The sequence below is a fragment of the Methylocaldum gracile genome, from assembly GCF_053646815.1.
Map to the genome: position 1 here is coordinate 267728 of NZ_CM132196.1, position 230686 is coordinate 498413.

Annotated in this window: 195 protein-coding genes, 1 tRNA gene and 1 riboswitch (1 of these 197 only partly in view); of the genes, 115 read left to right on the plus strand and 81 right to left on the minus strand. The window is 57.7% G+C overall.

Annotation, left to right across the window (positions count from 1 at the left end; genetic code table 11):
- The first annotated feature begins 404 nt into the window (after window positions 1–404).
- On the plus strand, window positions 405–3200 hold the full coding sequence (prsT, locus tag ACWJJK_RS01200) for an XrtA/PEP-CTERM system TPR-repeat protein PrsT (protein WP_086134688.1): 2796 nt from the start codon (window positions 405–407) through the stop codon (window positions 3198–3200).
- A gap of 203 nt (window positions 3201–3403) precedes the next feature.
- Here the strand turns inward: prsT and ACWJJK_RS01205 are convergent, their stop codons facing one another.
- Both ACWJJK_RS01205 and ACWJJK_RS01210 read right to left on the minus strand, forming a co-directional pair.
- The gene (locus tag ACWJJK_RS01205; protein ID WP_168175439.1) at window positions 3404–4075 is read right to left on the minus strand and encodes a DapH/DapD/GlmU-related protein; all 672 of its coding nucleotides are present in this window, start codon (window positions 4073–4075) and stop codon (window positions 3404–3406) included.
- Between the two features lie 70 nt (window positions 4076–4145).
- Window positions 4146–5411, minus strand: coding sequence for a glycosyltransferase (locus ACWJJK_RS01210; RefSeq protein WP_077730758.1), 1266 nt, complete (start codon window positions 5409–5411; stop codon window positions 4146–4148).
- A 681-nt stretch (window positions 5412–6092) separates the two neighbouring features.
- On the opposite strand from ACWJJK_RS01210, the gene ACWJJK_RS01215 reads away from it, so the two are divergent.
- Window positions 6093–7256, plus strand: a complete 1164-nt coding sequence (locus ACWJJK_RS01215; protein WP_205780788.1) for an ABC transporter permease — start codon at window positions 6093–6095, stop codon at window positions 7254–7256.
- A gap of 32 nt (window positions 7257–7288) precedes the next feature.
- Window positions 7289–8500: an ABC transporter permease gene (locus tag ACWJJK_RS01220; RefSeq protein ID WP_454128560.1), complete on the plus strand. Its 1212-nt coding sequence runs from the start codon at window positions 7289–7291 to the stop codon at window positions 8498–8500.
- Between the two features lie 111 nt (window positions 8501–8611).
- On the opposite strand, the gene ACWJJK_RS01225 is transcribed toward ACWJJK_RS01220, so the two are convergent.
- Entirely contained in the window at window positions 8612–9382 is a 771-nt protein-coding gene (locus ACWJJK_RS01225) for an outer membrane lipoprotein-sorting protein (protein ID WP_077730761.1), read from the minus strand.
- A 326-nt stretch (window positions 9383–9708) separates the two neighbouring features.
- On the opposite strand from ACWJJK_RS01225, the gene ACWJJK_RS01230 reads away from it, so the two are divergent.
- Window positions 9709–10386 (plus strand): ABC transporter ATP-binding protein, encoded by a 678-nt coding sequence (locus tag ACWJJK_RS01230; protein WP_077730762.1) that lies wholly within the window; start codon window positions 9709–9711, stop codon window positions 10384–10386.
- A 32-nt stretch (window positions 10387–10418) separates the two neighbouring features.
- The gene (locus ACWJJK_RS01235) at window positions 10419–11861 is read left to right on the plus strand and encodes a DUF1302 family protein (protein WP_086134691.1); all 1443 of its coding nucleotides are present in this window, start codon (window positions 10419–10421) and stop codon (window positions 11859–11861) included.
- Window positions 11862–11894: 33 nt separating this feature from the next.
- Here the strand turns inward: ACWJJK_RS01235 and ACWJJK_RS01240 are convergent, their stop codons facing one another.
- Window positions 11895–13877, minus strand: a complete 1983-nt coding sequence (locus tag ACWJJK_RS01240; protein WP_434131339.1) for a ThiF family adenylyltransferase — start codon at window positions 13875–13877, stop codon at window positions 11895–11897.
- Window positions 13878–13985: 108 nt separating this feature from the next.
- On the opposite strand from ACWJJK_RS01240, the gene ACWJJK_RS01245 reads away from it, so the two are divergent.
- The 6 genes from ACWJJK_RS01245 (at window position 13986) to ACWJJK_RS01270 (ending at window position 20677) form a co-directional block, all read left to right on the plus strand.
- The gene (locus ACWJJK_RS01245; RefSeq protein ID WP_434131336.1) at window positions 13986–14738 is read left to right on the plus strand and encodes a PEP-CTERM/exosortase system-associated acyltransferase; all 753 of its coding nucleotides are present in this window, start codon (window positions 13986–13988) and stop codon (window positions 14736–14738) included.
- A gap of 375 nt (window positions 14739–15113) precedes the next feature.
- On the plus strand, window positions 15114–15773 hold the full coding sequence (locus tag ACWJJK_RS01250) for a GNAT family N-acyltransferase (RefSeq protein WP_077730766.1): 660 nt from the start codon (window positions 15114–15116) through the stop codon (window positions 15771–15773).
- Between the two features lie 466 nt (window positions 15774–16239).
- Complete coding sequence (locus ACWJJK_RS01255) at window positions 16240–17370, plus strand: efflux RND transporter periplasmic adaptor subunit (RefSeq protein WP_454128561.1); 1131 nt, start codon at window positions 16240–16242, stop codon at window positions 17368–17370.
- Between the two features lie 22 nt (window positions 17371–17392).
- Complete coding sequence (locus ACWJJK_RS01260; protein WP_077730768.1) at window positions 17393–18085, plus strand: ABC transporter ATP-binding protein; 693 nt, start codon at window positions 17393–17395, stop codon at window positions 18083–18085.
- 11 nt (window positions 18086–18096) lie between these two features.
- Window positions 18097–19257 carry an ABC transporter permease gene (locus tag ACWJJK_RS01265; RefSeq protein WP_454128562.1) on the plus strand — a complete coding sequence of 387 codons (1161 nt, stop codon included), beginning with the start codon at window positions 18097–18099 and terminating at the stop codon, window positions 19255–19257.
- Between the two features lie 253 nt (window positions 19258–19510).
- On the plus strand, window positions 19511–20677 hold the full coding sequence (locus tag ACWJJK_RS01270; protein WP_454128563.1) for an ABC transporter permease: 1167 nt from the start codon (window positions 19511–19513) through the stop codon (window positions 20675–20677).
- An 83-nt stretch (window positions 20678–20760) separates the two neighbouring features.
- On the opposite strand, the gene ACWJJK_RS01275 is transcribed toward ACWJJK_RS01270, so the two are convergent.
- On the minus strand, window positions 20761–21246 hold the full coding sequence (locus ACWJJK_RS01275) for a DUF5063 domain-containing protein (RefSeq protein ID WP_434131333.1): 486 nt from the start codon (window positions 21244–21246) through the stop codon (window positions 20761–20763).
- Between the two features lie 409 nt (window positions 21247–21655).
- Between ACWJJK_RS01275 and ACWJJK_RS01280 the strand changes: the two genes are divergently transcribed.
- The gene (locus ACWJJK_RS01280) at window positions 21656–23248 is read left to right on the plus strand and encodes a hypothetical protein (protein ID WP_156880139.1); all 1593 of its coding nucleotides are present in this window, start codon (window positions 21656–21658) and stop codon (window positions 23246–23248) included.
- Between the two features lie 17 nt (window positions 23249–23265).
- Here the strand turns inward: ACWJJK_RS01280 and ACWJJK_RS01285 are convergent, their stop codons facing one another.
- Complete coding sequence (locus ACWJJK_RS01285) at window positions 23266–23748, minus strand: MEKHLA domain-containing protein (protein WP_240502539.1); 483 nt, start codon at window positions 23746–23748, stop codon at window positions 23266–23268.
- A 504-nt stretch (window positions 23749–24252) separates the two neighbouring features.
- Here ACWJJK_RS01285 and ACWJJK_RS01290 point away from each other — a divergent pair.
- Entirely contained in the window at window positions 24253–24987 is a 735-nt protein-coding gene (locus ACWJJK_RS01290; RefSeq protein WP_240507063.1) for a spermine/spermidine synthase domain-containing protein, read from the plus strand.
- Window positions 24988–25016: 29 nt separating this feature from the next.
- Here the strand turns inward: ACWJJK_RS01290 and fusA are convergent, their stop codons facing one another.
- The 9 genes from fusA to ACWJJK_RS01335 all read right to left on the minus strand — a co-directional run bounded on the left by fusA (window position 25017) and on the right by ACWJJK_RS01335 (window position 37784).
- Complete coding sequence (fusA, locus tag ACWJJK_RS01295) at window positions 25017–27071, minus strand: elongation factor G (protein ID WP_156880138.1); 2055 nt, start codon at window positions 27069–27071, stop codon at window positions 25017–25019.
- Between the two features lie 352 nt (window positions 27072–27423).
- On the minus strand, window positions 27424–27720 hold the full coding sequence (locus ACWJJK_RS01300; RefSeq protein WP_086134699.1) for a hypothetical protein: 297 nt from the start codon (window positions 27718–27720) through the stop codon (window positions 27424–27426).
- Window positions 27721–27959: 239 nt separating this feature from the next.
- The gene (gene atzF / locus ACWJJK_RS01305) at window positions 27960–29762 is read right to left on the minus strand and encodes an allophanate hydrolase (protein WP_156880137.1); all 1803 of its coding nucleotides are present in this window, start codon (window positions 29760–29762) and stop codon (window positions 27960–27962) included.
- On the minus strand, window positions 29759–33403 hold the full coding sequence (gene uca / locus ACWJJK_RS01310; protein WP_454128564.1) for an urea carboxylase: 3645 nt from the start codon (window positions 33401–33403) through the stop codon (window positions 29759–29761). Before uca ends, atzF begins: the two co-directional genes overlap by 4 nt.
- Window positions 33404–33568: 165 nt before the next feature.
- Complete coding sequence (locus tag ACWJJK_RS01315; protein WP_077730777.1) at window positions 33569–34219, minus strand: urea amidolyase associated protein UAAP2; 651 nt, start codon at window positions 34217–34219, stop codon at window positions 33569–33571.
- A 10-nt stretch (window positions 34220–34229) separates the two neighbouring features.
- Entirely contained in the window at window positions 34230–34961 is a 732-nt protein-coding gene (locus ACWJJK_RS01320) for an urea amidolyase associated protein UAAP1 (RefSeq protein WP_077730778.1), read from the minus strand.
- An 84-nt stretch (window positions 34962–35045) separates the two neighbouring features.
- Window positions 35046–35894, minus strand: coding sequence for an ABC transporter ATP-binding protein (locus ACWJJK_RS01325; protein ID WP_077730797.1), 849 nt, complete (start codon window positions 35892–35894; stop codon window positions 35046–35048).
- A gap of 5 nt (window positions 35895–35899) precedes the next feature.
- Window positions 35900–36724 (minus strand): ABC transporter permease, encoded by an 825-nt coding sequence (locus tag ACWJJK_RS01330; protein WP_077730779.1) that lies wholly within the window; start codon window positions 36722–36724, stop codon window positions 35900–35902.
- A gap of 64 nt (window positions 36725–36788) precedes the next feature.
- Window positions 36789–37784, minus strand: coding sequence for an ABC transporter substrate-binding protein (locus ACWJJK_RS01335; protein WP_156880135.1), 996 nt, complete (start codon window positions 37782–37784; stop codon window positions 36789–36791).
- A 63-nt stretch (window positions 37785–37847) separates the two neighbouring features.
- Window positions 37848–37954, minus strand: a riboswitch (guanidine-I (ykkC/yxkD leader).
- A gap of 352 nt (window positions 37955–38306) precedes the next feature.
- Between ACWJJK_RS01335 and ACWJJK_RS01340 the strand changes: the two genes are divergently transcribed.
- Entirely contained in the window at window positions 38307–39608 is a 1302-nt protein-coding gene (locus ACWJJK_RS01340; protein WP_077730781.1) for a porin, read from the plus strand.
- A gap of 152 nt (window positions 39609–39760) precedes the next feature.
- On the opposite strand, the gene ACWJJK_RS01345 is transcribed toward ACWJJK_RS01340, so the two are convergent.
- The 6 genes from ACWJJK_RS01345 to ACWJJK_RS01370 form a co-directional block, all read right to left on the minus strand.
- Window positions 39761–39991 carry a hypothetical protein gene (locus tag ACWJJK_RS01345; protein WP_077730782.1) on the minus strand — a complete coding sequence of 77 codons (231 nt, stop codon included), beginning with the start codon at window positions 39989–39991 and terminating at the stop codon, window positions 39761–39763.
- A 91-nt stretch (window positions 39992–40082) separates the two neighbouring features.
- Window positions 40083–41867, minus strand: coding sequence for an acyl-CoA dehydrogenase C-terminal domain-containing protein (locus tag ACWJJK_RS01350; protein WP_156880134.1), 1785 nt, complete (start codon window positions 41865–41867; stop codon window positions 40083–40085).
- 2 nt (window positions 41868–41869) lie between these two features.
- Window positions 41870–44209 carry a 3-hydroxyacyl-CoA dehydrogenase NAD-binding domain-containing protein gene (locus ACWJJK_RS01355; RefSeq protein ID WP_454128565.1) on the minus strand — a complete coding sequence of 780 codons (2340 nt, stop codon included), beginning with the start codon at window positions 44207–44209 and terminating at the stop codon, window positions 41870–41872.
- Window positions 44210–44262: 53 nt separating this feature from the next.
- Entirely contained in the window at window positions 44263–45399 is a 1137-nt protein-coding gene (locus tag ACWJJK_RS01360; protein ID WP_156880133.1) for a thiolase family protein, read from the minus strand.
- A gap of 177 nt (window positions 45400–45576) precedes the next feature.
- A complete protein-coding gene (locus ACWJJK_RS01365; RefSeq protein ID WP_454128566.1) occupies window positions 45577–47295 on the minus strand; it encodes an AMP-binding protein in 1719 nt (572 codons plus the stop codon).
- Between the two features lie 42 nt (window positions 47296–47337).
- The gene (locus ACWJJK_RS01370) at window positions 47338–49647 is read right to left on the minus strand and encodes an alpha/beta fold hydrolase (protein ID WP_454128567.1); all 2310 of its coding nucleotides are present in this window, start codon (window positions 49645–49647) and stop codon (window positions 47338–47340) included.
- Window positions 49648–49803: 156 nt separating this feature from the next.
- Between ACWJJK_RS01370 and yjgA the strand changes: the two genes are divergently transcribed.
- The 9 genes from yjgA (at window position 49804) to ACWJJK_RS01415 (ending at window position 57886) form a co-directional block, all read left to right on the plus strand.
- On the plus strand, window positions 49804–50322 hold the full coding sequence (gene yjgA, locus ACWJJK_RS01375; protein WP_156880132.1) for a ribosome biogenesis factor YjgA: 519 nt from the start codon (window positions 49804–49806) through the stop codon (window positions 50320–50322).
- A 9-nt stretch (window positions 50323–50331) separates the two neighbouring features.
- The gene (locus tag ACWJJK_RS01380; protein ID WP_454128568.1) at window positions 50332–51600 is read left to right on the plus strand and encodes a TIGR03790 family protein; all 1269 of its coding nucleotides are present in this window, start codon (window positions 50332–50334) and stop codon (window positions 51598–51600) included.
- Window positions 51601–51658: 58 nt separating this feature from the next.
- Window positions 51659–52684: an MraY family glycosyltransferase gene (locus ACWJJK_RS01385; protein ID WP_434110451.1), complete on the plus strand. Its 1026-nt coding sequence runs from the start codon at window positions 51659–51661 to the stop codon at window positions 52682–52684.
- Window positions 52685–52687: 3 nt separating this feature from the next.
- Entirely contained in the window at window positions 52688–54577 is a 1890-nt protein-coding gene (locus tag ACWJJK_RS01390; protein WP_240507065.1) for a polysaccharide biosynthesis protein, read from the plus strand.
- 60 nt (window positions 54578–54637) lie between these two features.
- Window positions 54638–55066, plus strand: a complete 429-nt coding sequence (rplM, locus tag ACWJJK_RS01395) for a 50S ribosomal protein L13 (RefSeq protein ID WP_077730788.1) — start codon at window positions 54638–54640, stop codon at window positions 55064–55066.
- Between the two features lie 20 nt (window positions 55067–55086).
- Complete coding sequence (gene rpsI, locus ACWJJK_RS01400) at window positions 55087–55479, plus strand: 30S ribosomal protein S9 (RefSeq protein ID WP_133717496.1); 393 nt, start codon at window positions 55087–55089, stop codon at window positions 55477–55479.
- A gap of 38 nt (window positions 55480–55517) precedes the next feature.
- Window positions 55518–55591 (plus strand) — tRNA-Gln (locus tag ACWJJK_RS01405).
- 968 nt (window positions 55592–56559) lie between these two features.
- A complete protein-coding gene (locus ACWJJK_RS01410; RefSeq protein ID WP_454128569.1) occupies window positions 56560–57429 on the plus strand; it encodes a restriction endonuclease in 870 nt (289 codons plus the stop codon).
- Window positions 57430–57478: 49 nt separating this feature from the next.
- Complete coding sequence (locus ACWJJK_RS01415) at window positions 57479–57886, plus strand: very short patch repair endonuclease (RefSeq protein ID WP_454128570.1); 408 nt, start codon at window positions 57479–57481, stop codon at window positions 57884–57886.
- A gap of 1 nt (window position 57887) precedes the next feature.
- Here the strand turns inward: ACWJJK_RS01415 and ACWJJK_RS01420 are convergent, their stop codons facing one another.
- The 3 genes from ACWJJK_RS01420 to ACWJJK_RS01430 all read right to left on the minus strand — a co-directional run bounded on the left by ACWJJK_RS01420 (window position 57888) and on the right by ACWJJK_RS01430 (window position 61458).
- On the minus strand, window positions 57888–58859 hold the full coding sequence (locus ACWJJK_RS01420; protein WP_454128571.1) for an O-methyltransferase: 972 nt from the start codon (window positions 58857–58859) through the stop codon (window positions 57888–57890).
- Between the two features lie 5 nt (window positions 58860–58864).
- On the minus strand, window positions 58865–60211 hold the full coding sequence (locus ACWJJK_RS01425) for an ATP-binding protein (protein WP_454128572.1): 1347 nt from the start codon (window positions 60209–60211) through the stop codon (window positions 58865–58867).
- A gap of 134 nt (window positions 60212–60345) precedes the next feature.
- Window positions 60346–61458: a DNA cytosine methyltransferase gene (locus ACWJJK_RS01430; protein WP_454128573.1), complete on the minus strand. Its 1113-nt coding sequence runs from the start codon at window positions 61456–61458 to the stop codon at window positions 60346–60348.
- Window positions 61459–61616: 158 nt separating this feature from the next.
- Between ACWJJK_RS01430 and ACWJJK_RS01435 the strand changes: the two genes are divergently transcribed.
- The 7 genes from ACWJJK_RS01435 (at window position 61617) to ACWJJK_RS01465 (ending at window position 64388) form a co-directional block, all read left to right on the plus strand.
- Window positions 61617–61856 carry a hypothetical protein gene (locus ACWJJK_RS01435; RefSeq protein ID WP_454128574.1) on the plus strand — a complete coding sequence of 80 codons (240 nt, stop codon included), beginning with the start codon at window positions 61617–61619 and terminating at the stop codon, window positions 61854–61856.
- Window positions 61857–61935: 79 nt separating this feature from the next.
- Window positions 61936–62349 (plus strand): BrnT family toxin, encoded by a 414-nt coding sequence (locus tag ACWJJK_RS01440; protein ID WP_454128575.1) that lies wholly within the window; start codon window positions 61936–61938, stop codon window positions 62347–62349.
- The gene (locus ACWJJK_RS01445) at window positions 62342–62590 is read left to right on the plus strand and encodes a BrnA antitoxin family protein (protein ID WP_434110441.1); all 249 of its coding nucleotides are present in this window, start codon (window positions 62342–62344) and stop codon (window positions 62588–62590) included. The genes ACWJJK_RS01440 and ACWJJK_RS01445 overlap by 8 nt, the downstream gene beginning before the upstream one ends.
- A gap of 246 nt (window positions 62591–62836) precedes the next feature.
- Window positions 62837–63061 (plus strand): type II toxin-antitoxin system RelB family antitoxin, encoded by a 225-nt coding sequence (relB, locus tag ACWJJK_RS01450; RefSeq protein ID WP_086134713.1) that lies wholly within the window; start codon window positions 62837–62839, stop codon window positions 63059–63061.
- The gene (locus tag ACWJJK_RS01455; RefSeq protein ID WP_454128576.1) at window positions 63045–63314 is read left to right on the plus strand and encodes a type II toxin-antitoxin system RelE family toxin; all 270 of its coding nucleotides are present in this window, start codon (window positions 63045–63047) and stop codon (window positions 63312–63314) included. Before relB ends, ACWJJK_RS01455 begins: the two co-directional genes overlap by 17 nt.
- Window positions 63315–63409: 95 nt before the next feature.
- On the plus strand, window positions 63410–63541 hold the full coding sequence (locus tag ACWJJK_RS01460) for a hypothetical protein (RefSeq protein ID WP_454128577.1): 132 nt from the start codon (window positions 63410–63412) through the stop codon (window positions 63539–63541).
- Window positions 63542–64223: 682 nt separating this feature from the next.
- Entirely contained in the window at window positions 64224–64388 is a 165-nt protein-coding gene (locus ACWJJK_RS01465) for a hypothetical protein (protein ID WP_347259182.1), read from the plus strand.
- A 256-nt stretch (window positions 64389–64644) separates the two neighbouring features.
- Here the strand turns inward: ACWJJK_RS01465 and ACWJJK_RS01470 are convergent, their stop codons facing one another.
- Complete coding sequence (locus ACWJJK_RS01470; RefSeq protein ID WP_156880128.1) at window positions 64645–65490, minus strand: aldo/keto reductase; 846 nt, start codon at window positions 65488–65490, stop codon at window positions 64645–64647.
- 760 nt (window positions 65491–66250) lie between these two features.
- On the opposite strand from ACWJJK_RS01470, the gene ACWJJK_RS01475 reads away from it, so the two are divergent.
- The 3 genes from ACWJJK_RS01475 (at window position 66251) to ACWJJK_RS01485 (ending at window position 68579) form a co-directional block, all read left to right on the plus strand.
- A complete protein-coding gene (locus tag ACWJJK_RS01475; protein WP_156880127.1) occupies window positions 66251–67207 on the plus strand; it encodes an acetylxylan esterase in 957 nt (318 codons plus the stop codon).
- 53 nt (window positions 67208–67260) lie between these two features.
- Window positions 67261–67989 (plus strand): esterase family protein, encoded by a 729-nt coding sequence (locus ACWJJK_RS01480; RefSeq protein WP_086134716.1) that lies wholly within the window; start codon window positions 67261–67263, stop codon window positions 67987–67989.
- Window positions 67990–68204: 215 nt separating this feature from the next.
- On the plus strand, window positions 68205–68579 hold the full coding sequence (locus ACWJJK_RS01485) for a hypothetical protein (RefSeq protein WP_156880126.1): 375 nt from the start codon (window positions 68205–68207) through the stop codon (window positions 68577–68579).
- A gap of 435 nt (window positions 68580–69014) precedes the next feature.
- Here ACWJJK_RS01485 and ACWJJK_RS01490 read toward each other — a convergent pair whose 3' ends face one another.
- Together ACWJJK_RS01490 and ACWJJK_RS01495 are read right to left on the minus strand one after the other, a co-directional pair.
- Window positions 69015–69830 carry a tetratricopeptide repeat protein gene (locus ACWJJK_RS01490; protein WP_454128578.1) on the minus strand — a complete coding sequence of 272 codons (816 nt, stop codon included), beginning with the start codon at window positions 69828–69830 and terminating at the stop codon, window positions 69015–69017.
- A 68-nt stretch (window positions 69831–69898) separates the two neighbouring features.
- Window positions 69899–72115, minus strand: a complete 2217-nt coding sequence (locus tag ACWJJK_RS01495) for a DNRLRE domain-containing protein (RefSeq protein ID WP_454128579.1) — start codon at window positions 72113–72115, stop codon at window positions 69899–69901.
- Between the two features lie 216 nt (window positions 72116–72331).
- Here ACWJJK_RS01495 and ACWJJK_RS01500 point away from each other — a divergent pair, with 216 nt between their 5' ends.
- Window positions 72332–74083, plus strand: a complete 1752-nt coding sequence (locus ACWJJK_RS01500; RefSeq protein ID WP_245245614.1) for an alkaline phosphatase D family protein — start codon at window positions 72332–72334, stop codon at window positions 74081–74083.
- A 158-nt stretch (window positions 74084–74241) separates the two neighbouring features.
- Here the strand turns inward: ACWJJK_RS01500 and ACWJJK_RS01505 are convergent, their stop codons facing one another.
- The 4 genes from ACWJJK_RS01505 to arsS all read right to left on the minus strand — a co-directional run bounded on the left by ACWJJK_RS01505 (window position 74242) and on the right by arsS (window position 79179).
- A complete protein-coding gene (locus ACWJJK_RS01505) occupies window positions 74242–75441 on the minus strand; it encodes a hypothetical protein (RefSeq protein ID WP_077730210.1) in 1200 nt (399 codons plus the stop codon).
- 856 nt (window positions 75442–76297) lie between these two features.
- The gene (locus ACWJJK_RS01510; protein ID WP_454128580.1) at window positions 76298–76867 is read right to left on the minus strand and encodes a carboxymuconolactone decarboxylase family protein; all 570 of its coding nucleotides are present in this window, start codon (window positions 76865–76867) and stop codon (window positions 76298–76300) included.
- Between the two features lie 206 nt (window positions 76868–77073).
- A complete protein-coding gene (locus ACWJJK_RS01515; protein ID WP_454128581.1) occupies window positions 77074–78195 on the minus strand; it encodes a methyltransferase domain-containing protein in 1122 nt (373 codons plus the stop codon).
- 27 nt (window positions 78196–78222) lie between these two features.
- On the minus strand, window positions 78223–79179 hold the full coding sequence (arsS, locus tag ACWJJK_RS01520; RefSeq protein ID WP_434110422.1) for an arsenosugar biosynthesis radical SAM (seleno)protein ArsS: 957 nt from the start codon (window positions 79177–79179) through the stop codon (window positions 78223–78225).
- A gap of 171 nt (window positions 79180–79350) precedes the next feature.
- Here arsS and ACWJJK_RS01525 point away from each other — a divergent pair, with 171 nt between their 5' ends.
- The 7 genes from ACWJJK_RS01525 to ACWJJK_RS01555 all read left to right on the plus strand — a co-directional run bounded on the left by ACWJJK_RS01525 (window position 79351) and on the right by ACWJJK_RS01555 (window position 87834).
- A complete protein-coding gene (locus tag ACWJJK_RS01525) occupies window positions 79351–81498 on the plus strand; it encodes an FAD-dependent oxidoreductase (RefSeq protein ID WP_454128582.1) in 2148 nt (715 codons plus the stop codon).
- Window positions 81499–81911: 413 nt separating this feature from the next.
- Entirely contained in the window at window positions 81912–82325 is a 414-nt protein-coding gene (locus ACWJJK_RS01530; RefSeq protein ID WP_077730215.1) for a MarR family winged helix-turn-helix transcriptional regulator, read from the plus strand.
- A gap of 44 nt (window positions 82326–82369) precedes the next feature.
- Complete coding sequence (locus ACWJJK_RS01535) at window positions 82370–83713, plus strand: SCP2 sterol-binding domain-containing protein (RefSeq protein ID WP_454128583.1); 1344 nt, start codon at window positions 82370–82372, stop codon at window positions 83711–83713.
- Between the two features lie 727 nt (window positions 83714–84440).
- On the plus strand, window positions 84441–85271 hold the full coding sequence (locus ACWJJK_RS01540; protein ID WP_454128584.1) for a phosphate ABC transporter substrate-binding protein: 831 nt from the start codon (window positions 84441–84443) through the stop codon (window positions 85269–85271).
- Window positions 85228–86106, plus strand: coding sequence for a phosphate ABC transporter permease subunit PstC (gene pstC, locus ACWJJK_RS01545; protein ID WP_454128585.1), 879 nt, complete (start codon window positions 85228–85230; stop codon window positions 86104–86106). Before ACWJJK_RS01540 ends, pstC begins: the two co-directional genes overlap by 44 nt.
- A complete protein-coding gene (gene pstA / locus ACWJJK_RS01550) occupies window positions 86099–86971 on the plus strand; it encodes a phosphate ABC transporter permease PstA (protein ID WP_454128586.1) in 873 nt (290 codons plus the stop codon). Before pstC ends, pstA begins: the two co-directional genes overlap by 8 nt.
- On the plus strand, window positions 86968–87834 hold the full coding sequence (locus ACWJJK_RS01555) for a phosphate ABC transporter ATP-binding protein (RefSeq protein WP_454128587.1): 867 nt from the start codon (window positions 86968–86970) through the stop codon (window positions 87832–87834). Before pstA ends, ACWJJK_RS01555 begins: the two co-directional genes overlap by 4 nt.
- Before the next feature lie 335 nt (window positions 87835–88169).
- On the opposite strand, the gene ACWJJK_RS01560 is transcribed toward ACWJJK_RS01555, so the two are convergent.
- Window positions 88170–88475, minus strand: a complete 306-nt coding sequence (locus ACWJJK_RS01560) for a winged helix-turn-helix transcriptional regulator (RefSeq protein WP_454128588.1) — start codon at window positions 88473–88475, stop codon at window positions 88170–88172.
- A 181-nt stretch (window positions 88476–88656) separates the two neighbouring features.
- Between ACWJJK_RS01560 and ACWJJK_RS01565 the strand changes: the two genes are divergently transcribed.
- A complete protein-coding gene (locus ACWJJK_RS01565) occupies window positions 88657–89571 on the plus strand; it encodes an SRPBCC family protein (RefSeq protein WP_454128589.1) in 915 nt (304 codons plus the stop codon).
- 124 nt (window positions 89572–89695) lie between these two features.
- Complete coding sequence (locus ACWJJK_RS01570; protein WP_168175404.1) at window positions 89696–90187, plus strand: SRPBCC family protein; 492 nt, start codon at window positions 89696–89698, stop codon at window positions 90185–90187.
- 739 nt (window positions 90188–90926) lie between these two features.
- Here the strand turns inward: ACWJJK_RS01570 and ACWJJK_RS01575 are convergent.
- Window positions 90927–91673: a DUF547 domain-containing protein gene (locus ACWJJK_RS01575; protein ID WP_077730223.1), complete on the minus strand. Its 747-nt coding sequence runs from the start codon at window positions 91671–91673 to the stop codon at window positions 90927–90929.
- 227 nt (window positions 91674–91900) lie between these two features.
- On the opposite strand from ACWJJK_RS01575, the gene ACWJJK_RS01580 reads away from it, so the two are divergent.
- Both ACWJJK_RS01580 and ACWJJK_RS01585 read left to right on the plus strand, forming a co-directional pair.
- Window positions 91901–92470, plus strand: a complete 570-nt coding sequence (locus tag ACWJJK_RS01580) for a sigma-70 family RNA polymerase sigma factor (protein ID WP_454128590.1) — start codon at window positions 91901–91903, stop codon at window positions 92468–92470.
- A gap of 1 nt (window position 92471) precedes the next feature.
- Entirely contained in the window at window positions 92472–92681 is a 210-nt protein-coding gene (locus ACWJJK_RS01585) for a zf-HC2 domain-containing protein (RefSeq protein ID WP_133717466.1), read from the plus strand.
- A gap of 46 nt (window positions 92682–92727) precedes the next feature.
- On the opposite strand, the gene ACWJJK_RS01590 is transcribed toward ACWJJK_RS01585, so the two are convergent.
- The 4 genes from ACWJJK_RS01590 to ACWJJK_RS01605 all read right to left on the minus strand — a co-directional run bounded on the left by ACWJJK_RS01590 (window position 92728) and on the right by ACWJJK_RS01605 (window position 94504).
- Entirely contained in the window at window positions 92728–93369 is a 642-nt protein-coding gene (locus tag ACWJJK_RS01590) for a hypothetical protein (protein ID WP_077730237.1), read from the minus strand.
- A 443-nt stretch (window positions 93370–93812) separates the two neighbouring features.
- On the minus strand, window positions 93813–94001 hold the full coding sequence (locus ACWJJK_RS01595) for a hypothetical protein (protein ID WP_077730238.1): 189 nt from the start codon (window positions 93999–94001) through the stop codon (window positions 93813–93815).
- Window positions 94002–94017: 16 nt separating this feature from the next.
- Window positions 94018–94269, minus strand: coding sequence for a hypothetical protein (locus tag ACWJJK_RS01600; RefSeq protein ID WP_077730239.1), 252 nt, complete (start codon window positions 94267–94269; stop codon window positions 94018–94020).
- A gap of 22 nt (window positions 94270–94291) precedes the next feature.
- Window positions 94292–94504 (minus strand): hypothetical protein, encoded by a 213-nt coding sequence (locus ACWJJK_RS01605; RefSeq protein ID WP_077730240.1) that lies wholly within the window; start codon window positions 94502–94504, stop codon window positions 94292–94294.
- Between the two features lie 90 nt (window positions 94505–94594).
- On the opposite strand from ACWJJK_RS01605, the gene ACWJJK_RS01610 reads away from it, so the two are divergent.
- Window positions 94595–94891, plus strand: coding sequence for a helix-turn-helix domain-containing protein (locus ACWJJK_RS01610; protein ID WP_077730241.1), 297 nt, complete (start codon window positions 94595–94597; stop codon window positions 94889–94891).
- Window positions 94892–95311: 420 nt separating this feature from the next.
- On the opposite strand, the gene ACWJJK_RS01615 is transcribed toward ACWJJK_RS01610, so the two are convergent.
- Window positions 95312–95812 (minus strand): hypothetical protein, encoded by a 501-nt coding sequence (locus ACWJJK_RS01615; protein ID WP_077730242.1) that lies wholly within the window; start codon window positions 95810–95812, stop codon window positions 95312–95314.
- Between the two features lie 131 nt (window positions 95813–95943).
- Here ACWJJK_RS01615 and ACWJJK_RS01620 point away from each other — a divergent pair, with 131 nt between their 5' ends.
- Window positions 95944–96192 carry a hypothetical protein gene (locus ACWJJK_RS01620; protein WP_143735161.1) on the plus strand — a complete coding sequence of 83 codons (249 nt, stop codon included), beginning with the start codon at window positions 95944–95946 and terminating at the stop codon, window positions 96190–96192.
- A 1077-nt stretch (window positions 96193–97269) separates the two neighbouring features.
- Complete coding sequence (locus ACWJJK_RS01625; protein WP_077730244.1) at window positions 97270–97542, plus strand: hypothetical protein; 273 nt, start codon at window positions 97270–97272, stop codon at window positions 97540–97542.
- A gap of 478 nt (window positions 97543–98020) precedes the next feature.
- Here ACWJJK_RS01625 and ACWJJK_RS01630 read toward each other — a convergent pair whose 3' ends face one another.
- The 3 genes from ACWJJK_RS01630 to ACWJJK_RS01640 form a co-directional block, all read right to left on the minus strand.
- Complete coding sequence (locus tag ACWJJK_RS01630; protein ID WP_434110394.1) at window positions 98021–100033, minus strand: CHAT domain-containing protein; 2013 nt, start codon at window positions 100031–100033, stop codon at window positions 98021–98023.
- Window position 100034: 1 nt separating this feature from the next.
- On the minus strand, window positions 100035–101531 hold the full coding sequence (locus ACWJJK_RS01635; RefSeq protein WP_454128591.1) for a metallophosphoesterase: 1497 nt from the start codon (window positions 101529–101531) through the stop codon (window positions 100035–100037).
- A 313-nt stretch (window positions 101532–101844) separates the two neighbouring features.
- On the minus strand, window positions 101845–102822 hold the full coding sequence (locus ACWJJK_RS01640; RefSeq protein ID WP_454128592.1) for a LysR family transcriptional regulator: 978 nt from the start codon (window positions 102820–102822) through the stop codon (window positions 101845–101847).
- Window positions 102823–102865: 43 nt separating this feature from the next.
- Between ACWJJK_RS01640 and ACWJJK_RS01645 the strand changes: the two genes are divergently transcribed.
- Both ACWJJK_RS01645 and ACWJJK_RS01650 read left to right on the plus strand, forming a co-directional pair.
- Entirely contained in the window at window positions 102866–103504 is a 639-nt protein-coding gene (locus ACWJJK_RS01645) for an FMN-dependent NADH-azoreductase (RefSeq protein ID WP_077730247.1), read from the plus strand.
- Between the two features lie 23 nt (window positions 103505–103527).
- Window positions 103528–104388 carry a pirin family protein gene (locus ACWJJK_RS01650; RefSeq protein ID WP_077730248.1) on the plus strand — a complete coding sequence of 287 codons (861 nt, stop codon included), beginning with the start codon at window positions 103528–103530 and terminating at the stop codon, window positions 104386–104388.
- Here ACWJJK_RS01650 and ACWJJK_RS01655 read toward each other — a convergent pair.
- Window positions 104385–105356, minus strand: a complete 972-nt coding sequence (locus ACWJJK_RS01655) for a DUF5996 family protein (RefSeq protein WP_454128593.1) — start codon at window positions 105354–105356, stop codon at window positions 104385–104387. The two genes, ACWJJK_RS01650 and ACWJJK_RS01655, sit on opposite strands and share 4 nt — an antisense overlap.
- Window positions 105357–105935: 579 nt before the next feature.
- On the opposite strand from ACWJJK_RS01655, the gene ACWJJK_RS01660 reads away from it, so the two are divergent.
- Both ACWJJK_RS01660 and ACWJJK_RS01665 read left to right on the plus strand, forming a co-directional pair.
- Window positions 105936–107759 carry a glycoside hydrolase family 15 protein gene (locus tag ACWJJK_RS01660; RefSeq protein WP_434110390.1) on the plus strand — a complete coding sequence of 608 codons (1824 nt, stop codon included), beginning with the start codon at window positions 105936–105938 and terminating at the stop codon, window positions 107757–107759.
- 346 nt (window positions 107760–108105) lie between these two features.
- Entirely contained in the window at window positions 108106–108525 is a 420-nt protein-coding gene (locus ACWJJK_RS01665; RefSeq protein WP_077730250.1) for a hypothetical protein, read from the plus strand.
- Between the two features lie 233 nt (window positions 108526–108758).
- Here ACWJJK_RS01665 and ACWJJK_RS01670 read toward each other — a convergent pair whose 3' ends face one another.
- The 13 genes from ACWJJK_RS01670 to ACWJJK_RS01730 form a co-directional block, all read right to left on the minus strand.
- Window positions 108759–110357: a hypothetical protein gene (locus ACWJJK_RS01670; protein WP_156880101.1), complete on the minus strand. Its 1599-nt coding sequence runs from the start codon at window positions 110355–110357 to the stop codon at window positions 108759–108761.
- Window positions 110358–111118: 761 nt separating this feature from the next.
- On the minus strand, window positions 111119–112024 hold the full coding sequence (locus ACWJJK_RS01675; protein WP_454128594.1) for a methyltransferase domain-containing protein: 906 nt from the start codon (window positions 112022–112024) through the stop codon (window positions 111119–111121).
- A gap of 230 nt (window positions 112025–112254) precedes the next feature.
- Window positions 112255–113277: a sulfotransferase family protein gene (locus ACWJJK_RS01680; protein ID WP_454128595.1), complete on the minus strand. Its 1023-nt coding sequence runs from the start codon at window positions 113275–113277 to the stop codon at window positions 112255–112257.
- A 258-nt stretch (window positions 113278–113535) separates the two neighbouring features.
- Complete coding sequence (locus tag ACWJJK_RS01685; RefSeq protein WP_454128596.1) at window positions 113536–114918, minus strand: hypothetical protein; 1383 nt, start codon at window positions 114916–114918, stop codon at window positions 113536–113538.
- A gap of 205 nt (window positions 114919–115123) precedes the next feature.
- Window positions 115124–116512 (minus strand): hypothetical protein, encoded by a 1389-nt coding sequence (locus ACWJJK_RS01690; RefSeq protein ID WP_156880098.1) that lies wholly within the window; start codon window positions 116510–116512, stop codon window positions 115124–115126.
- 126 nt (window positions 116513–116638) lie between these two features.
- Entirely contained in the window at window positions 116639–118033 is a 1395-nt protein-coding gene (locus tag ACWJJK_RS01695) for a glycosyltransferase family 4 protein (RefSeq protein WP_156880097.1), read from the minus strand.
- A 366-nt stretch (window positions 118034–118399) separates the two neighbouring features.
- On the minus strand, window positions 118400–119599 hold the full coding sequence (locus tag ACWJJK_RS01700) for a hypothetical protein (protein WP_156880096.1): 1200 nt from the start codon (window positions 119597–119599) through the stop codon (window positions 118400–118402).
- A 41-nt stretch (window positions 119600–119640) separates the two neighbouring features.
- Window positions 119641–120387: an outer membrane lipoprotein-sorting protein gene (locus tag ACWJJK_RS01705; protein WP_077730257.1), complete on the minus strand. Its 747-nt coding sequence runs from the start codon at window positions 120385–120387 to the stop codon at window positions 119641–119643.
- 57 nt (window positions 120388–120444) lie between these two features.
- Window positions 120445–121695, minus strand: a complete 1251-nt coding sequence (locus ACWJJK_RS01710) for an ABC transporter permease (protein ID WP_077730258.1) — start codon at window positions 121693–121695, stop codon at window positions 120445–120447.
- A complete protein-coding gene (locus tag ACWJJK_RS01715) occupies window positions 121692–122432 on the minus strand; it encodes an ABC transporter ATP-binding protein (protein ID WP_077730259.1) in 741 nt (246 codons plus the stop codon). Before ACWJJK_RS01715 ends, ACWJJK_RS01710 begins: the two co-directional genes overlap by 4 nt.
- Before the next feature lie 28 nt (window positions 122433–122460).
- Window positions 122461–124332: a polyketide synthase dehydratase domain-containing protein gene (locus ACWJJK_RS01720; protein WP_077730260.1), complete on the minus strand. Its 1872-nt coding sequence runs from the start codon at window positions 124330–124332 to the stop codon at window positions 122461–122463.
- Between the two features lie 2 nt (window positions 124333–124334).
- Window positions 124335–125555, minus strand: coding sequence for a type III polyketide synthase (locus tag ACWJJK_RS01725; protein ID WP_077730308.1), 1221 nt, complete (start codon window positions 125553–125555; stop codon window positions 124335–124337).
- A 66-nt stretch (window positions 125556–125621) separates the two neighbouring features.
- Window positions 125622–133190: an SDR family NAD(P)-dependent oxidoreductase gene (locus tag ACWJJK_RS01730; RefSeq protein WP_454128597.1), complete on the minus strand. Its 7569-nt coding sequence runs from the start codon at window positions 133188–133190 to the stop codon at window positions 125622–125624.
- Between the two features lie 402 nt (window positions 133191–133592).
- On the opposite strand from ACWJJK_RS01730, the gene ACWJJK_RS01735 reads away from it, so the two are divergent.
- Entirely contained in the window at window positions 133593–133763 is a 171-nt protein-coding gene (locus ACWJJK_RS01735; protein ID WP_166642660.1) for an HNH endonuclease, read from the plus strand.
- 59 nt (window positions 133764–133822) lie between these two features.
- Here the strand turns inward: ACWJJK_RS01735 and ACWJJK_RS01740 are convergent, their stop codons facing one another.
- The 3 genes from ACWJJK_RS01740 to ACWJJK_RS01750 all read right to left on the minus strand — a co-directional run bounded on the left by ACWJJK_RS01740 (window position 133823) and on the right by ACWJJK_RS01750 (window position 136654).
- Window positions 133823–135088: an HD-GYP domain-containing protein gene (locus ACWJJK_RS01740; RefSeq protein ID WP_077730263.1), complete on the minus strand. Its 1266-nt coding sequence runs from the start codon at window positions 135086–135088 to the stop codon at window positions 133823–133825.
- A 242-nt stretch (window positions 135089–135330) separates the two neighbouring features.
- Window positions 135331–135486 carry a hypothetical protein gene (locus ACWJJK_RS01745; protein WP_210023716.1) on the minus strand — a complete coding sequence of 52 codons (156 nt, stop codon included), beginning with the start codon at window positions 135484–135486 and terminating at the stop codon, window positions 135331–135333.
- 154 nt (window positions 135487–135640) lie between these two features.
- A complete protein-coding gene (locus ACWJJK_RS01750) occupies window positions 135641–136654 on the minus strand; it encodes a Gfo/Idh/MocA family protein (protein WP_086133179.1) in 1014 nt (337 codons plus the stop codon).
- Window positions 136655–136922: 268 nt separating this feature from the next.
- Here ACWJJK_RS01750 and ACWJJK_RS01755 point away from each other — a divergent pair, with 268 nt between their 5' ends.
- The 4 genes from ACWJJK_RS01755 to rpiB all read left to right on the plus strand — a co-directional run bounded on the left by ACWJJK_RS01755 (window position 136923) and on the right by rpiB (window position 139977).
- A complete protein-coding gene (locus tag ACWJJK_RS01755; protein ID WP_454128598.1) occupies window positions 136923–137972 on the plus strand; it encodes a transaldolase family protein in 1050 nt (349 codons plus the stop codon).
- 46 nt (window positions 137973–138018) lie between these two features.
- Window positions 138019–138525, plus strand: a complete 507-nt coding sequence (locus ACWJJK_RS01760; RefSeq protein WP_077730266.1) for a peroxiredoxin — start codon at window positions 138019–138021, stop codon at window positions 138523–138525.
- Between the two features lie 100 nt (window positions 138526–138625).
- On the plus strand, window positions 138626–139456 hold the full coding sequence (locus ACWJJK_RS01765; RefSeq protein WP_156880091.1) for an inositol monophosphatase family protein: 831 nt from the start codon (window positions 138626–138628) through the stop codon (window positions 139454–139456).
- A 92-nt stretch (window positions 139457–139548) separates the two neighbouring features.
- Window positions 139549–139977, plus strand: a complete 429-nt coding sequence (gene rpiB, locus ACWJJK_RS01770) for a ribose 5-phosphate isomerase B (protein WP_077730268.1) — start codon at window positions 139549–139551, stop codon at window positions 139975–139977.
- Window positions 139978–140479: 502 nt separating this feature from the next.
- Here rpiB and ACWJJK_RS01775 read toward each other — a convergent pair.
- Entirely contained in the window at window positions 140480–141103 is a 624-nt protein-coding gene (locus tag ACWJJK_RS01775) for a bifunctional 4-hydroxy-2-oxoglutarate aldolase/2-dehydro-3-deoxy-phosphogluconate aldolase (protein ID WP_077730269.1), read from the minus strand.
- Between the two features lie 41 nt (window positions 141104–141144).
- A complete protein-coding gene (edd, locus tag ACWJJK_RS01780) occupies window positions 141145–142965 on the minus strand; it encodes a phosphogluconate dehydratase (RefSeq protein ID WP_156880090.1) in 1821 nt (606 codons plus the stop codon).
- 269 nt (window positions 142966–143234) lie between these two features.
- Between edd and zwf the strand changes: the two genes are divergently transcribed.
- Both zwf and pgl read left to right on the plus strand, forming a co-directional pair.
- Window positions 143235–144710 (plus strand): glucose-6-phosphate dehydrogenase, encoded by a 1476-nt coding sequence (gene zwf, locus ACWJJK_RS01785; protein WP_454128599.1) that lies wholly within the window; start codon window positions 143235–143237, stop codon window positions 144708–144710.
- A 3-nt stretch (window positions 144711–144713) separates the two neighbouring features.
- Window positions 144714–145421: a 6-phosphogluconolactonase gene (pgl, locus tag ACWJJK_RS01790; RefSeq protein WP_086133175.1), complete on the plus strand. Its 708-nt coding sequence runs from the start codon at window positions 144714–144716 to the stop codon at window positions 145419–145421.
- Window positions 145422–145500: 79 nt separating this feature from the next.
- On the opposite strand, the gene ACWJJK_RS01795 is transcribed toward pgl, so the two are convergent.
- Window positions 145501–146244, minus strand: a complete 744-nt coding sequence (locus ACWJJK_RS01795; protein WP_156880089.1) for a CHRD domain-containing protein — start codon at window positions 146242–146244, stop codon at window positions 145501–145503.
- Between the two features lie 390 nt (window positions 146245–146634).
- Between ACWJJK_RS01795 and ACWJJK_RS01800 the strand changes: the two genes are divergently transcribed.
- From ACWJJK_RS01800 to purD, 4 genes are all read left to right on the plus strand, one after another.
- Window positions 146635–147087 carry a glutaredoxin domain-containing protein gene (locus ACWJJK_RS01800; protein WP_166642658.1) on the plus strand — a complete coding sequence of 151 codons (453 nt, stop codon included), beginning with the start codon at window positions 146635–146637 and terminating at the stop codon, window positions 147085–147087.
- A gap of 119 nt (window positions 147088–147206) precedes the next feature.
- The gene (locus tag ACWJJK_RS01805) at window positions 147207–147722 is read left to right on the plus strand and encodes a hypothetical protein (protein ID WP_077730274.1); all 516 of its coding nucleotides are present in this window, start codon (window positions 147207–147209) and stop codon (window positions 147720–147722) included.
- Window positions 147722–148381 (plus strand): MarC family protein, encoded by a 660-nt coding sequence (locus ACWJJK_RS01810; protein WP_077730275.1) that lies wholly within the window; start codon window positions 147722–147724, stop codon window positions 148379–148381. Before ACWJJK_RS01805 ends, ACWJJK_RS01810 begins: the two co-directional genes overlap by 1 nt.
- A gap of 4 nt (window positions 148382–148385) precedes the next feature.
- Window positions 148386–149663, plus strand: a complete 1278-nt coding sequence (gene purD, locus ACWJJK_RS01815; protein WP_156880088.1) for a phosphoribosylamine--glycine ligase — start codon at window positions 148386–148388, stop codon at window positions 149661–149663.
- A gap of 19 nt (window positions 149664–149682) precedes the next feature.
- Here purD and ACWJJK_RS01820 read toward each other — a convergent pair whose 3' ends face one another.
- The gene (locus ACWJJK_RS01820) at window positions 149683–150372 is read right to left on the minus strand and encodes a hypothetical protein (RefSeq protein ID WP_347257960.1); all 690 of its coding nucleotides are present in this window, start codon (window positions 150370–150372) and stop codon (window positions 149683–149685) included.
- A 199-nt stretch (window positions 150373–150571) separates the two neighbouring features.
- On the opposite strand from ACWJJK_RS01820, the gene ACWJJK_RS01825 reads away from it, so the two are divergent.
- The 3 genes from ACWJJK_RS01825 to ACWJJK_RS01835 all read left to right on the plus strand — a co-directional run bounded on the left by ACWJJK_RS01825 (window position 150572) and on the right by ACWJJK_RS01835 (window position 153366).
- Window positions 150572–151576: an AAA family ATPase gene (locus ACWJJK_RS01825; protein WP_156880086.1), complete on the plus strand. Its 1005-nt coding sequence runs from the start codon at window positions 150572–150574 to the stop codon at window positions 151574–151576.
- A 138-nt stretch (window positions 151577–151714) separates the two neighbouring features.
- A complete protein-coding gene (pyrE, locus tag ACWJJK_RS01830; protein WP_077730279.1) occupies window positions 151715–152356 on the plus strand; it encodes an orotate phosphoribosyltransferase in 642 nt (213 codons plus the stop codon).
- Entirely contained in the window at window positions 152353–153366 is a 1014-nt protein-coding gene (locus ACWJJK_RS01835) for a DUF4124 domain-containing protein (RefSeq protein WP_156880085.1), read from the plus strand. Before pyrE ends, ACWJJK_RS01835 begins: the two co-directional genes overlap by 4 nt.
- 177 nt (window positions 153367–153543) lie before the next feature.
- Here the strand turns inward: ACWJJK_RS01835 and argB are convergent, their stop codons facing one another.
- From argB to coaBC, 3 genes are read right to left on the minus strand one after another with little or no spacing between them, the layout of a single operon-like run.
- Window positions 153544–154452: an acetylglutamate kinase gene (argB, locus tag ACWJJK_RS01840; RefSeq protein ID WP_077730281.1), complete on the minus strand. Its 909-nt coding sequence runs from the start codon at window positions 154450–154452 to the stop codon at window positions 153544–153546.
- A gap of 55 nt (window positions 154453–154507) precedes the next feature.
- Complete coding sequence (dut, locus tag ACWJJK_RS01845) at window positions 154508–154963, minus strand: dUTP diphosphatase (RefSeq protein ID WP_077730282.1); 456 nt, start codon at window positions 154961–154963, stop codon at window positions 154508–154510.
- Window positions 154932–156152 carry a bifunctional phosphopantothenoylcysteine decarboxylase/phosphopantothenate--cysteine ligase CoaBC gene (coaBC, locus tag ACWJJK_RS01850; protein WP_156880083.1) on the minus strand — a complete coding sequence of 407 codons (1221 nt, stop codon included), beginning with the start codon at window positions 156150–156152 and terminating at the stop codon, window positions 154932–154934. The genes dut and coaBC overlap by 32 nt, the downstream gene beginning before the upstream one ends.
- 112 nt (window positions 156153–156264) lie before the next feature.
- Here coaBC and radC point away from each other — a divergent pair, with 112 nt between their 5' ends.
- From radC to ACWJJK_RS01895, 9 genes are all read left to right on the plus strand, one after another.
- Window positions 156265–156939, plus strand: coding sequence for a RadC family protein (radC, locus tag ACWJJK_RS01855; protein ID WP_077730284.1), 675 nt, complete (start codon window positions 156265–156267; stop codon window positions 156937–156939).
- 35 nt (window positions 156940–156974) lie between these two features.
- Window positions 156975–157658: a class I SAM-dependent methyltransferase gene (locus tag ACWJJK_RS01860; protein WP_077730310.1), complete on the plus strand. Its 684-nt coding sequence runs from the start codon at window positions 156975–156977 to the stop codon at window positions 157656–157658.
- Between the two features lie 431 nt (window positions 157659–158089).
- Complete coding sequence (locus ACWJJK_RS01865; RefSeq protein ID WP_086133165.1) at window positions 158090–159352, plus strand: 6-phosphofructokinase; 1263 nt, start codon at window positions 158090–158092, stop codon at window positions 159350–159352.
- 58 nt (window positions 159353–159410) lie between these two features.
- Window positions 159411–161543 (plus strand): sodium-translocating pyrophosphatase, encoded by a 2133-nt coding sequence (locus ACWJJK_RS01870; protein ID WP_347257493.1) that lies wholly within the window; start codon window positions 159411–159413, stop codon window positions 161541–161543.
- Between the two features lie 138 nt (window positions 161544–161681).
- Window positions 161682–162782, plus strand: a complete 1101-nt coding sequence (gene gcvT, locus ACWJJK_RS01875) for a glycine cleavage system aminomethyltransferase GcvT (RefSeq protein WP_077730286.1) — start codon at window positions 161682–161684, stop codon at window positions 162780–162782.
- A 112-nt stretch (window positions 162783–162894) separates the two neighbouring features.
- Window positions 162895–164304 carry an HDOD domain-containing protein gene (locus ACWJJK_RS01880; RefSeq protein ID WP_077730287.1) on the plus strand — a complete coding sequence of 470 codons (1410 nt, stop codon included), beginning with the start codon at window positions 162895–162897 and terminating at the stop codon, window positions 164302–164304.
- Between the two features lie 44 nt (window positions 164305–164348).
- Window positions 164349–165713, plus strand: a complete 1365-nt coding sequence (locus tag ACWJJK_RS01885) for an HDOD domain-containing protein (RefSeq protein ID WP_077730288.1) — start codon at window positions 164349–164351, stop codon at window positions 165711–165713.
- A 50-nt stretch (window positions 165714–165763) separates the two neighbouring features.
- Window positions 165764–167809: an oligopeptidase A gene (gene prlC / locus ACWJJK_RS01890; protein ID WP_454128600.1), complete on the plus strand. Its 2046-nt coding sequence runs from the start codon at window positions 165764–165766 to the stop codon at window positions 167807–167809.
- 303 nt (window positions 167810–168112) lie between these two features.
- Window positions 168113–169624, plus strand: a complete 1512-nt coding sequence (locus tag ACWJJK_RS01895) for an ArnT family glycosyltransferase (protein WP_454128601.1) — start codon at window positions 168113–168115, stop codon at window positions 169622–169624.
- A gap of 42 nt (window positions 169625–169666) precedes the next feature.
- On the opposite strand, the gene crp is transcribed toward ACWJJK_RS01895, so the two are convergent.
- Complete coding sequence (crp, locus tag ACWJJK_RS01900; protein WP_077730291.1) at window positions 169667–170314, minus strand: cAMP-activated global transcriptional regulator CRP; 648 nt, start codon at window positions 170312–170314, stop codon at window positions 169667–169669.
- A gap of 118 nt (window positions 170315–170432) precedes the next feature.
- Here crp and ACWJJK_RS01905 point away from each other — a divergent pair, with 118 nt between their 5' ends.
- Both ACWJJK_RS01905 and speD read left to right on the plus strand, forming a co-directional pair.
- Window positions 170433–170852 (plus strand): OsmC family protein, encoded by a 420-nt coding sequence (locus ACWJJK_RS01905; RefSeq protein ID WP_077730292.1) that lies wholly within the window; start codon window positions 170433–170435, stop codon window positions 170850–170852.
- Between the two features lie 115 nt (window positions 170853–170967).
- Entirely contained in the window at window positions 170968–171762 is a 795-nt protein-coding gene (gene speD, locus ACWJJK_RS01910) for an adenosylmethionine decarboxylase (protein ID WP_077730293.1), read from the plus strand.
- 69 nt (window positions 171763–171831) lie between these two features.
- On the opposite strand, the gene ACWJJK_RS01915 is transcribed toward speD, so the two are convergent.
- The 8 genes from ACWJJK_RS01915 to ACWJJK_RS01950 are packed head-to-tail and all read right to left on the minus strand — an operon-like array spanning window position 171832 to window position 178753.
- The gene (locus ACWJJK_RS01915; protein ID WP_434110338.1) at window positions 171832–173067 is read right to left on the minus strand and encodes a heterodisulfide reductase-related iron-sulfur binding cluster; all 1236 of its coding nucleotides are present in this window, start codon (window positions 173065–173067) and stop codon (window positions 171832–171834) included.
- Between the two features lie 26 nt (window positions 173068–173093).
- Window positions 173094–174656: a bifunctional phosphoribosylaminoimidazolecarboxamide formyltransferase/IMP cyclohydrolase gene (purH, locus tag ACWJJK_RS01920; protein ID WP_454128602.1), complete on the minus strand. Its 1563-nt coding sequence runs from the start codon at window positions 174654–174656 to the stop codon at window positions 173094–173096.
- Window positions 174657–174692: 36 nt separating this feature from the next.
- Entirely contained in the window at window positions 174693–174983 is a 291-nt protein-coding gene (locus ACWJJK_RS01925) for a helix-turn-helix domain-containing protein (RefSeq protein WP_077730296.1), read from the minus strand.
- The gene (dusB, locus tag ACWJJK_RS01930; RefSeq protein ID WP_454128603.1) at window positions 174980–175960 is read right to left on the minus strand and encodes a tRNA dihydrouridine synthase DusB; all 981 of its coding nucleotides are present in this window, start codon (window positions 175958–175960) and stop codon (window positions 174980–174982) included. The genes ACWJJK_RS01925 and dusB overlap by 4 nt, the downstream gene beginning before the upstream one ends.
- A 10-nt stretch (window positions 175961–175970) precedes the next feature.
- Window positions 175971–176651, minus strand: coding sequence for a TIGR04282 family arsenosugar biosynthesis glycosyltransferase (locus ACWJJK_RS01935; RefSeq protein WP_156880078.1), 681 nt, complete (start codon window positions 176649–176651; stop codon window positions 175971–175973).
- Window positions 176652–176654: 3 nt separating this feature from the next.
- Window positions 176655–177434 carry a sterol desaturase family protein gene (locus tag ACWJJK_RS01940; protein WP_077730299.1) on the minus strand — a complete coding sequence of 260 codons (780 nt, stop codon included), beginning with the start codon at window positions 177432–177434 and terminating at the stop codon, window positions 176655–176657.
- Entirely contained in the window at window positions 177427–178119 is a 693-nt protein-coding gene (locus ACWJJK_RS01945) for a TIGR04283 family arsenosugar biosynthesis glycosyltransferase (RefSeq protein WP_077730300.1), read from the minus strand. The genes ACWJJK_RS01940 and ACWJJK_RS01945 overlap by 8 nt, the downstream gene beginning before the upstream one ends.
- A 40-nt stretch (window positions 178120–178159) precedes the next feature.
- The gene (locus tag ACWJJK_RS01950; RefSeq protein ID WP_086133190.1) at window positions 178160–178753 is read right to left on the minus strand and encodes a DUF2238 domain-containing protein; all 594 of its coding nucleotides are present in this window, start codon (window positions 178751–178753) and stop codon (window positions 178160–178162) included.
- A gap of 494 nt (window positions 178754–179247) precedes the next feature.
- Between ACWJJK_RS01950 and ACWJJK_RS01955 the strand changes: the two genes are divergently transcribed.
- From ACWJJK_RS01955 to ACWJJK_RS01990, 8 genes are all read left to right on the plus strand, one after another.
- Window positions 179248–180498: a transporter gene (locus tag ACWJJK_RS01955; RefSeq protein WP_454128604.1), complete on the plus strand. Its 1251-nt coding sequence runs from the start codon at window positions 179248–179250 to the stop codon at window positions 180496–180498.
- 329 nt (window positions 180499–180827) lie between these two features.
- On the plus strand, window positions 180828–182183 hold the full coding sequence (locus ACWJJK_RS01960; RefSeq protein WP_077731759.1) for a sigma-54 dependent transcriptional regulator: 1356 nt from the start codon (window positions 180828–180830) through the stop codon (window positions 182181–182183).
- A gap of 553 nt (window positions 182184–182736) precedes the next feature.
- Window positions 182737–183144: a hypothetical protein gene (locus ACWJJK_RS01965; protein ID WP_454128605.1), complete on the plus strand. Its 408-nt coding sequence runs from the start codon at window positions 182737–182739 to the stop codon at window positions 183142–183144.
- A gap of 35 nt (window positions 183145–183179) precedes the next feature.
- Window positions 183180–183464, plus strand: coding sequence for a hypothetical protein (locus ACWJJK_RS01970; RefSeq protein ID WP_133717827.1), 285 nt, complete (start codon window positions 183180–183182; stop codon window positions 183462–183464).
- An 848-nt stretch (window positions 183465–184312) separates the two neighbouring features.
- Window positions 184313–184720: a hypothetical protein gene (locus tag ACWJJK_RS01975; RefSeq protein WP_454128606.1), complete on the plus strand. Its 408-nt coding sequence runs from the start codon at window positions 184313–184315 to the stop codon at window positions 184718–184720.
- Between the two features lie 35 nt (window positions 184721–184755).
- Window positions 184756–185046: a hypothetical protein gene (locus ACWJJK_RS01980; protein WP_077731755.1), complete on the plus strand. Its 291-nt coding sequence runs from the start codon at window positions 184756–184758 to the stop codon at window positions 185044–185046.
- A 169-nt stretch (window positions 185047–185215) separates the two neighbouring features.
- Window positions 185216–185497 (plus strand): hypothetical protein, encoded by a 282-nt coding sequence (locus ACWJJK_RS01985; RefSeq protein ID WP_086133662.1) that lies wholly within the window; start codon window positions 185216–185218, stop codon window positions 185495–185497.
- 374 nt (window positions 185498–185871) lie between these two features.
- On the plus strand, window positions 185872–186579 hold the full coding sequence (locus tag ACWJJK_RS01990) for a C39 family peptidase (RefSeq protein WP_086133661.1): 708 nt from the start codon (window positions 185872–185874) through the stop codon (window positions 186577–186579).
- A gap of 43 nt (window positions 186580–186622) precedes the next feature.
- Here the strand turns inward: ACWJJK_RS01990 and ACWJJK_RS01995 are convergent, their stop codons facing one another.
- Window positions 186623–187117 carry a SixA phosphatase family protein gene (locus ACWJJK_RS01995; protein ID WP_454128607.1) on the minus strand — a complete coding sequence of 165 codons (495 nt, stop codon included), beginning with the start codon at window positions 187115–187117 and terminating at the stop codon, window positions 186623–186625.
- Between the two features lie 483 nt (window positions 187118–187600).
- On the opposite strand from ACWJJK_RS01995, the gene ACWJJK_RS02000 reads away from it, so the two are divergent.
- From ACWJJK_RS02000 to ACWJJK_RS02025, 6 genes are all read left to right on the plus strand, one after another.
- Window positions 187601–189187 carry a glucan biosynthesis protein gene (locus ACWJJK_RS02000; RefSeq protein ID WP_240506858.1) on the plus strand — a complete coding sequence of 529 codons (1587 nt, stop codon included), beginning with the start codon at window positions 187601–187603 and terminating at the stop codon, window positions 189185–189187.
- Window positions 189184–189684 carry a hypothetical protein gene (locus ACWJJK_RS02005; protein ID WP_077731749.1) on the plus strand — a complete coding sequence of 167 codons (501 nt, stop codon included), beginning with the start codon at window positions 189184–189186 and terminating at the stop codon, window positions 189682–189684. The genes ACWJJK_RS02000 and ACWJJK_RS02005 overlap by 4 nt, the downstream gene beginning before the upstream one ends.
- 13 nt (window positions 189685–189697) lie before the next feature.
- Entirely contained in the window at window positions 189698–191758 is a 2061-nt protein-coding gene (mdoH, locus tag ACWJJK_RS02010; protein WP_454128608.1) for a glucans biosynthesis glucosyltransferase MdoH, read from the plus strand.
- Window positions 191759–191771: 13 nt separating this feature from the next.
- Window positions 191772–192407 carry a uracil-DNA glycosylase family protein gene (locus tag ACWJJK_RS02015; RefSeq protein WP_454128609.1) on the plus strand — a complete coding sequence of 212 codons (636 nt, stop codon included), beginning with the start codon at window positions 191772–191774 and terminating at the stop codon, window positions 192405–192407.
- A 277-nt stretch (window positions 192408–192684) separates the two neighbouring features.
- Window positions 192685–194049 carry a nucleotide 5'-monophosphate nucleosidase PpnN gene (gene ppnN, locus ACWJJK_RS02020; RefSeq protein WP_086133656.1) on the plus strand — a complete coding sequence of 455 codons (1365 nt, stop codon included), beginning with the start codon at window positions 192685–192687 and terminating at the stop codon, window positions 194047–194049.
- A 35-nt stretch (window positions 194050–194084) separates the two neighbouring features.
- Complete coding sequence (locus tag ACWJJK_RS02025; protein ID WP_086133655.1) at window positions 194085–194387, plus strand: antibiotic biosynthesis monooxygenase family protein; 303 nt, start codon at window positions 194085–194087, stop codon at window positions 194385–194387.
- Between the two features lie 37 nt (window positions 194388–194424).
- On the opposite strand, the gene ACWJJK_RS02030 is transcribed toward ACWJJK_RS02025, so the two are convergent.
- The 4 genes from ACWJJK_RS02030 to argS form a co-directional block, all read right to left on the minus strand.
- A complete protein-coding gene (locus ACWJJK_RS02030; RefSeq protein ID WP_156881976.1) occupies window positions 194425–194964 on the minus strand; it encodes an IS630 family transposase in 540 nt (179 codons plus the stop codon).
- Window positions 194961–195482, minus strand: a complete 522-nt coding sequence (locus tag ACWJJK_RS02035; RefSeq protein ID WP_156882070.1) for a helix-turn-helix domain-containing protein — start codon at window positions 195480–195482, stop codon at window positions 194961–194963. Before ACWJJK_RS02035 ends, ACWJJK_RS02030 begins: the two co-directional genes overlap by 4 nt.
- Window positions 195483–195704: 222 nt before the next feature.
- Window positions 195705–196202, minus strand: a complete 498-nt coding sequence (locus ACWJJK_RS02040; RefSeq protein ID WP_240502602.1) for an SPOR domain-containing protein — start codon at window positions 196200–196202, stop codon at window positions 195705–195707.
- 169 nt (window positions 196203–196371) lie between these two features.
- A complete protein-coding gene (gene argS / locus ACWJJK_RS02045) occupies window positions 196372–198132 on the minus strand; it encodes an arginine--tRNA ligase (RefSeq protein ID WP_086133654.1) in 1761 nt (586 codons plus the stop codon).
- Window positions 198133–198401: 269 nt separating this feature from the next.
- Between argS and ndhC the strand changes: the two genes are divergently transcribed.
- The 24 genes from ndhC to ACWJJK_RS02165 all read left to right on the plus strand — a co-directional run bounded on the left by ndhC (window position 198402) and on the right by ACWJJK_RS02165 (window position 229423).
- Window positions 198402–198815: an NADH-quinone oxidoreductase subunit A gene (gene ndhC, locus ACWJJK_RS02050; protein WP_077731742.1), complete on the plus strand. Its 414-nt coding sequence runs from the start codon at window positions 198402–198404 to the stop codon at window positions 198813–198815.
- 12 nt (window positions 198816–198827) lie between these two features.
- Window positions 198828–199466 (plus strand): NADH-quinone oxidoreductase subunit B, encoded by a 639-nt coding sequence (locus ACWJJK_RS02055; RefSeq protein WP_077731741.1) that lies wholly within the window; start codon window positions 198828–198830, stop codon window positions 199464–199466.
- A 10-nt stretch (window positions 199467–199476) separates the two neighbouring features.
- Window positions 199477–201267, plus strand: a complete 1791-nt coding sequence (gene nuoC / locus ACWJJK_RS02060; protein ID WP_086133653.1) for an NADH-quinone oxidoreductase subunit C/D — start codon at window positions 199477–199479, stop codon at window positions 201265–201267.
- A gap of 734 nt (window positions 201268–202001) precedes the next feature.
- A complete protein-coding gene (gene nuoE, locus ACWJJK_RS02065; RefSeq protein WP_086133652.1) occupies window positions 202002–202499 on the plus strand; it encodes an NADH-quinone oxidoreductase subunit NuoE in 498 nt (165 codons plus the stop codon).
- On the plus strand, window positions 202484–203758 hold the full coding sequence (gene nuoF / locus ACWJJK_RS02070) for an NADH-quinone oxidoreductase subunit NuoF (protein WP_077731737.1): 1275 nt from the start codon (window positions 202484–202486) through the stop codon (window positions 203756–203758). Before nuoE ends, nuoF begins: the two co-directional genes overlap by 16 nt.
- A gap of 13 nt (window positions 203759–203771) precedes the next feature.
- The gene (gene nuoG / locus ACWJJK_RS02075) at window positions 203772–206450 is read left to right on the plus strand and encodes an NADH-quinone oxidoreductase subunit NuoG (protein ID WP_077731736.1); all 2679 of its coding nucleotides are present in this window, start codon (window positions 203772–203774) and stop codon (window positions 206448–206450) included.
- A complete protein-coding gene (gene nuoH / locus ACWJJK_RS02080; RefSeq protein WP_077731735.1) occupies window positions 206447–207391 on the plus strand; it encodes an NADH-quinone oxidoreductase subunit NuoH in 945 nt (314 codons plus the stop codon). Before nuoG ends, nuoH begins: the two co-directional genes overlap by 4 nt.
- A 61-nt stretch (window positions 207392–207452) precedes the next feature.
- Window positions 207453–207980, plus strand: coding sequence for an NADH-quinone oxidoreductase subunit NuoI (gene nuoI, locus ACWJJK_RS02085; RefSeq protein ID WP_077731734.1), 528 nt, complete (start codon window positions 207453–207455; stop codon window positions 207978–207980).
- A 12-nt stretch (window positions 207981–207992) separates the two neighbouring features.
- Window positions 207993–208490 carry an NADH-quinone oxidoreductase subunit J gene (gene nuoJ / locus ACWJJK_RS02090; protein ID WP_077731733.1) on the plus strand — a complete coding sequence of 166 codons (498 nt, stop codon included), beginning with the start codon at window positions 207993–207995 and terminating at the stop codon, window positions 208488–208490.
- A complete protein-coding gene (nuoK, locus tag ACWJJK_RS02095; RefSeq protein ID WP_077731732.1) occupies window positions 208487–208798 on the plus strand; it encodes an NADH-quinone oxidoreductase subunit NuoK in 312 nt (103 codons plus the stop codon). Before nuoJ ends, nuoK begins: the two co-directional genes overlap by 4 nt.
- A gap of 326 nt (window positions 208799–209124) precedes the next feature.
- Window positions 209125–210957 (plus strand): NADH-quinone oxidoreductase subunit L, encoded by a 1833-nt coding sequence (nuoL, locus tag ACWJJK_RS02100; protein WP_077731731.1) that lies wholly within the window; start codon window positions 209125–209127, stop codon window positions 210955–210957.
- Complete coding sequence (gene nuoM / locus ACWJJK_RS02105; protein ID WP_156880843.1) at window positions 210957–212483, plus strand: NADH-quinone oxidoreductase subunit M; 1527 nt, start codon at window positions 210957–210959, stop codon at window positions 212481–212483. The genes nuoL and nuoM overlap by 1 nt, the downstream gene beginning before the upstream one ends.
- Window positions 212480–213931, plus strand: coding sequence for an NADH-quinone oxidoreductase subunit N (locus ACWJJK_RS02110; RefSeq protein WP_156880784.1), 1452 nt, complete (start codon window positions 212480–212482; stop codon window positions 213929–213931). The genes nuoM and ACWJJK_RS02110 overlap by 4 nt, the downstream gene beginning before the upstream one ends.
- Before the next feature lie 402 nt (window positions 213932–214333).
- Complete coding sequence (locus ACWJJK_RS02115; protein ID WP_454128610.1) at window positions 214334–215761, plus strand: undecaprenyl-phosphate glucose phosphotransferase; 1428 nt, start codon at window positions 214334–214336, stop codon at window positions 215759–215761.
- Window positions 215762–215792: 31 nt separating this feature from the next.
- On the plus strand, window positions 215793–216947 hold the full coding sequence (locus ACWJJK_RS02120; protein ID WP_205780838.1) for a polysaccharide biosynthesis/export family protein: 1155 nt from the start codon (window positions 215793–215795) through the stop codon (window positions 216945–216947).
- 262 nt (window positions 216948–217209) lie between these two features.
- Window positions 217210–219444 (plus strand): polysaccharide biosynthesis tyrosine autokinase, encoded by a 2235-nt coding sequence (locus tag ACWJJK_RS02125; RefSeq protein ID WP_454128611.1) that lies wholly within the window; start codon window positions 217210–217212, stop codon window positions 219442–219444.
- An 811-nt stretch (window positions 219445–220255) separates the two neighbouring features.
- Window positions 220256–221512, plus strand: coding sequence for an O-antigen ligase family protein (locus tag ACWJJK_RS02130; RefSeq protein WP_156880786.1), 1257 nt, complete (start codon window positions 220256–220258; stop codon window positions 221510–221512).
- Window positions 221493–222824, plus strand: coding sequence for a lipopolysaccharide biosynthesis protein (locus ACWJJK_RS02135; RefSeq protein ID WP_077731727.1), 1332 nt, complete (start codon window positions 221493–221495; stop codon window positions 222822–222824). Before ACWJJK_RS02130 ends, ACWJJK_RS02135 begins: the two co-directional genes overlap by 20 nt.
- 274 nt (window positions 222825–223098) lie before the next feature.
- Entirely contained in the window at window positions 223099–224094 is a 996-nt protein-coding gene (locus ACWJJK_RS02140) for a methyltransferase domain-containing protein (RefSeq protein ID WP_156880787.1), read from the plus strand.
- Between the two features lie 22 nt (window positions 224095–224116).
- A complete protein-coding gene (locus ACWJJK_RS02145) occupies window positions 224117–224959 on the plus strand; it encodes a glycosyltransferase family 2 protein (RefSeq protein ID WP_454128612.1) in 843 nt (280 codons plus the stop codon).
- Between the two features lie 17 nt (window positions 224960–224976).
- The gene (locus tag ACWJJK_RS02150; RefSeq protein WP_086133646.1) at window positions 224977–225843 is read left to right on the plus strand and encodes a glycosyltransferase family A protein; all 867 of its coding nucleotides are present in this window, start codon (window positions 224977–224979) and stop codon (window positions 225841–225843) included.
- Window positions 225836–227047 carry a glycosyltransferase family 4 protein gene (locus tag ACWJJK_RS02155; RefSeq protein ID WP_454128613.1) on the plus strand — a complete coding sequence of 404 codons (1212 nt, stop codon included), beginning with the start codon at window positions 225836–225838 and terminating at the stop codon, window positions 227045–227047. The genes ACWJJK_RS02150 and ACWJJK_RS02155 overlap by 8 nt, the downstream gene beginning before the upstream one ends.
- Before the next feature lie 112 nt (window positions 227048–227159).
- Window positions 227160–228086 carry a glycosyltransferase gene (locus tag ACWJJK_RS02160; protein WP_156880788.1) on the plus strand — a complete coding sequence of 309 codons (927 nt, stop codon included), beginning with the start codon at window positions 227160–227162 and terminating at the stop codon, window positions 228084–228086.
- Window positions 228087–228106: 20 nt separating this feature from the next.
- Complete coding sequence (locus ACWJJK_RS02165) at window positions 228107–229423, plus strand: HEAT repeat domain-containing protein (RefSeq protein WP_156880789.1); 1317 nt, start codon at window positions 228107–228109, stop codon at window positions 229421–229423.
- Here the strand turns inward: ACWJJK_RS02165 and fae are convergent.
- A complete protein-coding gene (gene fae, locus ACWJJK_RS02170) occupies window positions 229420–229938 on the minus strand; it encodes a formaldehyde-activating enzyme (RefSeq protein WP_077731765.1) in 519 nt (172 codons plus the stop codon). The genes ACWJJK_RS02165 and fae overlap by 4 nt on opposite strands.
- Window positions 229939–230206: 268 nt before the next feature.
- Window positions 230207–230686 carry the 3' portion of a TolB family protein gene (locus tag ACWJJK_RS02175; RefSeq protein ID WP_454128614.1) on the minus strand. 813 nt of this gene lie beyond the right edge of the window, so 480 of the gene's 1293 nt are visible here — the last part of the coding sequence; its start codon lies beyond the right edge, outside the window — the gene reads right to left on this strand; the stop codon is at window positions 230207–230209.

A 230686-nucleotide genomic window follows, 5' to 3' on the forward strand; every position in this document is an offset into this window, starting at 1 on the left:
GATTCTTTTCTTGTTTACCGCCTACTAAACACCACCATTCGGATTGTGCTTGAACGGGACGAAGCATCTTCCGACTTCGGAAGAGTTCTGTGCTGAGTCAGCGAACGCTCCGTGCGAGATTTGGCGCCAATCTCTTTTCTCAATATTGCTGTTTGAGCCCTAATTGCTCCGATTGCCCAAAAGATGCCTTACAATCATGTGACGAATCGGATTGGGGTTAATCCGGGGCAGGGATGCCCCGGCGCGGCGACAAGCCGCGTGAGCCCAGGCCGGGCGTGTACCGGCCTGGGCGGCGGCCCGAAATACCAGGAGGGTATTTACGGGCCTGATTAATAATTTCAGTCATTTTCCCAATAGGTCTTTAGCCTCTAGGTCATTTGTAAACCGAACATTGGAGATGCTTCATGACTCTTATTTCTCTCGGACGAAGATTGAAAATCCCGGTCTTTTCGATTTTGCTGCTGTTGTCTGCCTGCGGCGATATTTCTCCGGCACAGCGTCTGAAGCAGGCTGACGAGGCGCTCGCAAAAGGCGATGTGCGGTTGGCGGTTATCGAGCTGAAGACCGTCCTTCAATCCGAACCGAACAACATGCAAGCTCGGCTGTTACTAGGGCGTGCCTACGTACAGGCGGGAGATTGGGCAGGCGCCGAAAAGGAATTGCTGCGTGCCCGAGAAATGGGAGCCGGTGAAGTTGACTTGGAGCCTTGGCTGGCGACGAGCTTACTCGAGCAGGGGCGGCTTGGTGATGTCCAAGTGCTTGAAATTCCTGAAAGCGCGTCGAATGAGCTCCGAGGCAATCTGCTCGCGATCAAAGCCGAGGCATGGCTGCGCAGCGGAGAAAACTCCGAATCTGAAAAGCTCGCGCGTGAAGCCTTGGACGCAGTACCTAATTTCGCCCCTGCGCTGCTGACGATGGCTCGTCTGCACGGGAGGCAGGGGCAAATTCCCGAGACACGGGAATGGATTTCCAAAGCGCTCGCCGCCGACCTGAAATACGGGCCGGCCTGGGAGCTTCTCGGTTACATCGAAACCCAGGAGAGTCATTTTGAAGCCGCAGAGGAGGCGTATTCCAAAGCGGCGGAGGACCGCATTCTGCGTGCCCCGGCTCTCGTCGCCCGAGCCGTAGCGCGTATTCATTTAAAAAAATACGATGAGGCCGCGGCGGATCTCGACGAAGTCGGCAAACGGCTTAAGGATTCTGCGGCACTTCATTTCGCCAGGGGGCTGCTGAATTTCGAACAAAAGCGTGTCGCCGAGGCGCAGGAAGCTTTCGATGCGGCTTTGGCCGTGGATTCTTCCCATTTCCCGTCTTTGCTTTACGGCGGCGCGGCTCACGGCCTACTGGGGCATAGAGCCCAGGCAGAAGATTATCTAAGAAAATATTTGAGCCATGATCCGAGCAATGTAAAGGCTCAGTCTCTATTGGTGCACTTGGAAGTACAGAATAGCGATCCTGCCAGCGCGGAAAAGCTGGCCAGAGAGGCGCTGAAACAAGCGCCAAACGATGTCCAGGTGATGAATTTGCTGTCGGACGCTTTGAAGGCGCAAGGCAAGCAAGGTGAAAGTATTGAGTACCTGAAACAGATTGTCTCCGCGCAGCCGGAATCGGCCGAGGCACGTACACGCCTGGCCGGGGGGCTTGTTCAGGAGGACGACCTTCAGGGCGCCATGACCGAGTTGAAAAAGGCGCTGGAGCTTGATCCGGAGTTCGAGGGTGCCGTACGTGGCGTCGTGACCTTGCACCTTCACAAGGGGGAACTCGATCAGGCGCTGGATGTCGCGACCGAATATCTCAGTCGCCATTCTGATTCAACAGGGGCAAATACGCTGGTGGGTTTGGTGCATCTGGTCAGACGAGAGACCGACAAGGCGTCTGCCGCTCTGCGGCGCGCGATCGAATTGGACCCGGCTAATGTGCCGGCTACCAATGCGCTGGCGGCAATCGCCGTTCAAGAGAAAGATTTCGAAAAGGCGAGGCGATATTTCCGGCAAGCGTTGAAACATCATCCGGATGATGTGGGCGTGTTAACGAATCTGGCTAAACTGGAAGCAACCCAAGGAAACATCGAGGCCATGGCCGCGGCTCTGGAGGAGGCGGTCAAACGCGATCCAAAGGCGCTGCTGCCGCGACTGTACCTTGGACGCCACTATCTCAAAGCTAAGAATCCCAAGAAAACACTTGAACTCTTATCGGAAGTTCGGTCGACGTATCCGAAAAGCAAGGAGCTTCTGGGCATGCTGGCCGAGGCCGAACTAGCAACCGGCCGCTGGTCCGATGCCGTGTCGAGCCTGAAGAGCCTTGAGAGTCTCGGGCATAAGAAACCCGAAGTGCATTTCCTTATGGCGCAGGCCTATGACCGTCTCGGCGATCGAAAAATGGCACGCGATGCTTTGGAAAAGACTGAAGCTCAGGATCCTTCCTTTGTCCCTGCGCGCATTGCCTTGGCCCGTATGGCTATTCAGGAAAAACGCATCAAAGATGCCGAGACACGGGTAAAGGAACTGAAAAAACGTTTTGGTGGAGATGTTCCGGAGATCGTTCTGGTGGAAGCAGAACTGGCCGAGTTGGCAGGGCGCTATTCCGAAGCAGCTTCTGCATATCAGCGGTTGTTTGAGCTTGCACCGGCTAACAAAACCAGTATTAATCTTTTGCGGCTGTCGCGCGCGCGCTGGCAGGCGGGGGAAAAGGAGGCGGCCCTTCAAGAAGTGGTACAGTGGGTTGAAGAGCATCCCGATGATACAGTATCCCTAGCTGAGTTAGGACAGCTTTACATGAAGTTGCAACGCTCTCAGGATGCTGTCGCCAAATTCAAAATGTTGGCGGAAAAATACCCCAATAATTCATTATTGTTGAACAATATTGCTTATCTCATGCGTGAGACTGACCCCGCAGAAGCGTTGAAGCATGCAGAAAAAGCGCATTCTTTAGCACCCGAGGATCCGGAGGTGCTGGACACGCTTGCAATGACCCTGTTGAGCAACAAGGACACCAAACGGGCTATGGCCAATATTGATCGGGCCTTGGCTAAGCAGCCGGAAAATGTTTCTTTTCTCTTCCATCGGGCTCAAATATTAAGTGCTGATGGACAGCGTCAAGAGGCAGCGAAAATCCTGGACAAGATTCTGCAAAAGGAAGACAAATTTGCGGAGCGTTCGGATGCCGAGGCTATGCGCAGGCGCTTGGCCTCGAACCCGTAGCCGAGTAGATGTTTATTGATCGGAGGTCTGTCACTTTGTTGTAGCGTCGGCGAGGATAGAGGGCTCAAACAAGTTGAGTATCCATATGAGCCTCGTCACGGTTACGGCTCTTCGGATTACTTCATAGCAGAGATGCAGGAGAGGATTATCGGGCACCGACGAATCTGTACCGGCGTTGTAGTACGGCAATGAGGGAATTGGAGTTATAGTGAAGGATCGATGTTTTTGATCTTTTTGGCAGGAATGCCTCCCCAAAGCTCGTATTTCGGAATTTTTGTATTCAGTGTCACAACTGAACCGGCTGCGATCGTTGAACCTTCGCCTATTTCGGTCCCGGACATTATTACTGCGTTGACCCCTACGGTAGCTCCGTTTTCGATCCTGACCTCGCCCAGGATTAGCTTGCCGCTGGTTATCGTGTGTGCCGTGATCACGGAATCTTGCCCGATAATAACCTCGTCGCCGATCGAGATGAGCTGGGGATCGACTAATCGGCCTCCCAGCGCGATATCCTTGCCGATTTTTGCTCCGAACCAGGCGGCAATCAGCGGCTTAGCGAATACCACCGAAAACGGCAAGCAGGCGCCCCGGCCGAATTCGCACACTACGGTGAACAGCTTCCAGTAAGTGAAGATCGGGTCATCCATTGAATAGCAGCCGGGCTGGAACGGCTTGATTCGCAGCATCAATCGAGCCGTCAAACCGGACAAAAAGCCGTAGGCCAGAAGAAACAGAAAAAAATCGGTGAGGACGTTATAGGGGGCCAATTCCCGGGTCAGAGGCGCGAACAGCTTGGCAACGGAGAAAAGGCTTACGGAGAAGAGCAAGGTAAGGATAAGGCCGGATAAGACGAAATCGATCGGTCGTGTTTTCATGCGAATTACCCCCGTTGGCATGAAGCGCTACGCGGCAAATTTACAAGGTCGCGATAGCAAGGTTGGAAAATTATCTCAGCAGCTCGTCCGTAAAGGCGGCGAATCTAGCAGAGGCATCGTATTCTCGGTATGCCCGTCCGAGTTTCTCTGCTGCTGTTTTGTACGATAGATTTGTCAGTATTTCTCTGACCACTTTGACGATCTCGATGCCGGAGATCGTTCCCGCACGCAATAGGCGTCCTGCTCCATTTTGTTGCACCGCCTGCATGTTAAGGTATTGATCTAGGTTCGCGCATATGCCGAGTATCGGGACGCCTGCGCTCAATGCCTGATTGGTTGTCGGGCTTCCGCCGTTACAGATCACCAAATCGGCAATCGCTGCTGCGTCGTCGCCGGGTAAGTAATCGCTGCACAATACATTAGGTGGTAGATTCTTCAGCTGAAACCGGCCTGCCGTCGCGACAAGCAGCGTTACCGGTAGGCTCGAGAGCTCCGCAACGAGCTCCGGCAATCGGCGAGTTTCGCCGGAGCTTCCGAGCGTCAGGTAAATTATGGGTTGGTGTCTTTCTAGCCGTGACCACCAATCGGGTTTAAAGGTCTCGGGCGACCATAGGATAGGTCCGAGATAGTAGTGGTTGGGCGGTAGTTCGGTCGTTTTGACTAGCCCAGGTATATCCGCGTAAAGAACATAATCCCCGTCTGTGTACGTCACTCGGAGATCCGATCCGAGCGATGTTAGCCCGAACTCCTTTCGAATCCGATTGAGAGGTAAGGTGTGGGAGGCGAATACGAGCGGCCGCATAAAATCGAAAAGGGGTTGAGCGAGCGCTGGACCGAGCAGGCGCACCATAACATGCTCGGGCACAGGGTATGTCTGGACTGCGTAGGGGCTCCAATAAATATTGGTTATGTTGGCGTAAGGGACTTTTGCGAGGCGGGCGCTTACAGTCAGTGAAAGACGAAAATCGCCGACGATAAGATCGGGGTTGACGTGCTCGATGAGCCTTAGATCGTCTTTAACATATTGCCGTAGCGTAGGTGTATCGTAAACCGGTTTACCTTTGGCAAGTGCATCGAGAAAGTCGGGGGGAGAAATTGACCGTATAGACACCTTGGCAAGCTTAGAATCTGAGAAAAGAGCATCAAAGCGGCCGTCGCAGGCGAAGTGAACATCATAGTCCCCAGAATCCAAGCTGCTGGCGAGAACATAGGGACGGGCGACGTGGGCGAGCGTCACAGCCTCGGCAATAAAGAGAATGCGTTTTTTTGGCTTGAGGTGCTGTTGAGCGCTTCTAAAAGAATCGGATTTGTCAAAAATCTTTACAGTCTTTTTCATCGATTCGGTCAGGTCACTGGACTTAGGGCGAACTGACGGTGGCTCGGGTTGGAAGCGCGGTCGGGATAGCGACAGTTCAAACCGGCTATCTCGATTCAACCTTCAGTCGAAAACAGTATTGCAGATTATCCATGGATCGCTGTGTTGTTTATTCGCCCTCAATCACTTCTCATGGATTAACATTAACCGAGAAGCGAAACTAAATTTTTGGCCAATTGGCTATTGATGCGTCGATTGTCCTGTTGTAAGGCGGCGAATTAAGGAAGGACAGCGCAATGTTAACGCCTTTGAGCGCACCCCCAGGTCTGTGGTGTCGTCCAATAGGCTCGTTCTAGAGCCTGCATTTCGGCAATGTTCGCCGTAAGGGATTTTGCGGGCGAGGATGAAATGGAAAGGGTAAGCCAAGCCATCACGCGGCATTCCCTTGCCTTATACACTAAAATAGTCGCGACAGGCAGTTACTATCGACCATCCGCCCATCTTGGTTCGTTAGGGAACCTCTGATTTATTCCAAGATGTAGTGATTATTGTCATCCTAAAAACGCTCCTCATTGTGTGTTTTTGCGATTGGATCAGAGCTTCCTTAGAAATCTTTTTTGCAAAAAGAGCTTCTCGCCCATGAAATCAAGTCTAGAGTTGCCGTTACGTAGCCTTTGGAGGCAACCGAGACGGACCTCGATCATGCTCTCGGGGATTGGTGTAGGCATCATTGCTCTGCTGCTTGCGGGAGGATTTATCGAATGGATTTTCTGGGCAATGCGGGAATCAACGATTCTTTTTCGGCTCGGCCATATCCAAGTCGTCAGGCCTGGCTATTTGGATCGGGGCGCGGCGGATCCGTACAGGTTTCTGTTGCCGCATTCCGTCGATGAGCTTGAAGTGCTGGCGAAACTGCCCGGCATAAAGGTGGTGGCGCCACGGCTTAGTTTCAATGGGCTGCTTAGTCATGGGGATACAACGATTGGTTTTATTGGAGAAGGTATAGATCCCGAGAAAGAGAAAGCATTTAAACCGGATCTTTCCATTCAAGAGGGCGTGGGGCTCGATCCGAATCAACCCTTAAGCGCAGTTATCGGGAACGGTCTCGCCGCTAATTTGGGCATAAAATCGGGCGACAAAGTGGTTTTGCTGGCAAATACCGTTTCCGGAGGGATAAATGCGGTGGAGCTTAATGTCGTTGGGGTCTTCTCGACGGCGAATAAGGCGTTCGACGATTCCGCTTTGCGCATACCTTTGATTACGGCAGAGAAACTTCTTAGAGTGTCGGGGGCTCACCGATGGACCGTCTTGCTTGACGACACATCAGATACTAAAAAAATACTCAAGCGAATTCAGCAGCTTTTCATCGAAAAGACCGGAGAGTTCCAGCTCATTCCTTGGTACGATCTCGCCGATTTCTACAATAAGACCGTGAGGCTTTTTTCCCAGCAAATGAATGTGTTGGGAGGCATTATTGGATTCATGATTTTGCTGGGTATATCGAATGTGCTGATCATGAATGTAATGGACCGTACAAGCGAAATCGGCACATTGATGGCCTTGGGGCTCAAACGATTGGAAATCGTCAGGCTTTTTCTCGCTGAAGCGCTTATGTTGGGAGTTATCGGTAGCGTGTTGGGCGTTTCGATCGGTTGGGGTTTGGCTGCGATCATATCGGCAATTGGTATTCCCATGCCGCCGGCTCCAGGCACGAGCACCGGTTATACAGCTGAAATATTTATCACCGGGCCGTTGATCGCCAAGGCCGTGCTAGTCGCCCTGATATCCACTTTTCTGGCCAGTGTATTTCCGGCGTGGAAGGCCTCCCGGCTTGTCATAGTCGAGGCATTGAGAAAGTCACGTTAACCGGATGGCGCCTCATCTCGCTGATTTAATCCATGCTGACATTCGCGCTTAGAAATCTATTTCGACAGACCGTAAGATCTATTCTGACGCTGACGGTAATTGCCTTAGGCGTCGCGGGTATCTCATTAGTCGGCGGATTTATCGAAGACATTTTTGTTCAGCTGCGCGAGTCGACGATACATTCTCAGCTGGGACATTTGCAGATATACAGAAGTGGGTTCTCGACCATCGGCCGCCGCGATCCTTATAAATTCCTGATGGAGGACGTTGACGGGCTCGTTGACCGATTCCGCACGTGGCCGGAAGTTGCCGAGGTTATGAAACGTGTAAGTTTTTCGGGCCTTGTGAATAACGGACACTCCGATTACCCGATTTTGGGGGAGGGCGTCGAGCCAACCAAAGAGAAACAGGTTGGAAGTATGTTGTCGATTGTGGAGGGGGAGCCGCTGAGCGACTCGGACCCGATGGCCATTTTGGTAGGAAAAGGTCTTGCCCATGCACTCAAGGTCAAACCGGGGGATCCACTGACACTCCTCGTCAATACGCCGGAGGGTGCTCTAAACAGCCTTGAATTTACCGTCGTTGGAGTATTTCAAAGTTTTTCGAAGGATTTCGATGATCGCGCCGTTCGGATTTCCCTAGGTTCTGCCCAGGATCTTTTAGCAACCCCGGGAATCCACGCACTGGTGTTCGCATTGAATGATACGGCGGATACTGATCGTGTTGTCAAAAGGTTAATGGCAGAGTTATCGTCAGAGCAATACGAGGTAAAACCTTGGTTCGTGCTCGCGGATTTCTATCAAAAAACGGTCGATATGTATCAGCGACAGTTCACCGTTTTGGAAATCATTATTTTGATCATGGTATTTTTAAGCGTGGCCAATAGCGTAAACATGGCGCTTCACGAACGCATAGGTGAGTTTGGTACGCTTATGGCTCTCGGTAATAGACCTTTCGATGTTTTTAAGTTAATTGTTCTGGAATATTCCATTCTTGGGCTTATAGGTGCGGCGGTCGGAGTCTTTGTCGGCGTTTTACTGGCTGGGGGAATATCTGCTTTCGGTATCCCAATGCCGCCGCCGCCCAACTCGGATATGGGATACACGGCTATCGTACGCGTTGTTCCGAATGTGCTTGGCGTAGCCTTTGTGGTTGGGTTTTTGGCGACGGCTCTTGCTGTCGTGGTGCCTGCGCGAAGGGTTATTCATACGCCTATAGTAGAGGCTTTACGGAGCAATATTTAGAACCTATCCCGGTAGGTCATAAAACCCTTCGACTCGGCTCAGGGCGAATGGCCTACGGAGACAGGGCTCTTAATGGATTTATAGAGGCTACAGTGTGGGGTTGGATGGCGATCACTCCTGAACTTTCTTTAAATAGTCCTTTGTGAAAACCTTGTCGGGCAAATCTCTGAGCTTCATTTTTCTGTAATCCAAGATCGATCGTTCATCCTTTTTCAGAGCATTTTCCATTACTAGCTGAGTAGGGCGTACTTCTCCCTCCATTGATTCGAATTTTTGAAATCGGCAGGTTTTAAATAGCCGGTTTGACAAGGTGTAGAATTCTGCTTTGTATGGGTTGTAGTTTTTCTTATCAACCCAATACAGCACCCTCGGATAGGTGACGCCTCTATCTACGGCGCTAAGTTCAAGCACATAATATTCTCGGCCGTTGATTTCTTCGATTCTTGAAAGTTTTGGATTATAGTCGCCGGTAAAATTCGCTCTGGCCAAATCGCCATTTGCCACCTGGCCTGTCAACTTTTGTGATAAGGGGAGACGAATCGGTTGCGATACGGAGGGCATGAAAGCCCAAAAGTCGCGCCCCCGCATGAGCATGATTTGCCCGCGGTCGGCGGCCGGTGCGGTCGTTAAAATCACGGTGTTTTCGTTACCCTTCGATAAAACACGATATTCGCGCACATCGGGTTCGCTGTCCGAGGTAGTCGTGGTGATGGAGATATCGACCTGAAATCCTTCTTGAGGGAAGCGAATGCGATCTGCCGCTGCCACAATCTCGGCCGGGTCCGGTACGTCGTCGGCTCGAAGCGAGCCGGACAATATTATGTTTGACAATAGGGTAACGGCTGCGGCAAAAGCGAATCGTCGGGCGATAGAGGTTTGCATGTTGTTTCCTAGATGTTGCTAAGCTCGGCTATGCTTTATGAACGGTGACGGTCTAAGCTGGTCGCTTCGGAAGCGTTAGGATATCGGGGTGTTCCCCCGTCGGATTTACGCTTGTCGCCATCCGTCCCGGAGAAATCTGGGAAATAATCTCACTACTTCTATTGATAAGAATTTTTGAAGGATATCCGCATTTTTTTACCTAATTCGAGTACCTTCTACTAGCGCTAGGGGTGCCTTTTCAAAAAGCTTGTTGTTTGACCTTATCGGACAATGTTCGGATACGATAAATATAGTAGGGTAACTTCACACAGACTATAACAGCTAACATGACTAAGGTTCGCGTGGAACACGTATGGAAGGAGTATAAGTTAGGAAAACAGACGGTCGAAGCTCTTAGGGACGTCTCCATGGGGGTTGGGGAAGGCGAGTTCATGGCGATAGCCGGGCCGTCCGGGAGCGGAAAATCTACCTTGCTAAACTTAATCGGTTGCATCGATACCCCGACGCGGGGAGAAATTTACATCGGCAATGAAGAGGTGAGCAAGAAAACACCTAACCAATTGGCCGATCTTCGAGCTCGAACCCTCGGTTTCATCTTTCAGACCTTCAATTTACTACCGGTTCTCTCCGCGTGGGAGAACGTCGAATATCCTCTCTTGTATAGAAAGGATATCCCGCCCAAGGAGCGGCGCCGGCGTGTAGCCCATTACCTGGTCGTGGTGGGGCTTGCTGATTTCGCTAAGCACAAACCTTCGGAACTTAGCGGTGGCCAGCGCCAGCGGGTCGCGATTGCACGAGCCCTGGCCGGGCATCCTGTCATCGTGCTGGCGGACGAGCCGACCGCTAATCTTGATTCCAAGACCGGTGAAGGCATCTTGCAGTTGATGAAGCAACTCAATCGGGACGAAAAAACGACCTTCATTTTTTCGACCCACGACCATCGAGTTATGGAAATGGCGGACAGGGTCGTGAGAATCAGTGACGGCCGGATAATAGTTCCATAAACGCGTGCTTTCCCGATTTGGAGAATTCTCTTGTGCAGTACCCGCGATCATCTCGTCTCTGTCTGTACGGCATCTTGGCTCTTACTTGGCTTTTCAACTCGACAGACGGCGTTTCTGCTGATCTGGAGAAGGAAGCGCCGGTTTCCGTAGACGAGCTATTTGATCTAAAAGACGAAAAAACAGAAAACAAAGAACCGGCATCGGTTGATGAGTTGTTTGAGGTTGAGCGGAAGACGGGTGATGATGCGCGCCCGCTCCGTTGGCCGGATTTGAACGGCTTTTTTCAGAGTGAACTCGCTTACACCTATGCGTCGCCCGACCATTGGTCGAAGTTTCGTAACCTCCTGGAACTGGGAACTCACGGTAGCTGGGGTGCCAGTCTGAAGTGGAAGGCGAGCGGCCGGCTTATGTATGACGCGATTTACGATTTGACCGATTTTTATCCTGAATCGGTGCGTCACGACCAACGTTTCGAGCCGATGTTTCGTGAAACCTATCTCGATTATTCCGCCGGGGATTGGGATTTCCGCTTCGGACGTCAGCACATCATCTGGGGCGAAATGGTGGGATTGTTTTTCGCCGATGTCGTCTCTGCGAAGGATCTGCGCCAGTTCGTGCTTCCCGATTTTGATTTACTACGAATTCCTCAGTGGGCCATGCGGGCCGAGTATTTCAAAGGAGGATTCCATGGCGAAGCGATATGGATTCCTTATATGACCTACAACGATATCGGCAAAGTCGGTTCGGAATTCTTCCCTTTTAATCCACCTCCGACGCCGGGATTCACGACGGTAATCGAGAACGACCAGCGGCCCAACAATACCTTTGAAAATACCGCTTACGGATTAAGGCTATCTTATCTTCAATCTGGCTGGGATACTTCGCTTTTCTATTACAGCGGTCTGGATCTTTCTCCTGCCTTCGCGCGTAACATCGTGCTGGCTCCTGCGCCGACGATTACCTATCGCTCCGTTCACAAGAGAATTCATCAGGTCGGTAGCACGCTTGCCAAAGACTTTGGTCCTTTTGTATTGAAAGGCGAGGCTGTTTATACGGTGGATCAGCCTTTTTTGACGACTCGGCTCATGGATTCGGATGGACTGGTGTCTCAGGATTTTCTCGATTACATCCTCGGGCTCGATTTCAGCTTTTTGGAAGATACGCGCCTCAACCTGCAGTTTTTTCAACGCTGGTTCAGCCACCACGATCAGCACATGATTCCTGACGAGTTAGAGAGCGGTGTATCCGCATTGGTCAGCACGCGGTATTTTCATCCGAAAGTGGAGCCGGAGGTGCTTTTCATACACAGTCTCAATCGGTCCGATTGGAATGTGCAGGCTAAGGTGACTTGGGAGTTTCTGAGGAACTGGCGAATGGTAGTCGGCGCCGATATTTTCGGCGGCCAACCTACCGGACTGTTCGGGCAGTTCGATGCCAAAGACAGGGTATACGGCGAGTTTCGGTATTCGTTTTAATCTCTTGGCGCTGCGACTTGCCCGATCGATCAATCACGCTACCAATCGCGTGTTGATATTCCCTGTCACCAGAAGCTCGGACAAGGGTTTGCGGATCGAGCGTGCTTTTGGCGGTTTTCCTTCTCCAATCCGGCCCATAAATACCGCTCTTTCGACACACTCATCTCCCAAAAGAGCAGTTAGCTCGTTTGCCAATAGTTTTGCCTTTTTCTCGACAGCGTCCACACGAGTGAACTTGATCGATTCTCGGATGTAGCCGGCAAAGATCAAGGGAGTCATTTCCGGCTGTAGCTGCAAACCAAGTTGCGTGGCCGTCAACCAAAAGCGCTGCAAAGCGCGACCTGCGGAAAGATAGTCCCCGACTGAAGTTGGCGGCTTATCCGCAATGAGAGCGAAATGCCCGGCGCTAAAGATTCCGGGGATCAAGTCCAATTCCAGCCTCGGCAGAACGGTTCCGGCGAAATAGGTGTTAAGGAAATTGACCGTCGACCAGCTCCTCATGGCCCATCTCATGAGTCCGAGAGCTAGCGGGTTTAATCCTACGGCCCGGTCGGGAATTCGATCTTCGCTATACTGAGTGTTCCATTCAATGACGTTCTTATGAACCTCATACGCCTCCGGCATCGTAAGCCGAACTTTTCCGTTTCGAAACATCAGTCGCGCAGTCCGTAGCCGATCTTCAGGTTTATCCAGCCACAAGACCGTGTAATCGTTACCTAGGCTTTCGACTAGCCGCATCTTTTCTTGGGGATAAAGTGGCCGCCGTTTCATCGCCCTGCGTTGAGTGGCGCGAATGGGAATATAAGCAGCAAGAGGACTTGGCTTGAGCGCCGGATCGGGCGAAAAATGAACGTCGATCGTCGGCGCTGTTTCGCTGGACTCTGGACGTAGAGACCAGTTGGCGGCTAACCCGTGGCTGCTGGCGGCGATGACGAGATTTTCAAGAAGAGCGCCGATCGCAATTTGGCTGGCCCGGCCCTTAAGGTCGTAAACACAATGATCGCGGGTATCAAACCCATGGATGACGACGCGGTTATCCGAGACTATCTCGAACCGCCAGGGCTGAGTGTTGTCGCCGCTGGGCGCCCACCGGGCAAGTTCGAGAATGCGCTCGAGAGAGGAACGTTGTGGTTCGGTTTGCGCTGAAGGGCACTCGGACAGCTTCGCCATAAATTTTTTTCTCGCAATCCTTAATCCGATTCGTTGCAAGGGGTTTCGGTTTCCTCCGGGTCTCCAGGTACGTACCAGTTTGTTGCGGTACGCGTCGAAATGAACGCCCCATGGTGCGGAGAATACTTTGCCTCTTCGGAGTAGGATTTTCAAAGCTTCTGTCGCTGCAACTCCGGCACACAGTTCGCATCCCATGGCGGTTGAGGGCCCACGATGCAGGGCTAGATTGACGGCGTCGGGGGCGACCAAATACGGTGTCTGCAACATCGCCGGCGACAGCCCCATCAGGAAGCGAACGGTTTTTTCGTTTTCCGGCTGGTTTTCCAGTCCGAAATACTCTTCGAACGTCATTTGGCCGGGAAGGAAATTGAGCAGCGCTACGCCCATTCCGAGCGGCGCTGCCGTGATCGCGGGGATACCCCGTGTTGCGCAAGCGGCAAAGACTTTGGCTCGCATATCTAGCGCGAAAAAGTCCAGCCCGTCGATGTAAAGGTCAGCGTCGTCCAAGAAAGACGTTAAGTTGGATTCGGTAACACCTTCGGGAAATGATCGCAGATCGAGGGTCGGATTGATTTCACGCGCCTTTGCCGCCATCACTTCGGCTTTCGACAGCCCGATCGCATTGAGATCGGCGCCGGCCTGTCGATTGAAGTTTGCCAATTCGAAAGTGTCCATATCGGCGATACTGAAGCCGCCAACGCCGAGGCGCGTTAACGTCAACAGGTGGCTTCCGCCGACACCGCCGAGTCCCGCTATGGCGACGCGTTTGGACCGTAAAATCTGCTGTTCTTCCCAAGTTATCCAGCCGATATTTCTAGAGAACGCGGACAAATAATCGAAGTTCATAAGAGCCTGTGTGATCCGAAGCGCAATTTCACTTAATGTAAAGCCAGTCCGTTCTATTCAGCTAAGCTTATTCTAGACTGAAATTATTAGGCTAATTAGGAACCGGCCATGACAAAAGAAAACTGGTTTGATAGCTTTAATCGGCATTTCGAGGTTATTCCGGCAAATACAGATGAACTGATCAAACAGGTTAAGGCTTTACGGTTCCAGATATATTGCGTAGAGCATCCCTTTGAAGATAAAACTACTTTTAAGGACGGTCTGGAACAAGACCAATACGATCAAAGGGCCGTTCATTCCCTGGTTCGGCATCTAAAGTCAAAACCTGATGAGGCGGCAGTGGCCACAGTAAGGCTGGTTCTTTCCGATAACCAGAACCCACAAAACGGCTTTCCGATCGAGGACCATTGTTCGATTTCTCCGGAAGACAGATCAAGCATCTCACTTAAATTCGAGCGAAAGCAGATAGCCGAAATCTCCCGCTTTGCCGTATCGAAGCAATTTCGGCGCCGCGTTGGGGAGTCCGAGACCATCCATGGTATTGCTGAGCACAAAGTTCCCGTCATCGAGAAGGACGACCGGAGATTGGTTCCTCACATCACTTTGGGGCTGTTTCAAGCGATAGTGCAGATGAGTGCCGAAAACAATATCAAACTTTGGTATGCGGTTATGGAAACGCAGCTGCTGAGATTGTTAAAACGGTTCGGAATTCGGTTTACTCAAATTGGCGAGCCGGTTAATTATCATGGCTTGCGAGTCCCATGCATTGGTCCGGTGGATGAAGTGATGTCCGGCATCAGGCGCGACTGCCCTGCAGTCTGGGAATTCATTACCCAGAAAGGCAGGCTATGGCCGTATTGAGGAATGCTTTTGTAGCGGTAGCGTACCGATCAACCCTGACGCCGATAAGAGACACCGAGATGCGAGATTTTTCAAGGGAATACAGTGAGTCACCGAATTGTGTCGCGATTCGGCGACACCTCGCTGTGAGGAATTTCTGAGTTTACTCCAAGAACTTTCAGTCGAAGCTATTAATTCCGGGTTATTCCGCCATTGGCGTTTTTCTTGCTTATACGCATCCTGGTGTTTCGCATGCTCATTTTGCTGAGCGTCGTCTCAGCGAAGAGCTGCGTACTCTCAGGGCGCGATGAGTCGCGGTAAGGCACCTGAGATCAAATCTGTTCGTTCGATAGGCCGACTCTGCTTGACTTAAGTTGGATTTAAGGAGAACGCGTGATGTTTGATGCTCGCTACGAGGTCGTATTGGCGGATACCCCGGAAAGTAAAGAGATTCACTTCAATCTGAGGTACAAGGTATTTTGCTTGGAAAAGGGATTTGAAGATGCGAGTAGATTCACTTCCGAAATGGAAAAAGATCAGTACGACGACCGGGCGATTCATTTCTTGGTCAGGGAGCCGCTGACAAACAGATGGATTGGCGCTGCGCGCTTAGTGATAGATAAGGTCTCCGCTTTGCCGATTAATCACATTGCTGATATCGAGGTTCCGTCGAACGAAAAAGATGCCGTAGTCGCAGAGTTTTCGCGGCTTCTGGTACTCGACAACTTTCGCCAAGCCCAAACGAAATTGGCTGCGGAACCCGAAATATTATTAGGGCTTATCCGTGCTGCCCGAGACTATTGCCTCCGACAGGATATAAAAAGCGTACTGTTTTTGTGCCGCCGCTCTATTCACAGAATCTTGGGGAACGCAGGCGTCGACATGCTTCAAATCGGCGCCCCCTGTATTCACCGCGGCGTGAGAGCGCCTTATCTTGTGGACTTGGAAAGAGGATTTGATCGGGTTTTTCGTCCGTATAGCCGGGCTTATCAGATGTTTTCCAGGGCACACAGCTACTATTACTACTCGGATCTCTATAGTCGCCAAGTAGCATAAGCCATTCACGATGACCCGGCGATGGAATTCGCGATCATTGTGGAGCTATTTGGAATCGCTAGATCCGTCTTTTCTTCGAAATTCATCCTTTCCATTATGTCGGCTTAAACGTTTACGGCTGCCGCGCAAGCCGTTGACGCTCCGGGAGCGTCGTACCGTTTGAAACGATGACGCTTTCAGGCGCAAGCGCGCTTTGGTGTTTTTGCGCCGCAATCGACATTCAATATGACGCGGTAAGCATGCGTTTGGAGTATGCTAACGGCATTCGGCAATTGCTAGCTTCATTCCGTTAAATCCTCATTTCGTCGGGCGTAATGGCTTCCGATCGAAATAGTGCTCTTAGCTGTCAATCAGTCATATCGTGACAACGAATAACCTTTCTAAACTACGGATCGATCGGCCGGCGCGAGAGATTTCGGCTCCCCCTCGCATCGGGGCCCTTCGCAAGCGCATTGGACTGCTTGCGATGCTGATTGCGATCGCTGTGGGAGCTCTGGTTTATTCGAAACTTCGTAGCGCCGGCATCGAGACCGAGGTCGCCACTGTTTCAAAAGTTTTTCCTTCTCAAGCGTTTACCTTGCTGAACGCAACCGGCTATGTGGTGCCGCAAACCAAGGCGGATGTGGCGTCCAAGGCAACCGGGCAGTTGGAAAAGCTCGACGTTGAGGAAGGAAGCTACGTCAAAAAGGATCAGATCATCGCACAGCTCGAAAATCGCGATCTGATGGCGAGTCTTAACCAGGCTGCGGCCAATGTCGCGGTCGCAAGAACGGATCTGCTGAAAGCGGAAGCGGAGTTGAAGGAATCCACCCTGGCTCTGAACCGTGCCCGCACGCTCGTGCAGAAAAAATTCGTTTCGCAGGAAATCTATGATGCCGAGGTTGCCCGGCACGAAAAGGCCGTGGCCGCCGTGGAAAGCGCAAAATCGGCGATCGCCGCGGCCGAGGCGGCATATCAGGGGGCGCGAGTGTCCTTGGATTACACCTTCATTCGGGCGCCTTTCGACGGCATTATCCTAAGCAAGAATGCGGATATCGGCGACATTCTGGCGCCCTTCTCCTCGACGATGCTGTCGAAGGGGACCGTGGTCTCCATGGCCGATATGAATACCTTGGAAGTCGAGGTCGATGTGGCTGAGTCGAATCTTAATCAGGTACGTGTCGGTCAGCCATGCGAAATCCAGCTCGATGCGTTTCCGGATGATCGATTCCGTTGCTCGGTCGATCGCATCGTGCCCACAGTGGACCGCACCAAGGCAACCGTGCTGGTCAAGGTGCGCTTTATCGATAAGGACGAGCGCATCCTGCCGGATATGAGCGCCAAAGTGGCGTTTCTGTCGCGAGAGCTTGCCGCCGATCAGCGGAAGCCCATTTCCGGCGTACCTCCCGCGGCGATCGTGACGCGCGGTCCGGATAGCGTCGCCTTCGTGCTGGACGGCAATCGGGTCAAGGAAGTCCCGGTCGATACCGGAGAACGTATCGGCGAGTGGGTGGTGGTGAAGAACGGGCTCAAGGCCGGCGACCGAGTGGTACTCAGTCCGTCCGAAAAAATCAAGGACGGTACGGAGATCCGTGTCCGCGAAGCCGAAAGATCTTAGGGCTGCCGGCCCGGTTCGTTACATGAACCCGATCGTCGAAATCGAGAATCTCACCAAACACTATTGGAAGGGCGATCAGATCGTCCCGGTACTCGCCGATATCAATTTGGTCATCCGGGAGGGGGACTTTCTGGCTCTCATGGGGCCGTCCGGCTCCGGCAAAAGCACGCTGCTCAATCTGATCGCGGGCCTGGACCGGCCGACCGGCGGCGTTCTCAGGGTTGGCGGAATCAATATCGCCGAGTTGCCGGAATCCAGTCTCACCGATTGGCGCTCGGAGCATGTCGGATTCATCTTCCAGTTTTACAATTTGATGCCGGTTTTGACGGCGTTCGAAAATGTCGAGCTTCCGCTATTGCTGACCGGCTTGTCGAAGCGGGAACGACGCGAGCACGTGGAACTGGTCCTGGAACTGGTCGGTCTGACGGATCGCATGGATCATTATCCGTCCCAACTGTCCGGCGGACAGCAGCAACGCGTCGCAATCGCCCGCGCTCTAGTTGTCGATCCCGCCTTGATCGTGGCGGACGAACCCACCGGCGATTTGGACCGCGTATCGGCGGAAGAGGTACTGGAGCTCATGGAGCATCTCAATCTGAACCTGGGCAAGACCATCATCATGGTGACTCACGACCAACGCGCCGCTGCAAAGGCGCATGCCATCCGGCACTTGGATAAAGGGGTCCTGACCGACGATCCATCGGGCACGGACTAAGTCTCCGATCGATGCTGTTTTTCCTGCGTCTCGCACTCCGAAATCTTTTTCGGCACAAACTCAGGACCAGTCTGACCGCGCTTGGCATCGTCATCGCCATCGTCGCTTTCGCTCTCCTCCGAACCGTGGTCGACGCCTGGTATGCGGGCGCGGAGGCGACCTCGGCCAATCGCCTCATTACCCGAAACGCCATCTCCCTGATATTTCCGCTGCCGATCAGCTATGCCAACCGCATCCGGCAGATAGACGGGATTACCGGTCTGAGCTATTCGAATTGGTTCGGGGGCGTGTATATCGACGAGCGGAATTTTTTCCCCCAGTTCGCCATAGAGCCGAAAAGCTATCTCGAGCTTTACCCCGAATTCATTCTATCGGAAACGGAGAAAACGGCTTTCATAAAGGACCGGAAAGGCGCAATTGCGGGCCGAAAGCTGGCGGAAGAGTACGGTTGGAAGATCGGCGATGTGATTCCGTTGCGCGGAACCATCTATTCGGGGAGTTGGAGTTTCGTCTTGCGAGGCATTTATCGCGGGGCGGAAAGAAAGACCGACGAGACCTTATTCCTGTTTCATTGGGACAACCTCAACGAAACCCTGAAGAAAACGGATCCGAGCCGGGCCGAGCGTGTAGGCGTCTTTGTTCTCCGGATCGATAGGGGCGGTCGCGCGGCGGAACTTTCCGATGCGGTCGACCGGCTTTTCGAGAATTCGCTCGCGGAGACTTTGACCGAAACCGAGGAGGCATTCCAGCTCGGCTTCGTCGCCATGACGGAAGCTATCCTGGTCGCCATCAAGATAGTTTCCTTCGTGGTCATCGCCATCATCATGGCGGTGATGGCGAACACCATGGCGATGAGTACCCGAGAGCGCCGGCGCGAGTACGCAACGCTGAAGGCCGTCGGGTTCGGACCACGTTACTTGCTGGCACTGATTTTGGGCGAATCTCTGGCCTTGTCGATCGGTTCCGGCATTCTGGGCATCCTGGCCGCTTTCCCAGCCGCCGGCCTTCTGGCGACCAAGTTCGGCACGCTGTTTCCGGTGTTCGAAATATCCTCGCGAACCATACAATTCGGCTTGTTCGCTTCGTGCCTGATCGGGCTGATGGCGGCGGTGTTCCCCGCCTGGCGCGTCATTACCTTCCCGGTCAGCGAGGGACTGCGCAGCATCGGCTAGCGAGAGCGCGACCATGAACCTAGAAACGGCAGTTGACCGCTTAGAAGGAACAGAAAAGCCATATGAATTCTGACCGTCCTATCTTCTATCGATCTCACCGTTTAGGTGAAGCCGCTACGCACCCGATTGCACGGCTGACGGGCCACCTGGCGGCGTTGCTCCTTCTTGTGGGGGGCGGCCCCACGGCGTCGTCGCGCCTAGCCATCCGGCCCGTCAGCCGCACACTCGGACGCGTCCAACTGCCGTTTCTAGGATGAAGATACCGTTCTCTTATTCGTGGAAGAGCTTGTGGGCGCGCAAGGCTACCTCCGTCTTGACGGCGGCGGGGATGGCTCTGGTCGTCTATGTATTTGCAACCGTGCTGATGCTCACCGAGGGTCTCAAGCAGACCTTGGTGGCGACCGGAAGCGATGACAACGTGGTGTTGATCCGGCAGGGGGCGGAGACGGAAGTTCAAAGCTCGATCGAGCGGGAGCAGGCTGCGATCATCGAGAGCGCGCCGGAAATCGCCTATGCGCCGAACGGAACGAAGCTCGCCTCCAAGGAGGTCATGGTTTTGATGACGCTGCCGAAACGGGGCAGCGACAAACCCTCCAATGTGACCATTCGGGGGCTGTCCGAGAAAGGGCTGACGCTAAGACCGCAGGTGCGTTTGGCCGAGGGACGGATGTTTCGTCCCGGATCGTCCGAAATCGTTGCCGGCAGGAAAATCGCAGAGAATTTCAAAGGTGCCGGCATCGGGGAAACGATACGCTTCGGCCTGCGCGATTGGACCGTCGTCGGCGTGATGGACGCCGGAAACACCGGCTTCAGCTCCGAAATCTGGGGCGATGCCGATCAGTTGATGCAGGCTTTTCGGCGGACGGCTTATTCCGCGGTCGTCGCCAAGCTCGCCGATGTTTCGTTGTTGGAGCGCTTCAGGGTCCGTATCGAGGCCGACCCGCGGATGAAGGTGGAAGCCAAGCGGGAAACGGTTTTTTACGCCGAGCAATCGGAAATGCTGGCGAATTTCCTGAAGATACTCGGCATGACCCTGAGCGTGATTTTTTCGCTGGGCGCAATCATCGGAGCGGTTATCACGATGTACGGCGCGGTGGCGAGCCGGACCCGCGAAATCGGAACGTTGCGAGCGCTGGGTTTTCGGCGTGGCGGTATTTTGAGCGCCTTTCTTTTCGAATCAGCGCTTTTGGGATTGATCGGCGGTCTCGCCGGTGTCGCGCTGGCTTCCACCATGCAACTTCTAACGGTTTCCACCCTCAATTGGCAGACGTTTTCCGAACTGGCATTCACGTTTACCCTGACGCCGACGATCGCGTTTCAGTCACTCGTGTTTTCGCTGTTCATGGGCCTGCTGGGCGGCTTGCTTCCCGCCTTTCAAGCCGCCAGGATGGATTTGATCGATGCCTTGCGATCTGTCTGAGAGGCTTTTTTACAACCTCTGAAGGAGCATGCCGATGACCGTGAATCGATATGCGAATTTCGAAATGGCGGCGCTTTGGCCGCTCATCCGGCTAAACGGATAAGGTTGAGACGTTTCCGCGCCTCTTTCAGATGTTGCTGCCAATAATTGCGATAGCCGTTCGACCAGATCCGCTGTGCCGACTGTTCCCCGATGGTTCCGGCTTCGTACGAGGCCAGTCCTCGTCTGACTTCGAAATAGATATCGGTCAGGTTTTCCGAAAGATTTCCGAAGCTCAGGTCATAGAATTCGGCAGGGTCTGGCCCTGGTGAGAGTTCGTCGTAGTGGTCCAGGTAACGTTTAAGGCGAAGATAGGACTCGAAACGCGCATCCAAATCGTGGGCCAGTTTGTACGCGTGGTAGGGTTCTTGAGAGGCGAGTCGCCTGACGGCGGTATCCAATTTCAGTAATGAGCTTTGCACGCAGCTCAGCCAGTCCGCCAGATGATTGGCTCTCACGTGCTCGATCAAGCGGCAATAGTCATGTGCGGCTTCGGCTACCGCTTCGAGCGGGGTTTTATCGTCAATCACGTTTTTTGATCGGTTAAAGTCCAATTGACTCCAAATCGTACCAGCATCTTCAGCGATCAATCGTGCCGCTCCGAAGTCATTGCGTTAGAGGTTCGAAAGCCGATCGCTCGCTGCAAGCCAAAGCGCATCGTGAACAAGTCTAGTCAATCCGGGGCGATTCGCTTGCGGCGGCGGTGTCCTCGTAGCGCATGGAACGTCCATCGCTATGCCGGAAAGGAGTTCCGGAATAGCTGTTCAAGGCCAGAATTCCCTCGGCTGAGGAATGCCTGCGCGATCCTTTGAAGTGCTCGATTTTGAGATCAAGATCTCAAAGATATCGTAACGGGTGAATATACTCGCTACAGCCGAATTGTAAGAAGCCGACTTAGGGCTAAACTCAGGTAAAGTCACAAGTCCTATCTCTCGATTTATGGATCACGATCCGGCTCTGCCTTTCAAGCTCGATATCGAAGCGGCCTCGGTTTGGCTGGATGGATTGCCCGTGGCCAATATCCGTGAAAGCTGCCGTGTACTTTATCCGGTATTGCGGGCGTTGAACGCTTCCGCCATCGAGCCGCGCCTTCGTTTTGCGATCCTCGAGAAATGCCGAGCGACAGTGACGGGGCTTGATAAGGGGCTCCTGTCATATTTCCTTGACAAGCCTTTTCCATTGGATGGGAAGACACGGAAAATCGCCAGTCTCTGCTCCAGATTTCATAGCGAGCTGGCCGCGGGTTATAGGCAACTCGTGGAAGCGGAGACATCTACCGGCGTTTTTAATCCATCAGAGCAGGCTTTGATCATCGGGCGCGCATTCGAGTACTACGCCAACAGCCTTCTAAGATCTGCTCAGATTTATGAGGCGCAACCCTCGGCTTTTTGGTCGTTCGTCTTCGGGCTTTTCCGGCTGGCGGAAGAGCGGGGACTCTGTCATTCGTCCCCGGACGACAAAGCCTTGGGAACGGTTTCCGTCCCCCTGTTCTTTAAGGTCATACTCTTGTTCGGGATAGCCGCTCCAAGTAGGCTCAGCCAGCAGGACATGCAGCGGCTGTTCGATTTTTTGGTGGCTCATGCGGATCTCGTGAGAATCGAGTCGACGCCCGTCAGTAATGGGGCGCGTGCCGTCTTGTGTTTCGATTTGTCGGTCGGTGTACCTATCATGCCGGTGCCCGCGCCTGCCCCGGTCGACAAGCCGGGTCTTAGGTTTTTGTTCATGGAACGCTTGCTCAATGAATTTCGCAACGAGATTCGGACGGACGGCAAGCCAGAGGAAAATCCGCTGGCCTTGGTTCTCCCCAGACTCGGCGATCGTCTGCCGAATCAGCCGGAACTGACCGCGCGGCGTGCCGCTGCCAGTTTGGGAGTCGAGGCAATCGCCGCAACAGTGGGCCGTATCGAGTCACGCCGAATCAGCGGCGCCTCCCAATCCCTTTGGTCGAACCTGGACCAACTCGAATTGGCGCCCCTGAGTTCGGATATGCGACCGGAGATTCTCGGCTCAAAGTCCACAGGCACTTTTGCCGCCGCGCTGGTTTCGGGTTCGGGAGCCAAGGACGAGACCCTAGGCATTGGTTTCGGGGACATGCGTTCCGTAAAGGTCTACCGTAGCGAGCTTCCTGGTTTTTATATCATCGATTCCGGTGGGCAGGTCTTTCGCATAGGCGATCTGCTCGCATTAAACACCGACGATGAGATTATCCAGGTGGGGGTCGTGCGGGGCGGACAAATATACAACGGCCAGTTTTGCTACAACGTCGAACTGTTTGGAAATCGTCCGTGCTTTGTCCGATTTTTCGCCGACTCGCCCGGAAGCCGTGCGCATAAAGGTTTGTTGTTCAAAATGGGCACGGATGTGCCGGATAGTTTAGTCATTCCGCCTGTCAAGCTACGTTGCGGCGATACCGTCCTCGTGGAGGAGCAGGGAGAGAAAAACACCTTCCGAGTAGCCCGGCTTATCGAAGCCAATTCGAATTTCTGCCAAATAGCGCTTACGACACCCGAAGCGCCAGCACCTTCCGTTTGAATACGCCTCGCTCGCGCTCAGACGAAACTCCAATCGGAGAACCTCGCCGCTTGGCCGCAGTAGACGCCTCTGGCATCGAGCAGATTCCAGATGGTTGTGTGCTCGATCAAAAAGCGACGCCCGTGTTTCGAGATGCGAATCCCCCGATAATCCTCGATATAGCCGCGAGCGGCGACTTCGGCTAGAAGGCGTTCCCGATTTTCCTGGTTCTGGCGCTCGGCGGAAAGGCGCGAGGGAAACGCGGTAAATTCCTCCCACTCCATGCCGAACAAGCTCATCGCGGTTTGATTGGCGTAGTTGAAAACCGGGTCCTTGGCCGTATCATGAGAAAGCACCACGAACGGGGCGGAAAACAGATACCGCGCCGCTTCGTAGTGATTCATTCTCGGATCGACCAGCTCGCGCCCCGTCCAATGTCTATAGCTATCCCGCAAAATGGCTACGTGATCGGCCAAGAAACAGTTCTCTTCGCTGGGTTTGGGAAAAGCGGTCATGGACATGTACGGCTCTCAGGACGTAAATTAAGCCGCGCTTTGTAGGCGTAACCCGATTATAGCCCGTACCGAAGGCATTCCCGAATGACCGATAGCATCACTATTGCGACGGTGCCCGCTGGCACTGCCTGAATCGGCTGTTCGTCAAAAAAGAAGGACACCAGAGTAACAGGGGGAAATGGCTTTTGCGGTTAACGGAGGGATACAGTAGGCAGTTATGGAGAATATGTCAGCTGTCCCCTGGTGTCCGAAAGAAGAGGTTATGCAAAGATGTTAACGCAATGGGCGTGCCACGATTGAAAAATCAGTTAAAACAACGATATGCTCGTTTCGTCTGTGGGGTTGCAATCGGATTCGGGGCATCTGCCTCAATCCTGTGCGGGAAAACGCGCACCATACCTGTTCCGCCCGATCGGACATGCCTCGCGTTTCCACTGGAATTTGGCTCGGTCTGAAGTCATTGCGATGCGGAAGTACGGCGGTACCCTTGTCCATTGCTGCAGAGATGAAATGGGCCTCATCGAGGTTGTCGAAACCTGCGGCGTTCGCTCTCTTCATTTCGGCACCCATCCCAAACAGAGCGCCATGTCGCTCGCCGAACCCGATAAATTGGAGCTTTCTTATGCGAGGGCGATGCTCGCGGGACTTCTGTTCAAACCCGAGCCGCGCAAAATTCTTCTGCTGGGATTGGGGGGCGGTACGCTCGCGAGATTCCTGTTCAATCACTTCCCCGAATGCCGAATCGATGCAGTCGAGTGCCGACCGGCGGTCGCCGAGATCGCTTACGAATATTTCGGTCTTCCGAAGGATGCGCGACTCACCGTTCATGTTTCGGACGGAAACGAATTCGTCTGTGCCGAAGCCGACCGTCGGGAGGCGGAGTACGATCATATTCTGGTGGATGTCTTCGATCATCAAGGCCTTGCGGAGGCCGTAAATCAACAGGATTTCTTTTCGGCAAGCCGCCGGCTTTTGCACCCGGAGGGCATTCTCGCCATAAATCTGTGGGGAACGGAGACCCAGTCGCTGCGGCAGTCCATGGGACTGCTCAATCTTTATTTCGAAAGACGCACGATGCGCCTGCAGGTTCCCGGCCGGGGCAATGTGATCGGATTCGGTTTCGGAGAGCGACTCGAACACGCCGAGATCGCCGATCTGAAGCAGCAGGCGAAGACAATGGAGTTGCTCATGGGCGTCGAGTTTCCGCGTTTCTTGCGTCTGCTGTCCTATTCCGGCTGGCGGTGACGCGGCTTGTCTCGGTAGGTCAAGGGTTCTCAGTCTTCCGGACGAGGCTTGTATTGCCCCATGAGCTGTTGCTGAATCTGCGGCGATACCGGTTCATAGTGGCTGAATTCCAGCGTATAGGAACCCTGGCCGGCCGTAAGCGATTTGAGCCGTGAATGATAGCTGCTCAGTTCGGCCAGAGGCGCGCGGGCGGCGACCGTCGTCATCCCGCTTCGCGATGGCGCCGTGCCGGTAACCTGGCCGCGTCGCGACGAGAGATCTCCGGTGACATCGCCGATCGTCGATTCCGGAATGCTGATTTCCACGTTGACCACCGGTTCCAGCACGATGGGTCGCGCTTTCGCCACGGCATCCTGGAAGGCCTTCTTGCCGGCCGCGACGAACGCCACTTCCTTGCTGTCCACCGGGTGCGCCTTGCCGTCGTAAACCACGACGCGGACATCCTGTATCGGGTAGCCCGCCACGGCGCCGGTTTCCAATGCTTGTCGCACGCCTTTTTCGACCGCCGGGATAAATTGTCCGGGAATCGCGCCGCCTTTGACCTCGTCGACGAACTCGAAACCCGCCCCCCTCGGCAGCGGTTCGATACGCAGGAAAACTTCGCCGAATTGGCCGGCGCCGCCGGTTTGTTTCTTGTGTCGGTGGTGCCCCTCGGCCGGCGAGGTGATCGTTTCGCGGTAAGGAATTTTGGGCGGATGAGTGTCCACTTCCAGCTTGTACTGCTGTTGCATTTTTTCCAGCACCCTTTGCAAGTGGAGTTCGCCCAGACCGTGCATCACTTCCTCATGAGTCGTGGCATCGTATTCCACGTCCAGGGCGGGATCTTCCGCTTCAAGCTTGTGCAGGACCTCGGATAACTTGTGTTCGTCGCCCCGGCGCTTCGGAGTGATCGCCAGACCGAACACTGCATGGGGAAAGTCGAGAGGTTTCAAGTGGATATGGTCGTCCTCGGGCGCATCGTGCAGCACCGCATCGAACTCGATTTCATCCACCTTGGCTACGGCGCAAATGTCGCCCGGTATGCACCGCATCGCGGGAACGTGCTGCTTGCCCTGGAGCATGAACAGATGCCCCGCTTTGAAGGGCTTGCGGGACTCGCCGATGAACAGTTGCGTATCGGGGACGACGGTGCCTTGATGGATGCGGAATACCGAGATCTTGCCGACATACGGATCCATTTCCACCTTGAATACATGAGCCAGCGCATGCTTGGACGCATCGGGTTCCGACCGGAACGGCACGGCGTTCTTGCGCTCGGTGCTGGATGGCCAGCGTTCGAACAGGGGCGGGTTGCCTTCCTTGGGATTCGGCAGCAGTTTTACGAATGCGTCCGCCAATTCCGGAACACCGACGCCGGTGCGGGCGGAAACGAAACAAATGGGAACCAGGTGGCCGTTGCGTAGCGCCTCTTCGAAAGGGGCGTGCAAGGTTTCGGGAGCGATCTCCCCCTGTTCGAGGTATTGCGTCATGAGCTCTTCATCGACTTCCACCACCTGATCGATCAGCGCGCGATGGGCTTCGGTCGGTGACGAAAAATCGGTCCTGCCGTCCCCGTTGAAGAAGCAATCGATGACCCGTGTACCTTTGTCGGCAGGCAAGTTGATCGGGAGGCATTCCTTGCCGAAGGCATCGCGAATCTCATTTACGAGTTCCGGCAGGTTCAGATTGTCGCCGTCGATTTTGTTCACGACGATCATTCGACACAATCCTCTTGCATGGGCCCATTGCATCATCCGGCCGGTGGTGAATTCGATGCCGTTGGCGGCGTTGATGACCACGGCCGCGGTTTCGACCGCATCCAGCGCGCACAAGGCTTGGCCCATGAAATCGGGATATCCCGGAGTATCCAAAAGGTGAATGCGGGTAGCTTTGTGGTCGATGTGGGTGACGGCGAGTTTCTGGGAATGCTGATGGGCTTTTTCGAGCGGATCGTAGTCGCAAACAGTGGTTCCTTTCTCCACACTGCCCGGCGTATTGATCATTCCCGTCTTGTACAGCAGTGCTTCGACCAGCGTCGTCTTTCCCGCGCCCGCGTGTCCGACCAGTGCGATAGTCCTGATGTCTTCGGTCGAGTATGCGTTCATATCCGTCCTCACTCTCGCGATTTGGGGGTTGAGTTCGAGTGTAGGGGAGTACGAGGGGTGAGTTCAAGTTAGCTTATGTTCTCAAAATGGACCTGAGTTTCGCCGATTCGACCTTGAGAACTCGGAGGTGCGCTCCCGTCGGATGGAGCCGTTCACCATTTCTCGTACGGCAGAAATATGCTGATCACGGCGGCGCCGATCCGATCTCCTTGAAATCTATCGGTTGGTGCGGATGCTTGATTACAGCGCGCAAGGAAAAAAATGATGTCTGTGTTACCTGTCCTTTCTTGCCTGCATTGATTGTTCCGTCGTTCCTCATCTCGGTTTAAGCGCAAGAACTGCCGATCGATTGCTAATCGCACCGATAAGCAGCGCCATCGGCTACGCCATTGAGCACTCCGAGCTCCTTGAAGCTTTTCCAGACCACATGTGTGGCGCTGATCCCTTCGGCCTTCTTCAAGGCCCGAACCTTTGCCGCGTGCCGCCAATTCATGTCCTTCCCGTATCCCGAAGAGCCTTTTACATTGGCGATAAATCGGCAATCCTCCACGTCCGGCTGGAAAAGCTCTTTCGGTTCGGCGTTTGAATCGCCCAACGAAATTCCAACGACAACGAATGCCGCGATGACGCGGAAAGCGATAGACATCATGACGACTTCCTCCGGCAAAGAATGGCAGCGGTTGACTCCCGATCTTCAAAGCTTGTGTGTGAAACGCTAATGAAGAACTCTTGACGTATCAAGCTGCAACTTAGATTTAAAGGGCGATGCAGGGTTCGCTTGATGTTTGCCGAATGGGGCGCCGGCAGCGTTATGCCGCAAGCATTGGGCGCAAGTCGTCGTTGTTGAAACTGCGGTAAGAAAACAATTGGATCCCGTTTCGTTCGTGCCTATGTCGGGTCACAACCCCTCAAGTAGCTTTTCCACCCGCCGTGCCCGGTGATGTCGAGCGCGTCTGCCACCGCATAGGCTTCGCAGAGGAAGCCTTGCACGCATTCGCCGTCCTCGAGTTCCAGGGAGCCTATCCCTAAGGGGGCCGGGATTTCCGCGACAAAGCCGCCGAATTCCGCCACCGGCAGCTCCCAGACCTCGACTTCGATGGCGGCACCGGGCGCTTGCCGCAGCAGCCCGGGACGCTTGCCGTCCGGAAGGGCATAGAGGCGATAGCTCGGCGCCGTGCGGGTTACCTTAACCAGCCTTCCTCTACGGCGGGTCAGTTGTCCGTTGAGCGGGAGTCCGGACAAATGGGCGCCGCAGACGGCGATCCGGACATGGCCCGGTTTTTCCCGCTCGGGTTGAGAAGAAGGCGCCGGCAAGGGCTGGCCGGTGGCGCCCATCGTCAGTCCAGCGGCGTAATGCAGCCGTTCGGCCAGATTCAGCAGGGCGTGATCGCTGCCGGCCGGGGCAAACAGCGTGATGCCGAACGGCAGGCCGCCCGGATTGAACCCTCCCGGCACGGCGACGGCGGCGAGGCATATCAGATTCATGAAGTTGGTGTAATAGCCGAGATTGCTGTTGAGCCGAACGGGATCGGCCTCGACCTCGGCAATCCGGTAGATCGTTCCCGTGGTCGGCGTCAGGATGATGTCCGCTTGCGTCCAAACTTCCTCCGCGGCCCGCTTTAGAGCCATGAGGCGATAGAAGGCGGCGAAGGTATCGCTCGCCGAGTGGTGCTTGCCGCGCTCGATGATCGTGCGTGTGACCGGGTAGACGGCATCCGGGTCTCTATCCAGCAGATCGCGTATCGCCAGATAGCGCTCCGCGACCCAGGGACCTTCGTACAACAGGCGGGCCGTTTCGAGAAACGGGGCAAAATCGATTTCGATTCTGCGACCACCGATGGCTTCCAGCCGTTCCGCGGCGGCCGCGAACAGCCGCTCAGCGTCCTTGTCGCCGAAGAATTCGAGCTGATCGGGCCGCGGCACTCCGAAACGGAAGCGCTCGGCGAATTCGGGCCGCGCCGTTCCATCGCATCGGGCATAAGGATCGGACGGGTCGAATGTCGCCACCACCCGGAACACCCGCCGCGCATCGCCGGCAGTCAAGGCGAATATCGACACGCAATCCAGCGAACGGCAGGCGGGCACGACGCCCGAGGTGCTGATGAGGCCCGGCGTGGGTTTGAGCCCGACGAGATTGTTGAACGCCGCCGGCACTCGCCCGGACCCGGCGGTATCGGTACCCAGTGCGAAGCTGACCCATCCCTTGGCCACGGCCACCGCCGAGCCCGAGCTCGATCCTCCCGAGATATAACCCGGATCGAAGGCGTTCGGGCAGGCGCCATAGGGCGAACGGGTGCCGGTCAGGCCGGTCGCGAACTGGTCCAGGTTGGTCTTGCCGATGGGAATCGCGCCCGCCTCGATCAGCTTCCGGACGGCGAAGGCCGATTGCTCCGGACGGTAGGCGTAGGCGGGGCAGGCGGCGGTGGTCGGGGTTCCCGCCAGGTCGATGTTGTCCTTGATGGCGAAGGGAATGCCGTACAGGGGCAATTCGGCCGGCGAGCGCTGCTCCAGCGCATGGGCATATCGCAGGACTTCATCCGCCGGCAGACGGTAGATCCAGACGGGCTGCCCGTGTTCGGCGTCCATCCGGGCGAGCAGGCCTTCGATCAATCGGACCGGCGTGATACGGCGCTGGCGGTAGGCCGCCGACAAGGTTTCGATATCGAGACTCGCCGGAAAATTATCGGTCATTGCTTATCCTCCGTTTGCAGCACGAGCAGGTCTTGCCCGGCGGCCACCGGGCCGCCTTCGGTGCAGAAAACGCCCCAGACGGTGCCGGCGGCCGGGGCGTGAATGTGAATCTCGGTTTTCATGGATTCGACGATCACCAGGAGATCGCCGGCCTCCACCCGGTCGCCCGTCCCCACCGCGATTTTCCAGACGCTGCCGGCCACATGGGACGCGACGGCCCGGGCGTCGGGCGGAAGATCGAGTTCGGTATCCGCCGCCGCTTCGGCCACGGCATGATCGTCGGCAAAACTCCGTTCCGAACCGGCCCAGCGTTCCCGTTCCGCCTCGAATGCCGCCTGCTGTTTCGCCTTGAATGCGGCGATTTCCTCCCGATGGGTCTCCAGAAACCGGTTGTACTCCGTGAGGCTGAAGGTTTCTTCGCGGATGTCCAGCTTCAGGCGTCCCCGGATGAAATCCTCGCGGTAGCGCGTCAGTTCGTCCGCCGTGACCGGGAAGAAGCGGATCTGATCGAAGAAGCGCAGCAGCCAGGGTTTGCCGTCCCGGAAATCGGCGGTTTGACGATAGCGGTTCCACATTTGCACGGTGCGCCCCACGAACTGATAACCGCCCGGACCCTCCATGCCGTACACGCACAGGTAGGCTCCGCCGATGCCGACCGCATTTTCCGGGGTCCAGGTGCGGGCCGGGTTGTACTTGGTTGTCACCAGCCGGTGGCGCGGATCGACGGGCGTCGCCACCGGCGCGCCCAGGTAAACGTCGCCCAGTCCCAGGACCAGATAGCTGGCGTCGAACACGATCCGCTTGACCTCGTCGATGCTGTCGAGGCCGTTGATGCGGCGGATGAATTCGATGTTGCTGGGGCACCAGGGCGCATCCTTGCGCACCGATTGCATGTACTTTTCGACGGCGAGCTGAGTGGACGGATCGTCCCAGGAGAGCGGCAAATGGACGATGCGGGTCGGCGTTTCCATGTCGTCTATGGCCGGCAATTCGCTCTCCGCGGCTATGAGCACATCGAGCAGCCGTTCCTGCGGGATCGCGCGATCATCGAAATGGACCTGGAGCGAGCGGATGCCCGGTGTGAGGTCGACGATGCCGGCGATGCTCCGCTCCTTCAGCCACTCCATCAGGGCGTGAACCCGGAACCGGAGATCCAAGTCGAGAACCGGCGGACCGTATTCGATGAGCAGGTTGCAATCGCCGGACCGGCGATAGACCGCCGTGGGACAGGAGTCCTCGCCGGACCTTTCGTAAAGCACCGGGCTGCAGAGTGCGCGCGGATTGTCCCCGTGAAGTGTCGTCTGTCTTCGCGGTTCCGCCCGCGTAACAGTGCCGCCGTCGCCGATGCGGGACAGGGAAGCGTCGATCTCGTCCGCCAGTGCGCGGGCCTGGTCCGGGGTGACCGGCCGGAAGCGCACCGTATTGCCGGGGCGGAGTTGCCCCAGCTTCCACAGCTCGGCCTGGACGATCGTGACCGGACAAACGAAGCCGCCGAGGCTGGGGCCGTCGGGGCCCAGGATGACCGGCATGTCGCCGGTAAAGTCGACGGCGCCGACGGCGTAAGCGTTGTCGTGAATGTTCGACGGATGCAGCCCCGCTTCGCCGCCGTCCTGCCGGGCCCATTCGGGTTTTGGGCCGATCAGACGGATTCCGGTGCGGCTGGAGTTGTAGTGTACCTCCCAATCCGTGGCGAAGAAGGTTTTGATATCGCGATGGGTAAAGAAATCCGGTGCGCCGTGGGGCCCGTAAAGCACGCCGATTTCCCAGGCGTCGGTATAACTCGGGATCAGGTCCGTCGGCGGCCGAATGCCCGTCTGCGTCGTTGCGGCCGGCTTTTCTAGATGCAGCACATCGCCGGTGCGGAGTGCGCGTCCGGCATGGCCGCCGAAGCATCCAAGCGTGAAGGTCGATTTGGAGCCCAGATAATCGGGCAGGTCGAAGCCTCCGGCGACCGCGAGATAGGCGCGGCAGCCGTGGCCGTCGACCGGGCCGATACGGAGGACTTGCCCCGCTCTGACCGAATGCGCGGTCCACAGGGGCAGCGGTTCGCCATCCAGTTCTGCGCGCATCGCTGCGCCGCACAGCGATATCAGCACGTCGCAGTTGAACCGCAGGGTCGGACCGGTGACGGTCAATTCGAGCGCAGCCGTTCCTTCGGCGTTCCCGACCAGTCGGTTGGCGATTCGGAAGGCGAGGGCGTCCATGGGACCCGACGGCGGCACCCCGACGTCCCAATAACCGAGCCGGCCGGGATAGTCCTGTATCGTGCTTTGGGTACCCGGTTCCATCACTTCGAGCGTGCGCCGGCGATATTCGAAACCGGCGAGATAACCCGTGGTCTGGCTGCCTTCCCGGAATACCCCGTCGTCCGCGATCTGGCGGAGATAATCGAGGTTGGTTTCGATGCCGGCGAGCCGGGTTTCGGCCAGGGCTTGTTTTAAGATTGCGATGGCGCGGTCGCGATCCGCGGCATGCACGATCAGCTTGGCCAGCAGGGGATCGTAGAACGCGGGCACCTCGAGTCCGCGTGTTAACCAGTGATCCGTCCGCACGCCTTCCGGAAACGATACTTCGGTGAGGAGTCCGGAAGACGGCTGAAAGTTCTTGCCGGGGTCCTCGGCATAAATCCGAACCTGTATCGACGAGCCTTCGGGCTGGTGCCGATAGCGCTCGAAAAACGCCCGTTCGCCCGCGGCCAGCCGCACCATCCATTCGACCAGATCGACCCCGGTGACCGCTTCGGTGACGCCGTGCTCCACCTGCAGGCGGGTATTGACCTCGAGGAAATAGAATTGGCCCGTCGCCGCGTCGTACACGAATTCCACCGTGCCCGCCGAGCGGTAATTCACGGCGCGCCCCATGGCCAGGGCATGCGCATAAAGCCGTTCCCGCACCTCGGGACTCAAACCCGGCGCCGGCGTTTCCTCGACCACCTTCTGGTTGCGGCGTTGCAGCGAGCAGTCCCGTTCGCCGAGATGCAGAACGCCCCCTTGTCCATCGCCGAAAATTTGCACTTCGATATGGCGGGCGCGTTCGACGAATTTTTCCAGATAGAGCCCGGTGTCCTTGAAATTGGCGGCGCCGAGGCGCTGAACCGAGTCGTAGGCATCCACGAGTTCGGATTCGCTCCGGCACAATCGCATGCCAATCCCTCCGCCGCCCGCGGTGCTTTTCAGCATCACCGGAAAGCCGATGCGTTGAGTCTCGGCCAGAGCGTGCCGCACATCGGACAGGAGTCCGGTTCCGGGCAGCAGCGGAACGCCGTTCGCCTCGGCGATTTCGCGCGCCGTGTGCTTGAGTCCGAATCTTCGGATTTGCTCAGGCGTCGGGCCGATGAAGGCGAGCCCGCGTTCGGCGCATGCCTCGGCGAAAGCGGCGTTTTCGCTCAAGAAGCCGTAACCGGGATGGATGGCCTCCGCGCCGCTGCTTCGCGCCGCATCGAGGATGCGGTCGATGCGGAGATAACTCTCGGCGGCGGGCGGCGGGCCGATGCAGACGGCTTCATCGGCTTCTTCCACGTGACGGGCGTGGGCGTCGGCCTCCGAATAAACCGCCACGCTGCGGATTCCCAAGCGGCGCAGGGTACGTTGAATACGGCAGGCGATCTCGCCGCGATTGGCGATCAATACCTTGTCGAACATCGGTGTTCTTGCTCTTTCAGGATGGGGCGGGTCGTCCCGCCGTTTTCGCGAGCCACGGGTCGTCCCGCGGCGAATCGGATCACGGTTGATGGCATGCCCCGAGGCTGGCTGCCTCGTGGCTGGCGCGGTGCTTCGGCAACATGGAAAACCTGCCGGCGAGGTCGCTCATCCGTTCCACACCAGCAGCCGGATCGGTGTCGGGTTGTAGGCGTTGCACGGGTTGTTGAGTTGCGGACAGTTGGAAATCAGCACCATCACGTCCATCTCGGCGCGCAGCTCGACATATTTGCCGGGTGCCGAAATGCCGTCCGCGAAGCTCAGGCCGCCTTCGGGAGTTACCGGCACGTTCATGAAGAAATTGATGTTGGCGGTGATGTCGCGCTTGGTCATGACGAGCTGACGGGCGCGATCGCTGTGGGCCAGAGCATGCAGGAAGTTGTCGCGGCAGCTGTGCATGGGGCGCTTGTCGAGAGCATAGCGCACAGTGTTGCTCTCCGCGGCACAGGCGCCGCCCAGCGTGTCGTGGCGGCCGCAGGTGTCGGCGACGATGGTCAGCATGGGCCGCCCCTCGCTGGAATACAAAACCGAACCGACCCCGAGATAAAGATTGCCCTGGCGGCGTATGGTATCCACCGCACTGTAGCGCTCTTCCCGATCATCGGCGCTGTAGAAGAGGGTATCCACCGCCTGGTTGCCCTCCAGGTCGAGGATGCGAAAGATCTGGCCTTTCTTCACCAACCCCGTCCACGGTTCTCCGACCGGGCAGGTTTCGTCGAGAACGGCGTTTTCCGGAGCGAGTGTGCTTTCGATCAACATGGGTGTCCTCCTAGCAGGCGTAGAAACGCTCGGTATTGATGAAACCGCGCCGGTTCTGTTCGCACGAGGTGCGGCAGAGGTCGCTTTCACCGGCGGGCCCCGCATGCCAGGCGGTCAGCTTTACCGCCGCCGGCCGGTATTCCGGGTTCGGGTCCAGCGGGTGCGGTGCGGTCGAAAACACCACCAGCACGTTCATGTCGAAGCGCAGATCGACCACGTCGCCGGCCCGGCTGTGCCCGGAATGGAAGCGAAGTCCGCCGTCCGCATCCGCCGTCACCTTGCTGAAGAAATTGACGTTGGCGGCCAGATCGCGCTTGCCCAGGCCCCATTTGCCGAGTTCGATCAGGAGGCCGTCCCGGCCGCTGCGGTACATGTCGTTGCGGTGGGTCTGAAACGTGGCGGTGCCGTATTTGTCCAGAATCGATGCGTTGTCGCTGGTGCCGCACACGGTGTCGTGCCAGCCGACCGAATCGTGGATGATCGAGCACAGCACTCGGCCCATGTCGGAGTAGCACACGTGGCCGGCGGTGAGGAAGGCGGTGTGCTGGGCCTTTAGCGTATCCGGCATGTTGTAGCGTTCCAGCTTCTCCTCCTGGTTGTAGAACAGCGCCGAGACGTTGGCGCCGCCCTCCAGGTCGGTGAGGCGCAGCGCCGAACCGCGCCGCAGCAGGCCGGACCAGTGATTGCCGCCGGGAACCGTCTCCTCCCAGAGGATTCGGTCAGGGGTGAAGGTGATCGTCATGCTTGACCTCTCATCATCGAAAAATGAACACAAAAGAAGCGCCGCCGTTCTTGGCCGCAGAGCTCGCATCGGAACCGGTCGTGGTCATGCGGCAGCCCCCGGCTGTGCGGTGGCCGTGAGCTTGTCCAGCATTCCGCGATCGGTTTGCATCCCCGAGGTGGCGCGGATGCGGGACAGGATTTCCCGTTTCAGCTCGGTGAATTCGGGAGATAGCTTCATGTCCTGCTCGCGTTCCGGTGGCAGCGGAACCTCGTAGATCGAGTCGATCCGTCCGGGACGGGGCGCCATCAGGACCACCCGGTCGCCGAGATAGATCGCCTCTTCCACGTCATGGGTGACGAACACGATGGTGGGCCTTTCCAGCGCGAACACATGCAGGATGAGATCGTGCATCACCTCGCGCGTCTGCGCGTCGAGCGCGCCGAACGGTTCGTCCATCAACAGGATGTCGGGCCGGTTCATCAGTGCGCGGGCGATGGCCACGCGCTGCTGCATGCCCCCGGAAAGCTGGTTGGGATAGGCGTTTTCGACCGGGGCGAGCCCCATCAGCCCTATCAGGGCGTCGGTACGCCCGGAAGCGATTTCCACGTCGGCCGAAGTGATCTCTTCGCGCTTGATCTTGAGCGAGCGGCAGAAGCGGATGTTTTCGCGCACCGTGAGCCACGGGTACAGGCTGTAATGCTGGAACACCATGGCGCGCTCGGCTCCGGGACCGGACACCGGCCGGCCGTCCACCCGGATTTCGCCCGAGCTGAGGTCCTCCAGGCCGCCGATGCTGCGCAGCAGGGTGGATTTGCCGCAGCCCGAAGCGCCCACCAGGGTGACGAATTGGTTGGCGCGAATATCGAGGTCGACGTTCTCGAGCGCGGCGATGTGCCGTCCCCCGGTGTCGAACAGCTTGTTGGCTCGTCTGATTTCGATCTTGGCCGTCATGTTGATCACTTGAAGTAAAGCCAGGGGAAACGCTTGCGGTGCAGCCAGCGGAACGACTGGTCCATCAGCAGCCCGAACAGCCCGATCAGAAGAATGCCGGCAAAGATCTTGTCGGTTTGCAGGAAGCGCTGCGCCTTGAGAATGGCGAAGCCCAGTCCTGAATTGGCCGCCACCAGCTCGGCCACGACCAGGTAGGTCCAGGCCCAGCCCATGGTGACGCGCAGCGTATCCAGCAGCGCCGGTTTGGCGGACGGCAGTATCACCAGCCGGGTCAGTTCGCCGCGCGTCGCGCCCATGGTCTGCGCCGCCTCGATCTGGGCCATGGGCACGCGGCGGATGTCTTCGGCCATCATCAGCACCATCTGGAAAAAAGTGCCGATGAAGATGATGGCGATCTTGGCGCTCTCCTCGATGCCGACCCACAGCATCACCAGCGGAATGAAGGCCACCGCGGGCATGTAGCGGATGAAATCGGTGAGCGGTTCGAACAGCGCCTGCAGCGGCCGATAAGTGCCGATCAGCAGCGCCAGCGGCAAGGCCAGCACGGCGGAGATGGCGAAGCCGGCGGTCACCCGGTAGACGCTGATCCAGATGTCGCCCAGCAGGTCGTCCTCGGCGAACCAGCCGTAGATCCGGGTAACCACTTCTTCCGGCGCCGGCATGAACACCTTGTCCACCCAGCCGCTATGGGCCAGTCCCCACCAGGCCGCCAGCGGCGCCAAGAGGCCCAGCAGCGCGAGAACCAGATATTCGCGGCGGCCGATCTGTCCCCGTATCACCCACCATCGCTGGCGCGGGTTCGGGATGCCGCTGTCGCATTGAGCTGCCATTCTCTTTCCTCGATTGAAGCCGTTAAGAAAATGTGGAGCCTCCCCGGCGGAGGCGGGCCGCTGCCTATTTCTTGTCCGCAACTTCTTTTATCAGCGAGCCGTCCACGCCCTGGGCAAAATCCACGGTGCCTTCCATCAGTCGGTTGTCGAGCAGGAAGTCGGAAATGGCGGGCGCTACGTTCAGCAGCGACCGGGATTGGTCGGGCGGGCCGAAAGCTTCGAGGTTATCGGCCTCGGCGAAGAACTTGGTGCCGGGCAGAAAAATCTTGTATTCGTCGGTCTTGAGGCCGACGACCTTGGACATGATCTTGACCGCCTGGTCCGGGTGTTCGCGAATGAACTTTTCGGCGTCGTACCAGGCCTCGATCATGCCCAGGAAATCCTTGCGGTGGACGGCGAGGGATTTTTCCTGCACGACCAGGAGGTCGGGAATCAGTCCGGGGATGTCCTTGGAGCTGAACAGCGCCTTGCCCTTGCCCGACAGCTCGATCTTGTTGACCCAGGGGTTCCATACCACGGTGGCGTCGACACGACCGCTCAGGAAGGCCGCCGCAGCGTCGCCGGCGGACAGGTTGACGATCTCGACGTCCGCCTGCGTCATGCCGTTCTTGGCCAGCGCGGTCACCAGCAGGAAATGGGAGACGCTGAACTGCTCCAGCGCGATCTTCTTGCCCTTGAGGTCGGCGAAGCTCTCGATCTTGGGGCTGACCATCAGAGCGTCGTTGCCGGCCGAGTTGTCGTTGACCAGTATGGCCTTGAGCGGAATGCCCTTGGCCAGAGGGGCCATGGTGTCGGACCAGGTCTGGCAATTGCCGTCCAGCTGGCCGGCCGACAACGCGGAAATGGAATCGGTGTAGTTGGCGAACCAAACCAGTTTGACTTTGGCGCCGTGCTTTTTGAAATAGCCGTTTTTTTCGGCCACGTACCAGGCGACCCAGCCCGGCCAGTCGCTGACGCCGATCTTGACCTCGGCGGGAGACGGCAGGGGAAGCAGAAGAAGGCCGATCAAGGCCGGGAAAGCGAGAAAACGGCGCAAGGCATGAGCGAATAGGGACGACATCACGGGGCTCCTTTTCGGAAATTACACGGCGAGAGGGCGAACCGGTTCTTACGAACCGTCACGACCTCCCGGGCTTTTATCCCGCCGTGTAACCCCGCGAGCCACGGGGCCGGAAACTCTCGGACCAGACGCCCCCGAGCGGAGGGGCCGGAACCCTAGTCGCCATTTGTGAACGGTGCCGCCGAATGGCGCACCTCTCGTTACGGATGAGACCGAGCAGGATGCGTGCCAGCCTCGAATTCAGCGGCTTCGGCAAGATTCGGAACTGAATTGCGCGCGATTTGGACCGATTTCGGGGCGAGAGGTCGGTCTTGTGCTCCGAAATGGTGCAGAAAAACCGGATTCGACTATCGCCTAGAGTCTTTTATTGCTGCCGGAAGCAGATGTCCGTTCAGCCGATCCGGGAAGACCAACGCTGCTTATTGTTTTTTAAGAGGCATGGCGCGCTTTGTGCTTTTGTAGTCTTTCGACGACTCACAGGGCTCCGCTGTTTAAGCGCAAGAAACACAGGAGCCTGAACTCATGAAAAACATCAAATCGAAGCGTCATCTGGCACTCATCGCGGGCGGGCTGATGAGTATCGGTGACCCGAGCCGGGCAGAAGAGACATCCGGTTTATTGGGGGGATTAAAGGTCATCAACGAATCAGCCTGGATGAAATCCCTGGGGCTGACCCTGACCGGCTGGATAGACGCGGGTATTACCTACAACGCCAACGATCCGGCGGACAACTACAACGGTCCCGTGATCTTCAACGATCGGGCCGGCGAGTTTCAGCTCAATCAGTTGGTGGTGGATTTGTCCCGAACCGTGAACGTCGAGGGCGGCGATTGGGACGTGGGCGGAAAGCTGACTTTCATGTTCGGTACCGACGCCCGGACCAACACCATCAACGCCTATGGCGACGGTCATTGGGACAACGACTTGATCGGCGACGACACGCGTTTCTACAAAATCGCGCTTCCCAACGCTTATATCGACGTGTTCGCACCGTTCGGCAACGGAATCACGGCACGGCTGGGCCGTTTCTATACCATCATGGGTTATGAAACGGGTCTGTCTCCGGACAACTTCTTTTATTCCCACCCGTATACCTTCCAGTACGGCGAACCCTTTACCCATACCGGGGCCATGTTCACCTACCCGGTCGTCAGCAATCTGTTGGTCACCCTCGGGGCCGTCACCGGAGGACACAATCAGTTCGGCGGATCGCTGGACGGCAATGCGGGCTGGGACGGTTTCGACAAGAATATGGAGAACTGGAATTTTCTGGGCGGCGTTTTCTGGAATACCGACGATAAGGCTACGTCGGTCGGACTCTCGATCATCACCGGGGATGTCAACGCCGATAACGACCTCGACGATTTTCGCCGGGAAACGGGCATCGACAAAAAGGACAATCGCACCTTCTACAGTTTCGTTTTCAAACAGAATTTCACCGATCACGTGCACTATGTCTTCCAGCACGATCACGGTATAGAGCAACAGCATCCTTTGAACAATTTCAAGGACGCTCAGTGGTACGGCATTCAGCAGCAGCTGATCTACGATGTCACCGATACCGTGGGCGTGGGATTGAGGGGCGAGTGGTTCCGCGATGACGACGGCGTGCGGGTTGCACAAATGTGTCCCGGCTGCGCCGTTCTTGCTTCCGGACCCGCCAGCTATTACGGCGTTACCCTTGGCTTGAACTGGAAACCGCTGGACTGGGTCGCTGTTCGCCCTGAGGTCCGATACGACTGGGCTGACGGAATAGACAACTACGACGCGCGCAAGAAAAGCGATCAGCTTTTATTCGCTATCGACGCAGTCATCAAGTTCTGAGGGAGTTCCATTCTCCGCCGCGGATCGAGAGCATTGATCGTAGGGTGGGTTAGCGGAGCGTAACCCACCGATTCAAGGTGGTTCGGCGGGTTACGGCCTCGCGGCCTAACCCACCATCTACAAACAGTGGCGCTGTCGGCAGCATTTTCTACTTAGTGCAGCAAAGTCAGTTCCCACCGGCTGTCGCGATCGTTCTGGCGGATGGTGTAGATGTGGCAATCGTCGCCGAGCACCTTGAAGTAGCGGTACTCCGGCGTGGTCCAGCGGTTGAGGATTTCCACCTTGACTTTGCGGTCGTCGATCAACATCCGCCGCGGTTCTTCGTCGCCGCGATAGCCGGCATAACAGAACACCCTGATTTCGGAAAAAGATTCACGTTTCATGCGCCTTAGAACTGTCCAAAGGGTAACCTTTCTTAGACAGTTCCAGGGCGTTTGTATCGTCAAAGTGACGTGGAGTGGTTCCGGATTCGGTCTAAAACGCCTCGTCCTTGAAATCCATGATGCTCCCGCTGCCGGAAAGAATGGCGGAAAAGAGCCCCGAGGTTCTGGGCAAGATGCGCTCCATGAAGAAGCGGGCTGTATCGAGCTTGGCCTGATAAAAGCCGGTCGTATCGTCCTTGATTTTTTCCTGGGCGATTTCCGCCATGCGCGCCCAGCAATAGGCCATGGTGGTCAAGCCGAACAGATGCAGGTAGTCGTAGGCCGCGGCACCGGCCTCGTTGGGATCGGCGAGACTGCGCTCGGCGATGAAGGCCGTCGCGCGTTGCAGCCGGCCGAACGCTTTGGCCAGCGGTTCGGTGACGAAGGCCAGTTGAGCTTGTCCGGCGCGTTCGTCGAGATAACGCTGGACTGGGTGGAAGAAGCTGCGCAAATACCGTCCGGCGTGCGCGGGTAGCTTGCGTCCGACCAGATCCAGGGCCTGGATGCCGTTGGCGCCCTCGTAGATCTGGGCGATGCGCGCATCGCGCACGAACTGTTCGATGCCGTGTTCGCGGATGTAGCCGTGCCCGCCGTATACCTGCATGGCCAGATTGGCGGTTTCGAACCCGAGATCGGTGAAGAAGGCCTTCACCACGGGCGTCAGCAGGGCGACGAAGTCCTCCGCCTGCTGGCGGATTCCGGGGTCCGGGTGCCGGTTTTCCTTGTCCAATTGAGCGCCGACCCAGGCCGACATCGCCCGCATCCCTTCGGTATAGGCGCGCATGGTCAAGAGCATGCGCCGCACGTCCGGATGGACGATGAGCGGATCGGCCGGCTTTTCGGGATTTTTCGGGCCGGTCACGGCGCGGCCTTGCAAGCGCTCCTTGGCATAGGCCGCGGCATTTTGATAGGCCACTTCGCCGAGCCCCAGCCCCTGCAATCCGACTTCGAGGCGGGCGCTGTTCATCATCACGAACATGGCGCGGAGTCCTTTATGGAGATCTCCGATCAGATAGCCGGTGGCGTCTTCGAGGCTCAGGCTGCACGTGCTCGAGCCCTTGATGCCCATCTTGTGCTCGATGGCCGTGCAGAAGATGCGGTTGCGAGGTCCGAGGCTTCCGTCCGGGTTGACCAGGAACTTCGGCACCAGAAACAGGCTTATGCCCTTGACCCCAGGCGGGGCGTCGGGTGCGCGCGCCAGGACCATCTGGATGATGTTTTCGCTGAGATCCTGCTCGCCGCCCGAAATGAAAATCTTGTTGCCGGTGAGCCGATAAGTGCCGTCGGCTTGCGGAACCGCCTTGGTGCGGAGCAGGCCGAGATCGGTGCCGCATTGCGGCTCGGTCAGGCACATGGTGCCGGTCCAGCGTCCTTCCACCATGTTCGGAAGATAAAGATTCTTGATCTCCTCCGAGGCCGTCTTGAGCAGCAACTGATAGGCGCCGTGGGTCAGCTTGGTGTAGATGGCGAAGGACAGATTGCTGGCCGACATCATTTCCGAGGTCAGCACGTAGACCGTTTCCGGAAGTCCCTGCCCGCCGTATTCGGGGCGGCTGGTCAACCCCGGCCAGCCGCCTTCCCGGTAGCGCTGATACGCGTCCTTGAAGCCGCGCGGAGTGTGCACCTCGCCGTTCTCGAGCCGGCAGCCTTCCTCGTCGCCGCTCCGGTTGAGGGGGAACAGAATGTTTTCGGCCACCTTGGCCATTTCCTCCAGGACCGCATCCACCAGCTCGGGCGGCACGTCCTCCATGCCGGGCATGTCCTCCAAGTGCTGGTCGGCCAGGAACTCGTGGTAGATGAAGCGCATGTCGCGCAAGGGTGCTTTGTAGGTGGCCATGGCTAGTTCCTCAAAGGCTTGCCGGTTTCCAGCATGTGTTCCATGCGGGCGATCGTTTCCTTTCGCTTGACCAGATCCATGAAGGCGCGCCGCTCCAATGCGAGGAGATCGTCCTCGGACAAGGGTTTGCTGATGTCGGTATCGCTTCCAGTGAGTACATCGGCCAAGGCTCCGGCGACAACAGCGTCGTGGGCCGTGGCCTTGCCGAGCCGCCGGTACTGGCCGATGGCCATGTCCAGCGCGGCCTTGCCCGAAGGCCCTGGGAGATAAAAGACCGGCGGCTCGGGCGGCGCGTAGCTTTCGCTCAGCGCCAGCGCCTTTTCCTTGGCGTCGAACAGCAGCCGGTCGCGGTTCATGGTGATGCCGTCGGTGGGGCGCAGGAACAGAAGGTCTTTCGCTTCCTGGGCCGATTTCGACACAGTGGCGACGCTGACGGTTTCGAAGACGCGGGCGACCGGCGCCATCGGGCCTTGGGGAGATTTCTTGTCGGCGAAGGCGCGCAGCAGCATCTCCTTGCAGCCGCCCCAGCCGGGAATCACGCCGACGCCGGCTTCCACCAGCCCCATATACAATTCGGCATGAGCCTGGACGGCATCGCAGTGGAGCAGAATTTCGCATCCGCCGCCGAGGGCCATTCCCGAGGGCGCGCCGACCACGGGGAAGGGCGCGTATTCGAGTGCCTTGAACGCCTCCTGGCCCTGTTTGACCATGCTCTCCACTTCCGGCCACAGCGCGATGTTGACGCCGAAGAGCAGCACCCCGAGATTGGCTCCGGCGGAGAAATTGTCGGCTTCGTTGTAAATCACCAGCGCGCGGTAATCGCTCCGCACGATGTCGACAGCCTTGTGGACCAGCTTGAGCACCAGAGGATCGAAGGTGTTCATCTTGCTCTGGAATTCCAGGCAGACGACGCCGTCGCCCACGTCCCAAAGGCTCGCCGAAGGATTCTTCGTCAGAGGCTTGCTGCGCCGCTTGACGTCGGCCAGCAGCAAGACGCCGGGTGGCCGGTTCACCGCTCGTAGAGTGGGCTTGGTCCCGCCCGTGCCGGTGAATGCAAGCCCGTGCAGCCGCCCGTCGACGACTTGGTAAAGCGGTCCGTCGTGTCGGAGCAGATCTGGCACGGGCTTGCCCATGGCTTCGAGCATCCGGACCAGGTTTTCGTCGCCGATCCGGTCGATCAGTTCGAACGGGCCGTACTGCCAGTTGTAGCCCAGCCGCATGGCACGGTCGACCGATTCCAGATCGTCGGCGACGTGCGGTGCCACCTCGGCGGCGTAAGCCAGGGTCTGGGCCATGACGCTCCGGGCGTATTCGGCGGTCTTGTCGTGGAATTGCAGCAGCCCGGCCAAGCCGCCCGCTTTCATCGCCGCGATGCTGGCGAGTTCCGGTTTGGTGCTGACCCGGTACGTGCCGGTTTGGAGGTCGAGAGCTTCCTTGATCTTTCCGCCTCCAGCCCGGTTCAAGCGATAAAATCCGCCCTTGCCTTTGCGTCCGGTATAGCCTTCCGCGATCATCCGCGTCACCCGTTCCGGCACTTGGCTGATGGCGTGGAACGGATCGTTCGGCGGAAGCGCCCGATCCATGCCGGGAACGATGTGGGGGACGAGATCGAGACCGACCAGGTCGAGCAGGCCGAATATGCCGGTTTTCGGGATGCCGAACGGACGGCTGATGACGGTGTCGGCTTCCTCGACGGTGAGCCCTAGGCGCAAGGCTTCCAGGAGCCCCAGCTGCAGCCAGAAGATGCCGATGCGGTTGGCGATGAAGCCGGGCGTATCGTTGGAATGCACGATGCTCTTGCCGAGCCGCCGGTCGCCGAAGTCGACCAGCGCGGCTAGCGCATCGGGCCGGGTTTCGGGGCCGTAAACGATTTCCAGCAGCCGCATGTAGCGCGGCGGATTGAAGAAGTGAGTGATCAGGAAGTCGCGCCGGAAATTCTCCGGCATGTCCCGCGTGAGCTCGGCGAGTGGGAGGGTGGAGGTGTTGGAGGAAACGACGGAACCGGATTTGCGGACACTGTCCAGGTTGCGGTAGAGCCTGTGCTTGATGTCCGGTTTTTCGATTACCGCCTCGATGATCCAATCGGCCTCGGCGAGTTTTTCGAGATCGTCCTCGATGTTGCCGGGCGTGATCCGCGCGAGATTCTTGCGGTGCATCAACGGGGGCGGATCGGTTTCCTGAAGCTTCTTCAAGGCGTTCTTGGCAACCATGTTCCGATCCGTTGCGCCTTCGGGCACGATGTCCAGCAACAAAACCGGGACGCCGGCGTTGGCGGCCTGGGCCGCGATAGCCGATCCCATGACTCCTGCGCCGATGACAGCCATTTTTTCTATTTTCATCATGTCGGCCTCACTTGACTTGGAGACGGGCCATCCGAGGCCCGCCTTTTCAAAGTTCAAACCGCTTCCAGAATCGTCGCGATGCCTTGTCCGCCGCCTATGCACTGCGTCGCCAGGGCGTAGCGCTTCTTTTCCTTTTTCAGCAGCGACGCCGCTTTTCCGGTGATGCGGGCTCCGCTCGCGCCCAGCGGATGGCCCAGGGCGATGGCGCCACCGTGGAGATTGAGCTTGCTCTCGTCGATGCCGAGTTCACGGATGCACGCCAGCGCCTGGACCGCAAAAGCCTCGTTCAATTCGATGATGTCGATGTCCTCGAGAGCGAGCCCTGCGCGTTGCAGCGCCTTGCGGCTCGCGGCGACCGGACCTATGCCCATGATCTCTGGGGCGCAGCCGGCCACCGCGATGCTCTTGACGCGCGCCAGGGGTTCGAGTCCGTGGCGTTCCGCGTAATCCTCGGAACAGACCAGGACCGCGGCGGCGCCGTCGGTGAGGGGCGACGAGGTTCCGGCCGTGACCACGCCGTTCTCCCGGAAGGCAGGTCTAAGACCGGCCAAGCCCTCCGGAGTGGTCTCGGGACGCGGGCAGCCGTCCTGCGTCACCGTGCCGTCGGGTGTCTCGATGGGGATCAGCTCGTCGTCGAATTGGCCTGCCTCTCCGGCTTCCCGCGTTTTGCGCTGGCTGTCGAAGGCGAAGCGCTCCTGGTCGGCGCGGCTGATGCCGTACCGCTCGACCAGGTTTTCCGCGGTTTCGCCCATGCTCATGTAGGCTTGCGGATATTCCTGGTAAAGCCTGGGGTGAGGCATCGGATTGAAGCCCGTCATCGGCACCCGGCTCATGGATTCGACGCCGGCGCAGATGAACGCCTCGCCGGCATTCAGTTGAATGGCGCCCGCCGCCTGGTGTATGGCCTGCATGGACGAGCCGCAGAACCTGTTAATGGTGGTGCCTGCGACCGACTGCGGGAGACCGGCCAGGAATACCACGAGACGGCCCAAATTGAAGCCTTGCTCGGCTTCCGGAAAGGCGCAGCCGAGGATCAAATCCTCGATGTCTTCGGGTTTGGCGCCGGTTTTGCGCAACAAGGCTTTCACCACTTGCGCGGCCAATTCGTCGGGGCGGATGCCGCTGAGCTGCCCTTTCTTGGCCGGGGTAAACGGCGAGCGGCAGTAGCCGGCGATGACAACGTTTTTCATGGTCTGCCTCCTGACAGGAAACGCCACAAAGGACAGGAGATCGCTCGATCTCCGAAACGGAAACAACAATTAAATACAGAAATGGCGGCGTATCGCCTGTGGCCGCCTAAATCGGCCGTGTCATCCGAAATTCTTCGACGCAGCGGGAATTAAAGGAACGTGCTGCGTGTCGTATTGTTAAGTCAGTTTCCGCAACTCGCGGCGAAGAATCTTGCCTACGGCGCTCTTCGGGAGTTCGTCGCGGAATTCTATATACTTAGGCACCTTGTAGGCCGCCAAGTTCATACGGCAGTAGCGGCGGACGGTGTCCGCATCCAGGCTCTCGTCCTTGCGCACAATGAAAACCTTGACCGTTTCTCCGGTCTTGTCGTCCGGCACGCCTATCGCGGCACACTCCCGAACAGCCGGGTGGGTACTTAAGACGGCCTCGAGTTCATTGGGATAAACGTTGAAGCCCGAGACGAGAATCATGTCCTTCTTGCGGTCCACGATATAGAAGAATCCGTTTTCGTCCATCCGGGCGATGTCCCCGGTACGCAGCCACCCGTCCGGCGTCATGACGTTTTCGGTTTCGTTCGGGCTGTTCCAATAACCCTTCATGACCTGCGGTCCGCGCACGTACAGCTCGCCAGCCGTCCCGACCGGCAGCGGACGTCCGTCGTCGTCCCGAACGCTGCATTCGGTGGATGGCACGGGAAGCCCGATGCTGCCGTTGAATTCCGTCAATCCGGGCGGATTGACGGCAACCACGGGAGAGGTTTCGGTCAAGCCATAACCTTCGGTGATCGGGCAGCCGGTCACTTGCTGCCAGCGGTTCGCCACGACTTCCTCGGTCGGCATGCCGCCGCTGATGACGAACTTGAGCGAGCTGAAATCCAGTTCGTCGAAGCCGGGCGTGTTGAGCAATCCCTTGAAGAGCGTGTTGACGCCGGTTATGACGCTGAAACGCACCTTGCCGAGCATTTTAATGAGACCTTGCAGGTCTCGCGGATTGGTAATGAGATAGTTCAACCCACCCAGTTCGGTGAAGCACAGCAAATCCACGGTCAGGGCAAAGATGTGGTAGAGCGGCAGCGCGGTGATCACGACTTCCTCGCCTTTGACCATCGCTCGTTCCGGGGGAAGTCCGCCGACAATCCACTGGGTGCACTGCTCCACGTTCGCAAGCAGATTGCGGTGCGTCAGCATGGCCCCTTTGGCGATGCCGGTGGTGCCTCCGGTGTATTGGAGAAAGGCGACGTCTTCCAGTTTCAGATCATGCCTTTCGAAAGAAAGCAGGCTGCCTTCCTGCAGGGCCGTATTGAAGGAGACGGCCTCGCTGATGTGGGTGCCGGGGTTTCCCGTTTTGAACAGGCGCACGTACCAGTTGATCAGATAGGAGCGGGGAAACCGCAGCAGGTCGCCGAGTCCGGAAATGATGATCGCCTTGAGCTTTAATCTTGGAAGCGCGGCCGCTACTGCCGGGACGAAATTCTCGAGCATCACCAGGGCTGCTGCCCCCGAGTCTTGGAGTTGATGTTCCAATTCGCGGGCGGAGTAGAGGGGATTCGTGTTGACGACGATCAGCCCGGCGCGCAGCGCGCCCCATAAGGCAACGGGTTGCTGCGAGACATTCGGCAGCATGATGGCGATCCGTTCACCTCGTTCCAGGCCTAGGCGTCGGTTCAGGAAACTGGCGAAATGCCGGCTCAGCTCCTCGAGTTCGGCATAGCAAAGAGTCCGCCCCAAATTGGAAAGTGCCGGCCGTTCCCGATAGCGGGCGGCCATTTCTTCGAAAAAATGCGCCAGCGAAGAGTATTGCGGTTCGCCGATGGTTTCCGGGACGCCCGGCGGATAGCTCTTCAACCAGGGCTTTTCCATGACGTATTGCGACAAGGTGCTTTGAAGGTTTCGCATGGCGCTCTCCGCTGCACAATAAATCACTTGAACGGGTTCGACTCAACCCGCCGGGGCGTCCCTGGTCAAAAAGCGAATCACGATGTCCCTTATACCACCAATATCCTCCGCGAGCATATTGTGGCGATCGGCATGCACGGACCGGAGAATCCTGTTCTTCGAGCTCAGGGCCTTATAGATCATCCGCGCGCTTTCCGGATCGAGAATCGGATCGTGATCGGCCTGTGCCAATAATACCGGACACTGCACGTCCGCGAGACTTTCCTCCAGTTCCTGGATCAAGCGGCGCAGTTCGTAGAGCGTACGCAGAGGCACTTCCCGATAGGCGTATTGCGGATATTCCGGCGTTCTTTCCACGAACGGCCGGCTGTTTCGCCGAGACATCCAGCGAACCAGAATGTTTGGGCTGCGGAGCAGCGGAGCCATGGGACCCGACGCGCTGAACTTGAAGGGCGGCGAAATCGCGGCTATCCCTGCCAAGCGCTCAGGCTGTTCGCTGGCCAGTTGCAGCGCCAACAGACCGCCGATTCCGGTGCCGACGATGTAAATGTGAGACGCATAAGCCTTCATGATCTCGTACCCGCGGCGCAAGGATTCGAGCCAGTCCTCCCAGCGTCGGTCTTTGAGGTCGTAGGGCGAAGTTCCGTGGCCTTTCAAACGGACGCCGAGGGCGTGAAAACCGAGATCGGCCAAGCGTCCGCCGAAGTCGCGCATTTCGGCCGGCGAAGACAAAAGTTCGTGGATCAGAATCACGCCGGCACCATTGCTCGATCGCGCCTTCAGAAAGAAGGGGCGAGGGCTCGCGGCCGCGGTTATCGCAGGAGACGTCAAACTTGGAGCGTGTTTGGCATAGTGTTTCGAATCCCATCGCCATGACCTGACCTCATCGTCGAACTGAAGATTTGCCAGTTCGAGAGCGCTTAGCTTCTTTTCCACCGATAGGGCGCGCTTGACTGCCTCCGTAATGCCGGAAATGGGTTCGATCTCGTTGGCATAAACCGAGATTACGTTTTCGATGCGAATTTCATCGAATTCGTGTTCGTGAAGCAGCTTGGGCAGCAACCGATAACGATCCGGATGAACTTCGATCAGCCCGCTGGCTTTCGCGGTATCGATCAATTCTTGCAGACCGGAATGTTCGCCTTCCAGCAGGTTTCGATATTCCTCGGGGTCTTGCAGGCTGCGGTGAAGATGCACGTGCGGCAATCGCTGGGTGTATTTGATGGCCAAATACAGGCTGCGGAAAAATTCGGCCCGGTCGATCTCGATCCGGTTACGTCTTGCGCGATACAAAATCAGTGTCGAGGCGAGGTGGCTGAGATTCACCGTCACCGCCTGATACATCTCGCGCATATATTTGTTGCGCACGATCTGGGCACGCTGGCGCAGCCGGCCGGCCAGGAGCCGCTCTTTCGTGTTGGCGGGTTTCCGGGTGACGGCGAAGACATCGTCGATTGTCCCGATGCGCGGCGCTACCCATTTTGCCAGCCAGGTTTCCCAGTGGTGCCAGGACTCCGACGCGATAATCGGATGTCCGAACTGGATATCCATATCGGTGTTGCGCAGCAGGATATTCCCCTCGATCAGGATTTCTTCCGCAGCCCGCCGGCTCAGCCCACGGCTCAGCAGTTCGGCGGCGCTGCTCAAAATATGTTCGTTGATGCGTATGGGATAGAAGGTAATGTTCGCCGGAACCACGATGGTGGGTTGGTGCGCGGCGGCCAGCAGGGCTTCGCGGCTCTCCATCCCGAGCGCCTCGGACCATGACGTCAGACTGTCCTGCTGCCCTTGGCGCTCGGCGCGGCGCACGGCCATTTTGAAGATTTCAAGACCCATCGCCAGAACGGCGGCCCCGGTATGGTGTTTGCGCCTATCCATGCTGACTCGGGAGTAAATGCTGTAGCGGCCTCTTTTGTCGAGAACCCGGCGGTCCTTCACCATGCCCCCTTCGGGAAAGATGACGACCTTGCGGCCGAGCAGGATTTGTTCGGCGAGCCAGGGCAGAAGTCTCGGGTAGTTGTTCGGGATGACGCCGACGTCGCGCAGGAATCCCGCCAGGACACTGTCTTCCTCCTCGAAGAATTCCGCCGAGGCCACCGAGCAGCAGTAGACCTTTCTGGCCTCGTACATCAGGTATTGGGGGATGAAGGTCTCGAATCGGGCGAAGTGGTTGAAAAGGAAGATATGGCCGCGATCAATGATGTCCGGGCTGCCGTGCAAGGTGATGCGGACCTTGAGCAGCTTCTTGATCTGCCGGAAAACGCGCACCGACCAGTCATAAGTCGAGGTGTTGATGCCATATTCCGGATCTGCGTTCGGATGGCCTTCCATGTGGCGTTGTTTGAGAAACATACTTTTTCTGTCGGGTAGCGTACTCTCTCTTTTCATTTAGATCCATCTGTGCCGATTGATTGCTCAATCGGCCGTCACCACCGTTTTGGTGGGACGAGTGGTATAGTAGGCCGAAAATTCAGTGCCGTTATCTGGCCTTTTTGTAGTCGCTTTCTCATGACGTGGACGGAAGATCCCGAAATTTCGCCGGATGAGTATCCGGAGCGAATCAGTAAATCCCAGTTGAAGCGCGAAAGCGCAGCCTTGCAGGATCTTGGAGAAGAGTTGATCGGCTTATCCCGCGAACAGCTCGAGCGGCTGGACTTGCCTGTAGAGCTGATGGAAGCGGTGCGGCTCGGACAGTCCATCACCGAGCGCGGCGCCCTCAAGCGGCAGCGCAAGTATATCGGCAAAGTGCTGCGCCATATCGACGCTGAACCCATTCGGGCAGGGCTCGTGGCCCTCAGGAACGAGAGCGCTGAAGCGGTGCACCGGCAGCATGTCATCGAGCGTTGGCGCGATCGCATGATAGCCGAAGGCGATGCCGCGATTAACGAATTCTTGGCAGCCCATCCGGGAGCCGACCGGCAGAAGTTGCGGCAGCTGTCCCGAGACGCGCGCCGGGAGCGCGATGCGGCGGCTGCCCCCAAGTCTGCTCGCTTGCTGTTTCGGTACTTGCGGGAAGTTCTGGAGTGAGGTTGACCCGTGAAGTATCGGATTAGGTCGGTTTTTCTGCCGATCCTTTTCGCAGTCTTTGCCGCCGTATTTCAGGTTGCAAAGGCCGAAGAGAGTATCGATCGGCTGCTGTTTTCGCGGAGGTCGCTAGGGCCGGCGGAGTTGGCGGTCATCGTGAACGAGGCCGACCCGTCGAGCGTCGCCATCGGCAATTACTACCAAAAACGGCGAGGCATACCCGAGGAGAACATGATACGGGTGAGTTTTCCGCCGGGTACCGACAACCTGCCGCGCGCCCAGTTCGAATCCGTCAAGCAGGCGGTGGACAGTCGGACGCCGCCGGGGGTTCAAGCCTATGCGCTCGCATGGATGGCGCCGTTCAGGGTCGATTGCATGTCGATCACCTCCGCTTTCGCGCTAGGTTTCGACCAAGCCTATTGTTCGAGCAAATGCGGCGAAACCAAGCCCAGCGGATACTTTCATTCCGCCAGCCGCGCGCCTTATACCGATCACGGCATTCGGCCCGCGATGATGCTGGCCGGGCGCACGGTCCAGGATGTCCGCAAACTGATCGATCGCGGCATCGCCTCCGACCGGACCTATCCGGCCGGTACCGGTTACTTGCTGAACACCTCCGACAAGCACCGAAGCGTTCGGGCTGTCACGTTCGACAAGACGGTCGATATGCTCGGCGCGGCGATCCGGCTGCATCGGGTTGAAGCGGACTTCATCAGCGGCAAGCAGGATGTGCTGTTCTACTTTACCGGACTGGCGAAGGTGCCGGATCTCGACACCTTGGGTTTCGTGCCCGGGGCGATGGCGGATCACCTGACCTCGTTCGGCGGGAGGCTGACCGAAAATGCCCAGATGAGCAGCGTGCGCTGGCTGGAGGCGGGGGCCACGGCGAGCTACGGCACGGTGACGGAACCCTGCAATATCCTGAGCAAGTTTCCTCATCCGGCCGTGGCTATGTGGCACTATCTGGAAGGCGATACGGTACTCGAAGCCTATTGGAAAAGCGTCGCCCGGCCGGGGGAGGGCGTTTTCATCGGCGAGCCTTTGGCGGCGCCCTTCGCGCCTCAATTGATCCAGCATAAAGGCCTAGTCACCGTCAAGCTGTTTTCCCCGAGGTCGCACATGCTGGCATTACAGGCCGCGACCAGCGCTATCGGACCCTACCGTTCGGCGGTCAAAACCTATGTCCTCATACCCGGCTATAATGAACTGTCCTTCCAATTGCCGGATACCGGCGCATTTTATCGATTGGCCTATCCGGGCGGCGAACAAACCAAGAAATAGTTCAAAAGAATTCGTGCCGGTTTTCTTTCGGCTGCCGAGCAGCGCAGCAAAATAACTGATGAGTCTTTTTTCGTTAGGGTTTTTGGTCATTTCCGTGCTGCTGGTTTCCGGCATCCTGACGGGAGCGGTGCGCGGTTACGCGACCAAACGCTTGCTGGATCTGCCCAATGCCCGCAGTTCCCACCAGGTGCCGACGCCCCGCGGCGGCGGTTTGGCGGTCGTGCTGTCTTTCACGCTCGTCGCGGCCGGTCTCCACTGGCTGGGACAAATCTCATTCGAGCTTTTTATGCTCGTGCTCGGGGCGCTGCCGATAGCCGCCATCGGTTTTTGGGACGATCACGGACACGTACCTGCAAGATGGCGTCTGATCGTGCAGATCGCTTGCGCCGGCTGGGCGCTTTATTGGCTGGGCGGCTTCGAATCGATCCGGTTCGCCGCCGAAATTTACGAATTGGGCTGGCTCGGCCCCGTTCTCGCCGGTTTGCTGGCGGTCTGGCTGTTGAACCTGTTCAACTTCATGGACGGCATAGACGGCATCGCGGGAATCGAGGTTGTTTCGGTGGCGATATCCGCGTATGGGCTTCTGGCCTATCAGTCGCCGCTGTTCCCAGGGGATGCAAATGTTTTATTGTTAGCTTTGGCGGCAGCGGCGGGCGGCTTCTTATGTTGGAACTGGCCTCCCGCGAAAATCTTCATGGGGGATGTTGGGAGCGCGTTCGTCGGGTTCGTTCTGGCCGTTTTCGCGCTGCGTACCTCCGTCGAAGGTACGCTGTCCCTGGCGGTCTGGCTGATTCTGTTCGGCGTGTTTTTCGTGGATGCGAGCGTGACGCTGGTGAGGCGTATGCTCAGCGGGCAGCGCTGGTACGAGGCGCACCGCAGCCATGCGTACCAGCGTGCGGCGCGGCGCTGGGCCAGTCACAAGCGGATCAGCCTGTCGGTCTTGGCCATCAATCTGTGTTGGTTATTGCCTTGGGCCTTCGCGGCGGTGCGCTGGCCGCAGCTGGAGCCGGTCTTTCTGGCGTGCGCCTATGCGCCTTTGATAGGCTTGGCGCTATGGTTGGAGGCAGGAAAACAGGGGGGGTAAGCGATGCAGGACATGCTTTCGAAAATGCGCTCGGGAACGATCATATTCATTCATGATTTGATCATGGTGGCGCTCGCCTGGCTCGGCGCTTATTGGCTGCGGTTCAATTTGTCGTTGCCGCCCGAACTCGAAACGCGGACTTCGCTGCACTGGCTGCCCCTGGTCCTCGTCGTCCAAGCCGTGTTTTTCCGCCGCTTGGGACTGTATCGCGGCATCTGGCGGTTCGCGTCCATTCCCGACCTGGTCCGTATCGCCAAGGCGTCTTGCCTCGGGATTGCCACGATCGCCATCATCCTGTTTTCCGTCAATCGGCTGGAAGGCGTGCCCCGTTCCGTCATTCCGCTCTATGCGGTGCTGCTGCTATTTCTGTTGTCCACGCCGCGGCTGATCTACCGCATCTGGAAAGATCGCGGCGCGCCGATGTCGGCCGGGCGGCGCGCGCTGATCGTCGGTGCGGGCAAGGCCGGCGAAATGCTGGTGAGGGACCTGCTTCGCGCCGCCGGGACCGAGTTCGCCCCGATCGCGTTCGTGGATGACGATCCGAAGAAGAAAGGAAGCGAGATTCACGGCGTGAGAGTGAGGGGACGTTGCGAACAGATTCCGCGGCTCGTCGAGAAATTGGAGATCGAGACGATTCTGATCGCGGTGCCATCCGCCACGGACAAGGAGATGCGGCGTCTCGTCGAAATTTGCGAAGGAACCGGCGTCCCATTTCTGACCTTGCCGTCGATGCAGGAAATGCTGTCGGGCCAAATGTCGGGGCACCTGCGCGAAGTCTCCATCGAGGATTTGCTCGGACGCGCGCCGATCAAGCTCGACCGGCAGGGCATTCAGGCCCATCTCGGCGGAAAGCGGGTTCTGGTTACCGGCGGAGGCGGCTCGATCGGCTCGGAGCTCTGCAAGCAAATCGCACAATTTTCCGTTGCCGAGCTGATCGTTTTCGAGCGCTGCGAATTCAATCTGTACCAGATCGAACGGGCGTTGAGGCGCAGCTTCCCCGGATTGCGCCTGTCCGCGATACTCGGCGATGTCACCGACAAGCTCGCCGTCGAGCAGGTGATTTCGCAATATCGGCCGGAAGTCATCTTCCATGCGGCGGCGTACAAGCACGTCCCGTTGCTGGAATATCAGGTCCGCCAGGCAGTTCAGAATAATGTTCTGGGTACTTATACGGTGGCGGAAGCGGCGATCGCGGGCGGTGTCGACGAATTCGTGCTGATCTCCACCGACAAGGCCGTAGCCCCCGAAAACGTCATGGGAGCGACCAAGCGCGCGGCGGAAGTCTTGGTGCAGAGCATGAACGGCGTCGCCGGGACTCGTTTCATCAACGTCCGTTTCGGGAACGTGCTGGATTCCGCGGGCAGCGTGGTGCCTCTGTTCCGCGAGCAAATCAGGGCCGGCGGACCAGTCACCGTGACTCATCCCGATGTCACCCGCTATTTCATGACGATACCCGAGGCCTGCCAATTGATCATGCAGGCCGCGACCATCGGAAAAGGCGGAGAAGTCTTCGTGCTGGACATGGGCGACCCGGTCAAGATCAGCTACCTGGCCGAACAGATGATCCGCTTGAGCGGCAAACGCCCCGGACAGGATATCCGGATCGAATATGTCGGACTCCGGCCCGGCGAAAAAATCAGCGAGGAATTGTTCAACGACCACGAGGGACCCACGCCGACCGAGCACAGCAAGCTCTTGCTGGCCCATCCCCTGACCGTCGACTATCGGATGGCCAAGAAAGCCGTGATCGAACTGGCCGAGGCTTGCCGGTCTTTCGACGAGGCCGCGATCCTGCACAAGCTCAAGTGGCTGGTTCCCGAATACGTCCAGCGTACCGCCGCCGAGTATGGAGAAGACGATCGGTCCGCCATTCAGCGATCGCTTGTTTTATAATGTGTTGTCGGGTACCATACCCGCTTTTTCGAACAACGCCAGAGTTTGGAGCGTGCAGTAATGAAGACCTTTAGCGCAAAACCGGCCGAAGTAAAACGCGACTGGTACGTCATCGACGCGGAAGGAAAGACGCTGGGGCGCCTTTCGACGGAGATCGCGCGTCGTCTGCGCGGCAAACACAAAGCGGAATACACGCCTCATGTCGACACCGGCGACTACATCATCGTCGTCAACGCGGAAAAAGTGCGTGTTACCGGCAATAAAGAGCAAGACAAGATCTATTACAAGCACACCGGTTACATCGGCAACATGAAGTCCGTGGCCCTGGGCAAGCTGCGCGGAACCCATCCGGAGCGCATCATCCAGACCGCCGTAAAAGGCATGTTGCCCCGCAATCCTTTGGGCCGCGCCATGTTCAGCAAGCTGAAAGTCTATGCAGGGCCCACGCACAATCACCAGGCTCAACAGCCCAAATTGTTGGAAATCTAATTTAAGAAGCTGAATCAACCATGGCACAAGCGCAGTATTACGGAACAGGTCGCCGCAAAAGCGCGGTCGCACGCGTCTACGCAAAATCCGGAACCGGTCGTATTGTCGTTAACGACAAACAGCTGGAAGAGTACTTCGGCAGAAAAACCGACCAGATGGTCGTGCGCCAGCCGCTCGAACTCGTCGCTCTGATGGAAAAGATCGACGTATTCGTCAAGGTTGCAGGCGGCGGTCCCACCGGCCAGGCCGGAGCCATCCGCCATGGCTTGACCCGTGCGCTCATGAGCTTCGACGAAACCCTGCGCCAGCCGCTGCGCAGAGCCGGCTACGTCACCCGCGACGCGCGCGAAGTCGAACGTAAGAAAGTCGGCCTGCACAAAGCAAGACGCCGTCCGCAATACTCCAAGCGTTAATGCAAGGCGCGCCGGTTTCCCCGGCGTGCTTTACTTACTGGGGGATCGTCTAGCGGTAGGACTACGGACTCTGACTCCGTCAACCCTGGTTCGAATCCAGGTCCCCCAGCCAACAATTCAAAGGGCCACACTTCGGTATGGCCCTTTTTTGTTGCCTGACGCCAACAGAGCTTTGAATGGGTGCTCAGAGCGGCTGTCGGATCGGTTTACGGCTCGTGGGAGCGGGCTTTAGAGCATTTTCTGATTCGGTGTAAGGGAGCCCCATATGTAGGTCGGCAATCCCTTGCCGACGTACCGGCTCGGCAAAGGGCTTTGTCGGAAGGGTCGCGACTAAAGCGACCGTTTGCGATTGGAAGGGCAGCTCTGGCGCTCCCAGAGATGCCGTTTGCGATTGGGAAGGGATTGCCGACCTACGTTCTTCCCGCCCGAACACGAATCCGTACACCGGGATGAAAAACGCTCTAGCGGGCGCTCCGCGTCCCAATCCTCTCCCGGAGGATTGGTGCCGATTTGCACGGCAGCGCCGCCCGCAGGGATGGCGCGCCATGAGCCCATCGATCGCGAACGATGCCTGTCCTGAGCCCCGTCGAAGGACGCTTCCCAATGGTCAGCACATCCTATGGACTAGATGAGACCGAAAGACCGCTTCATTGAAGTGCTCCGCCTTTCCGACTTCTCATATCGGGACCTGGAGCTACGAACCGGAATCGATCGGTATAGATGGCAGAATTTGATCAACAAGGAAGGGCAAAAGCTGACGGAAGAACACTTCGAGGCCATAGAAAAAGTGTGGCCGGAATATAATATATAGTTGGATTGCGTACGGCGAAACATGCCCGGAGCGCAGCCAAATCAGCCCTGAGATCGAGGAGACCAGGAAAAAACTAAACGAGGCTGGATAATCGCCGGAAGAGCGCTGACAAGAGGGATGAGGTTGGCCAGTCAGGGCTAAATTTTTTCTCAAAAATCGTGTAAGCCTAGGCTGACAAAAAAAATCAGCCTTTTTTGACACTAGGTCGCATGGCTACTGCGACTTTAAATCATGTTGTCCGTTTTTTTCGTAAGCTTACGTCTTAAACCATGCCAACAATAACTGCTGAGGATCTGCGTGAAATCGTTCGCGACTTGATTGCGCCAACTATCGAAATTCATCGTGCCTCACGAGCTATAAGTCCACACGACGAATATTCGATCCCGAACGAAAAAGAGCCTACTGATGACGAAGTTACAGATTTCGTTCTCTCCAACCCACTAATCGATTCCGAAACAGCTAACTGCCTAACTGATCCAGGTTTTCTTGGTTTTTTTGCCAATAGAGCCGAAGTAACTGACGGTTGGATCTCCGAGTTTCGGGAACAAGTTAATGCGTGGGCTCAAACTCGCGAATGGTATGCTGCGGACTTGGTTTGGTATCACGACGTCGAGTCGTTCAATGGTTTAAAACCAGATGAAGAAATATGGACATCCAAGAACAGTCAGGCACCCTGTGCTACTTACTTGGCGTATTCACCCAGTCACCTTATTCTCGCTGAAAAGCTATTGAGAGAGGGCAGATTACTATCGGAGCTAAGCTGGCGAGACTTCGAGAAACTGATAGCGGAATTGCTCGCCGATCACGGCTGGAAGGTTACGCTAATGCAAGGATCAAAAGATGGCGGAATCGACGTCCTTGCGGAGAAAGAAGATTATCTTTTAGGACATCTAAAAGCAGTTTGGCAGGCGAAAAAATACTCAGAAAAGAAAAAAGTCCAGTTGTCTCACCTTCGTGAGTTATCTGCAGTAGTAGATATTACACGCGCTACTAAGGGAATCATCGTTACAACAAGTACATTGACGAAAGGAGCTATCGAATGGATTCGAAAAGACACGTATCGTCTTTCCTCTAAAGATGGAAACGACATCAAACGCTGGATCAGGAGAACTTTCCGTGGCCATTACAAGCCAAAGTAGACAAGGTACCCAAAAGCATCTTTCTCCGTTACGAGTACCCGACTCCAGCATGACCGATAGAGTCTCCCCGGAAAAAAGAAGCGAAATCATGAGCCGTGTTCATGCAAAGAACACCGCTCCCGAAATTACGGTCCGAAAACTCGTTTTTGCACTTGGCTATCGCTACCGCCTGCACTCAAAAACTCTTCCGGGACACCCAGACTTGGTCTTCCCAAGTAGAAGAAAGGTGATTTTCGTACATGGGTGTTTCTGGCACTTCCACGGATGTAAAAAAGGACAACCACCTAAATCAAATCTCGACTATTGGCTACCTAAGTTTGAAGAAAACCGAAAACGAGATTCAAAAGCTCTAAGCGACTTAACTGCTCTAGGCTGGAGTTATCTAGTCATATGGCAATGTCAGCTCAAAAATACAGAATTCCTGAAAAACGAAATCAGGACTTTTCTCCAATCGTAAGTCAGAGCTCCGCCTCGGTAAACGTCGGAAAATACCTATAAACGCGACGATATTTTTCGATATCGCTTTCAGGAATAGGAGTGATCCTGTACAGCTCCTTATCTAGCGGCAAAGGAGCATCTAAAAAGCGAATTTCACGAAAAGTAAGATTCGGAATATCAATTCTATATCCTTCTGAATTCGGCCGATAATATTCGAGCTGATCAAATCCGCATTTATTAAATATCGCCGACTGAGCCTCGTCTAATAGAATGCCCCCAAAAGTGGCCATCTTAGCTCCATCTTGATATTGAAAATTAAATAACTGTTGATATTTGTAGTAGCTACCTCGCGGGCGTCCCCCGTTGCGACTGTTCAATACCTCATCAATCTGATTATTAATGATCTTTCTAAATGTCTCACCGGCCTTCCAACCTGCCAAATCAGAATTAGCTATTTCTCGCGGAACCTTTTCCTTACCAACGGCCGTTTTGAGCTTTTCAACAGGTCCTTTTTCACAGTCACCATCTCCTTCGTCACCACCTCCCGAGAATACTTGTATATTCAAACTAACGAGAAAAACACTTCCAACTTGAGCTTTAGCAAAAATTAATGATATATCCTCTAAAACATCAGAGGTTAATGTTCCATCATAATCAAGCCATACGATCGACCTAATATCCCAGTTTAAGGTAGGGAGAACGCTAGTTGAGTTCCCGAATAAGACTTTTATATGTTCAAACGGCTTATTAAAGTCAAATCGTCTTTTCAAAAGCTCCTGATCATATTTCTCAATGCTGATCATTTCGCTGATACCAAGAGCTCTGTGAAACAAGGAAAAATCCGTAAAATATATAGATCCGAATCCAATGTATTGATAAGAGTCGATGCGACCAAACTCTGAAAGCCTTCGAAAAGCCTCGCAAAGCATCTTGCGCTCTACAGATTTTGCCGGCCTCAATCGATAATCTATTTTCTTAAAACTAGGGCTCATTAAAACTAACCCCCCTCCATATTCAAATAGTAATCGAATGTTTTTTCGCCGAGCTCCTTATTATTTTTTGCGTTGATCAATCTTTTCGCTTCCTCAACTAACTCTATTGGTTTAGTATAAGAAATTCGGCTCTCTTTTGGCTTCGGCGCTGCCTGGCTTGTTATCGAGGGATATGCAAATACATTTAATGGTTGAATTTCTGAAAATCGAATAGGTTTTGCTCGATCTATATTTTCTTTTAGAAATGTACTGTCCGTATCGAGTTCTGCGTCTAACGCATTAAGAAAATCTATTACTTGACGCATGCCTGATATCATATCTAGCCTTACGGCTTGATATAAAGGCGATTCGCTGTCTATACCATTTTTTGAAGTATTCCAAGGTAGAAGTCCGGCATTATCGCTATCAAAAAAAACAAAGCCAAAAAATCTAGCATATTGCGGGTGAGCCTTTGGTACATCTGCTTCAGCTTCCTTGTATCCCCAACCCGTGAGCGGTGTTTTGTCTGCTTTAATCACGAGGCGTCCGTTGCAGAATATATACCAGCCGGATTCCTTGTAATCGCTTTTCCCTATGCCGGAATAGATCCTAACGGATATCAAATCTTCATCCGTATACTGAATGGTTCTTTCTAAGAGAAATGGCTTAAGTAAATCAGATTGGAGCAGCATCGGCTGAGTATATTTCAGGTTATGTTCATTAACCGATATCTCTAACCCAGCGCTTATGCTTTCCTGATGAGCCGCTTCAATGGCTTCTATAAGCCTATTTTCAAAATTTTTTAACGTAAACTCGCGCGCAATGCTTTCGTAGAGGTTAGAGACCCGAATTATCGTTAAACAATTTTCGGGAGGGTTATTTACACTTTCATCAACTTCTTTAAATTCGAACTCCCACTTTTCCTTACCTTGATCGTCTAGGTTCTTTTCACTCTTCCATTCCTCTACATCCACTTGGAGAAGAAAAAACGAATTAGCCGATTTAGACTCTATTTCAAAGTCTCGCCCCATTTTAAACAGGGCCCTTTTCATACCAACGCCGAATTGCCCAACAGAATGCTTTGTGGGCTGCATATCTTTAGGCCTTCCGAACCTAAACGCATAATTGATAGCAGTTTCTACGTCAATTCCTCCGCAATTGTCTGCTATCACGAAGTTTTGGTTATTTACTTCGATAGATACGTGAAGACCGTGGAAATCGCCGTTAGGTCTCAACCTCCGTGCTCCATCTACAGAATTGTCCACTAGGTCGCAAATAGCATCGGTAAGCTTGATATCCCTGACAAGAATAGAGATAAAGAAATCCTTTGTAGGGGATGCATCGATTGTTCGGTGTTCCTTTTTATTAGGCATGTTGTTGGCTCCAAGTACAGCAACCTGAGTTTTTTTCCGCCATAAGTATAGAACGACTGCTAACGATCTAGATTACAGTCACTTTTTTCGAGACTAGGAAGGTCGCGACAACGAAATGGTCAAAATAAAAATGATCAAGTGATCGCGCGAAAAAAAGTACTTAGAAGAGACTCCGAGACGACTGGACTAACACTGTTCCCTACCTGGCGAAAGCTATGCCACTTGGTCGGATGGAAGACGAACCAGTCGGGAAAACCTTGCAATCTGGCAGCTTCTCTGGGTGTGATTACGCGCGGGCGATTGTGATGGATGGGGCGAAGGGCTTGATAGCTTCCCCGATCGGGACCCGTTCCCGCCCGAATCGTCGGGCAGTACTTTTTCGGGTGCAGTCTCATGGCTCTGGAGACCTTATCCGTCTCTCCCCATGCTAGGCGAGAAAAGCGCTCTTCGACCTCTTTGGTGTGCTTGGTGCCTAAACAGGCCGACACTTCTCCTTTTTCGGCGTAACGCTCGATTGATCGGTCGTCTCCTACGCCCGCCGGAATTTTTCCTCGGACGCGGTCTCCGAAAAAACCGGAAGGAATTTTCCCGACCGGACGCCAACCGCTTTCTTCGTTCGACCAGGAAGGATCTATATCTTCAGGCAATCCTTCTAGCCCGTCTCCAACGCAGGTTGCAGGAATGTCCGGGGACGGATCGAACGAGCGCGAATCGAGATCGCGAACATACTTCGGATCGTAACCGACGAAGAATATTCTTTTTCGTGCGGTCGGAGCGCCGTAAGACTCGGCCTTAACCTCGATCGGTGGAAGGAGAACGTAGTTATCCCGGATAAGAGAGAACGCTCTTTCTCTGATATCGTCGTAGATCGAATGTTCTATTCCCGGTACGTTTTCGGCTAAGAAGAACTTCGGTCGGGTCTCGCTCACGAGCCGAAAGAAATGTCCGAACAATTCGTTTCTCGCGTCTCCGACATCTCTCTTTCCGATGAAGCTGAACCCCTGACAGGGCGGACCGCCGATTAAGCCGTCCAAACCTCCGGGTTTTACGCCGGCCTCTTTCAGCAGAGCTTCTCCGGACAGTTCGGCCACGCTTAAAGGTATGTGAGCCGACGCCGGGAAGTTCTTGGCGTGAGTCTCCAACGCAATCTGATCGGTATCGACAGCGCCGGCCAACTCGAAACCGGCTCTTGCAGCCCCGAGACTAAGTCCACCTACACCAGAAAAAAGATCGATTACTACAGGCATTCCGCAGTTCAAAATATAACAGTCTAGACTGAAGCCGATCATACGAAAACGGCTTCGACTTGTCGATCGATAAATCGAGACGTTCTTCGCAGAAATGAAAGATGCCAGGCTTTCGTCGTTCGACTGATACACGGCGACCACAACCGCTGGAGGCCTTGATGCACGCCACCGAACTTTCCGATGTCATCCACCATTATCAGGCGATTTGCAACGCCGTTCCGCTCTACCCGATCCATTCTGAGGCTGAATACGACCGAGCGGTGTCGATCCTGAACGAGCTTTTAGACGCAGGCGGCGCCGATGAGAACAACCCGCTTGCTCGCCTGGTGGAGATGCTTGGGCTTTTCATCCATGAGTATGAAAAGGTCCACTATCCCTTGGAGGAATCGACACATTAGCGCTTCTGTCCAATAGGACGTCTAAAAAGGTGTCAGGCTTTCGTTGTTTGATAACGTAAATGATAGCGAGGAATCCGGCATGGTTGAGATCCATGAATATTTCATTACCGACGCCGATGGAAAGCGTAAGGCCGTGGTCATCAACATCGAGGAGTATCAAACGATTCTGGAAGAGCTTGAGGAGCTGGAGGCGATCCGAGCACGCAAACAGGGTCAGTTCTCACATTCCAACACTCCCCCGAGTGCCCCGAAAAGCAGCCGCCAACCTTTTCGCAAGCACGGTGCCAGCTTCGCTCACGCGGAAACGGCTTTACGCGATCCGAACGCCTTAACCATCGAAGATCCGGACGCGGAAGGCGAACAGCGCTTGGTAACGCTGGGCATGGATGCATTGGGACGAATCCTGGTCGTTGTACATGCGCCGCGTGGGGATCGGACGCGCCTTATTTCGGCCCGAAAGGCCAGCCCAAAAGAGTGTGAAGCTTATGCGTGACGAATACGATTTCAGCAAAGGCCGACGAGGCCCGGTAATTCCCTCGCCAGGGAAAACCCGAATCACCATTTTCCTGGACGACGACATCATTGAAGCGTTCCGCATGAAGGCAGAAGCGGAAGGGAAAGGTTATCAAACGCTGATTAACGAAGCGCTACGCGCAGCCATTCAGCCGGAGAATGCGCCGATCACCCAAAAAACCCTACGGCGGATTATCCGAGAGGAACTGCATACGGCCTGATTACCCGATGTTTGAGAAGGTGTCAGGCTTTGATGGCGACGAAACCTTGGCTCGACATACCGAATAACGCCGGCGACAAGGTTTCGCGATCCGCGACCAGAACACTCAAAATTCCCGGCCGCCCTTTGAAGGATTGCAAAAAGCAGGAACACGCATTGACCAAGAGGTTATGAACTGCTACGAAGGTCTTTACGAAGCCGTTCGGTAACGGCCAGCTACCTTCCGACCCATTGAATGAGTAACACCATGATTACCATCGAGCTTTCACCCGAACTCGAGAACCAACTCGACACCGTTGCCAAAGAGCACGGAAAAAGCAAGGAAGAATGGACCCGAGAAGTAATTCTCGAATACCTGCAAGACTTGCACGATCTTAAGGAGGCCGAACAAGTCATGACGGACATCAAGGAAGGGCGGGAGAAAACAACATCCCTCGAAGAAGTCATGAAAGAACATGGCCTGGAATGTTGAGATACCGGACAAGGTAAAGAAGCAGCTGAAGGAACTGGATGCGCCGATCAAGAAACGAATACTGAAGTTTCTGGATGAACGGATAAGAACAGCCGCAAATCCTAGAGCACTAGGCGAAGCCTTGCACGGCTCGGAACTTGGAAATTTCTGGAAATACCGCATAGGCGATTACCGCCTTATCTGCCATATCGAAGACCAAACCGTCACGGTGACGGTCATCAAAATCGGACATCGACGAGACATTTACCGATAGCAGCAACTACGGCAGTGGCATGAATAAAGGTGTCAGTGAATAAAGGTGTCAGGCTTTCGTTATTTGATGACGTAAATAATTGCGAGGAATCCGGCATGGTTGAGATCCATGAAAATTTCAGTACCGATGCCGATGGAAGGCGTAAGGCCGTGGTCATCAACATCGAGGAGTATCAAACGATTCCGGAATCGCTTGAGGAGCCGGAGGCGATCCGAGCACACAAATAGCGTCAGTTCTCACATTCCAACACTCCCCCTGGCGCCCCGAAAAGCAGCCGCCAACCTTTTCGCAAGCATGGAGTCAGTCTTGATCACGCGAAAACGGACTTACGCGGTTCATGATCTGAACGGCGAACGTGGGCGGGCCCTTCGGAATTTCGATGCCGACTCGTTCCGCTTCTTTCCTAATCGCGCCGTAGCCGCTCTGTCCACGCTTCACATCATCGAATGGGCACTCATGACGCCCTGCGCGTCCTCGATACTCCAATTCCGAACGCCTATCCCAGTAGGCTCAAGAAACCCTTCGGCAGGCCTGTCCTGAGCCCTTCGACTTAGCTCAGGACAGGCCGGTCGAAGGGCTCAGGGCGAACGGCCTACTGGGATAGGCTCTTAACTGACTAGTGAAACTCCGTCGTCCGGCTTGCGGACTCGGCTGGAGCGAGTGCAATGCTTGCTACCGCGCAGGCCGGCGGACGACGACAAGCTCCACTTCCTACATTCGGCGGGGGTCAAGTGCGTTAAGGCTTGGTTAATGTCGGGAGGAGTAGAAAGGAGGCGCGGAACGAATTGCATGATCGGCCGTAGAGAAACACGGCGTATCTGGATCAGGCAACTCCGCTTGTCTTTGTAATGGGTTAGGGGAGTTTCGATACAGATGAACGCATCAGCAAAAAAATTTTGGCGGATAGCAATGTTGCTAACATTGATGATGGCACTGGACGGGTGCTATAGAGTGGTACACCCCCATCACCACGGCCATGCGTATGGCCACGGCCACAGACACCACTACCATGGCGATGGCGGGTATCACAAGGGCAAACACGGGCACGGACACCGCCATCACCACCATGATTAACGGGCTTTACGTATTCCCTGGCTACGTGATCTATGGATGCTATGGGTTTTTCACACTGCCGACGCATACGCCGACCGCCAAGGCACGTGTCTTGGCGGTTGATCACGGGGTCAGGTCTCGCATTCCGACGTAAAAACGAGCCCGGTAGGGCGGGCGTGAACCATCGCCGCTAAAGCTGTCAGGCTTTGGGGATTCGACTGATGTCCCATGGCTGGCATGTTGGTTTCCTCCCCTCGGCCATCAGCTGTCTTTAAAATCAAAGCAAGGTGGTCACCGCATCGCACTCGCCGGTCGTCAGCTCGAAATCGAAGATCGCAAGATCCTCTCGCATGTGGGCTTCCGAGGCGGTGCCGGTCAGGGGAACGATGTCGATCTGGGTCAGATAGCGGAAGAAGATTTGCGAGGGCGTACGCTGGTACTTTGCGGCCAAGGTCTGCAAGGCGGGGTGTGCGATGACCTGGGGATTGGCGGTGAGCGTCCAGAAGCTCTGATAGACGATTTGGTGTTGCCGGCAGAAGGCGCGAATCTCGCGGTCGTAACGGGTCTCGGCATAGAAGCGGTTCTGGATCAGCGCCGGCTTGATGGCCGCCTGCCGATACAACCGCTCGAGCTGTTCGAGCGCATAGCAGTTGCTGATTCCCAATTGCTTCACGGCGCCAGCCTCGAAGATCGCTTCCATCGCCCGCCATACTTCCATCGTGTCTCGCTCGTTCGCTAGAGGGGAATGCAGTACCAGCCCATCGAGATACGGGCTCTGAAGATTTCTCAGTGAGCTCTCGCACGATTGGGCGACTTGCTCGGCCAAGCTCGCCTTCGGATCGTACGGTATTCGGGTGGGATCCTGCCCATTCACGGGCGTGAATTTGGTCTGGAGATAGAGTTCGGCACGGGTCAGCCCCGCCTTCAAACACGCCGCGACGCCGGCACCGACGCCCGGCTCGTCGTAATGCTTCGGCTGGGCGGCGGTATCGATGCCGCGAAATCCCAAGGTGATGGCCTGCTGCACCAGAGCCGCCGTGCGGTCCTTCTTCCATGCCGTCCCGTACAGAATCTTGGGTATCCGCACCCCGTAGGCGGATCTCACGAAGTCGGTGTCTTTCATCGATGGTCTCCGAGCGAGAGGACGTTAACTTTAATTGTTCGACTAAGTACATTCAGGGAAGTCTTGCGGCATAGGCAACCTGCAGGACAACCCCGCCAATCAAGCCAAACAGTCGAGATTCCGCAAGTATTTGCGGAATGTACTTAGAGCATTTTCATCTCGCTCGTACGGCAAAACAGGCCTGGCAGGAGTCGTTGGCGCCTTCGGCGACGGTAAATTGATTCAAGCATTCGTAGGTCGGCAATCCTTTGCCGACGAACCCGTTGGCCCAACTGCACCGTCGGGAAAGGATTCCCGACCTACTCGCGAGTGCCCGTACAGTAGGTATGAAAATGCTCTAATGCCGCATGACTAATGCATTTGTTTCAGAGCGTCGGCGACAATCGTACAAGAACCGAACTCTATAGGACTAATTACGGAGACGCGTCCGGCGACGGACAGATCGGCCGGTATGCGGGTAAACCGGCAGTGGGTCCAGGGGGAATGCAAACCGCATGTTTTCGGCTTCGCCAAACTCGAAAGTACGCTATCCGGCATTGAAGTTGACGCCCCTTCGAAATTTCGGAACAAACTGAAATGTAGTCACCTCGGTGGCGTGAGCGACTGCTTTCGGGCAATGTTGAAGCCGAAAGGTAAGATATGGCGAACGGGGCGAAGTGTGCAGCATATCGGCAGGCATCGATTCGGGGCGGCGTCCCTGTTCGCACCAGGTCATAAGTACGATTTCGGCCGTCGAGGACACCTCAGGATAAGCCTTACGATGTCTCATTTTTGCCACGCGTATACCTTCGATCCAACTTACGGCTACACCCTGGATAGGCTCCTGCAAGTCGGAGCTCCGGTCATACCGGATGATTTCGCGGCTTTTTGGGAGGCCCGCTACCGGCGAACCTTGACGGTATCCCCCCAACCGCGTCTGAGCCGATGGCCCGAAGGTCGGGAGGGCTTCTCCGTGTACGACCTCGAATACCGTTCCACGGACGATTTCATCATCGGCGGCTGGTTGCTTCTGCCGCAAGACCGGCCGGTGCGGCGCGGCATGGTGGTGGGGCACGGCTATGGCGGCCGGGATGCGCCGGATTTTGACCTTCCCGTCGCGGATACCGCCTATCTGTTTCCCTGTTTTCGTGGCCTTTCCCGAAGCCGCCGGCCGCCGATTTCCGAGGAGCCGTACTGGCACGTCCTGCACGACATCGACAAGCGCGACCGTTACATTCTCGGCGGTTGCGTGGAGGACTTGTGGCTCGCGGTGTCGGCTCTGCTCGAGCTGTACCCCGAGACGGTCGGTCATATCGGCTATATGGGCATCAGCTTCGGCGGCGGCATCGGCGCCTTGGCGTTGCCCTGGGACGCCCGCATCCGGAGGGCGCACCTGAACATGCCCACCTTCGGCCATCATCCCCTGCGTCTCGAACTCCCGACCGTAGGCAGCGGGCGCGCGATCAGGGATTACCAGCAGAAGCACGGTAACGTTCTGGACACATTGCGTTATTACGATGCCGCGAGTGCGGCGGCGTATACCGGGATCCCCGTTCAGGTGGCGGCCGCCCTGTTCGATCCGGTGGTGGCACCGCCCGGACAGTTCGCGGTCCATAACGCCCTAGCAGGGCCGAAGAGCCTTTATGTCCTGGAAGCGGGGCATGTCGATTATCCGGCCAGGGCGCGGCAGGACGCGGAACTGCGGGACATCCTCGCGGATTTTTTCGAAGCGCTGTAGTTGCATGAAGCCCGAATCCTTCGATCGCTGCTTACGACACTTGGTAATTCAGCATGAACCGTGAATATCATCGTTGGTATAGCCCGCGGCTGAATCGCGACATGGAACTGCTGGTGTTCGGCCATGCCGGAGCGAAAGTGTTGGTGTTTCCGACGCGCGACGGGCGATTTTACGAATACGAGGACTTGCGTATCGTGCAAGCACTGGCCCACAAGATCGAGGCGGGACAATTGCAACTCTATTGCGTCGACGGCTTGGCGCACGAGACGTTTTATTGTGGCTGGCGGCACCCGGCGGATCGAATCCGACACTATATCGAGTTTGAGGACTATATCCTCAATGAAGTCTTGCCGTTCATGGCCGCGAAAAACCCGCATCCTTGTGTCATTGCTCATGGCTGTAGCCTGGGCGCCTTCTATGCCGCCAACATCGCGTTTCGTCACCCGCACCTGTTTCGGAAGCTCAGCGCATTTTCCGGGCGCTACGATCTGACCCTGAGTGTCGAGCATTTCGGCAATCTGTACGACGGCTATTACGACGACAACATCTATTACAATACCCCCTGCCATTTCCTGCCCAATCTCGGGCAATGCGACCAACTGAACGCCTTGCGCGCCATGGACATCATCCTCGTCGTCGGTCGGGAGGATCCCTTTCTCGAAAACAACCGTTATCTGAGCCGCATGCTCTGGGAAAAAGGCGTGTGGAACCACCTCAGCGAGTGGGACGGCCGCGCCCATCAAGCCCACTACTGGCGCAAGATGGCGCCGCTATATGTGTGATTTGGATGTCCGTTTTCAGACTAAAGTACCTGTGCGGAAATGTCGCATGAGGCATGTACGACAGGCCGAAAAGTTTTTGCTATCGTCGAAATCGCCTTGTTCCATAAGCCATCGCTTTCGTCGCAGCAACCCATACAGGTATCACTATGGCCAAGAAAACATCCTCCGATTCAAATGACACTGGAGAAAAAATCCTTCGGGAAACCATCGTACAGATGACTTCCGAAACGCACCAAGAAACCGTGATGGAAGCAACCGCCCTGGAAACGCCGGCACAAGCAGCCGTTCAAGGTTTAAGGGAAGGTGCGGGCGATGCGCGCGAAGCCGTTTCCGGAGGCGTGTCGGCCGTAAGTCAGACCTTGTCCGAGGTTGTTTATAAAGGCTTTTATTATCTATCGTACGGGGTCGTTTACAGCGCTCTGGTCGTCGCGAGCCTGATACCCACCGATAATGCCATGGGCGAAGGAATCCAGGCCGGCGCGGACGCTGCCAAGAAATCCTTTGACGAGTACCAGAAGGAGCGGGCGGCTCATCGGGATTCGGCCGCTACCGTTGAAGCTCCCGCGGACGCGGGCTTAGCCACTTCCTGAGCCATTATCCTAGAAACGGCAGTTGACCGCTTAGATGCGGTAGAAACGCCGCGAGGATTCCGACCGTCGTCCCTTCTGCCGATTTCACCGTTTGGGTGAAGCCGCTACGTGCCCGATTGCACGGCGGGCGGGCCACCTGGCGGCGTTGCTCCTTCTTGCGGGAGACTACCCCGCGGCGGCGTCGCGCCTTGCCAGCCGACCCGCCCGCCGCACACTCGAGCACGTCCAACTGCCGTTTCTAGGATTATCCGCCTACTTCGAAAAAACCCCGCCTCGTTTCGCGGGGTTTTTGTTTGTCTTTTCGTTAATCGATCGGACGATAACACTCCGGCAACCGGATGTTCTCCCTTGGCACCTGGCGAACTTGCATGCGCCGGCGGGGGGATCGAATGTCGTCCATCATCGACAGCGGGTGAGAGATCAATGTGAACGCGCCTAGTTCATCTCCGCCAACAGCGAAGTCCGGAGACTTTCGAGAGCCGGAGTTTGTTTGCGCGCCTCGGGTAGTCCGTCGATTTCCTCGAGCGCGGCGGCGAAAGTCCGTTTGGATTCGTCCATGCGCGCCAGCGCCTTGAGAATCATTCCCTTTTTGTAGAGCAAGAAAGGCATACGCTGGTGGGTTGCGAGCATTTGATCGACCCGCCGCAACGCCGACTCGTAGCGTTGTTGCTCCATCTCCAGCGTCAGCGCCCGCTCGCTCAGCACGTGCAGAGGGCCGAGCCGCGCGATTCCGTCGTTCAGCACTTCTATGGCCTTGTCCGTTTTGCCCGCCGAGTGAAAGGCGTCGGCGGCGTAGAGCACGTGATCGGGTTTTATGTCCTTGGAGAGTCTGACGGCTGTCAGGTACGCCTCGGCCGCGGCTAGCGGTTTGCCCGACACCGACAGGATATCGCCGGTGAGCACGTGGCCGCGCGCCTTGGCGGCATCGTTCGTTGCCTGCCGGAGAAATTGCCGCGCGGATTCCAACGCGGCATCCGGCTGTTTCAGCACGAGTTGCGCCCGGGCCAGATGGAAGAGTGCGTCGATCCGTCCAGGAGCGAGTTTGATCGCTTTGGCGAGGTCGTCGTGCGCATGGTCGGCGTGACCCTCGTCGAGAAACAATTGGCCGCGTTTTATGAGCAGATCGGCGTTCTTGGGGTGATGAGCGATTTCGCGGTTGAGATCGTGGATGCGTTCGTACACGTCGCCGTGAGCCAGCGTGAAGCCAGAATATCCCAGCAGTGCGGCAATAAGCAGTGTTCGTCTAGACATGAACTTTTCCTAGGTGCAAGAACGTGCCGGGACCCGGGCATTGAGCACGGGTGCCCGGCGTCGGAAGTTTATTGATAGGTGACAGTGAGTTTCGGTCGTTGCGACTGCGTACCGTACTCGGACGAACGCAGATCGACGCCGTCGCTGGTGCCGCCGTCCACGATCATGAGGCCGTTGTTCGCGGCCGCTCCGTTGACCCAGCCCTGTACCAGCGAGATGCCGGCGCCGTTGAGCTGGATGGTGTGGGTGCCGGTCGCCGAGGGCTGGAAGGAGCCGATCAGTACGCCCTGATTGTTCAGCGGATCGACGCTGTTCCAGGTGGCGCCGCCTTCGGTCCAGGCCGTGTTCACCGCATACAGGTTGTAGGTGCCGTTGCTGAGGTTGGAAACCCGCAGCGTGACGGTGGCATTGGTCACGGTGGCCATTGCCGGGATTGATGAAACATTCCACTTCATCAAACCGATGAGGCGGCCGTTGGTGCCGTCGGCGCCATCGGCGAGTACGGTCGTGGCATTGCCGTAGTTGGTGGTGGCCTTGCCGCTTGCGACATAGGTGTCTTGCGTGCCGGCGTAAGCGTTTAGGCCGTCCTGCAACTGTACCGTTTGCGGCGCGCCGCCGGCCGTGTACATGCCGGCGTCCACGTTGGCGACGCTGCTGCCCGCAACCGCGCTGAACACGGCGGTCTTGCCATCGAGCGGACTCGCATCGCTGTCGATGCTGTCGTTCCCGCCCTGATCCTGCGGCGAGAGGGTGCGCGTCCCTGGAATGAACCGCACGTAGTAGCTGCCGGCCGCAACACTGTCGAACTGGTAGGCTCCGCTCGTGTTGGTGGACTGGGTGGCGACCAGTGAACTGGCGTCGGTGTAGAGCCTCACCTCGATGCCTTGCAGGAAGCTCTCGCCCGTTTCTCGGATGCCGTCCGCGTCGACGTCCTGCCACACCACGCCGCTCACGTTAGCCAACTGTGGCGGCGGTGTTCCGCCCTTGGTCACGGTGAAGTAGTCGCGTATCGTGCCGTTGTTGTTGAGGAACTTGGCGTCTAGCGTCAAGCCGTTCACATCCAGCACCATCGAGCCCAGTTCGTTCAGCGAGATGTACATGGCCGGATGATTGAGCGTGCCGCCGCTTGTTTTACCCGAGCTGCCCGCCACCGCGTAGACCGCGCCTGCGTGCGATGCGCCGACGCCCGATTTGGTGTAGGCTCCGGTGCCGTCGATGCGGCCGCTGCCGGACTGCACGACGTGGCTTGCGTCGCTGAAGGTCGAGGACGAGCCGTAATGGCCGTCGATGAACTTCGAGCGTTCATAGGAATGGCTGTGGCCGGTCAGTACCAGGTCGATGCCATAGCTCTCCAGTATCGGCAATACGTTCTGGCGCATTTCGACCAACTGGGTCTCGGTGTCGGAATTATGCGAACCCTTGGAGTAGGGCGGGTGATGCCAGAAGGCGATATTCCAGTCGGCGGTGGAAGCCTGCAGATCGGCTTCCAGCCAGTTCAACATCGGGCTGCCCACGGCGCGGCTCGAATCGTGGGAATCGAGCACGATGAAGTGGATGTTGCCGTAGTCGAAGGAGTAATACGCCTCCGTACCCGATGCCACACCGCCCGCTTCGCCATTGCGCGGCAGCGAGAAGATGTCGTAATAGGGGCCAGTCTCGGTGCCCGAATCGGCCGAGGCGCCGTCGTGGTTGCCCAGCGTCGACCAGGTCACGGACTGCCGTAGCATGTCCGGATACATGTTGAACATCTTCGATTGATATTCGGCATCGGTACCGCTGCTGTAGGCATTGTCGCCGAGTTGCAGCCACAAATGGGTGGGATTGGTGCCGGTGAAGTTGCGATAGGCGTTGTACACGGCGGCCTGGCCGGAAGTGCCGGTGCCGGCATCGCCGATCACCCAGATGCGCGTCGGCTGCTGTGTGCCCGTGGTCGGCGCGGTGTGGAAATAGGTATTGCTGTCGCCGCCCGAGAGTGTCTGCGTGGTGGAGCCGATCGAGTAATAGTACTTGGTCTGCGGATTGAGTCCACTCACCTGCACGCTGTGCTCGGTGGTCGACGCGGCATCATCGAAGGTGAGCGTCAAGTTCGTAGGGCTGGTGCCGACGCGCACCCGGCTGTTCGAGGCCACGTCCGAGCGCCAGCGCACGATGAGCCCGCTAGATGTGCCCATCTGCAAATAAGGGCCGCGGGTGACCGAAAGCGCGGCGGCATCGCGGGCCAGCGTCGTCGCCATCAAGGCGGCAAGAGTCAATGAAAAAACGCGGAAAAAGTTCGACGGCTTCATAGAAACTCCCTGGTGTTGGTTGTGGAGCCGCCGGAATACTACGCAGCACAAGTGACGAACTAGTGACAGGGATACGACGAAAACGAAGCTCAGCGCATCGAAGACTTCCAGGTGAGCCGAACCTGTAAAGGTCATGAATCGGTCATCGAACCGTCATCAGGCTGACCCGAAGCGATTTATAGAATCCGGGCCTCCAGAAACTCCATGAGGTGTTCCATGCAGGCCTTCGATCGACAAACACGCAATATTCTGTCTCCCATCGGCAAAGCTGCCGCGTCCGCGCTCCTGTTGGCCTTGAGCATGTCCGCTCAAGTCTTGGCGGAGGGCGGCGACATTCAGCTTTCCGCCGGCGGTGAAATCGCAGGCGCTACCATTCAAGTCCCGGGAGCGCCCGACCGCATTCGAATTCCCGTCGGTCAAATCACAGCGGACGGAGGCCGTCTTCCCATATTTCGCCCGAGTGACCCGCTCCGGCTTCTTCACGATCTGCCGCAAATGGAACAGGGCATCCAGTTCGGCGATGTCGGCGAGGGACGCGCCATCGTGTGGAGCCGCTGCGACCGCCCGGCCCGTATGTGGGTGGAATACGCGTTCAACGAACAATTCACCGATTCCAAGGTCATCCGCGGTCCTCATGCGCTCGAAGTCTCCGACTTCACCGCGCGTCAGGACCTGGTCGGGCTGCCGTCCGGAAAGGACGTGTATGTGAAGGTCTGGTTCGAGGATCTGACCAACGCCCGCAACAAGAGCGAGCCGGTCATCGGTCGTTTCCACACCGTGGGCAAGCACGAGAACATACGCTTCGTGTGGGGCGGCGATACCGCGGGACAGGGCTGGGGCATCAACGAGGCGTTCGGCGGCATGAGGATCTATGAAGCCATGCGTCAAGTGAAGCCGCAGTTCTTCATTCAGAGCGGCGACAGCGTCTACTCCGACGGTCCCATCGAAGCGAGCAAACCGGCCGAAAACGGCCAGATCTGGACCAACCTCGTAACGCCCGAAGTCTCCAAGGTCGCCGAAACCCTGGACGAGTTCCGGGGCCGCTACAAGTACAACCTGCTGGACGCCAACCTCCGCCGCTTCAACGCCGAAGTGCCGCAGATCTGGCAATGGGACGACCATGAAGTGGTCAACAACTGGTCCGATGCCAAGGACCTGGCCAACGATCCCCGCTACACGCTCAAGGAGATTCCGGTGCTGATCGCTCACGCCACGCGCGCTTTCCACGAATATGCGCCCCTGCGCCCGCATACGGCGGAAGAGTCCGAGCGTCTCTACCGCAAGATTTCCTACGGCCCGCTGCTGGACGTGTTCGTCATCGATATGCGCAGCTACCGGGGCCCGAACACGGCCAACTTGCAGACGCAGGAGGGACCGGAAACGGCGTTTCTGGGCGAAGCGCAGTTGAAGTGGCTGAAAAAGGAACTGAAGAAATCGCGGGCCACCTGGAAAGTCATTTCCGCCGACATGCCCATCGGCCTCAACATCGGCGACGGCGTCGATGCGAACGGCCAGCCCCGCTGGGAAGCCATCGCCAACGGCGACAACGGCCCCGCCGTCGGCCGCGAGCTGGAAATCGCCCGCCTCTTACGCTTCATCAAGCACGAGCGAATCAAGAACATCGTGTGGCTGACCGCCGACGTCCATTATGCCGCCGCGCATTTCTACGATCCCTCGGAGGCGCAATTCAAGAACTTCTCGCCGTTCTGGGAATTCGTCGCCGGCCCGCTCAACGCCGGTTCCTTCGGTCCCAATACCACCGACGGCACCTTCGGGCCGCAGGTCGTGTTCGCCAAGGCGCCGCCGGCGGGTCAGGTCAACCTCTCGCCCTATGCGGGCTTGCAGTTCTTCGGCGAGGTCAACATCAACCGCAAGACCCACGAGTTGACGGTGGACCTAAAGGATCTTTACGGCGCGTCGGTATTCAGCAAGACACTGAAGGCTGAACACGGACGAGATCCCGACTGAGTAGACAACCGAGCCAGGCCCCGAATTGGTGAAAACGCATGTCGACGCCATCGGCCCGTGGAAGCGTTCCTTCGTTCGACATTCAAGCGAACATTAATCGTAAGGGTGGGTTAGCGCAGCGTAACCCACCGACTCGGGCAAATTGGGGGCCATACGGCTTAAAACTGATAAGCAGCCTCGATTGCAAACAAATCCCAATCACGTTCGAGTTCTCTGACGTTCCGGTTCTCGGCAAGAGATACCCAGCCCGCACCATGGACCCGATGATATTCGGCACGAATCATAAAGTTATCGATTATGTTGAATCGAAGTCCCGCCATCCAATCTTTGGCAAAGAAAAAGGAGCCAGGAATGCCGGTACGCACTTCGTACTTTTTCCCATAGCGATCACTGACGTCTGTATAAAATACATCGTAACGCCCGATCAATTCGATATAGTGGTTGATCTTATAACCCGCCTGAAAGTAATACCCTTCACCGTTGTATTCATTATCTGGGAGAAATCGCCCGAAGTTCTCAAAGCGTATGTTGCGAATTGAATATTCAGAAGCAAGCGATAGCGACTCGCCGTTGTACTGGATGCCTAAACCGTAGGGTTGATATTCAAATTCACCCGAATCGATTATCGGATCCGATTGCTTATCATAATCGCTGATTAACCACGCAGCGCTAAATACGACCCGGATTAGCCCACCCGAATAGTCATACGCCAGCTGAGTTGCCGCCGAAAAATCTCCGACAAACTTTCCTGGACGGTTGCTGCCCCCGAATACATTAAATTCAAGGCTATTATCCGGTATGGATGCTCCAAGATTTGCCTTGAATGAAAAATTGCCGAAAGGGGAACTGAAGTCCGTGTAAAACTGGGCGCCATCGGTCGCCATGCCGACATTTCGAGTACGGTCGAAGTAAAGACTTTGGGGCAGAAATATGGAAGGTCGAGTAAAAGGAGCATCCCGTGATTCGTTATACAAACCCAGCGGTAATTTGACTCGCCCCAGGCGAACTCCGGATCGAAAGCCGGGATGATCGAGCGCCGTGACGTCCATAAGACCGTAATCGAGCCGTAGCTCTTCGGGAATTTGCTCGCCAGCTCGGCGATATAGGCCTTGGACCGCGAAGCGGACATTATTGAAGGGACGCGCCGCCGCATTTAATCCGACCTGCGTCAAGTCGAAGCTTCCGTGCCTACTGTTGCCGTAAAACTGATTTCCGGATGTGGCTACAAAACCTTGTTCGAGAAATCCGTGGACCTGAAAGCTCTCTGACCAGTTGCCAAAAGCTCCACCGGCATGTGAGCTTAACGGGCAAATCATTACTAGCAAAAAAGCTAAAAAATAGGTTCCTTTTTGCATCATTCGGAAACAATGTAGTGGCAACCGAGACTCGTGGCCTAAAGCTCCCGCTTGGGTGCTTGCTTCAACGCCAATGCGATTTAGTTTAGACGCAAAAAAGCCGCGCACAGGGCAGGGCGAGAAGGTGTCGGCTTTTCATTGTTTGATGGGATTTTGAGGGGAATCCGAAAAAGGGGCGGATATCCCAAGCTTTCTTTATGATCAAGTGTTGCCTTAACTGGCTATGTGTCAACCGAGTGTCAACGCAGTTATAACGTTTTACGGCTTTTTGTGATGCTTTGAATTGTAAGTGTTTGTATTTGGTTGTTTTTCGTGTCCTTGCGTCACGTTGCAACGGACTCTGACTCCGTCAACCCTGGTTCGAATCCAGGTCCCCCAGCCACTCCGAGCATTGTCACGTGACCAAATCGTGACATTGCTCGAAAATGCCGGGGGTATTCATATCTGCCAGCGGCATGTTGGAAAGCCCTTGCGCTGTGCAGCCGCCGCGAGCCTCCAGCGCTCTGGCCGTCAAGATCGGCCAATCGGGTAGTTGCCACAGATTCCGTTGACTCTATCCAGCGCTTCGTTTCCCGGTCTCCCATGGGCTGTGGCGGAGATTGAAACTACTGCTCTGATTTTTCGAGCCTTTCCGTCCCAAAGAGCGGGCAGGGCAACTTTCTAGGTGACATCCGGCAACTGATTCTAAACGTGTGTCTGCTCGTCGCGTCCTCCGACTCGCCGGTATTGCCTACGTCTACTAGAGCCGAGACTTCACCTGGCCGACTGAGCAAACGTTCAAGCTACATGAACTGATTCTTCTTTCTCGTCGTCTTGAACGACGCCCCTCTGGCCGAAATCTTGCCGAGGAAGATGTCGTTCACCGATCCGGCGCTGCGATTCCGTGAGCGGTCATACAAAAACCTTGGGCCGGTACTCCGAGGGCCGCGTTGAACTTGGCGGACAGGTTCTGATGCGCGGCGAGCGCCGCCAGTTCCACGATGCCATCGTCGCCGAAGGCTTGCCGTAATCGGTCGATCAAATCCTGATCTATCTCGATTCCGGTGCCCGTGATGGCCTCCACGTAGGCTAGAGCGGCTCTTTCCGCTTCGCTGAATCGAGGCGAATCCCTAAACCCGATCAGATCGTGCAATTGCTCTGGCGATACGCCCCGGTAAATAGCATGGGAGGCGTTGAGATCGATGCAGAAATGGCATGAGTTGAGCTGGGCGATGCGAGTGCGGATCAGTGCGCGCAGCGCACCGCTCAAGGGTGAAGATTTACGTTCCAGGGCCAAATTCATCAACTGAAAGCCGACGAACGCCAGCGGCAGGCGTGCCCACAGGCGCACAGGTTCCGGCAGAACCCGCAAACGCCGGCGCATCAGGGCTAATACCGGGCGCAAGTACCAGGCATAGCGGTAGTTCTCGGGGGTGTCGACAAAGCTCATAGGGCTTCCGGTTTTCAGTGTGTAACGGTGGAGTCAGGGTTTAGACCATTTTCCGGTTTGGTGTAGCGCCCGAAGTAGGTCGGCAAGGGATTGCCGACCTACGATTGCTTCAGGTTTTCGGTATGTGGCGGTGGGCGCGATCTTCAGTCCGCGAGTCGTCGCAGTCTGAAGATCGTCCCTGGGAAAATTATGGTCTCAGCTCAACTTCAGCAGCATTTTTCCCCGCCGCATTCGGCGATTTGTCGCCCGCCCTTGGTTTCCGCTGCCGGACGGCGGGTTCCCGGCGGTGCGCACCAAGCCACCGGTTCGGCGAGAATCTTTGGTTCGATGCCGATGAAGTGCTTCTGATAAGGGCCTTCGGTGAGGGTGCGGAAGGTTCGCTCGCATACGGCAATGCGCTCGCCGCGCGGGAAGATATGGCCCTCCTCGTCGCGCACTTCCGCGTAAGGGCCGCGATAGATCACCGCATGGCCCCGGTCCAGGCATTCCCGGCCGTAGCCTTTGACGGCGACCAGGGTGACGGCGCGGAATTCGATGTTCTCGACCACCTGCCAGGGTTCGGCTTCCCATTTGTCCAGACACACGGCGCCGAAGCCGGCTTGCTCGAAGGCTCGGACGAACTCCCGTTCCTCGAAGGCGCCGGAGATGCAGCCGCTCCACAGCGCGGGATCGTCCTTCAGATGTTGGGGCACGGGCTCGTCGGCGACGATGTCGGAGATGGCAACCCGTCCGCCCGGTTTGAGCACCCGGAAAATTTCCCGCACCAGTTGCGTTTTTTCGTCATCGCCCACCAGGTTCAGCACGCAGTTGGAAATGACCAAATCCACCGAAGCGTCGGCAATCAGCGGCTGGGTTTTGCGCTGCCTGGCCTGCCAGGATTTCAGCGCCGCCAGGGACGCCGCGTCGGTAACCGGTTGTTCGGCCAGATAGCGTTCCATTGCGGCGACGTCCAAGGCCAAATCCTGGATATAACCCTTGTGGAAACGCACCCGGTCGCCGCCCAGTTTCTCGGCCATTTCCGACTGGTATTTGCGGGCCAGGGCCAGCATGTCGTCGTTCATGTCGACGCCGATGATCAGCCCTTGAGGGCCGACCAGTTGTGCCGCCATATAACAAATCTTGCCGCCGCCCGAGCCCAGGTCGAGCACGGTGTCGCCCTCCCGTACATAGCGGGAGGGATCCCCGCAGCCGTAATCCTTGTCGATGATTTCCCGAGGCAGCAATTTCAATAGCTCGCGGTCGTAATCCACCGGGCAACACAAGGCTGCCTGCCTCTCGCGAGCACCTTCGGAATAGCGTTCTCGTACCGACTCTTCTACAAACATCATGGGCTCTCCAGATTCACTGTTCTCTTTCTACGTGTTCAATGCGCCACCGCAGGAGCTGCCGCAGCCGGCGGTGCAGCCATAGCAATGATCGGCCGTGGCGATGGCCTGGCCTTGCAATGCGGTTGCATCGATTTCCGTGATATGACGCTGTCGCCCGCCCAGCGGCAAGCCCAGCATCTGGTTGAAATCGCAGTCGTGGACGTAACCTTGCCAATCGATGCTGATCAGGCTGCGGCACATGATGCCTTCCAGGTTTTCATCGCGATGGGCGCTTTTCAGCAAGCGCATGTAGGGTTCGAACTGGCCTTTCGACACCAGGGTGCTGCCGAAGCGCTGGATGGGCATGTTGGCGAGGGCATAAAGCCGGTTGAAGACGAGGTCGTAGCGGGCCTTCAGCTCTCGATGGTAGGCGGCTTCCAGTTCCTCCTGGGCCGGCGGCAATGTCGGCCCCTGGGGGTTGTAGACCAGGTTCAGGATCAACCCCGTGCCGGGTCGGCCGTAGCCGAGTCCGTTGAGCCTTTTCAAGGCGCGAAGGCTCGCTTCGAATACCCCGTTGCCGCGTTGCCGGTCCACGTTATCTTCGAGGTAACAGGGGAGGGAAGCCGTGATTTCCACCTTTTGCGCGGCCAGAAAATCGGCGAGGCTCTCGTAACCGGGTTCTTCCAGAATGGTGAGGTTGCAGCGGTCGATCACTTGTAGACCTAAGTCCCGCGCGCTCTCCACCAGATGGCGGAAATGCGGGTTCATCTCAGGGGCGCCTCCGGTCAAATCCAAGGTGGCGACTCCGGCCCGCCGCAGCAGATCGAGCACCTGGTCCACGGTTTCCCTGTCCATCATCTCCTTGCGTTTCGGTCCGGCATTGACGTGGCAATGCAGGCAGGTCTGATTGCAGCGGTAACCCAGGTTCACTTGCACCGTGTCCAGCTCTCCGCGGACGATGACGGGAAAATTGCTGGATCGTACCAAGGGCAATATTGCATGCATGCGCGGCTTAGACTCCGTCGGGAAGTGGAAAATTTAAATCATTAGTCGCCTGCCGAGACGAAATCTTACAGCGTCGCGAAGAAAATCATCCCGGTGCGGCTGTAAGTTTTCTATCTCATTGTCCGACCAATTAATAGCATTATTCGACCATTGCCTTTAGGGAAATCCGTCATGAACCCTTACCGTATCGGTCTTGTCATCGTCCTCCTGTCGCTTGCTTGGGCTTTTTTCGCCTTCGACCTGCAACGCATTTTTACCTTGGAAACGTTGAAAGCCCAGCAGGAAGCCATCGCCGCTTATCGAACCTTCCATCCTTTTCTCGCCGCCGCGATTTACGGCCTCCTCTATGTGGCGGTCACGGGGCTGTCCCTGCCCGGCGCGGCGGTGCTGACTCTGGCCGGCGGCGCCGTGTTCGGTCTGCTGTGGGGCACGGTGATTGTATCTTTCGCTTCGACCATCGGGGCAACCTTGGCCTTTCTCGCATCCCGCTTTTTGTTTCGCGATGCGGTCAAAGCCCGGTTCGGCGAGCGTCTGAAAGCCATCGATTCAGGCATCGCCCGTGATGGCGCTTTTTACCTTTTTACCTTGCGGCTGGTGCCGGCGTTTCCGTTCTTCGTCATTAATCTTCTGATGGGCCTGACCGCCATACCCACTCGCACATTTTATTGGGTGAGCCAAGTGGGCATGTTGCCTGGAACCCTGGTTTACGTGAATGCCGGCACGCAGTTGGCCAAGATCGAATCTCTGTCGGACATCCTCTCGCCCGGCCTGCTTTTGTCATTTGCGCTATTGGGGCTGTTCCCGCTACTGGCCCGCAGGCTGGTGGATGCGATCAAGGCCCGCAAGGTATATGAGCCCTGGGAAAAACCCAAACGCTTCGACCGTAATCTGGTGGTGATCGGTGCGGGCTCTGCGGGTCTGGTCACCGCCTATATCGCGGCCGCCGTGAAGGCAAAGGTGACGCTGATCGAGAAACACCGCATGGGCGGAGATTGCCTCAACACCGGCTGTGTCCCTTCGAAAGCCCTGATACGCACGGCGAAACTGCTGAGCCAGATCGGTCGGGCACCCGAGTTCGGCATCCGCCGGGCCTCTGCGGAGTTCGATTTCGCCGATGCGATGGAACGGGTGCAGCGGGTGATACGGACGGTGGCGCCGCACGATTCGGAGGAACGTTACACCGGATTGGGCGTTGAAGTGATCGAGGGCGAGGCGAGGATCGTCTCGCCCTGGTCGGTGGAGATTCGCACGGAAGCGGGCACTCGCGAGCTCAGCACCCGCGCCATCGTCATCGCTGCCGGTTCGAGGCCTTTCGTGCCGCCTATCCCGGGATTGGAGGAGGTGGGCTACCTCACTTCGGACAACGTCTGGGATATCCGCGAATTGCCGAAGCGTCTGGTCGTCCTCGGTGGTGGTCCGATCGGTTGTGAGCTGGCGCAGGCGTTCGTCCGATTCGGCAGTCGGGTTACTCAGGTGGAGATGTTGCCCCGACTGCTGATCCGGGAGGATCCGGAAGTCTCCGAAATCATTGCGCGGCGTTTCCGCGACGAGGGCGTAGACCTTCGGTTGGAGCATCAAGCCAAACGGATCATCGTCGAGAACGGCGAGAAAATCCTGATCGTCGAACACCAGGGGCAAGAGATACGGATAGTCTTCGACCAAATACTGGTGGCTGTCGGCCGCGTCGCCAACACTAAGGGCTACGGGCTGGAAGAACTCGGCATCGAAACGACGAAAGCGCGCACCGTCGAAACCGACGAGTTTCTTCAGACGCTTTATCCAAATATCTACGCCTGCGGAGATGTGGCCGGGCCGTTCCAGTTCACGCATACGGCTTCCCATCAGGCCTGGTACGCGGCGGTCAACGCGCTCTTCGGCGATTTCAGGAAATTCCGGGCCGATTACCGGGTCATTCCTTGGGCAACCTTTACCGATCCGGAAGTGGCGCGGGTAGGCCTTAACGAACAGGAAGCCAAGGAACGGGGCATACCTTATGAAATCAGCCGCTATGGCCTCGACGATCTGGACCGCGCCATTACGGACGGCGAAGCTCAGGGTTTCGTCAAAGTGCTCACCGTACCGGGCAAGGACAGGATACTCGGCGTTACCCTCGTCGGCGAACATGCCGGCGACCTGATCGCCGAGTTCATCCTGGCCATGAAACACGGGCTGGGACTTAACAAATTACTCGCCACCATTCACATCTACCCGACTCTGGCCGAAGCCAATAAATACGCCGCCGGTGTCTGGAAACGCGCGCATGCGCCGGAAGCGCTGCTTCGATGGGTGGAGCGGTATCATGCCTGGCGGCGGGGGTGACGGCCAAATAGGGCGTTTTCATTACGGTGTACGGATTCGTGTCGGGCAGGAAGAGCGTAGGTCGGCAATCCCTTGCCGAGCCGGTACGTCGGCAAAGGGTTGCCGACCTACACATCAGGCTCCGTCACGCCGAATCGGAAAACTCTTAGCTTCTTCGCAAACCCTTACGTGCACGGAACCGTGCATTCCAGAACCGGCTCGCGACGTCCGGAGGATGAATATTTCTATAGCCCCGCATGGCCGTCTCAACGACCGGAAAATCACCGCCAAGCCGCGACGGCAGAGCGCGAGTAATCGTTGACATGTGATATTACGTGTATATACTCCTTAATATCTTTCGTTAAAAGTTAGGTATCCCGAACTTGTCCCAAGCATGTGCCCCCTCGAGTGAAATGCCGGATTACCGGTGCTGTATGGAATGCACCGGCTTCAATCTCCGTAAGGCGACCCGTGCGGTGAGTCAGCTTTACGACGAGATGCTGCGCCCGGCCGGCATACGGGGTACGCAGTATTCGCTTCTGGTCGCCGTCCATATGAGCGGACCCATCACGGTGACCCAGCTTGCCGAGAACGCCGTCATGGACCGAACGACTTTGAGCCGTAATCTGGAGCTTCTTGAGAATCAAGGGCTTATTGATGTCGCCTCCGGCGAAGATCGCCGCACCCGGATGGTGACGATTACCGACGAAGGACGGGGCGTGCTGCTTAAAGCGTATCCTCTGTGGGAACAGGCACAGTCCAGAATCAGGGAGGCTATGGGCGAAGACCGATTGCAAATTCTGATGAGAAGCCTGTCGGACTTGATTGAGGCATCACAGGCGCGATAATTTTTTTCGTCATTTACGTGTATATACACTATAAGGAGATATACATGATGAATCTCGATGAACACCCCACCGTCAGGCATTTTCGTGAAGCCGATCCAGCGGCGGAAGAGGCGATTGGCGGGCGAGTACTGGAAGCATCTTGGTTGCGCCGACTGGCTTCGGAAGCCGGCGCGGACGACGCCGGTTGCATAGGGATTGGCCGGTCCGAGCTCGACGCACAACGAGCGGACATCCTGCGCGTCTTCCCGTGGGCAAAGACTCTCTTGAGCTTCGTTTGCCGCATGAACCGGGAGAACATCCGCAGCCCCGCCCGTTCCGTCGCCAATCTGGAGTTCCACAATACGGGCGACGAGGTCAACGAGGTTGCCCGGCGAATGGTCAGGGTTTTGGAGCAAAAAGGCATCCGTGCGATCAACGGTGCGATGGGATTTCCGATGGAGGCGGATCGCTGGCCAGGCAAGATGTGGGTGGTGTCGCACAAGCCGGTAGCCGAGGCGGCAGGTCTTGGGCGCATGGGTATCCATCGCAATATCATCCATCCCCGGTTCGGCAACTTCGTTCTTCTCGGCACGATCATTCTGGATGCCGAGATCGACGAGGAGTCGCATCCCATTGACTACAACCCTTGCCTCGAATGCAAGCTCTGCGTTGCCGCCTGTCCCGTGGGTGCGATCGGAGCCGACGGGCATTTCGACTTTTCGGCCTGTTACACCCACAACTATCGGGAGTTCATGGGCGGATTCACCGACTGGGTCGAGGCCATCGCCTCGAGCGCAAACGCCAGAAGCTATCGGAAGAAAGTCTCTGACGCCGAGTCCGTTTCCATGTGGCAAAGCCTTTCCTTCGGGGCGAATTACAAGGCTGCCTATTGTATGGCGGTGTGTCCCGCCGGCGATGACGTCATCGGACCGTTTCTCAATGACCGGAAGCGCTTTGTCAAAGACGTTGTGCGCCCCTTGCAGGACAAGCACGAGACCGTCTATGTCATAGCCGGCTCCGATGCGGAAGGGCATGTGGCCCGCCGCTTTCCGCATAAAACCGCCAAACGCGCCAACAACAGCCTAAGGCCAACCTCGGTGCCGGCCTTCCTGAAGGGACTTCCTAATGTATTCCAAAGAGGGAAATCGAAAGGCCTCAACGCCACCTATCATTTTACTTTCACTGGCGGCGAGAAAATCGAGGCCACTATCATCATTCGTGACGAAAAACTCCAGGTACTGGAAGGACATAGCGGCCGTCCGGATTTTCAGCTGAAGGCCGATAGCCGGACTTGGCTTAAATTCCTGGCCAAGGAGAAGTACCTCGCCTGGGCGCTGATTCGTCGAAAAATTCGGTTCAAGGGACCACCGGGGCTGCTGTTGGCATTCGGCCGTTGTTTTCCTGCGTAAACCCAAGCCGATTGCGGCGACAACCGGCTCGCGGCGCTGGCGCACAATGTCTCGCGGAAGGACAATCCGTACGCCCGCCGGAGAATATTGTGTCGCTCCGGAAAGGCGATGGCGCCGAAGTCGCTCGCCGCTTTCAAGTATTTGGTCGAAAACGGACATTCTTATGAAGGCAAACATTCCGAGCTTAAGGAAGCTCTGAACAAGTGGATTCCGTTCATGCCCCTTCGACAGGCTCAGGAGAGCGTTCGACAAACCTGTCCTGAGCCCTTCGACAAGCTCAGGACAGGCCTGTCGAAGGACTTAATCAGAGCTTCCTTATTAACCCGGCCTATAAATATAGGCCGGGTTAATCCGGGGCAGGGATGCCCCGGCGCGGCGACAAGCCGCGTGAGCCCAGGCCGGGCGTGTACCGGCCTGGGCGGCGGCCCGAAATACCAGGAGGGTATTTACGGGCCTGATTAATAAGAGAGCTCTGGTCACGTGCTGGCCGAAACGGCCGCGGATGGAGGCGTTTGCTGATCGAACAGCTTGTAAGGAAGTGGAATTTGTCCCGACTAAATATCACGCGTAAACAGCAGGCTCACGAGAACCGCTGCGGCGGAAACTCCTATCGCAGAAAGAAGTTCGTGCGCTTGCCACGAACCTGATTCCCCTTGCCGCGCTTCATCGGACAAGTCGATGATGCGGTAAGTTTGTGATTACATCCTTTTCACAGGACCCGACACTTATGCCGCGCCTATCCTTGAATCGCTATTTGAGCGCTCTCTCCGTCATGCTGCTCGTCGCGACAACAACCTCGATTCCGCAGGCGGCCGAGCGGAAGCTGGTGTTGACCGGCTCCAGCACCGTCGCGCCCTTGGCGGCGGAGATCGGCAAGCGCTTCGAGCGGGAAAATCCCGGCGTTCGAGTGGATGTGCAGTCGGGCGGTTCGTCGCGGGGCATCGCCGATGCCCGCTCGGGGCTGGCCGATATCGGCCTGGTGTCGCGGGCGCTCAAGCCCGACGAGCAGGACCTCAAAAGCTTCACCATCGCGCTGGACGGCATCACTCTCATCGTGCATAAGGACAATCCGGTGCAGACCCTGACCGACCCGCAGATCGTCGACATCTACACCGGCAAGATTACCCGCTGGCGTGCCGTGGGCGGGGCCGACCGGCCCATTACCGTGGTCAACAAGGCCGAAGGCCGCTCGACTCTGGAGTTGTTCCTGCATCACTTTCAGCTCAAGAGCGGCGACATCAAGGCCCACGTGGTCATCGGCGAAAACCAGCAGGGCATCAAGACCGTCGCCGGCAACACGAGTGCCATCGGCTACGTTTCGATCGGCACCGCCGAATACGAGGCCTCTCAGGGCGTGCCCATCAAGTTGCTGCCCATGGCGGGGGTCGATGCATCGGTGGAGAATGTGCGCAATGGCCGGTTTCCGCTGGCCCGGCCTTTGAATTTGGTGACCAAGGCCGAATCTGAAGGGCTGGTCCGGCAGTTCATCGACTTCAGCCGCTCGGAAAGTGTTCATGATTTGGTCGAAGCACAGTATTTCGTCCCCCTCGCGCACTGACGCGCGCCTCGCCGGGTGGCTCTCGGTCGCGGCCGGACTGGCAGCCGCGGTTCTGGTGCTGATCGTGCTGTTTCTGCTGCACGAATCCTGGCCGGTACTCAAGCGGATCGGTTGGCTGCGCTTTTTCACCGATGCGGCCTGGCATCCTTCCGAGGGGCTGTTCGGCCTCGCCCCCATGCTCTGGGCGACATTGGCGTCCAGCGCCGGGGCGCTGGTGCTGGCGGGGGGGTTGGGCGTGGCTTCGGCACTGTTCTGCCGGTTTTACGCCCCGCCATCCGCCGCCCGCCCTTACCGGCGAACGGTGGCCTTGCTCGCCGGCATTCCCTCCGTCGTATTCGGGTTCTGGGGCTTGACCGTGCTGCTGCCGCTGATCGTCCGCTGGCAACCGCCGGGGGCCAGCCTTTTGGCGGGCATCCTCATTCTGACACTGATGATCTTGCCCACTATGGCCCTTACCGCCGATGCCGCGCTGGCGGCGGTGCCCAAGGCTTACCTGCACGGCGCGGCGGCGTTGGGGATATCGCGTTCGGGAACGGTTCTTCGCGTGGTGCTGCCGGCGGCGCGGAGCGGCATTATCGCGGGTCTGCTGCTGGCGGCCGGACGTGCCCTCGGCGAAACCATGGCCGTACTGATGGTTGCCGGCAATGTGGTGCAAACGCCTAATAGCCTGTTCGATCCGGTGCGTACGCTGACCGCCAATATCGCTCTGGAGATGGCTTATGCCACCGGCGAGCATCGTGCGGGACTTTTCGTATCCGGGTTGGTCCTGACTGGGATGATCATCCTGCTGGCGGTTGCCGCGTTGCGCTTGGGCGGAGCGCGTTCACATGTCTGAAGCGGGCAGGTTCGCAATGGCTCGCAGCCGGACACTGGAGCCGCTGATGACCTTGGCCGTCTGGGGTTCGGCGCTTCTGGTGGCGGGCGCTTTCCTGTGGCTGGTGGGCGATTTGCTATGGCATGGTGCCGAGCGGCTGTCCTGGGCTTTCCTGTCGTCATCGCCGCTGAACGCCGGCAGGACCGGGGGTATCGGCCCTATCCTGGTTTCCACGCTGCTGATCCTGGGCGTGGCCGTCGCCGCCGCAGTGCCGCTGGGACTGGCGACGGCGGTGCTGCTGACGGAATTTCTTCGTCCCCGCAGTCGGTTCGGGCGACTCGTCGGCCTGAGCCTGGATGTGCTCGCCGGGGTGCCTTCCATCGTTTTCGGGCTGTTCGGCAATGCTTTCTTCAGCGTCTTTCTGGGGCTGGGCTTTTCCATCCTGTCCGGCGGCCTGACCCTCGCCTGTATGGTGCTGCCCATCCTCATCCGCACAGCGGAAGGAGCCTTACGCGCCGTGCCCGACGATTGGCGGCTGGGCAGTGCCGCGCTCGGATTGTCGCGCACCGCGGCGCTTCGCCATATCCTGCTGCCGGCGGCGTCATCGGGCCTCGTGGCCGGACTGCTGCTGGGCATCGGCCGAGCGATGGCGGAAACGGCGGCGCTGATCTTCACCAGCGGTTATGTGGATCGCATGCCGTCGTCGCTCCTCGATTCCGGCCGCGCGCTGTCCGTCCACATTTACGACCTGTCGATGAATGTCGCCGGAGGCGACGGCAGTGCCTATGCCTCCGCGCTGGTACTGATCGGCCTGCTCATCCTGATCAACGGCACGGCCTTGTATCTGGCGGAACATTGGCTAAACCGAAGGATCATAGCTCCATGACGCAAACTCTCGACCGACACAGCGGCTGTTCGCCCAGTATCGATGCCGGCACCTACACCGTCGGTCCATTGCAATCCGGTCCGCCCTGTTGTGTACCCGAACCCCTGATCCGGGTGACGAATCTCTCCGTAAGCTACGGCAATCACCCAGCCCTGAAGGATGTAACGCTGGATATCTACAAGGGCTGTATCACAGCGTTGATCGGTCCATCCGGGTGCGGGAAGACGAGTTTTCTGTCTGCGCTCAACCGGCTGACCGACATGATTCCGGGCTGCCGAGTCGAGGGCGGCATCCGTATCGGCGGCCAGGATATACTCGCCCCCCGCCTAGATGTGTCGGCGCTGCGCCGGGAGGTGGGTATGATCTTCCAGAAACCGAATCCCTTTCCGCTGTCCATCCGCCGCAACATCGAGATGCCGCTGCGTGAACACGGCATGAAAAAGCGCGCCGATCTGGACGAAACGCTGGAACGGGTGCTCACCGATGTGGGCCTGTGGGCCGAGGTCAAGGATCGGCTCGACAAGCCGGCCTTGACTCTGTCCGGCGGTCAGCAGCAGCGCCTGTGCATCGCCCGTGCGCTCGCTCTCGCGCCTTCCGTGCTGCTCATGGACGAGCCCTGCAGCGCCCTTGATCCCATCGCTTCCGGCATCGTAGAAGATATGATCGCCCAGTTGAGGGGACACTATACCGTGGTCATCGTTACCCACAACCTGGCTCAGGCAAAACGAATCGCCAATTACGCCGCTTTCTTCTGGTTGCGGGAGCGGGGCGGGACTCTCGTCGAATTCGGCCAGTGCCGACAGATCTTCGAGGCTCCGGCGCATGATCTGACGGCGGCCTATGTGAGCGGGATGCGGGGGTGATGTCGATTCGTCACGGCGGTGAGCCATGCATCCACCGTTCGCGCACCTTGGCGATGAAACCCTCCCGGTTCTCCGTCATTTCGCGTATGACCCCGACCGGGGTCAATGCCGTTGAGTTAAGGCGAAGGACGTCACCCCGGCAGGGAAGGGGCCGACTAAAGGCCCGTTTGCGATTGGAATGCCGGGGTCCAGAAGCCATGGATGGCAGAGGCGTGTCACTTCCCTGTGCTCTGGATTCCGGCACAAATTCGCAAGGAGCGAATTTGGACGTGCTAAGCACGGTCCGAAGGACGAGCCCCAGGGAAGGGGCGAGCAATCCCTGCCGGAATGACGCCTTAACGTAACGGCATTGCGACCGGGGCGAGGTCCGTGCCTTTCTCCGTCAGGCGGTAGAGGTATCGCCTGGCATCGGAGGGATCGCGCTGCTTCGCGATGATCCCGGAGGATTCGAGTCGTTGCAGCCTATCCGACAGGATGTTGGTCGCAATTTTTTCACCCGCGTTCGGAAACTCGTTGTAGGTCTTGCGTCCGAAGAACATCAGATCACGCACGATCAGCAGCGACCAGGTGTCTCCCACAGCTTCGAGCAGGATGTTGATCGGGCAGCCCGAACGCCGCCCGGCAGGCGCTTTTTCTCTCATGAATCGAGCGTACGCAAAACGCTTGCACGTCACAAGCCAAATGCAGATACTTGCAACGTGCAAGCGTTTGTCAATCACAGCGCCGGTCGCCAACTCATGGGAGCAGGAGCACAAAGCCCACTACATCGAAAGTTGGGGCCAAGAATCCATCCCTTGGTCATTCGTCGAAAGGAGATATTAAATGCACGCCGTTTTACCGCTTCGTTTGGCTCTGGCGGCGAACGCCGTCTTTTCACTTTCCTCCGCGCTGCTCATGCTCCTTCGCCCAGCGCTGGTGGGCGAGTGGCTTGGGATACATGCGCTAGTTGTGCTTCAAGCAGTCAGCATCGTCTTGGTCATCTTTGCTGCCGACCTGATCCATCAGGCAACGCGTCAGAGGATCGCAACGTGGCGCGCGCTTTATGCAAGTGCCGCCGATTTCTCGTGGGTAGTAGGCTCCATCGTTTTGTTGCTTGCCTTTCCCAGGCTGTTTTCACCTCTGGGCATTATTCTTGTTCTTGCCGTCGCTGGCGCGGTATTTGTCTTCGGCGCTTGGCAGCTTTGGGCCGTTGGCCGGGCTCACAGGACAGGAAAAAATGGCGATTATCGCCATTGCATTATCGTTGAAACCAATGTACCCGTTGCACAAATGTGGCCGATTGTGGGCAATATTGGCGACATCAAGAAGTACATGCCGTCATTGAAGCGCTCCGTTGTCCTGGAAGGAAAAGCACCTGGTGTCGGGGCTGTCCGATCTTGTGAAGATCATGCGGGCAAACGATGGTCCGAGGAATGTACTGAATTCGATCCCGGCCACAGTTTCGCCGTGCGCTTTCTTTCAGAAGCTCCGGATTTTCCGTTCCCGGCAAAAACAATGTGCGGCGGATGGAAAATCACACCATCGGACGCCGGTTCGCAAGTCATGGTGTGGTGGGAATTGATGCCGAAGAACAGGTTGCTTGCACCGGTCATCCTTCCTCTGTTGGCCTTTCAGGCCGACCGCGATTTCCCAAAGATCATACAGCGCATGGCTGCAAGCGCTTTAGGAAAGAGTAACGAAGTTCACTTGCAATCGATCCCCAAAGTAATGACGCGTCTTCTGCCGAATTTTTGTTAATCTGGGCTATCCATCTGAAATGACGCCCGACCCATCATTTCACCGAACCTGCGCGAAAAGCGGCGCAGGTCCGGTGAATTCAGACATTGGTCGTCAACCATTCCCGGTCGCAAAAGGAGGTTACATGATTAAGCTGTCCACTTCTGTATGCATCAACGCTCCTGCCTCGGTCGTGTGGGAGAGGCTCGCAGCTTTGGAGGACATACAGCTATGGTCAGAGCCTGTACTCCGTGCCACATGTGATGGACCGGTCGCCCGCGGTGTTGGCGCGGAGCGCACCTGCGAACTGGCGGGAAAATTAACGATCAAGGAACGTTGGATCGCATGGGACGAAGGGCGGGCCTTCAAGTACGAAGGGTTTGGAATACCGTTCGTTAAGCGAGCAAGCAATGTTTGGTCGGTACATCCGGACGGCGCGCAACAGGCTCTGCTGGTGTCGGAAGCCGAAATTGAGCTGAAGGGCGGTCTAATTGGAACGCTCCTTGAGCCAGCTATGCTTGCCAGAATGCGAAGAATGGGGGCGCAGTCACTCGCATCCTTCAAGTATTTGGTTGAAAACGGACACCCTTACAAGGGCCATCATGCGGACCTTCCGCCTGCTCCCACCGGGTGTTAGCGGTGCACGAACGCCGCAAGAAACACCCAACCCGGCGTTCGAGAGGGGCGCTACGCTAGAGGGCTTCCTGCGAATGGGAGCCACAGCGAGGCACAGCGGCTTGGTCCAGGAATTCCCGGTGTGTTGCGGGAAGGGAGAACATCGGCCAGTTTTTCTGGACCGAGAACCTGTACTGTTCGAGGCCAACAGTGGAGTAGGTCGGCAATCCTTTGCCGACGAACTCGTTGGCCCAACTGCACCTCGGGAAGGGCGGCTTCGGCGCTCCAATCGCAAACGGTCATCCCAGGAGCGCTGGGATGACCCTTCCAATCGCAAACGGCCTAGCCGGGAGCGCCGGCCAGCCCCTTCCCCGGATGACCGTTTGCGATTGGAGGGGTCGCGGCTAAAGCGACCGTTTGCGATTGGGAGGGATTCCCGACCTACTCGCGAGTGCCCGTACAGTAGGTATGAAAATGCTCTAATGTTTATACCGATATAGTGAAAGATGGTCGGTAGCCGACTGGCTGGACTGATCCGGCACTATTGGGGCGAACTGCTGTTTGCCGGAGACTTGTGATGTCTGCCGTCGTGGCCAAATAAATGCTGAGGCAGGGGGCGTTCGACAGAACAGATGAATCCATTCCATGTCGTTTCAATCAAAGAGAACACTGATGACACTCGAGACTCTGACACGGACCCTCTCCGCAGCGTTCTCGTTTTCGCGCTGCTGGACAATGATCTCAACTCCGCTGTTTGGGCGTCATTCGCCGTTCAGCGTCCAGTCATAGGGCAGATTGGCCTTGATTTCCAAGCCTTGCGGCAAGTCCGGGCGATAAGTCCGGATGAATGCCTCGACGCCGCCCTTCTGTTCGAAATCCTCGCCGAACCAGTCGAAGATTTTTGATACCCTTACCGCCGTTCCCTCTACCCGCAGGCCCTTGGTGGGATTATTCAAATAGCTGGCGCTGGCGGAGTCGAGCTGCATATTCAGCTTTGCCGCGGTATAGGGTTCCGGATGTAAATCGGGGCAGCTTTTCGAGGCGCAGACGATGGCCATGTGGATGCGCGGCTCGCCCAGTCTGCGCAGGATGTCGTTCTCGATCTCGTCGAGGCTCAGGGCATTGCCGCCCACATTGCCGACCGGGCGCTTCCACACCGGATTGAGGAGATTGCCGACATCCTTGATGCTCTCAACCGGCCAGTGATCCAGCACGGTCTTGATGGCCAGAATGTTGTAAGCGTTGATGTAGAAGGCCAGCTTTTCCTCGCGGGACTTGAGATTGTCCACGGGAAAGGCAGCGATTTGTGCGATCGCCAGCGTGAACGCCGGATCGCTTTTCAACCCGGTGTAATTCAGCCATGCCAAACGAGTTCCGGCGACGGTGCGCTCGCTGAGGTGTCGCGCGAGAATCTGGCCGTAGTTGCTCCAGTCCGGTTCGGCCGCATACCCAATTCGGAAGGCCAGCGCCATGCTAAGGCCGAATAGGAAAAGCCAGTGCCTCGTCATAGATCGAGTCCTCTTACAATTGAAAGTTTGTCCCTTAGTCGCTGGCCGGGGCCGAACCTTACGACTGATTTGGCCGAAGAGTTCAAAAGTGCGTGAAATATACGTTTCCTTGCGAGGCGCGCATCGAGAAATTCCAGCCGGCTTGTTGCCCGCAAAGTGCAAAGGTTAAAGTGAAAAGGCACCAGAACAATGGCCCGAAGCGAACAAGAAAACTGAAGGGGCATGCCTTGACCGACGACACGCTGATACACCACCGCCTGATATTGTTCCGCTATGCGCTGCTGCATCTGCGTGATGCCGACTTGGCGGAAGACGTGGTGCAGGAAACCTTGCTGGCGGCCTTGCAGTCCGATGCCGGTTTTGCCGAACGCTCATCGTTGCGTACCTGGCTGATTGGGATCCTGAAGCACAAGATCGCCGACCAACAGCGTCGTGACGCACGAGAAACCCGTTTGTTCGAGCCGGACCGAGTTGGATCGGATGAGGACATTGAGGAGCACTTGTTCAACGCCGAAGGGAGTTGGCACTCACCGCCCAAGGTCTGGTCGCATCCTGAAAATGCTCTGGAACAGGAGGAGTTCTGGCGTATCTACGAGTGGTGCCAGCAGAATCTGCCGGCGCGTCAGGCCGAAGTATTCATGCTCAGGGAACTGGTCGGATTGGAGCCGGAAGAAATCTGTAAGGAAGCTAACCTCAGTTCGACCAATTATTGGGTTACGTTGCATCGTGCCCGCATGAGATTGCGGGCATGTCTGGAAGCGCGGTGGTTCGCCAAACAGCAGACCGGAGATAAATAACATGCGTTCCTGCCGGGAAGTCAGTGAGCTGGTGTCCAAGTCATTGGACGTTCACTTGAGTCTGAGAGAGCGAATGGCAGTGCGGCTGCACCTGATGATGTGCAGGCACTGCAGCAACTTCAAGAAACAGATGTTGTTCCTGCGCCGGGCGGGTGCGAGTTATGTGGAGTATCTGGAAAAAACAGGCCGTAAAGAATCGGTCAAGCGTTAAAGGCCGGCAATGCCGGCCTTAAAACGGGGAGCGATCAATTCATGGTTCATTGAACCGTACAAATCGCATGAATCATCAAAATGTCCCCCGGAACGACAGCGCTGTAGAACACCGTCCAACCGTCCCCTTCCGGCGTGGGCCTGCTGGCAACGGCGCTGACCGTGCCGCCTTCGTAGTAGCCGCCGCCTGTAACGACCGGGTGAGAGGCAGGGCATTTCAGGACCTCATTGAGGTATACGCCGGGCAGGACGTTAAAGGTCTCTTTCACGAACTTGAAACCGTTGCCGCCGTCGCGAGCGCAGATTGTGGTTCCGTCCGACAGAATCTCCTGGATGGCATAGCCTTCTTCGCAAGCGCCGTTGATACGGTCCTGCTTGGTCTGTTCCAGAGTGGCCAACTGGTTTTGTAACAGGTTAAGTTGAGTATTCAGCGTGCTCAGCTCGGTTTCGTGTTCACTGGCTGTTTGGCTCAGCATGACTATCTTGGCACTTGCCTCGTCGATTTGCGCTTGCAGGGAGGCTTTCACCTGGTCCAGCTGGCTCTGCAAATCGTTTACCTGCCCCTGCAAAGCTTGAAACGGTTTGCCATTGGCGCCGGGATAGGCGTTATTGGTCTCGGCATTCACTGCGGTAGCCAGACATGCGGCTGCAACGAGGCTGGAAAGGGAAAAAGCGGTTTTCTTGATCATGGAACTGTGTCCTTTTTGTTTTGTTTATTGAATTCGTTTTATCTGGATCTGCCGGTTTGCATATCCATGACCGATGTATTGAATAAACCGTGCCAAACATGAATAACCATGAAAAATCAGATGCTTATCAGGGTTGCTGAACCGAAGAGCTTCGGATTTCACTGTTGGGGCAGCCCAACGGCTTTACGCTTTAAGTTATTCATGTCGATGATTTATATGGGATCTTGTACTGTTAGCTAAAACCAACAGCGCTCGAACTCTACCGGTTCCTCGTATTTCGTCCGGATATCGGAATAAAAGAAAGTGCATTGACTTTGTCGAAAATCGCTCTTCGTGCCGAAGCAATGAACCGATAAGAAAAGGGATATCAGGCATTCGTTGCCGGGCGTGCGGCGCCCGCATTGCAACGCCAGTGGGCCCTTGCCTGCCCCACGTGACTGAATCTAACCACCCGTCCCGGTGAAGAGGCGAAGCGCCACCAGTCGATCGACGATCAAGCCGCCGATGCCGATGCAGGCAGCGGTGAGCAGGAGGGCGGCGAGAACGATGTGGGTCTCGGTTCGGGCCAGAAACCTTGAGAAACGGGGGAGGCTCATCGGGCGTTCGCCGGCGTGGTTGTCGGATGTTTTCATCTTCTGGGTAGAGGGACTATTCGCCCGGATTGCGCCGGCTTGTCAAGCGCCGGTACTCGGCGTCCAGGGCGTTTTGCGCATGTTTGACGATCGACTCTCCCGCAGTTCCGGCAGTGAAGAGGAGAAAGCCTTGAAGCTGATTCCGGTACATCAAATAGCCGAGCTCGACACTGCCGCCGCGGCGGACATAGTCGACCAGCCGGGTCACAATCGACTGACAGGCAGCGTGGAGATCGCCGAGGGGCATCTTGGTTTGATAGATAGACATCGGTGCTTTCCCTGTGGCTTGGCTAGAAATACGCCTCCTGCTCGAGGCAGCGCAGGGTGAGCTTGACCATGTTGATCAACCGATGCTTGCCGATGACGATGCTGTCCACCTGACCCCGATCGACCCACCCCTCCACCACGCCCGGCGATACCCCCACCAGTTCCGCGAACTTCTCCCGGTGCATCACCTGCACGTGCGGCAGCAACAGAACTTGACGGATGGCCTGTTCGTCCATAATGTCCCCTCATTGCGTTACATTGGGAAATAACATGCTATTTGAACATGTATTTTATACATTACGGTAAATAGTACAAGTATGAGATCTATGCTTGACGAATTTGCCGCGAACGACCGAATTAAGCAGCTACGGAAGACATTAGGCCTGACGAGGGACGAATTCGCCCAAAAGACAGGGATAGGAACGAACCAGCTCAGCAATTTGGAACACAAGAAGCAGAAGGTTTACGCCTGGCATATCGAGGCGATTTCCAACGAATGGCCACAGTACGGTTATTGGCTTTGTACGGGAAAGGTCCTGCCCGATGCCGGGCAAATCAGCCCCGAAATCAAGGAATCGCAGAGATATTTGAAAGTGGCCGAGCCGTCGCCGGAGAAGCGCTGACGGGAGGGAGGACAATAGCCGATCGGCGACATTTTGGGGGATATCAACTTCACCCAAATCCCCGTACAGTTCCGTCGATAATGTAACTCGCCGGAATCCATCGATTTCTGTTAGCTATGGACGACGTAAGAATCAAGGGATGCTTACGGAGCTTCTCATAACTTTTCGGAAACAGTGTCGCGGCGATCCTCCCCGTGTTCCTACCAGTAAGCAATTTTTAAGACGTTTCTCTACCTCTCACTCTTTTGCTGTCCGTTTCGGGTTTGTCCTGGCTGAATTTGAGAAAACGGAAAAGATAAGAGATTGTTCGAGAGTTCGGCCAACATCGGGTGAATAGAAAACAGCCTCTAACTCGAAAGGAAAAGCGAGATTCGTCCGCTGTTTCCGACGTTGTCCTACGAACCAATTGTTGGATACCGGCTAGCCATTGCCGATGCTCGATTTCTCTTCACTGCGCAGGAGGAGAACGCGGCCGGCTCGGCGGATCAGCGTATCTTTGGAGTGCCCGCGATATTGCATGACGGAGCCGGCGACAGTAAGGGCGAAGTGAACGGACGCAATGGCGGATTTCCGATTCGACGAGACCTCGACTTCATCAATGTGATGCTCGTAGCCGAGCGTGGCTATACCGCCTAGGCGCGCTCCGATGTCAGCTATCCCCTGGTACATCTGTTTGTAGGCCGCGCAGGTTTGCTCTTTGTTCTGCGTGACCTCCACTCGTTGACCGTAAACGACTGATATGCCGCGACTCTCAAAGTCGTTATCCAATAAATTGCAGAGCGCTTCTGGATTGCGGCTCAACGTCGCGTGGGTCTGCATTTGGTAGAAGGCCCTGACCTGATCGTCCGAGATCTTGCGCCCGCCGATGAAGTAATACCAGCTGACTCCGGCCAGGATTGCGACCAATAGCAACATGCGCATCTAAATCTCCGAAAAGTTGTTGATGATCCGCCTGCGGCGGTGCCAAATTAGGTTGGAAGAATGAATAAGATTGGCCCAATTTACGCCGATCAATCCAGGAACCTGGCCAAGAGCCGACTAAAGAAACTCACATGGCGCTCACCTTTAGGGCTCAGGCGACCGGCGGACAAATAGTTGCTAACGGCGAAAAAACCGCAGATCAAGGCAAAGGCGATGCCCAACCATTGAAGCCAATGAATCCGCCGAGTGAAGATCGCCTCAACCGCAGGGAAAAACATGCTGCTGCGACGGCTTTCAAGGAGATGATTCATCCACGCCGGCAGCAACCAATAGAACATCACAAACAGTACAAGGCCAAAGAGCACTGCACCTTTCCATGACAAACGGTTTGCAATGTGAGTCGTGTCACTCAACACCCCCTGACCGCGAGCGTTTGCGACGATATCGGCGACGGTAACCCATGTTTAAACGTCGTTTCGAATAATCCCAGCAGATAAGTCTAGTGACTTCGCGGCTCAAAAAAGCCAGGTTTGAGTCGGAAAAGGCTGAAAATCGTGTAAGCCAGAACTTACGAATAGATAGAAAAAGGATTGGAGGCGGCGTTACGGCCTTTCGGAAAGCTTCACTCTGCTCGGTAAAGTCTTCCAGCGGCAAAGGGGTAAAAGCGAACCAAGCTCAAAACTACCGCCCTGTTGTCTTATGATGCGCTCGCGCCTAGAGAATTTTCCGATCCGGTATCAGGGAGCCCGATATGTAGGTCGGCAATCCCTTCCCAATCGCAAACGGCCGTCCTGGGAAGGGCCTGGCCGGCGCTCCCGGCCAGGCCGTTTGCGATTGGAAGGGTCATCCCAGCGCTCCTGGGATGACCGTTTGCGATTGGAAGGGTCATCCCGGCGCTCCTGGGATGACCGTTTGCGATTGGAGCGCCAGGACGCCCCTTCCCACAAAGTCCTTTGTCGAGCCGATAAGTCGGCAAGGGATTGCCGACCTACGTGCTTCCCGCCCGACATGAATCCGTACACCGGGATGAAAAACGCTCTAATCGTACGGCAGCCAGGCCGCGGAACCGGCGGGTTACGGCGCGCGGAAACACCCACAGGAACCTGGCAGGTTCGATGCGATGCGCGCCTAACCCACCCTACTGCGAAATCGTTTTCAAGTAGACGGGGATGTAATTGGCAGCCAGTCCTAAGGCCTATCGTTTCGGCATTCGCCGCTAGCATGACGCTTATTAACCCGGCCTATAAATATAAGGCCGGGTTAATCCGGGGCAGGGATGCCCCGGCGCGGCGACAAGCCGCGTGAGCCCAGGCCGGGCGTGTACCGGCCTGGGCGGCGGCCCGAAATACCAGGAGGGTATTTACGGGCCTGATTAATAACTGACCGGCATTGGGTTTTGACCGGAGTTTTTTCTTTGGGTAGAGTCGGTACGGGCCTAAAGGGATTTTGGAGGCGTTATGCGTTTCGTGTTTTTAGCTGTGTTGGGTCTGATCGGTGGATGTGCGTCGGATCCGGCGGTGCGGCAGCAATTAGCCGGGGCGGTTCAGGCTCGGTGTTTGGCCGAATCCAAGAAGTATATCGAGGCAGGCGTGGAAAAGGACTACTTCACGCGATGCGTCGATAGTCGGTTGTCGGCTCTGGGCGAAGAACCGATCTATGATCCCGGTTTTGAGGAGCGATGGCCGGAGTTCGAGAATCCTACGACCGGCCGAGCTCTCCAGGAGAGATAGGCCGATTCTCGACCGCCGCCACTTGGGGCGGTTGCACTGATAGCGGGTGTCGGGCGTTCGTTGTTTGACTGTTGCTCCGTCATTGGCTCGGGTTAGGCGGGGCGGATGACGTGACCATCCGGGAACGCGCAAAGCACGACGGGTTTGGTGAGCATCGCATCGAACCGGCCACGTTCCTTGAGGGGCTTCCGCGCGCCGTAACCCACCGGGCCAAGCCGCGGAACCGGTGGGTTACGGCGCGTAGAGAGTCCGTGGTCACGGAACCGTTCGTGGCGGTGCGCGCCTAATTCCAAATCGCTTTCAATAAGGCATTAATTTTCGTAGGGTGGGTTAGGCCGCGAGGCCGTAACCCACCGAGCGACCTCGAATCGGTGGGTTACGCTTCGCTAACCCACCCTACGATGAATGTTCACTCGAATGCCGAATGGAATAATCCATCCGACTCCGGACACAAGACTCGGAACCTTGCTCTTGTCCGTCAGCAAGGCTTCGCCTGGGACAGGGATTCGTCGCCTAGCGCCGATAGCGCGGTTCTGGCCAATTCGTTCCACTGGTCCCTCTGCCAATACTCGAGATAGCGCCTGAACTGGCGCTGGGTCGAAAGAATCGGGAAGGCATCGGGACCCAGCAGGCAGAGCATTTCACCGCAGAACTCCCTGATTTCCTGTTCCGCCTGGCTGGCGCTGAATTTTGGCGCGCCATAGGCAACACCCAGCAGGGCGAGTTCGGCGAGTGTGGCCAGCACATAGGCGCGCTCTTCGCCCGCGGTTTTGTAAAGCTGCCAATGGGCGAGCTGCCGGGCGGCGGCCCACCAGAGGCCGTAATCCTTCGCGAGCGACTTCCAAACTTCGGCACTGCCCGCCAGGACCGGCATCGCCAGCATGGAAAGATACTGCGTAATGGCCCACGGGTTGGAAGGCTCGATCTCCAATGCTTCGCGATAGAGATCACGAGAGGATGCATAGGCTTTCTTGCCTTTTTCCAGCTTCGCGCGGGTGACCTCGGCATCGCCGGTTTCGCTTGCCGCGATCAGAAAATAGGCGATTCCGATGCGCTTCTCGCTGGCGGCATTCATGCCGAGACGCTTGGCCTTTTGCGCAGGCGATTTCTCCGTGACGGGCTCGGCGCACCAGGCCTTGAGTTCGGCGCGGATCGACTCGCACAGAACTTCCAGTTCAGCATCCCGATCGGCGGGGTTGCGCGCCTCGGCGGCTCTCCGGCCGTCCGCGTTGGCGCCGACCAGTTCGTCGATCCGGTCGAACTTCACCTCGAGCCGGCTGCGGATGCGTTCGTCGCGGAAGGCGTCCACCTGCCGCTCGAAGTTCCAGGGCACGGTCGCGTAGCAGACGATGCTCGCCCAGTCATGGGTGCCGGGCGAATCGGTACGAAGCCGTTGGCGCAGGTCGTAGAGCACCCAGCGGGGATCGGTGCCGCTCAAAAGGCCGCTGTAGAGCACCTCGGCCGCGATCGAGGAGGCCCGCATCCAGAGGGGGAATTGCGAGGCGATGACCCAGGGAATGCCTGCCGCGTGGAGCTCGTGAGCGATGCTGCCGCCGGGTATCAGCACCGACTCGATGTTGCCGGAATCGCAGGTCGCGAGCGTGACCACGTTGGGGCGATATTTGGTTGTCCCGGAGGAGTCCCGCGCCGTGAGTACGATCGCCAGGCGTTCGCCGTCGACCACGTCGCCTTGCGCGGAATTGGAATCGCTGCACAGCATGACGCCGTAGTGGCGGTCGCCGGAGTTATTGATCGGCGCGCCGTGGGCCAGGATGTGCACGTAAGCGTACTGGGTGGTCGAGCAGGCTTCCCGAATCTGCTCCAGGCTGGCATTGGGCAGCACCGTCAGGATCTGCTTGACCTCCCGGATGCGTTCCTCGGGCGTGTCCTTGATCTTGATCCAGGGATCGATCGCTCGCCGGATCGCGTGCAAATGGTCTTGCGCCGGCACCGGCGGGAGGCCGCCGGGCGATGCGAACGCGAACAGGATGCGCGGAGGGCGGTTCCAGTCGACCGGCAGCGGCCGTCCGCGCCGGACTTCCCGGGTCATCACGATAGGGGTGCGCGACTGCAGGAACAGGGGAGATCCGGAACCGGGGAAACCGTCCGGCGCGATAGCCGTTTCGAAAGGCACCATGCCCAGCTCGAAAGAGGACAGCGAAAGCCTGAGATGCACGAGTTTCCCGCCGTCGGCCCGCGGGTCGGACAGTTCCGAGAGCAGCGCCGGAACCTGTCCGAGCACCCGCCCGATCGCCTCGCCCATTTCCCGCATCTCGCTTTCGCGCTGCGAGGCGGCGACGGGGCTTCCGTCTATGTCGTACCGCAGGCGTTCGAGCCGGTTGAGCAGTTGCCGTTGCTCGAACGGCATGTGTACGGTCACCGGACCGTCGGCGCCGCACAGCGCGAGATACGGCGTCAGCGGCGACAACAATTGATTGTGCGCGGGCCCCGGCCTGAGCAGTTCGAGTTTGACGTTGCGAATTTCGCTCATCTCAGGGCCTCGCGAATTGTTCGATAACCCGCGGCTTGCCCGTGCCGTCGCCCTCGATATGGGTCAGACGGCCGACGACTTTTCCGTCTTCCAGCGAGATCGAGACTGCGCTGGCTTGATCCATCACGAACGATTCGCCGCCGAATTTCGCCTTGTCGATGGCCGCCATCCCGCCGTCGGTCAGCGCCTCATACACCGGCTTGAAAGAGGCCGTGTCCTTGAGCATGGCATCGCTGAACCGCATCAGGCGGATCCAGGTGCCGCTGTTGAAATAGTAGCGGGAGCCGCCCATGTCGATGGCACGTTCGAGATGGGTATGGCCGGTGACGATGAAGTCGGTGGAAGCACCCACCGAAGCCGTCACCTGCTTGTAAGTGTCGTCCTGGTCGGTGATGTCGAAGGTCTTGTCGTCCGCGAGCCAGTCCTTGAGCGCGCGCCGCAGCGCTTCGTCCTTGCCGACCCCGGTGATCCAGCCGGTGAGGCGATCCCAGATCAGGCCGCCGGTACCCAGAGTTTCGTTCGCGGGTGTCGCGCGAGCGCCGGGTTGCTTGAAGCCCTTCTCGGCGGCCAGCAACATGTCGTCGGCGGTTTGTGCGCCGGCCGGGCCTCCGCCCTGGATGCCGGCCGAAACGTTCGGCCCCAGCAGCTGATCGACCGTGATGGCGGGCGCGCCGGTCGCCTGGCGGGGCTGGAATCCTTCCGCCGACAGGCGCTGGTCCACCTGTCCGCTGCCCCGTTGGCGTTCGCCCAGGATCGACAGCAGGCTGTTGATCTTGGCCGCCTGGGAAGGATCGAGCACCACCAGGGTTCCGACGGCGGCGGAGGTCTCAGGTTTGAGCAGATCGATCCACGCGTACCGGCGCTTTACCTCGTTCATGACTTCCTTGACCATGCGGGTACCAGCGTTCGGGTACCATTCGCTCGGTTCGAGCGAACGGCCGGCATTCAGGCGCCGCGCGACTTTCGCCAGATCTTCGTAGCGGTTGTAGTTCCAGGCGTCGACTTCGTTGCCGTGGGTGCAGAAGACGCGGGCATTGCCGACCAGGCAGGTGTGGCCCGCGCCGGTGGTGGAGAATTCGATCCTTGCCCTGGCGAGAAGGTCTTCGCCCGCGAGCCGCGACAGAATCAGGCGCTGGACCGAGGGAAAGGACACTTCGATGTCGTGGTTGCCGATGACGATCACCAGCGTGCGTCCTTTCTTCTTCACGAAATCCGCGAGAGCCTCCCAAATTCCGGAGAACGACTTGTCGTCCATGATCCGCGTCAGCGTGGCCGTCGCCTCGTCGACGGCGACGTAGCCCCGGATGTCCTCGGCCAGGGTGTCGAACACGTCGCCGTTCAGAATCAGCGCGACGCGCCCTTCGGGACGCTGCGCCGCCACCCACCGGATATAGTTGGCGAGACGCTGGGTCTCCCTAAGGATCTGGAAGCCGGGCTTGCCGCCCATGTGGATATCGGAGATGACATGCACCTCGTCGTAAGCCGGGAACTCGCTCATGTTCCTACCCCCCCCTTGATAAGTCCAAAGTGTTCGTATGACGTCCGCTGCAAGCGCGGATGATAATTCCGATTCGACGGTTTTATAAAGGATAGGCTTTAAGCTCGATGAGCGCCGGAGACATCCTTCCGATCGCAAACGGTGTCTTCGGGAGCACCGAAGACACCCTTCCTTGCCGGGGTGACGATTTGTGTAAAGATTCATGCACAGAGGCAGCTTTTACAATGTCCTTCCCCACGGTGAGACAGAGCACAGCTCGCCAACAAGCCAAGCGAATCGGAGTCCGCTGCGGGAGAAATCGGAGAACTGCGGGCTAGACGGAACCGCTGTTCATCCCGGTTCCGCCTTCGGCGGCGCAGGCGCGGATCAGTTCGGCCAGCTTGCGGGTGGCGGGGCCGGCAAGCTTGGGCTGGGCGAAGATGAGATACAGCGGCACCTTTCGGCGCTGTCCATCGCGCAGGGGCAGCGGCTTGAGCCGGCCGGAGGCGAGCGGCTCCTCGATCAGATGGCACGGAATCCAGCCGAAGCCCAGCCCCGCGCATAACAAGGCTATCCGCTTCTCGGGACTGGTCACGCTCCAGCGCCGCGTCGCGCCGAGCCACCCGGAATCGCGCGGCGCCAGCGTGCCCGAATCGCTCACGACGACGTGCAGCTCCCGGTTCAAGTCATCGGCATCCAGGGTTCGTCCGAGCCGGTGTAGCGGGTGGTCGGGATGAGCCACGGCAACGAGTTCCACGTCCAGCACGTGATCTCCCAAAAATCCCGGCGGGACTTGTCCGCCGATCGCGAGATCGGCGCGGCCCATGATCAGCGCCTCGTCGGTGCCGGACAGCACCTCTTCACTGAGCAGCACGCGCGTGTGCGGGCTGAGGGGCGCAAATTCCCTCAGCATGCGCAGCAGAAGGGGAGTGGGGAACAACGCGTCGACCACCAGCCGGATTTCCGCTTCCCACCCCTGCACCAGACTGTGGGCCAGTTTCTCCAGTTTAAGCGCTTCGCCGAGCAGTTCTTCGGCGTGGCGCAGAAGCGTCTCTCCCGATTCGGTGAGCTTTGCCTTGCGGCCGTGAATCTCCAGCAGTTTCAGGCCGAGCCGCTCCTGCAGCCGGCCGACCGTATAGCTGACGGACGACTGGCTGCGATGCAGCGCTTCGGCGGCCTGGGCGAATCCGCCGTATTCCACGATCGCCTGCAATACCCGCCATTGCTCGAGAGTGGTCCGGGGAATCTTCATATGATCGAATTCTTCGATAAGAATGCCCAGAATTTTGCGCTTTTTAATCGAGTCATACAAACCTATCCTGGTGCCGTCTATCGATTCTTACCAGGAGATCGCCATGGCCAACGTGCTGCAAATCAAGACCAGTTTGTCCGACACCGGCAACGCCAACCGCTTCGCCGACGCTTTCATCACTCAGTGGCGCGCGCGGCATCCGGAGGACAGGATCGTCACCCGCAACCTCGGCCGCGAGCCGATTCCGCACTTGGACGAGACCGCAATCACAGGCTTCTTCGCGCCGGCCGAACGGCGCACTCCCGAGCAGCGGGCGGCAGTGGAACTTTCGGACGAACTGATTGCGGAGCTTCAGGCGGCGGATGTCCTCGTGCTCGGCGTTCCCATGTACAACTTCGGCATCCCGTCGACTCTCAAAGCCTGGATCGACCACGTCGCCCGCGCCGGAATCACGTTCGAGTACACGGAAAACGGCCCGGTCGGTTTGGTCCAAGACAAACAGGTGTTCGTGCTCGCCGCCCGCGGCGGAGTCCATCGTGGCACGCCGCAGGACACCCAAACCGCTTACCTGCGCAATGTGCTGGGTTTCCTCGGGATGACGGACGTCAATTTCGTCTATGCCGAAGGACTGGCTTTGGGGGAGACCGCCAAGGGGCAAGCGGAAACCGATGCGCTCGGGCAGATCGCCCGGCTTGTCGGTTCCCGAGCGGTAACGACTGCGGCGAAACCGATCGATGTTTGACAAATTGTTTGAGGAGAACACCCATGACCACCTCTCCGAATTTTGTTACCCGCGAGGTCGAGCGACTGGTCACCGGCAATGCCGTTTCGGACGGTGCGGGCGTAAAACTGCTGCGCGTGCTGACCCCGGACTTGCAGCGGCGGCTCGATCCCTTTCTGATGCTCGACGAGTTCCGCTCCGACAATCCGGACGACTATCTCGCCGGCTTTCCCGATCATCCCCATCGGGGCTTCGAGACCGTGACCTATATGCTCGCGGGACGCATGCGGCATCGCGACAACGCCGGCCACGAGGGCTTGCTGGCTGCCGGCGGCGTGCAATGGATGACGGCGGGTCGAGGCATCATCCATTCCGAGCTTCCCGAGCAGGAGCAGGGGCTGATGCACGGTTTCCAGCTTTGGATCAATCTGCCCGCGCGCGAGAAGATGACCGAGCCCGGCTACCGGGACATTTCGGCGGAAGCGATCCCGAGCACCACCACGGCCGAAGGCGTGACCATCCGGATCATCGCCGGATCGGTTGCGGGCATCGGCGGCGCGGTCAGGCGCGAGGCGACCGAGCCGCTCTATCTCGATCTCGAAATGCCGGCCGGAAGCGCTTACGAGGCGCCGATCCCTGGGGGACATAACGCGTTTCTGTACGTTTACGAAGGCGAAGTCGGGGTCGGCACACGCGGCGAGCCGGTGCGCGCCCGCCAGCTCGCGGTCCTGACCAACCGCGCGGATGCCGATGGCGTGCGGCTGACGGCTTCGCGCGGGGCTCGATCGTTGCTCGTCGCCGGCCGTCCCCTCAACGAGCCGATCGTGCAGTGGGGACCTTTCGTGATGAACACGCGCGACGAGGTCGAACAGGCCATGCACGATTTCCGCTCGGGCAAGTTTTAGGTCGTGGGGAAGGTAGGCTCTTTGCCGGATAGGCTCCGTTCCAACGACGGCCGATCCCAGTGTCCCAGATCGGCGGCCGCGTCATAGGTGCTTTGGAGAAACTCCAGCAGCAGCCGGCCGGGTGAATCCGCCTGCCGCACCTCGGAATAAGGCAGGACGAATTCCTTGAGCTCGGAGCTGTAAAACGCGCTTTCGGGACGTGCCCGTGCGTCCGGAAAACCTTTCGGTTCAGGGTAGGCATAGGCGTAGAAGGCTGGAAACGGGACAGCATCGTTACCCGGCCAGAAGCCGCAACTGCTTACCTCATGGGAATAGGCCTCGCGGACTACCCAATCGGGAAGATTGGGCACGCCGCCGGGGTGTTCGGGCGCGCGCCGGCCGGAGAAGCGTGTGACCGCCAGGTCGAAGCTGCCCCAGAAAAAATGCACCGGACTGCATTTGCCGATATAGCGCGCGCGGAATGCCTTGAATACGCTATCCGCCTGGGCCAGCACCCTCCAGCACCGGTGGGCGTGCTCGGCATCGTAGGCGGCGTGTTCCCGATCCTGGTCGAAGGGAATCGCGCGGGCGACCTCGTTGGGTTTTTTCCGTATGGCGACCTCGATATCCAGCGCCCGAAGCGCGGCAAAAATTTCCCGGTAGAAATCGGCCACCGTGCAGGGTAGAAGCGGGAATTGTCGCGCCGCGCCGTCGCTGGTCCGGATCACGAGTCGATGCTCGATAAAATCGAAATCGATCTGGAACGTTCGGTCACGATAGGGAATCGGCGAGGTCGTCAGCCCGGATGTCGTCAGATAAAGCACGACATGCCAGGAGTGGTTGATCCAGGGCGTCAAGGCCAGCCGGATTTTGCCGACGATCTGTGTCCACATATGCAAGGTCGCATAGGTGTCTTGCCATGCCTGCAAAGGCAGGTCCGGCCAGGCCGAATTGTCGTTGATGGTGCTCGAAGCGTTCTGGCTCGTCATGGTGACCTCCATCGAGCGGGGAATTTCAACGTCTACTTCCGCTTGTTCCCAAGCTCCTGCTCTCATCGTTATACACAAGACCCAGCGGGTGGTCGTCACCGTCATTCCGTCCATGGACGACGGAATCCAGGGCCATGGATGGTAACCGGCCGGTCGCACGCTGGCTTATCCGAAGCACAGCTCCGGCCCGCCGCTTCACCTCCGTGTGGCTGGATTCCGGCTTCCCTGCCGGAATGGCGGGTCCGGGCACGTTTCGGGTCGCTCGTAAGTTGTGTATAACGATGAGAGCTCCTGCTTGGGAATACGGCCTTGGAAGCTCCAGCCTCGCAAAGGGCAGGAAGCCGGAGCTTCCAAGACTTGGGTTCCCAACCTTGAGGTTGGGAACCAACATCTGGTTTGATTTCTCGCGAGGTCCGGCCGTTCCGGAGTTCCGCATGCCGCCATGATTTACCTTTGTCAGAGCTTCCGGTTTCAGACGGAGCGAAGGCACTCCCGCATGCCCTGTCGGTCGAATCGATCAAGGTCTCACTCCGTGCGTTCGGTGCTTGTCCTGCGTCCCATCCGACTGGAGATACAGCCGTGAGCCAGCTTCCCATCGCTGACTACGCCTTTCTGTCCGATTGCCACGGGGCCGGCCTGGTCAGCCGCGCCGGCTCGGTCGACTGGCTTAACTTTGCCCGTTTCGACGCGCCCGCGATCTGCTCGCGGCTTCTGGATACGGACGGCGGCCATTGGGCCATCCGCCCGGTTGGCCAAGCATCGACGCGCCGCCGGTATCTCGACGGCACCCTGGTGCTTGAAACGACCTTCGAGACGCCGACCGGCACCGTGGTTCTGACCGACGCGCTGGCGATGGGACCCAACGAACGCGGCCACCAGCTCGGCGCCGACGCGCCGCATACCCTGATCCGCAGCGTCCGATGCCTGGCCGGGCACGCAGACCTCGAGATCGAGTACGCGCCCCGGCCGGAGTATGGGCTGGTCTTTCCCTTGTTGGTTCCGGTCGTTGGCGGCGTATCCGCGCGGGGCGGCGCCTCGGTGCTCCATCTCAGTTCGCCCGTGCCGTTTCAAATCACCCGTTCGACGGCATGGGCGGGCGTGAGAATCGAAGCCGGCCAACGCCTGGACTTCGCCTTGCAGCATCGTTCGAGTTCCGAAGCCGCGCCTCGAGTCTGGACCGAAGCGGATATCGCCGAACGGTTGGACGACACCATCACCGCCTGGCGCAGCTGGTCCGATCTCCACCAGAACTACGAAGGACCGTGGCGGGAGCTCGTCCGCCACAGCGGGCGCGTGCTTCAGGGGCTGACCTATTTTCCGACCGGCGCCATCGTGGCCGCACCGACGACTTCGCTGCCGGAAGCCGTGGGCGGCAGCCGCAATTGGGACTACCGCTACACTTGGGTGCGCGATGCGAGTTTCACCCTGGAAGCGCTGTGGGTGGCGGCCTGTCCGGACGAAGCCTATAAATTCTTCGACTTCTTGGCAGGCTCGGCCTTGACCCAGATCGAGCGCGGCGTGGATATGCAGATCATGTTCGGCATCGGCGGCGAGCACGATCTGACCGAACGCGAGCTGCCACATCTGTCCGGCTGGCGGGCCAGCCGTCCGGTCCGGGTCGGCAATGGCGCCTGGAATCAGCGGCAGCTCGATGTCTACGGCGAGCTGTTGAACGCAGCGTACCGGCTACAGGGACAGCTCACCACTCTCGATCCCATCACCCGTAATTTTCTCGCCGATGTCGCCGACGCTGCCGGTCGTTATTACCGCGATCCGGATCAGGGCATTTGGGAAATCCGCGGTCCGCCGCGAGACTTCCTGTACTCGAAACTGATGTGCTGGGTCGCCCTCGACCGGGCCATCGGGCTCGCAGATCTGCTCGGCGCCGCGGATCGTGTCGAGCGCTGGCGCGCCGTCCGCGAGGAAATCCGCCAGGCGATTCTTACCCAGGGTTGGAGCGAGCGGGCTCAGTCCTTTACTCAGGCGTTCGGTTCGGACGAGCTCGATGCTTCGGTCCTGATGATGGCGCTGGTCGGCTTCCTGCCGGCGGACGATCCCCGCATGCTGGCGACGATCGATGCGATCGAGCGGGAGTTGACGGACAAACGGGGGCTGGTATTCCGCTATCGCGCCGACGACGGGTTGAAAGGAGAGGAGGGCACTTTCCTGCTCTGCACTTTCTGGCTTGCCCACGCAGTCGCTTTGGCAGGACAGGTCGAGCGCGCCAAGGGCATCCTGGCCCGCGGCGCCGTTTATGCCAACGATGTGGGCCTGCTCGCCGAAGAGGTCGATCCGAGCACGGGCGAGCTGCTCGGCAACTTCCCGCAAGCCTTCAGCCATATCGGCTTGATCAACGCCGCGTGGGCGATTGCCGAGGCCGAGCAAGCCCGATCGGCACCGTAATTCCATTCGACATTCGAGCGAACATTCATCGTAGGATGGGTAGAGCGAAGCGAAACCCATCGATGGCAGGTTAGCCCCTAGGCTCCGCGTAACCCGCCGATTCGAGGTCGCTGCGCGCCTAACCTATCCTACTTCGCCGGCCGAAGAATCGATCGTCGGCACCGGCGATCCTCATCTTTCTTTAATCTTTTCCCCGGCGGCGTTCTCATGTTGCTTCCGTACTCTAGTACCCGACGGGTGCGGCGATTCCTGGACACGTATCTAAAGGCGCACCGGTAAGAGCCGTTTTTTTGGGGGCCGCCTCGGTGCGGAGTCAGAGACTGATCTAATGCGTTAAAGGTGACTCATGCCAGCAAACATGCGGCAAGACGAGAGGATCGAGGTTTTTTCATTCATTGCCTTGTATGAAGGCCTCAGTGGACTGCTGATCGATCTCGATCTCTATGTGTTCAATAAGGCGGGCGAATTGATCGAGTGCCAGCCCATATGGAAGGGAAAGACCGTAGTGGCGCTTTCCGGGAGGGAACTGAGTAACGCGCGAGTCATGATCGGGCCGCCCATACGTGATTCCATACGCGGGCCAATCACGATGGACATGATTCGGAATTACCATGGTTTCGAGGTCGGGTTCGATTTAGTGCCCAAGACCCGCTCGGTTACGCTTTCCGCCGTGCCGGAGGCAATTTGGCGGACATGGCAACAATCGGGCTCATGGAGCAAAAGCAGAAAACATCCCAACGCGTTCGACGGTTTTCTATTTTGGTAGATGTCGGCGTCGTCTTGGTAGCGATTCCGTTGCGCCATTGAGAGCATTTTCCGGCTTGGCGTAGCGCTCCCAACGTGGAATAGGTCGGAAAAGCGGCTTCGTCGGCAACGGATTGCCGACCTACGAATAGGTACGGGACAGTTCCCCATCTAGCCGCTCTACATGTTATTTGGCTTTGTCTGCCTGAGTTAAGGAGTGCCGCACTGCGGCACTCCTTTCCCGATCTCTCGATGTTACGGCTTTACTCCGATGAGTTTCCAACCGCCATCCGGAGAGAGATTTGCTCTGCTGGACGATCCCACATAGAGGACGTCTTTCGTTGGAAGCATGTTCCGCACACCCATAACGGTTTCGGGATGGCCGAAGCCGTTTATGGTCCATGGTACTGCCTTGGAATTCCCATCGGGGAAGACCCAAAGGTCGGCACCGGGATTCTTGCTGAAGTTGACGCTGGATCCCGAGTCGAGCGTTCCAACGGCCAGCTTTCCTTGGAAAACCGCCATGGTCCAGGTATAGACATTGGTCGGAACGTCGAAGCCCGCCGCGCCGTAGAGCGGGGTCATGCCGCCCAGATTGTTATCCACCATGCTCCAAGTGCTGCCGTTGTATTTCGGTAACTGCTTTTCCCCGTAGAGCAGTTGAATCTCGGGACTGCTACCGAAATTGCGGCCGCGGAAGATCGGAATGGCCCGGCTGAGGTTCTTTTGGGTTTCGGTACGATCCTGGGGCTCTCCGTAGGTACTCACGAACGTGCTATAGACCGACCACGGCGGGTTCATATGTCCCCAGTAGAGGTAACCGGCGAACGAGGCCAAGTCGCCCACCCCTTGGGTCGAGGCAACGAGGTCGTCGACTTCGTAGTCATTTACTTCCCAAACCTTGGTCCAAAGAGGGGCATGGATAAGCCGCAAGCCTCCTGCGGGAATCGGCGGACTCATCCAGATCCCGGCCGGCGGGTTGTTGGTTCCGAGGAAGCTGCCGACCGAGCTGGACAGTGTCGACGGACGCCAGGTGGCCACGAAAAGACGCCCTTCGTGCACGGCCAGATTGACCGCATCGTTGTCTACCATACCCACTGTCGTGAAGCTGAAAGGATTGCTTCGAGTTCCCGTCCAGCGCAGTATTTCGCCGCCTCCGGTGAGTGTCTGCACGCCGGTATACATGGCGCCCTGCGCAGAGACGAATTTGCGGATGTTGGCGTATCGCAACAAAGTCGTCGAGCCGAGATATTGTTTGGTATCGGCATCGAAGGCAAACAAATTGACGCTCACCCCGAGCTGGCCCGGACCGGCGAGTATTGCCACGCCATTGGATACGCCGGCCGACCGTAAGCCCAAGGTCTCGTTGATGAGAGGGTCGTTCGGCGTAACATTGGTTTGCTTACCGGTGGCGATGTCATAAACCCATACCTGCGGCGGTCTCCAGTCGCCCAGGAATTGGCGCAATGGTACGGGAACGCCGGGGTATTGGCTCAGCGAGCCCTCGAGGACGTTGATGGGATTGCCGGTGGAATCGTTAGCGAAATCGCATTCCTGCAATCCGTCGCCTGCGGTTTGTCCTATACCCGCGACATTGGCTCCAGTTCCGATCCAGAGGGTCTGTTTCCATTGGGCCAGACCCCAAAGATAGGCCTGATTTCGCTTGGGCGTCGTGCCGGTGGGGCAGGCTCCATTTGCCGACGCGGCGACATAAGGCATGCCGCAACCGTTCCAACACTCATCCGGGACGGCCTTCGCCAAGACAGTAGCGGTCTGCGCGTGGGAAACCGTTACCGCCGAATGGAAAATAAAAAGAGATAAGGGAAAAACAACTCGCCAATTGCACTTGATCATGTCGATACTCCTTTTTCCAAAGTGCATGTTTCCTGTTCGTATCATATTGCCCGTAACCGGGCAGAACTCGCATATTTGGTATATGTAATCGTTGAATTAAGTGGTTGCTTTCATTCTCCTCCTGAGTTGTTTTTGAATTTTTATTACGAGATTTCGGTATGGCACCGAATATTTTATTACGCGAATCTTATGCCATATCTATATTTTTAATTAGATCAATTATTTGCTTGGAGATAGTAAAGTGTCTGTAAAATTTTCTGACACCTTGATATTGCCGATCACGCGGGGAAGTTATGCCAATTCTTTGGAAAAATGATATTCAGCGAACGTAGGCTGAGCCGAAATCGTAATATGTCCGGATCATGTGTATATTTATAATTATAATTATAGGTTAATTACTTGGCTTGGTATGGCGAATCGATTGTAAAATTTTCTGACACTGTTATTTGCTTGAAAGGCTAATTTCAAATCGCTTTCGATAAGGACTTGCTTTCGTAGGGTGGGTTAGGCGCACATCTGCACTGACTGACCGCCGATCACCGCGCTTTGCGTGCGCCGTAACCCACCCTATCGAAAGCCGAATGGAATAAAATGCCAGCTCTCAGCGAGTTTTGATTAACTGAAAAACGCCGGGAGTCTAATATTAATGAATTATTTTTAGCCCATGAAAGCTCTTTGTATATTCGATATCTATGCGGTGGACGGTACAAGTTCAGGCAGTACTATTAAAGTTGCGATAATTCGGGTTTTTATTTCGTTTTCTATACTCTTTCGGTTGCGGGAATTTCTTTTTCTAATGCCAGTTGCCAACGAAATGCCCATTTCCATTTAATATTCCTCTTTGCCTCAGAAAATTCGTCTGTCAGCATCTCCAGGTCCTTTTTCCGGAATCCCCGCAGGATGGAGATTAATCCATCGTGACGGGTAATGGTGGATGAGGCTGTAACAAAGGCGAACAATTCAAAAAGATGATAAGCAACAGGACTTCTGTGCAGGTCGTTGACCACAACTGCCAACCTGCACTGCTCGTAAGAATTCTTCAACAATTCTTCTGCCTTTCGGTTGTCGAAATGGTGAAGAAACAAGCTCATCACGACGATGTCAAACCGCCTTTTTTTAAACTCGTCCGAAAAAACATCTATCTTTTCAAAGCGTATCTCCGGAAAATCTTTCGATTGCGAAGTCGCATACCGAATAATCGAGTCGTTTATATCGACGGCGGTTACTGAAACCGGGATGTTTTTCCTTCGACACCATTTGACGACTGCTCTGGGAAGATCGCCGCTACCGCAACCCAGATCAACAACTTCTATCGGACGGCCGAAATCATGCTGTTCAAGTAACGGTGCGATGGCCGAAATCAACGCTTTTTCTCCGCCCAGCCAGCGGTTGACCCTGGCGATATCCTCTAGGTTTTTGATCAGATCATCACCGCCGAGCGTTGGGTCGTCGAGGAGCTCGCTGAGATTGGAGCGTTGCGAAAAGCTGTTCATGATTATTCCTCCAATTGTTTCAAACCACTGTGTTTTCACCGGAATTGCCACCATCAAACGGATGTCCGGACATAACGGATAGTCTTTCGTCATGCGTCCCGAAACATTCGCAGAAATGCCGATGACAATTCCGAAATGAAACTTCTCCATGGCGGCATCGTTGGCCGTTTCCATCGCCAGCCATTTGTCTACGCTGCCTTTCGGTGCGATCCACCCGTTTTGCGGAACGGCAATAAGTTATTAATCAGGCCCGTAAATACCCTCCTGGTATTTCGGGCCGCCGCCCAGGCCCGGTACACGCCCGGCCTGGGCTCACGCGGCTTGTCGCCGCGCCGGGGCATCCTTGCCCCGGATTAACCCGGCCTATATTTATAGGCCGGGTTAATAATCGGAGCCTCCTCAACCTAAGCCGCATCATTCCTGCGCATAGGGGTGCCCAGTCCGCTCGCATACCCATAGCGTTCTATTACCTGCCCCCAGCGTCGGGTAATTTCCTCCCTCAGTTCCGGGGTGAGGTCGTAGCGATTGGTACGATAATCGTTCGTCTCTTCTAAGTACTGCTTCAATTTGGGAAGCATTCGCTCGAAATCGCCTAGTTCCAGCTGGTCATACAGCTTACGGAGTTGCCCGACCGGATCTTGCACGAGGTCCTCGTATCGCAGTTCATGGAAACGGGGGGCGTGGAGCAGCGGGCGTGCTTCCTCAAGCTTCTGGAACATATGCAAGAAATTTTCGAACACATAGTCTTCCAGATCGTCGTATTTCGGTTCTTGCAGGCACTGAGCCTCGTACAAGGATTTCCACAAATGCATCGTCGAGAGAAACAGGGTGTAAGGGTCGCGCACGATATGAACGAACTGTGCATCCGGAAACAGCTCGAGCAAGACCTTGATTCGATAAGTGTGGGTGGGGGATTTCAACAGGATACGTTTGGGGTTGCGTATCGTCAGCTGCTTGAGAAATTTTACGAAGCCGTCTTTCCAGCGCTGCAGCTCCCGCGACGGGACGTCTTCCAGACTGAAATATTCGGGGCAGGGATTGCGATTGGGAAAGGCGATCTTCTGGTAAGGGGAGGGCAGTCCGAGATTGCACAGCGCAAACTCGTCTTCCTGGGGACGTTCCCAACCCATGGCCATGTTGTCGAACGGCCGCTGCTCCGGTAATAGAGCCTTGAACAGGAAACCGAGCCAGCGCGCATCGAACCGCTCCGTGAGCAGAAAGCGGTTAGGGTTGAAGCACACGTAAGTGGTTGGATAGGTGAAACGGTCGTCCAGGGCGAGAAGCTCGTGGAGCCACGTGGTGCCGGAACGCCAATGTCCGATGATGAACAAGGGCGCTTGCTTGATTTCCGTTCTGCGTACCCGACGGTTCCATATCAGCTCTTGCAGACCGTGGCTCAAGCAGCCCAGCAATATGACGAATGTCATGGCCACAATCCGGGGTATGCGTCGCACCCCAACGTCAAATCTGTTGTGTGCCAACATTCTTAGCCAGCCGAGAAAATTGCCCCCGAGCCAGATTTTGGCATACGACTTCTTTTCGCTCCGTGTCTTGCTATCGGTTGTATTCGTGGACAAATCCATTTGGGCGATTCCTTCTGTAAGGTTTAAATGAGTGACAGCGAGGCGTTTCCTCTGCGACGCGAAGCGTTCACTACGGCACGAAAAGTCGGCATCGGGACTGCCTCATTGCGCACCTGCGGCCGATCCGCAGCGATCCCGCTCAAACTCGGCCTTGGTGCATGTCGTGACGAGCGGAAAGTACTCTCCCATGTGCGCCGTAATGGCGGCGGGGTCGTTGTTGGTGCCGGCATAGTAGAGCAGCGCCTCGGTAAATGCCGGGTTTGGCTGCATGTGGCGCAGGATCAACGCCGGTATGGTATCGGTCGTAGGTAACCAGTTGTCTGCGTTGGCGGGCCGGCTCTCCGGATTGGAGAAGGCGAACGTCACATAGCCATCGCCATCTTGCGCCGCTTGGGCATCGTACAAGCAGCCGTTAGTAGTCCATAAGCTCGAAGTATTGTGCATGCACAGAGACCAATAGCGGAGCTGCTCGTTGCCGGAAATATCGTCCGGAATACCCTGGAGGCCCTGGGTGTCGGGGAAGCTGGGCGCCCTGAAGCGCATCACCGTCACCTCGCCGCGCGAGGGACTCAAAAACACCAATAGATACCCGGTCTGAGCGTTGTAGTAGGTGCCCCGGCCGCTTGGCTGCGGCGTCACGGCCCGATAACGCGCCAGACCGTTGTTGAAATCGGAGGCGGAGGGACTCGGTATGCCCCCTGCTGCGGATGGGCCGTCGATCACGCGGAGGCGAAGCTCGTCTCTCTCGGCGGGTAAGATTTGTGTTTCCCGTGTTTCTTCCGGCGACTCGGCGCTTTCTACTAATCTGATGAGCGCTCGCTTTTCTGCTTCCTGGATCTTCCGCATTGTCTCGCACATCTCGTGAATGTCTTCCAGGCTGGTCTTTGCAGGGTCATCGACGACGAAATAGAAATCCGGCTGAGGAATGCCGCCGAGCGAATCCGTGCCCGGATCGGGCAGGTACACCCGGTAGGCTACGGAGTTGTATTCCGTCTTGCTTCCATCGTAACGATAGCCGCCGTAGAGGATATTCGCCGGCCTCGGCGGCTTAGGCGGCCGTGCCTCGGGCGGCACATCCAGTAGATCGACGGTGTAAGCGCTTTCCGGGACGTACGGCGTATTCGGGAGGAACGGGTTTTCGCCGCGGTCGGGGACGATGTCGGTGTCGGCCAGCAGTGCCGTCGAAAACCCCAGGAAATCGTGGTTCTGCCAGGACATATAGCGCGCTCGAGGGAACCCGGTACGGAACCGGAAGTGCCCACCGGGTGGATATGCCGGGAGCGCCTGCAAGAACCAGTACACGGCGTTACTTTCTATGGCCGGTGCAGTACTGCTCTGAATCAACCAGCCCGCGCATTCCGTGAGGGGAACCTCCTGGCCTCGGACCAGGTCCTCCTGGGCAAAACTTTCGCCGGGAAGCAACCCGAGCAGGCCGCTTCCCATCACTCCTGATATCGTCACAAGCTTGCGGAACGAATCCTTCATTGCACACCTCCTTAAAGGCAATGGGCCAATCCTTGGCCAGTCGAAGACATCCCCCGAGCTTTGTGCTTTGCCATCTACTGTATTTGCTGACAATTCCATTTGGGTGGTTCTTTCCGGTGTAAGCCCCAAGTAAATGACTAAGGAGCGAAGCGGTTCTTCGAAACGCCGCTTCGTCCGTGCCGCGCGTCAACGGCATCGCTCCTCATCACCGCGTACCTTGCGGCGCCAGCCCGCAGCGATCCCGCTCAAACTCGGCCTTGGTGCATGTCGTGACGAGCGGAAAGTACTCTCCCATGTGCGCCGTAATGGCGGCGGGATCGTTGTTGGTGCCGGCATAGTAGAGCAGCGCCTCGGTAAACGCCGGGTTTGGCTGCATGTGGCGCAGGATCAACGCCGGTATGGGGCCGCTAGCGACGGGCAACCAGTTGGTCGCGTTGGCGGGCCGGCTCTCCGGATTGGAGAAGGCGACCGTCACATAGCCATCGCCATCTTGCGCCGTTTGGGCATCGTACAAGCAGCCCGTGGTAGGCAGCCCGGCCGTGGCATCGTGCATGCACAGAGACCAATAGCGGAGCTGCTCGTTGCCGGAAATATCGTCCGCAATACCCTGGAGACCCTGGGTGTCGGGGAAGCTGGGCGCCCTGAAGCGCATCACCGTCACCTCGCCGCGCGAGGCGCTCAAGAACACCTGGAGATAGCCGGTCTGGGCGTTGTAGTAAACACCCTGGCCGTTCGGACGCGGTGTCACCACGCGGTAGCGGGCCAGATCATTGTTGAAATCGGAGGCGGAGGGACTCGGTATGCCCCCTGCTGCGGATGGGCCGTCGATCACGCGCTGGCCAATTTCTTCCTTCGCAATATTTGAAAGCGGCCTATCCTGCCTTGTCGCCAGAGACTCGGTGGTTTGAGCTACTGCGATAAGCGCTTGCTTTTCTGCGTCCTGGATCTTCCGCATTGTCTCGCACATCTCGTGAATGCCTTCCAGGCTGGTCTTTGCAGGGTCATCGACGACGAAATAGAAATCCGGCTGAGGAATGCCGCCGAGCGAATCCGTGCCCGGATCGGGCAGGTACACCCGGTAGGCTACGGAGTTGTATTCCGTCGTGCCCCCATCGTAACGATAGCCGCCGTAGAGGATATTCGCCGGCCTCGGCGGCTTAGGCGGCCGTGCCTCGGGAGGCACGTCCAGTAGATCGACGGTGTAAGCGCTTTCCGGGACGTGCGGTGTATTCGGGAGGAACGGGTTTTCGCCGCGGTCTGGGACGATGTCGGTGTCGGCCAGCAGTGCCGTCGAAAACCCCAGGAAATCGTGGTTCTGCCAGGACATATAGCGCGCTCGAGGGAACCCGGTACGGAACCGGAAGTGTCCGCCCGGTGGATATGCCGGGAGCCCCTGGACGAACCAGTACACGGCGTTACTTTCTATGGCCGGTGCTGTACTGTTCTCCATTATCCAGCCCGAGCATTCCGTCAGGGGAACCTCCTGGCCTCGGACCAGGTCCCCCTGGGCAAAACTTTCGCCGGGAAGCAACCCGAGCAGGCCGCTTCCCATCACTCCTGATATCGTCACAAGCTTGCGGAACGAATCCTTCATTGCACACCTCCGTGTAAAGATATGAGCCAACTCCATGGCCAACTGGAGATATCCCGTGAACTTCGTGCTTCGTTATCGATTTGCCGATGAATTCGATTGGGCGATTCCTGATTGCATTAAGAAACATTAACCCGGAATGTGATGCGCGCCCTCGATCGCACGAGGTTTGCGACTGCGTTCGGGAAGGAAGCCATCGTCGCCGTATTCGCGCGTATCAACGCCAATATGCGCCAAGACGGCGTCCGCCATTTCTTCAGCGCTAAACCTTGCTGCGATCGCCCGAGTGTTCTCGGTCAGTTTCCTGTGCAGCATCTCATCGGTGAGCAGACGCTCGAGCTGTTGGGCCAGGTCCTCGCTGTTCCAGGTTTTGAAGGTCAAACCGCCCGCCTTTTCGCCGTGCCGAATCACCTCGGTGATCCCGCCGTAATCGGGAACCAGCACCGGTGTTCCATAGCTCATGGCCTCGACGGCAACCAAGCCGAAAGGTTCTCGATAGACTGACGGATACACCACACACCGGCTATGTGCGTAAAGCGCGTTGCGAACCTCGGGCGAAACAGTGCCGGCATGGTGGACGACTATGCCGAGATAGTCGGCGAGCTCCGCAATTATTTTCTTATACGCTCGGCCTTTAGCCGTGGCACCGCAAATGACCAGTTGCATGGGAATTCGGCGGACGTCGAGGAGTTTGGCTGCGTAAAGCAAAAGATCGATGCCTTTTTCAACCTCCTGGCGTCCGATGTACGAAACGATCGAAATTCCTTTAAGGAGATTCGGAAACGCGGTTTTGAGAATCGAAAGAGGAGGTTTTTCGGTCGATTCCGGGAGATCGACGCCGTTATAGATAACCCGCAACCGCTCCGGATCGAGAGCCATCTCGTCTACAATGCGATTGCGATAATCCTGGCTGATCACTATGGCAGGCCAGGGCGAACCTTGAGTGACCTCGTTCAGCCGCTCGCGATATTCTGCAAACAAACCGGCCCGCCGCGCGTACTTGGCAAAGTCCTCGTCTCCTTGAAAGGTCAATAGGTAGTCAAAGGGATGAGTAACGTTTTTCTTCGCCGCCAGAGCGAGAGGTCCGATCGAGCCGAAGCTCATCATGAGATGGTCGACTTCGTCCAGGGCAAGATATTTGAGCAGCCGCTTGACGAGGAAACGATCTGGATTCGGCGTTTCATAAAGAGACCCGATGAGGTTCACCAGCAGTCTATCGATAAAGCCGGGGAAGTTCTGGGCAAGTCGAACTCGCAATCTGAGCGGAATTAGGTACAGGAGCGAGCCTATGATTCTGTCCAGAAACTCGGACGGTCGTCGAAACTGATAGCGGGTTGCCCGGCAGAGCATCCTTTGCTGGATTCCGTCGGCCACGAGGTCCGGGTTGCATTCCAGCATCCAATAAACGGCCACTTTGAAACCCCGTCTATGCAGAGCATTGGCAAGGGTGATGTCGCGTACGGTGGAGCCGAGATAGGAGCCATTGCCGATTGTGACGAAGGCAAACGCAGGCTTGGAATTCATTGGAAAGTCTCCTCCCTGGGAAATTGCTGATTCTTCTATTCAGCCGGTACTTCATGTAAACGCACAGATCATTCCAACATCGCCGCTCCAGCGCGAACGCGACTGGTTCGTTCGATCGTCCGCTGTCTCCAGGCATATCCCTGCCTCGGAACAGGCCGATGGAACGCCGTCAGGGCTCCCGACACCGCTGCACCGGGGTTGTCGCCGCGACGCTAGAGAATTTTCCTCTTTCGTGTAGCGCCCCCACGGTGTGATAGGTCGACAATCCTTTGCCGACGCCCTGGATCGGCGAGAGGCTTCTTCGGCAAAGGATTGCCGACCTGCAACCTTCCCAATCCACGCCGCTAGACCGTAATGAAAAACGCGCTAGAACGTGTACGCGGCGCCCACGAAGAACGAATAATTCAGGAGGCTGCCGAACTCGCTGTCGCGAGAGCCCGTGAAACCGTTGGCAATGACGTACAGCAGCGTATGGTCGGTGGCTTCGTATTCGAAGATGCCGATCAGGCGGTCGGACTGGTCGTTCAGATTGTGGATCACCCGGAAATTCACGTTGAAATCGTTCCAGATCTCGGTATCCGAATACTGGAGCATCATGTAGTCTTGGCGAAACATGGGGTCGGTGGAGTCGATTTCGCCCCTAAGGAAACATTGATCGATGCGATCCCGCAGGCAGCCGTTTTCGTTATGGAAATATTCCAGGTTGACGGTCGGTCCGGCCTCGAAGGTGTACGAGGCGCCTCCCAGTAATTCGAAGTCGCCGTAATCGCCGTGGGCGCCTTCTCCGTAGAGGAGCAGCGCGTCGGTCACGTTCCAGCCGCCGAAAAAGCCGACCCGGTAGCCGGTGTTTTCGCGGTACGAAGGGATGACGGAAAAGTACTTGCCGTCCCCGGTCCAATCGATCTTGAAGGCATAACCCGGCTGAAAGTTCTGGCCTTGTGCCGAGCCGTCGGCGAATCCCGCTTGGTTGAGACCGAAACCCTGCTGCCGTCCCAACCGGCCTTCATCCGTATTGGCGATGAACGAAACGGCCCAGGTGGAATTCGGTATCCACACGGCCCGCGCATAGCCGAGTCCGGGAACTTCCACTCTCGGGTTGTTCCGCCCGTTCTCCTTGTTGAACGGGTTGGACGAAGACAGGAGCACCGACGGCCCCCACTGCAGGTTCTCGCGGCCGTAGGAAACGAACAACTCGTCCATCAGCCGGTAACGGGCGAACCACTCGTTCGTGTAGAACTGCGCCAGGCTGTCTTCTTCGCCCTCCGGGAACCCTTCCTCCCAGCGCTGCCACAGGTAGATGAAGCGTTGTTTGATACCCAGTTCCAACCGGCGGAAGTCCAGGTTGAGATCCACGCGCGGGTTGATCGACGCCTGATAGGTGGATATTTCCAGGATATTATTGGGATTCAGGCGCGAATTCATTTCCGGTTCCTGGAAAATTCCGAAAGCCAGGACGTTGATCCGCGAATAGAAGCCGCTCTTGATCTCGTCGAAAATGCTCACCGGCCCCGTGGATACGATCACGGGTTCGGTGGCCGCGGCCGCCGTTCCCGATATTGCGCACATGACAAAAAACCATAGTCCCCACGTTAGTCCACCGTTTTTTTTCATTTCATAAAGAGGTTGAGATTGAATACGTAATCCGGAAGTGGCTCGAACCGAGGCTTGGTGAGGTTGAGATAGGTCACGTCCTCGCTCATCAGTTCGTCGTACATGGTGATCTTGGAAATGAACGGGCGCTCCTTTCCGTCGATAAGCACTTTATTGCCGTATTCCATTTCAGCCAGTTTGAATTTCTTTCCCGATACCGTGAAGTACTCCGCTTTCACCCCCACCAGGCGCTTTTTCGAAATCCAGTATTTGATACGATCGTACGTGGTCTTGTCGTTCTTGCTGGTGAGATCGAAAACATAGCATTCCTCGTCGCCCACCGTGTCGTCGGGCAACTGAGCAGCATTGTAGTCCTCGGCGTAATTGGTCGAGGCGATGTCGCCGTAGGCCGCGTTGCCCATCAGTTTCTGGCGCTGCGAAATGGGGACCGCCTTGCTCAGCCCAGGTTTGTAGAACCACATGTTGTTGTTCGACATGAGCAGTTTGTTGCCCTTGTACTTCGGCGGTGCGAGGCTTATTCCGGAGATGTCGAAGCCGCGCGCCTTGATGTCGTAATTCAAAGAGTCGGTACGGCCGTTTTCGATGGACTCTATCACCACTTCCCAGGAAATGCCCAGGAGGTTGCCCCGCGATTGATCCGCCGTCTTCAGTATAGTCTTGACGTCCGGCGAAGCCGACAACGGCGCGGCGGACAGCAATCCGGCCAGGATTAGCAAGCTTCCGAGCAAGAGGGTCGTTCTCATCGTCTTCTCCTTGTACTTTATCTACTCCATCGAAGCGGTCAACTGTCGCTCCTAGGTTCAGGTATGTCCCAGAGCGCCGACGATCTGCATGCGAGCTGCCGTGCGCGCCGGGAGACTGGCTGCGGCCAGGGAAAGAACGATCAGCAGCAGGATGCTGTAGAGCATGTAATCGGGCACCAGGTAGACCTCCAATGGCACCCGGCGGGTGATTTGGGGCGGTATCCAGGTCGGTTTGAAAAATGCGACGCCCGACCAGGTGATCAGGGTGAGGACCATGCCGAGCAGCGATCCAAGAATCCCCAATAACATGCTTTCGGCCGCGAACAGTCCGACGATGCCGCGGCGCTTGAACCCCAGTGCCCGCAGCGTGCCGATCTCGCGGGTCCGTTCCATGATCGCCATGCTGACGGTATTGATCACGCTCATGACGACGATGGTGAACACGATCAGGAAGGTGAACAGGAAGATCACGTCGAACATCTGCTTCACCTTGGTGTAAAAGGTGGAAAGCTCGTTCCAGGTCTTGACTTCCAGCTTCAAGCCTTCTGCCGCCAGTTCTCCGGCCAGCTGGGCGCGCACGGTTTCCGTTGTGTCGTCGTTCGTCAGCAGCAAGGTCAGGCGATCCACGCTGCCGGTATCGTAGAGGCTCTGGGCGAACTTGAGCGAAACCGACATGAGCTTGTCCTCCAGCGCTTCGACCGGGCCATCGAAGAGCTGAAACACCTGGGCGTCGAGCGCGTTGATCTGTCCCGACACGGTGGGCGCCATGGCGACGGCGTCGGAGCCCAAGTCCAGATTAAGCTGCTCCGCCAGTCCCCGGCTCAGGCCGATGCCGTGAATGACGTCGTCCTCCAGGGATTTGCCGTCGAACAACTGGATTTTCCCTATCATCCCGCGGGCATGCTCGTTGATGCGGCGCACGGCGGACGGCACTCGGCCGGCGGCGATGAAGATCGTCGACACCTTCCCGTTGCTCAGAAGTCCCGAAATGTGGAGCTGCGGTGCCACCACCACGATTTCCGGATGCCGGGCCAGCACCTGTTGAATGACTCCCATCTCTTCTTCGTCGATGAGATAACGGGTCGGATCGAGTTTGCCTTCCTGGAGAAAGCCGGTCTTGAAAACGCTGAGATGGCCGTTACCCTGCGCGTAGATGTAGGAATCCTTGAGGCTGGTGAAGATGTAGGCGGTGAATCCGCCCAGGGTGTTGACCGCCGCAAAGCCGAGGCCGATCGCCAGAATCGTGAACAGCGACCGGCGCCGATTGCGGAAGAGATTTCTTAAGGCGAGCTTGATCCAGGTCATCATAAGCCCACCGATCGGTCTAGCCGCATGGCCGGCTGCTCCGGCGACCTGTCATCGATGATCTCGCCGTCGCGCATCTGAATCTGACGCTCCACACGTTCCAGCAGGCGCTGGTCGTGCGTGGAGAACACGAAGGTCGTGCCGTTGTTGCTGTTGAGTCGTCGCATGAGCTCGGTAATCCTCAAGGCGTTTTCGGAATCCAGATTGGCCGTGGGCTCGTCGGCGATCACCAGTGCCGGATCGGTAACCAGGGCCCGCGCGATCGCGACGCGCTGCTGCTGTCCGCCGGAAAGCTTGGCGGGACGATGCGCCGCGTGGTCGTCCAGCCCCACTTCGGCCAGACGCTTGCGCGCCGCTCGCCTTGCCTGTGCCGTGGAAACTCCGGAGATCTGCAGCGGAAGCATGACGTTTTCCAGAGCCGAGAGTACCGGAATCAGATTGAAGCTCTGGAAGACGAATCCGATTCCGCGGTTTCGAAGCTCGCTGCGCTGGTCGTCCGACAGCGCGGCCACATCCTGGCCTTCGAAACGCACCGTACCCGAAGAGCATACGTCGAGCAGCCCGATAAGATTGCAGAGGGTAGACTTGCCGGAACCCGACGGACCCCAGACGGCCACGAATTCGCCCCTATGAATAGACAGATTCACTGTCTTGAGAGCCGTTATACGGCTTTCGCCGAGGTGATAAACCTTCCCGACCTGGCGAAGCTCTACCAGCAGCGGCGGACCAATCCTGCTCATTATTCAATCCTTTGTGTGTTGATGGCGTTTAGGCTTGCCCCGCTTCCGTCTCCGCAGTCGCGGCGCCGGCATAGGCAATGACGAACTCTTCCAGGCGTACCGTCCGTACCATAATCGTTCGGCCGCTGTCTCGATGGACGATGTGGATCAGACCGTCCTCGCCTATGGCCTGCGCCTCGTAGGCTTTCGGCGAGCCGTTCATGCCGAGACCCAGCAACTTGGCGGCGACCTCCTTGGCGCACCACAGGCGGGTGGCCCATTCGTCGGGGTCGCCGCTCGTGTCACGGAGAAGCGAGCGTTCCGATTCGCCGGCCATGGTCTCCACGAAGCTCGGCTGGCGCGGGCGGATCGGTTCGATATCCACGCCCACGGGTCCCGCATGGGCGATGGCGATAGCGCGATGTTCGCTATGGCTGATGCTGAGCTGCGGCAACCGGTTCGCCTCGGGGACCGGCGCCACCTCGGGCTGGCCCTGGTCGTTGTTGCGAATGATCAGGGCGGCCGGGTGCAGCATTTCTTCCGTCCCGGCTTGCCGCGCCAGCCAGTCGCGCACGGCATCCTTGGCTGCGATGCGCCCCAGCAGCCAATGCTGCAGGCCCGGAGCATGCGAGCGCATGTCGGAAAACGTCTCCATCTCGTCCAGATGAAGGCAGAAGCGAGCGAGGAGCGTACTGTCGAAGCCGGCGATGTCTTCGCCTGAGATCATGCGGCAGCTGGCGGAAGGCGGGAGTGCCGGCAGGTCGAGCGCATGGCTCAGCAAATAGCGGGTCGGCAGGCGGCGAAAATTAAGTAGCCGCTTCTCCCAGCGGAACTTCCAGTCCGTCCAGTCCCTGATCCGCATCCAAACGGCGCCCGCGCCGTCCTGAATCTCGATGTCGGCGGAAAGGAGCTTGCCTTCGTCGCGGGTGATTTCGATTCGCACCGGGCATCGTGTTCCCGGCGTCGGGGTAGGCCGGTATAGCTCGAGCTTGCCGATGCCGACGGGAAAGACGTAGCGCTCTTTTTCCATGGCCCAGATTCCGATCAATTGTCCGACCGCATCGAGCAACGCCGGCTCGGTCAGAAACTGGGGCTTGCGTATGGATCGGAACATGATCTCGGGCGCTTTGACCACCAACTCGCCGGCGGCGCCCCGATCGCCCAGCACGATCTCCCCGACCAGGCATTGATACACGGGTCCGTGGAATAAGTGGCGGCCCCGGTAAATTTCCTCGGCGCTTTTGGGATAGAGACGGGCATTGGCGAACTCCGTGAAGCTGAGCTCGAGATCGAGACGATAGTAGGGCGCGAACAGGACGCGAGCCTGGATCGCCGGAGTCGCTTGGTCTTCGATATGGATGGCGGCGGCGATATGGCAAGTGTTCCGTTCGGCATCCCATTGCTCGAAACGGGCCGAAATCCGGAGACACAGGCGGTCGGTGTCGGCCAGTTCGATCCAGCGCGTGGCCTTCACGTCCTCGAAGCCGATCAGCCCGTAGCCGGGTGCGAGGCAGGCAGCCGTTTCCGCCAGGATCTCCAGGCTTAGGGTCATGGGAACTACCGGCAGACAGGCGAATAGCGGTTTCACCCCGGGCGCATGGACGAAGGCGTGATCCGCGAGATGCAGATCCTCGTCCAGGGTCAACTCGCGCTCCACGGTGATCGACCGGCCGGGCACATGATCGAGAATGCGCCCGATGAAAGGCAAAACGGGCTCGTCGCCGCGTTCCGCATTTTGCCTGGTCCAGTCCTGTGCCGCCGATGCCGGGTCGAACGCATCCCTCGGCTCGTCGGTTGTCGCCGTCGATTCGGCTGGGGAAGGTTCTGGAGTTTCGAGCTCCCTCAGTGACTCCACCTCGTATACCCGCCCGATCAAGGGCGGAAGATCGCTTTCCGTTGCGCGGCTCGATAGTTCCTTCATGATCAGACCTTTTCCAAAACGAGACCCGTAATCGTGAGTCCCGGTCCAAAACCCAGGCAGACGACGCGTCTCCCGCGGGGAATCGACTTGTCGTCCAGGATCGTTTTCAGGATATGAGGCACGGTCGCCGAAGACATGTTGCCGTTCTCGCGGAACACCTCCTTGCTGACCTCCACCTGATCTTCCCGCAGACCCAGTTCGTCCTGAATGTGTTCCACGATCTTCGGCCCGCCCGGATGAATGGCAAAGGTCAGCTCATCCTTTTGCGCGTCGAAATCGATCTCTACCCGCCGCAATAACGACTGGACGAAAGACCGGATGTGCTTCTTGAGGACCACGGGCACCATGACCGACAGGGTCATGTGGAATTGATGAGACCCCGGCACCCAGGTCATGTCCTCGGCGGAATCGGGCAGGAGATGTTCGTTGAACGCCAGGACCTTGAGGCCGGGAATTTTTCTCTCACGCGCCACCGGTTCCGGATACATCGAGTAGCGGATGAATCCGTCCGCGAACAAGGTCATGGTGATGATGTTCTCGGCACGGAAGTCCTCGATGTTGTTGTGGATCGACAGCAGTTCGGTGTGGATGATGTCCACCCGCTCCTTGGGCGGAGTCACCAAGCATTGCGAGGACGACAGAAAACCGTGCGCCATCTTGATGGCGGGGAAGGCGCCGTAGCAGCCCATGTGATAGCTGTGTGTGACCGTGGTGTCGAACCATTCCTTCCGTGCGACCATGCGCTCGACGGGGCTCGGCGCCAGGTAACCGGAGCAGGTCACGTGAATGACGTCGTCCGGCGCTTTGGCCCCGTCGTCGTACATCTGGTTCAGACATCCGTCGACCACCTTGCCGTAGCTCTCGTGCCGGGCTTTGAGGTCCACGCCCTTCGGATCGTTCTTGTCCTTGAACAACTGCAAGTACTCATACTCGGGCTCCGCCAACGTGAACTCGCCGTCCGAGAAGCGGATATCGGTGAGGCGGGGAAAGAACACCAATTGCCGGCGCTTGATATGGGAAGGCGAGAGCGCGTACTTGTCCAGCTTCTCTTTCACTTCCCTGTGAACCCGGCGGAAGCCTTCCTTGTCGCAGATGTCATTGTTCAGGCAATAAGCCTTGGCGAAACCGAAGGCCGCCAGTTCGAGAGTGATGCGCTGCGGGACGGGTTTCGATACCCTCACCGGGGTGAAGTCCGCCAGTACCGCACTGTGTAGATTTGCCATATCCATATGCTCCGTTTACTCCTTGTCGGGTTCACTTAGGGGATTTGGTCGAGCGGTCGCGAGGCATCACGCCACCGCCGGTGTCAAAACGGTCGAATCGACCGCGCGCCGCGTGGTTTCATCGCGCGCCGAGGAGCGTCCGAGTCCGGCGGCGATCGCCTCGATGCTCGCTGCGATCACGAGTTCAGGCTCCTGCCGGTCGCGGCGTTCCAATACTTCCAGGCAATGCCGAACCCCGGTTTCTACCGGGATCGGGCGGATGTTCCGGGAAGCATAGAGCTTGCGCAGTTCGTCGTTCACCATGCCGGAGTCCCAAGGACCCCAATTGATCGAGACGGTGTGGACGTTCGGCCACTCCACTGTCAGTCGGTCGGCCAGCTTGTTCAATACCTCGTTGGCCGCGCTGTAGTCGCATTGGCCCACGTTGCCGAACCGGCCGGCCACCGAGGAAAAGAGCACCAGGAACTTCAGCTTTGACGGGTCCAGCTTCCGGGCCATGGTCAGCGCCGGAATGACCTTGGTGTCATAAACCGCGTCGAAGGATTCCGGCGTCTTGGCGCGGATCAGCTTATCGTCGATGACGCCTGCGCCGTGGAGCACGCCGTCGATTCGTCCCCAGCGCGCATAGATGTCGTCGATCAATTGTCCGAAAGCAGCGCTATCGCGCACGTCCAAAGCATGGTAATCGACTTCTGAACCGGATTCCTTGAGGGCGGCCAGGTTGGCGCGGATCTGTCGTTCCTTGAGAACTCGTCTGAGTGCGGCCTCGACCTCGGCCGGTTTGACCTTACCGCTCTCGCGCCTCATCTCTCCGATCAGAAATTGCCGCAAGGCATCCGGATCGGCGATATTTCGGGTGGATGCCGATTCAGGCTCGGGCATCGGACTCCGTCCCACCAGCACCAGCCGCAGGCGCCGATTTCGCGTCAAGCCTTTGGCGATATCGGCGGTGATGCCATACGCTCCGCCCGTGACCAGAACCACGGCGCCGGAGTCCAGCTCCAGTTCCGGCCTGATGGTGCCATGGTCCGGGCGCTGTTGCAGATCGAGCCGCCAGCGTCCCTCCCTGGTGTGGCCTATTTCCAAGGTTTGATCGTCCGGGCGCAACTCCATCAAGACCCGTTCGATCGACTGGCTGGTCCCCAGGCTCGGATCAAGATCGATGCACTTTACCTTTAAATGCGGCCATTCGAGGGCGGCGCACTTGGCAACCCCGAGGGTGCCCGCTCGCTCTGCCTCGAACAGCCGAGACCGTTTCAGGCCGAATTGTCCGTCCAATGCGGTCAGATTGATCAGCCAGCCGCCCCCGGCCCGAACGTTCTCCTTGAAGTCCTGTTCCAGAGCTTTCAAGGTCAGGAACAGTGCCCGCGCCTCCGAGGGCCGATAGTCCTCGCTGCCTTCTGGCGTCTCCGCGCTCAATAGATTGATCAGCCCGCCCAGCGGTTTCCCGCCGGCTTTAAGGAAATCGCGCAAGCCGTCCAAGCCTTTGGGCGAGGACAAATCGACTTCCAAGCGATCACCGTCCAGGGCGCGGGTTTCGCGACCCGGGACAAGCTGCCGCGTGACATAGCCGATGCTGTTCAGCGCGTTACGAAGCGCCTCGCTGAGCTCGGAGGCATGCCCCAGCAACAGCATCATGGATGGCGTGCCCGGATTGATGACCGTTCCCCCTTCGAGCGGAGCGGGAGCGGGCTTCACGACGTAACAGGCCACGCAGTCCGGTTGTTTGGCACCAGCGGTAGACTCCACCATCTCAACCGGCGAGATCGATGGTGGAGTCTGCAATTTTTTTGGCGAATCGGCGCCTCCCTGCGCTGGTTTCGGTTCCCGCAGCCGGTCGTACCAGGCGATGATCTCGTTCAAGGTCTTGAGACCCGACAGCTCTTCGAGCACCGTTTCCTCGTCACGTCCTTCCAGCAGGTTATGGTGGTCTTTCAGGGCACTGAAAACTTCGATCCGTTTGATGGAGTCGATGCCGAGATCGGCTTCCATGTGGGCATTGAGATCGAGCATGTCTTCCGGATAACCGGTGCGCTCCGATACCGAGCGGAGCAGATCGGCCTTGAACTGCTCGGTGGGCGCGAGCCCGGTGCCGCCGGCTGCCGGCGCCTTCACCGCCACAAGCGGCGCGGTGTCGCCACCGCCGGTGGGTTTGGCGGAGACCGGTCCGCCGCTACGGACGGCGGGCGTCGGAATGACGGACAACGGCCGTTCCCCTGCCGCTTCGGCGGGACCCGCGGTACGAAGCTGAAGCGGCAAAACGGGTGCCGGCGGCACGCCGTTCAGAACCGCTCCGCCGGACGCGGCCGCTGTCGCGACCGGTTGCGCTTGTGCCATCGAGGAGATTTCGGGCGATGCGACCGTCCACTGCTGCGCCGACAACGATGCGCCCGCCAGGTTGGCGTGCAGAAAATCCAGGAAGGAGCACAAGGTTCTTTGTTGCTCGCGCTGCAGATCGATGAGCTGGGCGACGCAGTTCTGGATCAACGAGAATCTCGGATCTGATCCCGCCGGGATTCCCTCTGCTGGCGGCCCCAAAGCCGGCTTCGCGGAGTTGGATGCTTCATGGTTCATCACGGAATACCTCCTTGTGTTGGTTGGAAGATCTTGCACCACGGCCAAGGACGGGCGCGCGCCCGCGGCCTGAGTTGGCGCCATATCGGTGGAAGCCGCCGGGGATTTCAATCCTGTCGGCAACGGCACGACATTCCTGGATGTGTCCGCCGAGTCGTGCCAGGGTACCGCCCGGCCGCCGTTGACCCGCCAAATCAGCGGTCCCGGATTGGCTTTCGCCCGAGCCTGGGCGAACAGCTCCGGCAGCGGACGGTCCGTCAGCCCGCGGTGTCTGAACCAGGTTTCGAAGCGTACCGGAACGCCCAGCGCGAACAGTTGAGTCAGAAGGTGGGAGAGCTGGAGCCAGCCGGGGCGCCCCGGAGCGTCGAGACCCAGAGCGGTGTGCGGCCGATCGGCCAGGATGCGGTCGACGAGTCCGCTCAGCACCAGACCGGGACCGATCTCCAGAAAAATCCGGGCTCCCGCGTCGTAGAGACGGTTCACCTCCTCCACGAAGCGCACCGGCTCGGCCAGATGGCGGGCTAGCAGTGCCCGGATTTCGGCAGGCTCGTCCGGATAGCGGTCGGCCGTGGTATTGCTGAAGATCGGGAACTCGGGAGAGCGGAAGTCGATCTTGGCCAATTCGGCGGCGAGTACGGCGCTGGCATCGGCCATGGCGGCGCAATGGAACGCGCCTCTGACCGCCAGTTTGGTTACGCGTAGAGAGTTCTTGGCCAATACCGCCGCCGCCTCGTCGATGGCTTCAGCCGGGCCGGCGATGATGGTCTGGTCCGGAGCGTTCAAATTGGCAATGCAGACGGCAAGTCCGTGCTCGGCGATCAGCTTTTCGAGCCGAGCGCCATCCGCGTCCACGGCGGCCATTGCCCCTCGGGAACTTTGTCCCGCGTCGGCGGCGATGCGTCCGCGAACTTCCGAGAGCCGGATCAGGTCGTCGCGATCGAGAGCGCCGGCGGCGCACAAGGCGACGTATTCCCCGTAGCTGTGGCCAGCCGTGAAATCGGGATGGACGCCATAGTTCTTGAGCAGTTCGAACGCCGCCAGCTCGACCGCGCCAAGCGCGGGTTGCGCGATCTGCGTTGCATTCAATGCACTTTGTTGCCGTTCCCGTTCCTCGTCGCTGAACGCCGGCAGCGGATAAATGAATCGGGACAGCGGCTGAGGCAGGCGCTCGGCGAGGAGAGTATCCGCCCGCTCGAAGAAGCCGTGCAGTTCGGGCTGGGTCGCGACCAGATCGCGCAGCATGTTGATCTTCTGCGATCCCTGGCCCGGGAAGACAAAGCATAAGCCACCTGCGGCATCGGACTCCCGATAATAAATGCCTTGAGGATGCCTGATCTCCGCTTTGTCATTATCGCGCAACTCGCGAAGAGCTAAATCGAGCTTTTGCCTGAGATCCGCAACCGACGTGGCGACCATGGCCAGCCGGCAGGCGCGGACGCCCGCGCCGGTTCCCGTTTTGACTTGTTCCGATTGCAGCGAATACGCCAATTGGGCGAGATCGAGATGTTCGGTATATTCGAGTCCCTGCTGCAGGCGTTCCACCGCGTGAACGATGTGAGAACGATTCGGTCCAAAAAAAATGAAGGGTTCGGCGTCACGGGGATTCAGATCGATTGCATCGGTGTCCCGGTAGTCGCCGCCGTATTCTTCCAGTACTGCATGGAAGTTGGTACCTCCGAAACCGAAGGCGCTTACGCCACAGCGTCGCGGATGTCCGTCAGGGTGAGCGAACCAAGGCCGGGTTTCGGTATTGATATAAAAGGGACTGTTTGTGAAATCCACGCGCGAATTGGGCGTTTCGACACCCAAAGTCGGTGGCAGAACGCGATGTTTCAGCGCCAAGGACGCCTTGATCAGCCCGGCAAGACCGGCGCTGACCTTGGTGTGGCCAATCATCGATTTCACCGAGCCGATGGCGCAGGACTGGGGCGCCGGATTGCATTCGCCGAAGGCAGTGTTGATGGATTCGATCTCCGACTTGTCGCCTACGGCGGTACCCGTGCCATGAGCCTCGATCAAACCGACCGTCGACGGATTCACCCCGGCGTCCTCGTAGGCGCGGCACAATGCACGCACCTGGCCTTGCGGATGAGGCGCGGTAAGGCTGCGATTGCGTCCATCGCTGGAAGCGCCGATCCCCTTGATGACGGAGTAGATTCGATCGCCGTCCCGTTCGGCGTCGCTCAGGCGCTTGAGCACCAGTGCCGCGACGCCCTCGCCGATAGCGATGCCGTCCGCACTGTCGTCGAACGGCCGGCATCGCCCGCGGGGCGAAAGGGCATGAGTTTGGGCGAACGCCATGAAAGCCACGGCATTATTGGTGCCGTCGATGGAACCCACCAGGGCCACGTCGGCGTCGCCATTTCGCAATTGCTTGATTGCCACGTCCAGCGCTGCGAGCGACGAGGCGCAGGCGGCGTCGACCGCGAAGTTGGTTCCTCCGAGATCCAAGCGGTTAGCTACCCGGCCGGCCACTACATTGCCGAGGAAGCCGGGGAACGAATCCTCGGTCCAGTTGGGAAGCTCGCGCTCGTAAAGAGTTTGCATGATGTGCTTCCGGGTCGCCTCGGGCAGCCCCGGAACCTTGGGCAGATAATGGGCCAGCAAGGTGCGGAAGATATAAATCGTGCCGAGGTCGTTCATTCCCCCGGAAGCGAATATGGCCGAGGTCCGCTCCTTGGGGAACGGGCGGCGGTCGAGCCCGGCGTCTTCCAGGGCGCGCTTCGCCACGTACAGAGCCAGGAGCTGCATCGGTTCGATGGAGCGCAGAGCGGCCGGGGGAATACCGAACACCGTGGGGTCGAATTGGACGTCGTCGAGGAAACCGCCCCATTTCGAGTAGCTCTTGTCCGGCGTTCCGCGCTTGGGGTCGAAGAAATCGGCCGGACGCCAGCGGTCGTCGCTGACCTCCCGGATGGTGTCCACCCGCCGGAGGATGTTCTGCCAGTACTGGCGCACGTCGCCCGCCTTGGGCAGCAGGCAGGCCATACCGATGATGGCGATATCATCCCGGTTCTGTCGCCGCGTCCAGCGTTTCGCCTCGGGCTCGTGCGCTGCGCCGGCAAGCAGTTCCTGGCTGCCCGTGGCGACCGCAGTGTGAAGCTCGGCGATCGTAAGGGTATTGTTCCTCAGCCGCGCGACTTCGCCCAGCATGTACATGCCCTCGCGCCGTTGCGTCTGGACATTTACCTTGACATACCGGTCGTCCGGGGCTGTTGCCGCGGACTGGCTCTTATGAGCGATACCCTTGGATGCGATGCGCAGTCGGCCGATGTTGAGCAGTTCGAGCACCTTCAGCGTGCGCTCTTCGGATTCCAAAGCCATTTGCAGTTCGCGCCGCGTCCGGTTGAACTCGTCGCAGAATTCCGTCTTGGCGCAACGGGTATAGATTCCGACGCCGGATTGGAGCAAGGCGGTTTCTCGGCAGGCGATCGCCTGGGCCTGAAACTCGTTCACGATCGCGCCGGTGTGGACGATTTCTTCGGTGAAGAGGTATGCCGTGCCCATGACGACCCCGATACTCATGCCGCGGGCGACGAGCGGCGCCGCCAGGACCGAAAGCATCGCAGCCGAAAGCTCGTCGTGGATTCCGCCGGCGAACAGCACCTGAACCGACTCGGGATCCTCCAGCTCTGCCGCAGTCAGGACTTCGATGGCCGATTCCCAGAGGATGAAGCTGGTGCGCGGACCGGTGTGTCCGCCGCATTCGCTGCCCTCGAAAATAAATTTGCGGGCGCCTTCCTTGATGAAGCTGTTAAGCAGCCCCGGCGAAGGTACGTGCAGATAGGTCATTATCGAGAGCGCTTCCAGTTCGCGCGCCTGACTCGGCCTTCCGCCGGCGACGATGGCGAAGGGGGGCTTGATTTCGCGGATGACATCGAGCTGTTCCTGACGCAGTTCCAGCGGCATGAAGCCGAGCAGCCCCACACCCCAGGGGAGATCGCCCATGAGTTTACGGGTGCTGCTCAACAATGTTTGGATTTGCGGTTTGCGCATGACGGACAGGGCGAGAAACGGAAGCCCTCCGGCGTCCGCCACCGCCTTCGCGAACTGGGCGGTATCGCTGACCCGCGTCATCGGACCCTGAACGATAGGAAACCGGGTGCCGTGTTTGCGCGCCAGAGGCGAGTCGGCGGACAAGGCCTGGTGCGAGCGCGCTTGCTCGATCAGCGAATCCATGCTTTCTTTCACAGCGGTGAGGATGCGGCCTACGGTGCCGTAGCGCTTGGCCAAAGGAGCTGCGAACGCGATATCCTGCCCGAGAGGCAGCAACGCGTCTTCGGTTTCTCCGAGGCGCTGTACCAGCAGGTCCCGCCAGGGTTCACCGCGAACCACCCGTTGCTCCAGTTCCTGGAGCTTATCGCGGCCGGAGCGTGCGAACAGCCGAAACGGGGCTTCTTCCGGTGCGAGCAGAATCGTTTCGCTGCCGTCCAACTGGCTCCACATGCCGCGCAGATTTGAATGAGCGAGCGGGCTTTCGTCGGTCAGCCACAGTTGTTCGCACAATACGACGCCGTTCGCGCCGGCGAGCGCCGCCGCTGCAGCGCTGCGCAGCCCGATTCCGCCTTGAATCCAGTAGGGAATGTTCAGCCGTCCCTTGAGCTCCTGCAGCAGAATGAAAGTCGAGTGGCGACTAACCGATCCGCCCGCTTCATGGCCTTTGACGATCAGTCCGTCGCAGCCGGCGGCGATGGCGGCCTGGGCCGACGGGAAATCATGGACTTCGACGAAAACTCGGCGGGCGATGGATTTGACTCGCTTCCGCAGAGCAGTCAGTTCGGCCGGTGTCGAACCGGCGAGGACAAGGATGGGAACTTGGTATGGTAGGAGTTCGGAAAGTCGGTTGAGGTCTCGGGCTGCCAATCCGAGTACGTCCCAGCGGACCCCCCACTGCGCCGATTGGCTGGCGGCGGACGCCAGGCTGTCAAGCGCCGACGACAATGCATCTGGCATCTCCCGGTAGCCTAGATCCAAGATCCCGATTCCGTGGGCTCTTACGGCCGCGATGGCAATCTGCGGATCAAGACAGTGTGCCGGCGTGATAGCAATAAGCGTTTCCATCCGTTCACCTCCTATGTGATGGATACTTTCCCTAGCTGGAATTCAGATCCTGAAGCTTAGGCGAGCAGGATTTTCCTGAACCCCAGGCATTGCACGCAAAGATAACTTAGAAGAAGCGAGCTAAATCAGTTGCGTGAATTTATGTAAAAACAAGGGGCTAAAAGCCCAATTGTTTCTCAATCCAGTCATTGCGAGCTGATCATACCCAAATTCTCAAAAAAGCAAAAGTACATTTTGCCGTTGACAAGTGCGCCTTAAATTTGTGATTGTGGACTCCGCTAGAAACGGAGCGCGATTATGGACAATCGAATCTCGATTGAGAAACTCATGGAATATGTCGTTCCTGTGACCGAGTCCGGGTGCTGGATATGGATTGGGTCAATGCAGGAGGACAGTAGGCGCATGAACGCAGAGTGGGAAAACGTGCATCCGGACGAGTACTTCTGGGAAGTCCATTTCGGACACATCCCGACTGGACAGTGCGTTTGCCACAAATGCAACGTTCAATGTTGTGTCAACCCTAGTCACCTGTGTCTCAAGGCCACGGAAGGGGTATCCGGCGAGACAGCTTAATCCATTCGAGCCATCACCGACCCGGGCACCGCCCGGATCAGCGGCGGCTTGGCTTAATTCTACCTGGCGGCTTTTTGAATGAGCCCCCGTTCGTAATGCTGCTTGATATCTACGTTGTAGCTTCCGTTTTTCAGCATCGTCTTGACTCGATAGGGTTGCCCACAGGGATCCAGGTCGATTTTCGCCAGATCGACGATGCGATGGGGCTGCGGATTTTTTTCCGAATCGAGCAGCATGATGACTTTCGGTTTGAGTTTTTGCCGAGGGTTGACTTCGATAACGAGGGCTACTTCCTCGTTGCTCATTTCGACGAGGCTTCCGGCCGGGTAGATGCCTAGGCATTCGATGAATTTCGATGCTAGTTCGGCATCAAGATGCTTTCCGCTCTCTTTGTAGAGAATCGCGATCGCCTCCATGTGAGTACGCCCCGATTGATACACGCGATCGCTGGTGACGGCGTCGTAGGTATCGGCAACGGCGACGATCCGGGTAAAAGAGGGGATTTCGGCATCGGTGAGGCCGGTGGGATAACCGGTTCCGTCGAGGTTTTCGTGATGCTGGTAAGCGACCTCGATGGCACCGGGATAGATGCCGTGGGAGGACATGAGTATTTCTCGGCCGTGCACGGTATGCGCCTTTACCAGAGTCATTTCTTCATCGGAGAGCCGCCCCGGTTTGTTGAGGACCTCCAGGGGGACTCTCATCTTGCCCATGTCGTGCATGAGCCCGGACAAACCGAGATTCCGTAGCTCGTCGACGGACATGCCCAAGTGGCGGCCGAGCACGATCGAGAAGATACAGACGTTCATGGAGTGTTGGGACGTGTACTCGTCCCGATTCTTGAGCTGGGTCAACAGCAGCATGGCGTCGGGATTCTTGTAGACGCTGTCCACGCATTCGGAAACGGCCTCTTTTGCAAGCTGAATATCGAGGCCGCGACCGAAGCGGATTTCGTCCATGAATGTCTTGACCAGCTTGCTTGTCTGCTTATGCGTGTTTTCGGCGTTGTCGATCTCTTGTTCGACGGATAGGTGCTTTTCGGGCGGGGCGGCGGTCCACGATATGGACGAGGATTTGGCGGGCTGCTGCGTGTGCTCCGTTTCCGGATATTTTGTTTGGTAGGAATCGATGTAGACGTAATCGCAGACCTTCCGAACGGCTTCGATGTCCGCTTGTGTCGCGAGCATGAATCCTTGAAACAGAAACGGTGAATCCAGCCAAGGACGATCGAGTTCGCATACATACATCCCGATCTTCAGATCGCCGACGGGCACCTTGACCTTACCCAGGGTGGTTATTCCGTGAGAATCAAAAGACTTGTCCATAGGAGGCATTCCAAAAACAATCCGAAAGGCACGATTATTAATCAGGCCCGTAAATACCCTCCTGGTATTTCGGGCCGCCGCCCAGGCCGGTACACGCCCGGCCTGGGCTCACGCGGTTTGTCGCCGCGCCGGGGCATCCCTGCCCCGGATTAACCCGGCCTATATTTATAGGCCGGGTTAATAACAAGTATAGTTGGTGTGATTTTTGAGAATCGTGCTTAAGCCGGTTGGTGCCGATGTCGCTACTTGTTTTGGAGTATTGCGAATGATTTTGAATTTGTTTGGCCGGGCTTGCGGTTATTCAACAAAAAGGGCCTTGGGCTAGGCGTCCAAAGCCCTTTTTGTTTTTCCGACAAAACCAGATCAACGAAACGCTGAACAACTTTGATGTCGTTCATTCTCCTCGTCCGGACCGAGGAGAATCTTCGACAGGTCCATCACGAATGGAATCAGAGCTTACGGTTCGTCGAAGGGCCTGAAGAGCTTTCCGAACATGGCCCGACAGAATTGCGGCATATAGGACTTGGTGTAGCGCGCCGGGCTTTTTCGGCGCTATGGGCTCAGTTTTACCGTTCGCCCGTTAGCCGCGGACTCCAAAGCGGCGACGATGATCCGGCAATTGTCCTTTGCGTCGTCCAGCGAAAGCTGGGGCGCTTTTCCGGTCAGCGCGCATTCGCTGAAATGCTCGATTTCCAGTGTGAAATGGTTGGCCGCGGGCAGACGTTCTTCACACTGCCGCCCGTCTTCGGTCCACCACGAAAGCACCGGGATATCGCCCGGAAGCTGCCAGACGGTATGGCATTTCAAGCCGCCCTTGGTGCCTATGATTTCGTATTCCGAGCGCCGCGCCCGTTCGAAGCTGAAATCGAAATGGGCATGTTTGCCGTCTCCGAAATCGATGATGCCGCTGGTCGTGATATCCGCGCCGCTCTCGACGTATTTCGCGATGGCGGTGACGGCGAGGGGCGGCTCGCCGAAAAACATGCGGGCCGAATGGATCGCATAGCAACCGATGTCCCACATGGCGCCGCCGCCGCGCTCGACACTTTCCGCGAGGCGATACAAGCGTGCCGGCCGCATCATGAACGAGTAGGTGGCGCGGACGGAGCGTATGTCGCCGACGAGGCCGGAGCGGATTAGCTCCCGCACGCGCGCATGCTGCGGGTGGAAGCGGTACATGAAGCCTTCCATCACGGTCACCTTGTGCTGGCGTGCCGCGGCTTCGATTGCTTCGATATCGGCGACGGTCAGCGCCATCGGTTTCTCGCACAGTACGTGTTTGCCGTGCTGTATGGCGCGCAACGCCCATTCGGCGTGTTCGTGGTTGGCGAGAGGCAGGTAAACGGCTTCCACTTGGGCATCGTCGAGCAGCGCGTCGAGCTTGTCATAAGTCCGGACTCCCTGTTGTTGTGGCGCGTATTTCGCCAGTGTCTCGGCGGCCGCTCCGGGACGGCGGCTGGCAATGGCGACCAGTTCGGCATTCGAGGCATCGACGATGGCGGGCATCAGGCGTTCGTTAACGCGCGCGGCACCAAGTATGCCCCAACGGAGTTTTCGGTCAGTCATGATTCATCCTTTTTGCGAATTAACGTGCACATCATAGTGTCGCAGGAATCGGTGATCGTCTCCACCGCAAGGGCTTTGACAGCATCGACCGATCCGCCCCGTCCGCCCGACTCTCGCACTTGACACCGGTTCAGCGCGAGCGCATGGTTGCTGAATGGAGAGCACATGGGGAGTGCTTTGAATTTCTTTACTAACGTTGCGCTTTTGTCTTGGCCGACAAGTCAAAAGAGCAATGTATTGGGTTTTAACACCCCGCAAGGAGCTCATCATGTCACTAAGATCTTTGATTTCCACCGGCACCAAACTCTGGCTCGATTCCATCGATCCCGAACTGGTCGAAAGAGACCGCGCTCTCGGGGCCACCGGCGCGACCTCCAATCCCATCATCATCGCCGACATCCTCAACACGGGCCGCTTCGACGATCATATGCGCGCGTTGCTCGATGAAGGTATGGACAATTCGGCCATCGCCTGGGAGATGACCGATTACCTGGTGCGCAACGCTCAGGAGGTGTTCTTGCCCGTTTGGGAAGACACCCGCGGCAACGACGGTTACGTCAGTTTCGAGCTCGATCCGCTCCTCGAAGACCGCGAGCTGAATCTGCCTCACGCCAAACGCGTCAAGGAGTACATCGAGCTCGGCAAGCATTGGGGCAGCGGGCACGTCAACCGCCTGATCAAGGTTCCCGCGACCCCGGCCGGGCTGGATTCGCTGGAGGAATTGGCCGCTGCCGGAATCAATCTCAACGTCACCCTCATTTTCTCCGAGCGCCAGTACAAGCTCGCCCGTGAGGCCGTTTGGCGCGGTGCGCAGCGGCGCCCGAGCCTCGCTCATTTCAAGAGTGTGTACAGCATCTTCGTCTCGCGTGTGGACGTATACACGGAAAAGCAGATTCCGGAGCTCAGTCCCGACGCCCAGGGACAGGTCGGCATCGTTAACGTCAAACGTCTCTGGCAGCTTAATCAGTCCTTCTGGAAGGACAAGAATCTGCCACTCCAGCAGGAAATCGTCTTCGCCAGCACCGGCACCAAGAAACCCGGCGATCCGCCCGACAAATACGTGGAAGCCTTGGCCGGCAGCGACATCCAGACCAATCCGCCCGCGACCAACGACGCCGTCGAGGCGCTCAACAAGCAATACACGCGCAAGGTCGATCAACTGCCGACCCAGGCCGTCCTAGACGAGATCGACGCCAAGGTGGACGTGGCGAAGATGGAGCAGGTCCTGATGGATGAAGGGACGGCAAAGTTCGCCGATCCGCACAAGGCGCTGTTGAAACTCATCGCGGAAAAGCACGAGGCCCTTGCGTCGACGTGATTTAGTTCGCCTATCCGTTCTAACTGCAACCACCTAAGGAGAAGCCATGACCATCAAAGTTGGAGATCGCCTGCCCGAGGGCAAGCTGTACGAGTCTACCGAGTTCGACCCGGCTATCGGCTGTCCGATGAAGCCGCAACCGTTGAATGTCGGCGATCTCGTCAAGGGTAAAAAAATCGTGATTTTTGGCCTTCCGGGCGCGTATACGCCGACCTGCTCCGCGCAACATCTGCCCGGTTACGTCACGAACTTCGACAAGCTGAAAGCCAAGGATGTCGACGAAATCTGGTGCATGGCCGTCAACGATGCTTTCGTGATGGCTTCATGGGGCCGGGATCAGAAGGCCGGCGGCAAGGTGCGCATGATGGCCGACGGCAGCGCCGAATACACCCGGAAACTCGGACTCGAACTCGATTTGACCGAAAAAGGCATGGGTGTACGCTGCCAGCGCTTCGCGATGGTCGTCGACGATGGCGTCGTGAAGCATCTGGCCGTCGAGGCGCCTGGCAAATTCGAAGTCTCGAGCGCCGAGGCGATGCTCGCCCACTTATAAGAACGCCTTACTGTCTCCGGAGCCGCGGAAATCGTCACGCTGCGGCTCTTTCGCCGTGTGATGTAGAATGGCCGGCCTGTTTTCTTAACGGCACGGAACAATGCAATCAACCGATCCTTCGCTTACCGACGTCCTTGGTGCCGCCGTCACGATCGCCCGTGGCGCAGGGGCCATTCTTCGAGAGGGATTCGAAACCCGTCGCGGCACTGCGGTGCAGTTCAAGACCAGCGATATCGACCCGGTCACCGAATACGACATCCGCAGCGAACAGTTCATCGTCGGCGAACTGCGCAAGCTTTTCCCTTCTCACCAAATTGTCGGCGAAGAGGGCGGAGCTTATCGCGCCGAGGAATCTCGCCCGCCTGCGCGGAATTACCTCTGGCACATCGATCCGCTCGACGGTACCGTGAACTTCGCGCACGGTTTTCCGATGTTCTGCGTATCGATGGGTTTGCTGATCGACGGCGTGCCTTCGCTCGGCGTGGTGTATAACCCCGCCACAGACGAGACATTCGCCGCCGCGCTCGGTTTGGGTGCCACGCGCAACGGTCGGCCGATTCACGTGTCCGCGACGCTGGTGCTGAATCGTGCTCTGGTGATTACCGGTTTCTCTTACGATACCCATACCAGCGACAGCAATATGAAGAATTTCCTCGGCTTTCAGCGCAGCGCGCAAGCCACGCGGCGTATTGGTTCGGCCGCGCTCAACCTGTGCTATACGGCCACGGGACAGTTGGACGGACATTGGGAGATGAAGGTCAAGCCGCACGACATTGCGGCCGGCATCGTGCTGGTGCGCGAGGCGGGCGGTACCGTTACCGATTTCGACGGCGGCGACGAGATCTTGAGTACCGGCCGCATCGTTTCCAGCAACGGTCTGATTCATCGCGAGATGCTGGACGTCTTGAAAGCCGCCGACGATCGCGGTTGATGGAGGAGCTTCTCCCGCGGTTATACTTTTTCGCCCGCTGTCCCGGTGAAGGACGCGGGTGTCCGCCTACCTTAAATCAATAAGGAGTCATCATGAAAATCGGCATCGCTTCTGATCACGCGGGATTCGCCTACAAGGAAGAACTGCGTACTTGGCTAAGTTCTCTTGGCCATGAGGTCGTCGACTACGGCTGTTTCAGCGACGAACGAACCGATTATCCCACGTGGATTCGCCCGTGCGCCGTGGCTGTCGCCAACGGCGAAGTCGAGCGTGGCATCGTGCTGGGCGGCAGCGGGAACGGCGAGGCCATCGTTGCCAACCGAGTCAAGGGCTGCCGCTGCGGCTATTGCTTCAACGAGGAAACCGCCTATCTCACCCGGTTGCACAACGATGCCAACTGTATCGCCATGGGCCAGCGGATCATCAGTCTCGAAATGGCAAAGAAGATCGTCGAAACCTTCCTGTCCACCGAATTCGAAGGCGGCCGGCACGTGCCGAGGATCAAGGCGATCGATGAGTGATTCGGGATGCGGCGATGTCCCCGATAAGATGCCGCTAACCGAGAGCCGTAGGATGGGCAAAGGCCAACAGGCCGTGCCCATCTTTTCAGATGTTGGCAAAGGATTGCCGACCTCCGACTTTTTTCCGTCCCATTCGGTGGGTTACGGTGCGTGTCTAGCCATGCGGCCAAATCCGGTTTCTCGCTGGCGCACCTAACCCACCCTACCATCTGCGACAGCTCAGGGCGTAGGATGTGCTGAGGGACGAAGCGCCCTTCGACTAGGCTCAGGACAAGCATCAATCGCGAACCATGCGGTTCATGCCGGACCATCCCTGTCCGGCACCGTCCGGGCGATGCTGCCGCGCAAACCGGCCTTGCCACGCTACGCTTCGTTCAGCACGTCCTATGATCTGTTCGTAGGTCGGCAATCCTTTGCCGACAACGCCGCTAAAGCCACTGTCTGCGATTGGAAGGTCGCGACTAAAACGACCCTTCCGAACGGGCCAATCAGTCCTTTGTAATTACGGCTTGAGTGCCGAGGCTTCGCGAGCCAAGCGCGTGATTTCAGCCCAATTGCCGCTGGCGACCAAGTCTTTGGGGGTGAGCCAGGAGCCGCCCACGGCGACGACATTGGGAAGCTTGAAGAAATCCGGCGCGTTCTGCACGTTGATCCCGCCGGTCGGACAGAAACGCACGTTCGGAAACGGACCTCTGAACGAGTCGAGCATCTTGATGCCGCCCGCAGCCACGGCCGGGAAAAATTTCATGACGTCGAGGCCGGCTTCCAAGACTTGCATCACTTCGGACATGGTGGCAACGCCCGGGAAAAACGGCAGCTTGCTGTCTACGATCGCCTTCAGCAGGGTGGGCGTCGTGCCCGGCGAAACGCCGAATTGCGCACCGGCGGAAATCGCGGCATCGAGCTGAGCCGGCGTGGCGATGGTGCCGACGCCGACGATCGCGTCCGGGATTTCTTGCTTGATCACCCGTACGGCGTCCAGGCCGGCGGCGGTACGCAAGGTGATTTCTAATACGCGAATGCCGCCTTCCACCAAGGCGCGGGACAGCGGTACCGCGTCTTCCACGCGGTCCACCACCATCACGGGCATGACACTGGTCGCGGCAATGATCTGGTCAAGGTTCATAACAGGAATCTCTTCGTCGGTTGCAAAAAAGGAGAGCCGTGTCAGTCGTCGAACTGGAAAGTGGCCCCGCCGCGTTCCGCGGTGTCGGCCAGTTGGCGCAAGCCGGTGAACAGCTCCCGTCCGCAGCCGAACTGGTTGCGCGACAGGTCGGCCGTGGCGAGCTCGCGGCTGTTCCATTCGGCGGCCGGGACCTCGGCCTCCAGGCGGCCTTCCACCGCATCGAGCACCAGCATGTCGCCATCGCGCACCTTGGCGAGCGGGCCGCCCATCACGCACTCGGGCGAAATGTGAATCGCGGCTGGAACTTTTCCTGAGGCGCCGGACATGCGGCCGTCCGTAACCAGGGCCACCTTGAATCCGCGCTCCTGGAGGACCGCGAGCGAGGGGGTGAGCTGATGCAGTTCCGGCATGCCGTTAGCGCGCGGCCCCTGGAAACGGACTACGGCGATGAAGTCCCGTTCCAGTTCGCCGCGTTTGAAGGCGGCAATCAAGTCTTCCTGGTCGTCGAATACAATGGCGGGGGCGCGCACCACCCGGTTTTCGGGTGCGACAGCCGAGACCTTAATCACCCCGCGGCCGAGATTGCCGGTAACCAGGCGCAATCCGCCGTCCGAGCTGAACGGTTCGCCGGCCGGTGCCAGTACCGCGGTATCGAGGCTCTTCTCGCTGGCGGGGCGAAAGGCCAGTTGACCATTGTCGAGCCAGGGTTCTTCCGCCCAGCGGCGCAGACCCAGCCCCAGGACGGTCTGGACGTCTTCATGCAGAAGCCCTGCATCCAGCAGTTCGCGAATCAAAAAGCCCATACCGCCGGCGGCGTGGAAATGGTTGACATCCGCTTTGCCGTTGGGATAGACGCGGGCCAGCAGCGGAACGACCGCCGACAGATCGTTGAAGTCGTCCCAGTTGATTTCTATCCCGGCGGCTCGCGCGATGGCGATCAGGTGAATCGTGTGGTTGGTCGAGCCGCCCGTCGCCAGCAGGCCGACGATTCCGTTGACCACGGCGCGTTCGTCCACGACGTCGCACAGGCTCGGGGAGGATTTGTCCTGGGCGAGTCGTACTGCTTGCCGTGTGGCGGCGCGGGTCAATGCTTCGCGAAGTTCGGTGCCCGGGCTCACGAAGGCCGACCCGGGCAATTGCAGGCCCATGATTTCCATCAGCATCTGGTTGCTGTTGGCGGTGCCGTAGAACGTGCAGGTTCCGGCGCTGTGATAGGACGCCATCTCGGATTCGAGCAGGGCTTCTCGGCCGACCTTGCCTTCGGCGAACAGCTGTCTGACTTTGGCTTTCTCGGCGTTCGACACCCCCGAGGCCATTGGGCCGGCGGGCACGAAAATGGCGGGCAGATGCCCGAAACGCAGCGCTCCGATCAAAAGGCCCGGAACGATCTTGTCGCAGACGCCGAGGAACAGATTGGCATCGAACACGCGGTGGGCAAGCGCCACGGCGGTAGACATCGCGATCACGTCGCGCGAGAACAAGGAGAGTTCCATGCCGCTTTGGCCCTGAGTCACGCCGTCGCACATCGCCGGGACGCCGCCGGCAACCTGCGCGGTCGCCCCCGCTGCCCGCGCCTCGGCTTTAATCACCGCCGGGTATTGTTCGTACGGTTGATGCGCCGAAAGCATGTCGTTATACGCCGTCACGATGCCGATGTTCGGGACTGTGGCGGCTTTCAACACCAGTTTGTCATTGGTCGGCATCGCGGCATAGGCATGCGCCACGTTGGTGCAGGCGATGCGATTGCGCTCGACGCCTTTCTGACGCGCGCGTTTCATGCGCTCCAGATAGGCCTGACGCTTGGTTTGGCTGCGGGCGCGAATGCGCTCGGTGACGGCGAGCAATGTGGAATGTAGGGACATATGTTTCCGGCTGAAGTGGCGTCTTGTTCGGGTTGCGTCGGCGATGGGCAAGAGCATGCCCTGCAACGGGGCGCAGGCGCCACATTTAATCCAAGCCGCAAAAGCGTGTCAAGAAACGCGGCCGTTCGGCCCAGGGGGCGGCTGGACAGTGGGAGGGGCGGCGAGTAGTATTGCAAGGTTTTTTCATCCGGGTTTTCCGGATCTGCCTTTATACAACATGAGCTCGGCCGAGCCACAATCGGCACGATCTTTAACAAGAGGTTTCTGCGGTGAGTCAGCTCCCATTTCCCCAATCGTTCAACCTGGTTTTTTTTGGCGGTGCCGGTGATCTGGTCACGCGCAAATTGTTGCCGGCGATGTACCAGTGCCATAAGACCGGCCGGCTGGTGGAGTCGGGCCGCATCCTCTGTCTCGATCTGCTGGACCTGACGCAAGAGGCTTTCCTCGCCATGGTGGATGACAAGGTCAGGCAATTCGTGCCCAAGGCCGACTGGGACGATGCGGTGTGGGCGACGTTTCTCTCGCGCCTGACCTACCTGAAACTCGATGCCACCCAGCAGGAGCAATACGTGGCATTAAAAACCTTGCTGAAGCAGTCCCCTGCCGAGGTAACCGTATTCTATCTGTCCACCGCACCGTTCCTGTTTGCGACGATTTGCAGCAATCTCACCCGGCAAGGGCTTAATGGTCCGAATAGCCGCGTCGTGCTGGAGAAGCCGCTGGGGCACGATCTGGCATCGAGCAATGCGATCACCTCGGATGTGGATCGGTTTTTCTACGAAAAACAAGTCTATCGAATCGATCATTACCTGGGTAAGGAGTCGGTACAGAACCTGATGGCGCTGCGCTTCGGCAATTCCCTGTTCGAACCGCTGTGGCGCCGAATGTGGATCAGCAATGTTCAGATCACGATTGCCGAAGACGTCGGAATCGGCAGTCGCGGAGGGTTCTACGACAAAACCGGCGCATTGCGTGACATGGTGCAAAACCATTTGCTGCAACTGTTGTGTTTTGTCGCCATGGAGCCGCCGGCCAGTCTCGATTCCGACGCGATCCGCAACGAAAAGCTCAAGGTGCTCGAGTGTCTGGTGCCGTTCACTCGGGAAGATGTTTTGACCAAGACCGTACGCGGGCAATACCGCGCGGGCGTTTCGGGCGGCCGTCCGGTAAAGGGATATTTGGACGAGGAAAACATTCCGGCCGACAGCAAGACGGAAACCTTCGTGGCGATCAAGGCGGAGATCGCCAATTGGCGTTGGGCAGGGGTGCCGTTTTATCTGTTCACCGGCAAACGCTTGCCGACTCGGTTGGCTGAAATCGTTGTCCATTTCCATGATGTGCCGCATCATATCTTTCCTCTGCCGAGCAGCGGTTCGCGTGCGCCGTCCAAGCTGGTCATCCGCCTGCAGCCGGACGAATACATTCGTTTGTACCTCAACGCCAAGGCGCCGGGCGATTCTATGGAGCTTCAGCCGGTGTCGCTCGATCTCGACTTCTCGGGAAAATTCAAGGGCCGCCGGGCCGAGGCATACGAACGCCTGCTGCTCGATACCATCCGTGGCAACCAGGCGCTGTTCGTGCGCCAGGACGAGCTGGAGCTGGCCTGGCGCTGGGTCGAGCCGATTCTGAACACGTGGGCCGCCGATCCGAGCGGTCCGAAACCTTATGCGGCAGGAACCTGGGGGCCGTCCGCATCTTCCGAGCTGCTGTCGCGCGACGGTTTTGGCTGGCATGACGAGGGTTAAGACATGGTAGACATTCGATGGTTTGACGATAACGCAAGCCTCGCACCGGCACTCGCCGCCGCGGTGGCTGCCGACTTGCGCGCGGTGTTGCAGACCGAGCCTCGGGCCGCGTTGGCCGTATCGGGCGGCCGGTCGCCGGTGCCCGTGTTCGAAGCTTTGCGCGACGAAGACTTGGACTGGGCACGCGTGGTCGTCACGCTAGTGGACGAGCGATGGGTGCCTGAAACCGATCCGGCCAGCAATGCCGCCCTGGTCAAGACTCATCTGCTGCAAGGTCGCGCGGCGGCGGCTCGTTTCGTGCCGCTCTATACCGGCAATGCGTCCGCCGAAGACGCCGAGGCGATCTTGGCGGCCACTTTCGAAAGCCTGCCCCTGCCATTCGCGGCGCTGATTCTCGGCATGGGAGACGACGGTCACACCGCCTCGCTATTCCCAGCCAGTCCCAATTTAGACGCCGGTTTGGCTCTGGGAGGTTCGGTCGCGGATACGCCGCCCTGTCTCGCTCAAGTGGGCGCAGTCGCGCCAACCGAACGCATGAGTATGACCTTGCCTTGGATTTTGCACGCCCGACGAGTCTATCTACAGTTCGGCGGCGCCAATAAGGCGGAGGTGTTCACTGCCGCGCTGGCTGAGCCGAACCGTCAATACCCCGTGAGCTTCGTGCTCACGCAAACGCAGACGCCCGTGGTGGTGTTCGCTGCAAGAAGCTGAGTCAAAAAACTACGGCGCATCGGCCGATCGTGCGGCGCGTCGTCTTTTAACGTGCACGAAGGTCATTGAAGGCTCGTTTCTACGGGGGATTCAAGCCCGAGGACGGAAAGGTCGACATATCTCTGAGGGGCGGATTAAAGCTCGAGGACGGAAATTCTCTCAGCGGCGGATTGAAACCGCTCGGCTGCGAGATCACGGTTACGGGCGATTCGGTCACGATTCTGACGACGGTGCCGGATTCTCCGCCGATCTGCAAGGGCACTCGGGCGACGGAATCGGGCGTTCCGGTCAGCGACAATAAGATCAAATCACCCGAGCTTACCTGTGCCTGCCCCCGGATTTCTCCTTCCGGAAATGCGGCCGAGCTGACATTCACGAAGATGTTGCCGTCTCTCATGGCCGCAGCCAAATCCGGAAGCGTGGCTATGTTTCTTCCGATCGTGGAAACGCAATCTACCCCTTGAATGATATTGGCTCCGGTTATGGTCGATTGTACTTGCAGTGTGCCGTCCCAGCTGCCCTGAATCGCATTCAGAAGCGGAATGATTGCGGGCCCGGGCGCGCCTACTGGACCGCAATGCAGCTGGATTCCGGTGACGTTTACCCCATTGGTGAGAGCCAAGACGAACGACATCACGGTTTCGTCCGGACTGAATTCGAAACCCGCTTGGCCCGACATCGAGGTGGTCACTGGTGCGGGTATTTCCTCGGAACCGCTGAGAACAGCGTCGAACCGAAGGGGCAAGGTGTTTCCGTTGCTTCCATGAGCCATGCCCGCGGCAATAATCGAACAGAGCAGTATCGGTACAGTGCGGCGGTTCACGTCTGATCTCCTTAGTCGTATCTATCCACCGGAAACATCGAGCGAACGCGAATCTCCCACGTTACCAGCGACGTCGATGACTTTTCCCGGCAATCCAAGTGCACTGTCGGTTTTCTCTAGGATAAGGCTTTAACCTGAGACAAATACTTTTCCGGAGATGTTCCGAGTGATGTCGGGGCGGGTCGCCCCAATCGAACGTTTGTAGTGTTGATCGTCGAAGGCCCGGAAGTGTAAACAGTCGTACCCGATGCGCTATAGTTGCTCCTTCGAATGTTTTCGCAGAATGGCCTTAAGAAGATGGAGACAAGGGCTGCCAGACGTGTCCGCTTATACGGGACGTTGCGGTTTCGCCGGACTCGTCAGGCCCGATACACGCTACCGGAGGGTTTAATGAAGAAATGCTTGTCCTTCGTTGTTCTGTGCTTTGTCGTCGCTTTCGGTTCCGCGAGTAAAGCCGAGGTATATAAGGTAACGGGTCCCGACGGAAAAGTGACGTACACCGATAGTCGTGCGGAAGGCGGCAACAGTGCCAAAGTCGAACTCGTCGAGATCGACTCTTACTCGGGCTCGCCCGAAGTTTCATCGGTTGAAGACGCCGCGGTATCCCAGAAAGTGACGATTTTTACCACCGAATGGTGCGGCGTGTGCCGGAAGGCGAAATCGTATATGGCAAGCCACGGTATTGCCTACGATGAATTCGATATCGAGAAATCTCGGTCCGCCAAGACTCGATTCGATCAGCTCGGTGGCAGGGCCGTTCCGGTCATCCTGGTCGGAAATGAAAAAATGACCGGATTTTCCCCGACCAAGCTTGAGACTATGCTGAAGGACGCTGGCATTTGATTTTCGAATCCGCCGTAGTATCCGATCGTGTAGAGATGCCGCAGGGACATCTACCGGGGAGAAGGTCGGCGTTTACGGAATCCAAGAGTTCATTTGACTTATGCAAGGGATGAGAAGATATGCAGCCGGAGAAGCAGAGAGTTTCGATTGTTCGATGGGCCCGGTGGGCCATAGTCATTGCTGTCGCGTTGGTCGTATTGATCGTGGCCGCCTTGTTTATCGTGGGCAGAAAACCGCCTACCGAAGAGGTTATCCCGCCGGTTCCGCCGGCGCCTCAGGAGCCCGGTAGAGCACCGATTCCGGAGCCGCAAGTAGAGGTTCCGGCTGCGGTCGAAATTTCCATCGCGGGACAGGGCGGGCCTGGTTGCGAAGCCGAGAAGAATGCACACGAAGTGATCGTCAAGGAAATGGGCGGGAAGGATATTTTCGACGCTTACGAAAAAGGCGTGTTGCTGACCGACGAGGAAGGCGTGACGAATAAGTATTACTTGGATGTCGATGGCGTGCCGGAAGACAAGAAGTCCCAACTGCCGGTCCTGTTCGCAACGGGAAACCATCTGAAAGTGCGATATGTGATTTGCGGGAGCGGAGGACTTCGGTTTCTGACGTCCGTACAGGCGCAGCCGAACGGTTGATGGAAGAAGGCTTGTTTCAGTTTGCGCTAACGGCTTTTCTGACTTTGGCCGTGGTCGTTGATCCGCCCGGCGCGGCACCGATGTTTATCGCTTTGACCCGCGGACTGGGAAAAAGCGAGCGGCGCAAGACCTTGAGCCGCGCTTTGCTCATCGCTTTCGGCGTAACGGTTTTTTTTCTGCTGGCCGGCAAATATCTGCTCGCGCATCTCGGGGTTACCGTGCACGCGTTCGCGATCAGCGGAGGCATTCTCCTTTTCGTGACCGCAATGCCCATGCTGTTCGGGCAGCGTGCCGGCCTTCAGGCGCCTAAAGTCGAGGAAAAGCGCACGGCAGGCGAAGACATCGCGATTTTCCCGCTCGCAATACCCTTGCTTTCCGGGCCCGGCACCATTACCGCCGTTCTGCTGCTAGCCAATAGAGCCGGTACGGATACCCGTCGCATGAGCGTGCTTGCCGGCGTCATCGCCGCAATTTATCTGATCACGTGGTTGCTGTTGTACGTCAGCGAAATCGTTACGGGATACCTCGGCGAAAGCAAGGTGCATATCATTACCCGCGTCCTTGGCATCGTGCTTGCGGCGCTTGCGGCGCAATTCGTTCTCAACGGCATCGCGGGTTTTTACCATTCTTTGATCCATCCTTTAAATCAACTGCAATAAAACCATGAAAGTACTGATAGTCGGCGGCGGCGGACGTGAGCACGCTTTAGCCTGGAAAGCAGCGCAGTCTCCCAAAGTGGAGACGGTTTTCGTCGCACCCGGCAATGCCGGAACGCTTGCCGAACCGAAAGTGGAGAATCGTCCGATTGCGGCCGAGGATATTCCGGGCTTGTTGGCATTCGCTAAGGAGCGGGCCATCGATCTTACGATCGTCGGTCCCGAAGCTCCGTTGGTGGCCGGCATCGTGGACGAATTCCGCGCGGCGGGGCTCAAGTGCTTCGGCCCCACTCGGCTTGCCGCGCAGCTTGAGGGCTCCAAGGCATTCTGTAAGGATTTTCTGGCTCGCCACGGTATTCCGACCGCCGAATACCAAACGTTTACGGCGGTCGACGAGGCGGTCGCCTATATCCGGCGAAAAGGTGCGCCGATCGTGATCAAGGCGGACGGATTGGCCGCCGGCAAGGGTGTGGTCATCGCTCAGTCGGAACAGGAGGCGGTAGATGCCGTAACCGACATGTTGTCGGGCAATGCCTTCGGTTCTGCGGGCCATAGAGTCGTGGTCGAGGAATTCCTGAGAGGCGAGGAAGCCAGCTTCATCGTCATGGCCAACGGGCTGGACGTCCTGCCCATGGCGACGTCCCAGGATCACAAGGCGCGGGACGACGGAGACAAAGGCCCCAATACCGGCGGTATGGGCGCTTATTCGCCGGCCCCGGTGGTGACGCCGGAAATCCACGATCGCATCATGAAGGAAGTGATCGAGCCCACGCTGCGCGGAATGGCGGCGGACGGCATCCCTTACTCCGGCTTTCTTTATGCCGGGGTGATGATCACGCCGGACGGCACGCCCAAGGTGCTCGAGTTCAACTGCCGTTTCGGCGACCCCGAAACCCAGCCGATCATGATGCGGCTCAAGAGCGATCTGGTCGATCTGTGTCTTGGCGCAGTGGAAGGACGCTTGAGCCGGGTTAGTGCCGAATGGGACGAGCGCGCCTCGTTGGGCGTCGTATTGGCGGCGGGCGGATACCCCTTCGACTATGCCAAGGGCGACGAAATCCAAGGTTTGCCGGAGAAGGCGAGTGCGGATACCAAAGTCTTTCATGCCGGTACGGCGCGGTCGGACGGCAAGATCGTTACGGCCGGAGGACGCGTGCTCTGTGTGTGCGCCTTGGGCGAATCCGTTCTGGAAGCTCAGCGGAAAGCGTATGAACAGGTGCGAGAAATCCGCTGGGAAAACATGTATTACCGCACCGACATCGGCTACCGGGCTATAGGCCGCTGACCGGGCTGAAGATGGGCGATCAGCGCGGCGCGGTTTTTAGCGGCAGGTTGACGACCTGCGGATAACCGTCGAGCTCGAGCCCGATGCGCAGGATTTTGGCGCTTCGGGCTTCTTCTTTTCCGGGAAAAAACAGATAGCCGTAAGCCAGTTCCCCTGGTTGCAATCGCTGGTTGCGCAGCGATTTTCCGATCAAATCCCGGCGTATGCGGTCTTCCAGGTCTTGCGAGTCTTGTCCTCCGCCGACGATTGCTCCGACACCGGCGCCCGCGGCGGCGTGTTCGGGCAGATTGTTGCTGAGTCCGTCGCCAAACCCGCCGTACAAGATCATCCCGATAGCGAACGAGGTCAGCGCACCGGCACCGGCGCCCCATGCGGCGCCTCGCGCCGCATTGCCCATCAGGGTGCCGAACTGCATGGCACTCGCCACGCGGTTATGGGCTTGCTCGCCGGTCAGCAGCGGCCAAGCCTGGGCATCCTGATCGATCAGAAACGTTTGCTGCGGGTTGACCCTGACGACGCTCGCGCTTTGATTATCGATGAGGAGGCGTACCGGGAGTAGTCCGGCTTTGCGTATGTCGAATCCGAACGCTTGCTCTGCCTGTTCGGGATCAGCGTAAGCTTCTGCCGCCACACGAGCACCCTCCACGTCCACGTGATCGCGGTTCGACGAGGGCAGCGGCACGGGAGGAATGCGGTTCTCATAGGTCATACAGGAAACCAGCAGGGCGCACATCAATAAAAGCGCGCGTCGGCCGGCCGGGAGGAAAATCGGTAGTGTCGGAGATTGTTTCATTTTCTGAGAGGCCGGATCGGAGCAATCCGCGCGCTGCGGGACGATGACTTCAATTATAATCCATCGTTTTGAAGCGCCTGCGAATCGACTCACTCAAGAGGGATATACGTTACTCATGTTTCAAGAGAACGAAATTTCCGAAAGGACTTTATCGCCCGCTCAACAGGATGTGCAACGGCTCTTCCAGTTTGTGGCGGCCCAGGTAATCGGACAGGATACTCTGATCGAGCGGATGCTGATCGCGCTGCTCGCGGACGGGCACATTCTCGTGGAAGGTGCGCCCGGCCTTGCCAAGACTCGGGCGATCAACGTGCTGAGCCGCGCCGTCGAGGGCGATTTTCACCGCATTCAATTTACCCCGGACTTGCTGCCGGCCGATCTGACCGGCACCGAGATCTATCGTCCTCAGGACGGTTCGTTCCATTTTCAGCCCGGACCGTTGTTCCATAATTTGGTGCTGGCCGACGAGATCAACCGTTCGCCGGCCAAGGTGCAGTCGTCCCTGCTCGAAGCGATGGCGGAACGCCAGATTACCGTCGGTCGCGTGACCTACAAGCTGCCGGATCTGTTCATGGTGATGGCGACACAAAATCCCATCGAACAGGAAGGAACGTATCCGCTGCCCGAGGCGCAGTTGGACCGTTTCATGTTGTATATCCGGATCGGTTATCCCGAAGCCCAGTACGAGCGCGCGATTCTGCGGCTGGTGCGGGAGGAATCCCGGCGCGGACGTGCCGCCTCGGAGGCGGAGTTCAAGTCCGTCAGCCAAGAGACCTTGTTTTCGGCGCGGCAAGAAGTGCTCGATCTCTATATGGCCGATACCCTGGAGGAATATCTGCTGCAACTGGTGCTGAGTACCCGCAACCCCGGAGCTTACGGCAAGGAACTCGAACGCTGGCTGCAATACGGCGCGAGTCCCCGCGCCAGCATAGCCTTGGACCGGTGCGCCCGTGCCCGAGCCTGGCTGTACGGACGCGATTACGTGACGCCCGAGGACATTCAATCCATTGCTCCGGACGTGCTGCGCCATCGCTTGATCTTGAGCTATGAGGCGGAAGCGGAAGGCGTGTCGTCGGACCGCGTTGTCCAGGAGCTGCTTCGCCGGGTAGCCGTGCCTTAACCGGGCCGCTTGCGCCGATGTGCTAAAGTTCAATAAGCACATCAGACCCTTTTCGTCGGCGAAGTGGTGCGAAATCATCGGCGCTACTCGCTCGCTGGCGGCTTTAGAAAACGAGATTACAGAGATATAGCTCGATACATGCAGCCATTCCAAGCGGAATTTATCGAATACGCACTCCAATGCGGCGTCTTGCGCTTCGGTGATTTCACCCTGAAGTCCGGTCGGCACAGTCCGTATTTCTTCAATACCGGGCTCTTCGACACCGGAGCCCGTCTGGCAAAGCTCGGCGAGTTCTATGCCAAGACCATGTTGCACGAGGGCATCAAAGCCGATGTCTTGTACGGCCCGGCTTATAAAGGTATCCCCCTGGTTTGCGCCGCGGCCATGGCCCTGGCCCGGGAAACCGGGGAGGAAGTCCCGTTCGCCTTCAATCGCAAGGAGGCTAAGGATCACGGCGAGGGCGGTTCGCTCGTGGGAGCGCCGCTTACAGGTTCGGTGCTGATCGTCGACGACGTGATTACGGCTGGTACCTCGGTGAGGGAGTCGGTGGACATCATCCGGGCTGCCGGGGCGGTACCAAGCGGCGTTCTGATCACCCTGGATCGGCAGGAAAAGGGACGGGGCGAGCTTTCCGCGGTGCAGGAAGTCGCCAATCAGTTTCAGTTGCCGGTTTATTCCATCGTCACGCTGCGCAATATTCTCGAATTTCTTCAGAAGGCCAATCGTCGCACGGACGTTGAAGCGATTCGGGAATACCAGTCCCGATTCGGCGTGTTATGACACCTCTAACCGGTTTTCGCGTTGCCTGGATCACGTTTGCCGTCGCCGTTTATGGGGCGGGCAGCGATGCCGCGACTTACCGGTGGGTCGACGAAAAAGGCGCCGTGCATTACTCCGACCGGGTTCCGCCCGAGGAGGCCAAGCACCGCCGCTCCAAGCTCGATGCCCAAGGGCATGAGGTGGAAGTGCTCGAGGGCGCCAAGTCGCCGGAGCAAATCGAGGGCGAAAACCAGCTCAAACAGTTGCGTCTCGACCAGGAGCGGATTTTGGCCGGGCAGCGGGATCGGGATTTGGCGCTGCTCAGAACCTACCGCAGCGAGGAAGAGATCAACCTGGCCTTGCAAGGAAAATTGAACATGCTGGATTCCTTGATCAAGGTGACCGAAGCCAATAAACAGCGCCAACAGGCGTTATTGGACGGACAGGAAAAGCGCGCCGCAGATCTGGAGAAAAAAGGGCAGGCGATTCCAAAAAGTCTACGCGACACAATGGAAGCGGCACGACGACAGATCGCCGGTCACGAGGCGAAAATAAAGCGCATCGAAGCCGAAAAAGCCTCAATTTCGGATAGCTTTGCCAAGGACATCGCCCGCTTCAAAGCGATCAACGACCCGAAGCGCGGCTTGAGATGGCATCAAACCTGGATCGAGTCGCCGAATAGCGCGGATAAGTCCGATACCGGGAACATCATCGTCAGCGCTGTTTCCTGCTCAGCGGGAGCGATGTGCGACAAGGCGTGGAGCCTTGCGCGAGCTTACCTGCTCGAACATACCGATACGCCGTTATCCATCGATAACGACAAAATCCTGCAAACGGCGGCTCCCCGTGACGAGCGGGAGTTCACTACAACCGTTACCCGCATCACCCGCAAAACCGAGAACGTCATTTTTCTCGACATACGGTGCCGGCCGTCGACAGTCGGCGAAACGCTTTGCGCAAGCCCCGAAGTTCGCCAGATCCGTGCCGGTTTCAAGCCTTACGTAGAGGCCGGTTTGGCCGGTCCTGGGTGAGTTTCGTGAGCGGGCACCTCGAAAAACTTCGAGGTGCTCGTACGGGGCAGTGATGCCCCGTCGTTTTCGGCCGCGTAAGCGGCTGAAAACGTAAGCCAAGCCGAAACCGCGTTTGGGCTTGGCGAAGAGAAAAACCGCCGGGAAGGCGGTTTTTCGAGGTTTCAAGCGCCGGTTCCGTTAGCGACGCATCAGGAGCGTGCCGATCCCCTGATCGGTGAAAAGCTCCAACAGCACGGCGTGGTCGATCCGTCCGTCGATGATGTGAACGCTGGCGACGCCGCCTTTGAGAGCGTCCGTGGCGCAGCGCACCTTCGGGATCATGCCGGAGGTAATGGTGCCGTCCGAGATCAAATCATCCACTTCGGACAGGGATAGCCCGGTCAATAGACTTCCTTCCTTGTCCAGAATGCCCTTGGTGTTGGTTAAAAGTATCAGCTTTTCGGCTTTCAAGACCTCCGCCATTTTGCCCGCCACCAAGTCGGCATTGATGTTGTAGGAAAAACCGTCGGCACCGACGCCGATCGGTGCGATGACCGGGATGAAATCGCCCTGTACCAGCATGTCCACCACGGACGGGTCGATGCTCTCGACCTCGCCGACATGGCCCAGATCGATGATCTCGGGTTCCTCGGTTTCCGGAGAACGTTGCTTGACCACGATCTTGCGGGCACGCACTAAGTCGCCGTCCTTGCCGCTCAGTCCGACCGCCGAACCGCCATGCCGGTTGATCAAATTGACGATTTCCTTGTTGACCAGGCCGCCGAGCACCATTTCGACTACATCCATGGTTTCGGCATCGGTCACCCGCATGCCTTGCACGAATTCGCTGGTCTTGCCCAAACGTTGCAGCAGATTGCCGATTTGGGGGCCGCCGCCGTGGACGACGACCGGATTGATGCCGACGAGCTTCAGCAACACGATGTCCCGGGCGAAGCTGTTCTTGAGCCGTTCCTCGGTCATGGCATTGCCGCCGTACTTGACGACTACGGTCTTGCCTTTGAAGCGCCGGATGTAAGGCAGCGCTTCGATCAGGACGTGCGCGATGTGGGTTGCGGAGTTGATTTCGATGGACTCTTGCTTTTTCACGGATGACTCCAGGAGAGTGGGGCGGAAGCACGCTGTTCCGCCGGATGTCTGAATCCTATTGATGCCCCGTATGTCCGAAGCCCCCAGCGCCTCTTCGGCTGGTTTCGAAGTCATCGACCCGTTCGAATTCCACCTGCACTACCGGCACGAACACCATCTGCGCAACACGGTCGCCGATCTGGATTTCGAAGGATTCGGTTCCCCGGTTCCAGCAGGAGACGAAAACCTGGCCCTGGTAATCGGAATCGATCAGGCCGACCAAATTGCCGAGCACGATGCCGTGCTTGTGTCCGAGTCCCGAGCGCGGCAACAGTACGGCGGCGAGATTGGGGTCTTCGATGTGGATGGCGAGCCCCGTCGGAATCAGTTTGGATTCGCCCGGTTCGAGCCGTAGCGGTTCGTCGAGGCAGGCCCTAAGATCCAGCCCGGCCGCGCCGGAGGTGGCGTAATGGGGCAGGGGAATCTCGCTCCCGAGGCGCTTATCGAGAATCTTTAACTGAATTTTGCGCATGATAACGTTCGGCAATGAGTCGTATGAGTTGTTCGGCAATGGTTTTCTTCGGAGCTAGCGGCAAATAGGTATGACCGCCGTTCCAGCAAACGAAGAGCGCGTTGTCGTCGTTTTCGAATCCGCCATTGTCACGCCCGACCCAGTTGGCGGCCACCATGTCCAGCGATTTGGCCGCCAGCTTGTGCCGGGCATAGTCTTCGAGTTTATCGGTCTCGGCGGCGAAGCCCACGGTGAACGGGCGTTTCGGCGAGGCGCTGACGGCGCTCAGTATGTCCTGGGTCTTGCGCAGTGTCAGAACCATCTCCGACTGGTTTTTCTTGATTTTTTGGTTCGCTGTGGTTTCCGGGGAATAGTCAGCCACCGCCGCGGCGCCGATATAGATATTGGCGGACGGGACCTTGTCCATGACGCAGCGGTACATGTCCGCGGCGCTCTCGACCCATGAGACCTCGTGTACGTTCGGGACCTTCAGGGCCGTGGGGCCGGTCACCAGACTGACCTTCGCGCCAGCCCGCCCGGCGGCCTCCGCAAGCGCGTAGCCCATCTTGCCCGAGCTTCGGTTGCTGATGTAACGCACCGGATCAATCGGTTCGCGGGTAGGGCCAGCGCTGATCAGGACCGACAGTCCGGCCAGAACCCCGCCTCCGAAGAAGCTTTCCAACTCCTCCAAAATCCGTTGCGGTTCTAAGAGCCGGCCCATGCCGACCTCGCCGCAGGCCTGATCGCCTTCCGCCGGCCCGAGTATTCGAACGCCCCGGTCGGACAGGCGGCGGACGTTCTCTTGGGTCGCCGGGTTGTCCCACATGGCCTGGTTCATGGCGGGGGCGAAGGCGATCGGGGCGCGGGTTGCCAGGCACACCGTCGACAAAAGATCGTCGCCGAGTCCGATCCGGAGCTTGGCAATGAAATCGGCCGTGGCCGGCGCGATCAGCACCAGATCCGCCCACCGGGCCAGGCTGATATGCCCCATGGCCGATTCCTCGCCGGTATCGAGCAACTCGGTATGCACCGGATTGCCAGAAAGCGCCTGAAACGTCAGCGGAGAGACGAAAGCCGTCGCTGCATGGGTCATGACGACCCGTACCGAGGCGCCGGCATTACGCAAAAGTCTGGTCAGTTCGGCAGCTTTGTAGGCGGCGATACCGCCCGTAACACCCAAAACGATGTTTTTACCGGTGAGATAGGTCAATGTTGGCTGGTTTCGATAAGAGGTTGAGCCGCCGCATTATGGCAAGTTTGCGTTACGGCTTCTATGCTTTGCTGCGATTCGGTTTGAAACACTTTATTGGACGGGGGGAGCTATGCCCATCACGGATTGGCCCGACGACGAAAGACCGCGGGAAAAGCTGCTTCAAAAAGGACCGCTGGCGTTGTCGGATGCGGAGCTGCTGGCGATTTTCCTGCGCACGGGGGTCAAAGGCAAGACTGCGGTGGATCTGTCTCGCGAACTGCTCAACGAGTTCGGCTCGCTGAGGGCATTGCTGGAAAGCGACTTCGAACGGTTCAGCCGCAGCCGCGGGCTCGGGACGGCCAAATATGCCTTGCTTCAGGCCGTGCTCGAAATGGCCCGAAGACATCTCAAGGAGACGCTCCGGCGCGGAAGCGCGCTAACCAGTCCCGACCTGACCCGCCGCTATCTCGCCGCGCAGTTGCGCAGCCATCCTCACGAGGTATTCGCGGCTCTCTTTCTCGACAATCAGCACCGGATCATCGAATTTGAAGAACTGTTCCGGGGCACCATAGATGGAGCCAGCGTCTATCCTAGGGAAGTGGTTAAAAAGGCCTTGTCCTTCAATGCCGCGGCCGTGATATTCGCCCACAACCATCCTTCGGGCATCGCCGAACCCAGCGAGGCCGACAAGCACATCACGCACAGGCTCAAGCAAGCCTTGTCGCTCATCGATATACGCGTGCTCGATCATTTCATCGTTGGTGACGGGGAAGCCTATTCTTTCGCTGAGCACGGGTTGATATAGTGCGTTGCTAAGCGATCTTGTCGATGGAGCCGAACATGCAGCGTGTACCCGAGCCGGAATTGATGGACGAGGAAGATCAGGCCCGTGCCTATGCGGAAGCGGATTTTTCCGAGCCGCACGATCATTTCGTCTCCCTGTTTCGATCCGCGTTTCCGGACGACACGCTGGCCGGCGCAGTTCTCGACTTAGGCTGCGGTTCGGCCGACGTAACCGTGCGTTTCGCCCGCGCCTTTCCGAATTGCCGGATCGACGGCGTGGACGGCGCCGAAGCCATGCTCGAGTTCGGCCGTAAAGCCGTTCGCTCGGCAGGCTTGGAGCAGCGTATCCGGCTGATCAGAGCCTATCTTCCCGATGCCACCTTACCGCTGACGTCTTACGATGCGGTGATCTCGAATTCGCTGCTCCATCACCTGGCCGATCCCATGGTGTTATGGGCGTCCGTGAAGCGGTGGGGAAAATCCGGCGCGCCGATTTTTATTATGGACCTGCTGCGGCCCGAGAGCGAAGAGCAGCTAAACGAACTGGTCCGGCAGTATGCGGCCGACGCGCCGGAGGTGCTGAAACGGGATTTCTCGAACTCCCTTCGTGCGGCTTACCGGCCGGATGAAATCCGCGCGCAATTGGAGAAAGCCGGCCTAGCCGATTTTGCCGTCACTATCGTCAGCGATCGTCATCTCGTCGTGTCGGGCCGACTTTCTTTGCTGGAAACCCAGCGTTAAGCGGGTGACCGAGGCCGCTTTCATGGCCGAATAGAGTCATTTCTTGCACGACGCATTTGTCGCGTTGACTCGAGGACCGCCGCCGATTCTGTCGTTGCTCCGGACTCCGGGCAAGACGCTCAGCACATTGTCGCCCGTGCCGCCTTAATGGCTCGGCGACACGGATCACCCTTATGCCGCATCTGTGTAAACATCTCAGACGCGGCGAATCGTCCCGGCGCATTGCTCGGCGTGTCACGGGAGGAGGCGCAGTAGAAAGGCTAAAGACAACATCGGACGCTGTGGAAAACAATCATCGTATCTGGCTGTCAAGTCCAATATAGCCGTATGGTGCAAATACCCTTGGCGGTTAGCCTAAGCGCCTTGTACTGCAAGGGTAATTGTTCTAATGTAGGCTTTTTATTAGGACTTTAGAACGATAAAGGGCGGCCATGGCCATTCGGAATGCATTTTATGCCCAATCCGGCGGTGTAACCGCCGTCATTAACGCATCGGCATGCGGTGTGATCGAAACCGCGCGGCGGCACCGTAATCATATTGGTAGTGTTTATGCCGGGCGGAATGGCATTATCGGTGCGTTGACCGAAGATCTTATCGACACGGCTCAGGAATCCGATCAAGCCATTGCCGGGCTGCGGCACACGCCGGGCGGCGCTTTCGGCTCCTGCCGCTACAAGCTGAAGGGACTCGAGGAGAGCAAGGCGCAATACGAACGGCTGATCGAAGTCTTCAAGGCCCACGATATCGGCTATTTCTTCTACAACGGCGGCGGCGATTCGGCCGATACCTGTCTGAAAGTGTCTCAGCTTTCGGAGAAGATGGGTTATCCATTGTGCGCCATTCATATTCCCAAGACGGTCGATAACGACCTGCCCATTACCGACAACTGTCCCGGTTTCGGTTCCGTAGCCAAGTACATTGCGGTTTCCACCCGTGAAGCGAGCTTCGACGTGGCCTCGATGGCGGCCACTTCAACCAAGATATTCGTGATCGAGGTCATGGGGCGCCATGCTGGCTGGATCGCTGCCGCCGGAGGATTGGCGGCCGATGCGGAACACGATATCCCGCTGGTGATCCTGTTTCCCGAAATTCCCTTCGATCAAACCGAGTTTCTGGCCGCGGTCGACGAGAGGGTCAAGCGTTACGGCTATTGCTCGGTAGTGGTCTCGGAAGGCGTAAAGGGGGCGGACGGCAAGTTTCTGGCCGATGCCGGTATCAAAGACGTTTTCGGCCACACCCAGCTTGGCGGTGTCGCCCCGGTCATTGCCGCTCTGATCAAGAGCTCGCTGGGCCACAGGTATCACTGGGCCGTGGCCGATTATCTGCAGCGCGCCGCCCGGCACATTGCTTCCAGAACCGATGTCGAACAGGCTTACGGCCTCGGTAAGGCCGCCGTCGAACTGGCTTTGGATGGCCGGAATGCGGTCATGCCCACGATCGATCGTATTTCCGATTCGCCCTATCGGTGGAAGATCGGTCACGCCGACTTGTCGGACGTGGCCAATGTGGAAAAGAAGATGCCGCGGGAATTCATTTCTCCAGACGGCTTCGGCATTACCGATGCTTGTCGCGCCTATTTGCTCCCTTTGATAGAGGGCGAAGATTACCCGCCGTACAAAGATGGCTTGCCGAATTACGTCGTGTTGAAAAATGCGTCGGTTCCCAAGAAGCTGACCAGCCAATTTGCAGTTTGATTTCCGAGTTCATGCCCCATGTGACGTAAAAACAAGAAAGCAAAAAGAGGAGGAGAAAATGGCTTATTTACTCGTCGCCCGCGCGCAAGAGGGCGTCCGGTTAGTGCTGAATGACCGTCGCTGTAAAATGATCGCCGGTTTGGGACTCATCGAGTTCCTATACATCGGTTTCACAATCGGCTGGGGAGTGGCTTTCGCGTTCACGGCTGCGGTTGCCGCCCTGATCTACGGAATCCTTTCCATTGCCTGGATTAATATTCAATCGCCGGGCAATGAGCGCATGGTGGAAATTGCCTCCGCCATTCAGCAAGGCGCCAAAGCTTATCTGAACCGCCAGTACAAGACGATCGGTCTGGTCGGCGGGGTTCTCTTCCTCGTTATCGGTGTCGCCCTCGGGTGGGCTGTCGCCATCGGCTTTGCCGTCGGTGCGGTGCTGTCCGGCGTTGCCGGTTACATCGGCATGAACATCTCGGTGCGCTCCAATTCCCGCACTGCACAGGCCGCATATCAAGGCATGAATGCCGCTTTCACCGTGGCTTTCCGGGGCGGTGCCATCACCGGCCTGTTGGTGGTCGGATTGGGCCTTTTGGGTGTCGCCGGTTACTATGTCATCCTGAAAGCCTCCGGCGTCGACGATCCGTTGCACGCACTGGTGGGACTCGCCTTCGGTGGTTCTTTGATTTCCATCTTCGCCCGTTTGGGCGGCGGCATCTTTACCAAGGGCGCCGACGTGGGCGCCGATTTGGTGGGCAAGGTCGAGGCCGGGATTCCCGAGGACGATCCCCGAAATCCTGCGGTCATCGCCGACAACGTGGGCGACAACGTGGGCGATTGTGCCGGCATGGCCGCCGACTTGTTCGAGACCTACGCGGTGACGATCGTCGCCACCATGCTGCTGGCCAGCCTGCTCACCGCCGGGTCGGAGAACGCCATCGCTTATCCCTTGGTGCTCGGCGGAATTTCCATCATTGCATCCATTATCGGCACTTCTTTCGTGGAGGTTGCCGAGGGACGCAAGATCATGAGCGGCCTCTACAAAGGCGTCATCGTCTCCGGCGGCTTGTCCGCCCTGGCGTTCTATCCGGTCACTCTGGCATTGTTCGGTGGCGATGTTTCGTTTGCGGGCGAATCGATTTCGGCCCACAGCATCTATTTCTCCGCCCTCATCGGTCTTGTTCTTACAGGGGTGATGGTCGCCATCACCGAATACTACACGGCAACCGAATTCAAGCCGGTTCAGCATATCGCATCGGCGTCGACCACCGGGCACGCTACCAACATCATCGCGGGGCTTGGCATCTCCATGAAGTCGACGGCGGGCCCCGTTGTTGCCGTATGTGCCAGCATCTGGGGAGCCTACGAGCTGGCCGGTTTGTTCGGAATCGCCGTGGCGGCCACGGCAATGCTGTCCATGACCGGCATGATCGTGGCGCTGGACGCCTACGGTCCCATTACGGACAACGCCGGGGGCATCGCTGAGATGGCCGATTTGCCCGCCGAAATCCGTAACATCACCGATCCTCTCGATGCCGTCGGCAATACCACCAAAGCGGTAACCAAGGGGTACGCCATCGGCTCCGCAGGGCTTGCCGCGCTCGTGCTGTTCGCCGACTACACCCATAATTTGGGCGGCGGCATTACCTTCGACTTGTCGAACCACATGGTGGTCATCGGGCTTTTCATCGGCGGCTTGGTGCCTTATCTGTTCGGTGCTTTGGCCATGGAGGCCGTGGGCCGTGCCGCAGGCGGAATCGTTAACGAGGTTCGGCGGCAGTTCCGCGAGATTCCCGGCATCATGGACTATACAGCCAAGCCCGATTATTCGAAGGCGGTGGACATGCTGACCGTGGCCGCGATCAAGGAGATGATCGTGCCATCCCTGTTGCCCGTGGCGATACCCATTCTGGTGGGGTTGCTGCTCGGTAAGGAGGCATTGGGCGGCGTACTCATCGGTTCGATCATTACCGGGCTGTTCGTGGCCATTTCCATGACCACCGGAGGCGGTGCCTGGGATAACGCGAAAAAATATATAGAGGACGGCCATCACGGCGGCAAGGGGTCCGAAGCCCATAAGGCGGCGGTGACCGGCGATACCGTCGGCGACCCGTACAAGGACACGGCGGGCCCGGCCGTCAATCCGATGATCAAGATCATCAATATCGTGGCTCTTTTGATCATTCCGTTACTGTAAGTGACGCGACGATCCAGTTAAAGAGGCCGGCTTTGCCGGCCTCTTTGTTTCATGCATTTTTGATTCCTTTGTCTAGTCGGAATAGGCGAGCGATTAGGTCTAACCGAATATTCATTCGTTAATATCAGGTTTGAACCCATGGTGCGCAAAACAATCTTGAATGAGATCCACCGGCAGGCCGGCGGACGCATGGTGGAGTTCGCGGGTTGGGAGTTGCCGCTTCATTATGGTTCGCAACTGGAGGAGCATCACGCCGTGCGCCGGGATGCCGGTGTTTTCGATGTGTCGCACATGACCGTCATAGATCTCGACGGCGCGGATTGCGGGCGGTTTCTGAGAATGCTCCTGGCGAACGATGTCGATCGATTGAGCGGTCCCGGCAAGGCTCTGTATAGCTGCGTGCTTAACGAGAGCGGCGGGATACTGGATGACTTGACCGTTTTCCGCAGGGCAGGGGATCGGTTTCGGATTGTGAGCAATGCCGCTACTCGCGACAAGGTCATCTCTTGGATACAGCGGCAGGTCTCTGGATTCTCCGTGGGCGTCCTGCCCAGGCAGGATCTCGCGATTATCGCGGCGCAAGGGCCGGAAACGAGGCGCAAAGCGCGTGATGGCCTGCCTTCCGAATTGCATGTGGCCGTTATGTCCTTGGCGCCGTTCGAATTTGCCGAGGCTGGCGATTGGTTCATATCTTGCAGCGGATATACCGGCGAAGACGGTTTGGAAATCATCTTGCCTCAGGCCGATGCTGCTGCCCTGTGGGCAGTACTGATCGCTAACGGTTTTAGACCCTGCGGGCTTGGGGCGAGGGATACCTTGCGTCTTGAAGCCGGAATGCGGCTTTATGGATTGGACATGGACGAGACCGTAAGCCCTTTGGAATCCGGACTGGGTTGGACCGTGGCCTGGGAGCCGGTCGAGCGGCAGTTTATCGGTCGCAAGGCCTTGGAGGAGCAGCGGAAAATCGGGCAACTGCGCCGTTTTGTGGGACTCGTGTTGAACGATAAAGGCGTGCTGCGCCATGGGCAGAAGGTCGTCGTTCCGCCGTTTGGTGAAGGTGTTGTCACGAGCGGGATTTTCTCGCCTACACTGAATCGCTCGGTCGGCTTTGCTCGTCTGCCTCCCGGCAGCTATGAGCGTGCCTGGGTAGAGATTCGCGGCCAATCGAAAGAGGCGTGGATTACGCCGCCACGTTTTGTCAGGCAGGGGCACGCGGCTTTCGGCTTGGATCGAATTTAGCAGCTATTAAGCTAGTATTTATAGGGTGGTTAGCATGGGCTCGCCGAGTTGTATGTGAGGCGTGTCACATAAACGAAAATAATATTCCGCCTTGGAGTGTGAGCGGCTATAGATGAATACCCTCGTATTGGCAATCGGTATCCTCAGTCTCGGTGTGGCGGGCTGGCTCGGCTTCAAGTTGGTCGCCGCTAAAAGGACCGCTGCTCGTTCCGATATTCAGGATCCTTCGGATTCGTTTCTGTTGGACTCGCCCAGTGTCGAGCCCACGCTCATCCGAACCGAGCCGGTTCCTCCCGAAATTCTTAAGCGTTTGGCGCCGCTGGCAACACTGAGCGAGGAGGAACTGATCGCCTTCGCTTCCGGGCGCCTAATGGAGTTCTATCCGGCAGGTTCGACCGTGCTTCGTGGCTCTGAAATGCCCGAGACGGCAGTGTTTCTGCTTAAAGGCACGGTTATGGTCGGGCCGGAACGTGGCGGCAAGACGAAGGTGGATTCGGATAGCGATGCCGCACGCTTCCCGCTGAATCGCGACGGGCTGAGTTCGATTGCGGCGAATGCCTGGACGGACGTTTGGGTGCTGCGCGTGCCCGCAGTGATCTTGCGACAGTATGCGGAGAGATCGAGCGCCCGGACGATAGTTCCGCCCGATTTGACTCGATCGCCGCTTCCTCGTGAACTGGGTGGGAGCAATTTGTTTTATGTCTTCTGCCGTACCTTTCATAAAGGCAAGCTCGACTTGCCGGCTTTTCCGTCCGTGGCCTTCAAATTAAGGCAGGCCATGCGCGAGGAGATCGACTTCGTAAAGGCGACAAAAATCGTGCAGATGGATCCCGTACTTGCGACTAAGTTGGTGCAAGTGGCCAATTCTCCTCTCTATCTCACGGCCGAGCCGGTCAAGACGTGTCAGAGCGCCATTGCTCGGCTAGGTCTGGTGGCGACCCGCAACCTCATTTTCACCATGAGTATGAAAGGTCTCTTCAACGCGGGTAGTCCGCAGATCAGAAAACTCATGTTGGACGTGTGGAAGAGCAGCCTTCAACTGTCGGTGATTTCTTCCGTGCTGGCGGCGAGAACCGGTCAGGTCGATCCCGATAAAGCGCTGTTGGGCGGATTGATCGTTCGCATCGGCGCCATTCCTTTTCTGTCTTTTGCCGAAAAATTTCGGTCTGAGTATCACGGCTCGGCGGAACTCGAGGCAGCCCTGCCGATTATTCAAGGGCCGGTCGGCCAATATTTGCTCGCTAAGTGGGAGTTTGCCGACGAATATCTCGATCTTCCGATCATTGCCGAGCAATGGAACTACTCGTCGGGTACGGATCGGCTGGGTTTGGCCGATATCGTCCGGCTAGCGGCCTGGCACAGTTATGTCGGAACGCCCAAGATGGGAGATTTGCCCCCGATCACCGAATTACCCGCATACGCTAAGCTCAAAGATGCCACGCTGACTCCGGAGCAGTCGCTCAAGGTATTGTACGATGCCAAGGAGCAGATTGCCGAAACCTTGAGGGTATTCGGTCAGTAATGTATGTAACAGTTTTCGACAGTGTCCTGTGATAGAGTTGAGAAATGAGCTTGCTGACACGAATTTTCGGTTCTAGGAGGCAAACAGCCAGCCTCAAGACGCAAACACCGGTCGAGGACGGGGCGGACGCTTATCCGCAAGCTGCGAAAATCGTTCCTTCGTCACGGGAGGGGATGTCCATCAACTTGGACATCCTGAAAGAATTGTTTCCGATCCGCACCCTCAGCGAAGACGAATTGGACGCATTCGTTTTGGAGAGAAAGGCCGAGGTTTATGGACCCGGCACGATTCTGTTCAAGGCCGGGGAACCGATCGAATCGATTCATTACCTCTTGGGAGGGACGGTTCTGATGGATCTCGGTGACGGGAAAACTTACGAGATCAGTGCAAATACTGCCAAAGCGAGGTTTCCCTTGTGCTGCGGCAAGCAGTACAGCGCCACGGCGTACGCGCAGACCGAAATTCAGATATTGCGCGTCGCCAGCAAGATCATGAGTCGAGGCGTGGTCAGGTACGAATCGGCGCAAACTCTAATAGACTCCAACGATGAGCGGATTCCGGAAGCTGTTCGGGGAGGCCGGCTGTTTCAGGCTTTCGCCCAGTCTTACGGCGAGGAAGAACTGCGAATCCCCTCTTTGCCGGACGTGGCTTTCAAGCTAAGGCAGGCCATACAACACGATGTCGACATCCGTGAAGTCGTCAACATCGTTCAACTCGATCCCGCCGTTGCCGCCAAACTCGTTCATGTCGCCAATAGCCCTCTGTACTTGCCTGTTCGTCCGATCAATAATTGCCACGATGCAGTTTTGCGTTTGGGGCTGGCGGCGACCCGGAACCTGGTGACCAGCTTTTGTCTGAGGCAGGTTTTCCGTGGTCAAGACCCTTACATCAATCAAGCCCTTCACAGGCAGTGGGAAACGAGCATCAAGCTATCCAGCCTCTGTTATGTTTTAGCCGCCGAGAACGAAGGAGTGAGTGAAGAGGAAGCCTTGTTAGCCGGATTGGTTGCCGATATCGGCGTAGTGCCGTTTCTCTATTTTGCCGAAAAGTTTCCTCGCGAGTACTGGAGTCCGGACGAGATCGAGTCGGCGATGCCTCATATTCGGGGTCCGGTAGGGGCTTTCTTGCTGAAAAAGTGGGATTTTCCGGCCGATTTGATCGAAATCCCGATGCTGGCTGAAGAATGGTATCACGACAGCGGCAATGCCCTTGCTCTCAGCGATATCGTGATCTTATCCAGGCTGCATAGCTATATCGGTACGCGTCGCATGGCGGAGCTGCCGGCAATCAATTCCATTCCGGCATGCGCCAAACTCAAGGATAGTCGGTTGTCGCCGACCCATACCCTTAACGTCCTGCATGAAGCCAAGGAGAGGATCGATCGGACTATGAAGTTTTTCAAAACCTGACGTGGCCGTATTCCGTCCAACGTATATTTCCATTTGGTTTTTTTGAGTTTATGAGCAACCCATTACTTGATATGGATGGTCTTCCGCCGTTTTCGCGTATCAAAGCGGAGCATGTCGTGCCGGCTGTCGAACGGATATTGGAAGAAAACCGTGCTGCTATCGCGAAATTGCTTGAACATGGAAAAATAGATACCTGGGAACACCTGGTAGAGCCGTTGGAAGACTTGGATGACCGGCTAAACAAAGCCTGGTCTCCGGTAAGCCACATGAATGCCGTGGTGAACAGCGACGAGCTTAGAGAGGCCTACAACGCGTGTCTGCCGCTGTTGAGCGAATACGGGACGGAAATCGGCCAAAACGAGGAATTGTACGCGGCTTACCGCGGGCTTGCCGAAAGCCCGGGTGCAACCGAATTGAATACCGCGCAAAAGAAGATCCTTGAAAATGCGCTCAGGGATTTTCGTCTGTCCGGCGTTGAATTGACTCCGGAGAAAAAGTCCCGCTTCAAGGCCATTGCCCAAGAACTCTCCAAACTCGCCAGTCAATTTCAGGATAACGTGCTCGACGCGACGCATGCCTGGAGCAAGCACATCGAGGATGAAAAGCTGCTGAGCGGATTACCCGAGTCGGCGGTTGCGATGGCGCGCCAAGCAGCTGCGGCGCAGGGTAAGAGAGGTTGGCTGTTCAGTCTGGAATTCCCGTCTTATATTGCCGTGATGACTTATGCGGACGATCGGGATTTGCGCCGCGAGTTCTACACCGCCTACAACACTCGCGCGTCCGATCAAGGTCCTGATGCCGGACGCTGGGACAACTCCGAAGTCATGGAGAGGATTCTCGCCTTGCGCCATGAAGAGGCGCGGCTTCTCGGATTCTCGAACTATGCGGAATTGTCGCTTGCCACCAAAATGGCGCCCTCGACCGATGAGGTGATGCATTTTCTGAACGATCTGGCGCGCCGCAGCTTGCCTCAGGCGAGACGAGATCTCGAAGAGCTGAAAAACTTCGCAAGCCAAGAGCATGGTCAAGAAACGCTGGAATCTTGGGATCTGACTTATTATTCAGAGAAGCTTAGGCAGCATAAATTCGCCTTGTCCGAAGAAGAGATTCGAACCTATTTCCCCGTCAATCGGGTTGTTCCCGGGATGTTCGGCGTGGTCGAACGCTTGTACGGGCTTCAAATCCGGGAAAAATCCGGGGTGGATGTTTGGCATCCGGACGTCAGGTTTTATGAAATCCTTGGCCGCTCGGGCGATTTGTTGGGCGGTTTCTATCTGGATCTTTATGCGCGGCCGAAGAAACGTGGCGGAGCCTGGATGGACGAATGCGTCACCCGGCGCAGAATCGGCCAAAAGATACAGCACCCGATCGCGTATCTGACTTGTAATTTCACGCCTCCGACCAATGGCGAGCCGTCCTTGTTGCGGCATGACGAGGTGTTGACCTTATTCCATGAATTCGGTCATGGCTTGCACCATATGCTGACCAAGGTCGATTACCTGGGTGTTTCCGGCATCCACGGCGTGGAATGGGACGCCGTGGAACTGCCGAGCCAGTTCATGGAAAACTTTTGCTGGGAACCCGATGCGCTGGGACTCATATCGGGCCACTATCGGACCGGCGAGCCTTTGCCGGAAGATTTGCTTGACAAGATGATCGCAGCCCGCAATTTCCAGTCGGGCATGCAGATGGTCCGCCAGCTCGAATTCAGTGTGTTCGATTTCCGCATTCATTTGGAATACGATCCGAGCCGGGGTGGCCGGATTTATCCGATACTCGACGACGTCAGAAAGCAGGTGGCGGTATTTGTCCCGCCGCCTTTCAACCGGTTCCCGCACAGTTTCTCGCACATCTTCGGTGGGGGCTATGCGGCGGGCTATTACAGCTACAAATGGGCGGAAGTCTTGTCCAGCGACGCTTTCTCGCTGTTCGAGGAAGAAGGCATTTTTGCGCCGGACGTAGGCCGCTCGTTCTTGGAAAATATCCTCGAGCAAGGCGGCAGCCGCAAGGCCATGGAGCTTTTCACCGCCTTCCGCGGCCGCGAGCCGACGATCGATGCCCTGCTAAGGCACAACGGCATCGTTGAAGCGGCTTAGCGAATATACAAATCCTTATAATGAAGGCAGGGCGAGGGCGACGTAAGTTGCCCCGCCCGTTGTTTTGTCTTTTAACCGATATCCGCAGCTTGCCGTAGAGTCGGATGAACAGGCTCAGGCGCCGGTGCTTTGGGGGCGCCGGTTTTTCGTAACGAAAGTGAATCCATAACAACGACGTCTATGCTATACCGGCCGTTTGCCAGGGATTACGTCCTTCTCTGGTGCGTTCTCGTTTTCTCTGGCCTTGCCTTTAGGCCTCTTATACCCGTCGATGAAACCCGCGCCGTATCGGTAGCCTGGGAGATGTGGCTGCGAGGCGATTTCCTCGTACCTTCCCTGAACGGCGAACCGTACAGTCACAAGCCGCCTCTTTTCCAATGGATCATCCATTTGAGCTGGCTCATCTTCGGCGTCAACGACTGGACGCCGCGGTTGGTAGGTCCCTTGTTCGGCTTGGCCAATCTGATTCTGACCGAGCGTTTGGCGCGCCGGCTGTGGCCCGAGTTGGAGTCGGTATCCCGCCTGGCTCCTTTGATTTTGCTCGGTCTTGCGGTCTGGTCCATGTGGACCACCCTGACCCTCTACGACATGCTGGTGGCCTTTTTTGCCTTGCTGGGCGTGTTGGGTATTCTGCGCGCCGCTCAAGAACCTTCCTATCTCGGCTGGTTGATGACGGCTGTCGGGATCGGTGGAGGGGTACTGTCCAAAGGGCCCATCATCTTGCTGCTCATACTGCCGGTCGGTCTGCTGGCACCTTGGTGGATGGGGCGCGTTCCGCGTTCGGGCTGGGGCGGATGGTACGCCGGTATTCTGGCGGCTACCGTCTTGGGCGCGGCCATTGCCTTGGCGTGGGCTATTCCCGCCGGCATGTCCGGGGGCGAAGAGTACGCCCAAGCCATCTTTTGGGGGCAGTCGGCTGGCCGCATCGCCAATTCCTTCGCTCATAAGCGATCATGGTGGTGGTATGCGGCCATATTGCCGATTTTTTTGTTTCCATGGATTCTTTGGCCGGGTCTTTGGCGCAAGCTGATCGAGCTAAAGGCGGATCTGAAATTGCGCTTCTGCATTCTTCACGTTGCAGCCGTATTGATACTGTTATCGGCTGTCAGCGCCAAACAGATTCATTATCTGCTTCCTTCTCTGCCCATCTGGGCACTGATCTTCGCCCGGGTATTCGGCGATCCGTCGATTCAGGTCGGGCGCTTTGGTCAACGGGCATTCGGAACGGTCGTATTGGGCTTGGGGCTGGCGTTGGCTTTGCTTCCGGGTATCGCCGGTGTTCTCGGCTTTCCGAAAGCCGATAGCACAGTCGTGGCCGTCGCCGAAGCATCGCCCTTGATCGCGAGAGCGCTGATCATCGGACTGGGTGCTTTTCTACTGCTATGGCGGCCCGGTGACTCGGCAACGATGGTGCGGGCAGTCGTGGGAGCGATGATCGGCGTGGTGCTGGCCGCGCATCTCATTTATGTCGAGGCAGGGCGATCTCACCACGACATGCGGCCTATGGGAACTCGTCTTGCCCAGTTGCAAGCGCTGGGAGCATCGATTGCGCATTGGGAAAAATACAGCGGGGATTTTCAATTCGTCGGGAGGCTGAAAGAACCGCTCAAGGTGCTCCACACGCGTAAGGCGCTGTCCGAATGGTTGGCCGCACACCCCGATGGTTATGTTGTCATCGTGTATCGCGGTAGCAAGAAGGCATTTGAGGAGAGTGCCGAATTTTCCCAGCCTTATCGGGGCAATCGCCGTATCGGATTATGGAAAGCGTCTGCTCTACTTGCGCGGCCGGATGTGGTTGCCCGACCGACAGGCTGAGCGGGCTAAACCTTGGCCATCTTTCCGAGCGCAGGCTGTGGCTTAACGAGTCCCATAGACGACGATCGTCTTGCCTTTGGCCGAAAGGAGTCCCTGTTCTTCGAGATTTTTCAGAACCCTTCCCGCAACCTCCCTGGAGCAGCCTACGATGCGGCCCAGTTCCTGCCGGGTGATGCGGATTTGCATGCCGTCGGGGTGCGTCAGTGCTTCAGGCTGCTTGCATAGCTCTATGAGGGTGTGCGCGATACGACCGGAAACATCGAGGAATGCGAGGTTGCCGACCTTGCGGCTGGTGTGTAAAAGCCGCCGGGACAGCTGGCGCCCTAGGAGATTCAAAATGCCTACGGCATGTTCGGCGAGTTCGCCGTTGAGCAATTGAGAAAATCGAGCATAACCTATCTCGGCAAGTTGGCTCGGTTCACGGGTCGTGACCGTCACATCCCGAAGCATGGAGCCCATGAATACTCCGATTTCGCCGATAAACTCTCCCTTGTTCAGATAAGCGAGTACGATATCGTCACCGCTCGGCTTGTGCGCCAGACTGACCGTAACCGCGCCTTCGATGATGTAATAGAGCGTGTCTCCTGCATCTCCGGGCCGAATAATGTGCGTTTTGTTGGGATAACGACGGCGATGGCAATACGGCAGGAGATTTGCCAGAGCCTCGTCCGGTTTCGAGAGAGAATGCATAGGCGTTGCGGGTCTCGTGAATGGAAAGCGATCTATCAAGTTTAGCAGCGATTAATTTCGCTTGGCCCGGCGGGGAATTGTGATAAAGTATGCGGCTATTTTTACTCGGGGGTCTTCGATGAAGGCGCGCGTCAAGTGGGTAGAAAATGCGCTGTTCCTGGCTGAATCCGGCAGCGGTCACACGGTAGTCATGGATGGGCCGCCGGAATCGGGCGGCCGGAATCTCGGTGTGCGTCCGATGGAAACCTTGCTGATAGGGATGGGGGGATGTACGGCGTTCGACGTAGTACATATTCTCCGCAAAGGGCGGCACGATGTGCGGGATTGCGAGCTACAGCTCGAAGCTGAACGGGCGGAAACCGATCCCAAGGTTTTTACTCGGATCCACGTGCATTTCGTCGTTAAAGGCAAAGGACTGAGCGACGCAGTGGTCAACCGAGCGGTTCAACTCTCCGCGGAGAAATATTGTTCCGCATCGATTATGCTCGGGAAAACGGCCCAGATTACGCACGACTATGAAATCATCGAAGTCGAGTGAACGATGGACAGGTTTCTCGGTCTCATGAACTTTTGGCACCGGCCCTGCACTTTATTCGTGAGCGCGTGCGGTCAAGGGGCAGTTACAACCGACTACGGGGGTAATCGTTAGATCGATGGAAAAATTGCAGTTACACGGTTTCAATAACCTCACCAAATCGTTGAGCTTCAATATTTACGACATCTGCTATGCCAAATCGGGCCAGCAGCAGCGTCGTTACATCGAGTACATCGACGAGATGTACAACGCCAAACGCTTGACGCAGATATTGACCGATGTGAATGCGATCATCGGCGCCGAAATTTTGAACATAGCGCGTCAGGATTACGAGCCTCAGGGCGCCAGCGTGACCATGCTCATCTCGGAAGGGCACGTGCCGGATACCATCACCAATATCGAGGCGCCGGGTCCCGCGCCGGAATCCGTGGTGGCGCATCTGAACAAAAGCCACATCACGGTGCACACTTATCCGGAAAGTCACCCCTATGGCGGCATTAGCACCTTTCGGGCCGATATCGACGTATCCACCTGCGGCCGGATTTCGCCGCTAAAGGCGCTCAATTATCTGATCCACAGCTTCGAGTCCGATATCGTGATCATGGATTACCGCGTGCGCGGCTTCACGCGCGATATCAGCGGCCAGAAGCATTATAACGATCACGAGATCACGTCCATTCAGAACTACATTTCGGATGCGATGGCGGAGCGGTATCAGATGATCGACGTGAACGTCTATCAGGAGAAAATTTTCCACACCAAGATGATCCTGAAAGACTTCCATCTCGACAATTATCTGTTCGAGACCGACAAAGATGCGCTGACCGACGAGGAGCGTATCGCCATTCAGAAGCAGCTCAAGCAGGAAATGGCGGAAATCTTCTACGGCCGAAATTACAAACTGCGGCGATGAGGGATCACGGTCTCTAGCACGACTCCGTAAACCCCATAACTCCAAAAAGCCGGCGCTGAGCCGGCTTTTTTATCGAACGAGCTGCCGTGCGAGTAGCGTGACCGGATGCAGTACTTCGATATGGCCCAGCCCTCTCTGCTTAAAGCCGGCTCTTAAATGCACTGCGCAACCCGGATTGGATGTCGCCAGGAAATCAGGTTTGATAGCCGTCACCGATTCGAGTACATCGTCCCGCAGGTCTTTAGCCATTTCAGGGTGTTCCAGCATATAACTGCCCGCGGCACCGCAGCAGCGCTGGGAGTTGGGTAGGGATGCTACGTCGAGGGACGGTATGCGGTGGAGCAGGTCGGCGCCGTGACGTTCCGCCCGCAACACGTTCTTCAGGGTGCACGGGGTATGCACGCAAACCTTGGCGGCCAGGGGTTTGAACTCGATGTTGTCGGGCCAGGAGAGTTCTGCAAGGAGCTGGCTGATGTCTTTGACGCGCTTGGCGAGATCGGCGGTGGCTTCCAATTGCCGATAGTCGCGCAGCATCGCACCGCAGCCGCTCGCGATAGTGATGACGGTGTCCGCGTCGGACAAATTAAAAGCGGCCAGATTGCGATCCATGAGCTTTCGCGCTGAAGCCTGATCGCCGGAATGATGATGCAGTGCTCCGCAACACGCCTGCGTGTCCGGCACCCGAACGCCGATGCCGAGCCGGTTCAGTACAAGCAGAGCTGAAGAGACGGTCTCGGCATCCAGAAGGTTTGCCGTACAGCCGAGAAACAGGGCGACCCGGCCACGCTCGTTCTGGCCTTGTGCGGGATAAAAATCGTTCCAGCGTACCGAAGTGGATATATCCGGAAGTCCCGCGTCGAATTCGGACAGTCCCAGTGCTTTCAGCAAGCCCGTCTTTTGTAGCAGTCCTTTGCTCTCGCGTCCCGATTTTTCAACCAGGCGTTCCACCCAGCGGGAAGCGCGCTTATTGGTCAGCGCAATCTTGATCCCGGCGGACTTGATGCGAGCCGATGTGGTTTTTTCCACCTCGCCGGTCTCGCCGCGAAACCGATCGACGAGGCTGCCGTACGGAACATGGGCCGGACAGACCGCCTCGCAGGATCGGCACAAGAGGCAATTATCGATGTGACTTACCAACTCCGGCGTCGCAGCGAGTGATCCTTGTGCCCAGCCCTGGATCAGGGCGATGCGTCCGCGAGGGGATTCGTTCTCATCCAGAGTTTTGTTGTAGGTAGGGCAATGGGGCAGGCACAGCCCGCATTTGACGCAGAGGTCGGTGTCGGAAAACCGTTCGGATCGATTCAAAGAAGTTCGAGAAAAACTGTAACTGGTTAGTGGCGAAAATGCCGCATGCCGGTAAAGACCATGGCCATGCCGTGTTCGTCGGCGGCCGCGATCACTTCCGGGTCGCGTATCGAGCCGCCCGGCTGAATGACGGCGGTGATCCCGGCCTCGGCGGCCGAATCCACCCCGTCGCGGAACGGGAAGTAAGCGTCCGAAGCCATAACCGAGCCTTGAACGGCAAGTCCTTCGTCCGCGGCCTTGATCGCCGCGATGCGCGCCGAATAGACGCGGCTCATTTGTCCCGCACCTATGCCGATGGTTTGGCGGTTCTTGCAATACACGATGGCGTTGGATTTGACATACTTGACCACTTTCCAGGCAAACAAGAGATCGGCCATTTCGTCTTCGGTTGGGGCGCGCTGGGTGACGATACGCAAATCTTCCCGAGCAACAACGCCCAAGTCCCGGTCTTGTACCAGGAGACCACCGGATACGCGTTTGAAATCCCATTCCGGCGCGGGAGCGCTAGCCCAAGGACCGGATTCCAAGACCCGTACGTTGGCTTTTCCGCTCAGCACTTGAAGCGTACCCTCGCCCACCCGGGGAGCGATGATCACTTCCACGAACTGTCTTTCGATGATGGCGCGGGCGGTTTGCACATCCAGCGCTTGATTAAAGGCGATGATGCCGCCGAACGCGGAGGTTGGGTCGGTGGCGTAGGCACGGTCGTAAGCCTCCATCAGTGTCTTGCCCTGCGCGACGCCGCATGGATTGGCATGCTTGACGATGACGCAGGCAGGCGAGTCGTCGAAAGTCTTGACGCATTCGAGCGCCGCATCCGCGTCGGCGATATTGTTGTAGGACAGTTCCTTGCCCTGAAGCTGTTTCGCCGCAGCGACGGTGCCGCTGGGCACGCCGGGTACAACGTAGAATGCCGCTTTTTGGTGCGGATTTTCCCCGTAGCGCATCGCTTGGGCTTTGCGGAAACGCATCACGAGCGGGTCCGGGAATGTGTCCGAGTCTTCGGCCTTACCGAGATAAGCCGCAATGGCGCTATCGTAGGCAGCGGTATGCCGGAAGCTTTTGATCGCCAGCTTGAATCGCATGTCATCGGACAGACAGCCGGCTTGCGCTTGAAGTTCCCCGAGAACCTCGGGGTAATCGGTCGGGTCGACGATTACGCCCACCGATTCATGATTCTTGGCGGCCGCACGAATCATGGCGGGACCGCCGATGTCGATGTTTTCGATGGCGTCGGCGAGTTCGCAGCCCGGTTTGGCAATGGTTTGCTCAAAGGGATAAAGATTGACGACCACCAAATCGATGGCGGAAACGCCGTGTTGCGCCATCACATTCTCGTCGATCCCGCGGCGCCCGAGAATGCCGCCATGGATCTTGGGGTGCAGGGTCTTGATTCGTCCTCCCATCATTTCGGGAAAGCCGGTGTAATCGGATACTTCCACTGCCGCGATGCCGTTTTCGCGCAAAAGCGCGGCTGTCCCGCCCGATGACAGGATCTCGATTCCAAGGTCAGCCAGTCCTCGGCAGAATTCCACAAGTCCGGATTTGTCTGACACGCTAACGAGTGCTCGGGAGACTTTGATTTTCATGAAAAGATGACGCGGGCAGCTGAAAATTAAAAAAGATTACTCGATGCCATACTGAAGCATCTTCTTGCGTAAGGTGCTGCGGCTAACGCCGAGTACCAGCGCCGCCTTACTCTGGTTATGACCGCATTGCTCCAATACGGTTTCGATCAAGGGCTTTTCCACTTCGCTGATGACCATGGCGTAGAGATCCGTTGCCTCATGCCCGTCGAGCTGAGCAAAGTAGCGCGTCAGGGTCATGCGTACGTGGTCGCTCAAGAGCAATGTGGCATCGGTTTTGAACTCGACGGCATTGGGCATTGCCTCGATATTCCTTGCTTGTGCTTTCATGCAGCCAATTTCCGACTTTCTTCGTTAAACAATTGGTTTATTAAATCCAGTTGCTGATTGGCACCGTCTTGAATGTTGAACAGCGGGCCGAAATCCGGCGGGCAGGAAAGATGGCTCAGGTACCAACCGACGTGCTTGCGCGCGATCCGCACTCCGAGATGTTCGCCGTAGAATGCATAAAGTCCGTTCAGATGTTCCAAAATGACATCCCGCGTTTCCTCCGCTCCGGGCAGTCCGGACTCGACGCTTCCGCTAAGAAAATGGTCGATGCGACGAAACAGCCAAGGGTTTCCAAGGGCGGCTCGACCGATCATGACAGCATCGGCACCGGTGAGTTCGAGGACGGCCGCTGCTTTTTCCGGCGAATCGACGTCGCCGTTGGCGATCACCGGGATGCCTACAGTTTGCTTGACCTGGTGAATTGTAAGGTATTCGGCTTGCCCGGAAAAGCCGCAGGCTCGGGTGCGACCATGAATCGTGATGGCGCGAATGCCCGCATTCTCGGCGATTTTCGCAACGGTGACCGCGTTGCGGTGGTTGGGGTCCCAGCCGGTGCGTATTTTTAGCGTGACCGGTACCTCCACCGCTCCGACAACCGCTTCCAAAATCCGCGCGACCAGGCGTTCGTCTCTGAGAAGCGCCGATCCGGCGGCTTTGTGGCACACTTTCTTGGCGGGACAGCCCATGTTGATATCGATGATCTGTGCGCCTCGATCGGCGTTGATTCTGGCGGCATCGGCCATGGCGGCCGGATCGTTGCCGAGAATCTGTACGGCACGGGGTTCCGGCTCTCCGGCGTGATCGCTCCGTCGCAGGGTCTTGCGATCATGGCGCAAGGCGGGATTGGCGGACACCATTTCCGATATGGCGAGAGCTGCGCCGTAACGACGGCATAGCATTCGGAAGGGGCGGTCAGTTACGCCGGCCATAGGAGCCAGAATCAAGCGGTTAGCCAGTCGATACGGGCCGATATACATAGTGATGAGTCTATTGCGGGCGCAAAAGTCTAGCCGGATCAGGGTATGGACGCAAAAATTTTTCCTGCCATTTGTCCATGTTTTTAAGCCGCTGCAAGTCTTCAGGACGGTCGATATCCCACAACGGGGAGAGTTCCGCCCACCGCCAGCGCAGCTTTTCAAGCCGTTGCCGCGTCTCGTTCAGCACCTCCGCTCCGCCCCATGGCATGTTTCGGAACAGTTCGTCGTCGGTCCGGGTCAGCCCGAGCAAGCAGTAACCGCCATCTTCGGCCGGACCGACGACCGCATCGTTTCCGTTCATCAATGCGATGATCGCATTTTCCACATAAAGGGGATCGAGCGCCGGACAATCGGTGCCGATAATGATGATCTGGTTCGCCTTCTCGAGAGACTCGCGGGCAGCGTAGGCCATGCGCGCTCCGAGGTCGCCCCGGCATTGCGTTTTCAGGGCTGCTCCCAACAGTTCCAAGCCGACAAATTCGGGGTGGCCGGTATCGGGAGAGCACCAAAGCTGTACCGGGCACAGGTTTGCGTGCAGCATCTCCCGGCCCGTTTTGCGGAGTAGAGCAGTATGCAACCGTGCCGCCGCTTCCGCGCTTAGAGCGGGAATCAATCGGGTTTTTACTTGCCCCGGAATCGGCGCCTTCGCCATGATGGCCAGGGTGGCAAGCGGAAAACGGTAGTCCGACATACTTCAACGGAACGGCAAAATCAGCAGCCGCGAAAAGTCTAGCAGTTTTGGATCGCGTTGGTCTTTGAGGCCGATTTCCATGCCTTCTTGGCCCAGGAGCGGCGTTGCGCAATAAGTGCCGCACAGCTTGTCCCAGAACGGCACGGAAAATCCGAAATTGCTGTCCATTTCCGGCTTGTAGGTCGAATGATGGATGCGGTGCATGTCCGGGGTGATGAGAAACAGTCGGAGTCTCCTTTCCCACGGAGCCGGGATGCGCGCATTTCCGTGATTGAACAAAGCACAGGCGTTCAAAAGTATCTCGAAGACCAGAATGGCCGTCGGCAATATTCCGAAAGCGATGGCTAAAGCCATTTTGTAGTAGGTCGACAGGACGATTTCCAAGGGATGAAAACGGATGGCCGTGGTCGTGTCGAAACCGAGGTCGAGATGGTGAATCTTATGCAATCGCCAGAACAGCGGAACCCGATGAAAGGCGATGTGCTGGAGGTAGATGGCGAAGTCGAGCAGGAGTAAGCCAGCTGCGAAGGATAAACTGTAAGTCAGGGCGAGTTGGTTGAACAGGCCCCAGTGGCTTTCGAGTGCGAACTCTGCGGCGAAATATGCGCCTCCGCCGCTTAAGATGCGTGCGACGGCGGAGTTGAGGGTCATCAGGCCGAGGTGCCGCGCAAGCCGGCGTATCTTGCCTTCGGGAAACGTCCGGAATGGACTACGCCACTCCCATAACAGCATCATGCCAAGCACGCCGAGAAAGAAAACAAGACGGAGGATAGATTCAGTCATGGCGGTAATATGCGGCGGCTAACTTGGCCGGATTGGTCCCGAGAAAATAGAGCAGTCGCAGTTTCCACATGAGGAGGATAGTACGCACCGTTCCGTTTTGTTCCCATCGCCGGCTGGACGTTATCACCCGCTCCAGAAGGCAGGCGGGGCTAGCGATGCGTTTTAGCCGCTCGCTCAGCGCTATGTCCTCCATGAGTGGGATCTCCGGAAAGCCGCCTATGCGCTCGAAGATGTCTCGCCGCACGAATATGGCCTGGTCGCCCGTCGCGATGCCGGTCAAGCGAGAGCGCCAGTTCATCAGGGTTTCGACGATCCGCAACAACGGACGATTCCCGGACAGCCGCACGTCGAAGCGTCCCCATGCGGTCTGGGATTCGAAAACTTTTGTTAACGCGAGGAGTGCGTTCTCCGGCAATCGGGTGTCGATATGGAGAAATAACAGGTAGCCGCCCGTCGCTACGCTTGCGCCGGCATTCATCTGCGCGGCTCGCCCCTTGGGCGCGCGTACGATCGACGACACGAATTCACGGGCCAGGTTCGGACTACCGTCCGTGCTTCCGCCGTCGGCAACGACGATTTCGATTCCCTGACTTCTTAACGGCTGCAGCCGGGATAGCGCCTCCCGGATTATGTCCGCCTCGTTCAAAACCGGAATGATGACAGACCAACGAACGTTTGCGGGCATGTCGCGACACGAGTCGCGGGACGGTTCGGCGGCCGGCCTCTCAGCTAAGCCGTTCGATCTGTTTGTCATGCCGCCGACTCAACAGTGCAAGCGATATCAAAGCTCCGGTCAAGGCAAAAGCCATGTCCGATTGCGCATCCCACAGATCGCCTTGCATCGCCAGAAAATCCTCGGCCCCGTCTCTCAAGGCCACCGCAACGGCCCATTCAACGAGCTCGTAGGCGGCACTGAGCGCGAGGCACAGGGCCGCCACAATCGCGGCCAGCCAGCGTCGATCCCGAAAAACGCCGGAACGAATGAAAATTTCTCGAAAAACAACCGCGGGCGAAAACCCTTGAAAAAAATGAGCCAGCTTGTCGAAGTTGTTTCGCTGACTCCCGAATAGCGGTTTCAGCCAATCGAAAAAAGGAACTTTGCCGAACGAGTAATGCGCGCCGACGAGGATCAGCAGGCATAAAGCCAGGATCAGGCTATAGGCCAGAGGAGTCAGAGGAAAGAGACGATGCGTGGCGATTACTGCGACGAACGCGGCCATGGCGGGTATTGCATCCAAAAGCCAGACGCTATAGCTGTACGGCTGAACGACCGACCACGCCAGCACGGAAACAAATGCAAAAATAAAGATGTTGAACAATGATCTGATATCTCCAGCGGTTTCCATTAAACATTGACTAATTACGGCTCCATGAGTAGCCTTTACGCCAGCTTACGAGATTACTCTAAGTCGTCCGAACCACACTTCGCAAAATGGCCGTGCAACGTTACGGCCGTATCGAGTTCAAGGAGGGAGCATAGTGTACGTTAAGCCTTCAATCCGGTCGCATCGGGTGTTCAAGGCGACAGCGCTGCACGCAAAGGACGGCACTTTGCCGAATTTCAATCCATCGCCCTTGTTTTCTTCGCGGCATCGATCCGTTTTCGACAAGCCGCGGCGCGCCTCCTATGAAATCACTCGTCTGAAGAGTCAATCTTTCAAAACCTTGGCTTGTCGGAGGCAATCGAATCGTGGCTGAGGTGTTACTCATAAGCCGGTGCTGGCGCGCCGAATGTTTCGATCAGTTCTATTCGGTGTTGTTCCATCAACGTGTCCCGCCGATTTAGCGGTCGGCGGCAGGCAAGGAAGTGATAATGATAAAAAAATGCATAGTCTTCATTTGTGGGGCATTTTTGCTTGCGCTCGTAGATAGCGGTGTTTCCTACGCCCGTACGAAGGCGGGAGCGACGAAATCAGCGGTAGAGGACACCGTTCCTCGGAGTGAATACGAGAAACTGAAACAAGAAGTCGAGGCGCTGAAGGCGCAGGTCCAGATTCTCATCGAAAACGAAACTTGGGAGCGAGAGTCCTTGCCGCAGGCGCAGGCACAGAAAACCCAAGAAGCGGCGGCAGAGACATCCGAGCAAGGGGAGAAGACGGCGACGGCACAAGCCGAAACGGCTCCCGCCGCGCCCAAAAAAGTATCTCCGGAAATGGGGTTGAAGGAGGGGGACCGAGAAAAAGAGGCGGAGGAGGCCAAGATAGAACTCGATCAATTCCTGAGATCGCAAAAGGTCTTGTTCAAGAGAGGCGATCTGCAGGTCGAGTTCATCGCGAGTTACGCTCAAGATACATCCGAAATATCGCCATATAAATTGAGGGCTAGAGCGGCAAGCGCTGGTGTTTTGTTTCGCTACGGCTTGATCGACGATCTCGAGCTGGATATATCCGTTCCATTTAATTTCCAAGAGCTAGAACTAGATACAATTCAGCCGTTTTTTGCTCGCGAAGGCTTTAGGCGGCAGGATGGTTCCGGACTGGGTGACGTCAGCGGCAGTCTGCGATGGGGCGCCTTGCACGAAGAGGGCCTCGTTCCGGAAACAACGTTGAGCCTGAACGTCAAATCCGATACCGGACGGGAGGGGCGCGGCCTTACGAGTGTTTTAGGGCCCAGCGTAGGGTCCAATTTACTGATCGTAGATCCCAGTTTAGGCACAGGCTTTTGGAATGTCGGTGGCTCCGTATCGCTCGTCAAGACGGTAGATCCGGTAGTTCTCTTCGGTTCTCTGGGTTACAACGCGGTCCTCGAAGACGGCAGAATTGACCCGGGCGATCAAATTCCTTATTCCCTCGGTATGGGCTTCTCGTTGAACGATCGGGTAAGTTTCTCCACAGCCTTGAACGGTGCCGCGATACTGCGAGACAAGATCGATGGTCGAGAAATTACGGGTTCCGGCAGGGATATTCACTCGCTCAACTTGGCCGTTACCGTACAGGTGGCTAAGGGCTTATTTGTGGAACCCTTCGTAAATTTCGGCTTGACCGAAGAGGCCACGGATTTTTTCGCGGGCGTCAACGTTCCGTACCGGTTTGATCGACAGTATCCCCTGCCTTTTTTCCGATGAGCAGAGCGTCTATCTAACTAAAGGAGATTAAATGCTATGAGTAGCTGTTTTATTCAAGGTTTCATTCTCCCGGTTGGAGAAGAGAGTGGGGTGGCTCATTTTCGACTCCTTTAACGTAGTTGATCAGTAAAACATGGTGTTGGTAATAAGCCGGAGGTGTTTGCAAACTGCATAAGAAAGTTTTTGCATTGGATGCGGCTGCCTAAACGATATGACCTAGTTCGCGAAACAATTGACCCAGGCTAGGCAGGCTGACCGGCACCCTGTTATCGGTTTCGACGTTTTTTCTTAGCCAAAACTTGCACGGATCGCAAGGTTGGGAAGATTACATGGAAAGTATCAACGTTCTTTACCTCGCCCTCAAACCAGAGGCAGATGATGCCGTTTCATCGATAAGAAATGCGGTGGGACGCAATATTCATGTTACGTGTGATCCCGCACAAGCTCGGAATCTTTTGAGTAGTGGCGATTTTCATGTCGGGCTCATTCAATTCGAGCCATTCGACGAAAACTTTTTCCAGCGCGTTATCGGCGACATTTTTTATTATCCGGAAGGGTCATCCATGCAGTGGGTGGCTTTGGTATCTTCGTCGTCTATGGAAAACGAGGCGGTCTGCCGGCTTATCGCAGAGTATTTCTACGATTATCACACGTTGCCTTTCGATATCGACCGACTCAGGATTACACTCGGTCATGCATCCGGCATGGCGGGAGTTAGAAGGAAGGTATTTCCGCGTACAAGCGAATGGCTCAACAAAAGCGAGTTGATCGGCTCAAGCCCGGCCATGAGGCGGGTACTTCACAGTATCGACAAAGTTTTATCTTATGACTTGCCAGTTTTGATCACGGGAGAAAGCGGCACCGGCAAGGAATTGGCCGCGTTAGCCATTCACAATCATTCACCACGTTCCGAAGGACCTTTTGTTGCCGTCAACTGCGCCGCTTTGCCGTCCAATCTGATTCAGTCGGAACTTTTCGGTTACGAGAAAGGCGCTTTCACCGGTGCCCATCAGCGAAAACTGGGATTAATCGAAAAAGCCGGAGGGGGTACTCTTTTTCTGGATGAAACCGGTGAATTACCGCTTGATTTGCAAGCCAATCTTCTTCGCTTTCTCCAGCAGAAAACCATTTATCGAGTCGGCGGCCACGAAGAGATTGCCGTCGACGTCAGAATCATTTCGGCAACCCATGTCGACCTAGAGGAAGCTGTCCGCAAAGGGCGTTTCAGGGAAGATCTTTATTATCGACTCAATGTCTTGAGGGTTACCATGCCGCCTTTGCGTGACCGGGGTTACGATATTGAATTACTGGCGGAGTACTTTCTAAATAGTTTCAAGAAACAAAATGTCTGTAAGGCAAGGCAGTTCAGTCGGCGTGCGTTGAAGGTGATGCGGCACTACAGTTGGCCTGGAAACGTGCGCGAATTGAAAAACCGCGTAGAGCGTGCGCTGGTCATGTGCGACGACGCGTATATTTCGCCGGCGGATTTGGGTTTGGAGGAATATTCGCCGCAGCCTCTCGCGCTAAACCTGAAGGCTGTCAAGGATCAGGCAGAGAAGGACATACTCCACCGGGTATTAGATCAGGCGGGCGACAGCGTAGTGACGGCTGCTCAAATATTGGGGGTATCCCATGTTACGCTTTACCGGTTGATCAAGAAGCACGATATTAAACTTCAAAAATAATTTTTTCCATTTAAAAAACCTGTCGTTACGGTTGAGCTAGCGAAGCAGGAAAATCCTTTTACCCGTTTGACCGACGCACGTCTGGCTGCCTCGGAGAGAATTTGCAGCGATGGTGATATGCCTGCGCGCCTGCAAATTACCTCTGATACTCTCTTGGTTATGCTCTTCGGTTTTTGCGGCATTGGCTCAACTAAGGGCCATGATTGCTCGTTGCACGGGAGTGTCTTTAAGGATTTGTTAGTCGGCTTTTTTCAAAAAGTTAAATTCACTGAAAATATTAGTCACTCAATATAATCAGTCACTTAGAGTTGCTGGCGGTATAACTGAAGGATGGGAATAACAAAATTGTAAAAGTGGGCCGGTGTTTCGGGAGCCGCCTGGTTGGCGCGAGGCACTCGGACCGGAGGCCAAGGACGCGGCGGGGCCGCTTCGAGGAATCTCAGCTTTGGGGCAAGGGGGTAACCGTTTTGTTATACCGAATTCACCGCGATAAAGTCCTGTGATATGACCGGGTTATTCACCCTATTGCAGCCGTGTAACACGGGTGGCGGTTATGGCCGGAGCGCTGACGTACCTTAACGGGAATGGGGCGGTTTTAGATCGGCTTGTTTCGTCTGGCTTACGCCATTTAAACCCGGAAATAAAGGCGTGGCTCAATACCTCAGGCAACGCGGTGCGTTTACCTTTTTCAAAAACGTACATTTTCAGGCTGGAAAGCGGGCGGTGGAGGTATGTCATGCCGGCGGAATCTGGAGCGGCGGCAGGGGCGGCGCATATGGAAAATAAAAAACTCGTTTTAAAACAATTGAAAATGGCTGGTCGGGATTCTGGTGGTCAAAGGTGGCACGAGGTCTGCAATATGGTTATCGGTCGCAAGGATGCGACTCGAACAAAAGGGAATTTGATAACTGTGATCTTGCTGCGCACTGTTCTGAGGAACGGGTGCGATGGTAAGGGATGAATGCATTAGGCAAGACCTAGATAAGGAGTTCGATTATGAAATCGTATGCATTGGCTGCTGTGTTGTCTTCGGTGATGGTTGCCGGTCCGGCGTTGGCCGACAACGATTTTCGTGCTTTGGGGCAGGTGTCCAATCTGACGCCGATGACTGAAACGCAGCTCGCGGCCGTCGAGGGCGGTCAGTCTTGCTCGGGTGGTTTATTCAATCTTGCGAACACCTGTCTTAACGTAGCCGTACCTACGGTAGTTGCAATTAACCTGGGCATTTTGGGAAGTCCCAGCCAGTATATTAAGCAAATCACGGCACAGTATATTCAATAACAGCGAACTCGGAATCCCGATGGCATCCTGATCGGGACCGGGGAATCAGGCGGGGGGCGATCATCAGTCGGCCCTCGCCTTTTTGATGAGAGCCTGGCGAGAGCCGAATGGGTTGAAAGTATCGGCTTGAAAGGTTGTTTTTATGCGGAAAATGGGTATCGATGCGAATTCAGCACGATATCCTCAGAGCGCAAGAGTCTATATCGCAAAGCAATCCATTTTCTGTTTTTAGCATTATTTCGCTCCCCAAATCTTCGGGTATTCCCTGTTGTGTTTTACCGGTTGATCAATAAACACGATATCAAATTTCAAAAATAACTCTTCTCATTTACAAAAGCCTGCCATCGTGGCCGAGATTGCGGAGCGGAATACCGGCTGTTGTCGGTACTGCCTCGAACGTCCGTAAGCGCTGTTGATATTCCCTACATTAACCCCGGTACGTCCAAATCGGTATCTTGCTGTTCTTTCTTCGCCGTGTCGGCGAAGAAGAGCGCCCCGACTGCCCGCTGACTGGAGTGGATCTAAACGCCCGGCAGCTCGGCAATATCAAGAAGTTAAATTCACTGAAAATATTAGTCACTCAATATAATCAGTCACTTAGAGTTGCTGGCGGTATAACTGAAGGATGGGAATAACAAAATTGTAAAAGTGGGCCGGTGTTTCGGGAGCCGCCTGGTTGGCGCGAGGCACTCGGACCGGAGGCCAAGGACGCGGCGGGGCCGCTTCGAGGAATCTCAGCTTTGGGGCAAGGGGGTAACCGTTTTGTTATACCGAATTCACCGCGATAAAGTCCTGTGATATGACCGGGTTATTCACCCTATTGCAGCCGTGTAACACGGGTGGCGGTTATGGCCGGAGCGCTGACGTACCTTAACGGGAATGGGGCGGTTTTAGATCGGCTTGTTTCGTCTGGCTTACGCCATTTAAACCCGGAAATAAGGGCGTGGCTCAATACCTCAGGCAACGCGGTGCGTTTACCTTTTTCAAAAACGTACATTTTCAGGCTGGAAAGCGGGCGGTGGAGGTATGTCATGCCGGCGGAATCTGGAGCGGCGGCAGGGGCGGCGCATATGGAAAATAAAAAACTCGTTTTAAAACAATTGAAAATGGCTGGTCGGGATTCTGGTGGTCAAAGGTGGCACGAGGTCTGCAATATGGTTATCGGTCGCAAGGATGCGACTCGAACAAAAGGGAATTTGATAACTGTGATCTTGCTGCGCACTGTTCTGAGGAACGGGTGCGATGGTAAGGGATGAATGCATTAGGCAAGACCTAGATAAGGAGTTCGATTATGAAATCGTATGCATTGGCTGCTGTGTTGTCTTCGGTGATGGTTGCCGGTCCGGCGTTGGCCGACAACGATTTTCGTGCTTTGGGGCAGGTGTCCAATCTGACGCCGATGACTGAAACGCAGCTCGCGGCCGTCGAGGGCGGTCAGTCTTGCTCTGGTCTTCTGAGTTTCGCGAACACCTGTCTTAACGTAGCCGTACCTACGATCACCGCGTACAACGTGAGTTTTCTCGGGCTACTTGGAGCTACCACCCAGAGCATTAAGCAAGTTACAAACCAGTATATTCAATAACGGCGAACTCGGAATCCCGATGGCATCCTGATCGGGACCGGGGAATCAGGCGGGGGGCGATGATCAGTCGGCCCTCGCCTTTGTGATAAGTCGGCGGCATACCTCGTTTGAACTCGGGGCTAATGTGTCGTCAAAATCGAATTGTTCATGCAGGAAAAGGAGTTCGATCATGAAAGCATATGCATTGGTTGCTGTGTTGTCTTCGGTGATGGTTGCCGGCCCGGCGTTGGCCGACAACGATTTTCGTGCCTTGGGGCAGGTGTCCAATCTGACGCCGATGACTGAAACGCAGCTCGCGGCCGTCGAGGGCGGTCAGTCTTGCTCTGGTTTTTTTAGTATTGGAAACACATGCCTCAATGTAGCCGTACCTACGATAACTGCGGTTAATCTGAGCCTCTTCGGACGAGGCTTCCAGGATATCGTACAGGTCACGAACCAGAGTATCCACTAACGGCAAACTCGGGGTCCCGACGGCATCCTGATCGGGGCCGGGAAATCAGGCGGGGGCGGTCAGTCCGTCCCCGCCTTTTTGCTGAAGACGAGGTGACAAACGAACGGGCACTAAGGATTGGCTCGCGAGCTTTTTTCCGGCACACCGTCTGAGGTGTTGACGCAAGCCTATCTGGCGCAGGCGGCGCTTCAAAACGCCATGAACACGTCAGCAGCCGATGGCGGCATTACGCAAAATCAGGTGGACAGGACAACATCGCTACGTCAGGCTTGCGAATCACAAGCATGCACTCAAAGTGCGAACCTAACGACTAATTCGCGGATTTAGTGGTATAAGGAAACATTGTCCATCGCTGTCTGGTTTAGGGAAAGGGAATGACAAAGATAAGCGGCTTAATTGTGTGGGGGGTGTTGCTGTGCGCTGCCATGGCACACACGGTTGTGGCCGAGCCGAGAACGGCGCCCGCGATAACGCGGCATACCTTGATCGAGCTCCGGGATCGGGCGGTCGTCAAGCAGCGTCTCGATTATTCCTGTGGTGCCGCGGCATTGGCGACCCTGCTGCGGTACTACTATGGCGAGGATACCTCCGAGCAAGATATTCTGAATCGCCTTAATGCAATTTTGGTCAATTTGACCAAGGAGCAATGGGCACACAAGAAGCGGATCGGTTTTTCGCTGCTCGATCTCAAGAAGGTGGCTCAGCAAAAAGGCTACCGGGCAGCAGGCTTCGAATTGACGATCGATCAGCTAAAACAGCTGATAGCGCCCGTCCTGGTCTACGTGCATCCTTTCGGATATCACCATTTCGCCGTACTGAGAGGAATTGCTGGTGACCGGGTCTACCTTGCCGATCCCGGGCGCGGCAACCTGCGAATGAGTCTATCGCGCTTTCAAGACGAGTACGGCGGCGTCATCTTCGTGCTGGGAAAGCCGGGGGAAGAAAACATCGTGTCCTATCCACTGGCGCTGGGAAGGCCTTCCGACTACCCGGAAGTGCGGTTGCGGGATTTCGCCGAGCGAGCCGACATTCTGACCAGTTCCGCGACCAATCTGAATGTCAGGATACACCCACCGCGTTAGCTTAAACCCTATTGTCCGGGGGGGGGGCGGGTGCGGGAGATGGTCAAGGGTGCTGTTTGGGAGAGTCGAAGAAAACCAGACGGCCGCTCCCGTGCATGACGTATGCCCAGGCATCGACCGGGAACTTGATCGCAGCGATTCCGCAGGTCGGAAGAGTGCCGAGACTTTCGCCGGTCAGCCGAGTGACCAGTTCGCTGAGATCGGGGTTGTGGCCGATTAGGTAGACTCTGTTATGGATATTCTCTAGGGACCGAATCAATTCGAGGAGAGCCGGTGTCCCTTGCAGGTAAATGCTGTCACGTACCGCGATTGCCCGGCTGTCGTAGCCGACCGTTTCCGCGATCAGTTCGGCGGTTTCGAGAGCGCGTTTTGCCGGGCTCGTTACGATTAGATCCGGTTCCTGTCCGCGAAACTTCAATACATCGCCCATGACCGGCGCATCGCGTTTGCCGCGGTTGTTCAAGGGACGGTCGATATCCGCCAGAAACGGTTGATCCCGGTCGGATTTGGCGTGACGGATGACGATTAGGCTTTTCATGGCGGCGACCGCGCGCTGTTTCCAATTTGATCACGGCATTTTCATGAAACGATCTTTCCTGTACAAGAGGGGGAAGCTGGACGCGCTTTCGATGGAAGAGCTCGGACAGTACCTCGACGGAATGATTTTTCGTTATGCACCGGCAGGTTATACTATGCCCAAATGGCGTGTTTCCGCCGCGTTCTCATCCTCTTTCGTGGTCCTAAGATTCCGACTGAGTCGTATTTGAAGCAGTTCGTTCTTTTTAATACACCCGTTTTGCAAGCAAAGTCCGTAATACTCGATCACGACAGTGATCAGTCGAGTATTCTTGGCGTGCTTGTCGTTTAGTAATGCCTTGACAATATTGTGGGTTTTGCTATTTAGGGCTAATTTGCCCCGGCTTTTGAGCTCGGGCAAGGAAAAATGCATGTGAACGTAAGAGATCTGAGCCTGGTCCGCAGCACAAGATTTGGTTACTGAGTTTCCGAGGAAAAACACACTGTGAGCTTTCGAAGCTGGATTGTCGTCTTTTTGTGTCCTTTATTTTTCAATGATGCCTTGGCCGAGCCCGGCAAGCCGGCGCCGCCGCCACCCCAAGTTCCAGCTCCGAGCGCACCCGTTACACCTCCGGCCGACAAAGCGCCGGCCAAGCCTTTCGAGTTTTCGGATGTGGAGCAGAAGGCAAAGGAATTAGCCCGCAAGCCTTATGTGCGCGACGAAGCCGGGATGCCCGAGTTTCTGACCAAGCTGGATTACGATCAATACCGCGATATTCGGTATAAACCGGAAAAAGCCCTCTGGCGCGATGAGAACCTGCCCTTTCAAATTCAGGCGTTCCATCGCGGTTTTATGTTCAAGGACCGCGTGATCATCAATATCGTGGACCACGGAAATGCGACGCGGCTCGCGTATTCGCCGGAACTATTCGACTTCGGCAAGAATCAATTTCCCAATCCACTTCCCGCGGATCTAGGATTTGCCGGTATACGCTTCCATCATCCGCTGCGGAAAGACGACGTCTCCGACGAAATCGCCGTTTTTCTAGGCGCCAGTTATTTTCGGGCGGTCGGATTGGGACAGTTGTACGGCTTGTCCGCGCGCGGGCTGGCGATCGATACCGGTTTGCCTAAGGCGGAGGAGTTCCCGATCTTCAAAGAGTTCTGGATTGAAAAGCCGGCGAAGGACGCGAGTTCGCTCACGGTGCACGCTTTACTGGATAGCCAAAGGGTAACCGGCGCTTATCGCTTCGTCATTCACCCCGGCCTTGATTTGACCATGGATGTGACGAGTCACCTTTATTTTCGCCAGAGCATCGAACGGATTGGAATTGCGCCGCTAACCAGCATGTTCTTTCACGGCGAGAACACCGATCGTTTCATGGACGACTTCCGGCCGGAGGTGCACGATTCCGATGGCTTATTGATCGGGAGAAGCACCGGCGAATGGGTATGGCGTCCGTTGAACAACCCGCGCCAGCTTCGCATCAGCGTCTTCAGAGATGAGAAGCCCGTGGGTTTCGGCTTGATGCAAAGAGACCGCAATTTCGATCATTACCAAGACTTGGAAGCCAGCTATAACCGCCGTCCCAGCGCCTGGATCGAAGCTTTGGGCGATTGGGGGCCGGGCGCGGTTTACCTGATTGAAATTCCGAGCGACGCGGAGAAATACGACAATATCGTCGCTTTTTGGGTGCCCGATCAGCCAACCGGAGAAGGCAAGGAATATACGTACAGCTATCGTCTCCATTTCGAATTGGACGAATTCACCGCGCCTGGCGGCGGAAAAGTCGCGGCCACCCGTATCGGCGCGACCATTCCGGATAGTCCTAATCGCAAATTCGTCGTCGAGTTCGCCAGTCCTACGCTCAAGCTGCTCAGCGACAAGGCCTCGGTCGAAGCCGAGGTAAGTGCTTCCGCCGGTAAGATTACCAATACCGTGGTTCAGAAAAACAGTGAAAATGATCAGTGGCGTTTGAGCTTTGATTTAGAACCCGAAAAAGATAAAGACCCGGTCGAGTTGCGTGCGATGTTGAAATCCGGCAAGGATGCGCTTACCGAAACGTGGGTTTATCAGTGGAACCGTCGATGAATCAAGTACGGATTTTAGAAGAGATGATAACGTCCGGCGATGCGGACTCCGCTCCTCAATCATGGCTTCCCGGGATCAAGGAGCGGGTCGTCGCCTACCTGCAGAGCCTCGGCTTGTCTCGGCAGGATTTGATCGAGAACTTAGCCGACGACTGTCTGAACCGTGCCCGCCGCCGGGTCGGACGCGGGGCTGGAGACGAATTGCTCAAGCGTGCGATAGAAGAGGCCCAGCGGCGTTTCGACCACGCCTTGGCGCGAGCCATGCGCTTGTCTCCGTCCAAGGATCCTCATCCCATAGCTGCGGCCCGCGCCGCCTTGCTGCTGACCGGTTGCCCGTCGGCCAGCGACGCTCTGTTCGGAAATCCGGATCCGCCGTCTGAGACGGGTGAAATGCTAAGAGAAATTCTGCCCCGACCCACTCCGCCCGAGGACTCCGTTCCTATGGCCGAACAGCCGCTGAGATTCTGGCTGTTCAAATCGACTCATCAAAGCAGCTAACCCTTTTTCAAATATGTCTTCCAATGCCAGCGCTCTGCCGGGCTATGTCCGCACTTTAAGGCGAACGTTTTTCTTCACTCTGGTAACCCTGACGGCCTTCGCGGCGCTTGCCATGATAACGAGCGCTTTCCTGCAGAACGGAATAACGCCGCAGGAGATCGTGCTGCTCATACTTTATACCTTGCTGATTCTGTGGATCAGCACCTCGTTTTGGACCGCTACGCTCGGATTCTGGTGCTTGCTTCGGGGTGGCGACAAGCGCTCGATTTCGAGACTGGTCCCGAATCCGGACATGACGTCCGACCAGGAGCCGGCGCTCACGGCGCTGGTGATGCCGATCTACAACGAGGATCCGGTGCGGGTATTCGCGGGACTGCGGGCGATTTATCAGTCGCTCCGCGAAACCGGGCGCGCGGACGAGTTCGAACTGTTCATCCTCAGCGATACGCGCGATCCCGATACCTGGATGCAGGAGGAGGTAAACTGGTATCGCATGTGCCGCGACTTCAATGCGCACGGCAAAATCTTTTACCGCAATCGCGAGAAGAACATCGCCCGCAAGAGCGGCAACATCGAGGATTTTTGCCGTCGCTGGGGCGGCCGTTACCGCTACATGATTGTCCTCGATGCTGACAGCCTCATGGCCGGTGAGACGCTGACGAAAATGGTGGATCTGATGGAGGCTCATCCCCGCGTCGCACTGATTCAATCACCGCCGCTGCCGGTAAATCATAAATCCTTGTTCGCCCGTATCCTCCAGTTCGCCAGCAGTTTGTACAGCGACATCTTCATTGCCGGGATCAATTTCTGGCAGCTCTCGGGTAGCAATTATTGGGGGCACAACGCGATTATCCGCGTGCAGCCCTTCGTTCGGCATTGCGGTTTGCCGAAGTTGCCGGGGCGGGAGCCATTCGGCGGCGAGATCTTGAGCCACGACTTCGTCGAGGCGACTTTGTTGCGCGAGGCCGGATGGGAAGTGTGGCTGGCGGCCGATCTCAAGGGCAGCTACGAGGAGCTGCCGCCGACGCTGATCGACTACGCCAAGCGCGATCGGCGTTGGTGCCAGGGGAATTTGCAACATTTGCGCATGGTGTTCGCCCGCGGCTTTTCTGGACTCAGCCGTTTGTATTTTCTGATGGGCATCATGTCCTATCTGTCCTCGCCGTTATGGTTGCTGTTTCTGGTTTTAACCGGCTTTGAGGCGTATGTGCAGAGCCAAACCATGCCGGTTTATTTTTTCGGCGACAATATTTTTCCGGTCTGGCCCGAGTCTTATGCGGTCGAGATGACGACGGTCTTGCTGGTGACGCTGGCCATGCTGTTTCTGCCGAAATTCTGGAGCTTTTTGCTGCTCCTGATGCGTCCCAGAATAATCAAGGGCTATGGCGGCGTGATACGCGCCGCTTTCAGCGTCTTTTTCGAAAGCGCATTTTCAGTGCTGACGGCGCCTGTGCTCATGCTGTATCAGAGCAAATTCGTCGTCGCCATTTTGCTGCGTCGCAGTGTCGGCTGGCCTCCGCAAAATCGCGGCGATCACCGTTTGAGCCTCAAGGAAGCCACTCTGGCTCACGGCGGGCAGACGCTGACCGGGTTGGGTGCCGGATGGCTGAGCTACGAGTATGTGCCTGACTTTTTCCTGTGGCTGATCCCCGTTCTGGCCGGGTTGGTCCTTGCCATACCCGTTTCGATTCTTTCCAGCAGCACGTCGGTGGGTTCGCTCGCCCGTAAACTCGGATTTTTCCTGACTCCGGAAGAGTATAAGGCGCCGCGTGTCGTCGAACTGCTCCACGAAAATCTTGCCCGTACCGAGCAAGCGGGTGCGCAAAATGAAGGCGAGTTGAACGTTGCCGATCCGGGAACGTATTCCCTCCACTTCGCTCTTTTGCCCGATCGTCCGGTGAAAAAGCGCCAGCGCCACCAGTTGCGCGCTTTGGTGTACCAATTGGTGGAAGAGGGGCCGGAAACGCTGTCCGCCGCCGACAAGCGTGCCTTGATTTCCGATCCGGAGACGCTGACTCGGTTGCACACCTTGGCTTGGAGCCGGAAGGACAAGGACACCCCTCAATTGTCCTGAGGAGCGACCGCCCATGAACGAGCGGTTGCGCTCATTGATCCTCCACCAAGAGGCCTTGAAGAACTGCGTGCGTTGCGCCGGGATGATCGGTCCGGTGGTGATGGGGCGCGCCGTGTTGTCGCCCGTGATCCTCATCGGCCAGGCGCCGGGCGGCAAGGAAGGGCAATTCGGAAAGCCGTTTGCGTGGACAGCGGGAAAAACCCTTTTCAAATGGTTTGCCGAGATAGGCATATCCGAAGACAATTTTCGCCGCAACGTCTACATGGCGGCCGTATGCCGCTGCTTTCCCGGCAAGAACCCGAAAGGCGGCGATCGGGTTCCGTCTCCGGAGGAGATCGATCGTTGCGCCGATTGGCTGAATGCCGAAATTCGGCTTATAAGACCCAAGCTCATTATTCCGGTCGGCAAGCTGGCGATCCGTCAAATTCTCGTCGCCGATAGACTGGATCAGGTGATCGGGCTTAGGCACGAGATTTGTCGAGAAAGTCTAGAGATAGACGTAATACCCTTGCCTCACCCGTCCGGGGCCTCCACCTGGCACCGCCGAGAACCCGGCAAAACCCTGCTGCATAATGCGTTAAGGCTAATTCGCGAGCATCCCGCTTGGGGTGAGGTCTGTCACGGCTCGAGCGACGGTGTTTTGACATAGCGCAAAAGTTATGCACAACGGATGAGTTGTTTTTCAGTGCTTTCGGTGCACCAGCGTCAGGTTTTTGACGTTTTTGGCAAGTTTTTGATTATTTGCATGTTTTGGCCCAAGAATAAAAATCGTCAAATTAAGGAAAGATCAGGACCTGCGGGGTTTCAAAAGTGTTTTAAGACTGCATTCCACAAACTTATCCACAGGTTCTGGGAAGTTCTTCTTTTTAAGGAGTGCGACAGAATGCTTATCAATAATCAATGGAAGATCTAACAAAGGAATTCCGATGCAAACAATCAACGCTCAGGTAAGGCCGGAAGGCACTCTGGAGGTTTTGTCCAAGCTGGAAGTGGCGAAGCTGCTCGATACCAGCCAGGGCGGTCTTCACGAGCTCTTCCGGCGTTGTTCGCTGGCGGTCCTGAATTGCGGCAGCGCTGTCGATGACACCAAGCTGGTGCTCGAGCAACATAAAGACTTTGACATTCGCGTATTGCAACAGCAGCGCGGTATCAAGCTGGAGGTGCTGAACGCGCCGGCCTCGGCTTTCGTCGACGGCGAGATGATCAAAGGCATACGGGAGCATCTGTTTTCGGTGCTTAGGGATATCGTTTTCACCGGATCGGAGATCGTATCGAATTCGGCGTTCAATCTGGGCAAGTCGGAAGATATCACCAGCGCCGTTTTTCACATTCTGCGCAACGCGGGCAGCCTGATCACGAATACCTCTCCGAACTTGGTCGTATGCTGGGGAGGCCATTCGATCAGCCGGGAAGAATACGATTACACCAAGGAGGTCGGCCATGAGCTGGGGTTGCGGGGGCTCAACGTCTGTACCGGCTGCGGCCCTGGAGCCATGAAGGGGCCGATGAAAGGCGCCACGATCGGCCATTCAAAACAACGTATCTACGAGGCCCGCTACGTGGGCATTTCGGAGCCGGGAATCATCGCCGCGGAGCCTCCGAATCCCATCGTCAACGAGCTGGTCATCATGCCTGATATCGAAAAACGCCTCGAAGCGTTCGTAAGGCTCGGGCATGGCATCGTCGTCTTCCCGGGCGGGGTCGGCACGGCCGAGGAGATTCTCCACCTCTTAGGGATTCTGCTTCACCCCGACAACAAGAATTTGCCTTTTCCGGTCATTTTGACGGGGCCTGCGGAGTGCGCCGGCTATTTCGAGCTTATCGACCGGTTTATGGTTTCGACGATCGGTCGAGACGTGCGCCGATGTTATCGGATCATCGTCGACGATCCCGCCGGCGTTGCCCGGGAAATGAAAGAGGGGATCAGCCTGGTGCGGGAATTCCGGAAACAGAACGGTGACGCCTACTATTTCAACTGGCTGCTGAAGATAGAGCAGCAGTTCCAGATCCCTTTCGTACCCTCGCATCAGAATATGGCTTCATTGGAATTGCATCGACAGCAGGAGCCTCACCATCTGGCAGCCAACCTGCGCCGAGCCTTTTCCGGAATCGTGGCTGGAAACGTGAAGGCGGAAGGCATACGAACCATCGAGGAGCATGGGCCTTTCGAGCTGCGGGGGGACGCGGAGGTCTTGAAGCCTCTGGATGAGTTGTTGGCGGCGTTCGTCGCACAGGGCCGCATGAAGCTTCCGGGCGTGCGTTACGAGCCGTGTTACCGGCTGGTAGCGTAAATTTTGAGGAAAAAACGATTTAAGAGGAGTTCGAGATGTTCATTGCCATGAATCGATTCAAGATTGCTTTAGGGAAAGAGAGCGAATTCATTGCAATCTGGCGGAATCGTGAAACCTACTTGCATGAAGTTCCGGGATTCCGTGAATTTCATCTGCTTCAAGGTCCGAGCAATGAGGACTTCACGCTGTTCGCTTCCCATTCGACGTGGGAGTCGAAAGAGGCTTTCGAAGCCTGGACGCGTTCGGAGGCATTTCGCAACGCTCATGCCAGCGCGGGCGGAAGCAAGGGGCTCTACCTCGGACCGCCTCAGTTCGAGGGTTTCGAGGTCGTCCTTTAAGCGATCGGTCGAGCCCTCATGGGATCTCTAAGTACATTCATGAAACTTTTACGGCATAGGAACCGATAATCGAGAGCACCAGCTGTGGAGAGCGGTTGTGACGGTCGAAGAACTCGCGGGCGGCTTGGAGCAAGGCGGCCACCGTCTCGAAGAGTTCGCAATGGGTCACTTCGCGGCGGAAATGGCGCCACAGCATCTCGATCGGGTTGAGCCAAGGGCTATAGGTCGGCAAGTACAGCAGGACCAGTCGCCCGGCGGCTCCGCGCACGACCGCTTCGATCTCGTCGTCTTGATGCGTGTCGGCATTGTCCCACGCGACGTAAATCGTCCCCGTGGGATGCTGGTCCACTATGGCTTGCAGCAGTTCGGCCACCTCCCGACGGCGCTTGTGTCGTTTGAATAAGACCACGGTTTCACCGGTATGGTAATTCACCGCTCCCAACCCATAGCGCTTCTTAGGCTGACCTGGGGTCGGAATCATAATTTGCTGGCCTACCGGGCTCCACAACGCCGTCAAGGTAGGCAGCCAACTGAGGTTAAACTCGTCGGCGTAGTAAAACACATCGCCCGGTTTCAAGTGATCACGGGTGTCTTCGACCGCTTTTTTTTCACCGCATAGTCTGGATCAGGGCTGCTGATCTTATGCTGCGGACGACTGAGCACAATCCCTTCGCGCTTCAAGGTTTGGCGCAGGGTTTCCAGAGCGATGCGAATCCCGGTTTGCTCGGCCAGGTAATCCACCAGCCGTTGCAGGGTCCATATGGAAAACGGCAGGTCCAAACTGCGCGGACGGCGCCGTACCGCCGCCACCAGGGCGGCCCGATACGCCGCCGTCACTTTGGCTTGCCGTCCCGCTCGCGGCGCATCTTTCAGCCCGTCCACGCCTTCGCTCTGATACCGTTTCAGCCACCGCACCACGGTGTCCTCGCTCTCCCGCACGATCCCCGCGATCTCCAGCGCTTTGAGACCCCGCTCGGCCGAGAGCAAGACCATCTGGGCACGAGTTCGGAGTCGTGGGTCCTTGGTCTTTCGATACAGGGTGTCTAACTCACTCTGTTGCGCTTTGCCCAACGGGGGGATCAGGATGGCTTTCATGCCACCAGTGTACGCCCTTTCCGCAGAACTTTATGGGATGTACTTAGAGCATTTTCCGGTTCGGCGTAGCGCTCCCAAGCTGCAGTAGGTCGGCAATCCTTTGCCGACACACGCGGTAGACGAGGGGCTTTGTCGGCAAAGGATTGCCGACCTACAAATTATTTTGGCCCGCATTTTGAGCAATCGGATCGCCGGATAATCCGGTACGGTGGGGCAAAGGAGTTATTTCGCCGCTTTCTGCACGATGCTGTCGATGCCTTTCTTGCGCAGGTAGGCCCTGATCTTGTCGGCATCGGCCAGAGTGGCGTACGGGCCGATTTTGACGCGGTACCAGGCCGAATTATCGATCTCGATCATTTCGATCTTGGCCTTGATCTTGATCTTGGCCAGGTCGCCCTTCAGTTGCTCGGCATTCTGTAGATTGTCGAAAGATCCTGCCTGCACCAGATAAAGCGCTGCGGTGGGTTTGCTTCCCTGGCTTTCTTCCCGCTTGATCGTTTTAATCTCGCTTTCAGGAATGATGACTTCCTTTTCGGGGAGGATCTTATAAAAAGTAAACCGGGGCTCGCGCGACTTGATCGGTTGCGGTTTCTGCTCGGGTTTTTGGGCGGCTGTTTTCTTGCCCTCGGTGTTTTGTTTCCTTTCCTGCTGGGGCTGACTCTTTTTTTCGGCTTCCGGAACCGCAGCAGCGGCTTGAGGCGCCGGCGCGGGTATGGACACGGGTTCCGGGGCCTTTGGAGGGGCCTCGCTATCGGCACCTGAGAAAACGTACACAACGAGCCCGATCGCACCAGCAATGCCGACCGCCGCTAGGCCCCAACGTCTCGGAATTTGGAGCTGGCGTTTTCGGTATCCCGGAATCCGGTGCTTATAGTCCTTGGACATGCCTTTACATTGCTTCGGGTGCGGAAACGTCCAGCAGGCTTAAACCGTTGCCGATCACCTGTCTCACCGCGGCAATCAAATTGAGCCGGGCATCCCGTAACGCGGCATCCTCCACCAGGAACTGGTGGGCGTTGTAATAAGTGTGGAATTCGTACGCCAGCTCGCGCAGATAATGCACCAGATGATGAGGCTCGTGCTGAACGGCCGATTGTTCCACAACCTCGGTATAGCGGGACAGCGTGTTGATTAATGCCAACTCGTGCGTTTCCGTCAATAGGTCCAGACGATTCATGCCGCCGGCGAGGTCGCGTTTCCAGCCTTTTTCGTCCAACTGCCTAAACACGCTGCAAATCCGCGCGTGAGCGTATTGCACGTAATAAACCGGATTTTCGTTGGTCCTCGAGGTGGCCAGCTTCAGGTCGAAATCCATATGCTGGTCGGATTTTCGCATGACATAGAAGAACCGGGCCGCGTCTTTGCCCACTTCGTTGCGAAGCTGCCGGAGCGTTACGAATTCTCCGGAGCGGGTGGACATCTGGACTTTTTCTTCCCCGCGATATAACACCGCGAACTGGACCAGCAGCACGTGGAGCCGTTCCGGGGCGCCCCCCAATGCCTTGATGGCGGCCTTGACGCGGGGAATGTAGCCGTGATGATCGGCGCCCCAGATGTTGATGATTTGATCGAAGCCGCGCTCCAGCTTGTTCAAATGATAAGCGATGTCGGATGCGAAATAGGTCATCTGACCGTTTTCTCGAACCACCACCCGGTCCTTTTCGTCCCCCAGCCGGCTCGAAGCGAACCAGGTTGCCCCGTCTTTTTCGTAGAGATAGCCCGCTTCTTGAAGCTTTTCCAGCGCACGCTCGATGGCGCCGGTATCGGCCAGGCTGCGTTCCGAAAACCACTCGTCGTAATGAACCCCGAACTCCTCCAGATCCTGGCGAATGTCGTCGAGGATGCTGTCGAGGCCGGCGTCGAACACGATTCGGTAATCGTCGGCGCCGAGCAGCGACTTGGCCCTTGCCACCAGCGCATCGATATGAACTTCCTTATCGCCGCCCTGGGGCTCGTCCGGTGGAATGTCCGCCATGACTTCGGCGGTCGGGCGCCGGTATTTCTCCCCGACTCGCTTGTGCAGATCCCAGGCAATCGTCCGAACGTATTCGCCGCGATAACCGTTGCTCGGGAAGGTCAGCACCTCGCCGCATTCTTCCAGGTAGCGGAGCCACACGCTGGCGGCCAGAATATCCATCTGCCGGCCGGCATCATTGACGTAGTACTCCCGGTGTACCTCGAATCCGGCGGCAGCAAGCAGGTTCGCCACCACGGCGCCGTAGGCCGCGCCGCGCCCGTGTCCCACATGCAAGGGGCCGGTCGGATTGGCCGAGACGAATTCCACCTGAACTTTGCGGCCGGCGCCGACGGCGGTCTTGCCGAACTCGTGCCCGGCTTCGTGAATATCGGCGACGATTCGATGTTGAGCCTTGGGATCGATGAAGAAATTGATGAATCCGGGGCCTGCGACCTCCAGCTTGGCGACGATGCCGTCATGGGGCAGTGCCGCCACGATTTTTTCCGCCAACTGTCGGGGATTGCATTTGGCGGCCTTTGCCAGGGTCATTGCGAGATTGGAGGCGAAATCGCCGTGCTGCGCATCGCGCGCACGCTCCACCATAATGGTCGGATCGATATCGGGAGGTAGCTCGCCATTCGCTTTCAATGCGGAAACGGCGCCATGCAGCAGATTCTCCAGACGTTTTTTCATGCGGGGAATGGTTAGGACGGGAAAAATGAGCGGCTATTATCCTAAAATCGCGGACGTGCTTGCAACGCAGCGACTGCCAAGGGCCTGTGAATGCCGCATGGTCGCCTTCCTGTCGCTCGTCTTCCTGGCTCAGCCCCAAACGCCGTTCGTCCCGAATGGTTTTTCGGAACTATGTATTTCTACTTATAGGCCGGTTGCGGCCGGTCCGATTAATCTGCGGGCAAGTTGATCGCCCTTGCAGTCCGCTGCAGCACATCCGGAGGAGTGGCATGAATGCCGATCTGGTGCAGGCATCGAATCTTTGGCCGTTCATCGCTTATATCGCGGCGATCATGGTCGTAATCGCGGCGATGTTGGTGATCCCCCGTTTTCTTGCCCGGCCCAGTCGCGGACGCGCGACCGGCGAGCCTTTTGAATCCGGCGTCGTGCCAGTAGGCGATATTCATGTGCGCCTCACCATACGGTTTTATCCGGTCGCCATCTTTTTCGTGATCTTCGACCTGGAAGCCGTTTTTATCCTCGCTTGGGCCGTCGCCTTTCGCGAGGCCGGGTGGATCGGGTACATCGAAATGCTGGTGTTCATCGGCATTTTGCTGGCCGCTCTGGTTTATCTCTGGCGGATCGGCGCTCTGGATTGGCGTACCGAGCGGCAGAAATTGCAGGATGCCCGACTACAAATTTAAGGGGAGTACGGGATGGAGTGGACTCTTACCAAAGCCGATTCCGACCCAGCGCCCCGCCCCGGCGAGCGCGTCAGCGAGGAAGCCATGCGCCGCAACCTGCTCATGGCGAAGTTGGAGGACCTGATCGCCTGGGGTCGAGCGAATTCCGTCTGGCCTTTCAATTTCGGGCTTTCCTGTTGCTACGTCGAAATGGCCACCGCTTTCACGAGCCGTTACGATATCGCCCGCTTCGGTTCCGAGGTGATCCGGGCAAGCCCGCGGCAAGCGGACCTGATCGTGATTTCCGGCACGGTCTTCATGAAAATGGCTCCGGTCATCAAGCGTCTCTACGAGCAGTTGCTGGAGCCGCGCTGGGTGATTTCCATGGGGTCGTGCGCCAATTCGGGCGGGATGTACGATGTTTACAGTGTGGTTCAGGGTGTGGACAAATTTTTGCCGGTCGACGTGTATGTGCCGGGCTGCCCGCCGCGTCCGGACGCCTTGCTCGAAGGTCTGATCCTGCTGCAGGAGTCGATCGGAAAAGAGAGACGGCCCCTAGGCTGGACGGTCGGCGAAGGCGGTGTTCAGAAAGCGCCGATCAAAAGCTTCCGAGACCTCAAGACTCCGGAGCGCATGAGGGCCACCGAGTTGCGCAGTCCGGATCGCCTTTAAGGTATTTAGGATGACTTTTACCACGACGGCAGGCAGCGCGACAACGACGGAAAGGCCGAAGACCGGCGCTATCGTCGGCGAACTCCGGCGCCGTTTCGGGGATGACGAATTTACCGTTCAATCCACCTATGACGGCATTCCAACCCTTTGGGTAAGCAAGGACCGTTTCGTCGATTGTCTGACTTATCTGAAGCGCGAGACCGAGCGGCCATACCCCATGCTGTTCGATCTCACCGCGGTGGACGAGCGCCTGCGCCAATACCGGGATGGGCTCCCGGCCAGCGAATTCACGCTGGTCTATCATCTTTTGTCTTTCGATCGGAACGAGGATATCCGTCTCAAGGTCGCCTTGGCCAATGGCGGTTTGAGCGTGCCGAGCATCGCCTCGCTTTGGCCCAACGCCAACTGGTACGAGCGCGAAGTCTACGACATGTTCGGGATTCGCTTCGAAGGCCATCCGAATCTCCGCCGTATCCTGATGCCGCCCACCTGGAAAGGGTATCCGCTGCGCAAGGACCATCCGGCGCGGGCCACCGAGATGGGGCGGTTCTCGTTGCCCGAGCAAAAGCAGGAGGCGGAGCAGGAGGCCTTGCGGTTTGTGCCCGAGGAATGGGGCATGAAACGGCAGAAGAACAGCAGCGATTTTCTGTTTCTCAATCTCGGCCCTAACCACCCCAGCGTGCACGGGGTATTCCGCATCGCCCTGCAGCTCGACGGCGAGGAAATAGTCGATGCCGTGCCGGATATCGGCTATCACCATCGTGCCGCGGAAAAGATGGGCGAACGCCAGTCCTGGCATACCTACATCCCTTATACCGACCGGGTGGATTATCTCGGCGGCTCGCTGAACAACCTGCCTTACGTCATGGCGCTGGAACAAATGGCCGGCATCGAGGTGCCGCCCAGGGCGCAGACAATCCGGGTGATGATCTCGGAGTTTTACCGGATCAACAATCACCTCTTGTTTTACGGCACCTTCGCACAGGACGTCGGACAACTATCGCCGGTTTTCTACATGTTCGTCGATCGCGAGAGGGTCTTCGAAATCATCGAAGCCATTACCGGTGGGCGCATGCACTCCAGCTTTTTTCGCATCGGCGGCACGGCGATGGATTTGCCCGAGGGCTGGGACAAGAAGGTGCGGGAATTCGTCGACTATTTTCCGAAACGGCTGGCGCACTACGACAAGATGGTGCTGGCGAACAGCATCCTCAAGCGGCGCACCCAGGGCATCGGCGTTTACGACACGAAAGAGGCGATCGACTGGGGCGCTACCGGACCGGGGTTAAGGGCCACAGGTCTCGCCTGGGACTACCGCAAGGCGCGTCCCTATTCCGGCTACGAAAATTTCGAATTCGAGGTCCCGTCGGGGAAAAACGGGGACTGCTACGACCGGTGCCTGGTGCGGGTCGAAGAAATGCGGCAGAGCTTAAGAATCATCGAGCAATGCCTGAACAACATGCCATCGGGCCCCTACAAGGCGTTTCATCCGTTGACGACTCCACCGCCGAAAGCGCGGACCATGCACGACATCGAGACGCTGATCCAGCACTTTCTGAACGTCAGCTGGGGGCCGGTAATCCCGGCCGGGGAGGGCTCCGCCTGCGTGGAAGGGACCAAGGGGCTGTATCGCTATTACCTGACGAGCGACGGCAACACGACGTCCTACCGTACCCGCGTCCGTACCGCCTCGTTCCCCCATCTTCAGATGATTCCACTGATGTCGCGCGGCCTCATGATCGCCGATCTCATCGCGATCCTCGGGAGTATCGATTTCGTGATGTCGGATGTGGATAGGTGAGGGGGATATGACGTTTCTAAATGGCTTGTTTGCGGAGGTTGAGGATGTCGGTCTAGCCAGCGGGTTTGGGGTAGTGGCAGCTGGTGCTGCCGGTGATTTTAGATGCGGGTCTCGCCCCGCGGGCGAGTTACTTTTGCAAACCCCATCCATGGGGTTTGCCCTTTGGGCCCGCCTTCGGCGGTCCAAACTCGCTCCCGGCGAGTTTGTCTTTGCTTGCCCAAAGACAAATTTGTCGGGAACAAATTTGGACGCGCGAAGTGCGCCCGAAGGATTTGCGCCAGGACAGGCGCAAATCCAAAGTAACCAAAAGAAACGGCGCCCGAGCGGCATGCTTTTCCTGCGCTTCTCGCTTTGGCGCTGGGGCGACAGAAGGAGCTTCCCTGCTCCTCTGTCGCCGCGCGTCTTCCTGACGCGCCCCTTCGGGCATTCCAGCGCCAAAGCTTGCGATGCTCGGGCATGCCGCACGGGACAAAAATAGCAATATCCCGTATGACGCACCTGAGCATCGCAGTCCTGGACCGGAAAAGCCCGAAGGGGTGCGCAAAGGATTGCGCACGTGTCCCGAGGGACATGGAAGTCCCTTCGGGACGCCCCGCGGCCAGGACGAGAAGCGCAGGAAAAGTGCGTCATCCGGGCGGCGTTTTCTTTGGTTACTTTCTTTTGGCCGAACAAAAGAAAGTAACCCGCGTGCGGGGCGGTTCCCCGCATCAAAAAATGATTTTTCGGGTTCTCTTATGAACGAAGCCCGCATCTTGAGCGAACAGGAAACCGCCGAAATCCTCGCGGCCGCGGGTCATTATCCCGATAAATCCGCCGCCTCCGTCGAGGCGCTCAAGATCGTGCAGAAATATCGCGGCTGGGTGTCGGATGAAGCGTTGAAAACCGTTGCCGGGCTCTTGGAGATGTCGCCGGACGAACTGGATGGGGTGGCGACGTTTTACAACCTGATCTTTCGAAGGCCGGTCGGCGAGAACGTCATTCTTTGTTGCGACAGCGTGAGCTGCTGGATGCTGGGGGCCGATAGAATCCGTGGGCATCTATCCGAAAGGCTGGGCATCGGCTTGGGCGAAACCACGACGGACGGACGTTACACGCTGCTGCCGATCGTCTGTCTCGGCGCATGCGATCGCGCGCCGGTGCTGATGGTCGGCGAAGAGCTTTACGAAGACGTGGACGAATCGAAAATCGATGAGCTATTAAAAAGGAACGGCCAGACATGGACAGACCGCTGACGCAGAACATCAAGCCCGATCTCTCGCCGGTGACGCTGGACGATTACCGCCGCGCCGGTGGCTATGAGGGCTTGGCCAAAGCCTTGAAAGAAATGGCGCCTGCGGACGTGATCGGGGCGGTCAAGGATTCCGGGTTGCGCGGGCGCGGCGGTGCCGGGTTTCCCACCGGCGTCAAGTGGAGCCTGGTGCCGCAGGGCGAGTCGGCGGAGCAGAAATATGTGGTGGTGAACGCCGACGAAATGGAGCCGGGCACTTTCAAGGATCGCCTGCTGATGGAGGCCGACCCGCACCAGCTCATAGAAGGCGTGGTCATCGCCGCCTATGCCGTGCAGGCCGATACGGCCTATATCTTTCTCCGGGGCGAATACCATCTTTCCGCGAGCCGGCTTGAGCAAGCCTTGGGGGAAGCGCGTAGCGCCGCCTATCTCGGCAAAAACATTCTGGGCTCGGACTTCGATCTGGAGATACATCTTCATACCAGCGCGGGGCGCTACATCTGCGGCGAAGAGACCGCGCTCCTGAATTCGCTCGAAGGCAAGCGCGCAATACCGCGCGCCAAGCCGCCGTTTCCCCAGATCAGCGGACTGTGGGGCCGTCCGACGGTCGTCAACAATGTCGAGACCTTTTGCAACGTGCCCCATATCATCCGCAACGGCGTGGACTGGTACCGGGGATTGGGCCGGGGCGAGGATGCCGGCACCAAGCTGTTCGGCGCGAGCGGTCGGGTCAAGAAGCCGGGGTTGTGGGAACTGCCCATGGGCACGCCGATCCGGGTACTGATCGAGGAATGCGCCGGCGGCATGCAGGAGGGGTATACGCTGCGAGGGTTCCTGCCCGGCGGCGCATCCACGGATTTTCTGCTGCCCGAGCACTTGGATCTGCCCATGGATTTCGACGCGATGATGAAAGCCGGCAGCCGGCTCGGCACCGGCACCATGATCGTGCTGGACGATCAGACCTGTCCGGTGCGAATGGTGCTCAACCTGGAGCGGTTTTTCGCGCAGGAATCCTGCGGTTGGTGTACCCCCTGTCGGGATGGGCTGCCTTGGGTCGTCGAACTCCTCGAAGGCCTTTTGGCCGGACGTGGCCGGCCGGAGGACCTGGACCAACTCGAACAGCTCGCGCGCCTGATGGGACCCGGCAATACCTTTTGCGCGCTCGCGCCCGGGGCCGCCGAGCCGTTACAGAGCGCATTGAAATATTTCCGGGCCGATTTCGAACGCTATTTGAAACCGGCATCGACTGCAAGGGTGGCCTGATAGGATTCAATCCATGGCAAAAATCACGGTAGACGGCCAGACCTACGACGTAAAAGCGGGAGACAATCTGCTCAAGACCTGCTTGTCGTTGAGGCTAGATTTGCCGTACTTCTGCTGGCATCCGGCCCTCGGGTCCGTGGGCGCCTGCCGGCAATGCGCGGTCGTGCAGTACAAGGACGAGAGCGACGCCCAGGGGCGGCTGGTCATGGCCTGCATGACCCCGGTGACCGAGGGCCTCCGCGTGTCCCTCGAAGCTCCTCAGGCACGGGAGTTCCGCGCCGGAGTCATCGAGTTCCTGATGACCAATCATCCTCACGATTGTCCGGTGTGCGAGGAGGGCGGCGAGTGCCATCTCCAGGACATGACGGTCATGACCGGGCATACCTTTCGTCGCTATCGCGGCTTGAAGCGCACCCACCGAAACCAGTATCTGGGACCGTTCATCAATCACGAGATGAACCGCTGCATCGCCTGTTACCGCTGCGTTAGGGTTTACCGCGACTACGCCGGAGGCAAGGACCTCGACGTGTTTGCATCCCGCAACAACGTCTATTTCGGGCGCTTCGAGGACGGCGTTCTGGAAAACGAGTTCAGCGGCAATCTGGTCGAGGTCTGTCCCACCGGAGTTTTCACCGATCGGACGTTCAGCCAGCATTACGTCCGGAAGTGGGATCTACAGCATGCGCCCTCGATTTGCGTGCACTGCGGGGTGGGATGCAATACCAGCCCCGGCGAACGCTACGGAACGCTTAGGCGCATCGTCAATCGCTATAACGGAGAGGTGAACGGCTATTTTCTCTGCGATCGGGGCCGCTTCGGCTATGGATTCGTCAATAGCGAGCGGCGCATACGCCAGCCGATGCTTCGCGGAGAGCCGGTCTCCGGGGAGACCGCGCTGGCCCATTTTCAAGGCTTGCTGGGCGGTCACACGATCGGAATCGGCTCTCCCCGCGCCTCGTTGGAAGTCAACTTCGCCCTGCGGGAACTGGTCGGCGCCGAGCATTTTTACGCCGGTTTTGCCCAGGGGGAGGCATCGCTGGCAGCGGCCATACTGGACGTGCTGAGACATTGGCCGGTCCATAATCCGTCGCTGCGGGAGGTGGAGCAGGCGGACGCCGTCTTGATCCTGGGCGAAGACGTGGCGAATACCGCGCCGCGTGTGGCGCTCGCGTTGCGCCAGGCGGTTCGGAACCGCGCTTTCGAACGCGCCGACCGGCTCAAGATACCGCGCTGGCAAGATGCCGCCGTAAGAGAGGCGGCTCAAGGCGAGAAGAGCCCGCTGTTCGTCGTAGCGCCTAACGCTACCCGGCTGGACGACATAGCGGAAGCGATCTGCCGGGGAACGCCGGAAGACATCGCGCGGCTGGGCCTGGCTATCGCCAACCGGATCGATGCCAGCGCGCCGGCGGTGGCCGACCTTTCCCAAGAGGACGAACATCTGGCGGAACTCATCGGCGATACCCTCACTGCCGCGGCGCATCCGCTCATCGTCTCGGGCACCGGTTGCGGCAGTCTCTCCGTGGTCCGGGCGGCGGCCAATATCGCCTTAGCCTTGAGCAACCGGCGAGAAGGAAGGGCTGTCGATCTGTGCTATGTCGTGCCGGAATGCAATACGCTCGGATTGGCGATGATGGACGAGCGCAGCGTCAAGGACGCCTTCGCCGCGGCGAAGACCCGAGACTTGAACACCGTGATCGTGCTGGAGAACGATCTTTACCGGCGGGCGGACGCCGGGGCCGTGGACAGCTTTTTCAACGGCACGCGGCATGTGGTGGTGATCGATCATATTCGCCACGGCACCGCGGCCAAGGCCCAATTGCTTCTTCCGGGAAGCACGTTTGCGGAAACCGAGGGCACTCTGGTCAGCCTCGAGGGGCGGGCGCAACGTTTTTATTCCGTCATGCCGGGCAGCGGCGAAATCCGCGACAGCTGGCGCTGGCTGGCCGATGCCGCAGCGAAACGCTGGTCGAACATCGATGCGCTTACCGCCGCTTGTGCCGCGGCTCTGCCGGAATTCGGGCCGATCCGGAACGCCGCTCCGCCGGCGGGTTTTCGTGTCGAGGGCGAAAAGGTCCCGCGCGAACCCCATCGCTATAGCGGACGGACCGCGATGTTTGCAAACCGGGAAATCCATGAACCCAAGCCGCCCGACGACCCCGATTCGGCTTTGGCGTTTTCCATGGAAGGCGCAAGTGTCGACGTGCCGCCGGCATTATTGCCATTCGTCTGGGCGCCAGGTTGGAATTCGCATCAGCAGGCCGTCAACAAATTTCAGGACGAGGTGGGCGGGGCTTTGCGAGGCGGCGATCCCGGGGTGAGGCTTTTCGAGTCGCCGGAAACGGCGGAGCCCCGCTGGTTCGACGAAGTGCCCTACCGTCTACGCGACGAAGCCCGTTGGCGGGCCATCCCGCTTTACCACGTTTTCGGCAGCGAGGAGCTGAGCGCGCTATCGCCGCCATTGGCGGAGCGGGTGCCGGCAGCCTATGCCGCGCTGCACCCGGAGGATGCGGAAAGACTCGGCGTCGGCGAGACCCTGGCGGTGCGGCTGAACGAGCGCGTCGTGCGTTTGCCGCTGAGGCTGGAATCGTCCTTGCCGAGAGGCGCCGTGGGCATCTCCGCCGGCCTTGCCGGTCTGTTCCGTAGCGATCTTCCGGCATGGATCGCCATCGAAAAAGAAGGGGAGAGGCCATGACGCTGGGGTCGCCGTTCGATATCGCCGGCATTCTCGGGGCGTTGATCACCGTGGCGGCGCTCTTGATCTGGGTCGAACGCCGGCTGCTCGCCATCTGGCAAGACCGTCTGGGCCCCAATCGCGTGGGACCTCTGGGACTGTTCCAGGTCGTCGCCGATATGCTCAAGATCCTGAGCAAGGAAGACTGGATTCCGCCCTTCGCCGACAAACCGGTATTCGTGCTCGCTCCGGTCGTGATCATGGGATGCATGCTGGCCGCTTTCGCGGTGATTCCGATCGCGCCGGACATCGGAATCATCGATTTCGACTTCGATTTGCTTTATGTGCTGGCGGTCCTGGCGCTGTCGGTGTACAGCGTGGTTCTGGCCGGTTATGCGTCCAACAGCAAATACTCGCTGATCGGTTCCCTGAGGGCTACGGCGCAGGCCATCAGTTACGAGGTATTTCTGGCGATGTCCGCGTTGGGGGTCGTCATGCTGGCCGGAACCTTCGATTTGCGCGCCATCGTGGAAGCGCAAAGGGACGGATGGTTCGTGGTGCCGCAATTTCTGGGATTCATCCTGTTCTTTATCGGGGTTCTCGCGGAAACTCACCGCACCCCGTTCGATCTGCCGGAAGCGGAAAACGAGCTGGTGGCCGGCTATCACACCGAATATTCCGGCATGAAGTTCGGCATGTTCTTCGTCGGCGAGTACATCGGCGTTACCCTCGGGGCGGCCCTGATCGTCACTCTGTTCTTCGGCGGCTGGTTGGGGCCGGTCTTGCCGCCCCTGGCTTGGTTCACGATCAAGACCGCCGTCTTTATCCTGCTGTTCATTCTGGTGCGCGGTTCCCTGCCGAGACCGCGCTATGACCAGCTCATGTCGTTCGGGTGGCTGGTGATGCTGCCGCTGTCGTTCCTGAATTTACTGGTTACCGGAGCCGTCATCCTATGGCGATAGGGCATCGGAGGAACGAAAAGCTGGCTTCGCCTGTATCACCCATGGCTGTGGGTGAGCCGTCATGTTGAAGGACTTCTTGACTCAGTTCCAGACGCTATGGACTGTGTTCCAGCATACGTTCACCAAGGCGGACACCGTGCAATATCCCGAGGAGAAGCCGGCCCTGGCCCCGCGCTATCGCGGACGAATCGTGCTGACCCGCGACCCCGACGGGGAGGAACGCTGCGTGGCCTGCAACCTGTGTGCGGTGGCATGTCCCGTGGACTGCATCGCCCTGCAGAAGACCCAGGACGAATACGGCCGCTGGTATCCGGAGTTCTTCCGCATCAACTTTTCCCGCTGTATCTACTGCGGGTTTTGCGAGGAGGCCTGTCCGACCTACGCCATTCAATTGACGCCGGACATGGAGATGAGCGAGTACGACCGCCGCAACATGGTTTATGAGAAGGAGCATCTTTTGATCGACGGGACCGGCAAATATCACGATTACAACTTCTACCGCGTCGCCGGGAAAAGCGTGGCCGGAAAGGATAAGGGCGAGGCCGAGAACGAGGCGCCGCCGGTGGACGTCCGGAGTCTGTTGCCTTAGGAGAACGACCCCATGCTGTATGTCCTGTTTTATTCCTCCGCCTTGATCAGCGTGATTTCCACGCTGCTGGTGATCGTTTCGCTCAACGCGGTGCACGCCCTGTTGTACGTGATTTTGTCCCTGCTGGCTTCGGGCGTCGTGTTCTTTCTCATGGGGGCGTACTATGGAGCGATGCTCCAGATCATCGTTCACATCGGGGCGATCATGATGCTGTTCCTGTTCGTGGTGATGATGCTGAATCTGGGGCGTCGAACCCTGGAGCAGGAGAGAAAGTGGCTGCCGCCTGCCGCGTGGCGGTGGCCGTCCGCGATGGCGGCGGTGCTGCTGACCGAGCTGATCTTCGTCCTGATGCAGGAAGAGCGGGCCGCGCTCGGCCATATCGTCGCATCCAAGGAGGTGGGTATTCGGCTGCTCGGACCTTATGTGCTGGCAGTGGAATTGGCGTCCATGCTTCTCCTGGCCGGATTGGTCGGGGCTTATCACTTGACCCGGCAGGAGGTGAAGAAATGAACGGAACCATTCCCGAGGCACACGGACTGCTGTTGGCGGCCGTCCTTTTCGCGCTGGGGCTCACCGGCGTTCTGGTGCGGCGCAACCTGATCTTCATGCTGATCTCCCTGGAAATCATGCTGAATTCGACGGGGCTCGCTTTCATCGTCGCCGGCTCGCGCTGGAATCAGGCGGACGGGCAAATCATGTTCCTGCTGGTGCTTGCGATGGCGGCGGCGGAAGTAGGCGTGGCCATGGGCTTGGTGACGCAGATTTATCATCGGTTCGAGACCTTGGATGTGGACGCTTTGAGCCGGATGAAAGGTTGAGTGCCGCTGCCGTGAAACCGATCGGCTGGATGGATCAAAAACATCGACGCCGTGAAGGGGTCGGATTTTAGAAGATTTTTCACCGCCATCTTGCGACATGGTATAGGAAACGCCGCCCTACACCCCGCAAAATGGAGGCCGAAAGAGTTGTAGGTCGGCAATCCTTTGCCGACAAATCCTGCGTCGGCAAAGGATTGCCGACCTACAGCAGCTTCGGGCGTACACCACATTGGTACATGCGCTCGCAAGGAAACCGAGGGACGGGGGCATTCCCCTGAAAAGCGATAGAAGCAGGACAACCCTTTAACTAACAAGGAGAAATACGGGTGCTGAACTACTTGGGTCTTATTCCGCTTTTCCCATTGATCGGTTTTCTGATTCTGGTGGCGAGTCAGGGGAATATGCCGAGGCGCTGGGTGCCCTGGATCGGCGCCGGATCCGTCGGGTTGTCGGCGGTGCTCGCGGCGCTGGTCGGCATCGAGTTCTTGAGCGGCTCGCTCGAACCCTACCGTCAGACGCTGTGGACCTGGATGCGAGTGGGCCATTTCGCATCCGGCTTCTCGCTTTATCTCGACGCCTTGTCGCTGAACATGATGTTCGTGGTGACCGGCGTCGGATTTCTCATCCATGTCTACTCGGTCGGCTTCATGGCGGACGATGCCGGCTACGCCCGTTTCTTCGCGTACATGAATCTTTTCGTATTCGCCATGCTAGTCCTGGTTTTGGCGGACAACCTGGTGCTGTTGTACCTGGGCTGGGAGGGCGTCGGTCTGTGCAGCTATCTTCTGATCGGCTTCTGGTACGAGAATCCGGAGAACGGCGCGGCGGCCCGGAAGGCTTTCGTGATGACGAGGGTAGGCGATACGGCGATGGCGATAGGCCTGTTTCTTCTGTTCGCGCGGCTCGGCACCCTGGATATTCAAGCACTCTTGAACAGAGCCTCCGCGGCCTGGCCGGTCGGCTCCGGTATGGCCGCGCTCGCCGCCCTGCTGCTATTGGGCGGCGCGGTCGGCAAGTCGGCCCAATTGCCGCTGCAAACCTGGCTGCCCGACGCCATGGCCGGTCCGACGCCGATCAGCGCCCTGATCCACGCCGCGACCATGGTGACCGCCGGGGTTTATCTGATCGCCCGCACCCACACCCTGTTCGAACTGGCGCCCGCAGTGCTGCAATTGGTCGCCGCGGTCGGTGCCGTCACCCTGCTGATCGCGGGTTTCACCGCGCTGACCCAGCGCGATATCAAGCGGATTCTGGCGTACTCCACCATCAGCCAGATCGGTTACATGTTTCTGGCGCTGGGGGTGACCGCGTTCTCGTCGGCGATTTTTCATCTGACGACCCACGCCTATTTCAAGGCGCTCCTGTTCCTCGCCGCCGGAGCGGTGATTCACAGCTATCACCACGAACACGACATCTTCCGCATGGGAGGACTCAGAAAACGGCTGCCGATCGCGTTTTGGAGCTTCGTCATCGGCAGCGCCGCCCTGACCGCTCTGCCGTTCACCTCGGGCTATTTCAGCAAGCACGAGATCCTGGCTTCCGCCTTCCATGCGGAGAACGGCTTCTGGTTCTGGGCTGCCGGAACGCTAGGGGCGCTGTTGACCGGCATCTACAGCTTTCGGCTGGTGTTCATCGCCTTTTTCGGCCCGGAAAACGAGCGGGCTTCGGAGCATCTCGGGTTCGCCATGAGTGTCCCGCTCATCCTGCTGGGCGCACTGGCCTTGCTGGGCGGATTTGTTTCCATGCCGCTGGGTTCGGTGTTTCCGAGATCCGAACCGGGCGAGTTGGGATTGATCGCCGGCATCTTCACCGATCTGGCGCCGCTCGTCGGTGTGGGTATCGCGGTTCTCCTCTATCTGCTCCGAACCTACCCGGTCGAAGCCCTGACGGAAACCCGATGGGGCGATATGCTGCACCGCTTCTGGTTTAGCGGCTGGGGATTCGATTGGCTGTACGGAAAGCTGCTGGTCAACCCGTTCCGCTGGCTGGCCGCCGTCAATAGCAGCGATATCGCGGACGATATCTACCGGGGGATCGCGGCCGCCAGCCAGTATGCGCATCGCGCGTTCGCCGCCACCCAAACCGGACAATTGCGCTGGTATGTCGCCGCTTTCACGGGGGGAACCGTGTTGGCCATCGCGCTGGGGATTTTGTCGTGATGCTCGCAGCGCTGATTCTGGTGCTGGCGGTCGGCGGCCTGCTCGCCTGGCAGGCGGAGCGCTACGGTGCGAACGCCCCCCGCTGGATCGCCCTCATGACGTTGATAGTGGACGGGGCGTTGCTGATCCCTTATTTCGCCGGCGGCTTTCCCGAAGCCGGCGTTTGGCTGGACGATATCCGCCTGCACTGGATACCCCGCTTCGGCATCAGCTTTCATCTCGGACTGGACGGCGTCAGTCTGTTGCTGGTCGCCTTGACGGTTTTTCTCGGTCTCATGGCCGTGGCGGCGTCCTGGACCGAGATCAGGGAGCGGGTGGGGTTTTTCCACTTCAATCTCCTGTGGACGCTGGCCGGCGTGCTAGGCGTGTTCCTCGCGCTGGATCTGTTTCTATTCTTCGTGTTCTGGGAAATCATGATCGTACCCATGTATTTCCTGATCGCGCTGTGGGGACACGAGAACCGGGCTTACGCGGCGATCAAGTTCTTTTTGTTCACCCAGGTCTCGGGACTCTTGATGTTGCTGGCCATGGTGGTTCTGGTGATCATCCATCAACGAGATGCCGGCGTTTATACCTTCGACTACTTCGACCTCTTGCAGACGAGTCTCGAGCTCAATACCGCCTGGTGGCTGATGCTGGGATTCTTCATCGCCTTCACCGTAAAACTGCCGGGCGTGCCGTTCCATACCTGGCTGCCGGACGCGCACACCCAGGCGCCGACCGGGGGCAGCGTCATTCTGGCGGGGGTGATGCTGAAAACCGGCGCCTACGGCTTGCTGCGTTTCGTGATCCCGCTGTTTCCCGAAACCGTTGCCGATTTTTCCCCCATCGCGATGGGATTGGGCGTGGCCGGCATTCTTTATGGCGGCATGCTCGCTTTCGCGCAGTCGGACATGAAGCGACTGGTCGCTTACAGCAGCGTCAGCCACATGGGATTCGTGCTGGTCGGGCTGTTTGCCTGGAATGCGCTGGCGCTGCAAGGAGTGGTGATTACCTTGCTGGCCCACGGCATTTCGTCGGCCGCCCTGTTCGTCCTGGCCGGCGCGGTGCAGGAGCGCGTCCATACCCGCGACATGAATCGGATGGGCGGGTTATGGACCGACGTGCCGCGCATGGCGGCCATCGGATTGTTCTTTTCCGTGGCTGCGCTCGGCATGCCGGGGCTCGGCAATTTCATCGGCGAGTTCCTGGTGCTGCTGGGCGCTTACCGGGTGGATGCCGCCATGACGGCAGCCGCGGCCTTGGGTTTGATCATAGCGCCGGTTTATTCGCTGATCCTGATTCAACGGGCTTTCCACGGCGAAACGCGGGAGATTCATCGAATCCGCGATTTCGGCGCGCGCGAATTGGCCCTGATGGGTTTTCTGATCGTGGCGACGGTTTGGATCGGGATGTATCCGCAGTCCATGCTGGACGTCTCCGATACGTGGCTGAAGAATAGTTTGAGAGGCTGGGGAGAGGGCGTCGCCCAACAGAATGATTCGCAACCGCCGGGCGAGCGTTTGGCGGATCGGGGAGAGCCATGATCACCGCAACCGATCTTCTCGCGCTTTTGCCTTTGATCGCGCTGTCGGCCGTGGCGGTGATCGTGATGCTGGCCATCGCCGTACACCGCAATCATCGTCTCGCCTTCCTCCTGACGGTCGCCGGCATTCTGATCTCGCTGATCACGGTCCCGCTGGTTTCGGATCTCGTGCCGAGGCTGATCACGCCGCTCGTGCTGGTGGATCGCTACGCCCTGGTCTTTACCGTCATGGCCTACGCCGCGGGCCTGGTCGCGGCGGTGCTGTGCTGGGAGTATTTCCGCGTTCGCGAGGGCCACCAGGAAGAAGTATATCTGCTGATTCTGACGGCGCTGCTGGGTGCCGGAGTTCTGGCGGCCGCCCATCATTTTGCGTCGTTCTTCCTGGGGCTCGAGATCCTCAGCGTGTCGCTGTTCGCGCTCATCGCCTATCCGCTGCGCGAAATCCGGGCGTTGGAAGCGGGCATCAAATATCTCGTGCTGTCCGGCGTAGCCTCGGCCTTCCTGCTGTTCGGCATGGCCTTGGTCTACGCCGAGACGGGCACCATGGAGTTCGCGGTCTTGGGCGGGAGGCCCGGAACCTTTCCTTCCGTCATCGGAACCATTCTGATCCTGGTGGCCGTGGGTTTCAAACTATCGCTGGTGCCCTTTCATCTGTGGACCGCCGACGTCTATCAAGGGGCGCCGGCGCCGATCACGGCCCTGCTCGCCACGGTTTCCAAGGGCTCGGTTTTTATCCTGCTGCTGCGCTACGGACTGGAAAGCGGCGTTTTTCGCGTTCCGGTGGTGAGCGTACTTCTGGCCTTGATCGCCGTGGTTTCCATGCTGGTGGGCAATTTTCTCGCCTTGCGGCAGAACAATGTCAAGCGCATTCTGGCCTATTCCTCGATAGGTCACATGGGCTATCTGCTGGTGGCGCCGGTCGCGGCGAACGTCGTCGGCGGAAACTTGGCGGCCGAGGCGCTGCTGGTTTATCTCGCCGCTTATTTCGCCATGACGCTGGCGGCATTCGGCGTGGTGACGGTGATGAGTCCGGCCGATCGCGAAGCGGAGGAATTGGACGATTATACCGGCCTGTTCTGGACTCGTCCCTGGCTCGCGACCGTGTTCAGCGTGGCGCTCCTCTCTCTGGCCGGCATACCGCTGACCGCCGGATTCATCGGCAAGTTCTATTTGTTCACCGCCGGAAGTCATGGGGCGCTCTGGATGTTGCTGGGCGCGCTCATCATCGGCAGTGGACTGGGGCTCTACTATTACATCCGCATCGTCTTTCAAATGGCCCAAGCGCCCGCCGCGCTGCAAGCGAGACCGAAGGCCCGGCCGGTCGGGGCGCATCTGGTATTGGCGATATTGCTTCTCCTGATCTTCGGCCTGGGCGTTTATCCGGCCCCCTTCATCGATCTGCTGCATCCGGAGATCAACGTTCCGAAGCAAAGCGCCGCGCAGCAGTAGGTCGGCAATCCTTTCCAATCGCAAACGGTCATCCGGGGAGCGCCCGAATGACCCTTCCAATCGCAAACGGCGTCTCCGGGAGCGCCAGAGCTGCCCTTCCGACAAAGCCCTTCGCCAACTCGGTGTGTCGGCAAAGGATTGCCGACCTACGAATTTCCCGATCCTCGCCGCTGAACGGCGGTGAAAAACACTCTAACAGGCCATTTGCAGTCAATCCTTCCGTGCGAGTGGAAACTGCTCCAAGAACCCTTCGCCAAAAATAATCCAATCCTCATCTGATTTTAATTTTTCCCTCGGCAGTTCGCTCATCTTGCTCCCGTAGGCTAATGCTCGAAGGCTGTCTCTGTCTCCGTACTCGGCAGCCTTCTCGATGTCGCGAGGAATAACAAGAGGTTCACGAACATGCCACTCGGTTTTGGAATCGTATTCAGAGGACTTTACAAACAGTATGGGCACACAGTGATCGTGTTGTTGAGATTTCTGGACATCGCGATGCTGCTGGCCGCTGCTTGGGTCGCCTTTTATTTCTGGCATCAGAAGCCGGTCATCGATCAGGACCATAGGGTCGTGATCGCTCTCGGCATTCTGGGAGCCATCATTTTCTTCGAGATCGGGCAGATTTATCGCCCGTGGCGTAACGACGCGATGCGGGGGGAACTGGTCCGCATTCTGCGAGCCTGGCTATTCACCTTGATCTCGGTCGTATCCATCGTCGCCCTGGTCCGCTTGCATGTGTGGCTTGGTTCCAGCTATCGCTGGATCGCGACCTGGGGCGTGCTGGGCTTTCTGTTCGTCGTTCTCTCGCGAGCGGTGCTTTCGCGCGTGCTCCGGATATTGCGCGCCCGCGGCTGGCAGCAAGGCCGGATCGTGATGGTCGGGCTGAACGAGATGGCGATCGCCGCGAGCCGGCAGTTGAACGAATCGCCGTGGGCCGGTTTGCAGGTGATCGGTTATGTCGACGACCGCGCCAATCCCAGAGGGCTGGCCGCCGATGTTTCCCTGCCTCGGCTCGGCGGGCTCAAGGATCTGGCGTCTCTCGTGACGCGCGAAGCCATCGACGAAGTCTGGGTCGCGTTTCCGTTCAAGGGCGAGTCGCGCGCGGAGCAGGTGCTTCACGAACTGCGTCATTTGCCGGTCAGCATCCGGCTGGTGATCGACTGCTTCGCTTTCAAGATGAGCAAGTTCCTGAATCTGAACGAAGTCGCCGGCATCCCGACGCTCGATATTTCGGTGTCGCCCCTGCACGGCATCAACCGCTACATCAAGGAAATCGAAGACCGTCTGTTGGCGCTGATCCTCCTGATTCTGGCGAGCCCCGTGATGCTGCTCATCGCCGTCGGGGTGAAGCTCAGCTCGCCGGGGCCGGTGTTCTATCGCCAGGAGCGGGTGGGCTGGAACAATCGCTCGTTCGTCATGCTGAAGTTCCGGTCCATGCCGGTGAACGCGGAGTCGAAAACCGGTCCGGTCTGGGCCAAGCCCGGCGAAAACCGCGCCACGCCGTTCGGGGCCTTCCTGCGCAAGAGCAGCCTGGACGAACTGCCGCAGCTCATCAACGTGCTCAAGGGCGACATGTCTCTGGTGGGCCCGCGGCCCGAGCGCCCGGATTTCGTGGAGGTGTTCAAGGATCAGGTGCCGAACTACATGAAGAAGCACATGGTGAAGGCCGGCATCACCGGCTGGGCGCAAGTGAACGGCTGGCGCGGCGACACCGACCTGAACAAGCGCATCGAGCACGATCTTTATTACATCCAGAACTGGTCGGTCTGGTTCGATCTGGAGATCGCCATGAGAACCGTCGTGTCCGGCTTCGTCAACAAGAACGCCTATTGATGTGGGCCTTGCGGGAAAGGGGTAAGCATCCATGATTGCATCGTCATTTTCGAATTCGTTGGTCGGGAAGCCGGGGGCGCTGGCCGGGATTCTGGCGCTGTGGCTGTCCGTTTTTCTCCCCGGCTGTTCGCTGACCCCCGGCATGGATATGAAGCGGGGCAGCGATATCTCGGACGCGACCGTGCCGGTCATGAAGGACGGCAAGCTGGTCAAGGAGAAGGTCAAGATCGTGCCGATCACCGCCGATTTGATCATCGAGCGGGAAAACGCAAGACTGCAAGACGCCAGCAAGCTCACCCTGCCGAGCTCGGAAGCGGGGGCGGGGCCGTACCGGGTCGGGCCGCACGACCGGTTGCAGATCACGGTTTGGGATCACCCCGAGCTCAACGATCCGGGCGGAGAGAAGATTCTGCCCGAACTGGCGGGCAAGGTCGTTCAAGATGACGGCACGATCTTCTATCCCTATGTCGGCACCGTTCACGTGGCGGACAAAACCGTGTCCGAAATCAGGGATCTGTTGAGCGAGGGGCTTTCCAAATATTTCAAGAAGGTCAAGCTCGATGTCCGCGTGCTCTCGTTCGAGGCCCACAAAGTTGCCGTGGTCGGCGAGGTGAAACATCCGGGGGTCCAGTCGATGGTGGATACGCCGCTCAATGTCGCGGAAGCCATCAGTCGCGCGGGCGGCGTGACGGCGGAGGCGGATTTGAGTCACGTGACCTTGTCGCGCGGGGAAAAGCTCTATCCGATCAACCTCCAAGCCCTTTATGAACAGGGCAATAACGGCCAGAACTTGCAGCTGATGGACGGCGACGTGCTGAACGTACCCGATCGCTACCACAGCAAGGTCTTCGTCACCGGCGAAGTGGGGCGGCAGCAGGCGCTGCAAATCCACAAGGGCAAAATGACGCTCGCCCAGGCTTTGTCGGAATCCAACGGAGTCGACTTCAATACCTCCAACACGGAGGAGATTTACGTCATTCGGGCCGGACAGACCAAGCCGGAAATTTTTCAGCTCGACGGAGAATCGCCCGATGCCATGATTCTGGCCGAACAATTTTCGCTGCAGCCGCACGACATCGTTTTCGTGGGTACGGCGGGTGTCACTCAATGGTCGAGGGTACTCAACCAGTTGCTGCCGTCGTCCTTTAGCCAGGTCATGACCCGAGGGGCGTTTTATGGGTTCTAGCCCGGTTGCCGGAAGCGCTTCGTCTTTCGACTTCTCTCCCGAAGCAGAACCCGCAGTAGGTCGGGAATCCTTTCCCGACGCTAATGGATACTACCGGCACCTTCGTCGGCAAAGGGTTGCCGACCTACAACTGACGGTTCGTAGACCGAGATAAGCCTGGCCGGCGTGAAATCGAAGGGGCGTTTGTTGTTCCCGGCAAATGGCTTCGAAGATACGAATGGACTTCAGTCTCTTTCAACCGAATCGATATGTGGATTGAGTCATGAATATGCACGGACATAACGAGATTAGCCTGCTCCCGCCGCCGAACCTGTCGCGGATCGAGGAGCCGAGCGTCAGCATCAGGGACTATGTCGATCTGTTGCTCGAAGGCAAGAAAACCATCCTTCTGACATTGCTTTCGATATTGACGGTGACGGTGGTCTATCTGATCTTCGCGCCCCGCACGTACAAGGCGGATGCCCTGTTGCGGATCGACAAGAACAAGGCACTGCTCACGGCCCCGCTCCGCAGCGAGGCCAGCAAGTCTCCGGCCGAGGCCGAAAATCCGAGGGCGCAGCGGGAGGTCGAAATCCTGAGATCCCGTTCGGTTCTCGGCAAGGTCGTCGACGGTCTGAATCTGACGGTGGAGGTCACGCCCAGGTATCTTCCTCTGATCGGCGAGACGCTCGCGCGCTGGCACGATCCGCATGACGGCGTGGCCGGCGCCTGGTGGGGCTTCAACCGCTGGGCATTCGGCGGCGAGAGGATCAAGGTCGCCGATTTCACCGTTCCCGATCGGTATCTGGGAAAAGACTTCACCCTGATCGCTCTGGACGGCGGGCGCTTTCAACTGCTCGACCCCAAGGGAGAACCGGTGGGCGAGGGACGGGTAGGCGACAGCGTCGAGATCGATGTGGGCGAAGCCGTACCGGTCGTGATCAAGGTTTCGGAACTCAAGGCCCATCCCGGCACTTATTTCGATCTGACCCGGGAAAGCCGACTGACGGCCATCGAAAAACTGAAGAAGGCGTTCACCGTCAAGGAAGCCTCCAAGGATACGGATATTCTCAACGTCGAACTCAAGGGGCGCGAGCCTGAGCAGCTCGCCAAATCGGTCAACGACATCGCCACGACCTATGTAAATGCGACGGTGAACTGGGAATCGGCGGAAGCCGGGCAAAAATTGGCCTTCCTCGAAAGCCAGTTGCCTGTCGTGAAGGAGCGTCTGGAACGGGCGGAGCAGGCATTGAGCGCATACCGGCAGCAACACGGCGCGGTCGACATCTCCGCCGAGGCCGAGGTGCTCTTGAAGCAGGCGGCGGAAATGGAAACCCTGGGCATCCAGCTCAGACAAAAGTACGAGGAACAGACCCAGCGCCTTACGGACGCGCACCCCGACATGATGGCGACCAAGGCCCAGATCGGCCGGGTCGAGCGCAAGCTGGCGGACCTCAACAAGCGGATCAAGGAGCTGCCGCGCACGCAGCAAAACATGGTGAGCCTGTCGCGCGACGTGCAGGTCAATACCGAGCTGTATACCTCGCTGCTGAACAGCGCCCAGGAACAGCGCGTGGCCGCCGCGGGATCGATCGGCAATTCCCGTATCGTCGATTTTGCCGTTATCCCGGAAAAACCGCACTGGCCTAAGCCGATGCTTCTTATCGCCATAGCCACGGTGCTGGGCCTGACCTTGGGGGCGGCGATCGTATTCCTGCGCAATTCGCTGCAGCGTCACGACAATTACCCGGCACTGCTGGAATACCGGGTCGGGATTCCCCTTTACGCGGCGATACCGCACAGCAAGAAGCAAAAGCGTCTGGCGAGACTGGTCGATCAGGATCAACCGGCGGTGCTGGCCAGCCAGGCGCCCCACGACATTTCGGTCGAATCGCTGCGCGCCCTGCGGACGACTCTGGAAGCCACGCTCGCCAGCGGCGAAAGCAAGATCATCATGATCAGCAGTCCCGCGCCCGGCATGGGTAAATCTTTCGTCAGTTCGAATCTGGCTGCGCTGTTGGCCAGCATCCGGAAGCGGGTGCTGATCATCGACGCCGACCTCCGCAACGGTCGGCTGCATGAAGCCTTTTCCGTTCAGAAAGAGCAGGGGCTCTCGGATCTCCTTGCCGGTACGGCTTCTCTGGCCGAGACGATCACCAGCCTTCCCGAGGTGGGAGTGGATTTCATCTCGAAGGGGCGGAACGTGTCGAACCCCGCGGAATTGCTGGTGCTCGGCGGCCTGGACGCGATCCTGGAGGACCTGAAAGCCTTCTACAACCACATCGTGATCGACTCGCCGCCGATCCTGGGCGCCACCGACGCCGCCATCATCGGCAAACACGCCGATGCCACCTTCCTGGTGGTCAAGGAAGGACGCTACACCGCGCAGGAACTCGAGGTCAGCTTCCGCCGATTCCAGCACGTGGGCATCAAGCCGAACGGCTTCATCATGAATGACATGAAGGAAGGGTCGTCGTATTACCCGTATTACGGGTATGCGTATCCGAAGGCGGTTTAAAAGGATTTTGGTTTTTTCTAGCGTGAGGAAGCTGGTTGATGTTAGGCAAGCACGTAGATGTTCGCCTTCGGCGGGGATTTGTTTTAAAGCGGGGTGCCGCCCCGCACGCGGACTACGCTGCGAAGTCCGTCCGTGGACTTCGCCCTTCGGGCCAGCGTTCCGCTGTCCCAATTCGCTCCTGGCGAATTGGTCTTTTGCTCGGCCAAAAGAAAGTAGCCAAAGAAAAGGCCGCCCGGTTGCCGCTTGAATCCTGTGCTCCTCGCTTTCGGCGAGAGGCGATCGAAGGGCCATCCTTGGCCCCCGATCGCCGCGCAGAATCCATTCTGCGCCCCTTACGGGTTATTCCCGCCGAAAGCTCCGGTGCTCGGCGCGGCAAACGGGAGGAAAACACACGTCCTTGTCCGCTTAAACAACTCTATCCACACTCCACTGGCGAGATCGGCGATCGCCTCACAGTAGCCTGTTTCGGGATTGACCATTGTTCGATAAAAAGGATTTCGGTCTCCTTCCCGTATGGCGACCCCGAGCATCGGAGCCTCGGACCGGAACAGCCTGAAGGCGCGCGCGAGGGATCGCGCGCGGCGACCGAGGGGCAGGGATGGCCCTTCGGTCGCCCCCGGTCCGAGGCGAGAAGCGCAGGATTAAGGGCGCCATTCGGGCGGCCTTTCTTTTGGGTACTTTTCTTTGGCCGCACAAAGAAAAGTATCTCGCCGGCGGGGCGAGACCCGCATCCAAATAACCCGCCGCATTAGCGGCACCATTAAAGAGAGCTTTGGTTGGCACTGCAAACAGCCAAGAAACTTTATAAACGATGAAAATCCGACTCGAAAAAGACCTACCCGTACTTCTGATCGCTCTGGTGAGCGTGTCGGCTCTTGCCTCGCTGCCTCAGGTCGAATCGGCGTGGAACGGGGTCAAGGAGGTTTACGGAGAGCAGGATTTCGGGTTGCGCATCTTGCGCGAAGTGATGCTGGTGGTCGTGGTCGGCTATGCGGCGCTGGAACGGCGGTTCTGGAACGGCGCGGCGACCGGTTCGATGTTCGCTTTTCTCGCGGTGGTCGCGAGTTATGCGTTGTTCGAGGTCGCCTACGCGCTGTTTCTGGATTTGCCGCTGGTGGTGCCGATGTCTGGGCTTCGCGTGTTTGAATACCTGCCTCTGGCGCTGATCGGCTTCATGACGGCGCGGCTGGGCGCAGCCGAGGCGGTGATCCTGAAATTCACGTCTTACCTTCGCTATTACATCGTCCTGCAAGGCGTGTTGGCCATTGCCCAGGCGCTGTGGGCGCCGCCTCTGGTCGGCGTGTCGATTCTGGGCGGCGGCCGTCCGTTCGGCACTTTCGTCAGTCCCAATCTGTTCGGCGCGGCGATGTCGACCTGTACGCTTTTCTTTGCGCTGGCCGAAGCCCCAAACGTCCGGAAATGGATGTATGCGACCACCTTCCTGGCCTTGCTGAGCGGCTCTCGGACGGCGCTGCTCAGTTCCTTCCTGGTTCTTTTCTTTCAGTTCTTTTCGAAGGTCCGTCCCCGCGACCGCTGGGCCCTGGTTCTGCCCGCGCCGGCGCTCGCGGTTGGCGCACTGCTGTTGGCTTCAAGTCCGCTGCTGAGCGGCCGGGACGATGCCGATCCCACGCAGGACGGCCGCATCGCGCTGTGGCAAAGAATGCTGAGCAACAATATCAATGACATGCCGGATCTTCTGTTCGGTTGGGGGCTCGGGCTAGGTTCCAATACCATCAACGTTTTGTTCGGCGCCGAACATTTTCCGGGGCAGTTCGATTCTGACAGCCTGTATCTTTTTCTGCTCAACGGGTACGGCTTGATCGGCCTCTTGGCTTATCTGGTGTTCGTCTGGATGTCCGCCAAAATGTCCGGTTATCCGCAAAAGGGATTGGCGATGACCTTCATCGTCGTGGCGGGTCTGCCGTTCAATCTTTGGGAGTATTTTCCCCAGAATGCGATGCTGATGTTCCTGTGGGGCGCGGTCGTGGGAACCGCGCGTGCGCCGAATTTACAGCCGTCGCGAGCGACGGCGGCGAGTTACCGCGGCTATGGCGAACAAATCCGTTAAACCCTCGTCGGGACGGCGCATCTTCGGAGACGCCTCTTGGGCATTGCTCGGCCAGGTTGGGTCGGGCGTGGTGCTTCTTTTGGGCACCCGGATCATCACCGAATTGGTTTCGCCCGAGGTTTACGGCCAGGTCGCCTTGCTGACCGGCATCGTGGCGCTCGGCGTCGGCATTTTTGCCTATCCGTTTATCTGTGCGGGAATGCGTCTGCTGCCGGAGTGTCTGGAACCGGGCAAGCGGTCGGCGTTGCACCGGGTCGTCCGCGGTCTGGCCGCGCGTTCAAGCACAGTCGCCGTGTTTTTTCTGGCGTTCGGAGGGGCGGCGTACAGCCAGATGACCGGGTTGGATCCCTGGTTGTTCGGGGTCGCTGCCCTGCTTTTTTTAGCTACCGTGCGCCGGGAAATAGGATTCCAATTGTTGATCGGCGAACGCCGGCAGCGCGAAGCCAGCCTTTGGCAGACCAGCGACGGCATTCTGCGGCCGCTGTTCGCCATTCTGCTGGTGTGGTACTGGGGGCCGAACGCCGCCTGGGTGCTTTTGGGTTATGCCTTTGCCAGTATCGCCTCAAATACGGTCTGGTCGTTCGTTCACAGGCCCAAACGGAGCAAAAGGATCCGGCATCGTTCGGCAGTTCTGGGGAACCTCAAACGGGACGTCAGGGCTTATGCGGTGCCGCTGATTCCGATGGAACTGTTGTCCTGGTTCAGCGGCCTGGGCGACCGGTATATCGTCGGCTATTTGATGACGGCGGCGGATGTCGGCATCTACGCGGCCGCATACACCCTGACCAACGAGGCGTTCAACCGTAGCGCCATCGTGCTGTTGCGCACTTTTCAGCCGGTGTACTTCCAGCATTTCTCGGCGGGCCGGAAAGAGCAGGCGTTCAAGATCTTCTGGATTTGGCTGAGTTGCGTGGCCGCCATGGGCATAGCGGGCGTCGTGGCCCTGGTGGTGCTGAAAGACTGGGTGGCCGGCTTGCTGCTGGCGGGGAGCTATCACTCCGCGGCCGTACTGATGCCCATCATCGGGGCCGGTTGCGCGCTGCAAGCCTTGGGGATGGTGGCCTCGCAACCTCTGCTGGCGGTCAAGCGGACGCGGCCCTTGCTGGTCGGCCGTTTGTGCGGGGCCATCGCCGCCGCCGTCGCCATACCCTTAATGATTCAGAAATACGGTCTGATTGGCGCGGCCATGGCCGCTCCCGTTTATTTCGGCATCGAGGCCTTCGTCATGGCCATGCTGGCGAGGCCTTGGCGGATGATGGGCGCGGCTCGGCGGGAGGGCTTGTATCCGGAGCCCGAGGCTACGAGTTGTTGAACGGAGCGGATGATCCGAATCTGGAAGATTCGCCTTTCGAAATTGATTTCAACCCAGAAGTTGTGAAAAACCGTAGCGAGCGGCCCGCCTCCGCGCCGACAAATCGGCACGACAGCCGATTTGCACGGCAGTGCCGCCCCCGGAGGGTGCCGCACAGGGAACGTGCGGCATGACAAGCGCAGGCGTACATTGGAGTACGTTGAGCATCGCAGGAGTGGAGGCGGGCCGCGCAGTAGGTTTCTTCACAACCTCGTATTCCATAGGAGTTAGGTAAATGCCCGTACCTCTGTATTTTTTCTCTGATATCGCCTGGGACGAGAGCGATGCGGTGCTGGCATCGACGGGTTCCGCCATATACGGAGACATTCTGCGGGAATGCGTTGCCTGCGGCAGCGAGAATCTACGCTTTTGGCGAAGGAAGCGTTACCAGTACACCCTGGACAGCAGCGTCGAGACCTTTCATATCTGGCGCTGCTCCGATTGCGGTACCGGTTTTCTGAATCGGCCGCCTCATGCGGATTGGCTGAAAACCATTTACCAATACTCGGGCCAAGCGCTTACCGAACCGGTGACGGTCGCGGACATCCTCGCGCGCGAGGCGAAATTCCCCAACATCACGGTCGACGCCGCACGCATGGCGCGCGATGCGGATCGGTATAACGGTTCGGGAAACAAACGAGCGCTGGATATCGGTTCGGGTTTCGGATTCTACACGCAGGCCCTCAGAAGAGAAGGTTATCGCACCGTCAGCATCAATCCCGGCAGATATGAAAATGCCGTTTTCAAGGAGCTCAACGGGGACGAGCCGATACCTCTCATGTTCGACTCCTTTCAGGATTCAGAACCTTATGGGGTAGTCATGATGTCGCAGGTGCTGGAGCACCTTTTGGGACCGGAACAGGCGATCAGGAAAGTATCCGGACTATTGGCACCGGGCGGCGTTCTGGCTTGTGCCGTGCCCAATTTCGAATCGTTTAACGTGAAACTGCTCGGTACTCAGGATAATGCCTGTTTATGGGTGCCGGAACATGTCAATTACTTTACGGAAAAAGGTTTGAGATTACTGCTCGAACATAACGGACTTAAGGTGGTGAAAATGGAACAGACAACCAGAATTCAACCGAAGGCACTGGCAAAACGCATCAAAGCCGGACAGATGTTGTCGTCTTTTCTGGAATCCCTGGTGATAAACCTGCAAAAGCCGTTTTCGCAAGTTGTCAATTCGCTGGGAATGGGCACGTATATCAGCGTATACGCCGTCAAATCGTAGCTGGTTCAACGGAAGAGATGAAATGAATAATCGTATGCTGACCATCGTGATTTTGACCAAGAACGAGGAAGACAATATCCCCCGTTGCCTGGACGGGATACCCAACCGATACCCCGTCGTGATCGTGGACTCCGGGAGTACCGACCGGACGATTTCGATCGCGAAAGAGCGCGGCTGCACGGTTTACGAAAATCCCTGGCCGGGCTTCGCGGAGCAGCGCAACTTCGCGCTGCAGCGCTGCAATATCCGAAGCCGCTGGGTTTTATTCGTCGACGCGGACGAGATTTATCCGGTTAGATTCTATAACTGGTTCGAATCGCAGATCGCCGCCTCGGATTCGATCGATGTCGTGATGGCGCCGTCGATTCTTTATCTGCGCGGGAAACGGCTCGATTACGCTCCGGGTTACCCGATTTATCATCCGAGACTGGTGCGCAGGGATACCGCAAAATTCGTTACCAATCATACCGGTCATGGCGAAGCCGTGCTCGATACTTGCCGTATTTCGTATTCGCCCATTCCTTACGACCATTATTTCTATCACGGCGAAATCATCGAATGGATGCACAAGCATGTCGGCAAAGCGGCGCAGGAAGTGAGGCTGCATCCCACCGCGGGAGCCGTGATGACGGCGCGCGGCCGCTTGAGCGTTTGGCTCGGGCGCTCGGTATTCAGGATATTCGCCAGATTTCTGTATCACTTCGTACTGCGGCGGGGTTTTTTGGACGGCGCCGCAGGGCTGGAGTTCGCTCTGATGTTCACCTGGTATGAGGCCACCATATACCTGCAAGCAAAGGCGGACGCCAATCGGAAACCGGTTTCTTCGGAGGGCGTGACGCCTTGCTCGAAAGTCATCCTTGAATAAAGGAGGAGGTATTTGCTATGAAGTGCTCACTTATTCTAGCGACGCTTGGAAGGGATATAGAACTGATTTATTTCTTGAATTCATTGCAGAATCAGACTTATCGAGATTTCGAGCTGATTGTCATCGACCAAAACAGAGACGGAAAAATAGATTCCGTCATCGCATCCTGCAAGACCCGCTTTCCGGTAAATCACATAAAAGTGGACTTCAAGGGAAATTCGAGAGCCAGAGATTACGGCATCCGCTTTGCGCAAGGGGATATCATCGCATTTCCCGACGACGATTGCGTTTATGAAAAAGACGTTCTGAAAAAAGTGGTCGAGGAATTCCGGGATAAACCGAACATCGCCATTTTATCGGCCGGTTCTTACGATTTTTCGGAAACCCGGTTCAGTATAGGCGTCAATTCGAAATGGCCCAGATATTTCTCCCAGTTCTACATGATGGGCGTCGAGTTTACCCACTTTTTCAACCTGAAAAGGATGGATCGGAGCGAGTTTTATCTGGATCACGAGTTCGGAATAGGGGGCAAATATCCGGGCGCCGAAGGATTCGAGTTGCTTTACCGGTTGCTGCGCGCCGGAAACAAGGCTTTTTATGACCCGGATATAAAAATATATCATGCCGATAAGGACAATTATAAAGTCGGTACGGACAGGATGCTTTTGTATTCCGCAGGGGTCGGCGCCTATATCCGGAAGTTCACGAACGAATATGATTTGTCGATGCTGTATTACATTGCGAGAAAAATGTTTGTCGCACCCGTGATAAAAATGATGGTGGCCGCGGTATTGATGAATCGGAAAAGGTTCGTTTATTCCTATAACAATTTGATCGGCGTATGGCGGGGCTTTTGCGCATATGGGAGATACGGCCATGGATAATGTGATGGATGTAGGGGTCGTTTCGACGCACATTCCTCCCGCTAAAGGTTATGGCGGAGTATCGGTAACGGCCGCGGTCTTGACCAAGGCATGGGCGGAGTCGGGGCTCAAGATTTCGCTGGTATCCTCCAGCGAATCGATCGACCGCCGGCTGGAACCGTCGGACGTGCGATTGGGCGATACGGTGGAGGTCGGTCTGTACCGGTCTTATGGGTTCAAGCGCTGGGGGTTCGGGCTCGGCGCCATCCCCAAGCTGTTCGGATTGTGCGTCAAGGCGCCGGTCGTCTACATCCACGGCATCGCCACCTGGCCATCCACGCTTGCGGCCATCTTCTGCGTGCTGCTGAGACGCCGTTTCATGGTTGCGGTGCACGGCGGTCTGATGCCCGAGCACGTCGCCCTGATCCGCCGGCGGAAACCGCACAAATGGCTGTTCTATAGATGGCTCACGTTTCCCACGTTGCGGCGAGCGATCGCCATTCATTGCACCAGCGAGACCGAAGCGGAAGGGATCAGGAAGGTCCTAGGCGACGATGCCCGCATCCTGCTGGTTCCGAACGGCATCGACAGCCGGCCTGTGAAGGTTGCGGATTATCCCGAGGGAGAAGGCATCCAGATCTGTTTTCTCGGCCACATTCAGCAGGAAAAAGGCATCAACGCGTTCATCCGAGCCTGGCTCAGGACCCGGCGCGAAGCCGACCGCCTGGTGGTCGCCGGACGCAGCGTGGACGGGGCTTATTTCAAGGAATTTCAGGCGCTGGTCGAGCAGGCCGGCGGAGCCATACGTTATCGAGGTTATCTCGGACAGGCCGAGGTTGCGGCGCTGCTGGCGGACAGCCATTATCTCGCGCTTCCGTCCGGCCTCGAGGAAACCGGCGGCATGCGCGAGAACTTCGGCAACGTGGTGGCCGAAGCCATGGCCGCTGGACGGCCGGTCCTGGTCGCCAGAGGCTTGGCTTGGGATCATGTCGAAGCCATGGCCGCCGGCTTCATCTTCGACCGCAGCGAAGATTCGGCATGCGAAATCCTGCGCCGGGCGCAGTCGTTGAGCCGAACGGACTGGGAACGGATGTCGGAAAACGCTAGACGGTACGTCGAGACGCATCTCGATCCGGTAAAGCTTGGCGAGCAGGTCTGGCGGGTGCTGAAGGGCTCCAATACGACCGCTTCGTCTCAGGAAATAGCCCTTTGCAGGCCGGAATAAGCTCTTCGACAAGCTCAGGATAGACCCTTCGACGAGCTCAGGACAGGCATCCCGTACCCGGCCGTTTCCCCGGCACAAGACCGTATTCACTCGCATTACTCGGAGTTTTCGCATGACCAAGATCGGCCTGATTGTTCCAACCCTGAATGCAGGCGGCCTCTGGAAAACCTGGCTCGCCGCGTTCGATCGACAAACCCGAAAGCCGGATTGCCGCCTGGTCATAGACTCTTCGTCCAGCGACGACACGGCTGTCCTGGCGCGTTCCCACGGTTTCGCCGTGCATGTCATCGCCAAGGCGGATTTCAACCATGGCGGAACCCGCCAGTTCGGGATCGGCCTTTTGCCGGAAGCCGAGATCATCGTCTTCCTGACCCAGGATGCCTTGCTCGCCGGCCCCGATGCCATCGAGCGCCTTCTGGAAGCGTTTGCGGACGAGCGGGTCGGGGCTGCATACGGACGGCAGCTTCCTCATCGGGACGCCAGGCCGATCGGCGCCCATGCTCGTCTTTTCAATTACCCACCGCAGAGCCAGGTGCGAAGCTTCGATGATCGCCGCCGGCTCGGCATCAAGACCGCGTTCATATCCAATTCGTTTGCCGCTTACCGGCGCAGTGCTCTATTCGCGGTGGGCGGGTTTCCCACCGACACCGTCATGAACGAAGACACCTTCGTCGCCGGAAAAATGCTGCTGTCGGGCTGGAAAATCGCCTACCGCGCGGATGCCCAAGTCCACCATTCGCACGACTATTCTTACGCGGACGAATTCAAGCGCTATTTCGATATCGGCGTGTTTCACGCCCGCACCCCTTGGTTGCAGCAAACCTTCGGAAAAGCGGCCGGCGAAGGTCGGCGCTACGTCCTGTCGGAACTTCGCTATCTCGTGAAAAACGCGCCTTGGCTGATTCCGTCCGCCCTGCTGCGGACCGGCCTCAAGTGGCTGGGCTTCAAAATGGGAAGTTCCTTGCACCGGAAGCTGCCCTTGTTTCTCAACCGGCGTCTCAGCCTGCACCGAGCCTACTGGCGTCGGGCTTTGCCATAACTCCGTTTTCCGGTGGAGACATGAGCGCGGCACAAGGAATAGTTCGGCTGACGTTGCTCTTCTGGGGGCTCGTTTCCGCCGGGATGGCGGCGGAGGATTCCCATCCCGTGGGCGCTTTGATCGATGCCGCCAAAAAGGACAATTCGGTCGTCCGCCGCGAGGCCGTAGAGAAGCTGGGCGAAACGGGCGATCCGCAGGTCTTCGATTCGGTCGTCGCCGCCTTGCGCGACGATAACCCGGAGGTTCGGCGGAAAGCCGCGGAGGCATTGGGCGAGCTCAAAGATCCGAGGGCGGTCGAGCCGCTGATCGGCAGCTTGAGGGACGACGACTCGGCGGTTCGATGGGCGGTTGCCGTGGCGCTGGGAGAGATGGACGAGGCGGCCGTCGAGCTTCTCGTCAATGCTCTCAAGGACAGCGAGCCTTCGGTCCGATGGGGAGCGGCGAAGGCGCTCGGAGAAATTAAAAATCCTTCGGCGGTGGAACCGCTGATCGGCGCCTTGTTCGACAGCGACGCGCTGGTTCGCCGCGAAGCCGTGGAATCGCTCGGGAATCTTCGCGACTCCCGCGCGGTGGAACCGCTGGCGGAAGCCTTGAAAGACGCCGAACCCTCGGTCCAGTGGGATGCCGCGGTCGCGCTGGGACGTTTGAACGACGCTCGGGCGGTCGAATCCTTGATCGCAGCGCTCAAGGACAGCGAAGTGGGATTCCGGGCCAAGCTTACCGAAGCGCTGGCGGCGATCGGTCCGTCCGCAGCGGAGGCTTTGGTAGCGGCGCTGCGGAACAATGATCCGGGCGTCCGGTCCGGGGTGACCGAAGCCTTGGCGAGCATCGGCCGGCCGGCTGTCGACTCCCTGATCGCGGGATTTAGGGACGACGACAGCGAGTTTCGGCGGGCGGTCAGGGAAGCGTTGCTGACGATAGGGCCCGGCGCGACCGTCCCCTTGATAGCCGCGTTGGAAAATCCGGATTGGCGAATTCGCCACGGAGCCGCAGCGGCGCTCCGGAAGGCCAAGGATTCGCGCGCGGCGGATGCGATCTCCGCAAGAATCAAGAGTGTCGCTCCGCTGGCCGAAACCTACGGCGAACAGATCGAAAAAGGCGAGTCCGGAACCGAGGACCGGTTGATCGATGCTTTGAGCTTGCTGGGAAATCCGCGGATGGCCGCGGATTTCGTCCACTGCGGAAATCCGATGCTGGAAGCGGCCGGGCGCCGATGGTCCGAAGATCACGGTCGCCCGGTCCCGAATTTATCGGAGAAAAGGAAAGGGCCCCGCTGGGCGAGCAGCAAACAGTCCTCTAATTTGCGTAATGGCGCCCTAACCGTTGCCTTTCCTTAATCGTGCGCCGCCAGCGGATGATGCGCCACTTCCTCCTGTGCGATGACTTCGGCCGGCGTGGGCGATCCTTCGATGGCGCGCTTGATCGACAGCTTGGTCGCCTCGTAATTCCAGTCCTGGATCTTGTCGTCGTCGTCGGCTTCCCAATGGATGAAGACGCCGACACAGATGAACGTGTTCTCGGCTTCATCCATCGGGATGATGCCGTCCCTGACGCTGTCCACCACGGCCTTGGCAATGCCGCGCTGCGCCGGCCCGAACATCTGGGTCGCCTGCTTCTCGTTCTTGATTTCGACTTTGTTGAACAATACCGTGTGGGGTTTGGCCATGAGATTGGGAGCGACCAGCGCCAGCAGCGCATTGTCGCCCCGCTTCTGATTGGTCAAAGCGATGCAGAATGCGGTCTCCGCATTACTGCCACGCGGTCCCATTATCAGATCGATATGCGCGACCTCTTTGCCTTCTCCCACCAAGGCTTCGCCCACCAGCACTCGATCGATTTTCGGCACTTGCATTTGCATGGTAATCCCTCCTTTGAATGCGCTTATCGGCGGAACAAACGTCCGGTTCCGAGCGCAAAGTCGCCGAAGCGTCTGCACCCGGTTTGTCACCCTTAGATCACGAGTCGGGCGGAATCGTTGCAGGTTCTTATTGAAATGGCGGCAAGCCGGGAAAGCTATGTTCTACCCATCCTGCGCGGTTCTTAATCGCTCAAGATGCCCCTCGACGCGTCTCCCGTGAGCGTACGTTTGGTAGTCCCGGAGACGGAATCCCCGCCGATGATCACCGGTCTCGAGATAAGAAAGTCGTACTCATCGATTCGGCATTGCTCCCGCCGTCTGTAAGGCCATCATCGAGTGGCGTTTCCTCGGGTTCTACACAGTCGGCCAGGAATATTTCATCGAAGTTGTCGCTATTGCCCCCGGTCAGGTCGGACCTCGACACGAAGGCGATGCGTCTCCCGTCGAAACCGATCGAAGGACTGACACTGCTGCCCGCGGCGGCATCGGTGACCGGCGTAAAGGCGCCGGTGGTGATATCGAATAAGACGATTTCGAGACTGCCGTCGGGGTTGGTCCCGGTTAAATCCCGGCCGGACACAAAGGCGATACGGGCGCCGTCGCCACTAATCGATGCGGAGTAGTTCTCGAGGAGAGGGTCGCCCTCGGTGGAATAGGTGATCTGCGTGAGTACGCCGGCGGTTGTGTCGAACAGGAAGATCTCGTCGTTGCCGTCGGTGTTGCCGCCCGTCAGGTCCTGGTT

Excerpts from the sequence above, each read along its gene's own strand:
- prsT (WP_086134688.1), top strand. The coding sequence starts at position 405 with ATGACTCTTATTTCTCTCGGACGAAGATTGAAAATCCCGGTCTTTTCG.
- ACWJJK_RS01205 (WP_168175439.1), bottom strand. The coding sequence starts at position 4,075 with ATGAAAACACGACCGATCGATTTCGTCTTATCCGGCCTTATCCTTACC.
- ACWJJK_RS01210 (WP_077730758.1), bottom strand. The coding sequence starts at position 5,411 with ATGAAAAAGACTGTAAAGATTTTTGACAAATCCGATTCTTTTAGAAGC.
- ACWJJK_RS01215 (WP_205780788.1), top strand. The coding sequence starts at position 6,093 with ATGCTCTCGGGGATTGGTGTAGGCATCATTGCTCTGCTGCTTGCGGGA.
- ACWJJK_RS01220 (WP_454128560.1), top strand. The coding sequence starts at position 7,289 with ATGCTGACATTCGCGCTTAGAAATCTATTTCGACAGACCGTAAGATCT.
- ACWJJK_RS01225 (WP_077730761.1), bottom strand. The coding sequence starts at position 9,382 with ATGCAAACCTCTATCGCCCGACGATTCGCTTTTGCCGCAGCCGTTACC.
- ACWJJK_RS01230 (WP_077730762.1), top strand. The coding sequence starts at position 9,709 with ATGACTAAGGTTCGCGTGGAACACGTATGGAAGGAGTATAAGTTAGGA.
- ACWJJK_RS01240 (WP_434131339.1), bottom strand. The coding sequence starts at position 13,877 with ATGAACTTCGATTATTTGTCCGCGTTCTCTAGAAATATCGGCTGGATA.
- ACWJJK_RS01245 (WP_434131336.1), top strand. The coding sequence starts at position 13,986 with ATGACAAAAGAAAACTGGTTTGATAGCTTTAATCGGCATTTCGAGGTT.
- ACWJJK_RS01250 (WP_077730766.1), top strand. The coding sequence starts at position 15,114 with ATGTTTGATGCTCGCTACGAGGTCGTATTGGCGGATACCCCGGAAAGT.
- ACWJJK_RS01255 (WP_454128561.1), top strand. The coding sequence starts at position 16,240 with ATGCTGATTGCGATCGCTGTGGGAGCTCTGGTTTATTCGAAACTTCGT.
- ACWJJK_RS01260 (WP_077730768.1), top strand. The coding sequence starts at position 17,393 with ATGAACCCGATCGTCGAAATCGAGAATCTCACCAAACACTATTGGAAG.
- ACWJJK_RS01265 (WP_454128562.1), top strand. The coding sequence starts at position 18,097 with ATGCTGTTTTTCCTGCGTCTCGCACTCCGAAATCTTTTTCGGCACAAA.
- ACWJJK_RS01270 (WP_454128563.1), top strand. The coding sequence starts at position 19,511 with ATGAAGATACCGTTCTCTTATTCGTGGAAGAGCTTGTGGGCGCGCAAG.
- ACWJJK_RS01280 (WP_156880139.1), top strand. The coding sequence starts at position 21,656 with ATGGATCACGATCCGGCTCTGCCTTTCAAGCTCGATATCGAAGCGGCC.
- ACWJJK_RS01285 (WP_240502539.1), bottom strand. The coding sequence starts at position 23,748 with ATGTCCATGACCGCTTTTCCCAAACCCAGCGAAGAGAACTGTTTCTTG.
- ACWJJK_RS01290 (WP_240507063.1), top strand. The coding sequence starts at position 24,253 with ATGGGCCTCATCGAGGTTGTCGAAACCTGCGGCGTTCGCTCTCTTCAT.
- fusA (WP_156880138.1), bottom strand. The coding sequence starts at position 27,071 with ATGAACGCATACTCGACCGAAGACATCAGGACTATCGCACTGGTCGGA.
- ACWJJK_RS01300 (WP_086134699.1), bottom strand. The coding sequence starts at position 27,720 with ATGATGTCTATCGCTTTCCGCGTCATCGCGGCATTCGTTGTCGTTGGA.
- atzF (WP_156880137.1), bottom strand. The coding sequence starts at position 29,762 with ATGACCGATAATTTTCCGGCGAGTCTCGATATCGAAACCTTGTCGGCG.
- uca (WP_454128564.1), bottom strand. The coding sequence starts at position 33,403 with ATGTTCGACAAGGTATTGATCGCCAATCGCGGCGAGATCGCCTGCCGT.
- ACWJJK_RS01315 (WP_077730777.1), bottom strand. The coding sequence starts at position 34,219 with ATGTTGATCGAAAGCACACTCGCTCCGGAAAACGCCGTTCTCGACGAA.
- ACWJJK_RS01320 (WP_077730778.1), bottom strand. The coding sequence starts at position 34,961 with ATGACGATCACCTTCACCCCTGACCGAATCCTCTGGGAGGAGACGGTT.
- ACWJJK_RS01325 (WP_077730797.1), bottom strand. The coding sequence starts at position 35,894 with ATGACGGCCAAGATCGAAATCAGACGAGCCAACAAGCTGTTCGACACC.
- ACWJJK_RS01330 (WP_077730779.1), bottom strand. The coding sequence starts at position 36,724 with ATGGCAGCTCAATGCGACAGCGGCATCCCGAACCCGCGCCAGCGATGG.
- ACWJJK_RS01335 (WP_156880135.1), bottom strand. The coding sequence starts at position 37,784 with ATGTCGTCCCTATTCGCTCATGCCTTGCGCCGTTTTCTCGCTTTCCCG.
- ACWJJK_RS01340 (WP_077730781.1), top strand. The coding sequence starts at position 38,307 with ATGAAAAACATCAAATCGAAGCGTCATCTGGCACTCATCGCGGGCGGG.
- ACWJJK_RS01345 (WP_077730782.1), bottom strand. The coding sequence starts at position 39,991 with ATGAAACGTGAATCTTTTTCCGAAATCAGGGTGTTCTGTTATGCCGGC.
- ACWJJK_RS01350 (WP_156880134.1), bottom strand. The coding sequence starts at position 41,867 with ATGGCCACCTACAAAGCACCCTTGCGCGACATGCGCTTCATCTACCAC.
- ACWJJK_RS01355 (WP_454128565.1), bottom strand. The coding sequence starts at position 44,209 with ATGATGAAAATAGAAAAAATGGCTGTCATCGGCGCAGGAGTCATGGGA.
- ACWJJK_RS01360 (WP_156880133.1), bottom strand. The coding sequence starts at position 45,399 with ATGAAAAACGTTGTCATCGCCGGCTACTGCCGCTCGCCGTTTACCCCG.
- ACWJJK_RS01365 (WP_454128566.1), bottom strand. The coding sequence starts at position 47,295 with ATGCGAAACCTTCAAAGCACCTTGTCGCAATACGTCATGGAAAAGCCC.
- ACWJJK_RS01370 (WP_454128567.1), bottom strand. The coding sequence starts at position 49,647 with ATGTTTCTCAAACAACGCCACATGGAAGGCCATCCGAACGCAGATCCG.
- yjgA (WP_156880132.1), top strand. The coding sequence starts at position 49,804 with ATGACGTGGACGGAAGATCCCGAAATTTCGCCGGATGAGTATCCGGAG.
- ACWJJK_RS01385 (WP_434110451.1), top strand. The coding sequence starts at position 51,659 with ATGAGTCTTTTTTCGTTAGGGTTTTTGGTCATTTCCGTGCTGCTGGTT.
- ACWJJK_RS01390 (WP_240507065.1), top strand. The coding sequence starts at position 52,688 with ATGCAGGACATGCTTTCGAAAATGCGCTCGGGAACGATCATATTCATT.
- rplM (WP_077730788.1), top strand. The coding sequence starts at position 54,638 with ATGAAGACCTTTAGCGCAAAACCGGCCGAAGTAAAACGCGACTGGTAC.
- rpsI (WP_133717496.1), top strand. The coding sequence starts at position 55,087 with ATGGCACAAGCGCAGTATTACGGAACAGGTCGCCGCAAAAGCGCGGTC.
- ACWJJK_RS01410 (WP_454128569.1), top strand. The coding sequence starts at position 56,560 with ATGCCAACAATAACTGCTGAGGATCTGCGTGAAATCGTTCGCGACTTG.
- ACWJJK_RS01415 (WP_454128570.1), top strand. The coding sequence starts at position 57,479 with ATGACCGATAGAGTCTCCCCGGAAAAAAGAAGCGAAATCATGAGCCGT.
- ACWJJK_RS01420 (WP_454128571.1), bottom strand. The coding sequence starts at position 58,859 with ATGAGCCCTAGTTTTAAGAAAATAGATTATCGATTGAGGCCGGCAAAA.
- ACWJJK_RS01425 (WP_454128572.1), bottom strand. The coding sequence starts at position 60,211 with ATGCCTAATAAAAAGGAACACCGAACAATCGATGCATCCCCTACAAAG.
- ACWJJK_RS01430 (WP_454128573.1), bottom strand. The coding sequence starts at position 61,458 with ATGCCTGTAGTAATCGATCTTTTTTCTGGTGTAGGTGGACTTAGTCTC.
- ACWJJK_RS01435 (WP_454128574.1), top strand. The coding sequence starts at position 61,617 with ATGCACGCCACCGAACTTTCCGATGTCATCCACCATTATCAGGCGATT.
- ACWJJK_RS01440 (WP_454128575.1), top strand. The coding sequence starts at position 61,936 with ATGGTTGAGATCCATGAATATTTCATTACCGACGCCGATGGAAAGCGT.
- ACWJJK_RS01445 (WP_434110441.1), top strand. The coding sequence starts at position 62,342 with ATGCGTGACGAATACGATTTCAGCAAAGGCCGACGAGGCCCGGTAATT.
- relB (WP_086134713.1), top strand. The coding sequence starts at position 62,837 with ATGATTACCATCGAGCTTTCACCCGAACTCGAGAACCAACTCGACACC.
- ACWJJK_RS01455 (WP_454128576.1), top strand. The coding sequence starts at position 63,045 with ATGGCCTGGAATGTTGAGATACCGGACAAGGTAAAGAAGCAGCTGAAG.
- ACWJJK_RS01460 (WP_454128577.1), top strand. The coding sequence starts at position 63,410 with ATGGTTGAGATCCATGAAAATTTCAGTACCGATGCCGATGGAAGGCGT.
- ACWJJK_RS01465 (WP_347259182.1), top strand. The coding sequence starts at position 64,224 with ATGTTGCTAACATTGATGATGGCACTGGACGGGTGCTATAGAGTGGTA.
- ACWJJK_RS01470 (WP_156880128.1), bottom strand. The coding sequence starts at position 65,490 with ATGAAAGACACCGACTTCGTGAGATCCGCCTACGGGGTGCGGATACCC.
- ACWJJK_RS01475 (WP_156880127.1), top strand. The coding sequence starts at position 66,251 with ATGTCTCATTTTTGCCACGCGTATACCTTCGATCCAACTTACGGCTAC.
- ACWJJK_RS01480 (WP_086134716.1), top strand. The coding sequence starts at position 67,261 with ATGAACCGTGAATATCATCGTTGGTATAGCCCGCGGCTGAATCGCGAC.
- ACWJJK_RS01485 (WP_156880126.1), top strand. The coding sequence starts at position 68,205 with ATGACTTCCGAAACGCACCAAGAAACCGTGATGGAAGCAACCGCCCTG.
- ACWJJK_RS01490 (WP_454128578.1), bottom strand. The coding sequence starts at position 69,830 with ATGTCTAGACGAACACTGCTTATTGCCGCACTGCTGGGATATTCTGGC.
- ACWJJK_RS01495 (WP_454128579.1), bottom strand. The coding sequence starts at position 72,115 with ATGAAGCCGTCGAACTTTTTCCGCGTTTTTTCATTGACTCTTGCCGCC.
- ACWJJK_RS01500 (WP_245245614.1), top strand. The coding sequence starts at position 72,332 with ATGCAGGCCTTCGATCGACAAACACGCAATATTCTGTCTCCCATCGGC.
- ACWJJK_RS01505 (WP_077730210.1), bottom strand. The coding sequence starts at position 75,441 with ATGATGCAAAAAGGAACCTATTTTTTAGCTTTTTTGCTAGTAATGATT.
- ACWJJK_RS01510 (WP_454128580.1), bottom strand. The coding sequence starts at position 76,867 with ATGAGCTTTGTCGACACCCCCGAGAACTACCGCTATGCCTGGTACTTG.
- ACWJJK_RS01515 (WP_454128581.1), bottom strand. The coding sequence starts at position 78,195 with ATGATGTTTGTAGAAGAGTCGGTACGAGAACGCTATTCCGAAGGTGCT.
- arsS (WP_434110422.1), bottom strand. The coding sequence starts at position 79,179 with ATGCATGCAATATTGCCCTTGGTACGATCCAGCAATTTTCCCGTCATC.
- ACWJJK_RS01525 (WP_454128582.1), top strand. The coding sequence starts at position 79,351 with ATGAACCCTTACCGTATCGGTCTTGTCATCGTCCTCCTGTCGCTTGCT.
- ACWJJK_RS01530 (WP_077730215.1), top strand. The coding sequence starts at position 81,912 with ATGGAATGCACCGGCTTCAATCTCCGTAAGGCGACCCGTGCGGTGAGT.
- ACWJJK_RS01535 (WP_454128583.1), top strand. The coding sequence starts at position 82,370 with ATGATGAATCTCGATGAACACCCCACCGTCAGGCATTTTCGTGAAGCC.
- ACWJJK_RS01540 (WP_454128584.1), top strand. The coding sequence starts at position 84,441 with ATGCCGCGCCTATCCTTGAATCGCTATTTGAGCGCTCTCTCCGTCATG.
- pstC (WP_454128585.1), top strand. The coding sequence starts at position 85,228 with ATGATTTGGTCGAAGCACAGTATTTCGTCCCCCTCGCGCACTGACGCG.
- pstA (WP_454128586.1), top strand. The coding sequence starts at position 86,099 with ATGTCTGAAGCGGGCAGGTTCGCAATGGCTCGCAGCCGGACACTGGAG.
- ACWJJK_RS01555 (WP_454128587.1), top strand. The coding sequence starts at position 86,968 with ATGACGCAAACTCTCGACCGACACAGCGGCTGTTCGCCCAGTATCGAT.
- ACWJJK_RS01560 (WP_454128588.1), bottom strand. The coding sequence starts at position 88,475 with ATGAGAGAAAAAGCGCCTGCCGGGCGGCGTTCGGGCTGCCCGATCAAC.
- ACWJJK_RS01565 (WP_454128589.1), top strand. The coding sequence starts at position 88,657 with ATGCACGCCGTTTTACCGCTTCGTTTGGCTCTGGCGGCGAACGCCGTC.
- ACWJJK_RS01570 (WP_168175404.1), top strand. The coding sequence starts at position 89,696 with ATGATTAAGCTGTCCACTTCTGTATGCATCAACGCTCCTGCCTCGGTC.
- ACWJJK_RS01575 (WP_077730223.1), bottom strand. The coding sequence starts at position 91,673 with ATGACGAGGCACTGGCTTTTCCTATTCGGCCTTAGCATGGCGCTGGCC.
- ACWJJK_RS01585 (WP_133717466.1), top strand. The coding sequence starts at position 92,472 with ATGCGTTCCTGCCGGGAAGTCAGTGAGCTGGTGTCCAAGTCATTGGAC.
- ACWJJK_RS01590 (WP_077730237.1), bottom strand. The coding sequence starts at position 93,369 with ATGATCAAGAAAACCGCTTTTTCCCTTTCCAGCCTCGTTGCAGCCGCA.
- ACWJJK_RS01595 (WP_077730238.1), bottom strand. The coding sequence starts at position 94,001 with ATGAAAACATCCGACAACCACGCCGGCGAACGCCCGATGAGCCTCCCC.
- ACWJJK_RS01600 (WP_077730239.1), bottom strand. The coding sequence starts at position 94,269 with ATGTCTATCTATCAAACCAAGATGCCCCTCGGCGATCTCCACGCTGCC.
- ACWJJK_RS01605 (WP_077730240.1), bottom strand. The coding sequence starts at position 94,504 with ATGGACGAACAGGCCATCCGTCAAGTTCTGTTGCTGCCGCACGTGCAG.
- ACWJJK_RS01610 (WP_077730241.1), top strand. The coding sequence starts at position 94,595 with ATGCTTGACGAATTTGCCGCGAACGACCGAATTAAGCAGCTACGGAAG.
- ACWJJK_RS01615 (WP_077730242.1), bottom strand. The coding sequence starts at position 95,812 with ATGCGCATGTTGCTATTGGTCGCAATCCTGGCCGGAGTCAGCTGGTAT.
- ACWJJK_RS01620 (WP_143735161.1), top strand. The coding sequence starts at position 95,944 with ATGGCGCTCACCTTTAGGGCTCAGGCGACCGGCGGACAAATAGTTGCT.
- ACWJJK_RS01625 (WP_077730244.1), top strand. The coding sequence starts at position 97,270 with ATGCGTTTCGTGTTTTTAGCTGTGTTGGGTCTGATCGGTGGATGTGCG.
- ACWJJK_RS01630 (WP_434110394.1), bottom strand. The coding sequence starts at position 100,033 with ATGAGCGAAATTCGCAACGTCAAACTCGAACTGCTCAGGCCGGGGCCC.
- ACWJJK_RS01635 (WP_454128591.1), bottom strand. The coding sequence starts at position 101,531 with ATGAGCGAGTTCCCGGCTTACGACGAGGTGCATGTCATCTCCGATATC.
- ACWJJK_RS01645 (WP_077730247.1), top strand. The coding sequence starts at position 102,866 with ATGGCCAACGTGCTGCAAATCAAGACCAGTTTGTCCGACACCGGCAAC.
- ACWJJK_RS01650 (WP_077730248.1), top strand. The coding sequence starts at position 103,528 with ATGACCACCTCTCCGAATTTTGTTACCCGCGAGGTCGAGCGACTGGTC.
- ACWJJK_RS01655 (WP_454128593.1), bottom strand. The coding sequence starts at position 105,356 with ATGACGAGCCAGAACGCTTCGAGCACCATCAACGACAATTCGGCCTGG.
- ACWJJK_RS01665 (WP_077730250.1), top strand. The coding sequence starts at position 108,106 with ATGCCAGCAAACATGCGGCAAGACGAGAGGATCGAGGTTTTTTCATTC.
- ACWJJK_RS01670 (WP_156880101.1), bottom strand. The coding sequence starts at position 110,357 with ATGATCAAGTGCAATTGGCGAGTTGTTTTTCCCTTATCTCTTTTTATT.
- ACWJJK_RS01675 (WP_454128594.1), bottom strand. The coding sequence starts at position 112,024 with ATGGAAACGGCCAACGATGCCGCCATGGAGAAGTTTCATTTCGGAATT.
- ACWJJK_RS01680 (WP_454128595.1), bottom strand. The coding sequence starts at position 113,277 with ATGACATTCGTCATATTGCTGGGCTGCTTGAGCCACGGTCTGCAAGAG.
- ACWJJK_RS01685 (WP_454128596.1), bottom strand. The coding sequence starts at position 114,918 with ATGAAGGATTCGTTCCGCAAGCTTGTGACGATATCAGGAGTGATGGGA.
- ACWJJK_RS01690 (WP_156880098.1), bottom strand. The coding sequence starts at position 116,512 with ATGAAGGATTCGTTCCGCAAGCTTGTGACGATATCAGGAGTGATGGGA.
- ACWJJK_RS01695 (WP_156880097.1), bottom strand. The coding sequence starts at position 118,033 with ATGAATTCCAAGCCTGCGTTTGCCTTCGTCACAATCGGCAATGGCTCC.
- ACWJJK_RS01700 (WP_156880096.1), bottom strand. The coding sequence starts at position 119,599 with ATGTGCGCAATATCGGGAACGGCGGCCGCGGCCACCGAACCCGTGATC.
- ACWJJK_RS01705 (WP_077730257.1), bottom strand. The coding sequence starts at position 120,387 with ATGAGAACGACCCTCTTGCTCGGAAGCTTGCTAATCCTGGCCGGATTG.
- ACWJJK_RS01710 (WP_077730258.1), bottom strand. The coding sequence starts at position 121,695 with ATGATGACCTGGATCAAGCTCGCCTTAAGAAATCTCTTCCGCAATCGG.
- ACWJJK_RS01715 (WP_077730259.1), bottom strand. The coding sequence starts at position 122,432 with ATGAGCAGGATTGGTCCGCCGCTGCTGGTAGAGCTTCGCCAGGTCGGG.
- ACWJJK_RS01720 (WP_077730260.1), bottom strand. The coding sequence starts at position 124,332 with ATGAAGGAACTATCGAGCCGCGCAACGGAAAGCGATCTTCCGCCCTTG.
- ACWJJK_RS01725 (WP_077730308.1), bottom strand. The coding sequence starts at position 125,555 with ATGGCAAATCTACACAGTGCGGTACTGGCGGACTTCACCCCGGTGAGG.
- ACWJJK_RS01730 (WP_454128597.1), bottom strand. The coding sequence starts at position 133,190 with ATGGAAACGCTTATTGCTATCACGCCGGCACACTGTCTTGATCCGCAG.
- ACWJJK_RS01735 (WP_166642660.1), top strand. The coding sequence starts at position 133,593 with ATGAACGCAGAGTGGGAAAACGTGCATCCGGACGAGTACTTCTGGGAA.
- ACWJJK_RS01740 (WP_077730263.1), bottom strand. The coding sequence starts at position 135,088 with ATGGACAAGTCTTTTGATTCTCACGGAATAACCACCCTGGGTAAGGTC.
- ACWJJK_RS01745 (WP_210023716.1), bottom strand. The coding sequence starts at position 135,486 with ATGAACGACATCAAAGTTGTTCAGCGTTTCGTTGATCTGGTTTTGTCG.
- ACWJJK_RS01750 (WP_086133179.1), bottom strand. The coding sequence starts at position 136,654 with ATGACTGACCGAAAACTCCGTTGGGGCATACTTGGTGCCGCGCGCGTT.
- ACWJJK_RS01755 (WP_454128598.1), top strand. The coding sequence starts at position 136,923 with ATGTCACTAAGATCTTTGATTTCCACCGGCACCAAACTCTGGCTCGAT.
- ACWJJK_RS01760 (WP_077730266.1), top strand. The coding sequence starts at position 138,019 with ATGACCATCAAAGTTGGAGATCGCCTGCCCGAGGGCAAGCTGTACGAG.
- ACWJJK_RS01765 (WP_156880091.1), top strand. The coding sequence starts at position 138,626 with ATGCAATCAACCGATCCTTCGCTTACCGACGTCCTTGGTGCCGCCGTC.
- rpiB (WP_077730268.1), top strand. The coding sequence starts at position 139,549 with ATGAAAATCGGCATCGCTTCTGATCACGCGGGATTCGCCTACAAGGAA.
- ACWJJK_RS01775 (WP_077730269.1), bottom strand. The coding sequence starts at position 141,103 with ATGAACCTTGACCAGATCATTGCCGCGACCAGTGTCATGCCCGTGATG.
- edd (WP_156880090.1), bottom strand. The coding sequence starts at position 142,965 with ATGTCCCTACATTCCACATTGCTCGCCGTCACCGAGCGCATTCGCGCC.
- pgl (WP_086133175.1), top strand. The coding sequence starts at position 144,714 with ATGGTAGACATTCGATGGTTTGACGATAACGCAAGCCTCGCACCGGCA.
- ACWJJK_RS01800 (WP_166642658.1), top strand. The coding sequence starts at position 146,635 with ATGAAGAAATGCTTGTCCTTCGTTGTTCTGTGCTTTGTCGTCGCTTTC.
- ACWJJK_RS01805 (WP_077730274.1), top strand. The coding sequence starts at position 147,207 with ATGCAGCCGGAGAAGCAGAGAGTTTCGATTGTTCGATGGGCCCGGTGG.
- ACWJJK_RS01810 (WP_077730275.1), top strand. The coding sequence starts at position 147,722 with ATGGAAGAAGGCTTGTTTCAGTTTGCGCTAACGGCTTTTCTGACTTTG.
- purD (WP_156880088.1), top strand. The coding sequence starts at position 148,386 with ATGAAAGTACTGATAGTCGGCGGCGGCGGACGTGAGCACGCTTTAGCC.
- ACWJJK_RS01820 (WP_347257960.1), bottom strand. The coding sequence starts at position 150,372 with ATGACCTATGAGAACCGCATTCCTCCCGTGCCGCTGCCCTCGTCGAAC.
- ACWJJK_RS01825 (WP_156880086.1), top strand. The coding sequence starts at position 150,572 with ATGTTTCAAGAGAACGAAATTTCCGAAAGGACTTTATCGCCCGCTCAA.
- pyrE (WP_077730279.1), top strand. The coding sequence starts at position 151,715 with ATGCAGCCATTCCAAGCGGAATTTATCGAATACGCACTCCAATGCGGC.
- ACWJJK_RS01835 (WP_156880085.1), top strand. The coding sequence starts at position 152,353 with ATGACACCTCTAACCGGTTTTCGCGTTGCCTGGATCACGTTTGCCGTC.
- dut (WP_077730282.1), bottom strand. The coding sequence starts at position 154,963 with ATGCGCAAAATTCAGTTAAAGATTCTCGATAAGCGCCTCGGGAGCGAG.
- radC (WP_077730284.1), top strand. The coding sequence starts at position 156,265 with ATGCCCATCACGGATTGGCCCGACGACGAAAGACCGCGGGAAAAGCTG.
- ACWJJK_RS01860 (WP_077730310.1), top strand. The coding sequence starts at position 156,975 with ATGCAGCGTGTACCCGAGCCGGAATTGATGGACGAGGAAGATCAGGCC.
- ACWJJK_RS01865 (WP_086133165.1), top strand. The coding sequence starts at position 158,090 with ATGGCCATTCGGAATGCATTTTATGCCCAATCCGGCGGTGTAACCGCC.
- ACWJJK_RS01870 (WP_347257493.1), top strand. The coding sequence starts at position 159,411 with ATGGCTTATTTACTCGTCGCCCGCGCGCAAGAGGGCGTCCGGTTAGTG.
- gcvT (WP_077730286.1), top strand. The coding sequence starts at position 161,682 with ATGGTGCGCAAAACAATCTTGAATGAGATCCACCGGCAGGCCGGCGGA.
- ACWJJK_RS01880 (WP_077730287.1), top strand. The coding sequence starts at position 162,895 with ATGAATACCCTCGTATTGGCAATCGGTATCCTCAGTCTCGGTGTGGCG.
- ACWJJK_RS01885 (WP_077730288.1), top strand. The coding sequence starts at position 164,349 with ATGAGCTTGCTGACACGAATTTTCGGTTCTAGGAGGCAAACAGCCAGC.
- prlC (WP_454128600.1), top strand. The coding sequence starts at position 165,764 with ATGAGCAACCCATTACTTGATATGGATGGTCTTCCGCCGTTTTCGCGT.
- ACWJJK_RS01895 (WP_454128601.1), top strand. The coding sequence starts at position 168,113 with ATGTGGCTGCGAGGCGATTTCCTCGTACCTTCCCTGAACGGCGAACCG.
- crp (WP_077730291.1), bottom strand. The coding sequence starts at position 170,314 with ATGCATTCTCTCTCGAAACCGGACGAGGCTCTGGCAAATCTCCTGCCG.
- ACWJJK_RS01905 (WP_077730292.1), top strand. The coding sequence starts at position 170,433 with ATGAAGGCGCGCGTCAAGTGGGTAGAAAATGCGCTGTTCCTGGCTGAA.
- speD (WP_077730293.1), top strand. The coding sequence starts at position 170,968 with ATGGAAAAATTGCAGTTACACGGTTTCAATAACCTCACCAAATCGTTG.
- purH (WP_454128602.1), bottom strand. The coding sequence starts at position 174,656 with ATGAAAATCAAAGTCTCCCGAGCACTCGTTAGCGTGTCAGACAAATCC.
- ACWJJK_RS01925 (WP_077730296.1), bottom strand. The coding sequence starts at position 174,983 with ATGAAAGCACAAGCAAGGAATATCGAGGCAATGCCCAATGCCGTCGAG.
- dusB (WP_454128603.1), bottom strand. The coding sequence starts at position 175,960 with ATGTATATCGGCCCGTATCGACTGGCTAACCGCTTGATTCTGGCTCCT.
- ACWJJK_RS01935 (WP_156880078.1), bottom strand. The coding sequence starts at position 176,651 with ATGTCGGACTACCGTTTTCCGCTTGCCACCCTGGCCATCATGGCGAAG.
- ACWJJK_RS01940 (WP_077730299.1), bottom strand. The coding sequence starts at position 177,434 with ATGACTGAATCTATCCTCCGTCTTGTTTTCTTTCTCGGCGTGCTTGGC.
- ACWJJK_RS01945 (WP_077730300.1), bottom strand. The coding sequence starts at position 178,119 with ATGCCCGCAAACGTTCGTTGGTCTGTCATCATTCCGGTTTTGAACGAG.
- ACWJJK_RS01955 (WP_454128604.1), top strand. The coding sequence starts at position 179,248 with ATGATAAAAAAATGCATAGTCTTCATTTGTGGGGCATTTTTGCTTGCG.
- ACWJJK_RS01960 (WP_077731759.1), top strand. The coding sequence starts at position 180,828 with ATGGAAAGTATCAACGTTCTTTACCTCGCCCTCAAACCAGAGGCAGAT.
- ACWJJK_RS01965 (WP_454128605.1), top strand. The coding sequence starts at position 182,737 with ATGGCCGGAGCGCTGACGTACCTTAACGGGAATGGGGCGGTTTTAGAT.
- ACWJJK_RS01970 (WP_133717827.1), top strand. The coding sequence starts at position 183,180 with ATGAAATCGTATGCATTGGCTGCTGTGTTGTCTTCGGTGATGGTTGCC.
- ACWJJK_RS01975 (WP_454128606.1), top strand. The coding sequence starts at position 184,313 with ATGGCCGGAGCGCTGACGTACCTTAACGGGAATGGGGCGGTTTTAGAT.
- ACWJJK_RS01980 (WP_077731755.1), top strand. The coding sequence starts at position 184,756 with ATGAAATCGTATGCATTGGCTGCTGTGTTGTCTTCGGTGATGGTTGCC.
- ACWJJK_RS01985 (WP_086133662.1), top strand. The coding sequence starts at position 185,216 with ATGAAAGCATATGCATTGGTTGCTGTGTTGTCTTCGGTGATGGTTGCC.
- ACWJJK_RS01990 (WP_086133661.1), top strand. The coding sequence starts at position 185,872 with ATGACAAAGATAAGCGGCTTAATTGTGTGGGGGGTGTTGCTGTGCGCT.
- ACWJJK_RS01995 (WP_454128607.1), bottom strand. The coding sequence starts at position 187,117 with ATGAAAAGCCTAATCGTCATCCGTCACGCCAAATCCGACCGGGATCAA.
- ACWJJK_RS02005 (WP_077731749.1), top strand. The coding sequence starts at position 189,184 with ATGAATCAAGTACGGATTTTAGAAGAGATGATAACGTCCGGCGATGCG.
- mdoH (WP_454128608.1), top strand. The coding sequence starts at position 189,698 with ATGTCTTCCAATGCCAGCGCTCTGCCGGGCTATGTCCGCACTTTAAGG.
- ACWJJK_RS02015 (WP_454128609.1), top strand. The coding sequence starts at position 191,772 with ATGAACGAGCGGTTGCGCTCATTGATCCTCCACCAAGAGGCCTTGAAG.
- ppnN (WP_086133656.1), top strand. The coding sequence starts at position 192,685 with ATGCAAACAATCAACGCTCAGGTAAGGCCGGAAGGCACTCTGGAGGTT.
- ACWJJK_RS02025 (WP_086133655.1), top strand. The coding sequence starts at position 194,085 with ATGTTCATTGCCATGAATCGATTCAAGATTGCTTTAGGGAAAGAGAGC.
- ACWJJK_RS02035 (WP_156882070.1), bottom strand. The coding sequence starts at position 195,482 with ATGAAAGCCATCCTGATCCCCCCGTTGGGCAAAGCGCAACAGAGTGAG.
- argS (WP_086133654.1), bottom strand. The coding sequence starts at position 198,132 with ATGAAAAAACGTCTGGAGAATCTGCTGCATGGCGCCGTTTCCGCATTG.
- ndhC (WP_077731742.1), top strand. The coding sequence starts at position 198,402 with ATGAATGCCGATCTGGTGCAGGCATCGAATCTTTGGCCGTTCATCGCT.
- ACWJJK_RS02055 (WP_077731741.1), top strand. The coding sequence starts at position 198,828 with ATGGAGTGGACTCTTACCAAAGCCGATTCCGACCCAGCGCCCCGCCCC.
- nuoC (WP_086133653.1), top strand. The coding sequence starts at position 199,477 with ATGACTTTTACCACGACGGCAGGCAGCGCGACAACGACGGAAAGGCCG.
- nuoE (WP_086133652.1), top strand. The coding sequence starts at position 202,002 with ATGAACGAAGCCCGCATCTTGAGCGAACAGGAAACCGCCGAAATCCTC.
- nuoF (WP_077731737.1), top strand. The coding sequence starts at position 202,484 with ATGGACAGACCGCTGACGCAGAACATCAAGCCCGATCTCTCGCCGGTG.
- nuoG (WP_077731736.1), top strand. The coding sequence starts at position 203,772 with ATGGCAAAAATCACGGTAGACGGCCAGACCTACGACGTAAAAGCGGGA.
- nuoH (WP_077731735.1), top strand. The coding sequence starts at position 206,447 with ATGACGCTGGGGTCGCCGTTCGATATCGCCGGCATTCTCGGGGCGTTG.
- nuoI (WP_077731734.1), top strand. The coding sequence starts at position 207,453 with ATGTTGAAGGACTTCTTGACTCAGTTCCAGACGCTATGGACTGTGTTC.
- nuoJ (WP_077731733.1), top strand. The coding sequence starts at position 207,993 with ATGCTGTATGTCCTGTTTTATTCCTCCGCCTTGATCAGCGTGATTTCC.
- nuoK (WP_077731732.1), top strand. The coding sequence starts at position 208,487 with ATGAACGGAACCATTCCCGAGGCACACGGACTGCTGTTGGCGGCCGTC.
- nuoM (WP_156880843.1), top strand. The coding sequence starts at position 210,957 with ATGCTCGCAGCGCTGATTCTGGTGCTGGCGGTCGGCGGCCTGCTCGCC.
- ACWJJK_RS02110 (WP_156880784.1), top strand. The coding sequence starts at position 212,480 with ATGATCACCGCAACCGATCTTCTCGCGCTTTTGCCTTTGATCGCGCTG.
- ACWJJK_RS02115 (WP_454128610.1), top strand. The coding sequence starts at position 214,334 with ATGCCACTCGGTTTTGGAATCGTATTCAGAGGACTTTACAAACAGTAT.
- ACWJJK_RS02120 (WP_205780838.1), top strand. The coding sequence starts at position 215,793 with ATGATTGCATCGTCATTTTCGAATTCGTTGGTCGGGAAGCCGGGGGCG.
- ACWJJK_RS02125 (WP_454128611.1), top strand. The coding sequence starts at position 217,210 with ATGAATATGCACGGACATAACGAGATTAGCCTGCTCCCGCCGCCGAAC.
- ACWJJK_RS02130 (WP_156880786.1), top strand. The coding sequence starts at position 220,256 with ATGAAAATCCGACTCGAAAAAGACCTACCCGTACTTCTGATCGCTCTG.
- ACWJJK_RS02135 (WP_077731727.1), top strand. The coding sequence starts at position 221,493 with ATGGCGAACAAATCCGTTAAACCCTCGTCGGGACGGCGCATCTTCGGA.
- ACWJJK_RS02140 (WP_156880787.1), top strand. The coding sequence starts at position 223,099 with ATGCCCGTACCTCTGTATTTTTTCTCTGATATCGCCTGGGACGAGAGC.
- ACWJJK_RS02145 (WP_454128612.1), top strand. The coding sequence starts at position 224,117 with ATGAATAATCGTATGCTGACCATCGTGATTTTGACCAAGAACGAGGAA.
- ACWJJK_RS02150 (WP_086133646.1), top strand. The coding sequence starts at position 224,977 with ATGAAGTGCTCACTTATTCTAGCGACGCTTGGAAGGGATATAGAACTG.
- ACWJJK_RS02155 (WP_454128613.1), top strand. The coding sequence starts at position 225,836 with ATGGATAATGTGATGGATGTAGGGGTCGTTTCGACGCACATTCCTCCC.
- ACWJJK_RS02160 (WP_156880788.1), top strand. The coding sequence starts at position 227,160 with ATGACCAAGATCGGCCTGATTGTTCCAACCCTGAATGCAGGCGGCCTC.
- ACWJJK_RS02165 (WP_156880789.1), top strand. The coding sequence starts at position 228,107 with ATGAGCGCGGCACAAGGAATAGTTCGGCTGACGTTGCTCTTCTGGGGG.
- fae (WP_077731765.1), bottom strand. The coding sequence starts at position 229,938 with ATGCAAGTGCCGAAAATCGATCGAGTGCTGGTGGGCGAAGCCTTGGTG.